227 protein-coding genes, 1 tRNA gene and 1 pseudogene (2 of these 229 cut by a window edge) are annotated in these 221,905 nt (G+C 63.5%); 100 read left to right on the forward strand and 129 right to left on the reverse strand.

Annotation, left to right across the window (positions count from 1 at the left end; genetic code table 11):
• Positions 1-103 carry the 3' end of a flavodoxin family protein gene (locus tag LB545_RS06010; protein ID WP_140671484.1) on the forward strand. 515 nt of this gene lie to the left of the window's left edge, so the window shows 103 of its 618 coding nt (coding positions 516-618); the start codon falls outside the window, past its left edge; the stop codon is at positions 101-103.
• A 46-nt stretch (positions 104-149) separates the two neighbouring features.
• On the opposite strand, the gene LB545_RS06015 is transcribed toward LB545_RS06010, so the two are convergent.
• Positions 150-431 carry a hypothetical protein gene (locus LB545_RS06015; RefSeq protein ID WP_140496145.1) on the reverse strand — a complete coding sequence of 94 codons (282 nt, stop codon included), beginning with the start codon at positions 429-431 and terminating at the stop codon, positions 150-152.
• A gap of 364 nt (positions 432-795) precedes the next feature.
• Between LB545_RS06015 and LB545_RS06020 the strand changes: the two genes are divergently transcribed.
• Positions 796-1,134: a DUF427 domain-containing protein gene (locus LB545_RS06020; RefSeq protein ID WP_318012459.1), complete on the forward strand. Its 339-nt coding sequence runs from the start codon at positions 796-798 to the stop codon at positions 1,132-1,134.
• A gap of 77 nt (positions 1,135-1,211) precedes the next feature.
• On the opposite strand, the gene LB545_RS06025 is transcribed toward LB545_RS06020, so the two are convergent.
• The 3 genes from LB545_RS06025 to LB545_RS06035 are packed head-to-tail and all read right to left on the reverse strand — an operon-like array spanning position 1,212 to position 3,065.
• Positions 1,212-1,628 (reverse strand): HD domain-containing protein, encoded by a 417-nt coding sequence (locus LB545_RS06025; protein WP_140513578.1) that lies wholly within the window; start codon positions 1,626-1,628, stop codon positions 1,212-1,214.
• A 13-nt stretch (positions 1,629-1,641) separates the two neighbouring features.
• On the reverse strand, positions 1,642-2,697 hold the full coding sequence (locus LB545_RS06030) for an ATP-dependent DNA ligase (protein WP_140560377.1): 1,056 nt from the start codon (positions 2,695-2,697) through the stop codon (positions 1,642-1,644).
• Positions 2,649-3,065 (reverse strand): GFA family protein, encoded by a 417-nt coding sequence (locus tag LB545_RS06035; protein ID WP_140556685.1) that lies wholly within the window; start codon positions 3,063-3,065, stop codon positions 2,649-2,651. The genes LB545_RS06030 and LB545_RS06035 overlap by 49 nt, the downstream gene beginning before the upstream one ends.
• A gap of 238 nt (positions 3,066-3,303) precedes the next feature.
• Here LB545_RS06035 and LB545_RS06040 point away from each other — a divergent pair, with 238 nt between their 5' ends.
• Positions 3,304-3,912 carry a cysteine hydrolase family protein gene (locus LB545_RS06040; protein ID WP_140522250.1) on the forward strand — a complete coding sequence of 203 codons (609 nt, stop codon included), beginning with the start codon at positions 3,304-3,306 and terminating at the stop codon, positions 3,910-3,912.
• 19 nt (positions 3,913-3,931) lie between these two features.
• Here the strand turns inward: LB545_RS06040 and LB545_RS06045 are convergent, their stop codons facing one another.
• From LB545_RS06045 to LB545_RS06070, 6 genes are all read right to left on the reverse strand, one after another.
• Positions 3,932-4,375, reverse strand: coding sequence for a PPC domain-containing DNA-binding protein (locus tag LB545_RS06045; protein WP_140522248.1), 444 nt, complete (start codon positions 4,373-4,375; stop codon positions 3,932-3,934).
• Positions 4,376-4,520: 145 nt separating this feature from the next.
• On the reverse strand, positions 4,521-4,685 hold the full coding sequence (locus LB545_RS06050) for a hypothetical protein (RefSeq protein WP_181165226.1): 165 nt from the start codon (positions 4,683-4,685) through the stop codon (positions 4,521-4,523).
• A gap of 101 nt (positions 4,686-4,786) precedes the next feature.
• Positions 4,787-6,385, reverse strand: a complete 1,599-nt coding sequence (locus LB545_RS06055; protein ID WP_140522246.1) for a DHA2 family efflux MFS transporter permease subunit — start codon at positions 6,383-6,385, stop codon at positions 4,787-4,789.
• Entirely contained in the window at positions 6,382-7,548 is a 1,167-nt protein-coding gene (locus LB545_RS06060; protein ID WP_224704649.1) for an HlyD family secretion protein, read from the reverse strand. Before LB545_RS06060 ends, LB545_RS06055 begins: the two co-directional genes overlap by 4 nt.
• Before the next feature lie 117 nt (positions 7,549-7,665).
• Entirely contained in the window at positions 7,666-7,818 is a 153-nt protein-coding gene (locus LB545_RS06065; protein ID WP_140496137.1) for a peptide ABC transporter permease, read from the reverse strand.
• 151 nt (positions 7,819-7,969) lie between these two features.
• Positions 7,970-10,438, reverse strand: coding sequence for a membrane-bound PQQ-dependent dehydrogenase, glucose/quinate/shikimate family (locus LB545_RS06070; RefSeq protein ID WP_224704650.1), 2,469 nt, complete (start codon positions 10,436-10,438; stop codon positions 7,970-7,972).
• A 195-nt stretch (positions 10,439-10,633) separates the two neighbouring features.
• Between LB545_RS06070 and LB545_RS06075 the strand changes: the two genes are divergently transcribed.
• Genes LB545_RS06075 through LB545_RS06130 form a run of 12 tightly spaced genes read left to right on the forward strand, consistent with a single transcriptional unit; the run spans position 10,634 to position 22,535 of the window.
• A complete protein-coding gene (locus LB545_RS06075) occupies positions 10,634-11,290 on the forward strand; it encodes a cytochrome c3 family protein (RefSeq protein ID WP_140496135.1) in 657 nt (218 codons plus the stop codon).
• Positions 11,274-14,249, forward strand: coding sequence for a TAT-variant-translocated molybdopterin oxidoreductase (locus LB545_RS06080; RefSeq protein WP_140561457.1), 2,976 nt, complete (start codon positions 11,274-11,276; stop codon positions 14,247-14,249). Before LB545_RS06075 ends, LB545_RS06080 begins: the two co-directional genes overlap by 17 nt.
• The gene (gene nrfD, locus LB545_RS06085) at positions 14,242-15,615 is read left to right on the forward strand and encodes an NrfD/PsrC family molybdoenzyme membrane anchor subunit (RefSeq protein WP_140675663.1); all 1,374 of its coding nucleotides are present in this window, start codon (positions 14,242-14,244) and stop codon (positions 15,613-15,615) included. Before LB545_RS06080 ends, nrfD begins: the two co-directional genes overlap by 8 nt.
• A complete protein-coding gene (locus tag LB545_RS06090; RefSeq protein ID WP_140518005.1) occupies positions 15,612-16,139 on the forward strand; it encodes a DUF3341 domain-containing protein in 528 nt (175 codons plus the stop codon). Before nrfD ends, LB545_RS06090 begins: the two co-directional genes overlap by 4 nt.
• A complete protein-coding gene (locus LB545_RS06095; RefSeq protein ID WP_140522234.1) occupies positions 16,136-16,672 on the forward strand; it encodes a c-type cytochrome in 537 nt (178 codons plus the stop codon). Before LB545_RS06090 ends, LB545_RS06095 begins: the two co-directional genes overlap by 4 nt.
• A complete protein-coding gene (locus LB545_RS06100) occupies positions 16,669-17,799 on the forward strand; it encodes a hypothetical protein (protein ID WP_224704652.1) in 1,131 nt (376 codons plus the stop codon). Before LB545_RS06095 ends, LB545_RS06100 begins: the two co-directional genes overlap by 4 nt.
• Positions 17,792-18,292 carry a hypothetical protein gene (locus tag LB545_RS06105; RefSeq protein WP_140522231.1) on the forward strand — a complete coding sequence of 167 codons (501 nt, stop codon included), beginning with the start codon at positions 17,792-17,794 and terminating at the stop codon, positions 18,290-18,292. Before LB545_RS06100 ends, LB545_RS06105 begins: the two co-directional genes overlap by 8 nt.
• The gene (locus LB545_RS06110; protein WP_140556184.1) at positions 18,289-19,041 is read left to right on the forward strand and encodes an SCO family protein; all 753 of its coding nucleotides are present in this window, start codon (positions 18,289-18,291) and stop codon (positions 19,039-19,041) included. Before LB545_RS06105 ends, LB545_RS06110 begins: the two co-directional genes overlap by 4 nt.
• The gene (gene coxB, locus LB545_RS06115; protein ID WP_140518009.1) at positions 19,038-19,997 is read left to right on the forward strand and encodes a cytochrome c oxidase subunit II; all 960 of its coding nucleotides are present in this window, start codon (positions 19,038-19,040) and stop codon (positions 19,995-19,997) included. Before LB545_RS06110 ends, coxB begins: the two co-directional genes overlap by 4 nt.
• On the forward strand, positions 19,994-21,637 hold the full coding sequence (gene ctaD, locus LB545_RS06120) for a cytochrome c oxidase subunit I (RefSeq protein ID WP_140518010.1): 1,644 nt from the start codon (positions 19,994-19,996) through the stop codon (positions 21,635-21,637). Before coxB ends, ctaD begins: the two co-directional genes overlap by 4 nt.
• The gene (locus tag LB545_RS06125; protein ID WP_224618024.1) at positions 21,634-22,275 is read left to right on the forward strand and encodes a cytochrome c oxidase subunit 3; all 642 of its coding nucleotides are present in this window, start codon (positions 21,634-21,636) and stop codon (positions 22,273-22,275) included. The genes ctaD and LB545_RS06125 overlap by 4 nt, the downstream gene beginning before the upstream one ends.
• 5 nt (positions 22,276-22,280) lie before the next feature.
• Positions 22,281-22,535 carry a cytochrome C oxidase subunit IV family protein gene (locus tag LB545_RS06130; RefSeq protein ID WP_224704655.1) on the forward strand — a complete coding sequence of 85 codons (255 nt, stop codon included), beginning with the start codon at positions 22,281-22,283 and terminating at the stop codon, positions 22,533-22,535.
• A 28-nt stretch (positions 22,536-22,563) separates the two neighbouring features.
• Here LB545_RS06130 and LB545_RS06135 read toward each other — a convergent pair whose 3' ends face one another.
• Positions 22,564-23,001 carry a GFA family protein gene (locus LB545_RS06135; RefSeq protein WP_224704656.1) on the reverse strand — a complete coding sequence of 146 codons (438 nt, stop codon included), beginning with the start codon at positions 22,999-23,001 and terminating at the stop codon, positions 22,564-22,566.
• Positions 23,002-23,641: 640 nt separating this feature from the next.
• On the opposite strand from LB545_RS06135, the gene LB545_RS06140 reads away from it, so the two are divergent.
• From LB545_RS06140 to LB545_RS06185, 10 genes are all read left to right on the forward strand, one after another.
• Positions 23,642-25,177 (forward strand): sugar ABC transporter ATP-binding protein, encoded by a 1,536-nt coding sequence (locus LB545_RS06140; protein ID WP_140556178.1) that lies wholly within the window; start codon positions 23,642-23,644, stop codon positions 25,175-25,177.
• Positions 25,174-26,166, forward strand: a complete 993-nt coding sequence (locus tag LB545_RS06145) for an ABC transporter permease (RefSeq protein WP_224704657.1) — start codon at positions 25,174-25,176, stop codon at positions 26,164-26,166. The genes LB545_RS06140 and LB545_RS06145 overlap by 4 nt, the downstream gene beginning before the upstream one ends.
• On the forward strand, positions 26,163-27,191 hold the full coding sequence (locus LB545_RS06150; RefSeq protein ID WP_224704658.1) for an ABC transporter permease: 1,029 nt from the start codon (positions 26,163-26,165) through the stop codon (positions 27,189-27,191). The genes LB545_RS06145 and LB545_RS06150 overlap by 4 nt, the downstream gene beginning before the upstream one ends.
• 103 nt (positions 27,192-27,294) lie before the next feature.
• The gene (locus LB545_RS06155; RefSeq protein WP_224704659.1) at positions 27,295-28,515 is read left to right on the forward strand and encodes a sugar ABC transporter substrate-binding protein; all 1,221 of its coding nucleotides are present in this window, start codon (positions 27,295-27,297) and stop codon (positions 28,513-28,515) included.
• 65 nt (positions 28,516-28,580) lie between these two features.
• Positions 28,581-29,870, forward strand: a complete 1,290-nt coding sequence (gene hisD / locus LB545_RS06160; protein ID WP_140518013.1) for a histidinol dehydrogenase — start codon at positions 28,581-28,583, stop codon at positions 29,868-29,870.
• A 23-nt stretch (positions 29,871-29,893) separates the two neighbouring features.
• Positions 29,894-30,937: a LacI family DNA-binding transcriptional regulator gene (locus LB545_RS06165; protein ID WP_140496117.1), complete on the forward strand. Its 1,044-nt coding sequence runs from the start codon at positions 29,894-29,896 to the stop codon at positions 30,935-30,937.
• Positions 30,930-31,547, forward strand: coding sequence for a hypothetical protein (locus LB545_RS06170; RefSeq protein WP_140556173.1), 618 nt, complete (start codon positions 30,930-30,932; stop codon positions 31,545-31,547). The genes LB545_RS06165 and LB545_RS06170 overlap by 8 nt, the downstream gene beginning before the upstream one ends.
• Complete coding sequence (locus tag LB545_RS06175; protein WP_140496115.1) at positions 31,519-32,394, forward strand: N-acyl homoserine lactonase family protein; 876 nt, start codon at positions 31,519-31,521, stop codon at positions 32,392-32,394. The genes LB545_RS06170 and LB545_RS06175 overlap by 29 nt, the downstream gene beginning before the upstream one ends.
• Positions 32,391-33,332 carry a 3-hydroxyacyl-CoA dehydrogenase gene (locus tag LB545_RS06180; protein ID WP_140522211.1) on the forward strand — a complete coding sequence of 314 codons (942 nt, stop codon included), beginning with the start codon at positions 32,391-32,393 and terminating at the stop codon, positions 33,330-33,332. Before LB545_RS06175 ends, LB545_RS06180 begins: the two co-directional genes overlap by 4 nt.
• Before the next feature lie 16 nt (positions 33,333-33,348).
• Positions 33,349-34,098 carry an SDR family NAD(P)-dependent oxidoreductase gene (locus LB545_RS06185; protein ID WP_140556170.1) on the forward strand — a complete coding sequence of 250 codons (750 nt, stop codon included), beginning with the start codon at positions 33,349-33,351 and terminating at the stop codon, positions 34,096-34,098.
• Between the two features lie 96 nt (positions 34,099-34,194).
• On the opposite strand, the gene LB545_RS06190 is transcribed toward LB545_RS06185, so the two are convergent.
• The 7 genes from LB545_RS06190 to LB545_RS06220 all read right to left on the reverse strand — a co-directional run bounded on the left by LB545_RS06190 (position 34,195) and on the right by LB545_RS06220 (position 43,157).
• Positions 34,195-35,331: a succinylglutamate desuccinylase/aspartoacylase family protein gene (locus LB545_RS06190; RefSeq protein ID WP_181168392.1), complete on the reverse strand. Its 1,137-nt coding sequence runs from the start codon at positions 35,329-35,331 to the stop codon at positions 34,195-34,197.
• Positions 35,321-36,337: an ABC transporter ATP-binding protein gene (locus LB545_RS06195; protein WP_140561444.1), complete on the reverse strand. Its 1,017-nt coding sequence runs from the start codon at positions 36,335-36,337 to the stop codon at positions 35,321-35,323. Before LB545_RS06195 ends, LB545_RS06190 begins: the two co-directional genes overlap by 11 nt.
• A complete protein-coding gene (locus LB545_RS06200; RefSeq protein WP_224704660.1) occupies positions 36,334-37,353 on the reverse strand; it encodes an ABC transporter ATP-binding protein in 1,020 nt (339 codons plus the stop codon). The genes LB545_RS06195 and LB545_RS06200 overlap by 4 nt, the downstream gene beginning before the upstream one ends.
• Positions 37,350-38,243 (reverse strand): ABC transporter permease, encoded by an 894-nt coding sequence (locus LB545_RS06205; RefSeq protein WP_224704661.1) that lies wholly within the window; start codon positions 38,241-38,243, stop codon positions 37,350-37,352. Before LB545_RS06205 ends, LB545_RS06200 begins: the two co-directional genes overlap by 4 nt.
• A 1-nt stretch (position 38,244) precedes the next feature.
• Entirely contained in the window at positions 38,245-39,183 is a 939-nt protein-coding gene (locus LB545_RS06210) for an ABC transporter permease (RefSeq protein ID WP_140496109.1), read from the reverse strand.
• A 131-nt stretch (positions 39,184-39,314) separates the two neighbouring features.
• Positions 39,315-40,889: an ABC transporter substrate-binding protein gene (locus LB545_RS06215; RefSeq protein ID WP_224704662.1), complete on the reverse strand. Its 1,575-nt coding sequence runs from the start codon at positions 40,887-40,889 to the stop codon at positions 39,315-39,317.
• A gap of 189 nt (positions 40,890-41,078) precedes the next feature.
• Positions 41,079-43,157, reverse strand: coding sequence for a CocE/NonD family hydrolase (locus tag LB545_RS06220; RefSeq protein WP_224704663.1), 2,079 nt, complete (start codon positions 43,155-43,157; stop codon positions 41,079-41,081).
• Between the two features lie 53 nt (positions 43,158-43,210).
• Here LB545_RS06220 and LB545_RS06225 point away from each other — a divergent pair, with 53 nt between their 5' ends.
• A complete protein-coding gene (locus LB545_RS06225) occupies positions 43,211-44,023 on the forward strand; it encodes a helix-turn-helix domain-containing protein (protein ID WP_140518024.1) in 813 nt (270 codons plus the stop codon).
• A 115-nt stretch (positions 44,024-44,138) separates the two neighbouring features.
• Here the strand turns inward: LB545_RS06225 and LB545_RS06230 are convergent.
• A tRNA-Met gene (locus LB545_RS06230) sits at positions 44,139-44,215 on the reverse strand.
• A gap of 240 nt (positions 44,216-44,455) precedes the next feature.
• On the opposite strand from LB545_RS06230, the gene LB545_RS06235 reads away from it, so the two are divergent.
• Positions 44,456-45,421, forward strand: coding sequence for a Gfo/Idh/MocA family protein (locus LB545_RS06235; protein ID WP_140496105.1), 966 nt, complete (start codon positions 44,456-44,458; stop codon positions 45,419-45,421).
• A 37-nt stretch (positions 45,422-45,458) separates the two neighbouring features.
• Here LB545_RS06235 and mnmA read toward each other — a convergent pair whose 3' ends face one another.
• Complete coding sequence (mnmA, locus tag LB545_RS06240) at positions 45,459-46,649, reverse strand: tRNA 2-thiouridine(34) synthase MnmA (RefSeq protein WP_224704664.1); 1,191 nt, start codon at positions 46,647-46,649, stop codon at positions 45,459-45,461.
• A 288-nt stretch (positions 46,650-46,937) separates the two neighbouring features.
• Here mnmA and LB545_RS06245 point away from each other — a divergent pair, with 288 nt between their 5' ends.
• Entirely contained in the window at positions 46,938-47,213 is a 276-nt protein-coding gene (locus LB545_RS06245; protein WP_006203587.1) for a DUF1153 domain-containing protein, read from the forward strand.
• Positions 47,214-47,280: 67 nt separating this feature from the next.
• Here the strand turns inward: LB545_RS06245 and LB545_RS06250 are convergent, their stop codons facing one another.
• A complete protein-coding gene (locus LB545_RS06250; protein WP_140518054.1) occupies positions 47,281-48,207 on the reverse strand; it encodes an NADP-dependent oxidoreductase in 927 nt (308 codons plus the stop codon).
• A gap of 89 nt (positions 48,208-48,296) precedes the next feature.
• Between LB545_RS06250 and LB545_RS06255 the strand changes: the two genes are divergently transcribed.
• Entirely contained in the window at positions 48,297-48,695 is a 399-nt protein-coding gene (locus tag LB545_RS06255; RefSeq protein WP_224704665.1) for a winged helix-turn-helix transcriptional regulator, read from the forward strand.
• Between the two features lie 61 nt (positions 48,696-48,756).
• On the opposite strand, the gene LB545_RS06260 is transcribed toward LB545_RS06255, so the two are convergent.
• Positions 48,757-49,134, reverse strand: coding sequence for a flagellar export protein FliJ (locus LB545_RS06260; protein WP_140496101.1), 378 nt, complete (start codon positions 49,132-49,134; stop codon positions 48,757-48,759).
• Positions 49,135-49,585: 451 nt separating this feature from the next.
• On the opposite strand from LB545_RS06260, the gene ctrA reads away from it, so the two are divergent.
• Entirely contained in the window at positions 49,586-50,281 is a 696-nt protein-coding gene (ctrA, locus tag LB545_RS06265) for a response regulator transcription factor CtrA (protein WP_006203583.1), read from the forward strand.
• A 91-nt stretch (positions 50,282-50,372) separates the two neighbouring features.
• Here ctrA and LB545_RS06270 read toward each other — a convergent pair whose 3' ends face one another.
• Together LB545_RS06270 and chpT are read right to left on the reverse strand one after the other, a co-directional pair.
• Positions 50,373-50,741 carry a PleD family two-component system response regulator gene (locus tag LB545_RS06270; protein ID WP_140496100.1) on the reverse strand — a complete coding sequence of 123 codons (369 nt, stop codon included), beginning with the start codon at positions 50,739-50,741 and terminating at the stop codon, positions 50,373-50,375.
• Between the two features lie 242 nt (positions 50,742-50,983).
• Complete coding sequence (gene chpT / locus LB545_RS06275; protein ID WP_140564027.1) at positions 50,984-51,613, reverse strand: histidine phosphotransferase ChpT; 630 nt, start codon at positions 51,611-51,613, stop codon at positions 50,984-50,986.
• A gap of 388 nt (positions 51,614-52,001) precedes the next feature.
• Here chpT and LB545_RS06280 point away from each other — a divergent pair, with 388 nt between their 5' ends.
• Positions 52,002-52,538, forward strand: a complete 537-nt coding sequence (locus tag LB545_RS06280) for a DUF1134 domain-containing protein (RefSeq protein ID WP_224704666.1) — start codon at positions 52,002-52,004, stop codon at positions 52,536-52,538.
• Positions 52,539-52,725: 187 nt separating this feature from the next.
• The gene (locus LB545_RS06285; protein WP_224704667.1) at positions 52,726-53,874 is read left to right on the forward strand and encodes a hypothetical protein; all 1,149 of its coding nucleotides are present in this window, start codon (positions 52,726-52,728) and stop codon (positions 53,872-53,874) included.
• Between the two features lie 2 nt (positions 53,875-53,876).
• Here LB545_RS06285 and LB545_RS06290 read toward each other — a convergent pair whose 3' ends face one another.
• From LB545_RS06290 to LB545_RS06310, 5 genes are all read right to left on the reverse strand, one after another.
• Complete coding sequence (locus LB545_RS06290; protein WP_140582209.1) at positions 53,877-54,680, reverse strand: TrmH family RNA methyltransferase; 804 nt, start codon at positions 54,678-54,680, stop codon at positions 53,877-53,879.
• A gap of 138 nt (positions 54,681-54,818) precedes the next feature.
• Positions 54,819-55,163, reverse strand: coding sequence for an ArsR/SmtB family transcription factor (locus tag LB545_RS06295; protein ID WP_140496438.1), 345 nt, complete (start codon positions 55,161-55,163; stop codon positions 54,819-54,821).
• Positions 55,164-55,319: 156 nt separating this feature from the next.
• Complete coding sequence (locus tag LB545_RS06300) at positions 55,320-56,099, reverse strand: HugZ family protein (RefSeq protein WP_140582207.1); 780 nt, start codon at positions 56,097-56,099, stop codon at positions 55,320-55,322.
• Between the two features lie 67 nt (positions 56,100-56,166).
• Complete coding sequence (locus LB545_RS06305) at positions 56,167-56,928, reverse strand: 3-hydroxyacyl-CoA dehydrogenase (protein WP_140556150.1); 762 nt, start codon at positions 56,926-56,928, stop codon at positions 56,167-56,169.
• Positions 56,929-56,987: 59 nt separating this feature from the next.
• Positions 56,988-57,524, reverse strand: coding sequence for a GNAT family N-acetyltransferase (locus LB545_RS06310; protein ID WP_140496094.1), 537 nt, complete (start codon positions 57,522-57,524; stop codon positions 56,988-56,990).
• A gap of 287 nt (positions 57,525-57,811) precedes the next feature.
• On the opposite strand from LB545_RS06310, the gene LB545_RS06315 reads away from it, so the two are divergent.
• The gene (locus LB545_RS06315) at positions 57,812-58,810 is read left to right on the forward strand and encodes a glutathione S-transferase family protein (protein ID WP_140624204.1); all 999 of its coding nucleotides are present in this window, start codon (positions 57,812-57,814) and stop codon (positions 58,808-58,810) included.
• Position 58,811: 1 nt separating this feature from the next.
• Here the strand turns inward: LB545_RS06315 and LB545_RS06320 are convergent, their stop codons facing one another.
• The gene (locus LB545_RS06320; RefSeq protein ID WP_140556147.1) at positions 58,812-59,309 is read right to left on the reverse strand and encodes an NUDIX domain-containing protein; all 498 of its coding nucleotides are present in this window, start codon (positions 59,307-59,309) and stop codon (positions 58,812-58,814) included.
• 53 nt (positions 59,310-59,362) lie between these two features.
• Between LB545_RS06320 and LB545_RS06325 the strand changes: the two genes are divergently transcribed.
• A complete protein-coding gene (locus LB545_RS06325) occupies positions 59,363-60,286 on the forward strand; it encodes a metallophosphoesterase family protein (protein ID WP_140496091.1) in 924 nt (307 codons plus the stop codon).
• Here the strand turns inward: LB545_RS06325 and LB545_RS06330 are convergent.
• The 4 genes from LB545_RS06330 to leuA form a co-directional block, all read right to left on the reverse strand.
• Positions 60,270-60,887, reverse strand: coding sequence for a hypothetical protein (locus tag LB545_RS06330; protein ID WP_140496090.1), 618 nt, complete (start codon positions 60,885-60,887; stop codon positions 60,270-60,272). The two genes, LB545_RS06325 and LB545_RS06330, sit on opposite strands and share 17 nt — an antisense overlap.
• 110 nt (positions 60,888-60,997) lie before the next feature.
• On the reverse strand, positions 60,998-61,801 hold the full coding sequence (locus LB545_RS06335; RefSeq protein ID WP_140518309.1) for an alpha/beta fold hydrolase: 804 nt from the start codon (positions 61,799-61,801) through the stop codon (positions 60,998-61,000).
• Positions 61,802-62,130: 329 nt separating this feature from the next.
• Positions 62,131-63,906, reverse strand: coding sequence for a tetratricopeptide repeat protein (locus LB545_RS06340; protein ID WP_140524941.1), 1,776 nt, complete (start codon positions 63,904-63,906; stop codon positions 62,131-62,133).
• Between the two features lie 182 nt (positions 63,907-64,088).
• On the reverse strand, positions 64,089-65,825 hold the full coding sequence (gene leuA, locus LB545_RS06345; RefSeq protein WP_140666865.1) for a 2-isopropylmalate synthase: 1,737 nt from the start codon (positions 65,823-65,825) through the stop codon (positions 64,089-64,091).
• A gap of 595 nt (positions 65,826-66,420) precedes the next feature.
• Between leuA and LB545_RS06350 the strand changes: the two genes are divergently transcribed.
• Positions 66,421-67,443, forward strand: coding sequence for a siderophore-interacting protein (locus tag LB545_RS06350; RefSeq protein ID WP_224704668.1), 1,023 nt, complete (start codon positions 66,421-66,423; stop codon positions 67,441-67,443).
• 40 nt (positions 67,444-67,483) lie between these two features.
• Here the strand turns inward: LB545_RS06350 and LB545_RS06355 are convergent, their stop codons facing one another.
• The 5 genes from LB545_RS06355 to LB545_RS06375 form a co-directional block, all read right to left on the reverse strand.
• On the reverse strand, positions 67,484-68,587 hold the full coding sequence (locus LB545_RS06355; RefSeq protein WP_140524940.1) for an AbrB family transcriptional regulator: 1,104 nt from the start codon (positions 68,585-68,587) through the stop codon (positions 67,484-67,486).
• 62 nt (positions 68,588-68,649) lie between these two features.
• Positions 68,650-68,907, reverse strand: a complete 258-nt coding sequence (locus LB545_RS06360; protein ID WP_140524939.1) for a type II toxin-antitoxin system Phd/YefM family antitoxin — start codon at positions 68,905-68,907, stop codon at positions 68,650-68,652.
• Positions 68,908-68,912: 5 nt separating this feature from the next.
• Entirely contained in the window at positions 68,913-69,221 is a 309-nt protein-coding gene (locus LB545_RS06365) for a putative quinol monooxygenase (RefSeq protein WP_140567149.1), read from the reverse strand.
• A gap of 63 nt (positions 69,222-69,284) precedes the next feature.
• Entirely contained in the window at positions 69,285-70,076 is a 792-nt protein-coding gene (locus tag LB545_RS06370) for an SDR family NAD(P)-dependent oxidoreductase (protein WP_140516976.1), read from the reverse strand.
• Positions 70,077-70,144: 68 nt separating this feature from the next.
• On the reverse strand, positions 70,145-70,582 hold the full coding sequence (locus LB545_RS06375) for a DsrE family protein (RefSeq protein WP_140516974.1): 438 nt from the start codon (positions 70,580-70,582) through the stop codon (positions 70,145-70,147).
• Between the two features lie 98 nt (positions 70,583-70,680).
• Here LB545_RS06375 and LB545_RS06380 point away from each other — a divergent pair, with 98 nt between their 5' ends.
• The 3 genes and pseudogenes from LB545_RS06380 to LB545_RS06390 all read left to right on the forward strand — a co-directional run bounded on the left by LB545_RS06380 (position 70,681) and on the right by LB545_RS06390 (position 72,464).
• Positions 70,681-71,772, forward strand: coding sequence for a hypothetical protein (locus LB545_RS06380; protein WP_140516972.1), 1,092 nt, complete (start codon positions 70,681-70,683; stop codon positions 71,770-71,772).
• A gap of 66 nt (positions 71,773-71,838) precedes the next feature.
• Positions 71,839-72,084 carry an antitoxin gene (locus LB545_RS06385; RefSeq protein ID WP_140516970.1) on the forward strand — a complete coding sequence of 82 codons (246 nt, stop codon included), beginning with the start codon at positions 71,839-71,841 and terminating at the stop codon, positions 72,082-72,084.
• Positions 72,081-72,464: pseudogene (locus LB545_RS06390) on the forward strand (type II toxin-antitoxin system VapC family toxin). The gene LB545_RS06385 and the pseudogene LB545_RS06390 overlap by 4 nt, the downstream one beginning before the upstream one ends.
• A 6-nt stretch (positions 72,465-72,470) precedes the next feature.
• Here LB545_RS06390 and LB545_RS06395 read toward each other — a convergent pair.
• The 6 genes from LB545_RS06395 to LB545_RS06420 all read right to left on the reverse strand — a co-directional run bounded on the left by LB545_RS06395 (position 72,471) and on the right by LB545_RS06420 (position 80,195).
• Entirely contained in the window at positions 72,471-73,418 is a 948-nt protein-coding gene (locus LB545_RS06395) for a cation diffusion facilitator family transporter (protein ID WP_140516968.1), read from the reverse strand.
• Between the two features lie 5 nt (positions 73,419-73,423).
• Positions 73,424-75,613, reverse strand: a complete 2,190-nt coding sequence (locus tag LB545_RS06400) for an anthranilate synthase (RefSeq protein ID WP_140516966.1) — start codon at positions 75,611-75,613, stop codon at positions 73,424-73,426.
• A 222-nt stretch (positions 75,614-75,835) separates the two neighbouring features.
• On the reverse strand, positions 75,836-76,891 hold the full coding sequence (locus LB545_RS06405; RefSeq protein ID WP_140657054.1) for a succinylglutamate desuccinylase/aspartoacylase family protein: 1,056 nt from the start codon (positions 76,889-76,891) through the stop codon (positions 75,836-75,838).
• A 95-nt stretch (positions 76,892-76,986) separates the two neighbouring features.
• Positions 76,987-78,162 (reverse strand): MFS transporter, encoded by a 1,176-nt coding sequence (locus tag LB545_RS06410; RefSeq protein WP_140675615.1) that lies wholly within the window; start codon positions 78,160-78,162, stop codon positions 76,987-76,989.
• Positions 78,163-78,360: 198 nt separating this feature from the next.
• On the reverse strand, positions 78,361-79,737 hold the full coding sequence (locus LB545_RS06415) for an FAD-containing oxidoreductase (protein ID WP_140675612.1): 1,377 nt from the start codon (positions 79,735-79,737) through the stop codon (positions 78,361-78,363).
• Positions 79,734-80,195, reverse strand: a complete 462-nt coding sequence (locus LB545_RS06420; protein ID WP_140516958.1) for a DUF4126 domain-containing protein — start codon at positions 80,193-80,195, stop codon at positions 79,734-79,736. The genes LB545_RS06415 and LB545_RS06420 overlap by 4 nt, the downstream gene beginning before the upstream one ends.
• Positions 80,196-80,328: 133 nt before the next feature.
• Between LB545_RS06420 and LB545_RS06425 the strand changes: the two genes are divergently transcribed.
• On the forward strand, positions 80,329-80,886 hold the full coding sequence (locus tag LB545_RS06425; RefSeq protein WP_140675609.1) for a sugar O-acetyltransferase: 558 nt from the start codon (positions 80,329-80,331) through the stop codon (positions 80,884-80,886).
• A gap of 15 nt (positions 80,887-80,901) precedes the next feature.
• On the opposite strand, the gene LB545_RS06430 is transcribed toward LB545_RS06425, so the two are convergent.
• Entirely contained in the window at positions 80,902-81,897 is a 996-nt protein-coding gene (locus tag LB545_RS06430; RefSeq protein WP_140675606.1) for a GlxA family transcriptional regulator, read from the reverse strand.
• Positions 81,898-82,029: 132 nt separating this feature from the next.
• Here LB545_RS06430 and LB545_RS06435 point away from each other — a divergent pair, with 132 nt between their 5' ends.
• The gene (locus LB545_RS06435; RefSeq protein ID WP_140516952.1) at positions 82,030-82,674 is read left to right on the forward strand and encodes a cysteine hydrolase family protein; all 645 of its coding nucleotides are present in this window, start codon (positions 82,030-82,032) and stop codon (positions 82,672-82,674) included.
• A 69-nt stretch (positions 82,675-82,743) separates the two neighbouring features.
• On the opposite strand, the gene LB545_RS06440 is transcribed toward LB545_RS06435, so the two are convergent.
• From LB545_RS06440 to LB545_RS06475, 8 genes are all read right to left on the reverse strand, one after another.
• Positions 82,744-84,423: a formate--tetrahydrofolate ligase gene (locus LB545_RS06440; protein WP_140496069.1), complete on the reverse strand. Its 1,680-nt coding sequence runs from the start codon at positions 84,421-84,423 to the stop codon at positions 82,744-82,746.
• A gap of 392 nt (positions 84,424-84,815) precedes the next feature.
• Entirely contained in the window at positions 84,816-85,940 is a 1,125-nt protein-coding gene (locus LB545_RS06445; protein WP_140516950.1) for a DUF2333 family protein, read from the reverse strand.
• Between the two features lie 104 nt (positions 85,941-86,044).
• Positions 86,045-87,343 (reverse strand): DUF6638 family protein, encoded by a 1,299-nt coding sequence (locus tag LB545_RS06450; protein WP_140516948.1) that lies wholly within the window; start codon positions 87,341-87,343, stop codon positions 86,045-86,047.
• 42 nt (positions 87,344-87,385) lie between these two features.
• Positions 87,386-89,296 carry an AAA family ATPase gene (locus LB545_RS06455; RefSeq protein ID WP_224618039.1) on the reverse strand — a complete coding sequence of 637 codons (1,911 nt, stop codon included), beginning with the start codon at positions 89,294-89,296 and terminating at the stop codon, positions 87,386-87,388.
• Positions 89,297-89,320: 24 nt separating this feature from the next.
• Positions 89,321-90,466, reverse strand: a complete 1,146-nt coding sequence (locus LB545_RS06460) for a hypothetical protein (protein ID WP_140496065.1) — start codon at positions 90,464-90,466, stop codon at positions 89,321-89,323.
• A gap of 40 nt (positions 90,467-90,506) precedes the next feature.
• Positions 90,507-91,595 (reverse strand): hypothetical protein, encoded by a 1,089-nt coding sequence (locus tag LB545_RS06465; protein WP_140496064.1) that lies wholly within the window; start codon positions 91,593-91,595, stop codon positions 90,507-90,509.
• A gap of 326 nt (positions 91,596-91,921) precedes the next feature.
• Positions 91,922-92,311 (reverse strand): c-type cytochrome, encoded by a 390-nt coding sequence (locus LB545_RS06470; protein ID WP_140496063.1) that lies wholly within the window; start codon positions 92,309-92,311, stop codon positions 91,922-91,924.
• A 136-nt stretch (positions 92,312-92,447) separates the two neighbouring features.
• Entirely contained in the window at positions 92,448-93,059 is a 612-nt protein-coding gene (locus LB545_RS06475) for a thymidine kinase (protein WP_140516940.1), read from the reverse strand.
• 75 nt (positions 93,060-93,134) lie between these two features.
• On the opposite strand from LB545_RS06475, the gene LB545_RS30755 reads away from it, so the two are divergent.
• From LB545_RS30755 to choV, 4 genes are all read left to right on the forward strand, one after another.
• Positions 93,135-93,260: a hypothetical protein gene (locus LB545_RS30755; protein ID WP_263483040.1), complete on the forward strand. Its 126-nt coding sequence runs from the start codon at positions 93,135-93,137 to the stop codon at positions 93,258-93,260.
• A 37-nt stretch (positions 93,261-93,297) separates the two neighbouring features.
• A complete protein-coding gene (locus tag LB545_RS06480) occupies positions 93,298-94,233 on the forward strand; it encodes a choline ABC transporter substrate-binding protein (protein ID WP_140496061.1) in 936 nt (311 codons plus the stop codon).
• Positions 94,234-94,372: 139 nt separating this feature from the next.
• A complete protein-coding gene (gene choW, locus LB545_RS06485) occupies positions 94,373-95,227 on the forward strand; it encodes a choline ABC transporter permease subunit (RefSeq protein ID WP_224704669.1) in 855 nt (284 codons plus the stop codon).
• Positions 95,224-96,405, forward strand: coding sequence for a choline ABC transporter ATP-binding protein (gene choV, locus LB545_RS06490; protein WP_140496059.1), 1,182 nt, complete (start codon positions 95,224-95,226; stop codon positions 96,403-96,405). Before choW ends, choV begins: the two co-directional genes overlap by 4 nt.
• Positions 96,406-96,420: 15 nt before the next feature.
• Here the strand turns inward: choV and LB545_RS06495 are convergent, their stop codons facing one another.
• Positions 96,421-97,830, reverse strand: coding sequence for an ATP-binding protein (locus tag LB545_RS06495; protein WP_224704671.1), 1,410 nt, complete (start codon positions 97,828-97,830; stop codon positions 96,421-96,423).
• A complete protein-coding gene (locus tag LB545_RS06500) occupies positions 97,827-98,543 on the reverse strand; it encodes a response regulator (protein ID WP_140561408.1) in 717 nt (238 codons plus the stop codon). Before LB545_RS06500 ends, LB545_RS06495 begins: the two co-directional genes overlap by 4 nt.
• Before the next feature lie 280 nt (positions 98,544-98,823).
• Here LB545_RS06500 and LB545_RS06505 point away from each other — a divergent pair, with 280 nt between their 5' ends.
• The 4 genes from LB545_RS06505 to clpS all read left to right on the forward strand — a co-directional run bounded on the left by LB545_RS06505 (position 98,824) and on the right by clpS (position 100,338).
• Positions 98,824-99,126, forward strand: a complete 303-nt coding sequence (locus tag LB545_RS06505) for a hypothetical protein (protein ID WP_140556114.1) — start codon at positions 98,824-98,826, stop codon at positions 99,124-99,126.
• Positions 99,127-99,164: 38 nt separating this feature from the next.
• Positions 99,165-99,398, forward strand: a complete 234-nt coding sequence (locus LB545_RS06510) for a hypothetical protein (RefSeq protein WP_140496055.1) — start codon at positions 99,165-99,167, stop codon at positions 99,396-99,398.
• A 210-nt stretch (positions 99,399-99,608) separates the two neighbouring features.
• The gene (locus LB545_RS06515; protein WP_140496054.1) at positions 99,609-99,932 is read left to right on the forward strand and encodes a hypothetical protein; all 324 of its coding nucleotides are present in this window, start codon (positions 99,609-99,611) and stop codon (positions 99,930-99,932) included.
• Between the two features lie 100 nt (positions 99,933-100,032).
• A complete protein-coding gene (clpS, locus tag LB545_RS06520; RefSeq protein WP_140496053.1) occupies positions 100,033-100,338 on the forward strand; it encodes an ATP-dependent Clp protease adapter ClpS in 306 nt (101 codons plus the stop codon).
• Positions 100,339-100,384: 46 nt separating this feature from the next.
• Here clpS and LB545_RS06525 read toward each other — a convergent pair whose 3' ends face one another.
• The 4 genes from LB545_RS06525 to LB545_RS06540 all read right to left on the reverse strand — a co-directional run bounded on the left by LB545_RS06525 (position 100,385) and on the right by LB545_RS06540 (position 107,363).
• Positions 100,385-102,463 carry a hypothetical protein gene (locus LB545_RS06525; protein ID WP_140496052.1) on the reverse strand — a complete coding sequence of 693 codons (2,079 nt, stop codon included), beginning with the start codon at positions 102,461-102,463 and terminating at the stop codon, positions 100,385-100,387.
• Positions 102,464-102,526: 63 nt separating this feature from the next.
• Positions 102,527-105,349 carry a DUF4159 domain-containing protein gene (locus LB545_RS06530; RefSeq protein WP_224704673.1) on the reverse strand — a complete coding sequence of 941 codons (2,823 nt, stop codon included), beginning with the start codon at positions 105,347-105,349 and terminating at the stop codon, positions 102,527-102,529.
• On the reverse strand, positions 105,346-106,359 hold the full coding sequence (locus LB545_RS06535) for a DUF58 domain-containing protein (protein WP_224704675.1): 1,014 nt from the start codon (positions 106,357-106,359) through the stop codon (positions 105,346-105,348). Before LB545_RS06535 ends, LB545_RS06530 begins: the two co-directional genes overlap by 4 nt.
• Complete coding sequence (locus LB545_RS06540; RefSeq protein WP_140496049.1) at positions 106,359-107,363, reverse strand: AAA family ATPase; 1,005 nt, start codon at positions 107,361-107,363, stop codon at positions 106,359-106,361. Before LB545_RS06540 ends, LB545_RS06535 begins: the two co-directional genes overlap by 1 nt.
• Before the next feature lie 135 nt (positions 107,364-107,498).
• Between LB545_RS06540 and LB545_RS06545 the strand changes: the two genes are divergently transcribed.
• Genes LB545_RS06545 through LB545_RS06555 form a run of 3 tightly spaced genes read left to right on the forward strand, consistent with a single transcriptional unit; the run spans position 107,499 to position 110,036 of the window.
• The gene (locus LB545_RS06545) at positions 107,499-108,128 is read left to right on the forward strand and encodes a DUF1285 domain-containing protein (RefSeq protein WP_140517010.1); all 630 of its coding nucleotides are present in this window, start codon (positions 107,499-107,501) and stop codon (positions 108,126-108,128) included.
• A 13-nt stretch (positions 108,129-108,141) separates the two neighbouring features.
• Complete coding sequence (locus tag LB545_RS06550; protein WP_140524963.1) at positions 108,142-108,774, forward strand: CoA pyrophosphatase; 633 nt, start codon at positions 108,142-108,144, stop codon at positions 108,772-108,774.
• Positions 108,771-110,036, forward strand: a complete 1,266-nt coding sequence (locus LB545_RS06555) for a CCA tRNA nucleotidyltransferase (protein WP_140657069.1) — start codon at positions 108,771-108,773, stop codon at positions 110,034-110,036. The genes LB545_RS06550 and LB545_RS06555 overlap by 4 nt, the downstream gene beginning before the upstream one ends.
• A gap of 58 nt (positions 110,037-110,094) precedes the next feature.
• Here LB545_RS06555 and LB545_RS06560 read toward each other — a convergent pair whose 3' ends face one another.
• The 3 genes from LB545_RS06560 to hemF all read right to left on the reverse strand — a co-directional run bounded on the left by LB545_RS06560 (position 110,095) and on the right by hemF (position 111,981).
• Entirely contained in the window at positions 110,095-110,280 is a 186-nt protein-coding gene (locus tag LB545_RS06560) for a DUF1059 domain-containing protein (RefSeq protein ID WP_140496047.1), read from the reverse strand.
• A gap of 216 nt (positions 110,281-110,496) precedes the next feature.
• Positions 110,497-110,757 (reverse strand): DUF1344 domain-containing protein, encoded by a 261-nt coding sequence (locus LB545_RS06565; protein ID WP_140516926.1) that lies wholly within the window; start codon positions 110,755-110,757, stop codon positions 110,497-110,499.
• A 309-nt stretch (positions 110,758-111,066) separates the two neighbouring features.
• Entirely contained in the window at positions 111,067-111,981 is a 915-nt protein-coding gene (gene hemF, locus LB545_RS06570) for an oxygen-dependent coproporphyrinogen oxidase (RefSeq protein WP_140496045.1), read from the reverse strand.
• A 119-nt stretch (positions 111,982-112,100) separates the two neighbouring features.
• On the opposite strand from hemF, the gene LB545_RS06575 reads away from it, so the two are divergent.
• The gene (locus LB545_RS06575; RefSeq protein WP_140496044.1) at positions 112,101-112,358 is read left to right on the forward strand and encodes a hypothetical protein; all 258 of its coding nucleotides are present in this window, start codon (positions 112,101-112,103) and stop codon (positions 112,356-112,358) included.
• A gap of 68 nt (positions 112,359-112,426) precedes the next feature.
• On the opposite strand, the gene soxR is transcribed toward LB545_RS06575, so the two are convergent.
• Positions 112,427-112,897, reverse strand: a complete 471-nt coding sequence (gene soxR, locus LB545_RS06580) for a redox-sensitive transcriptional activator SoxR (protein WP_140496043.1) — start codon at positions 112,895-112,897, stop codon at positions 112,427-112,429.
• A gap of 150 nt (positions 112,898-113,047) precedes the next feature.
• Positions 113,048-113,521, reverse strand: coding sequence for a tRNA (cytidine(34)-2'-O)-methyltransferase (locus LB545_RS06585; protein WP_224704677.1), 474 nt, complete (start codon positions 113,519-113,521; stop codon positions 113,048-113,050).
• 283 nt (positions 113,522-113,804) lie between these two features.
• On the opposite strand from LB545_RS06585, the gene LB545_RS06590 reads away from it, so the two are divergent.
• From LB545_RS06590 to LB545_RS06610, 5 genes are read left to right on the forward strand one after another with little or no spacing between them, the layout of a single operon-like run.
• On the forward strand, positions 113,805-114,326 hold the full coding sequence (locus tag LB545_RS06590) for a hypothetical protein (protein ID WP_181167235.1): 522 nt from the start codon (positions 113,805-113,807) through the stop codon (positions 114,324-114,326).
• A 28-nt stretch (positions 114,327-114,354) separates the two neighbouring features.
• Complete coding sequence (locus tag LB545_RS06595; protein ID WP_140624170.1) at positions 114,355-116,256, forward strand: ABC transporter ATP-binding protein; 1,902 nt, start codon at positions 114,355-114,357, stop codon at positions 116,254-116,256.
• Positions 116,257-116,269: 13 nt separating this feature from the next.
• Entirely contained in the window at positions 116,270-118,153 is a 1,884-nt protein-coding gene (locus LB545_RS06600) for an ABC transporter ATP-binding protein (protein ID WP_224704679.1), read from the forward strand.
• A gap of 4 nt (positions 118,154-118,157) precedes the next feature.
• Positions 118,158-118,625 (forward strand): GNAT family N-acetyltransferase, encoded by a 468-nt coding sequence (locus LB545_RS06605; protein WP_224704680.1) that lies wholly within the window; start codon positions 118,158-118,160, stop codon positions 118,623-118,625.
• 2 nt (positions 118,626-118,627) lie between these two features.
• Positions 118,628-118,939, forward strand: coding sequence for a DUF6665 family protein (locus LB545_RS06610; protein ID WP_140496039.1), 312 nt, complete (start codon positions 118,628-118,630; stop codon positions 118,937-118,939).
• Here LB545_RS06610 and LB545_RS06615 read toward each other — a convergent pair.
• Positions 118,920-119,804, reverse strand: a complete 885-nt coding sequence (locus LB545_RS06615) for an alpha/beta fold hydrolase (RefSeq protein ID WP_224704681.1) — start codon at positions 119,802-119,804, stop codon at positions 118,920-118,922. The genes LB545_RS06610 and LB545_RS06615 overlap by 20 nt on opposite strands.
• Before the next feature lie 129 nt (positions 119,805-119,933).
• Positions 119,934-120,278, reverse strand: coding sequence for a cupin domain-containing protein (locus tag LB545_RS06620; protein ID WP_224704682.1), 345 nt, complete (start codon positions 120,276-120,278; stop codon positions 119,934-119,936).
• Between the two features lie 312 nt (positions 120,279-120,590).
• Here LB545_RS06620 and petA point away from each other — a divergent pair, with 312 nt between their 5' ends.
• From petA to LB545_RS06645, 5 genes are all read left to right on the forward strand, one after another.
• Positions 120,591-121,151 (forward strand): ubiquinol-cytochrome c reductase iron-sulfur subunit, encoded by a 561-nt coding sequence (petA, locus tag LB545_RS06625; protein WP_140496036.1) that lies wholly within the window; start codon positions 120,591-120,593, stop codon positions 121,149-121,151.
• Positions 121,152-121,167: 16 nt separating this feature from the next.
• The gene (locus LB545_RS06630; RefSeq protein ID WP_140496035.1) at positions 121,168-122,469 is read left to right on the forward strand and encodes a cytochrome b; all 1,302 of its coding nucleotides are present in this window, start codon (positions 121,168-121,170) and stop codon (positions 122,467-122,469) included.
• A 27-nt stretch (positions 122,470-122,496) separates the two neighbouring features.
• Positions 122,497-123,369, forward strand: a complete 873-nt coding sequence (locus tag LB545_RS06635; RefSeq protein ID WP_224704683.1) for a cytochrome c1 — start codon at positions 122,497-122,499, stop codon at positions 123,367-123,369.
• A 185-nt stretch (positions 123,370-123,554) separates the two neighbouring features.
• Complete coding sequence (locus tag LB545_RS06640) at positions 123,555-124,700, forward strand: alpha-hydroxy acid oxidase (RefSeq protein WP_140496428.1); 1,146 nt, start codon at positions 123,555-123,557, stop codon at positions 124,698-124,700.
• Positions 124,701-124,891: 191 nt separating this feature from the next.
• Positions 124,892-125,437, forward strand: a complete 546-nt coding sequence (locus LB545_RS06645; RefSeq protein ID WP_140496033.1) for an adenine phosphoribosyltransferase — start codon at positions 124,892-124,894, stop codon at positions 125,435-125,437.
• 44 nt (positions 125,438-125,481) lie between these two features.
• Here LB545_RS06645 and LB545_RS06650 read toward each other — a convergent pair whose 3' ends face one another.
• From LB545_RS06650 to LB545_RS06665, 4 genes are all read right to left on the reverse strand, one after another.
• Positions 125,482-125,943 (reverse strand): MaoC family dehydratase, encoded by a 462-nt coding sequence (locus tag LB545_RS06650; RefSeq protein WP_140516910.1) that lies wholly within the window; start codon positions 125,941-125,943, stop codon positions 125,482-125,484.
• Positions 125,940-126,410: a MaoC family dehydratase gene (locus LB545_RS06655; RefSeq protein ID WP_224704684.1), complete on the reverse strand. Its 471-nt coding sequence runs from the start codon at positions 126,408-126,410 to the stop codon at positions 125,940-125,942. Before LB545_RS06655 ends, LB545_RS06650 begins: the two co-directional genes overlap by 4 nt.
• Positions 126,411-126,532: 122 nt before the next feature.
• The gene (gene corA, locus LB545_RS06660; RefSeq protein ID WP_140516906.1) at positions 126,533-127,507 is read right to left on the reverse strand and encodes a magnesium/cobalt transporter CorA; all 975 of its coding nucleotides are present in this window, start codon (positions 127,505-127,507) and stop codon (positions 126,533-126,535) included.
• Between the two features lie 269 nt (positions 127,508-127,776).
• A complete protein-coding gene (locus LB545_RS06665) occupies positions 127,777-129,111 on the reverse strand; it encodes a uracil-xanthine permease family protein (protein ID WP_140556094.1) in 1,335 nt (444 codons plus the stop codon).
• Between the two features lie 135 nt (positions 129,112-129,246).
• Between LB545_RS06665 and guaD the strand changes: the two genes are divergently transcribed.
• Positions 129,247-130,611 carry a guanine deaminase gene (gene guaD, locus LB545_RS06670; RefSeq protein WP_140556092.1) on the forward strand — a complete coding sequence of 455 codons (1,365 nt, stop codon included), beginning with the start codon at positions 129,247-129,249 and terminating at the stop codon, positions 130,609-130,611.
• A gap of 25 nt (positions 130,612-130,636) precedes the next feature.
• On the opposite strand, the gene LB545_RS06675 is transcribed toward guaD, so the two are convergent.
• The 5 genes from LB545_RS06675 to LB545_RS06695 form a co-directional block, all read right to left on the reverse strand.
• Positions 130,637-131,542 carry a DMT family transporter gene (locus LB545_RS06675; protein WP_140524960.1) on the reverse strand — a complete coding sequence of 302 codons (906 nt, stop codon included), beginning with the start codon at positions 131,540-131,542 and terminating at the stop codon, positions 130,637-130,639.
• Between the two features lie 143 nt (positions 131,543-131,685).
• Positions 131,686-132,789, reverse strand: coding sequence for a redox-regulated ATPase YchF (ychF, locus tag LB545_RS06680; RefSeq protein ID WP_140496027.1), 1,104 nt, complete (start codon positions 132,787-132,789; stop codon positions 131,686-131,688).
• Positions 132,790-132,884: 95 nt separating this feature from the next.
• Positions 132,885-133,598 carry an aminoacyl-tRNA hydrolase gene (gene pth, locus LB545_RS06685; protein ID WP_140556090.1) on the reverse strand — a complete coding sequence of 238 codons (714 nt, stop codon included), beginning with the start codon at positions 133,596-133,598 and terminating at the stop codon, positions 132,885-132,887.
• A gap of 23 nt (positions 133,599-133,621) precedes the next feature.
• Positions 133,622-134,260 (reverse strand): 50S ribosomal protein L25/general stress protein Ctc, encoded by a 639-nt coding sequence (locus LB545_RS06690; RefSeq protein ID WP_140556088.1) that lies wholly within the window; start codon positions 134,258-134,260, stop codon positions 133,622-133,624.
• A gap of 378 nt (positions 134,261-134,638) precedes the next feature.
• Complete coding sequence (locus LB545_RS06695) at positions 134,639-135,670, reverse strand: class I SAM-dependent methyltransferase (protein ID WP_140556087.1); 1,032 nt, start codon at positions 135,668-135,670, stop codon at positions 134,639-134,641.
• Between the two features lie 321 nt (positions 135,671-135,991).
• Here LB545_RS06695 and LB545_RS06700 point away from each other — a divergent pair, with 321 nt between their 5' ends.
• The gene (locus tag LB545_RS06700) at positions 135,992-137,962 is read left to right on the forward strand and encodes a putative bifunctional diguanylate cyclase/phosphodiesterase (RefSeq protein ID WP_140556205.1); all 1,971 of its coding nucleotides are present in this window, start codon (positions 135,992-135,994) and stop codon (positions 137,960-137,962) included.
• Positions 137,963-138,146: 184 nt separating this feature from the next.
• On the opposite strand, the gene LB545_RS06705 is transcribed toward LB545_RS06700, so the two are convergent.
• Positions 138,147-138,293, reverse strand: coding sequence for a hypothetical protein (locus LB545_RS06705; RefSeq protein WP_181168390.1), 147 nt, complete (start codon positions 138,291-138,293; stop codon positions 138,147-138,149).
• A gap of 97 nt (positions 138,294-138,390) precedes the next feature.
• Between LB545_RS06705 and msuE the strand changes: the two genes are divergently transcribed.
• Genes msuE through LB545_RS06730 form a run of 5 tightly spaced genes read left to right on the forward strand, consistent with a single transcriptional unit; the run spans position 138,391 to position 143,036 of the window.
• Positions 138,391-138,948 (forward strand): FMN reductase, encoded by a 558-nt coding sequence (gene msuE / locus LB545_RS06710; protein WP_140556085.1) that lies wholly within the window; start codon positions 138,391-138,393, stop codon positions 138,946-138,948.
• A 34-nt stretch (positions 138,949-138,982) separates the two neighbouring features.
• Positions 138,983-140,341, forward strand: a complete 1,359-nt coding sequence (locus tag LB545_RS06715) for an LLM class flavin-dependent oxidoreductase (RefSeq protein ID WP_140524905.1) — start codon at positions 138,983-138,985, stop codon at positions 140,339-140,341.
• Positions 140,342-140,365: 24 nt separating this feature from the next.
• Positions 140,366-141,214 (forward strand): ABC transporter permease, encoded by an 849-nt coding sequence (locus LB545_RS06720; RefSeq protein WP_140496422.1) that lies wholly within the window; start codon positions 140,366-140,368, stop codon positions 141,212-141,214.
• A 47-nt stretch (positions 141,215-141,261) separates the two neighbouring features.
• Positions 141,262-142,260, forward strand: a complete 999-nt coding sequence (locus LB545_RS06725) for an ABC transporter substrate-binding protein (RefSeq protein WP_140496021.1) — start codon at positions 141,262-141,264, stop codon at positions 142,258-142,260.
• A gap of 17 nt (positions 142,261-142,277) precedes the next feature.
• Complete coding sequence (locus LB545_RS06730; RefSeq protein ID WP_140556083.1) at positions 142,278-143,036, forward strand: ABC transporter ATP-binding protein; 759 nt, start codon at positions 142,278-142,280, stop codon at positions 143,034-143,036.
• Between the two features lie 40 nt (positions 143,037-143,076).
• Here LB545_RS06730 and LB545_RS06735 read toward each other — a convergent pair whose 3' ends face one another.
• Positions 143,077-144,300, reverse strand: a complete 1,224-nt coding sequence (locus LB545_RS06735) for an MFS transporter (protein ID WP_140666080.1) — start codon at positions 144,298-144,300, stop codon at positions 143,077-143,079.
• Positions 144,301-144,450: 150 nt separating this feature from the next.
• Between LB545_RS06735 and LB545_RS06740 the strand changes: the two genes are divergently transcribed.
• Complete coding sequence (locus LB545_RS06740; RefSeq protein WP_140556082.1) at positions 144,451-145,320, forward strand: AraC family transcriptional regulator; 870 nt, start codon at positions 144,451-144,453, stop codon at positions 145,318-145,320.
• 116 nt (positions 145,321-145,436) lie between these two features.
• Here LB545_RS06740 and LB545_RS06745 read toward each other — a convergent pair whose 3' ends face one another.
• The 7 genes from LB545_RS06745 to LB545_RS06775 form a co-directional block, all read right to left on the reverse strand.
• A complete protein-coding gene (locus tag LB545_RS06745; protein ID WP_019860650.1) occupies positions 145,437-146,372 on the reverse strand; it encodes a ribose-phosphate pyrophosphokinase in 936 nt (311 codons plus the stop codon).
• A 239-nt stretch (positions 146,373-146,611) separates the two neighbouring features.
• Positions 146,612-147,241, reverse strand: a complete 630-nt coding sequence (locus LB545_RS06750; protein ID WP_140631828.1) for a hypothetical protein — start codon at positions 147,239-147,241, stop codon at positions 146,612-146,614.
• A gap of 43 nt (positions 147,242-147,284) precedes the next feature.
• Entirely contained in the window at positions 147,285-148,436 is a 1,152-nt protein-coding gene (locus tag LB545_RS06755) for a M24 family metallopeptidase (protein ID WP_140516886.1), read from the reverse strand.
• A complete protein-coding gene (gene pgeF / locus LB545_RS06760; RefSeq protein ID WP_140496014.1) occupies positions 148,436-149,230 on the reverse strand; it encodes a peptidoglycan editing factor PgeF in 795 nt (264 codons plus the stop codon). Before pgeF ends, LB545_RS06755 begins: the two co-directional genes overlap by 1 nt.
• Positions 149,231-149,587: 357 nt before the next feature.
• Positions 149,588-150,685, reverse strand: a complete 1,098-nt coding sequence (locus tag LB545_RS06765) for a class I SAM-dependent methyltransferase (RefSeq protein WP_140496013.1) — start codon at positions 150,683-150,685, stop codon at positions 149,588-149,590.
• On the reverse strand, positions 150,682-151,542 hold the full coding sequence (lgt, locus tag LB545_RS06770; protein ID WP_140649721.1) for a prolipoprotein diacylglyceryl transferase: 861 nt from the start codon (positions 151,540-151,542) through the stop codon (positions 150,682-150,684). Before lgt ends, LB545_RS06765 begins: the two co-directional genes overlap by 4 nt.
• A gap of 131 nt (positions 151,543-151,673) precedes the next feature.
• Entirely contained in the window at positions 151,674-151,913 is a 240-nt protein-coding gene (locus LB545_RS06775; protein ID WP_140649723.1) for a BrnA antitoxin family protein, read from the reverse strand.
• Between the two features lie 214 nt (positions 151,914-152,127).
• Between LB545_RS06775 and LB545_RS06780 the strand changes: the two genes are divergently transcribed.
• From LB545_RS06780 to LB545_RS06790, 3 genes are all read left to right on the forward strand, one after another.
• Positions 152,128-152,430 carry an accessory factor UbiK family protein gene (locus tag LB545_RS06780; protein WP_140516880.1) on the forward strand — a complete coding sequence of 101 codons (303 nt, stop codon included), beginning with the start codon at positions 152,128-152,130 and terminating at the stop codon, positions 152,428-152,430.
• Positions 152,431-152,746: 316 nt separating this feature from the next.
• The gene (locus LB545_RS06785; protein ID WP_127855850.1) at positions 152,747-153,247 is read left to right on the forward strand and encodes a YbjN domain-containing protein; all 501 of its coding nucleotides are present in this window, start codon (positions 152,747-152,749) and stop codon (positions 153,245-153,247) included.
• Between the two features lie 16 nt (positions 153,248-153,263).
• Positions 153,264-153,623, forward strand: a complete 360-nt coding sequence (locus LB545_RS06790; protein WP_140567062.1) for a tRNA-binding protein — start codon at positions 153,264-153,266, stop codon at positions 153,621-153,623.
• Positions 153,624-153,636: 13 nt separating this feature from the next.
• On the opposite strand, the gene LB545_RS06795 is transcribed toward LB545_RS06790, so the two are convergent.
• The 4 genes from LB545_RS06795 to LB545_RS06810 all read right to left on the reverse strand — a co-directional run bounded on the left by LB545_RS06795 (position 153,637) and on the right by LB545_RS06810 (position 157,611).
• Entirely contained in the window at positions 153,637-154,659 is a 1,023-nt protein-coding gene (locus tag LB545_RS06795; protein ID WP_140649725.1) for a glycosyltransferase family 4 protein, read from the reverse strand.
• Between the two features lie 248 nt (positions 154,660-154,907).
• Positions 154,908-156,323 (reverse strand): ATP-binding protein, encoded by a 1,416-nt coding sequence (locus LB545_RS06800; RefSeq protein WP_140631836.1) that lies wholly within the window; start codon positions 156,321-156,323, stop codon positions 154,908-154,910.
• A 48-nt stretch (positions 156,324-156,371) separates the two neighbouring features.
• On the reverse strand, positions 156,372-157,091 hold the full coding sequence (locus tag LB545_RS06805) for a response regulator (protein ID WP_140631839.1): 720 nt from the start codon (positions 157,089-157,091) through the stop codon (positions 156,372-156,374).
• Positions 157,078-157,611, reverse strand: coding sequence for a MarR family winged helix-turn-helix transcriptional regulator (locus LB545_RS06810; RefSeq protein WP_181165219.1), 534 nt, complete (start codon positions 157,609-157,611; stop codon positions 157,078-157,080). The genes LB545_RS06805 and LB545_RS06810 overlap by 14 nt, the downstream gene beginning before the upstream one ends.
• A 258-nt stretch (positions 157,612-157,869) precedes the next feature.
• On the opposite strand from LB545_RS06810, the gene LB545_RS06815 reads away from it, so the two are divergent.
• The 3 genes from LB545_RS06815 (at position 157,870) to LB545_RS06825 (ending at position 160,033) form a co-directional block, all read left to right on the forward strand.
• Positions 157,870-158,763 (forward strand): branched-chain amino acid aminotransferase, encoded by an 894-nt coding sequence (locus LB545_RS06815; protein WP_140496006.1) that lies wholly within the window; start codon positions 157,870-157,872, stop codon positions 158,761-158,763.
• 146 nt (positions 158,764-158,909) lie between these two features.
• A complete protein-coding gene (locus tag LB545_RS06820) occupies positions 158,910-159,224 on the forward strand; it encodes a hypothetical protein (protein ID WP_140496005.1) in 315 nt (104 codons plus the stop codon).
• Between the two features lie 170 nt (positions 159,225-159,394).
• Entirely contained in the window at positions 159,395-160,033 is a 639-nt protein-coding gene (locus tag LB545_RS06825; RefSeq protein ID WP_140496004.1) for an MBL fold metallo-hydrolase, read from the forward strand.
• An 89-nt stretch (positions 160,034-160,122) separates the two neighbouring features.
• Here the strand turns inward: LB545_RS06825 and LB545_RS06830 are convergent, their stop codons facing one another.
• The 3 genes from LB545_RS06830 to LB545_RS06840 all read right to left on the reverse strand — a co-directional run bounded on the left by LB545_RS06830 (position 160,123) and on the right by LB545_RS06840 (position 161,483).
• On the reverse strand, positions 160,123-160,545 hold the full coding sequence (locus tag LB545_RS06830) for a BA14K family protein (RefSeq protein WP_140649727.1): 423 nt from the start codon (positions 160,543-160,545) through the stop codon (positions 160,123-160,125).
• A 190-nt stretch (positions 160,546-160,735) separates the two neighbouring features.
• Entirely contained in the window at positions 160,736-160,948 is a 213-nt protein-coding gene (locus LB545_RS06835) for a cold-shock protein (RefSeq protein WP_006202521.1), read from the reverse strand.
• Positions 160,949-161,270: 322 nt separating this feature from the next.
• The gene (locus LB545_RS06840) at positions 161,271-161,483 is read right to left on the reverse strand and encodes a cold-shock protein (RefSeq protein ID WP_006202520.1); all 213 of its coding nucleotides are present in this window, start codon (positions 161,481-161,483) and stop codon (positions 161,271-161,273) included.
• A gap of 581 nt (positions 161,484-162,064) precedes the next feature.
• Here LB545_RS06840 and LB545_RS06845 point away from each other — a divergent pair.
• A complete protein-coding gene (locus tag LB545_RS06845) occupies positions 162,065-162,469 on the forward strand; it encodes a Kazal-type serine protease inhibitor family protein (protein ID WP_140516872.1) in 405 nt (134 codons plus the stop codon).
• Between the two features lie 78 nt (positions 162,470-162,547).
• On the opposite strand, the gene LB545_RS06850 is transcribed toward LB545_RS06845, so the two are convergent.
• The 5 genes from LB545_RS06850 to LB545_RS06870 all read right to left on the reverse strand — a co-directional run bounded on the left by LB545_RS06850 (position 162,548) and on the right by LB545_RS06870 (position 163,964).
• Positions 162,548-162,772, reverse strand: a complete 225-nt coding sequence (locus LB545_RS06850; protein WP_140567053.1) for a hypothetical protein — start codon at positions 162,770-162,772, stop codon at positions 162,548-162,550.
• Between the two features lie 89 nt (positions 162,773-162,861).
• On the reverse strand, positions 162,862-162,999 hold the full coding sequence (locus LB545_RS06855; protein WP_181165218.1) for a hypothetical protein: 138 nt from the start codon (positions 162,997-162,999) through the stop codon (positions 162,862-162,864).
• A gap of 42 nt (positions 163,000-163,041) precedes the next feature.
• The gene (locus LB545_RS06860; protein ID WP_140556070.1) at positions 163,042-163,323 is read right to left on the reverse strand and encodes a hypothetical protein; all 282 of its coding nucleotides are present in this window, start codon (positions 163,321-163,323) and stop codon (positions 163,042-163,044) included.
• Positions 163,320-163,589 carry a hypothetical protein gene (locus LB545_RS06865; protein WP_140516870.1) on the reverse strand — a complete coding sequence of 90 codons (270 nt, stop codon included), beginning with the start codon at positions 163,587-163,589 and terminating at the stop codon, positions 163,320-163,322. The genes LB545_RS06860 and LB545_RS06865 overlap by 4 nt, the downstream gene beginning before the upstream one ends.
• Positions 163,590-163,757: 168 nt before the next feature.
• A complete protein-coding gene (locus tag LB545_RS06870) occupies positions 163,758-163,964 on the reverse strand; it encodes a cold-shock protein (RefSeq protein WP_140495998.1) in 207 nt (68 codons plus the stop codon).
• Positions 163,965-164,287: 323 nt separating this feature from the next.
• Between LB545_RS06870 and LB545_RS06875 the strand changes: the two genes are divergently transcribed.
• A complete protein-coding gene (locus LB545_RS06875; RefSeq protein WP_140516868.1) occupies positions 164,288-164,512 on the forward strand; it encodes a hypothetical protein in 225 nt (74 codons plus the stop codon).
• A 187-nt stretch (positions 164,513-164,699) separates the two neighbouring features.
• On the forward strand, positions 164,700-166,334 hold the full coding sequence (locus LB545_RS06880; protein WP_140624140.1) for a tetratricopeptide repeat-containing sulfotransferase family protein: 1,635 nt from the start codon (positions 164,700-164,702) through the stop codon (positions 166,332-166,334).
• Positions 166,335-166,385: 51 nt separating this feature from the next.
• Here LB545_RS06880 and LB545_RS06885 read toward each other — a convergent pair whose 3' ends face one another.
• From LB545_RS06885 to LB545_RS06925, 9 genes are all read right to left on the reverse strand, one after another.
• Complete coding sequence (locus LB545_RS06885) at positions 166,386-166,739, reverse strand: DUF1428 domain-containing protein (protein WP_224704686.1); 354 nt, start codon at positions 166,737-166,739, stop codon at positions 166,386-166,388.
• Positions 166,740-166,852: 113 nt separating this feature from the next.
• Positions 166,853-167,278, reverse strand: a complete 426-nt coding sequence (locus LB545_RS06890; RefSeq protein WP_140495994.1) for a VOC family protein — start codon at positions 167,276-167,278, stop codon at positions 166,853-166,855.
• Positions 167,279-167,432: 154 nt separating this feature from the next.
• Positions 167,433-167,615 carry a hypothetical protein gene (locus LB545_RS06895; protein WP_140556066.1) on the reverse strand — a complete coding sequence of 61 codons (183 nt, stop codon included), beginning with the start codon at positions 167,613-167,615 and terminating at the stop codon, positions 167,433-167,435.
• A gap of 128 nt (positions 167,616-167,743) precedes the next feature.
• On the reverse strand, positions 167,744-168,052 hold the full coding sequence (locus tag LB545_RS06900) for a HigA family addiction module antitoxin (RefSeq protein ID WP_140516860.1): 309 nt from the start codon (positions 168,050-168,052) through the stop codon (positions 167,744-167,746).
• Positions 168,053-168,079: 27 nt separating this feature from the next.
• Positions 168,080-168,355, reverse strand: a complete 276-nt coding sequence (locus LB545_RS06905) for a type II toxin-antitoxin system RelE/ParE family toxin (RefSeq protein WP_140560712.1) — start codon at positions 168,353-168,355, stop codon at positions 168,080-168,082.
• Between the two features lie 64 nt (positions 168,356-168,419).
• The gene (locus LB545_RS06910) at positions 168,420-169,946 is read right to left on the reverse strand and encodes an ABC-F family ATP-binding cassette domain-containing protein (protein ID WP_140560623.1); all 1,527 of its coding nucleotides are present in this window, start codon (positions 169,944-169,946) and stop codon (positions 168,420-168,422) included.
• Between the two features lie 416 nt (positions 169,947-170,362).
• Complete coding sequence (gene uvrB, locus LB545_RS06915; RefSeq protein WP_318012526.1) at positions 170,363-173,524, reverse strand: excinuclease ABC subunit UvrB; 3,162 nt, start codon at positions 173,522-173,524, stop codon at positions 170,363-170,365.
• Positions 173,525-173,651: 127 nt separating this feature from the next.
• Positions 173,652-175,310: a DUF2778 domain-containing protein gene (locus LB545_RS06920; protein WP_140567039.1), complete on the reverse strand. Its 1,659-nt coding sequence runs from the start codon at positions 175,308-175,310 to the stop codon at positions 173,652-173,654.
• Between the two features lie 618 nt (positions 175,311-175,928).
• Positions 175,929-177,185, reverse strand: a complete 1,257-nt coding sequence (locus LB545_RS06925; protein WP_224704688.1) for a hypothetical protein — start codon at positions 177,183-177,185, stop codon at positions 175,929-175,931.
• 143 nt (positions 177,186-177,328) lie between these two features.
• Between LB545_RS06925 and LB545_RS06930 the strand changes: the two genes are divergently transcribed.
• Positions 177,329-178,357, forward strand: coding sequence for a CapA family protein (locus tag LB545_RS06930; protein ID WP_224704690.1), 1,029 nt, complete (start codon positions 177,329-177,331; stop codon positions 178,355-178,357).
• Positions 178,358-178,539: 182 nt separating this feature from the next.
• Positions 178,540-179,490, forward strand: coding sequence for a hypothetical protein (locus LB545_RS06935; RefSeq protein ID WP_224704692.1), 951 nt, complete (start codon positions 178,540-178,542; stop codon positions 179,488-179,490).
• Between the two features lie 16 nt (positions 179,491-179,506).
• Here LB545_RS06935 and LB545_RS06940 read toward each other — a convergent pair whose 3' ends face one another.
• The 3 genes from LB545_RS06940 to LB545_RS06950 form a co-directional block, all read right to left on the reverse strand.
• Entirely contained in the window at positions 179,507-180,001 is a 495-nt protein-coding gene (locus LB545_RS06940) for a YegJ family protein (protein ID WP_140495986.1), read from the reverse strand.
• A gap of 151 nt (positions 180,002-180,152) precedes the next feature.
• Positions 180,153-180,668, reverse strand: coding sequence for a hypothetical protein (locus LB545_RS06945; RefSeq protein WP_140495985.1), 516 nt, complete (start codon positions 180,666-180,668; stop codon positions 180,153-180,155).
• 208 nt (positions 180,669-180,876) lie between these two features.
• On the reverse strand, positions 180,877-181,989 hold the full coding sequence (locus LB545_RS06950; RefSeq protein ID WP_224684614.1) for a hypothetical protein: 1,113 nt from the start codon (positions 181,987-181,989) through the stop codon (positions 180,877-180,879).
• An 814-nt stretch (positions 181,990-182,803) separates the two neighbouring features.
• Between LB545_RS06950 and LB545_RS06955 the strand changes: the two genes are divergently transcribed.
• A complete protein-coding gene (locus tag LB545_RS06955) occupies positions 182,804-183,742 on the forward strand; it encodes a diacylglycerol/lipid kinase family protein (RefSeq protein WP_140556055.1) in 939 nt (312 codons plus the stop codon).
• Positions 183,743-183,832: 90 nt separating this feature from the next.
• Here LB545_RS06955 and LB545_RS06960 read toward each other — a convergent pair whose 3' ends face one another.
• Genes LB545_RS06960 through LB545_RS06970 form a run of 3 tightly spaced genes read right to left on the reverse strand, consistent with a single transcriptional unit; the run spans position 183,833 to position 187,574 of the window.
• Positions 183,833-184,750, reverse strand: a complete 918-nt coding sequence (locus LB545_RS06960) for an NAD(P)-dependent oxidoreductase (protein ID WP_224704694.1) — start codon at positions 184,748-184,750, stop codon at positions 183,833-183,835.
• Positions 184,747-185,961, reverse strand: coding sequence for a mandelate racemase/muconate lactonizing enzyme family protein (locus tag LB545_RS06965; RefSeq protein ID WP_140495981.1), 1,215 nt, complete (start codon positions 185,959-185,961; stop codon positions 184,747-184,749). The genes LB545_RS06960 and LB545_RS06965 overlap by 4 nt, the downstream gene beginning before the upstream one ends.
• Positions 185,958-187,574, reverse strand: a complete 1,617-nt coding sequence (locus LB545_RS06970) for a GMC family oxidoreductase (RefSeq protein WP_140666111.1) — start codon at positions 187,572-187,574, stop codon at positions 185,958-185,960. The genes LB545_RS06965 and LB545_RS06970 overlap by 4 nt, the downstream gene beginning before the upstream one ends.
• A 206-nt stretch (positions 187,575-187,780) precedes the next feature.
• On the opposite strand from LB545_RS06970, the gene LB545_RS06975 reads away from it, so the two are divergent.
• Positions 187,781-188,722, forward strand: coding sequence for a phosphoribosylaminoimidazolesuccinocarboxamide synthase (locus LB545_RS06975; protein WP_140649732.1), 942 nt, complete (start codon positions 187,781-187,783; stop codon positions 188,720-188,722).
• A gap of 128 nt (positions 188,723-188,850) precedes the next feature.
• Positions 188,851-189,246, forward strand: a complete 396-nt coding sequence (locus LB545_RS06980; protein ID WP_140560632.1) for an acyl-CoA thioesterase — start codon at positions 188,851-188,853, stop codon at positions 189,244-189,246.
• A gap of 94 nt (positions 189,247-189,340) precedes the next feature.
• Here LB545_RS06980 and LB545_RS06985 read toward each other — a convergent pair whose 3' ends face one another.
• Positions 189,341-189,709, reverse strand: a complete 369-nt coding sequence (locus tag LB545_RS06985) for a winged helix-turn-helix transcriptional regulator (RefSeq protein WP_181165214.1) — start codon at positions 189,707-189,709, stop codon at positions 189,341-189,343.
• Positions 189,710-189,813: 104 nt separating this feature from the next.
• Between LB545_RS06985 and LB545_RS06990 the strand changes: the two genes are divergently transcribed.
• Positions 189,814-190,419, forward strand: a complete 606-nt coding sequence (locus LB545_RS06990) for an NADPH-dependent FMN reductase (RefSeq protein WP_140495977.1) — start codon at positions 189,814-189,816, stop codon at positions 190,417-190,419.
• 53 nt (positions 190,420-190,472) lie between these two features.
• On the opposite strand, the gene LB545_RS06995 is transcribed toward LB545_RS06990, so the two are convergent.
• Positions 190,473-190,874 (reverse strand): winged helix-turn-helix transcriptional regulator, encoded by a 402-nt coding sequence (locus LB545_RS06995; protein ID WP_140495976.1) that lies wholly within the window; start codon positions 190,872-190,874, stop codon positions 190,473-190,475.
• 97 nt (positions 190,875-190,971) lie between these two features.
• On the opposite strand from LB545_RS06995, the gene LB545_RS07000 reads away from it, so the two are divergent.
• A complete protein-coding gene (locus LB545_RS07000; protein ID WP_140524888.1) occupies positions 190,972-191,949 on the forward strand; it encodes a zinc-binding alcohol dehydrogenase family protein in 978 nt (325 codons plus the stop codon).
• Between the two features lie 61 nt (positions 191,950-192,010).
• Here LB545_RS07000 and LB545_RS07005 read toward each other — a convergent pair whose 3' ends face one another.
• Positions 192,011-192,532: a hypothetical protein gene (locus LB545_RS07005; protein ID WP_224704696.1), complete on the reverse strand. Its 522-nt coding sequence runs from the start codon at positions 192,530-192,532 to the stop codon at positions 192,011-192,013.
• A 155-nt stretch (positions 192,533-192,687) separates the two neighbouring features.
• Positions 192,688-193,080: a gamma-glutamylcyclotransferase family protein gene (locus LB545_RS07010; protein WP_246671754.1), complete on the reverse strand. Its 393-nt coding sequence runs from the start codon at positions 193,078-193,080 to the stop codon at positions 192,688-192,690.
• A gap of 295 nt (positions 193,081-193,375) precedes the next feature.
• Here LB545_RS07010 and LB545_RS07015 point away from each other — a divergent pair, with 295 nt between their 5' ends.
• The 4 genes from LB545_RS07015 to LB545_RS07030 all read left to right on the forward strand — a co-directional run bounded on the left by LB545_RS07015 (position 193,376) and on the right by LB545_RS07030 (position 199,194).
• A complete protein-coding gene (locus tag LB545_RS07015; protein WP_140516990.1) occupies positions 193,376-194,254 on the forward strand; it encodes a DMT family transporter in 879 nt (292 codons plus the stop codon).
• Positions 194,255-194,661: 407 nt separating this feature from the next.
• Positions 194,662-196,086, forward strand: coding sequence for a family 16 glycosylhydrolase (locus LB545_RS07020; protein ID WP_140666113.1), 1,425 nt, complete (start codon positions 194,662-194,664; stop codon positions 196,084-196,086).
• Between the two features lie 45 nt (positions 196,087-196,131).
• Complete coding sequence (locus tag LB545_RS07025; RefSeq protein ID WP_224704700.1) at positions 196,132-197,874, forward strand: type I secretion system permease/ATPase; 1,743 nt, start codon at positions 196,132-196,134, stop codon at positions 197,872-197,874.
• A gap of 3 nt (positions 197,875-197,877) precedes the next feature.
• Positions 197,878-199,194, forward strand: a complete 1,317-nt coding sequence (locus LB545_RS07030; RefSeq protein ID WP_224704702.1) for an HlyD family type I secretion periplasmic adaptor subunit — start codon at positions 197,878-197,880, stop codon at positions 199,192-199,194.
• Positions 199,195-199,244: 50 nt separating this feature from the next.
• Here the strand turns inward: LB545_RS07030 and LB545_RS07035 are convergent, their stop codons facing one another.
• Together LB545_RS07035 and LB545_RS07040 are read right to left on the reverse strand one after the other, a co-directional pair.
• Entirely contained in the window at positions 199,245-200,555 is a 1,311-nt protein-coding gene (locus LB545_RS07035; protein WP_140516828.1) for a hemolysin family protein, read from the reverse strand.
• 81 nt (positions 200,556-200,636) lie between these two features.
• Entirely contained in the window at positions 200,637-201,551 is a 915-nt protein-coding gene (locus tag LB545_RS07040; protein ID WP_224704704.1) for a LysR family transcriptional regulator, read from the reverse strand.
• A gap of 124 nt (positions 201,552-201,675) precedes the next feature.
• On the opposite strand from LB545_RS07040, the gene LB545_RS07045 reads away from it, so the two are divergent.
• The gene (locus LB545_RS07045; RefSeq protein ID WP_140728566.1) at positions 201,676-202,698 is read left to right on the forward strand and encodes a zinc-dependent alcohol dehydrogenase family protein; all 1,023 of its coding nucleotides are present in this window, start codon (positions 201,676-201,678) and stop codon (positions 202,696-202,698) included.
• A 9-nt stretch (positions 202,699-202,707) separates the two neighbouring features.
• On the opposite strand, the gene LB545_RS07050 is transcribed toward LB545_RS07045, so the two are convergent.
• From LB545_RS07050 to LB545_RS07065, 4 genes are all read right to left on the reverse strand, one after another.
• Positions 202,708-203,415, reverse strand: a complete 708-nt coding sequence (locus LB545_RS07050; RefSeq protein ID WP_140631898.1) for an LssY C-terminal domain-containing protein — start codon at positions 203,413-203,415, stop codon at positions 202,708-202,710.
• A gap of 61 nt (positions 203,416-203,476) precedes the next feature.
• Entirely contained in the window at positions 203,477-204,292 is an 816-nt protein-coding gene (locus tag LB545_RS07055; RefSeq protein WP_140524881.1) for an extensin family protein, read from the reverse strand.
• A gap of 109 nt (positions 204,293-204,401) precedes the next feature.
• Positions 204,402-205,457 carry an extensin family protein gene (locus tag LB545_RS31100; RefSeq protein ID WP_404927981.1) on the reverse strand — a complete coding sequence of 352 codons (1,056 nt, stop codon included), beginning with the start codon at positions 205,455-205,457 and terminating at the stop codon, positions 204,402-204,404.
• A 115-nt stretch (positions 205,458-205,572) separates the two neighbouring features.
• Complete coding sequence (locus tag LB545_RS07065; protein WP_140524880.1) at positions 205,573-205,998, reverse strand: DUF3775 domain-containing protein; 426 nt, start codon at positions 205,996-205,998, stop codon at positions 205,573-205,575.
• 150 nt (positions 205,999-206,148) lie between these two features.
• Between LB545_RS07065 and LB545_RS07070 the strand changes: the two genes are divergently transcribed.
• A complete protein-coding gene (locus tag LB545_RS07070) occupies positions 206,149-206,682 on the forward strand; it encodes a tetratricopeptide repeat protein (RefSeq protein WP_140495965.1) in 534 nt (177 codons plus the stop codon).
• 267 nt (positions 206,683-206,949) lie between these two features.
• A complete protein-coding gene (gene greA / locus LB545_RS07075; RefSeq protein WP_224704706.1) occupies positions 206,950-207,423 on the forward strand; it encodes a transcription elongation factor GreA in 474 nt (157 codons plus the stop codon).
• 221 nt (positions 207,424-207,644) lie between these two features.
• Here greA and waaC read toward each other — a convergent pair whose 3' ends face one another.
• The 3 genes from waaC to rfaD are packed head-to-tail and all read right to left on the reverse strand — an operon-like array spanning position 207,645 to position 210,561.
• Positions 207,645-208,634, reverse strand: a complete 990-nt coding sequence (gene waaC / locus LB545_RS07080) for a lipopolysaccharide heptosyltransferase I (protein ID WP_140666123.1) — start codon at positions 208,632-208,634, stop codon at positions 207,645-207,647.
• Positions 208,631-209,638, reverse strand: coding sequence for a lipopolysaccharide heptosyltransferase II (gene waaF / locus LB545_RS07085; protein WP_140666125.1), 1,008 nt, complete (start codon positions 209,636-209,638; stop codon positions 208,631-208,633). The genes waaC and waaF overlap by 4 nt, the downstream gene beginning before the upstream one ends.
• Positions 209,611-210,561: an ADP-glyceromanno-heptose 6-epimerase gene (gene rfaD, locus LB545_RS07090; protein ID WP_140524877.1), complete on the reverse strand. Its 951-nt coding sequence runs from the start codon at positions 210,559-210,561 to the stop codon at positions 209,611-209,613. The genes waaF and rfaD overlap by 28 nt, the downstream gene beginning before the upstream one ends.
• 216 nt (positions 210,562-210,777) lie before the next feature.
• Between rfaD and LB545_RS07095 the strand changes: the two genes are divergently transcribed.
• From LB545_RS07095 to gmhB, 4 genes are all read left to right on the forward strand, one after another.
• A complete protein-coding gene (locus tag LB545_RS07095) occupies positions 210,778-211,410 on the forward strand; it encodes a LysE family translocator (protein ID WP_140524876.1) in 633 nt (210 codons plus the stop codon).
• A gap of 122 nt (positions 211,411-211,532) precedes the next feature.
• The gene (gene rfaE1 / locus LB545_RS07100; RefSeq protein WP_140556030.1) at positions 211,533-213,026 is read left to right on the forward strand and encodes a D-glycero-beta-D-manno-heptose-7-phosphate kinase; all 1,494 of its coding nucleotides are present in this window, start codon (positions 211,533-211,535) and stop codon (positions 213,024-213,026) included.
• Positions 213,027-213,033: 7 nt separating this feature from the next.
• Positions 213,034-213,606, forward strand: a complete 573-nt coding sequence (locus tag LB545_RS07105) for an SIS domain-containing protein (protein ID WP_140556028.1) — start codon at positions 213,034-213,036, stop codon at positions 213,604-213,606.
• Complete coding sequence (gmhB, locus tag LB545_RS07110) at positions 213,599-214,249, forward strand: D-glycero-beta-D-manno-heptose 1,7-bisphosphate 7-phosphatase (RefSeq protein ID WP_140556027.1); 651 nt, start codon at positions 213,599-213,601, stop codon at positions 214,247-214,249. The genes LB545_RS07105 and gmhB overlap by 8 nt, the downstream gene beginning before the upstream one ends.
• Before the next feature lie 15 nt (positions 214,250-214,264).
• On the opposite strand, the gene LB545_RS07115 is transcribed toward gmhB, so the two are convergent.
• Together LB545_RS07115 and LB545_RS07120 are read right to left on the reverse strand one after the other, a co-directional pair.
• Positions 214,265-215,059 carry a glycosyltransferase family 2 protein gene (locus LB545_RS07115; RefSeq protein ID WP_140556025.1) on the reverse strand — a complete coding sequence of 265 codons (795 nt, stop codon included), beginning with the start codon at positions 215,057-215,059 and terminating at the stop codon, positions 214,265-214,267.
• Positions 215,060-215,232: 173 nt separating this feature from the next.
• A complete protein-coding gene (locus tag LB545_RS07120) occupies positions 215,233-215,712 on the reverse strand; it encodes an Lrp/AsnC family transcriptional regulator (RefSeq protein ID WP_140495956.1) in 480 nt (159 codons plus the stop codon).
• 250 nt (positions 215,713-215,962) lie between these two features.
• On the opposite strand from LB545_RS07120, the gene trxB reads away from it, so the two are divergent.
• Together trxB and LB545_RS07130 are read left to right on the forward strand one after the other, a co-directional pair.
• Positions 215,963-216,937: a thioredoxin-disulfide reductase gene (gene trxB, locus LB545_RS07125; protein ID WP_140495955.1), complete on the forward strand. Its 975-nt coding sequence runs from the start codon at positions 215,963-215,965 to the stop codon at positions 216,935-216,937.
• Positions 216,938-217,026: 89 nt separating this feature from the next.
• The gene (locus LB545_RS07130; RefSeq protein WP_140495954.1) at positions 217,027-217,923 is read left to right on the forward strand and encodes a LysR family transcriptional regulator; all 897 of its coding nucleotides are present in this window, start codon (positions 217,027-217,029) and stop codon (positions 217,921-217,923) included.
• 21 nt (positions 217,924-217,944) lie between these two features.
• Here the strand turns inward: LB545_RS07130 and LB545_RS07135 are convergent, their stop codons facing one another.
• Both LB545_RS07135 and LB545_RS07140 read right to left on the reverse strand, forming a co-directional pair.
• Positions 217,945-218,442, reverse strand: a complete 498-nt coding sequence (locus LB545_RS07135) for a methyltransferase family protein (RefSeq protein WP_140556023.1) — start codon at positions 218,440-218,442, stop codon at positions 217,945-217,947.
• Positions 218,443-219,315: 873 nt separating this feature from the next.
• Complete coding sequence (locus LB545_RS07140; RefSeq protein WP_140495952.1) at positions 219,316-221,367, reverse strand: elongation factor G; 2,052 nt, start codon at positions 221,365-221,367, stop codon at positions 219,316-219,318.
• Positions 221,368-221,692: 325 nt separating this feature from the next.
• Here LB545_RS07140 and LB545_RS07145 point away from each other — a divergent pair, with 325 nt between their 5' ends.
• Positions 221,693-221,905, forward strand: the 5' portion of a protein-coding gene (locus LB545_RS07145; protein ID WP_140495951.1) for a cupin domain-containing protein. It continues 183 nt past the right edge of the window; only the first 213 of its 396 coding nucleotides appear in the window; it begins with the start codon at positions 221,693-221,695; its stop codon lies beyond the right edge, outside the window.

A 221,905-nucleotide genomic window follows, 5' to 3' on the forward strand; every position in this document is an offset into this window, starting at 1 on the left:
AACGCCGAAAGCCGTGGTCGAGATGATCGAAATGACGGCTTCGAATGCGGCCCATCTGGCCAGCGTGCTGAAGGAAAGGCAGTATCCCGGCGTCGGAAAGTGAAGAGATTTTCGTGACGCACGGAGTGCCCGTGTCGGCGCCCTTGGGGTCAGGGCTCGTCAAAAGGCCCGGCTCGCCTGGCCAGATCGCGCGATATGGCACCTTCCTCTTCGTCATCGGGCAATGCCTCGTCGCTGTTCTGGTAGGCGTTGTCATCGTCCTCCTCCGGCAGGTCGCCTTCCTTCTCGACGTCGACGACGGCGTCGACATTGTCGGACACCTTGTCTGGAAGAACCCTGCCGCCCTTGATTGCATCCCAGTCCGCCTGCTGGATTGCCGGGGCTTCAGTTTCGTCCCGTTGTTCGGATCGTTGCTTCTTGCGCGGTTCCATCTCATGTCTCCGATATGAACGGGTGCCTCATGTGGCCCCTTTGTCGCCAGTTGCGTCGCTTTCCGCCGCCAGAACTCGGCTATCCTGATGGATCGTGGAATCGGAAAGGCTAACGGATAACCGCCGACCCGGCCCGTTGTTCCTCTCAGTGGGATCGGTTGGTGTTCCGCCTTGGGCCTGGGATGCAGCATCGCGGGGTAGCCGCCGCATTCGCGCAACCAATCCCGCATTACCTCGTTTTGCCTTTGAGACCGGCCCTTGAACTTTACCAATTGGAAATCTCAGAGACACTCAAATGAACCCTTCAGCCGAGCCCCGATCACCGTCGGGAAACAATCTCCATATTCAGCCTTTCCATGGAACGGTGACTGTCAGATTCTCCGACGCCATCATCGCCTCCACCGAACATGCGCTGCAGGTCCAGGAAACGGGGAGGGATCCTGTGTTCTACATCCCGTTCCAGGACATCTATTTCGACCTGCTCGAGAAAACCGATACCACCTCGATATCGCCAAAAGGCACTGCGAGCTATTGGCGCGTGCATGCCGTTGGCGGATCGGCGGATGATTTCATGTGGGCGTATGAAGAGCCCGAGGCGCCTGTCCGGGTGCTTGCTCGCCACGCCGCCTTCGATCCCGGCAAGGCTCGCATAGACGCCGATCCCGCTGAAGACGAGCGCCACACGCCTCACATAGTGGAATAGCAGGACAGCGGCAGGATTTATCCAAGGGAACCGATTCCATTGGGTTGTCGTGCGATGACACCGGGCCCAGGTCGCCTTCACGCTGCGCGGTCTTCGTCGAGAATGCGCAGGCCCTCTTCAAATTTCGCGAGGGGAATCCCGGCCCGCCGCGCTTGCCACAGGTTGTCGGCCAGATCCGCACGCTTGACCGGCCGCGCCAGGGGATTTGACGCAGCCCGGCGCACGAAAGCGATTTCATTCTCGCCAGGCCTCTTCGTCAGCGCATCGACCGCAGCGACAATCGAGGGACCAAACCCCGCCGATTTCAGCCTTGTCCTTGTCCAGCCTTCCCCTTTTTCGAGGACGTCATGCAGATAAGCCACGATCTTCTGGTCAAGGGTTTCGACCGTGTCGACCACGCGCCTGCAGTGTTCGATATAGGGTTGCCCGGTCTTGTCGGTCTGCGATCGATGCGCGTCCTCGGCAATCTTGGCCGCGCGGTAGAGCATGCTCATTGCCAGCCTCCCTTCATTCAATCTGTTCGAACCCGCATTGCCGGGGCGCCTTGTCCGGCCGCCATCGCAGCAGTTTCGTTCCATGGCGAAACCGATTGCCGGTGACGTGATCGAAACGGACTTCGACCACCAACTCCGGCCGCACGGGCTCCCACTCCCCGCTGCGTTCGGTGCTCCAGCGGCTCGGCCCGCCGGGAGCCTTGCCGGTAAAGCCGGGTCCGCCTCTCAGGTTCTCGAGCTTCGCGGTAATTTCTGCCCTGTCGTCCTTGCCGATCGTCGACGTAAACCCGACATGGTCGAGTTTGCCGTGGTCGTCATAGAGACCGAGCAGCAGGGATCCGACCTGGCTGCTGCCCGTCAGGTAGCGGAACCCGCCGACGACACAGTCCGCGGTGCGCAGCCGCTTCACCTTGATCATGGTGCGCTCGCCCGGCCGATAAGGGTCCATCAGCAGTTTGGCGACAACTCCATCGGTGGAGCCGTGGCCGGCCTCGCCCAGCCAGCGCCTGGCGGTGGTCACGTCGGTGGTGCGCGGCGACAACCGCAACGAGGAAACGCCCGACCTCATGACGAAGCGCTCAATCGCGGCCCGTCGTTCCGTCAAGCTCTTGTCGAGCATGATCCCCCCGTCCGGATCGGCGAGAATATCGAACAGGACGAGACGGGCCGGGGTTTGCGCGCTCAGCATGCGAATCCTGCTTTCGGCAGGGTGAAGCCGCATCTGCAAGGCCTCGAAGGAAGGATCGCCATTCACTTCGATGACTATCTCGCCGTCAAGAACGAAAGACTGGGTATCGAGATCGCGCAACAGTGTCGTTATTTCCGGAAAATACCGGCCGAGCGGCTTGCCGGACTTGGCCCTGAGATCGACGCTTGCGGTGCCTTTGAAGGCCAGGCAGCGGAATCCGTCCCACTTCGGCTCATACTGCCAGAGACCGTCGTCGCCCGGCAGTGCGTCGGCCGCCTTGGCCTCCATGGGGCGGGTATCCAAAGGCAGCGGAAAAGCAGCGGCCACGGCTTCTACCACCGCTCTTCGGCGTCGTGGTGCGGCAGGTCCACACCGCAGCATGTCCATCCGAGCCGTTGCGCGGATCCGTAATTGTAGCGTGGCTCGAGATCGGCGGGATCGTCGAAGGTTCCGACATGCAGGGCGATCTCATCCGGCGATGCATCGTAGGCCAACGCGACGGGCGATCCGCAGTCGCGGCAGAAGCTTCTTTGTGCGATGGGTGATGACCTGCGGCAGAAAGGCTTGTTGGAAAGCCATTCCAAGCTGGCTGATGGTACCCACGCCAGGACTGCGAACGCACTGCCGGTCGAGCGTCGGCACATGTCGCAGTGGCAATAGTGAGTGCGCGGCCTGGAGATGGTGCGATAGCGGACGTTGCCGCACAGGCATCCCCCGGTTCGTTCTCTCATTTCTTGCTGCGCGACCATTGGCCGATCTCTCGAACCTCGATGCTGGTCAACGTTCCACCGATGATGTGGTTTCCGAGAGCCCGAGGGGAACGAGTTTCGCTGCCTCGCGTTTGGTCGGCACTCGAGAAACTGGGGACTAGCGCAAGGATGTCGACTTGAACGGAACCCCTATGCGGCTGGCATGTGCGTTCAGGTATCCGTCCCTGGCCGCCTTGTGCCGGCTCGACGCCGAAGACGACAAAGCGGGTCGCTGCTGATGTCGGCTCCGGGTCTGGCATATGGACCTCTGGGCGATCATTGTGCCCATCTGTGTGTCGACATGCAGCGGCTGTTCGCCGAGCCGTCGGAGTGGGCGACACCCTGGATCACCCGTGTCCTTCCCCGGATCGTCAGCCTTGCCGAAAGATATCCTTCACAAACGATCTTCACTCGCTTCCTTCCGGCGCGACGCCCGGGGCAGGGCACCGGCACCTGGAAGCGGTACTATGAACGCTGGGCATCGATGACCATCGACAGGATCGGCGAGGAGATGATCGAACTCCTGCCGCCGCTGGCGGCATGCTGCCCGCCGGCGATCGTTGTCGACAAGCACATCTACTCACCGTGGCCCGAAGGGCATCTGCACACGCTGCTTTCATCCCGCCGGATCGACACTCTCGTCATCACCGGCGGCGAGACCGACGTCTGCGTTCTGGCGACAGTGCTTGGCGCGATCGATATCGGCTACCGCGTGGTTCTGGTGACGGATGCCCTGTGCAGCTCTTCGGATGCAACACACGACGCGCTGATGACCGTCTATCATCAGCGGTTCGCGCAGCAGGTCGAAACGGTCGAGATGGAGACGGTTCTTTCCAACTGGACCTGATCTCGAAGCAATGTCCAGGTCAGGCGCTCAGGTCGATCAAGGCGATGCCGAGATCGGCGTGTTTCGTGCGGCGCAGATGAGCGGGGGACTCGACCAGTGTGACCTCCAGGGTCGGTCGCACCACGCCGCCCAGCAGATGTCCGCCCCGCGTCGCTCCGTCGCTCAGTCCGAGCACGGCATGCAGGTGGAGGCTGGGCTTGCCGTCATCGCCCAAGGCAATGTCGCCGATCGCGCTGAGAACCTCGCACTGCTCGTTGACCGGTATCTTGCGATAGTCCTTTGCCTCGAAATCGAACCAACCGACCGCTGCTCGCTCGAACGCGCCGAGCGCGGTCAGCGATGCGCCGTCGATCTGTTCTTCGCTGGCAAAGGCAGTGAGCACGCCAATCGCCTCTTCGCCAGGCTCGAGCACCACCACGAAGGTCCTCTGTCCCGCGACTTTCGAAACCAGTTTCGATTTCATTGCCGTTGTCCTGTGGCCAAGGTGCAGAAACCTTGGCGGTGAATTTTCAGGCCGGCCCACTTATTCGAACGAACCGTTCGCGTCCCGGTTCCATATTGCGGCAGGCGCGCGGCGTCGAAGCGGCCGGCAGTATCCGCCCGAACGCCTACCCCTCAGCCTTGAAGTTCTTGGCTTCCTTTTTCACCTCTTTCCTGTCGTTGTCGTGCTTGCGGATAAGATCTTTCGCCTGCTTGGGCGAGACGTCGGTCGTTTCGGCCAGATGCACGGCTTCGCGATCTTCGTCTTGTGGCCGGATCTTTTCCTTGGCCATCGGTCTGTCTCCTTTTTTCCGTGTCATGGGACGTAACCAGACAAGCGCCGCCCGGTTCCATGAAACTGCCTTGCTCGAAGGAGCGCCTGCCTCGGTAGAAGCTATTTCGCGGAGGAACTCGACTTGGGAGAGCGCAGCAAAAGTGCGAGCGGCACGAGCAGGGCGGTCGCGATCGCGGAGTAGCGAAACAAGTCCACGTAAGCCAGAAGCGTCGCCTGCCGGCCTATCGTCTGGCCAATCCAGCCGACCGCCTGGACTTTCGCCTCGACCGCGGGCGAGCCCTGAGCGACGAAATAGTCAGTCATGCGCCGAAGCATCTGCTGATAGACAGGCGAGGACTGCGCCGTGTTGCCGATCAGATGGGTCTGATGCAGTTGTGCGTTCTGCGCCACGACGGTGTTGGAGAGCGATACGCCGACGCTGCCGCCGATATTGCGGGCGACATTGATCAGCGCCGAGGCCTGGTTGGTCTTTTGCGGCGGCAGGCCGACATAGGCGGCCGTCGAAATGGGGATGAACAGGAAGGGAAGCCCTACCGTGATGAAAATGCGGGCATAGGTGAAATAGCTGAAACCGGCATTCGGCGACAGTGAAGTCAGGTGCCACAATCCCACGGCAACCGCCGACATGCCGATCATGATCAGGTATTTCGGCTGCACGAATCCGGAGGCGAAGCCGGAAATCGGCATCAGCATCAGCATGGCGATGCCGCCAGGCATCATCGAAAGTCCCGAAAGCGTCGCGGTGTAGTCGAAGGTGGTCTGCTGGAGCTGCGGCAATATCTGCGTTGTGCTGAACAGCACCGCGCCGACCGCCATCATCACCAGGAAGGATGTGCCGAACTGGCGGGTGAAAACCAGCCGCATGTCGACGATCGGATCGCGATGGCGAAACTCCCAGGGGATCAGGAAAAAGAACGAGACGGCCGAGATCACGGCGAATGTCGTGATGAAGCCCGACGCAAACCAGTCGTTGCGCTGGCCCTCGTCAAGGAAGATCTCAAGGGATCCGAGCGCCAGCACGACGAAGATGAAGCCGATCCAGTCGATCTTGAGGCCATCCTTCAGCCTCTCCTGGCGCTCGCGCTCCAGCACGTCTGGCTCGACCAGCAGCCATTGCACAAGGGCCAACGACATGATGCCGAAGGGCACGTTGATGAAGAAGATCCAATGCCAGGAGAAATGGTCGGTCAGCCAGCCGCCGATGGTCGGCCCGACCGTCGGTGCAACGATGACGGCGATGCCGTAGAGCGCGAAGGCCTGCGAGCGTTTTTCGGGCGGGAAAGTATCGGCGAGGATCGATTGCTCGCTGGGCGCCATCCCACCGCCGCCCAGCCCCTGAAGGATGCGAAACAGGATCAGCATTTCCAGGTTCGGCGCGAGGCCGCAGAGCAGCGACGCGAGGGTGAAGGTAGCGACGCAGATCATGTAGTAGCGTTTGCGGCCGATCACGCCGGCGAGCCAGCCGCTGATCGGGATGATGACGGAATTGGCGACCAGATAGGTGGTGATGATCCAGGTGCTTTCGTCCATTCCGGCCGCGAGGCTGCCGGCTATGTTGCGCAGCGCCACATTGGCAATGGACGTATCGAGCACCAGCATGAAGGTGGCGATGGAGACGACGATGGCGATAAGCCAGGGATTGCGCCCGCCCGCGGCGGACCGGCTTTCGCCGGCTTGCGCGGTCGCCTGGCCGGTCATCGCACCTTGACCGTCGGCACGACGGACATGCCGGGCCCGAGCAGCAGGCCGGTCTTCTTGTCGAAGACGATCTTCACGGGCACGCGCTGCACCACCTTGACGAAATTGCCGGTCGCGTTCTCTGCGGGCAGCAGGCTGAAAGCGGTTCCGCTGCCGGCCTGGATGCTGTCGACGTGGCCCCTGAAGGTCTGCTCCGGGTAGGCGTCGATATCGATCTCGACGGGCTGGCCAGGCCGCATAAGGTCGAGTTGTGTTTCCTTGAAGTTGGCCTTCACCCACACGTCCTCGGGCACGAACATCATCAGCACTTGCCCCGGTTGGGCATATGCGCCCACGGCGGCGGATATGTTCGTCGCCCGTCCGGCCACCGGAGCGGTGATCGAGGTGCGGGAAACCGCGGTGCGGGCCTGCTCTTCGCTGGCATGGGCCTGGTCGAGTTTTGCCGCCACGCTTTTGCGCTGGGCCTCGAGGACGGCGACTTGTCTCTGGGCCGCCACGACGTTCGCCTGCGAGCTGTCGAGCATCGCCTGGGCCTGGCGAAGCGTCGAGGCAGCCTGTTGCGCCTGCTGCAGCGTTCCGGTTCCCTTGGCAAGCAATTCGCTGTTGCGCTGATTTTCGGCTTTCGCGAAATCAAGCGCTGCCCGGCCTTGCGACACCTGCTTCTGGGCTTGGTCCACCTTGGCCTGCTGCGCTTCGATCTGGGCTGCGATGTCAGCGGTTTCGGCGTCGGCCTGCGCCACCTGCGCCTGAACCTGCTTGAGGGATGCCTGATAATCCCTGTCATCGATGCGCAGCAGGACATCGCCGGCCTTTACGCTCTGATTGTCGGTCACCGCCACATCGGTGATGCGGCCGGCGATTTCGGCACCTATGGTTACGGCACGGGCGTCGATGAAGGCATCGTCGGTCCATTCATACTGTCGCGCCTGGAGCCACCAGATTATCGCTGCGGCCGATGCCAGCAGCAGAACAAGGATGACCGCCGCGGTGACGTAGGGGTGCCGCCCGAGCGAGCCGAACAGGCCCTCTTTGTTCCCGGCGGAAGCATCGAGGTCCTGTTTCGGTTGTGGGCGCGACGAGGCGCGCTTCGGTCGTGCATCGGGGCGACGTTTTGTTTGAGGTCTTTCGTCGACCGGTGCGACGTCTGGAGAGTTCGTGTCCACGTTAGCGGTCCGCGGTAGGGTTGGTGCGGCAAAGGCCGCGTACTGGAAGGACGTAAATCAACGGACCCGCGTCCGAAAAAGTTCCTGTTTCAGATTGAGGGTTTGTGGCCGGCCGCGCTAGGCGAAGTGCAGCAGCATCATCACCAGCACGATGCCGACAAGTCCCGCAATGAAGATGATACGGCGCGTTCGCGTTCGCAGGATAATCTCGCCTTGCCGCGCATCCTCTGCGGAAAAAACAGGCCCCTCCTTGTCGGGATCGTTGCTCATGAGCTGCTCCTTCCGACGAATTTGGAGTGTCTCAGGCAGCTAAACCTGCTCATCCCGGCAAGGTTCCCCAGAAATCACGGGGGCTGACGGCCGGGGTCACGCTTTGCCAGCCGACAAGCGCAAGCCAGTCCGGGCCACGCCGGGAGCGCCATCAGTCGGCCGGCAACGCATAGGCGATCACGTCGTCGCCGACCTTCGTCTCCATGAAATGATGACCGCCGGGCGCGATGACGACATATTGCCGGCCGCCGACCTCATAGGTCATCGGGGTGGTCTGGCCGCCAGCGGGCAGATCCGTCTGCCAGACCACCTTGCCGGTCTTGATGTCGATGGCGCGCAGCTTGTCGTCCGTCGCCGCCGCGATGAAGATCAGGCCGCCGGCGGTCACGAGCGGCCCGCCATTGTTTGGCGTGCCGATATCCAGCGGCAGCATGGACGGGATGCGCCAAGGGCCATTCTCGACCGCCTCGCCGAGCGGCTTGTCCCAGAGCGTCTTGCCTGTCTTCAGCTCGATGGCACGGATATGGCCGTAAGGCGGCTCGGAACAAAGCAGCCCCGTCGAGAGGCGCCAGCCCGCGTTGACGGCAATGGCGTACGGCGAACCCATCTGCGGGTCACCCATGTCCTTGGCCCTTTTCGAAGCGCCGCCCTGTTCGATCGACCTGAAGCCTATCTGGTCCGCCTTTTGGCGCGGTATCAACTGATCATAGTTGGGCATGTCGTTGTAATTGGCGACCAGGATGCCGGCGTCGGTGTCGACGGCAACGCTTCCCCAGTCGGAGCCGCCATTGTAGCCGGGATATTCGATGAAAGGCTTGTCCACCGTCGGAGGCGTGTATTCGCCCTGGTAGGAAGCCTGCCGGAACTGGATGCGGCAGTAGAGCTGGTCGAGCGGACTCATGCCCCACATATCCTTCTCGGTCAGCACAGGCTGGTCGAGATGGGCATAGCCGGAATAAGGCTGCGTCCTGGACAATTTCTCTGGTTCGACGCCGCCCGACGGCACCGGCCGTTCTTCGACCGGGAACAGCGATTTTCCGGTCTTGCGGTCGAGCACATAGATCTGGCCCTGCTTGCTGGGCACGATGATTGCGGGAACCTTTCCATTGACTGACGGAAAATCGACGAGTGTCGGCTGCGAACCGAGGTCATAGTCCCAAAGGTCGTGATGGACGGTCTGAAAATGCCAGACCGGCTTGCCCGTCGTGACATCGATGGCGACGATTGAGGAATTGTATTGGTTTTCGAAGTCCTTGCGATCGACACCATAATAGTCGACGGCGGCGTTGCCGAGCGGCAGGAAAACATAGCCGAGCTGCGGATCGGCGGCGGCCACGGTCCACATGTTCGGCGTGCCGCGCGTGTAGGTATCGCCCTGGGGCGGTGCGCCCGTGCGGTCCGGATGGCCCATGTCCCAAGCCCAGACCAGTCTCCCCGAGACCACGTCATAGCCGCGCACGACGCCTGACGGCGCATCCTCGGCCTGGCCGTCCTGCACCTGGGCGCCAAGCACGGCAATGCCGCGCACGATGGTCGGAGGCGCCGTCACCGAATACCAGCCGGGCACGGTCTTGCCGAGCCCCTGGGTGAGATCGACGACGCCCTGCTGGCCGAAATCGCCACATGCCTTCCCGGTCCTGGCGTCGATGGCAATCAGCCTTGCATCGAGCGTGCCCCACAGGATGCGTGTTGCGCATGGTCGATCGGCGCTTGTACCCGGAACGGCGTAGTAGGCGACGCCCCGGCAACTGGCACCGTATGGGATGGCGGCGTCGGATACCTTCGGATCATAGCGCCACTCCTCCTTGCCGGTTGCCGCGTTGGCCGAGATGACGATGCCCTTGGCCGAACATGCAAACAGGTGCCCGTCCACTTCGAGGGGGGTGTTTTCCGGGGAGTATTTGTCGGTCGCCGCCTTGCTTGGCATATCGCCCGTGTGGAAATCCCAAACTTTGGTCAGCTTCGCGACGTTGTCGGCGGTGATCTGTTTGAGAGGCGAATAGCGGGTGGCAAGTTCCGAGCCGCCATAGACGGGCCAATTCGGTCCAGCCTCGTGTATGGCGACATTGGGCTGAGGGCTGACCGGAGACTGACCAGATGCGCTTCCTGCGGCGGGTGGCGTGACCGGGGCAACCGGGGATGCCTCCTGGGATTGTGCCGAGGGCGTGAAATGCTGAAGCCCGATCGCGCAGCCGACAATGAAAAGGGCAGCGGATGCGGTCGCCCAGCCGCGGTCGCGAACCCGTTTCGCGTGCCCGGCGCGAAAGGCAGGCAAGGTCAAAAGAACGAAGATCAGGATGACCGTCGGCGCGAGCACCCGGGGCATCAACCCCCAGCCGTCCATGCCAACTTCCCAATAAGCCCAGGCGAGCGTCGCGATCCAGGTCAGGACGTAGAGCCAGACTCCGGCGGCATTGCCGCTCAAAAGCAAAACACCCGCCGCCAGGAGAGTCACTCCGGTGGGCAAATAGTACCAGGAGCCGCCCAGCGCGACGAGCCAGGCGCCGCCTGCGCCGATCAGCAAACCAAGTATTGCCAGCAGCACACCCACGAAGATAGTCCACCAGAAGGCGACGCCGGAGCGACGCCTGTCGGCGAGATTCGGATTGGCAGAAGTCATGACAGCATTTCCATTACGACAGGCTCATGATTGTTTCGAACGCTGGCCGTCCCGCATGGTTGCGATCGGCCGCGGTTTTCGAGGGTGCTCCCAACTCACCATTTTGTGAGCATTCCGCGCCGACGGAACCTTTGTCGCTTTGCCGCCGTTAGGCGCTCGATCCAAAAGCTTGTTCCAAGCGAAAAATCGGCGAGGATGCCGCAGGTCTTTTCCAGCAACGCCAATGGGATTGCCCGCTTCTTTCTGTGGGGTGTTTGCTGTTTCGCGCTTCTGGCGGCCGTCGGCGGCACGGCGTTTTTGCGTTCAGGGTTCGTTACCGGCGTGGGGCAACCGGTGGCCCAGGCCGTTCCGTTCAGCCACAAGCATCATGTCGGCGATATCGGACTGGACTGTCGTTATTGCCACAACGGGGTCGAGACATCAGCCTCGGCGGGGCTGCCGGCGACAGAAGTGTGCATGACCTGTCATTCGCAGCTCTTCACCAATGCCGAGATGTTGGCGCCGGTGCGCGCAAGTCTCGCTTCGGGACAGCCGCTGCAATGGCAGCGGGTCAATTCGGTGCCGGATTTCGTTTACTTCAACCACTCCATCCATATCGCGAAGGGCGTCGCCTGCGAGACCTGCCATGGCGCGGTCGACGACATGCCGCTGACGCGACGGGCGCATTCATTGTCGATGGAATGGTGCCTTGGCTGCCACCGCGACCCAGGTCCCAACCTTCGCCCGCCGCGGGACGTTTTCCTGATGCACTGGAAGCCGCCTGACGACATCGAGCAGATCCGGCGTTCCCTGATCGGCGTGCTCGACATTCATCCCGAGACCATGACGGATTGCTATGTCTGCCACCGTTGACCGAAATCCGGCTTTCGATCTTGCGGCATTGCGGCTCGCCGCGGCGGGGCGCGAGCCATGGCGAAGCATGGGCGAACTGGCTGACACGGCGGAGTTCCAGCGCTTTGTGGAGGCGGAATTCCCCGCGATGGCCGATCGCCTTCAGCCTGGCTTCGACCGGCGCACCGTCCTGAAACTGATGGGTGCATCGCTGTCGCTGGCCGGACTGGCCGCCTGCAGCGAGGCCGAGAGCATCGTGCCTTATGTCCGCCAGCCGGAGAACATCATTCCCGGCCGGCCGCTCTACTACGCGACAGCCCTCTCCAGCGACGGCTACGGCATCGGAGCCGTGATCGAGAGCCATGAGGGCCGGCCGACAAAGGTCGAGGGCAACCCGGATCATCCGGCATCGCGCGGCGCCACCGATGCCGTCATGCAGGCGGCGGTGTTGTCGCTGTTCGATCCCGAGCGATCTCGCACGCCGCTCAAGCTGGGCGAGCCTGCAAGTTACGATGAGTTCCTGAAAGATATCGCCGGACTGGCTGGTGAATTCTTCGCTTCAGGCGGGCAAGGGCTGGCACTGCTGCTCGAGGCGACGACATCGCCGACGACGAAGGCGCAGATCGCGGCGCTGAGGGCGCGCTATCCCAGACTTCGCGTCTTCCGCCACGATCCGCTTGCGGCCAGTTCCGGTGAACAGGCAACGGGTACATTGTTCGGCAGGCCGTTGACGGCGATCTACCGTTTCGACCGCGCCGATGTGATCGTCAGCCTGGATGCCGATTTCCTGGGCGATGGGCCGGGGCGCCTGGCCTATGCTCGTGATTTCGCGCAGCGGCGGCGGGTGCGCAAATCGACGGACACGATGAGCCGCCTCTATGTCGTCGAGACGACTCCTACCATCACGGGTGCTGCCGCCGACCATCGCCATGCCGTCAGGCCAAGCGCCGTCGCAAGCGTTGCGGCGGCGATCAAGGCCGCCCTTGATGGCGACAATGCCGCGGTCGGCTTGTCGCCGCTCGATCCGGAATGGATAAACGCGCTTGTCGACGATCTGCGCAGCGCCGGCCGCAATGCGCTTGTGGTGCCCGGAGCGCACCAGGCACCGTTCGTGCATGCCTTGGCCTTCGCGCTGAACGCCAGGCTTGGTGCCCTTGGCAACACGCTGCAATTGATCGAGCCGCCTGATGCCATGCCGGCGGATGGCGATCTTGCCGCGCTCTGCCGGGCCATAACGGGTGGTTCGGTCGACAAGGTCGTCGTGCTCGGCGCCAATCCCCTGCACACGGCACCATCGGAGATCGATGCGCGGAAGGCCTTTTCGAGCCTGAAGCTTCTTGTCCACTGGGGGCTCTACCGCGATGAGACGGCGTTTCTGGCTCGCTGGCATATCCCAGCCGCGCACGAGTTGGAGAGCTGGAGCGATATCCGGGCCTATGACGGTACGGTCTCGATCGTGCAGCCGCTCATAGAGCCTCTGTTCGGTGGCAAGAGCCTGCATCAGTTGCTTGCCGCGCTGGGCGGTGAATTCGGCGCCAATGCGCAGGCACCGGTGCGCCGGACGTGGGCCGCCATGGACGAGGTGGCCTGGCGCAAGGCGCTGCGCGACGGCATCGTGCCGAACACTGCTGCTGGTCCCGCTGCCGTTTCGGCACCGCCGGATAGCGATGGCTCGGAACCCAATGCCGCCACCAAAGGGTTGGAGGTTCGCTTCGTCGCCGATCCCTGGCTTCGCGACGGCCGCCACGCCAATTCATCCTGGCTTCAGGAATTGCCCCGGCCGTTAAGCAAGCTCGTCTGGGGCAATGCGGCGCTGGTCTCGCCAGCCACCGCGCAGCGCCTGAGGCTCGAAAACGGGCAGGTGGTCAACTTGGCGCGGGACGGCAGGACGCTGGACGCACCCGTCTGGATCACGCCGGGACAGCCTGACGACACAGTGACGCTGTCGCTCGGTTTTGGACGCAAGGCCGGCTCGGTGGCGGCACTCGCAGGCGGCTACGACGCCTTCGCGATCCGGACCAGCGATGCGCCATGGTTTGCCGACGATGTCGTCCTGAGCCCGCGCGGCGGTTCGGCGCGTGTAGTCACGACCCAGCATCATCAAGCGATGGAGGGCAGGGCGATCATCCGCCATGCTTCGCTCGATGCGTTCAGGGCAAATCCCCATTTCGTGCGCGCCCACGCGCCCCCAGCGCCCGTGGAATCGCTCTACCCCGACTGGAGCTATGACCAGGAAGCCTGGGGCATGTCGATAGACCTGTCGGCCTGCATCGGCTGCATGGCCTGCGTGTCGGCCTGTCAGGCCGAGAACAACATCGCAACGGTGGGGCCGGACGAGGCGGCACTCGGCCACGAAATGCACTGGCTGCGCGTCGACCGCTACTATGCGGGCGGGATCGACGATCCGGACATGTTCTTCCAGCCGGTGCCGTGCATGCATTGCGAGAAGGCCCCGTGCGAGGTCGTCTGTCCGGTCAATGCGACCATCCATACGCATGACGGTCTGAACGCGCAGGTCTACAACCGCTGCATCGGCACGCGCTACTGTTCGCAGAACTGTCCCTACAAGGTGCGGCGGTTCAATTTCCTGGAGTACCAGGAGTTCGACAAGGACAGCGCGGGACCGGAGCAGGCCGTCCACAATCCCGATGTCACCGTGCGTTCGCGCGGCGTCATGGAAAAATGCAGCTACTGCGTACAGCGCATTTCGCAAAAACGGATCCGCGCCCAGATCGAGAACCGGGAGATCGAGGACGGTGAGATCGTCACCGCCTGCCAGCAGGCGTGCCCGACACAGGCCATCACCTTCGGCGATCTCAATAGGAAGGATTCGCAGGTCGTCCAGGAAAAGGCCTCGCCACACAATTACGCGCTGCTCGAAGAACTGAACACAAGACCGCGCACCACCTATCTGGGCAAGGTCAGCAACCCTAACGACAGGCTCGCCGCGACATCCGGCTCGGAGGGCGGCGATGGCTGACGTGGCCGCCCGCAGGACGAGCAAAGGCATGACACCTGTGCTGCGCGGGCGTCACGATTTTCCAGAGATCAGCGGCCGTATCAGCGCGGTGGTCCTGCAAGGGAAGTTGCCGCGGTTCTTCTGGTCGGCGTTCTTCGTCTGCTTCGCCTTCGTATTGCTGTTCCTCTATTCCATCACCTACCTGGTCTCGGTCGGCGTTGGCGCCTATGGGGTCAACATTCCCGTGGTCTGGGGCACGATGATCTCAAGTTTCGTGTGGTGGATCGGCATTGGCCATGCCGGTACGCTGATCTCGGCGGTGCTGCTGCTGCTGCGCCAGCCCTGGCGCGCCTCGATCAACCGCTTCGCCGAGGCGATGACGCTGTTTGCCGTGGCGATGGCCGGCCTCTACCCTATCCTGCATCTTGGCCGGCCGTGGTTCTTCTATTGGCTCCTGCCCCTGCCCAACACCCACATGCATTGGCCACAATGGCGCAGCCCGCTGGTCTGGGACTTCGCCGCGATTTCCACCTACGCCACCGTCTCGCTGCTGTTCTGGTACACGGGATTGCTGCCTGATCTCGGCGTGCTGCGCGACCGGGCGAAGTCGCGTGGCGGGCAACTTTTCTACGGCGTCCTCGCGCTTGGCTGGCGCGGCTCGGCCTATCATTGGGCGCGATACCGAACGGTCTATTTCCTGATGGCGGCACTCGCAACACCGCTGGTCGTTTCGGTTCATTCGATCGTCGCTCTCGATTTCACCTTCGCCATCACGCCGGGCTTCCATTCGACGATCTTTCCGCCCTATTTCGTCGCCGGCGCGCTCCTTTCCGGCTTCGCCATGGTGCTGACCATAGCCATTCCCTTGCGCTGGGCATTCGCTGTGGAAGACCTGATCACGCCGCGCCACATGGACAACGCCGCCAAACTGATGATCGCGGCCGGCATGGTCGTCATTTACGGCTATGCATCGGAAGCGTTCTTCTCCTGGTATTCGGGGGAGCCTTACGAGCGCGCGATGATGGTCCAGCGCGCCGTCGGCCCTTATGCGCCGCTGTTCTGGACCATGCTCTTCTGCAATTGCGCGGTGCTGCAACTGCTTTGGTTTCGCCGTGTGCGATCCAATATGCCGCTGCTGTTTTCGATCGCTCTGGTCATCAACATCGGCATGTGGCTGGAGCGCTACATCATCGTGGTGACCGGCCCGAGCCGCGACTACCTGCCGTCGTCCTGGGGCGAGCAGTCGCTGACCTGGCTCGATTTCGGCATCCTGCTCGGATCGATCGGCACCTTTTTCGCGCTGGTCTTCCTGTTTATCCGCATCCTGCCGGCGATAACCATCTTCGAGGTCGAGGAACTGGCCGAGCAGAAAGGCGGCGCGGCATGAGCGTCCATGGCGTCATCGCGGCTTTCGCCGATCCGGATGCGCTGACCAGGGCGGCGCAAGCGATGCGCGACAAGGGGTACCGGCATATGGATGCGTTCTCGCCTTTCGAGGTGCACGGCCTGACAGACATATTGGGCATGCGAAAGACACGGCTGCCATGGGTCATGCTGGCGGGTGGCGTCGCCGGCGGCGTGCTGGTCTATGCATTGATCCTTTATTCCGTCGAGATCGACTATCCGGTCAATGTCGGCGGCCGGCCGCTGCATTCCTGGCCGCCGTTCACGGTCATCGCCTTCGAAGCCGCGATCCTGGCCAGCGTGTTTGCCGGCTTCTTCGGCATGCTGGCCGAGAACCGGCTGCCGCAATATTATCACCCCGTCTTCAACGCCGAGAGCTTCACCTACGCGAGCGGCGGCAAGTTCTACCTGCTGATCGAGGCCACCGACCCGAAATACCGCAAGGGCGTCACCAAGGGGCAGCTGACACGGCTTGGCGCCGAGACGGTCGAAGAGGTGGCGATATGAACCCGCGGCTGCTTTTGCCGGTTTGCCTGCTCCTCGGCGCCTGCAAGCAGGACATGGCCGACCAGCCTCGCTACGATCCGCTCGAAACCAGCAGAGAGTTCGCCGACGGCATGTCGGCAAGGACACCGGTCGAAGGCACGGTGACGCGCGACGCCGACCTGGCGGCGACGCCGGACAAATTCCCGTACCCGATCACCATGGCGCTGCTTCAGCGTGGGCAGCAACGCTTCGATATATTCTGCTCTCCCTGCCATGGCCGGACCGGCGACGGGCACGGGATGGTGGTCAGGCGTGGTTTCCCGCCGCCTCCGACCTACCATCAAGATGCGCTGCGCAAGGCGCCGGACCGGCATTTCTACGACGTCATCACCGACGGTTACGGTGCGATGTATCCCTATGCCGCGCGTGTCGAGCCGCGGGACCGCTGGGCGATCGTGGCCTATATCCGGGCGCTGCAATATTCGCGACATGCTGCGGCCGGCACGCTGCCCGAATCCCTTCGCGCGAAACTCGATGCCGAGGCGGCACGATGAAGCGCGCCGCCCGGCCCGACGACCACCTCGTCCTGCTGCTCGCAGCCGCCGCCGCAGGGCTCTCTCTGTGCGCGGCCGGGCTGTTCGTCGCCCCGCGCGCGACACTGGCCGGCTGGCTGATGACGGCGGTGTTCCTGCTCGGATTGCCGCTTGGCGCAATGACCCTGCTCATGGTGCACGGCCTGACCGGGGGGCGCTGGGGCGACGCGTTGCGGCCGCCGCTGCGGGCCGCCGTCGCGAGCTTGCCTGTCGCGCTGCTGTTGATGCTGCCGGTGCTTGCGCGGCTCGATCTGGTCTTTCCCTGGGCAGGAGCCGACCCGGCGCTGACGGAAGCGGTGCGCCAGAAAATGACCTATCTCAACGTGCCATTCTTCGTCGTTCGTTTCATCGTCTATGCTGTCGTCTGGCTGGCGCTGGCCTGGCTTGTACTTGGCTGGACGGCGCCCGGTTCGGCCGCAAGCAGGACCGGCGGCGGCTACGCCATCGGGCTCGTCGCGCACGGCTTTGCCGTGACGGTGTTTGCCATCGATTGGATGATGTCGATAGAGCCGGATTTTTCCTCCGCCATCTATGCGATGCTCGAAGCGGCGGCCGAGGTCGTCGGCGTGTGCGGGCTGGCGCTGGCGGTGCTCTCGGCCGGCCGTGCGATCGAGTCGGCGCCGGGTGGCGAGGAGGACGTGGCGCTCGGCGAAGACCTCGCCAACATGATGTTCGGCTTCATGCTCATCTGGGCCTATCTGGCATTCATGCAGTGGCTGGTCGTCTGGGGCGGCGACCTGCCCGACGAAATCCATTGGTATGTCATCCGTGGTCGAAATGGCTGGCAGTATCTGCTTTGGCTGCTGATCGCGCTGCAATTTGCCTTGCCCTTCGCCGGTTTCCTGAACCGCTCCGTCAAGCGCAGCCGCGTTGGCCTGATAGGGCTCGGCGCGTTCCTGCTGGCCGGACATTTCGCCGATGTCGCCTGGCGCGTCCGGCCGGCTTTGTCCGCCCTCGGTGCAGAAGTGTCGTGGCCGGACCTCGCGGCAATGGTCGGCGCGGGCGGCATCTGGTTCGGGTGCTTCGTCTATATCTGGACCAGGCCTGATCGCATCGTCGTCTGGCGCGGGAGGCTGGCCCGTGGCTAAGGTCGTGCGTCATCCCGAAACACGCGATGTCTGGCCGAGGGCGCTCGTGCTCATTGGCCTCGGCCTGCTTGTCTTCCTGGCGCTCGCCGCGCTTGGGCTGAGACTGATTTTCGATACGGCCCCGTTCTGGCCACTTGCGGGCACGCAGATGAACGGCAGCGCCGCAGGTCCCGCCTTGCAGGATTTCCCCGGGGCCGATCTTGCCGCGTTCCGTCAGCAGGAAGATCGTGAACTCGGCATGCTTGCATGGGTCGACCGCAATGGTGGCATCGCGCGCATTCCGATCGACGACGCCATGAAGCTGATCGCCGCCCAGGGACTGCCGGAGGCGGTAACGCCCGCTGCGGCCGGTGAGGACTGCGCCTTGCTCGAAGGCCAGGTTCCGCGCGCGCCGCAGGCCGGCATTTGCCGCGCCCGAGCGGACGCGGCGCAGCCAAACGCCGGGGCGCCGCAGCAGGGCCAGGCCGCACCGGCCATGGGGGCGAGGCCATGAGGCGTTTGGTCCTGCCGCTCGTGCTCCTGGCTGCAATGACCGCCAGCGTGCGCGCGCGGCCGGTTTTCGAACCGCAGATCGGCGCGCAGGTCAGCCTCGACACAGTCTTCCGCGAGGCTTCGGGCGGACGGCAGACGCTTTCCGGCATTCTCGGCGGGCGGCCGGCGCTGCTCATCTTCGGTTACGACAAATGCCCCAACCTCTGCGGCGTGACCCAGCAGGCGGTTGCCTCGGATCTGAACAAGACCGGCCTCGATCCCGCGACCTACCACGCTCTCTTCGTCTCGATAGATGCTTCCGAGACCGTCGCGGATGCGGCGTCCATCCAAGCCGAAGTCGGGCGGTCCGCCGGTCAGGCAGGGTTGTCCGCGTGGCGCTTCTTGACCAGCGAGGATGGCGCTGGCGCCGCCCTTGCCGTGGAGGCCGGCATCACATTCGACCGGCGCGACCGGATCTCGCAATATGTCCACCCGATCGCGGTCATCGCGCTGACGCCGCAAGGCCGCATCGCGCAAGTACTTCCGGCGCTGAGTTTCGAGCCGCGCGATCTCAGGCTTGCCCTGGTCGAGGCGTCGGCCGGGCGGCTTGGCTCCATCGCCGATCACGTCTTTCTGCTGTGTGCCGGCTTCGATGCATCAAAGGGCCAGTACACGCCAGCGGTCTGGGCAGTCGTGAAGGTGACTGGCATGGCGACGCTGCTTGGCCTTGGCGCCACCATCCTCGTTCTGTCGCGAAGGAGGCCGATTTGACGTTCGGCATCCCTTTTACGCCGCCGCAGGCCTCCTCGATTGCCGGCAGTGTCGACGCCCTGTTCTACGTGCTGCTTGCCTTCACCGTCGCGCTGGGCGTCTTCCTGACCAGCCTGGTCGTTTTCTACGCCATCAAATATCGCGCCGGCTCCAAGGTGGAGCGAACGGGGGAGCGTGCGCGCAGCACGCCGCTCGAGGTGACCTGGACAGTCGCCAGCCTGCTGATCGCTTTCACCATCTTCGGATGGGGAGCCGTGCTGTTCCTGCGCCGCGAACACCCGCCCCTTGACGCACTCGAGATCGCCGGCCTTGGCAAGCAATGGATGTGGGAGTTCCGTCATCCTGGCGGCCAGCGTGAAATCAACGAACTGCATGTGCCGGTCGGCAAGGCGGTGATCGTGTCGCTGGCATCGCAGGACGTGATCCACTCATTCTTCGTACCTGCCTTCCGGGTCAAGCAGGACGCGGTGCCGGGGCGCACCACGCATGTCTGGTTCATCGCCAGCGAGCCCGGGCGGTATCATTTGTTCTGCGCGCAATATTGCGGCACCCAGCATTCGGAGATGGGCGGCTGGGTGACCGTGATGCCGCCGCAAGAATATGCGGCGTGGCTGGGCAACCAGGGCCAGGGTGAAACGCTTGCGGCCGACGGCGAAAAACTCTTCCGCGCGCTCGGCTGCTCCGGCTGCCATGGCAATTCCAGCAAGGTGAGGGCGCCGGATCTGGCTGGGGTCTTCGGACGGCCGGTGGCCTTGGACAATCAACAGACCGTCATTGCCGACGACCGCTATTTGCGCGATTCCATCCTCAATCCGAAGAAGGAGATCGCCGCCGGGTATGAACCCGTGATGCCGAGCTTTGACGGCCTTGTCGACGAGCAGGAGCTACAGATGCTGCTGGCATATCTCAAATCCCTGTCGCCGCGAGCAACCAGGGAAAGCGGGGCGACCCAATGAGCAGGCAAGCCTTGGCGCCTTCGAGCTATCTGCATGGGGAGGCCGGACCTGCCGCCTGGCTCTTGACCACCGACCACAAGCGCGTCGCCTGGCTCTACCTGATGTCGCTGACGGCGTTCTTTTTTCTTGGCGGTGCCTTTGCCGTGATGATCCGGATCGAACTCGCGTCGCCTGCGGGCGATCTGGTGTCGGACGATGTCTATAACAGGCTGTTTTCCCTGCATGGCATCATCATGGTGTGGTTCTTCCTGGTGCCGTCGATCCCCGCGACGCTCGGCAATTTCCTGCTGCCGCTGATGATCGGCGCGCGCGATCTCGCTTTTCCGCGGCTCAATCTCGCCAGCTGGTACGTGTTCATCTTCGGCAGCGCCTTTGCCCTGGCCGCGGTGCTCGCCGGCGGTGTCGACACGGGTTGGACCTTCTACACGCCGCTCTCGACGCTCTATGCCAACGGCTTCGTTTCGATGGCCGCGCTGGGTGTCTTCATCGTCGGCTTCTCGACGATCATGACCGGCATCAACTTCATCGTCACCGTCCACACGTTACGCGCGCCGGGGCTGACCTGGTTCAGACTGCCGATCTTCGTCTGGACGATGTATGCGACCGCGCTGGTCATGGTGCTGGCGACACCGGTGCTGGCCGCCTCGCTGATCCTGATCGTGCTGGAGCGTGCCTTCGGTATCGGCATCTTCAATCCCGCTCTGGGCGGCGACCCGCTGCTGTTCCAGCATCTGTTCTGGTTCTACTCACATCCCGCGGTCTACATCATGATCCTGCCCGGCATGGGCGTGGTTTCCGAAGTGCTGCCCTGCTTCAGCAAGCGCCCGCTGTTCGGCTACAAGGCGGTGGCGATGTCTTCGATGGCGATTGCCGTGTTCGGCTTCCTGGTCTGGGGTCACCATATGTTCGTATCAGGCCAGTCGGCCTATGCCGGCATCGTGTTCTCGTTCCTGTCGTTCTGCGTCGCGATCCCCTCGGCGATAAAGGTGTTCAACTGGACGCTGACGCTGCGCAAGGGCGAAATCACTTTCGAGACGCCCATGCTTTATGCGCTGTTTTTCCTGGCGCTGTTCACTTTCGGGGGGCTGGCCGGCCTGTTCCTGGCCGCTCTCGCCGTCGACGTCCACGTTCATGACACCTATTTCGTCGTGGCGCATTTCCATTACATCATGGTCGGCGGCATGGTGACGGCCTACATGGCGGGGTTGCATTTCTGGTGGCCGAAGATCACCGGCCGCGTCTATTCCGAAACCTGGGGCCGTATCGCCGCGACCGTGACCTTCCTCGGCTTCAACCTGACTTTCTTCCCGCAATTCGTGCTCGGTTTTCTCGGCATGCCGCGGCGCTATCACACCTATCCGCCGGAGTTTCAGTTCTGGCACGTATTGTCCTCGGCCGGCGCGGTCGTTCTGGCCGTCGGCTATCTTATGCCGCTGCTCTATCTCGGCTGGTCGCTGTTTCGCGGGACGCGGGCGCCGGCCAACCCGTGGGGCGCGACCGGCCTTGAATGGCAGACGGCTTCGCCGCCGCCCCCGCATAATTTCGACACCATGCCCGTGGTCAGGCGGCCGGCCTATGACTATGCCATGAAAGGCCTGAGGCACGAGACGTTCAGCCCGCACAGGGACGAAGCCTCATGAGCGGGCCGACCGAAAGCATTGCCTTCGATACACGGGCCCGCGAGAAGGCGGCCGATGCGTTCGGCATGTGGATTTTCATCGGCTCCGAGGCGATGCTGTTCGGCGCGATCGTGCTGGTGTTCCTCTACGCCCGATTGAGCTATGGCGCGGCATTCGCCGCGGCGTCGCAACATCTGTCATTGCCGCTCGGCACGCTGAATACGGCGGTTCTGATCACCAGCAGCTTCGCGATGGCGCTTGCCCATATGTTCACGGCTGCCCGGCGTTGGCGGCCCGCCTTCTGGGCCTTGATGTCCACGAGCCTGCTTGGCTGCATCTTTCTGGTGATCAAGGCCGTCGAATACAGCAAGGAATTCAGCGAGGGCCTGGCGCCGGTGCTCGGCGCGCCGTTCCGCTTCGCAGGCCCAGATCCGGCCCATGCCGAATTCTTCTTCGCGCTCTATTTCGCCATGACATCGCTGCACGCGCTGCATCTGATAGGCGGCATCGCGGTGATTGCCGGCATGCTGTTGCTCAGGCCGAGGACCGCGCAGGCGAGCCGGGCGCGCCGCGTGCAGGCGATCGGACTCTACTGGCATTTCGTCGACATCGTCTGGGTGTTCCTGTTCCCGGTCCTCTATCTGATCAACCGGGCCTGACGACGATGAGCGACCTCGCCAAGCTCACATTCGCCTATCTCGCGCTGCTCGCCTTGCTGGCGCTTACCGTCGGCTCTTCGTTTGTCGACCTCGGTGGGTTCAATTCCGCGATCAACCTTGCCGCGGCGGCTGCCAAGACAGTGGTGATCGCGCTGCTGTTCATGCATCTGGCGGGCGGGGGCATCCTCCCCAGGCTCGCGGTCGCGGCGGTGGGCCTGTGGCTGGCCATTCTCTTTGGCCTGACCCTGATCGGGCAATAGCCTGCGGGGCCTAGTGTGGCGCGCGTCATCAACGTTCGCGCGGATTGCCCAGGGCTGGATCACGGCGCCTCGTGTAGCCGTCGACGCGGGGCAAGCCGTCGGCCATGTTGATGAATGGCAGGTGCATATCCCAATAGGCCTGTGCCTGTGGCGGAAACCGCTCCGGCGCGTCCATGAAGCCGATCGAGACATAGAGTTCGTCACGCAGGCCTTCGTCGGCATAGAAGATCGAGGTACCGCAATCGGCGCAAAAGGAGCGGATGACCCCCTTCGTCTTCGAAAAGGTCTTCGGCTTCCCGGCGGTCAGCTCGACCTGGTGCGGGCGATAGCCGATCCAGATGGTCATCGGTCCGCCGGTCGCCCGCCGGCAATCGTCGTCATGATCGAAGCAGATCCAGAAAGGCTCTCCTTCCATCACCGCCATGACGGCACCGCAAAAACAATGTCCGCGCTCGATGCGAGCCATGTTGCTGCCCGTTGTCAGAGACTGTCGGTCGTCAGGACGGCGCTTCCGCTGCGGTCGAGCATGAATTTTCTCCGAAGCTGTTGGGGGATCTGATCCTGCGGGGTCAACGCAGCGCCGCCAAATTGGTTTCGGCCATAGGAGCGGCGGCGGATTCAAATCTGCGCTTCCGGCCTAGCCGCTGGAACCTGCCGGTCGAAACCAGGTTATGACTGTGCCAAAGGAGGACCGGCCATGACTGGAAGCGAAAATCGCCGCGAGACTGGTGCCACCAAATATCCGGCCAGGAGCGACGGCGATCCCGCCGATTCATTCTCCCAGGACGCCGCAGGCAACAAGCCGCCGGCGTCCGGGCAAGGCCTGACGCGCCCTTCAGGCGAGGTGAATGAGAAAACGCATCAGTCCGAGGGGCAGAATCCATCCCGGCGGGCGCCCCCCGACCAGCCGCCCAGAAAAGGCGCCGGCTCAGCCACTTCTGAGCACTCAAAAGACGGCCAAGTGCCGCCCGGAGGCCGGTAGCCTGGTGCGTTCGACAAGGAATGAACGATTCACAATTGACAAGCCGGCGGTGCTTGTGGATTAGTGAGAACGTTCTCAGAGAACGTTCTCACCGCTGCGGCGGACTTACCTTTTGGGAGGAGGTATGGGTACCGACGAGATCCGGCTGGCTGTTCGCATCGCGAATATTGCAAAATCCTACGGACCCACAGTCGCACTCGATTCCGTCTCCATTGATCTGCGGCCAGGGGAAGTCCATGCGCTGTTGGGCGAGAACGGCGCCGGCAAATCGACGCTCGTGAAAATCCTCAGCGGCGTCGTGACGCCTGACGGCGGATCCATGTCGATCTTCGGCAAGCCTTATGCGCCGCATGGCATCATCGATGCGCGGGCGCAGGGCGTGGCGACGGCCTTTCAGGAACTCAGCCTGCTGCCGAATCTCAGCATCGCCGAGAATCTCGTGCTGCCGAAAATGCCGAAGGGTAAGCTAGGTCTCGTCTCGCGCCGCACCGCCACGGCATCAGCTGGCAAGGTTCTTAACGACTACGCTCTCTCCCACTTTGATCCTGACACGCCCGTCGGCGTGCTTTCGCTTTCGGATCGTCAGCGGCTTGAGATCGTGCGCGCCTTCACCCATGCCTCGAAGCTCTTGATCCTCGATGAGCCGACAGCCGCGCTGGCGGACGTCGAATGGCTGTTTGAGCTCGTGCGCCGGCAGAAGAACCTGCAGACCGCCATCCTCTACATTTCCCACCGCCTCGGCGAGGTGCGCACCCTGTGTTCGCGCGCCACCATCCTGCGCAATGGCCGCAGCATCGGCACCGTCGAGTTGTCCGGCGCTTCGGACGAGAACATTTTCGAGATGATGGTCGGCCGAAGCGCGCGTGAGACGACCGCCTCGCAGCCTTTGGTCGCCGACACCGCGCCCGTCGCGCTCAGCGTTCGGGGCCTCTCCGGCGGCATTTTGCGCGACGTGTCGTTTGATGTCAGGCGAGGTGAGATCGTCGGCATCGCCGCGCTCGAGGGGCAGGGCCAACGCGACCTGTTCAGGACGATGATCGGCCTCTCCAAGGCGAAAAGCGGCGGCATCGAGATCGACGGCGTGCCCGCCCAGATCGCTAGCCCGGGCGCCGCGCTCCATTTCGGCAACGGCCTTGCCTACCTGCCGGAGGACCGCAAGTCGGAAGGGATTTTCGCCGGCCTCAGCACCGCCAGCAACATGGTGTTGCCTATCATTTCGCGTATCGCGCAGGGTGGCGTCGTCTGGCCGGCCAGCGAGCGTCGCATTGCGAAAAAAACCGCTGAGGCGGTCGAACTGCAGGAGCGCTATCTGCAGTTCAAGATCGACGAGCTTTCCGGTGGCAACCAGCAGAAGGCGCTTCTGGCGCGCGTCATGATGACGGGTGCGCGCACTCTACTGCTTTTCGATCCGACGCGTGGAGTCGATGTCGGAACCAAGCAGTCGATCTACGAGGCGATCCGGAAGTTCGCTGCCGATGGCGGCTCGGTGCTCTTTTACTCGTCCGAACTGCCGGAACTCGTCCATCTCGCGCATCGCTGCATGGTGCTCTATGGCGGCCGCGTCTTCGCCGAATATCAGGGCGATGCCATCGATGAGCCGACTATAGTCGGCGCGCTGATCGGCCACGCTGCGGGCGCGGTGAATGGAGTGGCCGCATGACCGCGGTCCAGGCAAATCCCGCGCCCCGCCGCTCCGCGTTATGGAGGGCTGTCATCAGCGGCACCGGCATCGTGGCGATAATCTATGTCCTGCTTTATGCGCTCTACGCGTTCTGGCAACCGGATGCGCTTTCGGTCTACACCTTCACCGACCTCGTCAACAACTCGACGCCATTGGCGCTCGCGGCAGCGGGCGAGACGCTGGTCGTCATCAGCCGCGGCTTCGACTTGTCCGTCGCAGGCGTCGTCTCGCTGACCAATGTGCTGATGGCGGTCTATCCGTTCGATGGTCCTGGCGGTGCGCTGGCCAGCCTCCTGATGTGCTGTGCGATCGGCGGTGCCGTCGGCGCAATCAACGGCATTCTCGTGGCCAGGCTTGGGCTGCAGACCATCGCGGCGACGCTCGGCACGATGATCGTCTGCCAGGGGCTTGCGCTGGTTATCCTGGACGCGCCTGGCGGTATGGTTGCCGACTTCGTCACCTACACGCTGACCGACACCCTGTTCGGTATCATCCCGATCGCCGGGCTGTTTCTGGTTGCCACCATCGCGCTTTGGCTTGCCTTCCGGCGGACCAATACCGGGATCGGCCTCTATGCGATCGGCGCCGACGAGCAGTCGGCTCGCTTCTCCGGCGTGCCCGTCGCAGGGGTACGCATCACGGCCTTTGTCGGCGCCGGCATCCTCTACGGCGTCGCCGGCTTCATGCTGAGCGCCCAGACGGCGACAGGAAATCCGACAGCCGGCACGCCATTCCTGATGCTCACCTTTGCCGCGGTGGCGCTCGGCGGCACGCCGTTGAGCGGCGGCCGAGGCAGCCTCGTTGGCTCGATCCTCGGCGCCGGTACGCTGATGCTTTTGCAGAAGGTGCTTTTCTCGGGTGGGGTCTCGTCCTTCTACACCGGCATATTCCAAGGTTTCGTGCTGGTGCTTGCGATCGTGTTCGGCAGCGCCGTGGCGCGCCTGCTCAAGAAGGAAGAGATCCGGTGAACGCGCATAAGGACGTCGCAACGCGTTTCGAGGCCAATTCCGACCGGCGCGGCAGGCAAAGGCTCGACCGGGAGGTGGTGAATACGTTTGTGGTGTTTGGGCTGAGTGTCGTGCTTGTGGTGTGCTCGCGCTTCATCAGTCCGGCGCTGGGTTCCTGGGATCAGGTGCTGACGGTTCTTATCCTCGCGTCCTTCCTGATCGTTTTGTCGTTCGGGCAAGGGCTCGTCATCCTGATCGGCGGGCTCGACCTATCGGTCCCCGCCCTCATCACGCTCGGCGGCGTGTTGACGACGACTTGGATTGGTAGCGGCAACGCCGGCATCTGGTACATGCTGCCGGCCATTCTGGTCATTTGCGCGCTGGTCGGCACGATCAGCGGACTGGGAATTGTCTGGCTGAAGGTTCCTCCCTTCATCATGACCATGGCGACCTCGATCGTCGTGGCTTCGGTGGCGCTGGGCTATACCAGCGGGACGCCGCGCGGCGGTTCCCCGTCCGCCTTGCTGTGGCTGATGAAGGAATGGTTCCTCGGCGTGCCGCTGGTCATCTACTTCACCGTCGTTTTCATCCTGTTCGGCTGGTTCTTGCAGAACTTCACTGCGCTCGGCCGCCGGCTCTACGCCCTTGGCACCAACAGGAACGCCGCCCTTATCGCCGGCGTCGCTGTCAATCGGCTCGAGCTCGTCCCCTATGCGATCAGTGCCGCTTGCGCAGGCTTCGTCGGCATGATGCTGGTGGGCTATTCGAACGGGGCGACGCTGAGGATGGGCGACAGCTACATGCTGCCTTCCATCGCTGCCGTCGTGGTCGGCGGCTCCTCGATCCTCGGCGGCAGCGGAACTTTCATCGGGACGGTCGGCGGCGCAATTCTTCTGACGACGCTTGGCACCGTTATCTCCGCCATCGGCCTCAACGAAGGATGGCGCACCGTCATAGAGGGCGCAATCATTGTCGCCGCCCTGCTGGTGCTGCGCGGTGAATTCCTGGCCGATCTCGGAAATCGAATGCTGACGCGGAGGAAGTGACCATGCCTGTGCGTGAAATGGGTTTTGTCCAATTGTGAGAACGTTCTCACAGGCTCTGGTCCGGCACCTGCAAGGGCCAAATTCCAACGGGAGGTTGATCGAAATGAGGCTGTTAAAAAGACTGGGACTGGCCGCGTCGCTGACGCTTGCCACCGCCATAGGCGTTGGGGCGGTTGTCGACCATGCCCAAGCGCAGGACAAGAAGTTCAAGATATATCTGTCGCTGAGCTACAGCGGCAATTCGTGGCAGTCGGAGGCCGCGAACATCGTCAAGGCGTTGGCGCAGACGCCGCCCTACGACAAGACGGTGGAGCTGAAGGAAGTCATCTCGGGAACCGACCCCCAGGCTCAGATCTCGGCCTATGAAAGCATGATACAGGCTGGCGCCGACGGCATCATCAGCTTCCCGATTTCGTCGACGGCGCTGAACCGCACGGTCCATCGCGGCTGCCAGAAGGGCGTGCTCTTCTTCATGTACGACGCCACGGTGACCGAGCCTTGCGCCTACAATGTCAGCTATATCACCGCAGGCTTCGGCGAGAACACCGCCCAGGCCTTGGTCAACATCCTGGGAGGCAAGGGCAAGATCTTCCTGAGCCGTGGCGTCCCGGGCAACTCGGTGGATAAGCGCCACACCGACGGCGCGATGCACATTTTCAACCAGTATCCCGGCATCAAGGTCGTCGCGGAATACTACTCCTACTGGGATGACCGCACCACGCAGCAGGAGACAGCCAAGGCTCTCGCGGCGCATCCCGACGTCGACGGCATCTGGGCTCAGGCAGGCGAATATGGCGCCGTACAAGCGCTGCTCGACAAGGGCAACAAACTGGTTCCGATGACCGGCGAGAACTCGGACGGTTTTCGTCTCGGACTGGCAGACCCGAAGATGCAAGGCATGGGTCTCAAGGGTGTATCCGCCGGTTCGCCGCCCGCTACGTCAGGCTATGCCTTCAAGCTGATGATGGAGATCCTGACCAAGAAGCGCGACCTGAAACCGATGAACATCGAGTACCCGCTGCCTTGGGTGCCAGCGGATCAAGTCAAGCCTTGCAAGGGCGATACCTTCGCCGACGGGTGCAACGTTTTCCCGTCCGACAAGGTTCCGAGTTCCTTCGTCACCGAGGTCTTCAATCCCGATTTGCTGCCGGAACTGTCGCTGCAGTCGGCGCTCGAGGGCAAGCCAACACCAGGAGCGACCATTCAGGCATTGCCCGCGGACGTGAAGCAGGCGCCCGATGCCCCTGGCATCAACTGCTCATCGTGCAAGGCTCCGGCCGACGAATACAAGCTCACCAAGATCGAGCCGACGGTAAAACCCTGACGATCAGCAATGCAACAGGTGGACGGCATCCTGCCGCCCACCTGACTCAACATAAGGATGAGAATATGCCGACTTTTCTGAAACGGGGCAGGGATCCCGAAGCTGTCGCCCAGAGCGATGCGGCCGTCCGGACGACCGTCGAGACGATCCTTGCCGACATAGAAAAGCGAGGCGATACCGCTGTCCGGGAGTTGTCGGAGCGTTTCGACAAATGGTCGCCGCCAAGCTTCCGGCTCAGCGACAGCGAGATCGAGCAGGCGATGTCCAAGGTGTCGGCAAGCGACATCGAGGATATTCGCTTCGCCCAGGCCCAGGTTCGCAATTTCGCCGAGAAGCAGCGCGCCTGCCTCCAGGACCTCGAAGTGGAAACGCTTCCCGGCGTTGTCCTCGGCCACAAGAACATTCCCGTGGAAACAGTCGGCTGCTACGTGCCGGGCGGGAAATACCCGATGGTCGCCTCCGCGCATATGAGCGTGGTGACGGCCAAGGTCGCCGGGGTGAAGAAGATCATCGCCTGCGCGCCGCCGTTCCAGGGCGGTCCGCATCCGGCTATCGTGGCCGCGATGCACATGGCCGGCGCGGACGAGATCTACGTTCTGGGCGGTGTGCAGGCCGTCGGCGCCATGGCGCTCGGAACCGAAACCATCGGGCGCGTCGACATGCTCGTCGGTCCTGGCAATGCCTTCGTCGCTGAAGCCAAGCGGCAATTGTACGGCCGTATCGGCATCGACCTGTTCGCCGGCCCGACCGAGACGCTGGTCATTGCCGACGACAGTGTCGACGGCGAGATCTGCGCGACCGATCTGCTCGGCCAGGCCGAGCATGGTCCGACCAGTCCCGCCGTGCTTTTGACAAATTCGGAGAGGCTCGCGCGCGACACCCTGGCCGAGATCGAGCGGCAGCTGAAGATCCTGCCGACCGCCGAGATCGCCGCCAAGGCATGGGCGGACTATGGCGAAGTGATCGTCTGCGCTTCCTACGAGGAAATGGTCGCGGAGGCCGACCGGATCGCATCCGAGCACGTCCAGGTCATGACGCGCGATCCGGACTACTTCCTCGACAACATGCGCAATTACGGCGCTCTGTTTCTGGGAGCGCGTACGAATGTTGCCTATGGCGACAAGGTCATCGGCACCAACCATACGCTGCCGACCAAGAAGGCGGCCCGTTACACAGGCGGTTTGTGGGTTGGCAAGTTCATCAAGACCTGCACCTATCAGCGCGTTCTGACCGACGAAGCGAGCGCCATGATAGGCGAGTACTGTTCGCGCCTGTGTGTCCTCGAGGGATTCTATGGGCATGCCGAGCAGGCCAACATCCGGGTCCGCCGCTATGGAGGTCGCAACCAGGCCTAAGCCAGCGCGCCAACGGAGTTTTCATGTCGATCATCGCCCGCAACAAGAACAGCAAGCCCCGCCTGACCGTGAAGGATCTGGCGCGCGATCTCGGCATGTCTGTTTCGACCGTATCCAGGGCCTTTCACGCCGATGCCGTGATCGCCAAGAATACGCGGGACCTGGTGCTGAACCGTGCGAGGGAGATCGGCTATTCGCCGAACCCTTTCGCGCGCAGCCTCATCACCAAGAAGACGCGTATCGTGGGTATTGTCGTCGCGGACATCAAGAACCCGTTCTATCCGGAAGTGCTGACGCGGCTGACCACCGCCCTTCGTGCCATCGACATGAACGTGATGCTCGTCGCCGCCGACCAGTCGGGAGACGTCGACCAGGCGCTACGCCTGCTGCTCAACTACCAGCCAGATCTTGCCATCATCCTGGCGGCCACCCTGTCTTCGGCGGCCGCGCAGGAATGCCGTAGGGCCGGCACTCCGGTGATCTTTTTCAACCGACTCTCGGCCGACGACCACGCGTTCGGCATTTCCTGCGACAATATACTCGGCGGCCGCAGCATCGCCGACTATCTCGTCGATACCGGCCACCGGCGCCTGGCCTACATCGCCGCCTTGCCCGATGCCTCCACCAATGTCGCACGCCACAGGGGCTTCAGCGAACGCGCCGTCGAGCGTGGCCTCGCCGCGCCGATAGTTATCGAGGCAGGCCAGTTCAGCTATCACGCCGGCTACGAAGCGGCGCGCAAGCTGCGTGACCTGAAAGAGGTTCCCGACGGTGTCTTCTGCGCCAACGACATTCTCGCCATTGGCTTTCTCGACGGCGTGCGGCGAGAGCTGGCGCTCGGCGTGCCGGACGACATTTCGATCGTCGGCTTCGACGATATCGAGATGGCCCACTGGCCTTCGCACGGGCTGACGACCGTCCGGCAGCCCATTGACCAGATGCTCGAGGCCACGGTCAGCCTGGCGAAGGAATTGAGCACGAATTCCGGCCGGGAGCCGATCGTTCAACTAATCCCGCCCGGCGCGGTGATCGAGCGCGCGACGACGCGAAAAAGGCACCATGGCTGATATCCCGGGAAAGCGCTTCTTCGAGCGGGCGGTAAGCGTCCACCGCTATGACTGCGAGGTCGTCGCGGCGCCCCATGTCTCCGTCACCGGAAGCGAGGAACCCGTCGCCACCGTCAACGATGCCGCGTTGGCCGACGAAGCCATCGTCCGCTACGTCGTGGCAACCCGCCCCGTCTACGAAGGCCTGCGCCGGCTGATCGGCCAACTCGCTGGCCTGCTGGTCCTGGCTCAGGCCGGCGGACGCCGCGACGTGCTCGATCTGCCTGACATTCCGGTGGCCCGCGAACGGTGGACGGAGGTGGAGCAGCGGCTGGGCGCCTTGCACGCGCCGCATGGGCTCGAAAGCCATTGCGCGCGTCTGGGGGCCGCCCATGCAATGCTGGGCGAGGTCCTGGACGATTTCGGTTCGGCCCGACTGCGGCGCGACTGGCAGCAGGAGCTCGACCGGGCCGGGGAGAGGATCAAACGCGCCTACGCCGGGCTGCAGGCGGCGTCGGAACCGCGGGCCGGTATGACGCCGGTCGATTTCAATCACGCCTGCTGCAGCTGTGCGCAGCGTTGGCGACAACAGGGAGGAAGCAATGAGCCAATATTCGATCTGGGTGCTTGAGTACAGCTACGTCAGCAACTACCACAAGAGCGGCGTGCTCTACGGCGCCCACAACCAGGGTTACGTCAAGCTTCCCTACTGCTACGCGCTGATCAAGGGCAACGGTCGCGTTGCGATGGTCGATGTCGGCTACAACAACAAGGACTACGGCAAGCATCTCGCCGACAAATTTGGCGTCGAGAACTGGCACTCGCCCGAGGCCGTTCTTGGCGAAATCGGCCTCTCGCCAAAGAGCGTCGACACGGTTTTCGTCACGCACGCGCATTTCGACCATTTCGGCAATGTCGAGGACTTCCCGAATGCGACCTTCTACATCCAGGAGAGGGAGATCGCGAAGTGGGTCTGGGCGATGTCGCTGCCGGATCGCATGCGCTGGATGAACGTAGCCGTCGACCCGGGCGACATCGTGCGCGGCGTCGACCTGGCCCGTCAGAAGCGGTTGGTGACGATCGACGGAGCGAAACAGGACGTCCTGCCCGACATCGATCTCCATGCCGCCTTTGACAGCCATACCTACGGATCGATGTGGGTCACCGTGCGCAACGGCAAGGACGACACCTGGGTGCTGGCTGGCGATCTGGTCTACGTCTTCGATAACATCGAGGGCTCGGGAGCTGCCGTCGATATCGAGACGCTCTACGTTCCGGTGGGGCTTGCGGTCGGCAGCCAGACCAATCTCGTTCTCGCCACCGAGGAGATGATGAAGCAGGTGGGCCACGAGGCACGGCGGGTCATTCCCATCCACGAAGAGCGGTTGAAGGACCGGTTCCCATCCCGCATCACTCAGGATGGCCTGCGGATCACCGAAATTTGCCTCGCGGACGGCGAGACGTCACGGGTGCAATGATGGATGCAATCCGCAAAGTCGCCATTGTCGGTGCCGGACTGGTCGGCCGTGGCTGGGCGATCGTCTTCGCCCGGGCCGGCCATGATGTGACCATCTATGACGGCAGCGCCGACATCCGCGCCGCGGTGCTCGACAAGATCCGGGCCAGCCTTGCCGATATGCAAGAGGCCGGGCTGGTAGATGCCGTCGATGCAGTCATGCGGCGGCTGAACGTTGTCGATACGCTGGAGGGTGCGGTAGCGGATGCCGACTACATCCAGGAGTCGGTGCTGGAAGTGCGCGACATCAAGGAGGCGGTCTGTCTGGAGATTGACCGGGCGATGCGGCCCGACGCGGTCGTAGGCAGCTCCAGCTCCGGCATTCCGGCCTCGGCCTTCACCGGGTCCTGTGCCAACCGCCGGCGTTTTCTCGTCGCTCATCCCGTCAATCCACCGCATTTGATCCCGTTGGTGGAACTGGTCCCGGCGCCCTGGACCGACGCGGAGGCCGTTGCGTGGCTGCGGGTGCAGATGGAGGCCGTAGGGCAGGCTGCCGTGATCGTGCGCAAGGAAGTCGAAGGGTTCGTCCTCAACCGGCTTCAGGGGGCATTGCTGAACGAAGCCTGGGCCCTGCTCGAGGAGGGCGTGGCAAGTGCCGCCGATATCGACCTTACGGTGTCGCATGGGCTCGGCTACCGGTGGTCCTTCATGGGGCCTTTCGAGACGATCGATCTGAATGCGCCCGGCGGGATCGCGGACTACGCGAGACGTCTGGGACCGCTCTACCATTCGATCGCCCTCGCCAGGCGCGATCCGGCCCCCTGGTCGGAAGGGCTGGTTGCCAAGGCCGAGGAAGCGCGCCGCGAAAAGTTGTCAGCATCCCAACTCGCCGAACGCAGCGCCTGGCGCGACCGCAATCTAATGGCGCTGGCCGCCCATAAGCGAAGCACCGGGGTTTGACACTCAGGAGACGGCCATGACAGCCACACTCACGGGCAAGGTTGCCCTGGTCACTGGAGCAACCGGCGGCATCGGCGCGAGGATCGTATCCAGGCTTGCTGCGGAAGGGGCTTCGGTTGTCATCGGCTACAACCGTTCGCGGCAGACGGCCGACGATCTGGTTTCGTCATTGGCGTACGGCGATCACTTCGTCGCCGAGGCGACCGTGACGGACAGCGATTGCCTCGCGCGCCTCGCTGGTCAGATCGAGAAAAGCTTTGGCCGGCTGGATGTCCTGGTCAATTGCGCCGGGACAACCCGCTTCGTGCCACATCCGGATCTCGACAGCCTGGACGATGAATTGATCGACCGCATCTTCAGCGTCAACGTGCGCGGTGTGATTGCTGCGACGCGGGCCATGCGGCCGCTGCTCGATCGCACCGGCAGCGGAGTTGTTGTCAACATCTCGTCGATCGCAGGGGTCACCGCCATGGGAAGCAACGTCGCCTATTGTGCGTCGAAAGCCGCTGTCGATAATCTGACCAAGTCGCTGGCGCGTGCCCTGGCCCCGAGAATCAGGGTCGTGTCGGTCTCGCCCGGCGTCGTCGACACCGACTTCATCAAGGGCCGTGACGAATCCTGGCGGGACGAACAGGCAAGCCGGACGCCGCTGGGGCGGCTGGGCACGCCCGACGATGTCGCCGAGGCGGTTTTGGCGGCTGCGACCCATCTCCGTTTCGTGACCGGCGTTATCATTCCGGTCGACGGCGGTCGGCCCCTGGCCTAGAGCCCGGGACAGGATCAGGTCGAACGGACCTCGTTTCTACGCGTGGCCGCCAATCATCGATCTGCGGTCAAGAAGTGCCCGCGCCCGCTGATCGATCTAATCCTCCAGCAGATAGCCTGTCCGGTGGGCGAGGGGCTTTTGACCCACCACCTTGGCAATGACCTGATTGGCGGCGACAAGTTTCTTCAGCCTTCGCGTCACCACGAGCCCGTCGGTGCGCGCCCGTACCGTCACGCGCGCCTCGCGGCCCAGCGAAGAAGGCACGATGATGTCCGCGATCGGCTGTCCACAAGTGACGCGTTCACCCAGTTCGGCGCGGTAGACGATGACACCGAAAGCGGGCGTGCGAACCACATCGCACGCATCGAAGCCGGTGATCTCGCAAAGCGCGGCGGGCGGCAGGCCCGCTTGCCCCGCGACGTAGCCGCGGCGGCGAAGCACGTTGAGCAAGGCGGAAGCGTCAGCCGACGCCATCTCATCACTGATGTCGATGAAGCCGCGCAGTTCCACCGTCGCGGCGAGGCAGCCGATCGGGATCACCTTATCGGGAAGGGCAGCCGCAAGCCTGATCCAGGGCTCGACGCTTGCTTCGGCGAAGGTTGAGCCGCCCGACGAACCCTGTGAGAACACCGCCCGGCAACCGAGTTCCCGCGCAAGGTCGGACAATTCGGCCGAGATCTCGGGCCGCACGAACAGATGCATCAGTCCTTCGTCGTCGCAGTGCAGATCCAGCACAAGATCGGAATCGAAAGCCTCGCGTGCCAAGGCGGTGTAAAGGGAATCGACAGGCTGCCCTGCGCCGCGTTCGTCGAGAATTTCGCGGATCGTGTTGCGGATGAGCACCGTGTTGTCGTCGGCGCTGCTTCCGAGCCGATCGGCAAGCCGGATGGTCAATTCGCCGGCGACATCAGGCCATTTGCGGTTGAAATTCCGGCCGCTGGCCAGATCGTAACGCCCCAGATGATCGCCATTGACGAACTGCGCCAGGCCGAGCGGGTTGGCGTAGGGAACGACGACGATTTGGCCCCGGATTTCGCCGCGCGCGTCGGCGGCGTCAAGCTGCTCGACCAGATGGTGTAACACCAGCAGGCCGGGCGCTTCGTCGGCATGCAGCGCGGCATGTATATAGGCTTTCGGGCGCGCGTCGGCGGCACCATACCGGATGATGCGCACGCTGTGTTGGCTGCCCGGCGTGCCGTTGGCAAGAGGAACATCGAGGATTTCACGAGACATTGGTGGCTCCGGCGAGCGCACGTTCCGATAGCGGGAAGTGGCAATTGAAGACATGGCGGGGATCTTCCCGGTCGGCTGCCCGGGACGGGAAGGCGCTTTTGCAGATGCCCTGCGCATAGCGGCAGCGGGTGTGAAACTCGCAGCCCGTTGGGCGCGTCATCAGGCTCGGCACCTCGCCGCTGAGCTCGACCCTGTCGAGCACGGCGTCCGGGTCGGGTTCCGGATTGGCCGACAGCAGCGCCTCCGTATAGGGGTGGCGCGGCTGCGCGAATATCCGCTCGGTCGAGCCGACCTCGATGAAGCGGCCGAGATACATGATCGCCATGCGATCGGTCATGTGGCGCACGACATTGAGATTATGCGTGATGATGAGAATGGCGATGCCGAGTTCGCCCTGCAAACGTCCAAGCAGATTGAGGACTTCACCCTGAACGGACACGTCCAGTCCCGCGGTCGGCTCGTCGGCGATGATAAGATCGGGTTGCAATGCAAGGGCCCGCGCCACGCCGACGCGGCGCGCTTGGCCTCCGGAAAGCTGGTGTGGATATCGCCGCCCGAAATCGGCGGGCAGGCCGACCATGTTGAGCAGGCGTTCCGCTTCGGCGGCGGGGTCGCGGCCGGTAACGCCGTGAATGCGGAAAGGCTCCATCAGCAGTGAGCGTACAGTGAGTCGCGGCGACAGCGATCCGACCGGATCCTGGAACATCATCGCCATGCGCCGAAGATGCGGCTTGCGCTCCGTCGGGGCGAGGCCGTTCAGCACCTGACCATCGAAGCGTATCGTGCCGCCCGTTGGCGGCCGCAGGCCCATGATGGCGCGGGCGATGGTGGATTTTCCCGAACCGCTTTCACCGACGAGGCCGAGCGTTTCGCCCTTGCGGATCTCGAAGGAAACGCCGCAGACGGCGTCCACGAACGGGTTCTTAACGCCGCTGGCGAGCGCCTTCAGCGCGCCCATGGTGCGGAAGCGTACGCGAAGATCCTCGACAGAAAGCAGGGGGCTCATACCGGCGCCACCAGCGTGTCGTCGAGACGATGGCAACGTGCGGTGTGCGTTGCGCCGATAGCGCACGGGACAGGACTGTCATCCACGCACCGGGTAAAGGCTTGCGGGCAGCGCCGACGGAAGATGCAACCCGCCTGGGTACCGAGGAGGCTCGGCACCTCGCCTGGGATCGTCGGCAACTGGCGGGTGCGTTGCCTGATGCGTCCGGGATCACATTCGAGCAGCGCGCGCGTATAGGGATGCCCCGGTCGGCGGAAGATGTCGCGCACGGTGCCGTATTCGACCACCTCGCCCGCATACATGACCGCCACCCGGTCGCAGAGCTCGGCGACAGCGCCGAGGTGGTGAGAGACGAACAGGATCGAGCAGCCGATCTCCTTTTGCAGCTCTTTCAACAGATGGATGATCTGCACCTCCAGCGTCGCGTCGAGCGCTGTGGTCGGTTCGTCCGCGATGAGCAGCGCCGGCTTCACCAGCAGCGCCATCGCGATGCAGATACGCTGGCGCATTCCGCCGGAAAACTCGTGCGGATAGCCGCCGATGCGGCTCTCCGGGTCCGGAATGCCGACCCGATGAAGCATACCCAGGGCGCGCTGGCGCTTGGTCCGGTGCGAGCCGCCCTCGTGATGCTGGATATCGATCATCTGGCTTTCGATGCTGCGCACCGGGTTCAACGCCGTCATCGGATCCTGGAAGATCATCGACATGCGGTTGCCGAGCAAGCCGCGCCGCTCCGCCGGAGCCATGCCGAGCAGGTCGCGCCCCTCGAACAGGATGGCGCCGTTCACCATCTCCGCATTTTCCGCCAGCAGCCCCATCACGGCATAGGCGAGCGTCGATTTGCCCGAACCGCTTTCGCCGACGATGCCGACCACTTCGCCCGCCGACACGTCGATATGGATATCGCGCAGTGCATGGGCGCGACCGCGCGGCGTGCCGAAATCGAGAGACAGACCGCGGATCGCCAGAAGCGGGTCGCGGTTTGGAGAATGTCTTGCCTGAGCGCCGGTGTTCATAGGTCTTTCCGAAGCTTGGGGTCGAAAATGTCGCGCAGCGCCTCGCCGAGGAAAGTGAAGCCCAGCGTGGTTATGACGATCGGGATGCCGCCGGCGATCACCAGCCACACCGTCTTGTGGATATAGCCATAGCCGTCACTGAGGATGGTTCCCCAGTCCGGCGTCGGCGGACGGACACCCATGCCTAGGAAGCTCATGCCGGCCTCCAGCGTGATGACCAGCGGAACATCCATGCTGACCAGGATCAGCAGCGGCCCGATCACATTGGGTAGCACGTGCACGGCAAGGATGCGCACGATGCCGGCGCCCATGGCGCGCTCCGCAGTGATGAACTCGCTCTCGCGCAGTGCGTGGGCCTGCGTGCGCACCACGCGCGCATAGATCGGCACGGACGTGATCGCGACGACGAAGATGACGCTGGCAAGGCTCGGCCCGAGCAGCGTCACCACTGCCAAGGCGAAGATGATGACCGGAAAGGAGCGGATCGTGTCGAAGACCAGCAGCAGCAGATTGTCCAGCCAGCGCGGACCGAAGGCGGCGATGAGGCCGAGCACAAGCCCTGCGCTGAGCGAGGCGCCCAACGAGACGAAGGCGACGAGCAGCGCGATCCTTCCGCCCATGACGACCCGCGAGAAGACATCGCGTCCCAACTGATCGGTGCCGAGAAGAAAATGCAAAGAGGGCGGCGCCAGCCGGGGCCCGACCATGATCTTGATCGGATCGTAAGGCACGATCCAGGTGGCGAAGACCGCAGTCACCACCATAAGCACGACCAGCACGGCGCCCATCATGCCGAGCGGAGACTTGCGCAATTGCCGCAGGAACATGGCGGCCGCGCCCGGCCCGCGGCGTTCATCGACCGCCTCGCGAATGAGTTGAACTTCGGACACGCTACAAATTCTCGCGGATTCTTGGATCGAGCGCCGCGTTGACGAGGTCGGCGAGCGTCGTGGAGATGACGAACAGAACGGTGGTGACGAGGACCGTGCCCATGACGATCGGATAGTTGCGCGAGTCCACCGCCTTGACGATCAGCGCGCCGATGCCGGGCCGGGCGAAGACCACCTCGACGAAAACCGCCGCCGAGAGCAGGTGCGCCATGCCGACGCCGATGATCGTCACTGTCGGCAGGATCGCGAGCGGCAGCGCGTAGCGCGCCACGATGCGCCGCTCCGAAAGGCCGAAGGAGCGCGCCATGCGAATGTGGTTCTCGCCAAGAATCTCCAGCATGGAGGCGCGCACGATGCGCGAGATGTAGCCCACCCAGCCGATACCGACGACGAAGGCTGGAAGGATGAGATGGACGAACCCGTCGCGGAAGCCTGAGCCGGCGCCGATGGCCGGCAGCCAGCGCAGGCCGACCGAGAAGATCAACAGCGCATAGATCGCCATGACGAAGGACGGGATGGCGATGGTTCCGACCGCGAATACACCCACGACCTTGTCGATCACGGAGTTGCGGCGCAGCGCCGAATAGCAGCCGAGCGGCACGCCGACGATAACGGCCCAGGCGATCGAAACCAGGATGAGTTCGATCGTGTAAGGCAATTGCTCGAAAACGATGGCCGCGACAGGGCGCTGGGTAAAGACATCGGTGCCGAGATTACCGTGCAGCAGCCCCCCGAAGAATGAGACGATCTGCACGGGCAGCGGCTTGTCGAGGCCCATTTCCTCGTGCAATTGCGCCTTCAGTTCCGGCGTCGCACGCGGTCCGAGCAGGACCGCGGCGGGATCGCCGGGAACGGCCTGGATCATCAGGAACAGCAGCGTGACGGCAACGACGACAATTGCCGCCGCCAGCACAATACGCTTGCCAAGATATAACCACATGTTTTGACTCAGCCTGTCCCAGCGACCGCGTCAGAGCGGTTCAGCGTTTGATAGAATCGCCGACCCGCTCTAACCCTTTGTTTTTTCGCAATTCCGGACGGAAAACCGCTACGCACTTTTCCTAGAATGCCCTAGGCCGATTTCGGCTCAAAGCCGAGATAGAGCGGCCGCCCGTCTGGGCGCGTCTCGGCCTCGAGTTGCGTCGTTCGGTACATGATCGGCGAGCCTTCATGGGTGAGGAACCGGTAGGAGCCGGAATCTTCCATGATGTCCTGCATCTCATAATACATCTCGGCCCGTTCCTGCGGGTCTTCGACGGTTACCGCCTTGGCGTTGAGCTCGTCGAAGCGCTCGCTGCGGAAGCGCTCCCAGTTCCACACACCGACCTGGTCGCGCACGAAAAAGGTGGTGGCGTAGTAGGGGTCCGGCACCATCGAGAAACGCTGCACGATCAGCTGCATGTCCTTCCAGCGTTCGCCTTCCGATTCCATGCCGATGGTCCAGAACGAACCGGAATCCTGAACATTGACCTCGACCGTGATGCCGATCTGCGACAGCTGCGCCTGGACCATTTCCGCGATCGTGGAGAAGGTGGTCACGTTAAGCGCGTCGATGGTGAGACTGAGTTCGGTGATGCCGGCCTTCTCAAGATACTGCTTCGCCTTTTCGAGATCGCCCTCCGGCGGTATCAGCGCTTTTTCCCGGTGTCCCACCAAGCCTGGAGCGATAAGGCCGGTCGCGACCTGGGCCTGGCCTGAATAGGCCGCGTCCATGATCTGCGGCACATTGATGGCCCATTGAATCGCCTTGCGGACATTAACGTCCTTCAGCTTCGGATGGTCCGAGTTCATGCCGATATAGACATAGTAGAGCGAAGGCTTTTCTTCGATCTTGGTGTTTTCGGGCGGGCTGTCCTTCAAAGTGGCCAGCGAATCGAGGCTGAAATCGGTGAAATCGATGTCGCCGGCCTGATAGGCGCGCTCGGCGGTCTTGATATCGCTCATCGGCAGGATATGAATTTCGTCGAAGCCCGGCCTGGGGCCTTTCCATTCGGGATTTCGGGTCAACAGGACGAGCTGGTTCGGCTTCCAGTCCGACAACACGTAGGGACCTGAATAGCAGGGCGGCTTCATGCCGAAATCGCCGCCGTCGGCAACTGCCTTCGTCACCGCTTTTTTCGAGACGATGTGGCCGCAACCATAGGGAAGAGTGATGTTCCAGAGCGGCACGAAAGGCGTCTTGAGCACGATCACGCCCGTATGGTCGTCCTCGATCTCGATGCGGTCGAGCGGACCCCAGTCGCCCTTGACCGGAGAATTGTGCTGGATGACGCGCTCGAACGAGAACTTCACGTCCTCGGCGGTCATTTCGCCAAATCCGCCAGTGAAATTGATGCCCTTCTTCAGGCGGAAGCGGATGTGCGTCGGATCGATCTGCTCGACGGATTCGGCGGCCTCGAGTTCCCAGCCCCACTCCGAACCCGGTTTATAGCGCGTAAGCTTGGTGTAGATGCAGTTCATGACGTCGACATTGTACGCGTTCTGGTAGAAGCCAGGATCGAGCTTGTCGATATCGGAATAGGCGCGGGCCTTGAGCACCTTGCCTTCGGCCGCCCATACGGCCTGCGACAAGGGCAGGCCGGAGGCGATGATCCCCGCGCCGAGGCCGGCGCCTGCCTGCAGGAAATGCCTGCGATTCAATTTCATTCCATTCACGGTTTCGTTCCCCTTTGAACTGAGCGGGTTTCCCGACGATTGCCGGGATCCCTCCTTTTTGGTGCCGCGCCGCCTGATGGGGCCGCGAGTTCGGACGGCGCATTCTTCAATTCACCCGGCAAGCCGGTCAATTTCGCTGCCGACGCAGATGTGAGCGAGATTAGCGTCAGTTCGCGAATGTCACAGCAGGCGGCGCTCTATCGCCTCGGTCCATTTCTGTTCGTGGACAAGCTCGTCGCCTTCCCATGCCTCGAGATGCGCCTCGACGTGGAAGTGCGATGGCGTCGCGGTCATGGTCGTTTCAGTCACCGAACGCATGCGCCAATCAGCGCGCGAAAACTCGAACTCCCATTTCGCCTCGGCCCTGGCCGACCCGAAATCGTCGCCGCGGAAGGAATAGCGTCCGCGGCCGAGCGAGGTGATGGTTAGGTCGTTGTCGACGATGCGATAGGTGCCGGCGCCTTCACCGATCTCAACGACAGTCGAAGCGTCTGCCAGATTCTCCGTGATCGCCCAATCCTTTTGCGGCTTCGAGATCGTCTCCACCCGTAAGGGCGACGCCCCTTCGGGTTCGGCAAAAGGTGCCGGTGCCGGATCTCCGGCGCCTCCGACGCGGACCGGAAGTTCAAGGCGGCAATCCGTCGGATGGACGGTGAGGGTGACCGGCTCGGGCGAAGGCCAAGCGATCGGGAAGTAATTTGTCGAGATGGCAAGGCGTATGCGGTGCCCCGCGCTGAAGCGCTGTGCTACGTGCTTGAAGGGGACAGAGGCGCGGTAGCGCCTTGCCGGTTCGAGCGGTTCGGGCCTCTCATGGCTATCGCGATGCGTCAGGTTCAAAAGGCCGTAGCTGACGCGCGTCGTCGCGCCATCGGGGGCGACATCCGAAAGACGGACGGCCACCATGGCGACGGGCCTGTCGCTTTCGAAGACAAGATCGAGCATTGCATCGCCGGCGATCTCAACATCGTGCGCCAGCTCTTGCGTCTCATAGACCAGACTGCCGGCATCGTCGCCGCGCTGGTCAGCCGGCTGGTCGCCGGGCACGGCATAGGAGCACCATTTGCCGCCGCGCAGGCCAACCGACAAGGGCGAGCGGACCGTCTGCGTTCCGGCCGCATCGTCTGCCCGGCGCAGGGACAGGCGCCCATTGCCGGAAAGGAAGAAGGACTGCCGCTCGATATTCGGCGATGGCCATGCCGGCTCCGTGACCCAGCGTCCGGCGCGCGTCTCGTAGGAAGTTTGCGGCGGGGCGCTATCCTGCATGAACAGGCGCAGCATCGGCTCGTCCATGATGCCGGTGTCACGGCCCTTCAGCCATTGATCCCACCAGCGGACGCATTCCTGCAGAAAGCCGATGGCAGGACCAGGCTTGCCGATATGGGGATAAGTGTGCGCCCATGGCCCGACCAGCCCCTTGCGCGGGCCCTGCAGCTTTTCCATCAGGCGGAAGACCGAGCGGCAATAACCATCGGCCCAGCCGCTGACGGCGTAGACCGGGCAGGTGATTGCGCCGAAATCCTCGCAGACCGAACCGTGTTTCCAGAACTTGTCGCGGTGCTGGTGCTCCAGCCAGTTCTTCAGCCATAGCCCGCTTTCCTTCAATCGACTGTGCCACAAAGCGCGCCAATTGTGCGGCTTGTTGCGTGGGTCGGGGGGCAGCGTGTTGCGCCCGAACATGATCGCCGCCCAGGAGAGATTGTCGATGAGCAGCGTGCCACCCATGTGGTGGACATCGTCGGCGTAGCGGTCGTCGGTCGAGGCGCAACTGATCACCGCCTTCAGCGCAGGCGGCCGCATGGCCGCGATCTGCAATCCGTTGAAGCCGCCCCAGGAGATGCCGATCATGCCGACGTTGCCGTCGCACCAGGGCTGGGAGGCCAGCCATTCGATGACCGAGCAGCCGTCGTCCAGCTCCTGCTGAAGGTACTCGTCGAGCATCAGCCCTTCGGAATCGCCGGTTCCGCGCAGGTCGACGCGCACCACTGCGTAGCCGTGGCCGGCCACGTAGGGGTGCATGACGACATCACGCGCGGCGGTCAGATCGTTCTTGCGATAGGGGATGTATTCCAGGATAGCCGGCACCGGCTTTTGTTCGGCACCCTCGGGGAGCCACATGCGCGCCGCAAGCCGGCAACCGTCCGGCATCGGAATCTCGAAATGGTCGACCGAGCGGATCGGATGGGGGAAGTTGGACACTGTGCGCATGACGAGGCCTCTGTTGGAGAGCGCCACCTTGGGCAAATCGGCGGTGCCGCACAATTTCGCGACCCTTCGCGACTTGACACTGTTCTGGCGTCAGTATGCATTAGGTCATGCAGACCGAACCGCTTCCCCAGAACCTCGCCTTCCTGTGCAGCTATTATCCGTCTATCGCCGCCGTGTGCCGGCGCCTGCAGATCAACCGCCAGCAGTTCAACAAATATCTGAGCGGCCAGACCTGGCCGTCCCGCCGCAACATGCGCAAGATCTGCGATTTCTTCGGCGTGAGCGAAGGCGAGCTTTTGATGGACCAGCAGCGCTTTGCCGAGATCGTCGGCCTGCGCCGCCGCCCGCTCGGCGTCCACGCGCCGTCGGACATGCTGGTGCATATGGAGCAGCTCTATCAGCGTTCCGGCGATCTCGGGCGCTATGTCGGCTACTATTTCCGCTATTTCTACTCGTTCGGCTATGCCGGCAAGATCATCAAATGCCTGGTCGTGATCTATGAAAAGGAAGGCCGCTATTTCTGGAAATGCATGGAAAGGCTCGTCCATTTCGGCAAATATGGCGTGAAGACCTCGAAATATTCGGCCGCCCTGCTGCTGCTCGGCGATCGCATATTCGCGCTCGAATCCGAAACCCTGCTCAAGACCAGCATCACCCAGGTGATCCTCTATCCGAGCTACCAGACGAGCGTCGCCTATCTGGTCGGCATCCAGACGGGCATGCCCCTTTTACGAGGGCGGAGACCAGCGGCCTCGGTCGTGCTTCTGGAATATCTCGGCCGCTCCGTCGACCAGCGCAAGGCGCTGCAGGCCTGCGGCCTATTCGACGAAACTGACCCCGCCATCGATGCCGGCATCCGCGCCATGATCACCAACCGCATCCCCACTGGGACATTCGTGCTCGAGACGGAAGAGGTGTAGACGTTCCTCCCCACGCGACCCGCATCAGCGTGGGCCTGTCCAACCCGTTCAGGTTGTCACCCATGTCTTAGGTACACTCTGTTACCTATGTCTCCGGGCCGTACAAGGTGAGAGGTGGTAGCGGGAGAGGGACTTGAACCCCCGACCCCAGGATTATGATTCCCGTGCTCTAACCAACTGAGCTACCCCGCCAGGGCGGCGAAAGGCCCGAAATCTGCCTTAAATCACAAGGCATTTCGAGGCGTTCGCCAAGGTCGCGCGGATATAAGGTTGGGAGGGTGAGCCTGTCAAGCTTCGAACCGCTCGGCAGGGGCGCTTATTCTCGCTGCCGAAAAGCTTTGCCGCGCCGATAATTGGTTGCAGCCGCCGGGGTTGAGTTCGAAGAGGCACGTCGCTATGTCTCGGCCACGAGTTTTTAGAGTTTGAGAACAGATGAAGCCGCGCATTGCAGTCCTCGGTTGCGGATACTGGGGCTCCAACCACATCCGCACCCTCAAGGCGCTCGGCGCGCTGCACGCGGTCTCCGACGCCAACCGTGCCCGCGCCGAAGGCTTTGCAAGCGAACAGGACTGCCTCGCGATCGAACCGGACCAGTTGTTCGTCCGCAATGACATCGACGCCATCGTCATGGCGCTGCCGCCGCAATTTCATGCCGAGATGGCGGTGCGCGCCACCGAAAGCGGCAAGGACGTGCTGGTGGAGAAGCCGATCGCGTTGACGGTTGCCGATGCCGAGCGCTCGGTGCAGGCGGCGAAAGACAAGGGCCGCGTCTTCATGGTCGGCCACGTCTTGCGCTTCCATCCCGCGTTCGAGACGCTGAAGGCGCTCATCGACAAGGGCGAGCTCGGCGAGGTCCGCTACATCCATTCGCACCGGCTCGGCCTCGGCAAATTCCACACCGAGAACGATGCGCTATGGGACCTGGCGCCGCATGACCTGTCGATGATCCTGGCCATCACCGGCACCGAACCGATCGAGGTGCGCGGCGAAGGGGCGGCGCTGCTCGACAATCTCAGCGACTTCGCGCATCTGCACATGCGCTTTCCCAACGGTTTGCGCAGCCATCTCTTCGCCTCGCGGCTGAACCCTTACCGCGAACGGCGGCTGACCGTGGTCGGCACCAAGGCGATGGCTGTCTTCGACGATGTCGAACCATGGGAGCGCAAGCTCGCCGTCTATCGCCACGCGGTCTGGCAGGACAGCGGCCAATGGGCGTTCACCACCAATGAGCCCTCCTATGTCGCGGTTGGCCAAGGCATGCCGCTGACGCGCGAACTCGAGCACTTCATCCATTGCATCGAAACGCGGGCCGAACCGCGCACCAGCGGCGAGGAGGCAATCCGGGTGCTGCGCATCCTGACCGCGGGTACGGTCACGCACACCAAATCCAATCCCTGAAGAAGATCGGGCCGCGTCGCGGCGGAGAGATCGTTGCCTACTCGGCGGGAACCTGCGCCGGTGACGCGGCAAGTCGGCTCAACATCGCCTCGGCCTCGGCGCCGCGCTCGGAGCGTTCGATGAAGCCGCCGCCGAACACGCGGGCCTCGTTGCCGTCGTCGGAATAGAGCACGCAAGCCTGTCCAGGCGCGATACCGGACTCGCCATCGGCCAATTCGACCGATGTGACGCCCGTCTCGTGACGCAGCATCGCCGGGCGTGGCGGCCTGGTCGAGCGAACCTTGGCGAACAGTTCCAGCCCGCCCGCGGGCATGTCGGCCAGGGCGCCGTCACCAAGCCAGTTCATGTTGCGCAGGTAGATCTTGTGCGTCTCCAGCGCCTCGCGCGGCCCGACCACGACACGGGCGCGCTCGGCGTCGAGATGGACGACATAGAGCGGCTCGCCGGAGGCCACGCCGATGCCGCGGCGCTGGCCGATGGTGTAGCGCAGAATGCCTTCATGGCGGCCGAGCACCCGGCCGTCGATATGGACGATGTCACCCGGATTGGCGGCCGTCGGCTTCAGCTTGGCAATGATGTCGGAATATTTGCCCTGGGGCACGAAGCAGATGTCCTGGCTGTCCTGCTTGGCGGCTACCGTCAGGCCCATCTCCTCGGCAATGGCGCGAACCTGCGGCTTCGGCAGGCCGCCGAGCGGAAAGCGCAGATAATCTATCTGCGCCTGCGTGGTGGCGAAGAGGAAATAGCTCTGGTCGCGATCGGCGTCGACCGGCCTATAGAGCGCGCGATGGGCGCCATTGGCGCCGGAGCGAATGTAGTGGCCCGTGGCCAGCGCGTCGGCGCCGAGATCCTTGGCGGTGGCCAGCAGATCAGCGAACTTCACCGTCTGGTTGCAGGAAACGCAAGGGATCGGCGTCTCGCCGGCGACATAGCTCTCAGCGAAGGGATCGATGACCGCCTTGCGGAAGCGCTCTTCGTAGTCGAGCACATAATGCGGAATGCCGAGCGTCTCGGAAACGCGGCGGGCGTCATCGATATCCTGCCCGGCACAGCAGGACCCGGCCCGGTGCGTCGCGGCGCCATGGTCGTAAAGCTGCAAGGTGACGCCGACGACATCATAGCCCTCGCGCTTCAAGAGACCCGCGACGACGGATGAATCAACGCCGCCCGACATGGCGACGACGATACGGGTGTTTTCGGGACGTCCGGGGAGATCGAGGCTGTTCATGGTTCTTTCGTTCTGCGCGGCGCTTGCATGCCAATGACGCGAATATAGGTCAAGCTTGGCGGCTGCGCCAGCTTGCGGGACCCATCGGCGGGCAACTGCCGGTCCGGTGACCGCGCAGATTTTTCGAGCGAATCCGGAACTTCCCGGCAGATATTTCAAATGTTTGCGAAAAGACTAACGCGGCGTTCATGATCATTACCTAGCTGTTAGGGTCTGCTTAGGCAATTTTTAAAGCTGTGGCGGTAACGTGGTGGGGATTGGGTCTTTGAGTTTTTTGTAGAGAGTACGATGACCGATCTGGTTAGACCGCGAGTCAAATATGTTATCGGGCCTGACGGCAGCCCTCTCACAATTGCCGATCTGCCGCCGACGAATACACGTCGCTGGGTTATCCGGCGCAAGGCGGAAGTGGTTGCAGCGGTGCGCGGCGGGCTTTTGAGCCTCGAGGAGGCATGCCAGCGCTACAAGCTGACCACCGAGGAGTTCCTGTCCTGGCAGGCCTCTATCGACGAATACGGCCTGGCCGGGCTGCGCACGACGCGCATCCAGCAATACCGGCACTGACGCTCAAGAATCTGCAAAAGGGCGCGAAGTTCGCGCCCCTTTGGTTTCTTGACAGCATTTGCGCGTTTCAGACCGTCAGCACCACCTTGCCGACCGGCTTGCTGGCGAGGAAAGCGTGCGCGGCGCCGGCCTGTTCTAGCGGGAAGGTCTTTGCCACATGCACGGTAAGCTTTCCCGCATCGACGAGCCTGCCAAGTTCCAGCAGGCCTTCGCGGTCGGGAACAACGGACATGCGTTCGACGCGGATGCTTCGCGCCTTGGCATCCGCCCTGGTCTTGTCGCTGATGTCGAGCAGTGACACCAGCACGCCGCCGTCCCTGAGCACCTTCAACGATTGATGGGCGTGCTCGCCGCCCACCGTCTCGAGCACCAGGTCGATGTCCTTCGCCTTGTCGGTAAAATCATCCTTGGTGTAGTCGATGACCTCGTCGGCGCCGAGCTTGTGGACGAAATCCAATTTTTCCGTGCTGGCGGTGGCGGCAACCCAGGCGCCGCCCGCCTTGGCGACCTGCACCGCCAGATGGCCGACGCCGCCGGCCCCGGCGTGGACCAGCACGCGCTGGCCGGCTTTTATCGCGCCATGACGCACGAGGCCTTGCCAGGCGGTGAGGCCGGCCAGCGGCAATGCGCCTGCCTGGACGTAATCGGCGTGCGCGGGCTTGCGCGCGATTTCATCGGCGGGCACCGCGGCCAGTTCGGCATAGGCTGCCGCCTGCTTTGGGAAGCGCGGCATGCCGAACACCGCGTCACCTGGATTCAGGCCGCTGACACCAGGCCCCAGCGCCTCGACGGTTCCCGAAAGGTCCCAGCCGAGGATGAAGGGTGGTTCGCCGAGCAGCGGGTAATAGCCGGCGCGCACGGCGCCATCGACCGGATTGATCCCGGCCGCCTTGATGCGGACCAGCACTTCGCCGGCGTTGGGCGAGGGCGCCGGGCGCTCGGCGATGACAAGGACATCGGGTCCGCCGACGGAATTCTGGATAATGGCACGCATAAGATTTCTCCTGATTGACCGGTCCCACTATCATTTGGAGAGTAATAGTCTCTTGTCCAGTATATACCTTTTTGATATATAGGCACCGTATGGATAGTGATCTCGACTCCCCCTACGGCTATGATGCGTTCCGGCGGACCTGTCCCTCGCACACGGTGCTGGAGACGCTGGCCAGCAAGTGGGTTTACCTGGTTGTTTGTGCGCTGCGCCAAGGCCGGCAGCGCAATGGCGAGCTTGCCCGCAAGCTCGAAGGCATTACGCCGAAGATGTTGACGCAGACGTTGCGCGTGCTCGAGCGCGACGGCCTGGTGCGGCGCGAGGTGTTCGCGGTCGTCCCGCCTCGGGTCGAATATGAATTGACCGAACTTGGCCAGAATCTGGCGGGATTGCTCAACCAGATCAGATCCTGGTCGGAACAACACGTTCCCGACATCAAGGAGGCCCGGGCGCGGGCTGCGGCCGTGAATGAAGGGGAGTGGGCCGCTTAGCGCTCGCCCAATGCGTTGCGCGCCCGCTTGGACGTGCTCAAAGACGCGGATATCGGGCGGTTCAGCCGATCATCGCGCTACGACCGCCAGTTTCGGCCTCGCGAATCTTGGTGTCGCGCGATTCGAGCATTTCCGCCTTGGAAAGCTCCGCTTCAGCTTCGCCGAGTAATGATTCGGCGGCGCTTCGCTGCTGGGCGAGGTCGCCTTGCGAATTTCTGAGGTTGTCGCGGCGCAAACGGGCCGCCTTGGCGAAGGTCGGATAGGCGAAATGATTGATGTCGGTGATACCGGCCTTCTTTTCCTCGGCGCTGATCTGAAGCTCCAGCTCGGCGGCCATGCGTTCGAATTCGGCGATCATCATGTCGAGCTGCAGCAGCTGCCGCCGCTTCTCATTCACCTGAAACTGTTTCAGCCGAACGAGGTTTTCACGTGACTTCATGATTCGGTACTCCCGGAAACGCACACCTGCACATATCGTCCAAACCACTTGGAAAGGCCCAAGCGCTGCCCGTGTCCACCGGCTTTCCCCGCACTATGGGAAACAAAACCCTAAAGTTTTTTGCCGACGGTAACCATTCGTTTACGGGCATTGTTAATCATACGGGTCAGGACTTAAGGCCGGGTAAAAATCCGGCTGGCGACATGGAAGCGATGTCGATGAGTCCCTGGAGTCACTTAGTCCAGGTTTTTAATGTATTGCATTAGCGGTTTGGTCCTGTGATTCGGTATTAAATTCAAGAGGGTGTAGAAAGTGGTTAAAAAATCTGGTACCGTCATCGACGCGGAATTAGGTTTTGTTAACCATTCCATGGCAGCCTCTGCACCAGGCAATCACTGCTCCGGTCCCGGTTGGGTCGCAAGATGGTCCGGCAGCAGAAAAGGGGAATGAAATGCGTGTTCTGCTGATAGAAGATGACAGTGCAACCGCACAAAGCATCGAGCTGATGCTGAAATCGGAAAGCTTCAACGTCTATACGACCGACCTCGGCGAAGAGGGTGTCGATCTGGGCAAGCTCTACGACTACGACATCATCCTTCTCGACCTCAACCTACCCGATATGTCCGGCTATGAGGTCTTGAGAACGCTTCGTCTCTCCAAGGTGAAGACGCCGATCCTCATCCTTTCCGGCATGGCCGGCATCGAGGACAAGGTGCGCGGCCTCGGCTTCGGCGCAGACGATTACATGACCAAGCCTTTCCACAAGGACGAGCTGGTGGCGCGCATCCATGCCATCGTGCGCCGTTCGAAGGGACATGCCCAATCGGTCATCACCACCGGCGACCTGGTGGTCAATCTCGATGCCAAGACCGTCGAAGTCGGCGGCCAGCGCGTGCACCTTACCGGCAAGGAATACCAGATGCTGGAGCTGCTCTCGCTGCGCAAGGGCACCACGCTCACCAAGGAAATGTTCCTCAACCACCTCTATGGCGGCATGGACGAGCCGGAACTGAAGATCATCGACGTCTTCATCTGCAAGCTGCGCAAGAAGCTCGATGCGGCGTCCGGCGGCCAGAATTACATCGAGACGGTCTGGGGCCGCGGCTATGTGCTGCGCGAACCGGAAGACATCCGCGTCAGCGCCTGAGCGACGGCCGCCCGATCGAAATTCCAAACAAAAACCCGGCCTCAGCCGGGTTTTTTGCGTCATAGACCGGTGGTAACCGCGATCCGACGGATCAGGCAGCGATCTTCAGTGTGCGAAAGCGCTCGAGTAGCTGCGGGCGGTTGAACGGCTTCAACAGATAGCCTTGGGCGCCGGCGCGTTTGGCTCGCATGATCGAGGCGATGTCCAGTTCGACCAGCGAGATCAGGATCTGTGGCTTGGTCGGGCTTTCCATGGCGCGCACGCGCCGGATCAGGTCGACCGCCTGTACATCCGGCAGTGCACCGTCGACGACGATGATATCAGGCATATCGGCGGCGCACATCTCCAGCGCGTCAAGCCCGCTGGCGGCTTCGATGACCATCATGTCGGAACCGCCCAGGATGCGCTTCGCAACTTTCCTGATGACGCTAGAATCGTCGACGAACATGCAGCGTTTCATTTCCGGGTCCTCTTTGCCTTGTGGCAATCCGGTCGCGTCGGGGTATCTGCCGCACAGCATAGGCCGATCTGGTAAAGAAGCCGAAAAGCCATTAGGTAAAATTTTTGCAAAGATGCCAATTTGCAAGCTTTTCCTTGCAGATGCTTTGGCCCGCGCTGTCAGGCGAAGTTCATCTTTCGCCCACAGGTCCGTTCAACCAATATTACAGCGCTGAAATACTTTGCTGCTGGTTTGCGCGGATCTCAGGCCGCCGAAAGCACGATCTCTTCCGCGGTCGCATGGATCGATATCGTCATGTTGGCCTCCCGCGCCAGAAGCAGCGTATAGTAAGGCTGCACCGAATGCGCGTCGATCGGTTCTTCCGGCTTGTGGCCGGAATGCAGTTCGAGGAATTTCGGCGGCACCCGCAACATGGGGCCGCTCGCCGAAAGCGCGAAGCGAGGCTCGGTCTCGAGATTCTCCAGCGTCACCGAAAGCTTGCCGCCGCGTGGAATGGCGGCGTTGGCGACCAGGATCAGGTTGAGCAGCAGCTTGACCTTGTTCTTGGGCAACAGTGCACGGGTTCCATTCCAGATGAGTTCCGGCTTCTCGTTCTTGAGGAAGGCGATAGCGACGGCTTCGGCATCGCCGGTGTCGATCAGCATGCCGGCGGAACCCGCCGCGCCGAAGGCGATGCGGGCGAACTGCAGGCGCGCCGAGGCGTTGCGGGCGCTCTGGCGGATCAGCTTCATGGCGTCCTCGTCGGCGCCGCCTTCATCGAGCAGTTCAAGCCCGTTGTTGATCGCGCCAACAGGCGAGATGATGTCGTGGCAGACCCGGCTGCACAAAAGTGCCGCCAGATCGGGTGCGGAAAGGGTGAAAAGATCGGACATCGGCGAAAATCCCTGCAAAAATCCCATAAATCATGGCCGCGCGATCGATCGACGCCTGCCCACGCGAATCACGCTCTCTTCCCGAGCTTTCTGAATACACAGCGCCCGTGCGTGCAGCAACAAACCCAAAATCGCCGTTGGGGCCTATGGCGCGTTCACGCAGGCTGCTTGCCTGTATGTACGACCCCAACAGCCTTCGAACCGCCATCTTCATGTGCGAGTTTAATGGTTGAAAAAGGATTACGGCATAGTTTGCCCCTAACAGCCATCCTTAACGGCCGCCTAAAGAGCCGTACGGGGTGCGAGGCGTCGGCGAAAGTGCTCCCTGACGGAGATTGGAAGCATGTTTTCCCGATTCTACGGCCGGAGTTTTCTCCGTGTCCTCTCAATGGCGATCACGCTCCTGGGCGTTCTCGTCTTCTCGACATCGGCCCTGCGGGCCCAGGAGTACACCGCTCAGGAGATTGTCGATTCCGGTCACAAGTTCTTCGGCGCGACATCGGGCGGCCTTGCCACAGTCGTGGAGAAGATTTTTGCTTCCTATGGCTTGCCCAATGGCTATCTGCTTGGCGAGGAGGGATCCGGCGCGCTGATCGGCGGCCTGACCTATGGCGAAGGTACGCTCTACACCAAGAATGCCGGCGACCACAAAGTGTTCTGGCAAGGCCCGTCGCTGGGCTGGGATTTCGGCGGCGAGGGATCGCGGGTGATGATGCTCGTCTATAATCTCGATGACGTCGGCAATCTCTACAACCGCTATGGCGGCGTCGCCGGCTCGGCCTATGTGGTGGCGGGCGTCGGATTCAACGTGCTGAAGAACAACAATGTGCTGCTGGTGCCGATCCGCACTGGCGTCGGCGCCCGGCTCGGCGTCAATCTCGGCTACCTGAAGCTTACCGAACGGGCGACGTGGAATCCGTTCTGACCCGAGGTCACGACCGGAATGTGTATACGCTTTCGATGAGAATCCAGATCCGATGACCCATATGCGCCGCGGCGAGCCCTTGCCGCAGCGCCGGATTTCCGTCATGCCAACAGAGTAACGGTCAAAAGTCGCGACGGCTTTTGATCCTCGTATTGTTGCATGTCGGCGCGCGATAACGGATAGTCACTTGGTTCAGTCGGTCCTGTTCTTTGCTCTCGGCTTTCTCTGCGCCGGCTTTCTGGCGCTGATGGTGGCTCCGGCCATCTGGCGGCGGGCGGTCGCCCTGACGCGCAAACGCATCGAAGCCTCGATCCCGCTGACGCAAGCCGAAATCGGGGCCGACAAGGACGGGATCCGGGCGGAGTTCGCCATGGCGACGCGCCGCCTCGAGATGAACGTCAAGGCGCTGCGCGAGAAATCGACCGAGCAGCTCATCGAGATCAATCGCGGCCGCGAGGCCCTGAAGGGGCTGGCGCTGGAGCGCATGGACAAGAACCAGGTGCTCGATGAACTGGCCGCCAAGAACGCGGCGCTGCACCAGCGCGAGGATGAACTGCACCGGCTATCCGAGCGGCTCAAGGAGACCGAACGCAAACTGGAGAAGCGCGCGCTTGAGCTTGAGAAGCTGGAACGCATGTATGACGACGCCAGCTTCTCCTCCAGCAGCCGCCAGATCGAACTTGTGGCGCGCGAATCCGAGTTGCAGAAGCTCGCCAGCGATATCGCGCTGCTGCGCGGCCAGCGCAAGGAGGCGGACAGGCGCAACCAGGAGATCGCGGCCGAAAGCAAGGCCGCGCGTGAGGCGCTGAAGGCCGAGAGGAAAAAAACCGCCGAACTGGACAAGAAAGTCGAACGGTTGCTCGCCGCGCTTGCCGACCGAGAGGAGAAGCTCGAACGCCGCGAGAAAGATCTGGCGCGGCAGCGCGAAAAAGCGAAGGCTGGGGACGGCGCCTCGGCCTTGCGGTTGATCGGCGGGCAGGTACAGGCGGACAGGCGCGACGACGTCGAAACGGCGATCGCCAGGCTCGACGCCGACCGTGAGCGGCTGGAGGCCAGACTGACGGCACTGGCACGCGAGAACAAGCGGCTGAAGGCGGATCTGTCCGCCGCCGAGGCCGCCAGCCCGCAGGGCGATACACGCCACGCAAGTTCCATGTTGCGCGAACAGATGAATGACCTGGCGGCGGAAGTCGTCAACTTGACAGCCAAGCTCGAAGGGCCGGGGTCGCCGATCGCCAAGGCGCTGGAGGCGCAGCAGGATGCGCGTCCGAACAGCGGCGGCCGCAGCCTTGCCGACCGCGTGCGGGCGTTACAGAAGGCGGTTGCGGCAGATTGAATTCAGGCACCGCCGGCGCAGAAATGATGCAGGGCGATGGCGGATGCGGCCGCGACGTTCAGGCTGTCGAAGCCTTCCGACATGTTGATCCGAACAGTATTGAGACGGGCGAGCAGGCTTTCGGGCAGGCCTTGGCCCTCAGTCCCGAGGTAGAGTGCCAGGCGTTCGGCCGGTTTTGCATCGCGTATGTCTGATGTCCCGCGCGGCGACAGCGCAAATTGGGTAAAGCCACGCCGGTCGAGCGTCGCGGCGAACCGCGCGGTGTCGCTGAACGAGGCGAACGGGACCTTCAAGGCCGCGCCGACCGAAACGCGGATCGCCTTGCGATAGAGCGGATCGCAGCAGGTCGCATCCAAAAGGATCGCGTTGGCGCCGAACGCGGCGGCGTTGCGGAAAATCGAGCCCATGTTGTCATGGTTGGCGATGCCGACGAGCACCACGATCAATGCTCGGGCAGGCAAGCCGTCCAGCAGGGCCTCGGCCAGCTGGGGCGTCTCCTTGCGACCAATGGCAAGGATGCCGCGATGCATGTGAAACCCGGCAATGGCATCCATCACAGCTCCGGCGGCGACATAGACCGGCAGGTCAGGAGACGCCTTGTGCAGGATTTCTTCGAGGCCGGCCAAGCGGTTCTCCAGAACCAGCACCGATTCGGCGCGGAAGCGCGCGGCCGACAGTAGCATGTCGAGCACGACCTTGCCCTCGGCAATGAAGCGGCCCTGTCGACCGGCGAGGTCACGCTCGCGGATGTCGAGATAGGCGGCGACGCGCGGATCCCGCGGATCGTCGATGTGGACAAGGGTCATCTGAGCCTCGGCTGACAATCGGAATCGGTTGCCAAGAACATGATGCGCGGATGCAGTGTCAAAGTGTATTTGCGCGCCCAGGATGGACGCACATTGCCGAAGGCCGCTGGTGGCGTAAACGTTTACGCGACCAGCCGTTCAAGTTCCGGCGCGGCGCAGCCTTTGTGCCATCTGGGACAGATCATCCTTGCCGCTGCCGAAAATGCCGTCGAGCGTGGCAAGCAGTTCGCGCACGGCGTCGGATTTGCAGGAATAGTAGATCATCTGGCGGTCGCGGCGGGTGTCCACAAGGTCCAGCGCCCGCAACTTTGCCAAATGCTGCGACAGGGCGGACTGGCTGAGCATCACCTTCTCGGCGATGGCTCCGACCGACATTTCACCGTCGATCAGATAACTCATGATCAAAAGCCGTTTTTCATTGCCCATCAGCATCAGAAATTCGGCCGCCGATCCGGCGTTGGCGATTAGCTTTGTCGAGATCATCGATCCCCCATGCTCTTTGCTCATCGAGGCACCATGGGGGCAATGGTGCCTGAATCCATAAACTCAGTTGTGAATGGTCGCCAACGAGTCAGCGCCACAGCCAAAGGGTAGAACATTTCATTCAAATCTCAAGCGTTGCTTTTGATCAAACGTAATTTAAGTGCGGTTATTTGGCGACGTTGCCGCCCGGCCGCTCTTGGCCATGTCGACCAAGACGTGCCTCAACTCATGCGCTGTGACCAAGGGCTGCGGAAAGAAGACCCTGCCGGCATCGTCGCCAGAGGCCAGATCCATGCCGTCGGCATCGAACCCGGCGATGACCCAGCCGTCGCCGGATGCCCGGGCAAAATGATGCGCGTAGAGGGCGACGGCGTCGAGATGGTCCGCATTCATGTGGTCGATCGCGGATTGCTCGCTGGCCGCCAGTTCCTCGACGATCGGCCCGTCGGTGATGAGATCGGTGCGATCAAGCAGGTAGGCCTTGCCGAAGCCGCCGTTCAGGCTGGCGCGCTGCGGTTCGAGACGAAAGATCGAAAAGTCGCCGAGGCCGGCATAGAGGCTGGCCTTCGGATTGTGGTTGAGATAGCGGCGTTCGGCGCGTGCATGCGCGTCCGATCCGCGCTCGATCCGCGCTGCCCGGCAGATCAGCGTCAACCGGGGATGCGCGAGCGGGTCGCCCTTGCCCGGCTCGCCGAGCAGCAGCGAACAGCGCGGGTCCGCAAGTATGGCGGGCGTATGGGCCGAAAGCTGCGACACCAGGATCAGCGGCGTGCCGTCGATGTCGGTGGCGACGCCGACCCGACTCGCCAGCGGCGAACCCGTTTGCGGCTCCAACACCGCCAAGGCGCCGAAGCGGGCGCGGCGCATGAGTGTCTTGGCCTGCCGGATCGCCTCGGCGTCGGTCTCGCGGATCACGTCCTTCGTTCGATCGGCCAAAATGCTCGCCCTGCTAAGTTGATTTGGCTATTCCACTTATCAGACGATGGCGCCAGGCTGGCAAGTGCTACTTCGGAGCCATGCGAATGGCGCCATCGAGACGAATGGTCTCGCCGTTGAGCATCTGGTTCTCGATGATGTGCAAGGCAAGGGCCGCATATTCCGACGGCTCGCCGAGGCGCGAGGGGAAGGGCACCGCGGCGCCCAGCGAATCCTGCACCTCCTGCGGCATGCCGGCCATCATCGGCGTCCTGAATATGCCGGGTGCGATGGTGCAGACCCGGATGCCGGAACGGGCAAGATCGCGCGCCACCGGCAGCGTCATGCCGACGACCCCGCCCTTTGATGCCGAATACGCGGCCTGGCCGATCTGGCCGTCATAGGCGGCGACGGATGCGGTGTTGACGACGACGCCGCGCTCGCCGCCCTGCAGCGGGTCGAGCTTTGCGGCGCCGTCGGCGACGAGGCGGATCATGTTGAAAGTGCCGATCAGATTGACTTCGATCACCTTGCGGTACTGATCGAGCGGATGGGGACCATCCTTGCCGATCGTCTTCACGCCGATGGCAATGCCGGCGCAATTGACCAGGATGCGCGGTTCGCCCAGCTTGGCCGCGACCTCGGCAAGCGCGGCAACACCGCTGTCGGCGCTGCCGACATCGCATTGGACGGCGATGCCGCCGATCTCGGCCGCCACCTTGGCCGCCCGATCGACGCCGACATCCAAGATGGCGACGCGGGCGCCCCTGGCGGCCAGCGCGCGCGCCGTCGCCTCGCCAAGGCCGGAGCCGCCGCCGGTAACAACCGCGACCTCGCCGTTTGGATTCATGGCGTCATCCTTTCACATGAGAGTCAGGCGTGGATCAGGCGCGCAATCGGCGCGAATGGTCAAGCCATCGCGGCAAAGTGCTCGGCGACCCTGGCCTGGTCGGCATGGCAGACCTCGCCCGTGAGCCTTGCAACCGCGCCCGGCATGATCTCGTGCGACAGCAGCCTGTCGAGATCGACGGGGCGTGGCATCGATATCTGGCCGCGCGGGATACGCTTGAAGCCGAGCGGTCCATAATAGGGCTCGTCGCCGACCAGCATGACGGCGGGCGCTCGGGCCTTGGCGGCCGCTTCCAGCGCGATCGCCACCAGCCGGCGGCCGATGCCGAGATTCTTGAAGGCTGGCCGCACCGCGAGCGGCCCGAGCATCAGCGCGCGTCCGGCGCCTGCGGCGATGCGGGTCATGCGAACTGATGCGACCACGAGATCGCCGTCCATGGCGACGAAGGACAGCGCGCGTTCATGCCCGCCGGCCTCGCGGATCTTGTAGGCGGCCAGCACAAAACGGCCGGGCCCGAAGGCTTCGTCATTGATGGCTTCGATCTGAGGGTCGTGCGCCGGAGTTTCCGGCAGGTATTCTACGTCGGCAAGGCTCATGGTCTTTGCGTTCCGGTACAGGAGGAAAGGTTTGCTGCAAACGGCAGCATTCGCCAATCAGCGCTTTATCAAGCGTGGGCGCCCTTTCGTCGTCGGTCGAACCGGATCAAAGCAAAATCGAACATGCGGAGTGTCCGCTAGCATCAATTTCCCGCCGCTGCAATCGGCGGTTTTGCAGGTAGAGAGCAACGGGCGCCGCGACGTGCTTGACGATCTGTTCAGCGCCCGGCGATTCCATGCAACGACTTGGAGCCCTACATGAAATCCTAGACAGGAAAGGACAAGCGATGGGATTGCTGGTCGAAGGCAAATGGCAGGACCGCTGGTACGACACCAAAGGCAGCGGCGGCAAATTCGTGCGGGCGCAGTCGCAATGGCGCGACTGGATCACTCGTGACGGGGCGCCTGCCGAAGGCCGCGGCCGCGGCCGCGGCTTCAAGGCGGAGCCCGGTCGCTATCACCTCTATGTCTCGCTTGCCTGTCCCTGGGCGCACCGAACGCTGATCTTCCGGGCGCTGAAGAAGCTTGAAGGCATCATCTCCGTGTCGGTCGTCCATCATTTCATGGGCGCCGATGGCTGGGCGTTCCTGGCGCAGGACGGAGCCACAGGTGACACGCTCTATGGCCTGGACTTCCTGCACCAGATCTACACCAGGGCCGACCCTAACTATTCCGGCCGGGTCACGGTGCCGGTGCTGTGGGATAAAAGGGATGAGACCATCGTCTCCAACGAATCCTCCGAAATCATCCGGATGCTGAATTCAGTTTTCGACGCTTGGGGTGACGCCAACCTCGACTTCTATCCGCAGGCGCTACGCGGCGAGATCGACGCGGTCAATGCACTGGTCTATCCTGCCATCAACAACGGCGTCTATCGCGCTGGCTTCGCCACCACGCAGGCCGCCTACGAGCAAGCGTTCGGGGAGTTGTTCGCCGCGCTCGACACGCTGGAGCATCGGCTGTCGAATCAGCGCTATCTCGTCGGCGAGCGGATCACCGAAGCCGACTGGCGGCTGTTCACCACGCTGGTGCGCTTCGACCCGGTCTATGTCGGCCATTTCAAATGCAATCGGCGCCGCATCGCCGACTATCCCAACCTGTCGAACTATCTGCGCGATCTTTACCAGGTGCCTGGCATAGCCGGCACGGTGAACCTCAATCATATCAAGTCGCACTATTACGGCAGCCACGAAACGATCAACCCGACGCGTATAGTGCCTGTGGGGCCGGAAATTGACTACGGCGCGGGGCATGACAGGGCACGGTTCGCCAAGGCGGCTGCCTGAACTACCAATAGGGTGATGGCGGCTTCCCGCCAAAAACCTCGGCGATGCGCCGCAGCGTTGCCGGGGTCGTACCCTGGGGCAAACGGTCGAGCGGAAAGAAACCGGCCTCGGCGATCTCGCGGTCCGGCAGTTTCGGGGCCGCCTGGCTGAATTTTTCGATCAGGTACAGGCCGACATGGTCGCGGCGGCTGGCGCGGCGGTTGAAATGCATCGAGCGCAGCACCGGCGGAGCGGTCAGCGTGATATTGCCCTCTTCCGCCAGTTCGCGCGCCAGCGCTTCGGCCATCGTCTCGCCGATCTCGACTCCGCCACCGGGAAGCTGCCAGCCCGGCACATAGGTGTGGCGGATGAGGAAGAGGGAGTTGGAGGCCGTTTCGTGGATGAGCCCGCGCACGCCAAGCGTCATTGGCCGCCGCAGCACGAAGTAGAGATGGAACAGCCTGGCTCGCAGCCCCGGCCAGCCGGTCTGGCGCAAAGTGCTCTCGGGATCGGTCGTCATCAGTCGCGAAACCGTGGGTGGAAAGCCGCGTGCGCGTCGCCTATGAAGGAGAAATGTTCAGGCTCGCACATATTTCCGATATCCATTTGGGGCCACTCCCTGAAGTAACCTATCGCGATCTCGCCTCCAAGCGGGTGCTGGGCTACGTCAACTGGCAGCGCAACCGTCGCCGGCACATGCACGATGCGGTGATCGACACCATCGTGGCCGATATCAAGGCCAGCGCGCCCGATCACCTCGCGGTCACCGGGGACCTCGTCAACCTGGCACTCGACGGCGAGATCGAGATGGCCAAGCACTGGCTGGAGACGCTCGGCTCGCCGCATGACGTGTCGGTGGTGCCGGGAAATCACGATGCCTATGTGCCTGGCGCCTTCGACAAGGTGTGCCGGTCCTGGGCGGCATGGATGACGGGCGACGGCGTCAACAGTCCGGTCGATCGCAATTCGTTTCCCTATCTGCGCGTGCGCGGCAATGTCGCGTTGATCGGCATCACCACGGCGCGTGCCACGGCACCCTTCATGGCCAACGGCTTCTTCATGGAAGGCCAGGCCGAGCGGCTGCGCAAAATACTCGATGCGACGGCGAAGCAAGGATTGTTCCGTGCGATCATGATCCATCATCCGCCGGTGCGGGGCGCCGTCCCGCAGCACAAGCGGCTGTTCGGCATCGCCCGCTTCCACAAAATCATTCGCCGGCACGGTGCCGAGCTCGTCCTGCATGGCCATTCACATCTGCCGTCGCTGTTTCAGATCGGCCCGCGCGACGCCAAGGTCCCGGTGGTTGGCGTCGCCGCGGCCGGCCAGGCTCCCGGCGGCAAGCCTCCGGCGGCGCAGTACAATCTGTTCGACATAGACGGTGAAAAAGGCGATTGGCGCATCCGCCTGACGCGGCGCGGCTTGACGGGGCCGGCGATACCACCTTCGGATCTGCAGACGCTCGAGCTCGGGGCGCAACCGGCTATGGCCGCAAGCTGAGCCCCAGCGCCACGATACGGTCCCAGAACAGCACGATCGAAACCGCCAGTCCCACCAGCGCGCCTGCGGCGATCAGGCCAAGGCCGGACAGGACGGCCGACCAGCCCTTGCTGCGCGGTGGCGATCGCAAAGGCGGCTCGGCTTCCGGCACCACGTGCCGCTTCATCCCGGGAACGGCAGCCTCGACGCCACCCTCCATCATTCTCTGACGTTCGACGATCCGCTCGGCGACATAGCGCGTCACGGAATCGGCAACCGGCTTCATCTCGCTCGATTCGGCCAGCACCACACGGCCGATGCGGGTGTCCTTCAGGAAACGGTAGGTGCGGCGGTCGCGCCCCATGGCGACATGGCTGACGGCGTCGATCCACAGGCGCGGCTGCAGACCGGACGAGACGACGAAGTCGAAACTGTCCATGTCGGCGGGAACGTCGGCAAAAACGGGCGCGAGTTCGGTGGCAAGAAGGTCGAGCCGCATGCGATGCGCCTCGCGCATGTCGACGACGACGTCGTCGCGATCGGCAAAGGCATTCTTTACATCGCGAATGGCATCGGACAATTTTCTCGACGGGTCGATGATCTTTTCGCCTGCATCCTTCATGGGCGTGGCCTCGCGGGTTTGGTTAACATGGAGTTAACACAGCCGCCGGCAAAATGCACTGGCGAGATCAATGCATCAAGGGTCGCCGTTGGCGGCGCAGACGGAAGAAGTCAGCTGGCCGCGGCGGACAGTTTCACCCGTTGCGGCCCGACGCGGCGATTGCTGTTGCGGCGAATGATCTCGGCGATCAGGTCGGGCGCTTCCTCGGCCAGCATATGGCCGGCCTCCAGCACATGGTGCACATGGAAGCGCTCCGGCGGGTCATCCACTTGGGTAAAGGGTAGAACGGCGTCATCCGATCCCCACGCCACCATCACCGGCATGTTCAGCGCATCGAGCCGCTCGCGCGGGATGACGCCCTGTCGATCGCTCCTGGTCATGGCGGCCGCGATCTCGACGAGCTTTTCGGTTTGTCCGGGGCGGCCGCGCATTTCGCACAGCAATTCGGCCATGCGACGCGAGGGCGCGGCTCGAGGGCCGGACATTTCGGCGAGGCAGGCCTGGACTTCGGCCAGGTCCTGCGCGCGGGCAAAGCGGCGCAACAACGGTCCATTGATTTCGGGGCCAAAACCGCCCGGCGCCAGGAGCGTCAGCGAGGCGACTTTTGCCGGCTCCGCCAACGCCATCAGCGCTGCAACCGCGCCGCCCATCGAATGGCCGACGAGGTGGACGCGCTTGATCGCGCGTGCGGAGAGGTCGGCAAGGATGGCGTTTGCCGCGACCTTGGCCGGTCCGGCCGACGGAAAGTCGAGCGACAGGCCGTGTCCCGGCAGATCATAGGCCAATGTGCGTACGGAAGGCGGCAGCAAGGAGATCACCTCGCGCCAGACATCGTGGCTGCCGCCAAAACCATGCAGCAGGACGATGGTCTTCGAACCCACACCCCGTTCGTCGGCATAAAGTGATGAAGTCATGAAAGATTGAGGCTTTATTCGAGAAGGCGCGATGGAAATGTGGCTGAATTGCTCCTAGTCCAGAGCATTCGCCAGTAAAATTTTCGCGATTAGGCGATTGGCCGAACAGCGAGCCGGCTGCTGGTGGATGCCGCTCCCAAAAGCGACCTCGATTTGGGCGAACGACACGCACGAGCAAAAAGACCTAAGGCGTGTCGCATGAATCCGTTTCGACGCGAAACGCTTTTGGGCCTTTCATTATTCGATGGACTCGCTGTCCGCTTGAAGTCCTCATTTTCACGCAACTCCGGAAGGGAACCCGGCACTAGCTGCCCTGGAATGGCTCACATCTAGCTCGCGTTGAAGAGCCCGGCGGCACGCAAGGCGTCGACCAGCCGCTCGGTCAGATCGGCGGGATATTTTCTGTCGATGAAGGTTGCGCGCGGATTGGCGGCGAATTTCGGAAATTCGGTTATCAGCTCATCAAGCAGCCTGCGTGCCTGGTTGTCCCGACCGGCGATCTTGGCGCCGATCAGACGGGCGGCGAGATAGTGCGATTTCGCCGCAGTGGTTCTCAGAGCGCTGCTGGCTATCGCTGCCTTGCTGGTATCGCCCAGCATTAATTCTCCGGCGAAAAGCCCAAAGTCCCACCAGGTCGGGTGGCCGCTCGAGGCATCCACGGCATGCGCCAGAAGAGGTGTTCCTTCGGCGTACCGGCCGGCGAAAACCAGCCCGTAGCCATAGGCGGCGGCCATGGCGAGATCGTAGGGGTTAAGATCATGGGCCTTGCGCATCCATCGCAGGGCCTCGTCGGCATTGCCGAGGCGCGAATTGATGTAGCCGTAGGAGCGATGTGCGTACGGGCTGGTCGGCCCCATCTGCACGGCGCGATGGGCAAACGTCATCGCCTTCTCGATCGTTGCGTCCGGCGGGTAGGCGTAGTGGTCGGTCACGGCCTCCAAATGCAATGAGGCGAGTTCCGAATAAACCAGTGACGATTTCGCGCCACTGTTGGCAAGGGCTTCGAGGCAACGATAGGCGGTCTCGTGAGTCCTGGCGTTCTGGTCGAGATAGTATTTGTCGTTGAGCAGCAGGCACTGCGTCAGGCCGGTCTCCGCGCCGGACTGCTCGATGTAATTGTAGATGGTGCCAGAAGCGGGAAGTGCCGCACTGAGAATGCCGGATATGCGATCCTCGACTACGGTTGGTGCGCTGTCGGCGGCGGTCAGGTTGCGCGACAACAGCACCCGTCCGGACGCCAAGCTTTGCAGTTCGATGGTAACGTCGCCCGCGTCTGGTCCAGGCAGGATATCGAAAATGAAACTCGTCGCATCGGCGACCGGATCGGCTTTGTTGACGGTGTTGCGACCGATGAAGTCGATCGTGTCAAAGCCGCTCAGGCCGGCACGCAGCGATGCGGCGACGCGACTGGCATTGGGAGTGTTGGCCCTGAGGGCGATGTAGACGAGCGGCAGCGCTTCGACCATGGGCGACGGCGTGATGCTGCCGGTTTCGCCGGCGGTCTCGAACGTTGCCGGGATGTCGCCTCCCGCCAGCAAGGCACCGCCGCCCTGGCGCAGGATCAGAACGCCCAACATGGCGATAACCACGGCGATCGCGATCCAGAAGAACCTGAGATGGCGCGTCACCGAGAGGCCCGCCGCAGGAACCTGGCCGAGCAAGGCCGCCATGGGTGCGGCATCATCGGCGGCACCGGACTGTTCGGGCAGGCTGGCTGTCGGCTCTGCGTGACTGGCGGCTTCCGCTGCTTGCGGCAGGCGGATGGCATTGAGTTCGTAGGCCGGGACGTAACCGCCGCGCGGAATGGCTATGCGGACCGGCTCGGCAATGCCTTCATTGGCGAAATAATGTTGCAGCAGTTCGCGCAGGCGGCCCGCCTGCACCCGCACGACGGCATCGGTGGACGGATCGAAATCGCCGTCCTTGCCGAAAACATCCATGGCGATGGAAAAGCCCTTGAGCCTGTCGGCTTCCCCGGCCTGCTCGCGCTCGACGAGATAGCGAAGCAATTTGCGCGCGCGCTCGGATCTCCCGAACGTTTCGCTGGCAAGCAGTCGCTCCAGTGTCTCGCGCACTGCGGGGGCGGCAGGCGTGGCATGCTGCAAGTGTCGATCCTCTCGAAGTCGGCACAGGTTGAGGCGCGATCATATCGTTACCGCACCACCGTACAAGCATACACGTATTATGCGATCGCGTACCACACCGGATAATTTCCCGGTGGTTAATGACACAAAAGTCGGGACCAATCGCTAAACGACGATGGTCCCGAATTCGTTCCAGGCCTGTATCAACCGGCTCTTTTGCCGATAATCCGGTTGGCGGCGGACACCACGGCCTCCAGCGAGGCAGCGACGATGTTGGTGTTGATGCCTGCGCCGAACAGCTTGCCGTCAGGATGTTCCATCTCGACATAGGAAATGGCCGAGGCGTTCGAACCGCGCTGCATCGAGTGCTCGGAATAGTCGAGCACCGACATATCGACGCCGACATGGCGCGACAGCGCATCGACGAAGCCGTCGATCGGGCCTGTGCCTGTGCCTAATATCGTCATCTCCTTGCCGTCGTCGATAATGACCGCCTCGACAACGCGCCGGCCCTTTACCTCGGTGTCCGGATAGGTGTGGTGATCGAGGAATTTCAGCCTGGCGCCCGGCTGGTCGACATAGGTATCGAGGAAGCGCTCATAGATGCGCCTGGCCGGCACTTCCTTGCCTTCGGCATCGGTGATCGCCTGGATTGCCTGGCTAAACTCGATCTGCAGGTTGCGCGGCAGGTTGAGCCCGTAATCCGCCTGCAGCACATAGGCGATGCCGCCCTTGCCGGACTGCGAGTTGATGCGGATGATGGCTTCGTAGCTGCGGCCGACGTCGGCCGGGTCAATCGGCAGATAGGGAACCTCCCACACTGGCGTGTTGGCCTTCTTCAGCGCCTTCATACCCTTGTTGATGGCATCCTGGTGCGAGCCGGAAAAGGCGGTGTAGACGAGTTCGCCCACATAGGGATGGCGCTCGGGAATCTTCAGCTGGTTCGAATATTCGTAGACATCCTTCATCCGGTTGATGTCGGAGCAGTCCAGCTTCGGATCGACGCCTTGCGTGTACATGTTGAGCGCCAGCGTGACGATGTCGACATTGCCGGTGCGCTCGCCATTGCCGAACAGCGTGCCTTCGACGCGATCGGCGCCGGCCATCAGGCCGAGCTCGGTGGTGGCGACGCCGGTGCCACGGTCATTATGCGGGTGCAGCGAAATGATCAGGTTCTCGCGCCTGTCGAGATTGCGGCACATCCACTCGATGCGGTCGGCATAGATATTGGGCGTCGACATCTCGACGGTCGACGGCAGGTTGATGATGAGTTTGTTGTCAGGCGTCGGCTTCACGATCTCGGTGACCGCGTTGCAGATCTCCAGCGCGACTTCGAGCTCGGTGCCGGTGAAGCTTTCGGGCGAGTATTCGAAACGGTAGCCGCCGCCGGAACTCGCTGCCATGTCGGTGATCATCTTGGCGGCATCGGTGGCGATGCGCTTGATGCCGGCAACGTCCTTCTCGAAGACGACGCGGCGCTGCAACTCGCTGGTCGAATTGTAGAAATGCACGATCGGGTTGGTGGCGCCTCTGAGCGCTTCGAAGGTGCGGGTGATCAGTTCGGGCCGGCACTGCACCAGCACCTGCAGCGAAACGTCGGCCGGTACGCTGCCCTCTTCGATGCACCAGCGGGCGAAGTCGAAATCGGTCTGCGAGGCCGAAGGGAAACCGATCTCGATCTCCTTGAAACCCATGTCGAGCAGCAGCGCGAACATGCGCGCCTTGCGTTCGTGGCCCATCGGGTCGATCAGCGCCTGGTTGCCGTCGCGCAGGTCGACCGAGCACCAGATTGGCGTCTTGTCGATCACTTTCGAGGGCCAGGTCCGGTCGGTGAGGCCGACGATTGGGTAGGGTTGGTACTTGCGGGCGGCGTCCGGCATGCCGCCGTTCTGCTGGCCCGCCGGGGCCTCGCTTACGCGGATTTCTTCTCGTGCGTTCATCGTCGTTTCTCCCGGCGACCCTCGAATCCGCCTTCAGGCGGATGGGTGGCGAGTGGCGCCTTTACCAGTTTTTCGTTCGCTTGATGTGACTGCCAAGGAGCATGCGCTTGCGCGGCGGCTCGACCGCCGGGCGCTCCTTCAGCGAACCCGGCGATCGCCGATAAGGCCGAGAAGAAGCAGCGTCGAGGCAAGCGCGCGCACGGTCTCGCCGGCAAAGCCGGTCTGACGGGAAGCGGTGGTGGCGCGCGTGTTCATGGCGGTTTTCATACAGGAGCGGCCAGCCGGAGGCAAGCCGTACCGAAAGCCATGCCGACAGTCGGGCGCGTGCCGGGCCACGTTCCGTCTGACGTCGTCGCCGACGTGCGTGCCCTTCCAACAGGCCGAGGCCGGACCTGGCCGCCAACGGGACGTAGCGGTTCAATATATAAGATGACCTATGTATTCAAGTTTCTGTGGAAACTTCGGAACGTCTATGGCATGCCGCTGCCGGCGCGGCCCTCCTGCGGCCGATTGCTTCAAACCGTTTCGAAAGACGCGAACGATGGACCAACTGCGAGCGCAAACCCGGATCAGCGATGCGGCGATCAGGTCGGTGATGGACCGGCTGCGCACCGAGCACAGCGAATTCGAGGTCGAGACCGGTGTTGCCGATCGATGGGAACTTCGCCTGTACTACGGTTCGCTGAGCGCGGCACTCGAGGGCGACTCCATGCTGATCCGCGTCTCGGCCGTAGACGAAACCTGCCTGTCCTACATGAAGATGACGGTCGCCGGCCACGTCGCGCAGCACCTTGGAACGACGAGCGGACTGCGCTGGCAAGGCGACGGCAGCGACACCGGCACCCCACTCTTCTTCCGCGAAATCACGGTTGTGTCGTCAACGCGGATTTCTCCGCATATGCAGCGCCTGCGCTTTGCAGGCGATGATCTTGGCCGGTTTACTCATGGCGGCCTGCACATCCGGCTGCTGCTGCCGCCGCGGGGCAGGCCGCCCGTTTGGCCCTCGATGGGCGCCGACGGCCTGCTTGTGTGGCCTGCCGGTGAGGATGCGCTCACCGTGCGCATCTACACGATCCGGGCGGTGGATCCGACAAGCGGTTGGCTCGATGTCGATTTCGTGCTGCACCCCGGCTATGACACGCCCGCCGCCACATTCGCGCAGAACGCGGTGGCGGGAGACGTCATCGGCATGATCGGGCCAAGCGGCGGCGAGACGCCGACGGCGCCGACCCTGCTGCTGGTCGGCGACGACACAGCGCTGCCGGCAATTGGCCGGATTCTGGGGGAACTGCGGCCGTCAACCCGCGTCGAGGCGCTCATCGAGGTCGATGGCCCGGACGACCGCATCGCGCTGGCGCAAGGCGACAACATCGAAATCACCTGGCTTTACCGGCACGACCGCGCGGCCGGCACCGCCGGCCTGCTGGCGGCCGCCCTGCGCGAGCGCAGCCACATGGCGCTTGCCGATAACCTCTACGTCTGGGCCGGATGCGAGTTCACGGACTTCCGCGAGATCCGCAAGATCGTGCGCAAGGAGTGGGGCCTGGGCCGCGACCGGCACCTGGTAACGGCCTATTGGCGTCGCGACGCGCAGGCCGAGGGCGACGACGAGGATTAGGATCGATCCATAAGTATGCCGGCAGCCGGGGCGGAGCAGCCTATTCCTTCACCGCGCGCGCTACCAGCCGCGCGATGCTCGGGCCGACAAGCAGCACGATCAGGAAACGCGCCGACTGGAGCGCCATGATGAAGGAGATGTCGACGTTCTGGGCGGCGGCGGCGATGATGGCGACGCTGTCCATGCCGCCGGGGCTGGTCGCGAGATAGGCGGTCAGCGGATCGATGTCGAGCAGATGGCTGATCATGAAGGCGAGGCCGCCGCAAAAGGCGATCAGAGCCACGATCGAAGCGACGATCTGCGGCAGGGCACGTGTCGCATGGCGCAGGATCGGCCTTGTGAAGTTCAGCCCGATCGACCATCCGACCATGGCGTAACTGACAGCCAGCAGCCAAGGCGGCAATTGCATCGGCACGCCGAGGCCAAGGTGGATCACCGCGCCGAAGATGAAGGTGCCCAGAAAGGAGGGCGAAGGCAACCGGCAAAGCCTTCCCGCCAGCCCGCCGACCAGCGCGATGCCAATGGTTGCTGCTAAGGCTTGGGCATCGATCGGCGGAAACCAGATAATCGGCGGGATTTCGACGCCTGACGTGTCGACCCACATCTTGGCGACAATGGCCGCCGTCATCGAGACGAAGATGACACGCAGATACTGCATGAAGGCGACGAGGCGCTGGTCGGCGCCGAAGGCGCCGGCCATCAGCACCATTGCGGTGGCCGCGCCTGGGGAGGATCCCCAGACGGCGGTCGTGCCGGGCAGGATGCGCCACCGGCTGATCAGCCAGCCGAGCAGGCTGGACGCCGCGACGGTGGCTGTCACTGCGCCGAGGAACAGCGGCCATTCGGCATAGAAGACGCGAAAAATGTCGGCCGAGATCGAAGCGGCGATGAGGCAGCCGACGATCGCCTGGGCGGAGCCGAACAGAAGCCGCGGCACGCGCACGGTAGCGCCGTTGGTGCCGGCGACGATGGCCGCCAGCATCGGCCCGATGAGCAGCGCCGCCGGCAGCGCGGCCAGTTCGAGCGCACCGGCAAACAGCACGGAAATGACGAGGAGGGCCAGCCATTGCCAAGGCTTGCGCATGCGCGCCATGCGCTCGACGGCCGGCTGGCCAGGAGACGGCTGCTTGGGCGAGGAATCCATGTTCTGGTCTTAGACTGAGCGGTAAGGGATGCGAACCCCCGCTGCATCGAAAAGCGATCGCCTCAGATGTCTGTGCCGAACAGTTGCTCGATTTCTCCACCGCTCATGCGATCGAAACGGTCGGACACCGAAAACTGACCAGCCATAAAGCCAACCCGTCGCGATTGTACCGGCACCGATTGATCCATAGGAATGACCTTGACCAATGACTTGCCAGCCTTGGCGATCATGAAAGGTTCGCCGTTGGCGGCTCGCTGAACGAGACGTGAAAGATTGGCCTTCGCATCGCTAATGTTCACGATTTGGGTCGAGTCATCCACCCGGATCAGCCCGCCTTGTCGTCAGCCAATCCAAAGCCGCCGACGGGGTTGGTTTCCACCTGGAACTCGAAGCCGGCGATGAAGGGCCTTGCCTTGGCGATGGCCGCCTGGACTTCGGGAAGCTGCAGCGAGGCTTTGTGGCTTGCCTGGTCAGTCCACACTTCTGTGACCCAGATGGCATCGGCATCGGCCGGGTCGGTGGCAACGATATAGCTCAGGCAGCCGGGCAGGGCGCCGGTGCTGGCGCGCAGGACGTCCATGACAGCGTCGCGCTGGCCGCGAGCCGCTCGCATCTTGCCGATCAGACCGTACATCCCTTCGTCTCCCTTCAGCGTTTTCGACAAGAGTATACCGTTCGCCAATATGCAGGTCGCGGCTCAAGGCATCAACTGGCCACCATTCACCTCGATCACCTGGCCGGTGATGTAGCCGCTCAACAGATCGGAGGAGAGGAACAGATAAGCACCGACGCAATCTTCAGCCGTGCCGGCGCGCCCCTGCGGAATGGTGGCAACCATGCCCCTGATCTGCTCTTCGGTCGAGTAGCGTTCGTGGAACGGCGTGAGAATGGTGCCGGGTGCCACCGCGTTGACGCGAATGCCGAAGCCGATCAGTTCCTTGGCCATGCCGCGCGTGACGTTGGAGACGAAAGCCTTGGCCGAGCCGTAAAGCCCGGCGCCACCGCCGGCGCCGTTGCGGGCGGCGATCGAGGAGGTGTTGACGATGAAGCCGCCTTGTCTCTTCAGCCACGGCATCGCCTTGCGCGAGGCGGTCAGCACCGAACGCGCGTTGAGATCCATCACCGCGTCGTAATGCGCCTCTGTCTGCTCGGCGTAGGGCACGCGGCCGAGCATGCCGCCGGCATTGTTGACCAGCCCGTCGAGACGGCCGAAATGTTGCGCACTATCCTCGACGACACGCTCGACATCGGCGGCCAGGGAAAAATCGCCCTGGACGAGAAACACCTCGCCGCCATTGTCGCGGATGGCCTTGCCAAGCTTCTCGGCGGCGTCACGGCTGGAATTGTAGTGCAGCGCGACCAGACATTTCTGCGCCGCATAGGCCAAGGCGAGTGCCGCGCCGATGCCGGTCGAGGCGCCGGTGACCAGCACCGCCTTGCCGGCGAGATCGGGAATGACAAGCCCGAGGGGGGTGGTTGTCGCTGGCACTGTCGTTTCTCCGGGATTTTCGCGGTTCTTAGCGGGTCTTGCTACCCTTGCATTCAGTCCATGCAGCTTCAAGGCCTGAGATAGGCATAACCCTGGCTTTGCAGTTCAGCGAGCTTGACGACGCCGCCGCTGTCGGCCGCATGAAAACCGTCGAGCAGGTCGGCGAGCGAAAAATCCATGCCGTGCATGGTGTTGGCGCAGGCATGCGGATCGAGCCCTTGCTGGACGAGACCGGTGAAACGACCGGAGATCGCCGCCGATACCCCCTTTGACTTGAAACCGGCAAGAGCCGGACCATGGACGACCAGCGCGATATCGACATTGCCGCCGGTGCCTTCGTAATGGTTCTTGATGTTGCCGAGAACAAAATTGACCTTGTCGAGGTCGCTGAGATGGTAGGCGACCTTCAATCTCGTAGGCCCAGTGGCCGCGGCTTGCGCCACCCGCAGCCCAATCAGCGTGCCGGCCCCGGCGAGAATCGCGCGGAACATGTCGCGTCGACGCATTACAGTCGTCCCCGTTGAAAGATGGCCGCGAATTGCGTGGCCGCAGTGCCGAGTGTAGCATAAATTGATGTCGCGTCCTGCCGATGCGGAGGGGTCACATGGCGTTCGAACAGAGACTGGCAAGCGTCCTGTCCGGAGCGGCCTTGTTGAGCCTGCTGGGCGCGACAGCTTTCGCCGACGGGGCGACCAAGCTCACCGAACTCAGTCCCAACGGTCAGGACGCCTGTTTCGGCCGCATCTACGATGCCAACCACCTCAACACGCATCCGGAGCAGAAGGTGGCCCGGATCTTCTTCTACTACGGCCATGATCCGGTCAGCAGGCCGAACGAGGAACCGGCCGCGAATGCCGACACGTCCTACAATGGCTTCGTCACCACCACGGTGCGTGGCGCCAAGGCTCCGGAATGGGCCGGCGGCTGGTGTAATCATCCATCCGAGGATGGCGCATCAAACCCGATCCATTGCGGCATGGAATGCGACCGTACGCTGGCGTCGCTGAAAGTCGACGACAAGGGCCGGCTGATTCTTTCGGACCTGCAGCCCGATATCTATCTCGATGCCGGTTCCGAGGAGGAACTCGGCACGACTGAATACAATAGGCAGGCGCTGGGCTCGCAGGACGACAATTTCCGCCTCGACCCGATGCCGGCAGCGACCTGCAAGGCGGAGTTCGCCCGCATCGACCCGATTGACCCGGCGATGGGTCCGCCGCTGCGCGACCGGCTGAAGCCCGACCAGGCCTTCTGCTACGGACGCGACTACGATGCCGCGCATTTCGGTTCGCATCCCGACCAACTGACGCAGTCGATCCGCGTGTTCCGTGGGCCGGTCGAACTGGCTTCATTCGCGGCGGGCGGCGACCTTGCCAATTGGCCTGACGGCGCCGACATCGCCGTTTCGGTCACGACGCGACAAAAGTCGGGCAAGGCCACGCAGGTCTATTCCTGCCAGGGCGAGGCCGACCAGTGGCGCTGCGCGGCGAGCTCGAAGATGAGCGATTTCTTCTGCGATATCACGCAGAAGGAGATTTTCCTCAAGCGCGGCGCCAATGGCATGATGATGCTGGCCAATCCCAACAACAGCCTGGCGATCGTCGATTTCTGTTCACAGGCAGCCGACGGCAAGACGAAGTCGGACGATAAGATCTACCGGCTGGAACCGATGCCGCAATCGGCTTGCGCGCCTTGAGCGGAGCCCTGTTTAGGTCAGCGCGAAGGGATATATCTTTGCTATATCTCATTTGAGGATAGCACGATGGACAAAGCAAAAGTGTTCTGGTCAGGCAGGTCCCAAGCCGTGCGCCTGCCGAAGGAGTTCCGTTTCGACACAGAGGAGGTCTCGATACGCCGTCACGGGCAAACCGTCATCTTGGAACCGCTTGCGCAGGACTGGGCGTGGCTCGACCAAGTGATTGGACCGCTTGATAATGATTTCGCAGAGGCAGCGCTGGAACGTCAGGACGGGCAGGATCGAGCTGCCTTGGAAGACGTCTTCAAGTGATCTACCTGCTCGACACCAATGCCGTCATCGCGGTCATGAAGGGCGATGAGGGTCTGCTTGCCTGCTGAAACGGCATAGGCCGCAGGACTTTGCCGTCTCGGCGATCGTCGTGCACGAACTGTACTATGGTGCTGAAAAGAGCCAGCGACGGGTCGAAAATTTGGCGCGTATCGAGGCTCTGCAGTTTCCTGTGCTCGAATTCGATCGGGAAGACGCGAGACATGCCGGAGAAATTCGGGCAACGCTTGCCACATTGGGAACTCCAATTGGTCCCTACGATGCGTTGATTGGTGGGCAGGCGCGCGCGCGATCTTACGCTGATGACCCGCAATATCCAGGACTTCGAGCGGATCAAAGCTCTGTCAGTCGAGACGTGGTGAACTGCCTCACGCGAACGGCACCGCCGTCGTGCCCTTCGGCAGCTTGGCCTCATCATCGGGCTCGACATGGATGGTGACGCGCACGGAAGGGATTTCCGCCTGCAGCGCATCCTCGATGCGGTCGCAGATGACATGGCTGGCGCCGACCGACATGTCGGCATCGACGACGAGATGGAATTCGATGAAGGTGGCGCGGCCGGCGATGCGTGTCTTGAGGTCGTGCACTTCGAGCGCGCCTTTGCAATTGGCCGAAATGATGTCGCGGATGCGCATATGCTCCTGGGTGTCGACGGCGCGGTCCATCAGCCCGTTCATCGACGAGCCGATAACATGCCAGCCCTGCCAAAGAATGTTGAGCGCGACGATCACGGCCAGCGCCGGATCGAGGATCTGCCATCCGGTCAGCACCGCGCCGACAAGGCCGGCGAAGACGCCGACCGAGGTCACGACGTCGGTCATGATGTGTTGGCCGTCGGCGACCAGTGCCGGCGATCTTGCGTTGCGCCCTGTACGGATCAGCGCCCAGGCCCAGAAGGCGTTGATGACTGTCGCCACACCGTTGACGGCAAGCCCTTCCCAAGGCTGCTGGAGCGGGACGGGGTGGAGCCAGGATTGCCAGACCTCGTTCAGGATCAGGAGTGCCGCGACCACGATCAGCACGCCTTCCAGGACGGCCGAGAAATACTCGGCCTTGTGGTGGCCGAACGGATGGTCCTGGTCGGCAGGCTTGTAGCTGACCTGGATCGCCCAGAACGCGGCGGCCGAGGCGATGACGTTGACGATCGATTCCAGCGCGTCCGAATAGAGTGCGACGGAACCGGTGATGTACCAGGCGGCAAGCTTGAGTGCGAGCACCACACAAGCGACGACGATCGACCAGAAGGCAAGCCTTGCGACCTTGCGCCTGGTCGCGGCCTTCGCCGCGACCGCCGTCGTGTCCCGCGTTTCGACCATCGTCTCTAGGCGGCCTTGTCCTTGGCCTTGCGCGGCAGGTGGGCGACGATGTTCTCGATGATGCGCATGCCGGCATTGTGGCCGAGCGTCATGATCGATTCCGGATGGAATTGTACCGCGGCGATCGGCTCCTTGCGGTGCTCGAAGGCCATGATGACGCCGTCTTCGGTCTCGGCGGTGACCACGAAATCGTCGGGTAGCCGCACCGGATCGGCGAAGATCGAATGGTAACGGCCGACGGTGACTTCCTTGGGCAGACCGGAAAAGATGATGCCGGGCTTGGAGACGCGAATGCGCGACGGCTTGCCGTGCATCGGCACATGCAGCTGCCGCAATTCGCCGCCATAGGCCTCGGCCAGCGCCTGCAGGCCGAGGCAGACGCCGAAGATCGGCAGCTCGCGGGCGCGCGCTCGTCCGATGGTGGCGGCGCAGTCGAAATCCTTGGGCGTGCCGGGACCAGGCGACAGCACGACGAGATCCGGCTTCAGCCGGTCGAAAACTTCTTCCGGCACGGGGGTGCGCACGGTCGAGACATTGGCGCCGGTCTGACGGAAGTAATTGGCCAGCGTGTGGACGAAGCTGTCTTCATGGTCGACGAGCAGGATGTTGACGCCGTCGCCGACGCGCGCGGTGGTGCGCTCGGTGCTGGCGGCATTGCCCGTCTTGGCGTCGCGGATGGCGGAGAGCATGGCGGAGGCCTTCAGTTCGGTTTCGGCTTCTTCTTCCTCGGGAATGCTGTCGAACAGTAATGTGGCGCCAGCACGCACCTCGGCAATGCCGTCCTTGATGCGGATGGTGCGCAGTGTCAGGCCGGTGTTCATATCACCGTTGAAATTGACCATGCCGATGGCGCCGCCATACCAGGCGCGCGGGCTCTTCTCGTTCTGCTCGATGAAGCGCATGGCCCATAGTTTCGGCGCGCCGGTGACGGTCACCGCCCAGGCGTGCGAGAGAAACGCGTCGAAGGCGTCCATGCCTTCGCGCAGCCTGCCCTCGATATGGTCAACCGTATGGATAAGCCGCGAATACATCTCGATCTGGCGGCGGCCGATGACGCGCACCGAACCCGGCTCGCAGACGCGCGACTTGTCGTTGCGGTCGACATCCGAGCACATTGTGAGCTCGGATTCATCCTTCTTGGAATTGAGCAGCTTCAGGATTTGCTCTGAGTCGGAAATGGCGTCGTCGCCACGCTTGATCGTGCCCGAGATCGGGCAGGTCTCGACACGGCGGCCGTTGACGCGCACGAACATTTCGGGCGAAGCGCCGATCAGGTATTCGCCTTCACCCAGATTAATGAAGAAGGAATAGGGCGAGGGGTTGATTGACTTCAGCTTGCGCGAAATCTCGGAGGGTTGGGTCTCGCAGCGTTCGTAGAACATCTGCCCGGGTACGACCTCGAACAGGTCACCGCGCTTGAAGCTGTCCATCGCGCGGCGCACAAGATTGGCGTATTCGCCGGGTTCATGGTCGCCGCGCGGCGGGATACGGTCGGCGGTCTTGAACGGCTCGGCGATCTCGTCGCGCGGCAGGCCTTCGGTCGAAAAACCCTTGCCGGCGTAGTCATATCGATCGGTCCAGGCCTTGGCCGAATAATGATCGACGACCAGGATCTCGTCGGGCAGGAACAGCACGAGATCGCGCTGGCTTGGCTTGCGTTCGAGCTTGTAGTCGACCGGATCGAACTGGAAGGCGAGGTCGTAGCCGAAGGCGCCGTAAAGGCCGAGATTGGCGTCTTCGGCGGTCTTGAACAAGGCGGTGATGGCGCGCAGAACCGTGAAGACGGAAGGAACGCGGCTGCGTTCTTCTTCGGTGAAGACGCGGCCCGGCTTGGCGACGTCGAGGCGGATCAGCTTTTTCGACGCCTCGGCGATCGTGATCTCGGCGATATCGCCGAGCGTCTTGACGATGACCGGCAGAAGCACCTCGCCCCGCCGGTTCAGCGCCTCGATGCGGATGGACCGGCCACGCGCCGAGATCACCAAAGGCGGGTCGATGATGGCGGTGTCCCAACGCGTATAGCGGCCGGGATATTCATAGTTCGAAGAGAACACCGCGCCCCGGCGCGCATTCAGCCCGTCGACATAGGCGTCGATGGCGCCTTCATAGGGCCGGTCGTGGCGCTCGCGGGTGATGGTGATGCCACCCCCGGTCACAAAACTCTCTGCGCCGTTGTCCAGAACCTTCATCGTCATTGCCGTCTCCATCAGCTTCTTGGGCAACGGACCCGGGAATGGCTTGGAAAAAACAAATGGCCGCCCGGACATTCCGCTGCGGCCACCCTCTCTTTTCACGCGCACGCGTTCGAACAGGCCGCTGTCAGCAGGCCCACCACCAAACGGTCTTGATCGAACGCATGTTCATGGCGATTCCCATAGCGGCGATTGAGCGACCGCGCAACTGGATTCGGTGGAGGCTCAATCTTCCAGTGTGCCGGACCTTGCGTCGGCGCTCTTCCTGTCGCCCACCAGTTTCAACAGATCCTCGCCGGCGCGGATGATACGGCGCGAGCGCCGGGTCAGGACGATGCCGGCCTGCGGCGCGAACACCTCGGTGCGGCCATCGGCTTCGCCCGGTGCGTGGACGATGACGGCAAGCCGCGTATCCTTGGCCACGCGGTCGCCGGGCTCCACGTCGTAAAGCACGGCACCTGCCCGGGGCGCCGGCATCATGTCGATGTTTTCGAGCGGTGCGACAACCCCGGTGAAGGCACCGGGTGAGGGCAGGGCCGGGTCGGCGACCACGCCGCGCGCCACCAGCAGCCGGTAGAGCCCCGCGGCGTCCGACGCCGCGAACGCGCCATCGACATCGAGGATGCCGCGATATTCGACCGTCGTGACGACGCGCCGGCCGAGCTTCGCCACATCGGCGGGAACGTTCTGATAGGGCATGATCGAGGCGCCCTCGAAAGTGCCGTCCGTGTCTTCACTCCACAGCACCACCGCCTCGACGCCCATGGCGGCGGCGCAGTCGGCCATTGCCGGCCACAGGCTGGTGTGGACATACAGGTAGGAAAGACCCTCGTCGTCGCAATGCAGGTCGAGCACGATGTCGTGGCCGAGTGAAAGCTGCACCAGTCTCGTCTTCAGCCGCTGGTCGGGCGTGCCGTGCGCGGTGTCGGGCAGGAGTGCCGTGTCGGGCGCGGCGAGCAGCGGAAAACCGCGGTTGAAGTTGGTGCGCGTGCCCAGATGAAAACGGCCCTGATGTTCGCCGAAATGATACTGGGCGCGGCCGATCGGATTGGCCCAGGGCACGATGGTGATGTCGCCCTTGATGCGCCCCTCCGCCTCGGCCCTGGCCAGCATCGGCATCAGTGCATCAATGGCGACGACTCCGGGCAGTTCGCCGGCATGGAGTGCTGCCTGCAGATAGGCCGAAGGCGCGGATTTGTCGGTTCCAGCGAAGCGAAACAGCGGGAATTCATAGGAAACGCCCTCGCTGTCGCCGGCTATGCGTTCGATCGATTTCTGCATGGTCTTTTCTCCGTCGAGAGGCGAGAAGGACATGCCTCTTCGATCGTGCGCTTGTCGATTGGTCCAGGCTGTCGCGCTATGGGCGCAAGCAGCTACTACGCGGCAGGCTGAAGAGCGACGGCCGGAGCGCGCCGGTCCAGTGCCTGCGAGGCAACGGCCACGGCGACCGCCAGCAGAGCGAGTGCCGCGCCCACCAGCGGCAGGTTGGCATAGGAAACGCCCCAGGAGAGCGCCACGCCGCCGATCCAGGCGCCGCTGGCGTTGCCGACATTGAAGGCGCCCTGGTTCAGCGTGGCGGCAAGGTTCGGTCCCTCGGAAGCGGCTTCCACGACACGGATCTGCAACGGCGGCACGACGACGAAGACGAGCATGCCCCACAGGAAGACGATGCCTATGGCGACACTGGCGATAGCGCCGAACTGCATGAAGCCGACAAACAGGACCGCCAGCAGCAGCAGCGTGCCGATGACCGTCGGCATCAGCTTCCAGTCGGCCAGCCGGCCGCCGATGATGTTGCCGATGGTCATGCCGGCGCCGAACAGCAAGAGCACCCAGGTGACCGCTGAAGTCGAGAGGCCGGACACGTCGGTGAGATAGGGTTTGATGTAGGTGAAGACGGCAAACAGGCTGGCTGAGGCGAGCGCCGCGATCAGCATGGCCAGCCACACCTGCAGCTTGCCGAGCACGCGCAATTCGCCGCGCAAGCCGTCGCCGCTTGGTTCAGTGACATCCGGCGGCACTAGCCAAGCGATCGCCGCGACCGAGATCAGCCCGATGCCGACCACCGCCAGGAAGGTGGCGCGCCAGCCGAAGGCTTCGCCAAGCGCCGTTCCGGCGGGAACGCCGAGGATGTTAGCCAGCGTCAGGCCGGCGAACATCAGCGCGATGGCGCTGGCACGCTTGTTGCGGGGCACCAGGCTGGCGGCGACGACCGAACCGATGCCGAAGAAGGCGCCGTGGCCGAAGGCGGTGAAGACGCGCGCGCCCATCAGCATCCAGTAATTGGGCGCGATGGCGCAGAGCAGGTTGCCGACGACGAACAGTGCGGCCAGTCCGACCAGCACCGGCTTGCGCGGCAGATGCGCGGTGGCCATCGCCACGATTGGCGCGCCGAAGACCACGCCCAGCGCATAGCCCGTGACCAGCAGCCCGGCCGCGGGAATGGTCACGCCAAGGTCGGCGGCGACCTCCGGCAGCAGACCCATGATGACGAATTCGGTGGTGCCGATGCAGAAGGACGCAATGGCAAGCGCAAGGATCGGCAAAGGCATGGGAGGTCCAGACTGAATCGGTTCAAATGGAAACTGCGCGAGCGCCCCATGGCGCACAAGCGCCATTGCAGCAATGCAGCAATGCAGAAAGCGGAGAGCAAAGAGGCACTGGCAGCGGTGCTTGTGCCGTGCCCTGCCGGGCTAGACGACCCTGACCGAACCCGGCCGAGCGGCCGAACCGACCGGCTGAGCCGGAGTTCAGACCAGCGGCTTCAACTCCTGGGCGATGGTAGGCAGCAGTTCCGAGACATTGGGGTGGATGTGCATGGCGCGCGCCAGCGTGTCCACAGGTGCCTTGGCATACATCAGATCAAGCACGCAATGCACGGCTTCATCGCCGCCGGGGCCAAGCACGCAGCAGCCGAGGATTTCCCTTGTGTCGGCGTCGACGAGGATCTTCATGAAGCCTTGCGTCTCGCCTTTCTCGATGGCACGGCCGACACGGGTCATCGGCCGCTGGCCGACCAGCGCGCGGCGTCCCGACTTCTTCACCGACGCCTCGGTCATGCCGCAGCGGCCGAGCGGCGGATCGATGTACAGAGCGTAGGCCTCGATGCGGTCGGTGACCTTGCGCGGATCATTGTCGAGCAAATTGGCCGCAACGATCTCGTAATCGTTGTAGGACGTGTGGGTGAAGGCGCCCTTGCCATTGCAGTCGCCCATCGCCCAGATGCCGGGCACGCTGGTGCGCAACTGGTCGTCGACGGTGATGAAGCCGCGTTTGTCGACCTCGATGCCGGCCTGGTCGAGGCCGAGATCGTCGGTATTGGGCGTTCGCCCCAGAGCCAGGAGCACATGCGAGCCGACGGCCGGCGGCTTGCCGGCGGAGAAGGCAACAGCAATATCCTCGCCCTGCCTGGCGAAGCTTATGGCGTCGGCGCCGAGATGGACCGCGATGCCTTCGTTTTCGAGGATCAACAGGATGGCGTCGGACACATCCTCGTCTTCGCGGCCGATCAGCCGCGAGCCCTTTTCGATAATCGTGACCTCCGCGCCGAAGCGGCGGAACATCTGCGCGAATTCGAGCGAGATGTAGCTGCCGCCGACCACCACGAGGTGGCGCGGCAACACGTCGAGGTCCATCATCGAAGAGTTGGTGAGAAAGTCGATGTCGTGAATGCCGGGCAGATCCGGTAACGATGCGCGGCCGCCGGTGTTGAGAAAGATCTTGCCGGCGGTTAGGAGATCATCGCCGACGCGCACCGTGTTGGCGGATTCGAAACGCGCATGGCCGCGATAGAGCGTGCATTTATCCATGTCGGCGATCCAGGTTTCCAGATTGCCGCGGGCGTCGTTCGACACCTTGTCCTTGCGCGCCTTGACCCTGGGATAGTCGACGCCGACCGGGCCGGAGAGGGTCACGCCATAGTCCGCGGCGCGCCGCGCGAGATGCGCGGCATAGGCGCTGGCGACCATGGCCTTGGTCGGCATGCAGCCGGTGTTGACGCAGGTGCCGCCGACCAGCTTGCGCTCGATCAGCGCCACGCTCATGCCGGCCGCCGTCAGCCGGCCGGCCAGCGGAGGGCCGGCCTGGCCGGCACCGATGACGATGGCATCGAAGGTTTTCGCCGTCATGCCACCGCCGCCACGATCAAGAGGCCGCCAACGATCGCGACCGCGTCCTCGATGAAGGCCGCGGGCTGGTCCTTGCCGAAGGCGGCCGCCAGCCGGCCGCGCGCCTCCGCGCCGCCGAGCGTGCCGATAACGGCCCCTATGGCGCCGGCGATCAGGCAGACGATGGTGGCGCCGCCAGTGGCGCCGATCACAGCGCCGCTGAAGGCACCCAGCAGGATACGGGCGCCGAATTGCTGCGGCACCTTGCGGCTCGGCGTCGACGGCAACTGGTCGGTGACCAGCTCGACGATAGCCAGGATAGTGAAAATGCCGACAGCGGCCCAGTGGCTCATGAAGCTTGCCCAGGTGCCGGCAACCGGCAGCCAGCCGAGCCAGGCGCCCCAGGCGACGGCGGCCGGCGCGGTCATGGCGCGCAGGCCGGCAATGACCCCGATCAGAAGTGCAAGAATGTAAAGCATGTTCATCCCCCTCGATCCCGGGCCGGGACAGCCCTGAAAAGGCAGGCTACCATAGGTCCGGTATTTGGCCAGTACTTGCATAGGCGCTCTCTTACGCCGCAACGGTGCGTGGCAATGATGACGGAGGCACCGCATGGCTGAGAGCGAACGCGCAAAAATGGCGGCGGGCGAGTGGTATACGTGCATGGATGACGAACTGGAGGCGCTGCGCGGCGTGGCTGCGGGCGCCGTATTCGAGCACAATTCGCTTGCGCCCCGTCAGCGCGGCAACATCGGGCCTGCCTTGCGGGATCTGCTCGGCGGCGCGGGCGAGGGCGCCCGCATCGAGGCGCCGTTCCACTGTGCCTATGGCTTCAACATCTTTCTCGGGGACGGCGTCTTTCTCAATGCCGGCTGCATCATTCTCGACACGGCAAGCGTGCGCATCGGCAAGGGAACGCTGCTCGGCCCCAATGTGCAGATCTATTGCGCCGAGCATCACAGGGAGGCCGCGGGGCGACAAGCCGGGCTGGAAATCGCCAGGCCGGTCGAGATCGGTGCCGATGCCTGGATCGGCGGCAGCGCGGTCATCCTGGCTGGGATCAGCATCGGCGGGGGCGCCATCGTCGGCGCCGGCGCCGTGGTGACGCGCGACGTGCCCGCGAACATGACGGTGGTCGGCAATCCGGCGCTGGCGGTCAAACGCGGTTGAGTGCTCGGCGGGCGCTCAGTGCGAAAGCGCGTGCGGCGACCGGTCGCCTTGGTCGGCCCGCCTGGAAAATTCACGCCGGTATTGCGCCGGTGAGGTCCTGAGACGCGCCGAAAAATGCTGGCGCAGCGAGGTGGCGCTGCCGAAGCCGGCCTCGAAGGCCACGACGTCCATCGATTTTTCCGTCGCCTCGAGCAGACGCTGCGCCAGTTCAAGCCGTTGCTCGATCAGCCAATCGCCGAAACTGGTGCCGATCGATTTCTGGAAGCGGCGGGTGAAGGTGCGCCGTGTCATGCCGGCGGCTTCGGCGACGCGGTCCAAGCTGTGCGCATCGCCGAGCGTCGCACGCACCGCGTCGAGTGCTTGTGTGAACCTGTCGGTATCGGCGCTCCTCGCCAGCGGGCGCTCGATGAACTGCGCCTGTCCGCCTTGCCGGTGCGGGGAGAGCACGATCTGCCGCGCGAGCCGCAGTGCTGCCTCGGCGCCGTAGCGGGCGCGAACGATATGGAGGCAGCAGTCGAGCCCGGCCGCGACGCCGGCCGACGTCACCACGTCGCCATTGTCGACATAGAGCACCTCGGCATCCACCGCGATGTCGGGATGAAGCTTCTGAAGCCGCTCGGCATAGGCCCAATGCGTGGCCGCACGCCGACCGCCAAGCAGTCCGGCAGCAGCGACTGCGAATGTTCCCAGGCAAAGGCCGACGATCAGGGCACCATTGCGGTGGGCCCGCCGCAATGCTTGGCTCAGCGGTTCCGGCAGCGGATCTTCGAGATCCCGCCAGCTCGGCACGATGATGATGTCGGCGCCATCGAGGCCCTCTAGCCCATGGGGCGCGGCGACGCTCAGCCCGGCCTCGGTGTGGACGGGACCGGCCTCGATCGCGCAGATGCGGAAGTCGAAGCGCGGCAGGCCGAACGATGTGCGATCTTCGCCGAACACCAGGCAAGGCACGGAGAGATGGAACGGGCTGATGCCGTCGAAGGCGAGGACGGCGACGATCTGGTGGGTCATGTCTTCCGGGGATTTCTGCGCGGGGTTATGCGGATTGTCCCAATTCTTTCGAATGATGTCAATCGGGCCACTTTCGCCCGATGGTGGCGGACCTATGCTCGGGCATCACATCAAGCCTGAAAGGAATGCATCATGTCCGAACCAGCCAGCAAGACGCCGCGCCGCGCGCTCGTCGTCGTGGACGTCCAGAATGACTATGACGGCGGCAATCTCGCCATCCAGCATCCGCCGTTCCGCGACAGCGTCGTCAACGTGGCGCGCGCAATGGACGCGGCAGCAGCGGCCGGCATCAAGGTGGTGGTCGTCAAGCAGATGGCGCCGGAGACGTCGCCAATCTTCGCCAAGGGCAGCCATGGCGCGGAATTGCATCCCGAGATATCGAGGCGGCCACGCGACCACTATGTCGAGAAGACGCTGCCTTCCGCCTTCACCGGCACCGATCTCGAAGAGTGGCTGCGCGCCAACGCCATCGATACGATCGTGGTGGTCGGCTACATGACGCATAATTGCGACCTGTCGACCATCATCCATGCCGTGCATATGGGCTTTGCCGTCGAGTTCCTGTCCGACGCGACCGGCTCGGTGCCTTACGCCAACAGCGCGGGCTATGCCTCGGCCGAGGAGATCCACCGCGTGGTGACAATCATCCTGCAGTCGCGCTTCGCCGCCGTGCTCAAGACCGCCGAATGGATCGAGTGCCTGAAGACCGGCACCTTGCCGGAACGCGATACGATCTTCGGCTCCAACCAGCGGGCGCTGGCTCGCAACGCTGCGTAGTCGTCTGCGGAAATACAAAGGGCGCCGCATCGCTGCGGCGCCCTTTGCACTTTTTGGAATTGAGGATTTCTAGAACAGGCCTTCGATCTGGCCGGCTTCGTTGAGGAAAATCTTTTCCGACGACGGCGCCCTGGGCAGGCCGGGCATGGTCATGACCTCGCCGCAGATAATGACGACGAAGCCGGCACCCGCCGAAAGCCTGACCTCGCGCACCGGTACGGTGTGGCCGGTTGGCGCGCCGCGCAGGTTCGGGTCGGTCGAGAAGGAATACTGCGTCTTGGCCATGCAGACCGGCAAGTGGCCGTAGCCGGCCTGCTCCCAGGCGTGCAACTGGTCGCGCACCGACTTGTCGGCGATCGCTTCCGAGCCGCGATAGATGCGCTGGACGATGGTGTTGATCTTCTCGAACAGCGGCATGGCGTCGGGATAGAGCGGCGCGAACTGCGAGGCACCGGATTCGGCCAGCGCCACCACTTTCTTGGCGAGATCCTCGATGCCGGCCGAGCCGTTGGCCCAGTGCTTGCACAGGATCGCCTCTTCGCCCATCGAGGCGACATAATCCTTCATCGCCTGGATTTCGCCATCCGTGTCGGAGTAGAAGTGGTTGATGGCAACTACCGCCGGCACGCCGAACTGCCTGATGTTCTCGATGTGGCGGCCGAGATTGGCGCAGCCCTTCTTCACCGCCTCGATGTTTTCCTTGCCGAGGTCTTCCTTCTTGACGCCGCCATTCATTTTCATGGCGCGTACGGTGGCGACGATGACCGCCGCCGCCGGCTTCAGCCCGGCCTTGCGGCACTTGATGTCGAAGAATTTTTCCGCGCCGAGATCGGCGCCGAAGCCGGCTTCCGTGACGACGTAGTCGGCAAGCTTGAGCGCCGTCGTGGTGGCGACCACCGAGTTGCAGCCATGCGCGATGTTGGCGAACGGGCCGCCATGCACGAAGGCCGGATTGTTCTCCAGCGTCTGCACCAGATTCGGCTGCATGGCGTCCTTGAGCAGCACGGCCATGGCGCCGTCGGCCTTGAGGTCACGGGCATAGACAGGCGACTTGTCGCGGCGATAGGCGACGATGATGTCGCCCAGGCGCTTCTCCAGGTCCTTCAGGTCGGTGGCGAGGCACAGGATGGCCATGACCTCGGAAGCGACGGTGATGTCGAACCCGGCCTCGCGCGGATAGCCGTTGGCGACGCCGCCGAGCGAGCAGATGATCTCGCGCAGCGCCCGGTCGTTCATGTCCATGACGCGGCGCCAGGCAACGCGGCGGGTGTCGATGCCGAGCTCATTGCCCCAATAGATGTGGTTGTCGATCAACGCCGACAGGAGGTTGTGCGCCGTGGTGATGGCATGAAAGTCGCCGGTGAAATGGAGGTTCATATCCTCCATCGGCACGACCTGCGCGTAGCCGCCGCCGGCCGCACCGCCCTTGACGCCGAAATTCGGACCGAGCGAGGCTTCGCGGATGCAGATGATCGCTTTCTTGCCGATGCGGTTCAAGCCGTCGCCGAGGCCGACGGTGGTGGTCGTCTTGCCTTCGCCGGCCGGGGTCGGGTTGATGGCGGTGACCAGGATCAGCTTGCCGTCCTTGTTGCCCTTCACCGATTTGATGAATTCGGCGGAGACCTTCGCCTTGTCATGGCCATAGGGCAAAAGGTGTTCGGTCGGGATGCCGATCTTGGCGCCGATCTCCTGGATCTGTTTTTTCTTCGCACCGCGGGCGATCTCGATGTCGGACTTCACTTCTGCCATGACGGCTTTCCTCTGGATTGGACGGTGGAGGGGACGGGTTGATCACTGGTGCATGTTCGATACGCCGCGCGGGCAAGGGCATGTTCTAGCCCTCTCGCTGCCGTGGCGTCAACTTTCATGCAACTATGTTTCCTATGAAGAAAATTCCTCTGCGGCGGGCCGACCTGCCTCCGGTTCTTTCTGGCTCCGCTTGCCGCGCCGTATAGAAGCCAGAGCGGGGACGCGTCCGCCGTCTCAAAACAGCCGCGCAATGCACGGAATGCGACAGACACGGCGGCGCAAATCCGCCATCGCCGGCCTAAAGCGCATCGCGCTTCAGGCATTTGTTTCCATGCATATCGTTCTTCCCAGGCCGGACCACTTTTGGGTGACATGCATTGGGCCGACCGGCCCTACTGCGTCAGCACGTTGCTGATTTCGACCATGTTGGAACGCACCCTGAGCACATAGAAACCCATGGTCGTCAGATGCGTGGGCAGCAGCCAGCCGTCCTCGCGGCCATTGGCGATGATGAAGGGCTGGATGCGCAGCGCCGAGACGAACTGCGCGTCCATCGTATCCCACAGGCTCTGCAGGTGCTTTTCCTTGATGACGTCCTCGAAGTCGGCCTGCGCGCCCTTCATCAGTCCGTAATAGGCGTAGAGCTGGCCATAGGCGAACCAGTAGCGGTCGTCGGCGCGGAAATCGAACCAGCCATTGTTATGGTTTTCGGCACGTTCCTTGAGGATGGCCGAGGTCGAGCCGATATCGCTGGCGATACGGTCGATATATTGCTTCAGATTGTCGGCACGGGCATCAAAGGTGGCCTGGCAGGTGGCGAGGCGGGCGTTGAAGGAGCGCAGCTTGCGCACGGCGTCGCGATAATAGCTCGGGGTCGGCGTCTTCGGGCCGAACGGGCTTACACCGAAATACCAGGTGTACTCGTCGAACTGCAGATTGCCGCGCGCATCCTGCAGGTCGGCGTCGATCTGCGATGTCGTGCGCACACGGCCGAGATTGTCGGCGAGCTCGGTCGCGGTGCGGCGCACCGCCTGGTTGATGCCGCGCTGGAACGAGGCCTTGTTGTCCATCCACGGCGTGTTGTCCCAGCTGATGCCGAACAGGCCGAGCTTGTAGAGGATCATCGACGAGATCCAGGCATTCTGGTTAACGTTGAAGTCGGTCAAATCGGCGGCAATCTGGGCGATGCCGGAGTTGCCACAGGTCCTGGCAGTGTCGGCACCGGCACCGGCTGCTACCTGTTCGCCCGCCGAGATGTTGCGCTTCTCGAACGTGTAGGTGTCGGGATAGCTCGGATTGAAATTATTCCACCACTGGGTGGCGTAGAAGAAATTGGCGTAGAGGCCGAGCAGCACCAACAGGGCGAGGCCGAGCACGGCCTTGAGGATCCAACCGCGCTGCGCATACCAGCGGCCGGCCCACATGAACGGCCACAAGATGACGCCGATCAGGAGGCCGATGCCGCGGCCGATCCATTGGAAAATCCTGACGAAGAAGTTCACGATCGGATCGAGCATGGCTGTGTCACCCCCTCAAGGCATAATGTCAAAAAGTTGCGGACTTTTGGATAACATCATGCGCCAAAACAACAAGTTAGAACGAAATGACGGCCGGTTTCGTTCTAGTCAGTCAGGCCGTAGAGGCGCGTGCGGAACGCCACCTTGTCCTTCAGATATGTGGTTTTCAGAACGTCCACAACATGCGATCGCCAGGCGTCGCTGAAGCCCTCATAGTCCTTGTAGAAGCCCTGCTTGTTGAAGACGTAGCGCGAGACGAAGTCCGACGGCACGAAATCCGAGATCAGCCGGTTGGTCAGCCAGGCGTCGGGATGGTCGGGCTTGGCGCGGACCACCAGGAAGCGCTGCTGCGGGAACACATCCTCGATCTTGAGATGGCCGAGCTGGGCAATCTCGCGCTTGGCGGCGTTGAGGAAGGGGAAATTGCCGTCCCTGGTGATCAGGTCGGCATGGCCCTGGATCCAGGTCTGCAGCCAGACCTTGTCGACGTCGGTCAGATTGCGATCCGGCTCGGCGTCGCGGATCAGCGCGCGCACCACCATCTCGGCGCGGTGCTCGAGATAGCCCGAGGCTTCGATCCAGGAGGCGCGCGGCAGTTCGATGCGGCCGGTGGCGGCGAGGAACTTGAACACCTTGTCGGCGTCCTTGATCGAGAGATAGCTTACCTGCCACGGCCGCGAGCGGCGGAAACCGGGGGCCGCCGGATCGCTGATGACGGTCGTCATGTCGGGGTCGACGAACACGTAAAGCCCGCCAAAATGACTGGTCCAGTAGGCGTTGTGGCGGAAGATTACCTGGTCGGGCACCAGCGCGTTCTCGCGGATATCGCCGCAGATCTTGGCCAGTTCCACCATGCGGGTGAGCATGGCGTTGTCGCGCCAGGCGTCAGGCTCCTGTTTCAGGCGGTCGACGAGCTTGCCGAGCTCGGCGGCCTTGCCCAGCACATCTTCGGCCGACAGCACCTTGAACTCGACTTGGTTGATCGACAGCAGATCCTCGATATCGTTGACCTTGGGAATGGAATCCTCGATCTCGCCGTAGATGACATCCTTGATGGTCAGCGCGTCGATGGCGCGCTGATTCCTGGACATGAACTCGAACATCAGCTGCGAGGTGTTGGAGAAGGCGGTGTGCACCACCGGCAGGTCGATCTGCGACGGCGTCAGGATGATGAAGCGGCGGTTGACCTCATTGGGATCGAGGTAGCCGTAGTCGCCGCATTCCTCCGCCACTTCCGGCGAAAAACCGGTGCGGTCGATCTGGAAGCTCTTCAGCTTGGTGGGCTCGAGGCCAAAGGCGGCAAGCGCCTTGTTGTAGCGCTCGATGAGATGCGGCTCGTCGACGACGAGCAGCCGGCCGTAAATGAGCTCGTTGTCGCGCAGGAGATCGGGTTTGCGGGCCATTATTCCTTCTCCCACAAGGGGAGAAGGAAAGGCCGGAGCGCATCACGCATTCCACAGCCCCTTTTTCTTCATCTCCTCCATCTCACGCGCTGCCCGTTCGCGCAGCCGCGCGTCACGCAGTAGCTTTTCCACGGCGGAGTCGTCGGACTTGTCGGAGTAGCGGAACTCGCTGTCGGCGTAGCGGTTGATCTCCTGCATGACCATGTCCATCGAGAACGGGCCGCGCAGTTGCTCGATCATCACTTTCTTCTCGTCATAGCTCTTGTGCATGAAAACCTCTGGTTTTTCGAACCAGTCGTCGGGAAGCTCGATGTCCATGGCGCGCATCTTGATGGCGTCGGTGACGTTCTTGATGGCGCGGCCGGTGAAGCGCGGCTCGGCCTGCTTGATCAGGTGCAGATAGGTGCCGATGTCGGCCATGGTCTTGGGCGCGCCATTCTCCTTCATGTAGCGCTCATGGACCCGGATCAGCCCGTCCTCCTGCGGCTTCTCGTGCTCCTCATAGGCTTCGGCCACGGCGCGCTGGATCTCCTGCGCGGCGTAGAGTTCGTGGTCGCCGAGCGGGATCTTGTGGTTCTTGCCGGCGAGCAGCACGAAAATGTCGATGTAATCGTCACGCGTCTGCGGCCCGTCGACCAGCCAGCGGGCGCCGGCGCGCTGGCGCAGCGCATCGTCGACATTTTCGGGATAGTTGGAGAACATGCCGAACGAGCAGTTGCCGCGCACCACTGTGGCGGCACCGGCGAAGGCGTCCATCAGCACGCCGGTGATCTCCTGCTGGCCGGCCGAGGCGCGGTCGTCGGAACGGCGCGCCGCCACCTGGTCGACGTCGTCGATGGTGCCGAAACCGATGACGCGCGGGTTCAACACATTGTTGATGAACTGGCGGCAGTTCTGGCCGGACTTGCCCTGATAGGACGAGATCTGGTCGACGCCGAAATTCTCGTAGGCGAAGGGATAACCGGCGACCTGGCAGTAACCATTGACGAGACCGGCAATCATCTGGATCAGGGTCGTCTTGCCGGTGCCCGGCGCGCCGTCGCCGATGAAGGTGAACAGGAAGCCGCCGAGCTCGACGAACGGGTTCAGCTCGCGCTCGAAATCATAGGCCATCAGCATCTTTGCGAGCTTGACCGACTGATATTTGGCGATGTGGTTGCCGACGACCTCTTCCGGCTTCTTGAAGGTCATCACCAGCGGCTTGGAACGCTTGCCCGGCGCGACGTCGAAGCCGTCGAGCGTGAAATCGTCGGCATCGATGCGGATATGCGCGTTCTCGAATGGGCCGATGCCGTCGAAGCGGCCTTTTCGCGCCAGGAGGCCGTCGATGGCGACACGGGCGAAGGCGCGCGCCCTGGTCATCAGGTCGGCATCGTCGGATGCACCCAAAATCGCCTTGTCTAGGCCGGCCAGGATCGACTTCACCGCGTCCTGCGGCGTGTCGAAGAGGAAATCCGGCTCGGGAATGTCGTTGGGCGCCTCGCCATCGCTGTCGATGAGTTGGAACAGGTAGGAGGACAGGCTGAAGGCGGAAATGTAAGCCGAGGCCGACAGAAGCTTCTTGAAGGTGGTGGCCTCGTCGCCTTCGAGGGGAGCGCGGGTGTTCCTGGCCTGCAGGCTTTCGAGATCGGAGCCTTCGGCGAAAACATCCGATATGGCGAGCGCGAGCGCCGTGCCGCGCCGGGCACGAAACAAAAGTGTGTGCTGCGGGATGGTCAGCAACTGGTCGTCGGGGTGAACGGCGCCGACGGTCTTCGCCAGCTCGACCTCGCGCGTGCGGCGCACCGAACCGACAGAGACGGTGGAGACGAAGCGGCGATTGGTGCCGGCAAGCGCGGTGCCGGAGGAGCTGGACGGGTCTTCCAGCACGACGATGCGGGTGATGAAGCTCTGCGCGGTGGCGCGGTGCTTCTCGATCGCCGCTTCCGGGATGGTGGTCAGGCCGGTATCCATGAAGGTTGCTCCGTGGTGTGACGGTCAGACGTCCGAGATGACCTGCCCATTCGACAGGATGTGAACCTTGTAGCCGGAAAAGATCTTCTGCGCCTCGCCGGCGGCATAGAGCGCCTGGTAGGCCTCGTGCGGGATCAATGCGTGGTTCTCATAGCTCGACACGCCCTGGCGCGCGGCCTCGAGGTCGTCGGTGTTGATGAAGAACTCCTGCGTCGTCTTCTCGCTCGAAAACAGCCCCCTGCGGCCGGGTTTTTCGCCCTTGGAGTAGACCTCCTGGATGGTCCAGGTCAGCAGCCAGGCGTTCTCCGGCTTGCGCACCTTGGCCAGAACCTCGGTCACCGTAGAATTGTTGTCGGTGATCCCGGCCGAATAGAAGGGGCCAAGCACCACGCGGCGCAACTGCTTGGGGTGGAGCGGTTCGAAATCCTTGTCGAGGTTGACCGCGATCGTTGCCGGCGACAGCGTATAGGCCGAGTTCTTTTCGGTGAAATCGTCGAAGCGATGGGCAAGCTCGGGATTGAGCAGGCCATCGACTGGCAATGGAATGTCGATCTGGTCGTTGAGCTTGCCATTGCGGTCGACGAGCTGGCGGATCATGTCTTCGGAGGAATCTTCCACCGTCACCATGTAGACCAGCGGCAGGTTGGCGCTGCCGTCGAAGGTCGCCCAATGGACCAGGTAGTAGGGCCGCGCCGTCTTCGGATTGACGGAAACCTTGGCCGTCTGCGCCAGGGTGAAGGGGCCGAAGGTCTGCTCGCTCTTGACGTCCTCGAGATAAAGCCTCTCGGCCATCGACTTCTGCAGCGCTTGGGGGAATTCCTTGTGGCGCAGGATGAAGTCGGCCATCTCCTCGCGCAATTCGTCGGCCAGCGGGATGTTGGCGAGCCGCGTGTCAGCCTGGCGGCGGTCATTTTCGAGCTCAAGCAGGTTCTGGAACACCGGGAATCCGCTTTCGGCGCGCGAAATGCGGAACGTGTCCATGAAGCCCAGCCGGTTGCGCCAGCAGGAGAACGACTTGTCGAGCCGGGCGATGTATTCGGCGACGATCTTGGCGACGATGCCGTGCCGGTAGAGCGGCGAGCGATCGTCGCGCATGAACACTTCCAGCCCGCTGAGCGCTGCCGTGATTGCCGAGAAATACCGCGCCGCCGCGTCGTTTTCGGAGGTCATGCTATTGGCCATGGCATTGTCGCACCGGTGCGGGCGGCAATTACGACTGCACGTAATTGGCCGAATTGTGCTTCTTCAGCACTTCGTCGAAACGGCGGGCGAAGGCGTCGTCGGCCAGCTTCTTGCGGCGCTGGATGTCGGCGGTGGCCACCATGTTCTTCTCGTGCATCTCGAGCAGGTCGCCAATGTGCTTCTGCGAGGCGGCACCAATGCCGGCCATGGTCTCCTCGGCGGTGTTGTCGACCTGGCTGCCCAGCGTGTTGATCTTGTGGGCGACGTCCTGCTGAGCCGCGGTCTTCAGCGAATCCTCCAGCGCCTTGTAGAGAACGATGCGCTGCTCGGTGTCGATGGTCAGCTTGTTGATCAGGGTCGACTGTGCGGCGATCTGGTTGTTGAGCGAATCGACGAAGGTCTGGAACATCGAGGTGTAGCGCTCCAGCGTCTGGCTCTCGGCCAGCAACTCCTGTTCCTTGGCCTGCTTCTCATTGTATTCCGTGGCGAGCTTGGAACGTTCGCCTTCGAGCTGCGTGCGTTCCTTCTGGCTGGTGGAGGCCGCGATCTTGTTTTCGATGTCGAGCAGCATCGGATTGAGCTCCTCGATGCGCTTCTGCACGGTTTCCAGGTTGGACATGGTGGCCTTGCGGCGCTCGATAACCTGCGACAGGCTGGTCTCGGAGGTCTTGTAGCGCTGGTCGAGGACTTCTTTCTGCGCCTTCAATATGCCGACGATGGTGTCGGACTTGGCCAGCAATTCCTGCAGGTTGCCCGCCAGTGACATGTTGCGGACGCGGTCGGTGCGCAGACGCTGCTTGCGCTGGCTGGAGAAGATGCCGATGAAGTTTTCCCAGCCGGTGTAGTTCTTCATGCTCTCGAACTCGGCGCCGAAAACGTTGGTGGCGTCCTCCAGCCCGATGATCAGGTCGGCAATATTGCCTTCCATCACCTTCTGTTGCTTCAGCACGTCTTCGATGCGGGCGTTCTCGATATCGAAATTGGCGTCGCCGATCTTCTTGTCGGCGGTGGCAAGTTTGTCGAGCACGGCGCCGGACTGGTCTATCTTGGTGCGCATGTCCTGGACGACCTGCTTGGTCCTGGCAATTTCGGCATCGAAATTCTGCAATGTCGCCATAAGGGCCTCCCGCTCCGGCATCAGGTCGCTGATTGCGAACAGCGGCGAATATATGTGGGGCTTCAGGGGATTGAAAGACGTGAAGACAGGGGCGCTTCGAAAACAAAAACCTTGCCCACGCCCTTGAAACGCAATCGATCCGCGATCATGGCGAAAGGATCGTTTGGAATACGCGTGGTTCAACTGTCATTGAACTTCAACGTCGGCGGATGTCGGCCAGGCATTCAGTCCCCCGCTGCCACGAATGCCTGAAATCCGACGGAGCATTGAGCGCGGTGAGGACGGTGGCAGCTCGGCGTCCATCGCGGGGACGGAATAATCCTGGCTCAGGGCTTGGGATCGGCCTTCAGATAAGCGATGACATTGGCGATGTCCTCGTCGTTGTTCAGGCCGGCAAAGGCCATCTTGTTACCGGGCACTTTTTGCCGCGGCGCCTTCAGATACTCGGCGAGGTTGGCCTCGTCCCAGACGAGACCGGCGGCGCCTGCACTCTTCATCGCTTCGGAGTAATGGCCGAGGAAGCTCTCGGCACTGCCGGCGGCGCGGCCGACGACACCCATCAGATGCGGGCCGACCTTGTCGCGGTCGCTCGCTGCTTCATGGCAGGCCATGCATCGGTTGAAGACCCTCTTGCCCAGTGCCGGATCGCCGCCGGCATGGGCGGCAAGGACGCCGGCAAGCAGAAAGGCTGCGGCAGACGAAGCGGCTCGAAACATGGCTATCCCCGACGAGTTCTGGCTGGAACGAGAGGACGCAGAATAGGACCGGGGCCTTAACAAACGCTGCATCGTGGCGGGATCGCGAAAGCCGATCGATGGCGGCAAGTGTGGCGGCCGTGATGCCACAGCCCGGTCAAGGCGCGACAAAGCCGATGAAATCGTCGGGGGCGGCGCGACCCATTTCTTCTTCCCAATGGCGACGGCAGAGCGAGACATAGACGTCCTTGCCGATCGCCACCTGTTCGCCCTGCCGAGCGACCTTGCCGTCGGGGCCGAGGCGCACCACCATCGTCGCCTTGCGGCCGCAGCGGCAGATGGTGCGCACTTCGCGCAGCTCATCGGCTATGGCCAGCAACGCGCGCGAGCCGGAAAACAGCTTGCCCTGGAAATCCGTGCGCAGGCCATAGCACATGACCGGAATGTCGAGCCGGTCGGCGATCCGGGCGAGCTGCCAGACCTGCTCCTCCTCGAGGAACTGCGCCTCGTCGACGAAGACGCAATGCACGGCACCGTGCTGATGATGTTCGGCGACGCGGGCGAACAGGTCGTCGCCGTCACGAAACATCTCGGCTTCCGTTTCCAGTCCGATGCGTGACGAAATCAGGCCGGTGTCGCCCTTGCGGTAGTGGCCGGCGACGAACAGCATCGTCGTCATGCCGCGCTCGCGGTAATTGTACGACGCCTGCAGGAGCATCGTCGTCTTGCCCGCATTCATCGTCGCGTAGTGGAAATACAGTTTGGCCATGGCGCCCTTTTAAGCCCACTTGGCCGGGCCCGGGGAAGGCCCCTGGCAGGCCTTCCACCAAAAAAGCCGGCTCGCATGGAAAAAGCGGCTGACGTGTCGCTGATCGGCCAGCCAGCGCCGTTGATCGTGATTGCCTTAATGCTTGAAACCGCACGAGAATGGTGTTTGGCTGACGAAACAAGGCGGGCACAAAAACCGTGACTTCGCCTCGCCAAAGAATCGAAATGGGAGAAAGTTCATGTCGCGTATGAATTCCTTCGTCGCAGGCCTCGGCCTTGCGGCTTTCTTGTCGACGAGCGCTGCCTTCGCCGGGGATCCGGCTAGCTGCAAGGCGGTACGCCTTTCCGATGTCGGATGGACCGATATCCAGGCGACGACCGGCATCGCCTCGGTGCTGCTCACGGCGCTCGGCTACGAGCCGCAGGTAATCCAACTGTCGGTGCCGGTGACGATGGCGTCGCTGAAGAACAAGGACCTCGATGTCTTCCTGGGCAACTGGATGCCGTCGATGACCAACGACATCAAGGACTACACGGCCGACGGTTCGGTGGAGACCATCAGCACGAACCTGACCGGCGCCGGCTACGGCATCGTCGTGCCGACCTATGTGGCGGATGCCGGCGTCAAGACACTCACCGACCTCGGCAAGTTCAAGGACAAGTTCGACGGCAAGATCTACGGCATCGAGGCCGGCAATGACGGCAACCGCATCATCCTCGACATGATCAAGAACCCGAAGGACAATCTCGAAGGCTTCGAACTGGTCGAATCCTCGGAGGCCGGCATGCTGACGCAGGCCGAGCAGTCGATGAAGAACAATGAGTGGATCGCCTTCCTCGGCTGGACGCCGCACCCGGTGATGGGCGCCATGAAGATCACCTATCTCGACGGCATGGGCGACAGCGGCTTCGGTGCCGCCACCGTCCACACCAATGTGCGCAAGGGCTACACCACCGAGTGCCCGAACGCCGGCAAGCTCATTGCCAACCTCAAGTTCAACCTGGACATGGAAGGCCAGTTGATGGACGCCATCCTCAAGGGCGGCGACGCCCAGACTGTCGCCACCGACTGGCTGAAGAAAAATCCGGATGCCGTGACACCCTGGATCGCCGGCGTGACCACCTTCGACGGCGGCGATGCGGCAGCGGCCATCAAGACCGCACTGGGGAGCTGAGCCGACTGACTTCGGCATGCACGCGTGAGAACAAAAGGGCAGCCACTGGAAAAGGCTGCCCTTTTTCATATGCTGTGAGAAGATGACGTGACGACAGCGGACACCGCGGCAAAGCGATGCCGGTAGGAGAGGGGGCAAGATGGATCCGATTTCCAAATTCCTGGTCAGCTACAAGATTCCCATCGGCCCATGGGGCAAGGCGTTCTTCGGGTTCCTCACCGACAATTTCGACAACGTCTTCAGGGCCTTTTCCAACGGCCTGAACTTCATCCTCGACGGCCTGGTCGACCTCCTGCTGGTGGTGCCGCCGGTGCTGCTGGCGCTCATCATCGCCATCATCGCCTGGCTGCTGCAGCGTTCGCGCCCGCTCGCGATCGGCGTCTTCCTCGGGCTGATCTTCATCATCAACCAGAACCTGTGGAAACAGACGGTGCAGACGCTGGTGCTGGTCGTGGCCGCCGCCGCCATGGCAATGGCCATCGGCGTGCCGCTCGGCATCTGGGCGGCGCACAAGCCGAAGGTCTACCGCTTCATGCTGCCGGTGCTCGACCTGATGCAGACGCTGCCGACCTTCGTCTACCTGATCCCGGTGCTGACCCTGTTCGGCCTTGGCAACGCGCCCGGCCTCATCGTCACCATCATCTTCGTCATCCCGACCGCGGTCCGGCTCACGCATCTCGGCGTCGTCTCCGTGCCCAAGTCGATCATCGAGGCCGGCGAGGCCTTCGGCGCCACCAAGAGCCAGCTGCTGTGGAAGGTCGAACTGCCCTCGGCGCTGCCCACCATCATGGCGGGCCTGACCCAGTCGATCATGCTGTCGCTGTCGATGGTGGTGTTCGCAGCGCTGATCGGCGCCGGCGGGCTCGGCACCGAGATCAACCGCGCGCTCGGTTCGCGCCGCATCGATCTCGGCCTCGAGGCCGGGCTCGCCATTGTCGTGCTCGCCATCGTGCTCGACCGCATGACCCGCATTGGCGTTGGAGGCAAGAAATGACCGTCGCCGTCGATTTCAGGAACGTCGATATCGTCTTCGGCGCCGACCAGGCGGGTTCGCTGGCGCTCATCGACAAGGGCGCGACGCGCGCCGAGATCCTCGAGCAGACCGGCAATGTGCTCGGTTGTGCCGGCGCCAGCCTTACCGTGCATGAGGGCGAGATTTCCGTCCTCATGGGTCTGTCCGGCTCGGGCAAGTCGACACTGCTGAGAGCGGTCAATCGCCTGAACGTCGTCTCGCGCGGCCAGGTTCTGGTCAAGGATGGCGACCGCACCGTCGATGTCGTCACCTGCGACGAGGCTACCTTGCGGCGCCTGCGGCAGAAGCAGGTTGCGATGGTGTTCCAGCAGTTCGGCCTGCTGCCGTGGCGGACGGTGGAAGAGAATGTCGGGCTTGGCCTCGAACTTGCCGGCGTGCCGGATGCCGAGCGCAAGGAGCGCGTCCACAGGCAGCTCAAGCTGGTCAATCTCGAGCAGTGGTCGAAGAAATACGCGCATGAGCTTTCGGGTGGCATGCAGCAGCGCGTCGGGTTGGCGCGCGCCTTCGCCACCGAGGCGCCGATCCTTCTGATGGACGAGCCGTTCTCGGCGCTCGACCCGCTGATCCGCACCAAGCTGCAAGACGAGTTGCTGCAGCTGCAGGCCGAACTGAAGAAGACTATCATCTTCGTCAGCCACGACCTCGAGGAAGCGCTGAAGATCGGCAGCCACATCACAATCATGGAGGGCGGACGCATCGTGCAGACCGGCGCGGCGGAGGACATCGTGCTCAAGCCCGCTAACGATTATGTCCGCGACTTCATCGCCAATGTGAATCCGCTGTCGGTGCTCACCGCCTGGAACGTGATGCGCGACCGCCGCGATCTCGAACAGGGCAAGGACGGCTGGGTGTGGCTCGACCGGCGCAAGACGACGCGCTTCAAGATCGACGACCATGGCCTCGTGGCGGCGGCTGAGCGTGACGGCAAGCCGGCGGTATGGGTGTCCTGCGCCGAGGTCGAAGGCCAGCCCGAGGAAGCGGCCCAGGTGTTCTGGGCCAATCCCGGAACGTCGCTGAAGACCGTGATGCTGGCCATGCACCGGTCGCAGACTGCGCCCGTGGCGCTGTTCGATGACCAGTCGCGCTTCGTCGGCGCGATCGGCATCAGGGACGTGCTGAGCGCGGTGCTGCGGCGGTAATCCCTCAGTCGCGTCTCAAGTCGCCAGCGGCAGACGCAGCTCCGTCAGCAGGCCGCCCTCCGGATGGTTGGACAGGCGGATCTCGCCGCCGGCGGCACGCGCGATGTTGCGGGCGATGGTGAGGCCGAGGCCGAGGCCGCCGGTCTGGCGGTTGCGGGACTGTTCCAGGCGCACGAAAGATCCGAACACGGCGTCGATCTGGGCTTGCGGAATACCCGGCCCTTCGTCGCGTATGGCCAGCGTGATCATGTCGCCCGACCGGTACAGGCTGAGATGCGCCTTCTTGCCGTAGGTGACTGCATTTTGCACAAGATTGGTGACGCAGCGCTTGAGCGCGACCGGCCGCGCCATGCAGATCAGACCGCGCGAGCGCGTATCATCATTGTCGAAGGAGACCTCGGCGTAGCCGTCGGCGATCGATTCCACCAGCGACCAGAAGTCGATGCGCTCGCTCTTTTCCTCGTTCACCTCGAAGGTGGCAAAGTCGATCACCGAGCTGGCGATGCTCTCGACATCGGCGAGATCGTGCGCCAGCGCCTCGCGAACCGCCGACTTGCGCAACAGTTCCAGGCGCAGCCGCATCCTGGTCATCGGCGTGCGCAGGTCGTGCGCCAGCGCGGCGGCCAGGTGCTCACGGTCCTCGACATATTCACGCAGTCTCGCCTGCATGGCGTTGATCGCGTTGGCGGCGGCGCGCACCTCGCGGCTGCCGCTTTCGGCGATCGGCGGGCTCTTGAGGTCATTGCCGATCCGGTTCACGGCGGTTTCCATCATTCGGTAGGGCGCGGTCAGCCGGCGCAGCGACCAGATCGACATGATCACCACCAGCCCCGCTATCAGCGAATAGAGCGGCAGGCTGTCGAAGCTCAGGATCGGGCCGACCGGCGTGATCGGCTCGGTGAAGTTCAGCCATTGGCCGTCGGCGAAGCGCAGCGAGGCGGTCAGCTTGTCACTCTGGGCGAAATTCGCCGCCAGCACCAGGAGATCGCGTTCCACCTGGCCGACGTCCCTGTTCATGACCTCGCCACCGGGGCTGTCGGATTCCTGCGTCGCCGGATCGCGCCGGACGCGCGCGTCGGTGACGCCGAACTTCGACAGCCGTCCAACGAGAATGTCTTCCAGCTCGGCGAGTTCATCGTCGCCGGCGATCGACGAGGTGACCGCGGGGCTGTCTGAAACCGTGAGAGCGTAGGTGGCGTTGAACAGGCCGGATGCGGTCGCCTTGCGCTCCTCGGGCGTGGCGGCATGCATCAGCTGCACCAGCGAATAGGCGCGGTCGTTGAGGCGGTAGAGATCGACCACGTCATTGGCGGCCGCGCGGTCGCGCGACACGATGTAGAGCGTCGCGACCTGACTGATCAACAGGCCGGCAATGACGATCAGCAGCACCCACACAGGCAGGGTCTGCGGCAGGAAACGTCTCATTCGGAAGTCGTTTCGGGGAGGAACTGATAACCGCCGCTGCGCACCGTCAGGATCAGCTTGGGCGTCTTGGGGTCATCTTCCATCTTGCGCCGCAGCCGGCTGACCAGGATGTCGATGCTGCGGTCGAAGGAATAATCGCTATCGCCGCCGGAGAGTTCGATGAGCTGGTCGCGGGTCAGCACGCGCTGTGCGCTCTTGACGAAGGTCTGCAACAGATTGAACTCCGCCATGGTCAGTTCGACCCTGACATCGTCGGGCGCGGTCAGCCGGCGCCGCGAACAATCCATCGTCCAGCCGGCGAAGCGGTAGATCTGCTTCGATGTGACGCGTTTGGGCTCGGGGGCACCGTTGCGCCGCAGCACGGCGCGTATGCGGGCCAGCAATTCGCGGGGGTCGAAAGGTTTGGGCACATAGTCGTCGGCGCCCATCTCGAGGCCAACCACGCGGTCTGTCGTCTCGGTGACGGCGGTCAACATGATGATCGGCGTCGAATACTGGGCCCGGATGTCACGGCACAGTTCCAGCCCGCTCCTGCCGGGCAGCATGACGTCGAGCACGATGAGATCGACCTGTGCACGGCGCAGGATCGTTTCCATCTCGGTGCCGTCGGCGGCAACCGATGTGTGCAGGCCGCGCTTCTGGAAGAACTCCTGCAGCAGGTCGCGAATGCCCTTGTCGTCGTCGACGATCAGTATGTGTGCGTCGGATTTCACGGGGATCCTGTCTTCGTTGACCTGCCAAGCCGGCAGGCGGCCACCCACACGATAGAATTCGGGCCATATGTTGGCCAGTGCCTTGGATTTCAAGGCAAGGTAAATCTGGCAATCTCCACACCGAATGCGCTGGAGGCCTCCCGCCGGGGCGCACAGACACAATCCAGAAACAAAATTCTATAATCGGGAAAAACTCCTGAAAAACTAGGCCGGCATAACGGTGCCGTGGCGGTCAGGTCATTTGGCCGCGACGCAAGTCTCCGGGTTCACGGATTAACCGATGCCAAGGTTGTCGATCAGTTTGTTGGGTGCGTTGATGGGCATTTCGCTCGTCACAGCCGCTGCTGGACAATCGGATGCAAAAGTGACGCCCACCACCCGGACCGAGCGGTGTGCCAATCTCAGCCACCAATTCGATGAAGCCCTCGAAACCCATGCCACGGCAACGCAGGTCACCGCGGCAAAGGCACTTCAGAGAAAGGGCAACCGGTACTGCGCCGCCAAGAAACAGGCACAGGGTATCCGGATGCTCGCCAACGCTTTGAAGTTGCTGGGGGTGACACCGAACGACCCGGTTCAGTGACACTCGAAACCCGACCCGCATGAAAAGGAAATGAAGCCATGAAAAAGTCCATCCTCTCCGCCACCGGTCTCGCCGTTGCTCTCGCCTTCGCCATGCCGGCTCTCGGCAACGCCGCTGCCACCACGACCGCCGCTCCGGCTGCTTCCTCGACGACCACCGCTCCGGCGACCACGACCGCCAAGCCTCCGGTGAAGAAGGTCGTTGCCAAGAAGCACAAGAAGGCGAAGAAGACTGTCAAGAAGACCGACAAGAAGGTCGCTCCGAAGGCTTAATCCAGGTCGGGCACACTGCCTGCCTTATGACAAGGCCGCTCCAGTCGCGTTTTGCTGGAGCGGCCTTCTTCCTGTCCGAAAAAGCCGAAGGCCGTGTATCGGCAGTGAAGCGAACGGACAGGTCCGAACGATGTGGCCGAAGCCGGCGCCGGCGGCTTTGTCTCGATCGGCCTTAACCCGATTCAAGGCCGGCGCCGTAGGACAATCCGCATGAAGAGGCGGCTTTCGTCCATTCTGCGCTCGATCGTGTTCGGCAGCCTGGTCGCCACCGGCGCCGCCCGGCTTATGATCCTGTTCACCGCCAGTCCCGTGCCGGATCCGGCCAGCGGCCGCACCGAGCCGTCACTGTTCGCGCCTGTGATTTCCACCGACTGGGATTACATCACGCCCGCGCAGACCTGGCTGCTCATCGCACTTGCCAGCGTGACGCTGATCTGCGTCGTCGCCTGGCCGGTCGCATCCTGGATGGAACGCCGGTCGGATGCTGCCGGAAACTTGCCCTCCCGGAGCGGCTTCGGCCGCCAGGGCCGTTGAACCGCGGGCCGCACTTCCCACATAGCTCTGTGATTGGACGCTCGCTTTCGCCCGTGCGAAAATAGGGGCGTAGCCGAGGCTCGCGCAATTGCCGGTTCCCATGCCTGAAATCACGACAAAACCCCGTACGCAGACCCTACCCAAGACCGAGCGGCCGAAGCTCTACAAGGTCATCCTGCTCAATGACGATTTCACGCCGCGTGAATTCGTGGTGACGGTGCTGAAGGGCGAGTTCAAGCTCAGCGAAGACCAGGCGCATCGGGTGATGATCACGGCGCATCGGCGCGGCGTCTGCGTCGTCGCCGTCTTCACCAAGGACGTCGCCGAGACAAAGGCGACACGGGCCACCGACGCCGGCAAGGCCAAGGGCTATCCGCTGATGTTCACGACGGAGCCGGAAGAGTAGAGCAGGTTTCTTCCCTTCTCCCACAAGGGGAGGAGGGAAAATGCTCCTATCGTCCTTCGCGGTACCACATCGAACCCATCGCCAGCAGCAGCAGGCCGAGGCCGAGAAAGCCGCCGAACAGCGGAACGCGCGAGACCGCCTTGAGCACGCTGTCGTCGGTGGTGCGCAGGCCGATCCAGTCGGCGCCGGACGCTTCTCCCGAGGACCGTACGGGGACGATCGAGGGCAAGGTCACGTCGCCGCCTCCAAGGGTCGATCCCGCAAGCCTGCGAACGCTGCCGCCGGTGGCTTCGGCGGGAGCCTTCAGCCGGTCCTGCGTGGAAACGACGTCGGCGAATTCGGGTGCGTTGACCGGCCCGACATGGGCGAGCGCGGTAAGGTCGCCATTGCCGACCTGGTAAAGGCCGATCTCGGAGGTCTGGGCGCTGCCCAGGAAGACACCGGGTTCGGATTTCTCGAGCTTGACGGTAATGGTCTTGCCGGAGGGCGTAATGATCTGGGCCGGGCCGGGGTCGTCGGCCATGGTCTGGCGGCGGATTTCCAGCACCATGCCGCGCCCGTCGGCGGTCAGCCGTTCCTCCTCGAGCTCTGGCTCCTTCATCAGCCAGTGGGCGATGCGGCGGTAGAGCTGGACATGCGGCCCGCCGCCTTCGAAGCCGCGCGCCCACAGCCAGCCCTGGTCGGACAGAAGCATGCCGACGCGGCCTTCTCCCTTGCGGTCGAGCAGGAGCAGCGGCCGGTTGTCGGCCCCCTTCATCACCACCTCGCCTTCGGGATTCTGCACGCCTATGGTGCGGAACCAGCGGCTCCAGTGCGGCGGCTCGCTGGCAGAACCGTCGAGACCGCGCGTCACCGGATGGCGCTGGCCGATGTCGGTGAGGCGTGGGTAGAACGCCTTGTCGACGACCTCGCCGGTCGGCATCGCCGGCAGCGCCGACATCAGCGGCGTGCGCGCGATCGAGCTTTCACCGGCATATTCGGGTCCGGCCGCAATCAGCAGCGCGCCGCCTTTTTCGACATATTCGGAGATGTAGTCGTAATAGAGGATCGGCAGCACGTCGCGGTGCTGGTAGCGGTCGAAGATGATCAGGTCGAAATCCTTGATCTTCTCGACGAACAGTTCCCGCGTCGGGAAGGCGATCAGCGACAATTCGTTGATCGGCGTGCCGTCCTGCTTCTCCGGTGGCCGCAGGATGGTGAAATGGACGAGATCGACCGAGGCGTCGGATTTCAACAGATTGCGCCAGGTGCGCTCGCCCGCATGCGGCTCGCCAGAGACGAGCAGCACGCGCAGGTTCTCGCGAATGCCGTCGACCAGCGCGATGGCGCGGTTGTTGGTGTCGGTGAGCTCGCCCGGCTCGCGATCGATGGCGAGTTCGATGATGTTGCGCCCAGCGCCGGGAATGGTCACGTGCAGCGGCATGGCCTGGCCGACGGTGGCATGCTCGACAGCGACCTGCTCGCCATTGACCGAAACGCGCACATCGACCGGCCCGGTTTCGTTGCTGGTTGAAATGACGCGATAGGTCATATCGAGCGGCTTGCCGACGAGGGCGAAGCGGGGCGCGTTCTCGAAACGTATGCGGCGATCCTTCTCGTGGTCGTTGCCGGTGATCAAGGCGTGCAGCGGGGCATTGAAATCAGGCGCGCCGGCGGGTGCGTCATGCACTTCGCCATCGGTTATCATGACGGCGCCGCCGATGCGCGAGGGCGGCACGTCGCGGAAGGCGTTTTCGAGCGCGCCGAACAGCCGCGTTTCCGTGCGTTCCTCGGCGGCTTCCGACTTGCCGGCCTCGACGACGCGGACGTCGAACTGCTTGAAGCGGCCGAGGCGCTGCTCAAGCCCGGCCAGCGCCTCGTCGGTCTGTTTGGTCCGTTCACCGATGTCCTGGCTCTGGCTCCGGTCGACGATCAGGGCAACCACGCTTTGCTGCGGCTCGCGCTCCTCGTTGAGGAACACCGGATTGAAGAGAGCGGCGGCGAGCGCCAGCAATGCGACGAGGCGCAGGACCGCGCCGCGCTGGCGAAACCACAGGCCGACGGCCGCGAGCAGGGCCAGCGGCACCAGCACCAGGGCCAGCAGCGGCCAGGAGATCAGCGGTTCGAAGGAGATCGACCAGTTCACGTCTTACCCTCCCCCTTGCAGGGAGGGCCGATCCGCGGGGCGGGCGCAAGAAGGAGCGTCATCTTACTGGCCCAACCGTTCAAGCAATATGGGCACGTGCACCTGGTCGGATTTGTAGTTGCCGGTCAGCATGTACATCATGATGTTGACCCCGGCGCGCAGCGCATAGATGCGCTGCATCGGATCGTTGGGCACGGTCGGCAGCAGCGGGTCGCCATTCTCGTCGACGGCCCAGGCGCCAGCAAAATCATTGGCGGTGATCATGATCGGCGAGACGCCGTCACCGGTACGCACCGGCCGGTTTTCGGCATTGCTGGCGTCGAGCGATGCCTCGACCCAGAGCGGGCTGCCGGCGAAGCGGCCAGGGAATTCGGGCAGGATGAAGAAGGATTTGGTCAGAACATGATCCGACGGCACCGGCTCCAGCGGCGGCACGTTGAGGTTGCCGAGGATGTCGCGCAGCCGCTCGGTGGCGGGGCTGGTCGAGTCGGCGCCGATGCCGTTGGCGAACTGGTCGCGCGTGTCGAACAGCACGGTGCCGCCCTGCTGCATATAGGCATCGATACGGGCAATCGCGGCCTGGCTGGGCATGGCTGCGGCCGGATCGATCGGCCAATAGATGAGGGGAAAGAACGAAAGCTCGTCCTTGGAGATGTCGACGCCGGCCGGCGCGCCCGGCTCGAGCGCGGTCTTCTCGATGAGGAAGCGGGTCAGGCCCTCGAGCCCGGCGCGACTGATCGAATCGTCGCCGGGCACGCCGGTCAGCACATAGGCGATCCGGGTCTTGGAGATGTCCTCTATCGCGGCGGTGTCGCCAGGCTTGGCATCGTCGGCGCGCGCGGGGCCGACATGGCCGAACAGCGCGCCGAGCCCGATCAGAATGGCCGCCATGGTGGTTACGGCCGCAGCGCGGCGCGGCCTGCGCGTCAACAGGCCGCCCATCCAGAACACCGCCAGCGTATCGAGCACCATCAGCGCCAGCGCAGCGGCCACCAGCGCGCCCTTCAAATTACGCGATTCGTCAAAGGCATACTGAATTGTGGTGACCGGGACAGTGATTTGCGGGCGCGCCAGCGGCGCAAGCGTGCTTGTCGCATCGAGCAGATTGTGGGCGAAAACGCCGGCCTCCGAGCCATAGAGGCCGGGCGGGTTCTCGAAGGTCACCGGCAGAGCGCCGGCGCCCGGCACCAGCGGGCGCGCATCCGGCGTCGGCGGCACCAGCATTCCGTCGGCCGCTATCATGCGGTAGGGCGCCAGCGAGGTGGCGGCGGCTTCGGCATTGGCGATGGCGGCCCCCTGGTTGCGCGACAGCTGCACGATGCGGCGCAGCATCTCGACGAAGCTGCCGGAGATCGGCAGGTTCGACCAGGTCGCTTCGGGCGTGACGTGGAACAGCACGAGCGTGCCCTTGCCCTTCTTCAGCCCGGTGACCAGCGGCGTACCGTCGGCAAGCGCTGCCCAGGTGCGCTCGACGATATCGGGCGTCGGTTCGGCCAGCACCTGCCTGGAAACGGTCACCTCGGTCGGCGGCGCCAGATCGGCGAAGGGGCCAGCCTTGGGGAATTCGGTGACCGGCTGCGGCGTGGTCCATGACAATGCGCCGCCGAGCGAGCGTTCGCCGGTGCGCAGACGCACCGGCAGCAGGTCGTCGTCATTGCCGGCGGCGGCCAGCCGCGACCCGGCGAAACGCACCAGGGTGCCGCCCTTTTCAACCCAGTCGACGAGCCTTGGCCTGATCTGTGCGGGAATGGTGCCGATATCGGCCATGACGATCATCGCCGGCTTCTGGTCGAGGATCTGCGGAATGGCGTCGGCCAGGTCGGCGCTGGAAGGTTCGACCAGGTCGGCGAAGGGCTGGAGCGCGCGCCTGATATAGTAGAGCGGCGACAGAAGCGGCTGCGCCTGGTCGGCCTCGGCCTGCGACAGGAGTCCGACGCGGCGGCGCTTGGAGCTTTCGTCCAGCACGCGCACCGCGCCCGCCTGACGCTCGCCATCGAGCGTGATCGAGGCGAAATCGTTGCGCAGCTCGAACGGCACCGCCATGGTGTCGGTGGCGGTGGATTGGCCGGGTGCGAAAGTCAGCGTCGCATCGGCGATGCGGCGGCCCTTGTCGTCGAAGGCGCCAGCGGTGACTTGCGCCGGGGCCGCATCGCCGGGCGCGCGGATGGCGGTGAGGGCAAAACCGTCGACGTCGTTCTCGGCGCCTGTCAGGCCGGTCAGCGACATCCGGTCGGCAACGGCCCACACGACGCGGGCGGCGTTTTTGGACAGGAGCGTGTTGAAGGCGGCCTCGTCGCCCTTCGCCGCCAGTCCGTCGGCCAGCACGGCGACGCTGGCGCCCGGCAGGCGCTCCAGGGCGGCGGCGACGCGGGCGTAGACCGCCGGCCGGTCGGTCGGGATCGGCCGCGGCTTTGCCGCGCGCAGGCGGTCGAGCGCCGCGGCCGCATCGAAGGGGCCGATCTCGGCATTGGGTTTTTCGGCGGTGAAGGCGATGATGACCGGCACGCCGTTCGAACCGGCGTCGGCGATCAGCCGCTCGGCGGTTGCGATGCGCTTGTTCCAGTCGGCGGCGCTTGCCCAGCCATTGTCGACGACCAGCGCCAGGGCCGCGCCCTCGGCCGGCAGTTTCTCGCGCGGATTGAAGACCGGTTCGGCAAGGGCGGCGACGATGAGCGCCGCCATCAGCAGCCTGAGCAGCGTCAGCCACCAGGGGCTCTGCTGCGGGGTTTCCTCGCGCTTCAGCACGCGCGCCAGGATCTTCAGCGGCGGAAACACCTCGGTCTGCGGCCTGGGCGGGGTCAGCCTGAGCAGCCACCAGATCACCGGCAGCGCCAAAAGACCCCACAGCAGCATGGGCGCGCCAAAGGAAAGCGGCAGCCAGCTCATGCGACGGCCTTTCCTGGCTGATCGCCACTAGCGATCATGCCGCCGCGATCGCCAGCGATCGGCCTGGGCTGATCGCCACCGGCGATCATGCCGACGTGGCCAATAGCGGTCAGCCCGGGCTGACCGCCATCCGTCATCGCCATGTGCAGGCGTACCAGGGCGTCGGAAGCCAGTCGATCGGTGTGGTTGACGGTGAAGCTCCAGCCAAGCCGCTTGCACCAACTGGCCAGTTCCTGGCGTCGGGCGCCATAGAGCAGGCGATACTCATCGGCCAGCATCTCGGCGCGGCCGGCGGTCAGCTTCTCCCCGCTTTCCGGGTCGGTGAATTCGGTGCGGCCGGCATAGGGGAATGTCTCCTCGGCCGGGTCGGCGACCTCGATCAGATGCGCGCGCACGCCATGGCGGGCGAGCACGTCGAGCCAAGCCATGGTTTCCTCGACCGGGTCGAGGAAATCACTGGCGATGACGATGTCGCAGAAGCGGCGGATGCCGGAGAGATCGGGTTTGGCCGGCAAGTCGCCGGCATGCATGAGCTGGGCGGCGATGCGCTCGGCGCCGTTGCGGGCGGTGAACGGATCGGTAAGGCCGGGCCAGGCGATGCGCTCACCGCTGCGCGACAGCAGCTCGGCCATGGCCAGCGCCAGCACCAGGCCGCGCGATTGCTTGGAAACGGCGGCACCGGCCGATTTGTAGAGCATGGACGGTGAGGGGTCGGCCCACAGCCACACCGTATGGGCCGCTTCCCATTCGCGGTCGCGCACATAGGTGTGGTCGTCGCGAGCCGAGCGGCGCCAGTCGATGCGCGAGGAATCGCCTTCGACATAGGGCCGGAACTGCCAGAAATTCTCGCCGATGCCGCGCTTGCGGCGGCCATGCCAGCCGGCGATCACGGTGTTGACGATGCGGCGCGCCTCGACCAGCAAGTCGGGCACGAGCGAAGCCCGCAACCGGCCGCGGGCGAGCGCGTCGCGCGTTGCTGCCGGAGCCTGGAGCTCGCCGATGCGCGCCATCAAATCCCTTTCACGAGCTTGGCCACCACATCGCGCACGCTGGTGCCTTCGGCGCGGGCGGCGAAGGTCAGCGCCATGCGGTGCTGGAGCACCGGCTCGGCCAGAGCACGCACATCGTCGACCGACGGCGCCAGCCGCCCATCATAGAGCGCGCGCGCCCTCGTGCACAGCATCAGTGCCTGGCTGGCGCGGGGACCCGGGCCCCAGGCGACATGCCTGTCGGTTTCGGCATTGCCCTGGCCGGGGCGCGCCGAGCGCACCAGGGCCAGGATTGCCTCGACCACGCTTTCAGGCACCGGCATGCGGCGGATCAGCGTCTGAATATCCCTCAGCCGCGCCGGCTGCAGCACATTCTGTGCCTTCGCGTCCTCGACCCCAGTGGTTTCCAAAAGGATGCGGCGCTCGGCCTCGAGTTCGGGATAGAGGATGTCGACCTGCATCAAAAAACGGTCGAGCTGTGCCTCGGGCAGCGGATAGGTGCCTTCCTGTTCCAGCGGGTTTTGCGTCGCGAGCACATGGAAAGGCGAGGGCAGGTCGTGGCGGGCACCGGCAATGGTGACGTGATACTCCTGCATGGCCTGCAGCAGCGCCGACTGGGTGCGCGGCGAGGCGCGGTTGATCTCGTCGGCCATCAGCAATTGCGCGAAGATCGGCCCGGAAATGAAGCGGAAGGAGCGCTTGCCGAATTCGTCCTGCTCCATCACCTCGGAGCCGAGAATGTCCGAGGGCATCAGGTCGGGGGTGAATTGGATGCGGCGCGAATCGAGGCCGAGCACGATGCCCAGCGTCTCGACCAGCTTGGTCTTGGCGAGGCCCGGCACGCCGACCAGCAGCGCGTGGCCGCCGGCCAGAAGCGCCACCAGAGCGCGTTCGACGACACTTTCCTGGCCGAAGATGATGCGACCGACCCCGTCGCGGACCCTGGAAATGTCGGCCAGCGCCTTCTCGGCCTCGGCGATCATGTCTTTTTCGCTGATCGGGCTTTCCTTGACCATCACGCTCATGCAGCATCGATCCTTGTGGTTGGAAATACCAGCTTGACGCAGAATGCCGCGATTCGGCTCCGTCTGGCGCCTGCCTTCAAATTTAAATCACAGAGTTAGGCTGACAAGCGCAACAACAGTGACTATTTCGTGACGATGGCAGAGGGCTCCGAACAAAGACAGCAAAGCCTGGCGGCCGCGACCGAGGCGCGCGGCCTCGAGGCGCTGATCTCGCGTGCGGCCCGCGCCGGCAAGGGGCCGGCCCCGGTGGAGCGCTGGAATCCTGACTTCTGCGGCGATTTGGATATGGAAATCAAGGCTGACGGCACCTGGTTCTATCTCGGCACGCCGATCGGCCGCATGCCGCTGGTACAGCTTTTTTCCTCGGTGCTGCGCAAGGACGCGGACGGCAGGACCTATCTGGTGACGCCGGTGGAAAAGGTCGGCATCCGCGTCGCCGACGCACCCTTCATCGCCGTCGAGATGGATGTCTCGGGCAGCGGCGAGGGCCAGATCATCACGTTCCGCACCAATGTCGGCGACGTCGTCGAGGCCGGACCGGAGCGGCCGCTGCGCTTCGTCGACGAGCACGAGACCGGCGGGCTGAAGCCTTATGTGCTGGTGCGCGGGCGGCTGGAGGCGCTGGTGGCGCGGCCGGTGATGTACGAACTGGTCGAGCATGGCGAGGAGATCGAGATCGGCGGCAGGTTGATGTTTGCCGTTCGTTCGAAAGGCCAGGCCTATCCGATCATGCCGGCCGACAGGCTGAGGCAGCTGAGCGCGTGACGGACAGTTCATGATGGACCAGGTGACGCCGACGCCCTTTTCCATTGCCGATTTGCGCGCGCGCTTTGCCGCGCAGCCGCAGGCGCATGCCGGCGACGACTATGGCGATCATCGCTTCAATCCAGGCCATCCGCGCCTCCACCGGGCGAAACCGCTGCGCGAAGCGGCGGTGCTGATCCCGATCGTCGATCACCAGGACGATGCCACGGTTCTTTTGACCAAGCGGGCCGAGACGCTGCGCAACCATTCCGGGCAGGTGGCCTTTCCCGGCGGGACGATCGATCCGACCGACGCCAGTCCGGAAGCGGCGGCGCTGCGCGAGGCTTTCGAGGAAATCGGCCTTGGCCGGGACCATATCGAGGTCATCGGCCGCATGCCCGATTACGTCGCGGGCAGCGGTTACAGGATCGCGCCGGTGCTGGGCATCGTGCGGCCGCCTTTCCAGTTGACACTCAATGCCGAGGAGGTCGACTTGGCCTTCGAAGTGCCGCTGCGCTTCCTCATGGATCCGGCCAACCACATCAGGGACAGCCGCATTTGGAACGATCTCGAATGGTTCTTCTACGATATGCCCTATGGCGACCGGCGCATCTGGGGCGTCACCGCCGGCATCATCCGCACGCTCTATGAAAGGCTCTATGGGTGAAGGTCTCGATCGCTGACAGGGCCGACTGGCTCGGCGACAAGCATCTGCAGCGCCTGCTTGCCATTCTGGCGAGCGGCGGCGAGGCAGCGCGGGTCGCCGGCGGCGCGGTGCGTAACACGCTGATCGGTCAGCCCGTCGCCGACATCGACATCGCCACCACCTGCCTACCGCAGGAGACAATCCGCCGCGCCGAGGCGGCGAGGTTCAAGACGGTTCCAACCGGCATCGAGCACGGCACGATCACCGTGATTGCCGGCGGCAAGCCTTATGAAATCACCACGCTGCGCGCGGATATCGAGACCGACGGCCGCCGCGCCAAGGTGTCGTTCGGGCGAGACTGGAAGCTTGATGCCGAACGGCGCGACTTCACCATCAATGCGCTCTACGCGGAAGCCGACGGTACGGTCGTCGATCTGGTCGGCGGCGTCGCCGACATAGAGGGGCGCCGGCTGCGCTTCATCGGCGATCCGGAAGCGCGTATCCGCGAGGACTATCTGCGTATCCTGCGCTTTTTCCGCTTCTTCGCCTGGTATGGCGAAGGCCGGCCGGACGCTGAGGGGCTGAAGGCTTGCGCCCGGCTGAAGGGAGGGCTCGTGCAGCTCTCGGCCGAGCGCGTCTGGTCCGAACTCAAGAAGCTGTTGTCGGCGGCCGATCCGTCCCGCGCGCTGTTGTGGATGCGGCAGGCAAGCGTTTTGACCAGCGTGCTGCCGGAAAGCGAGAAATGGGGCATCGACGCGATCCACGGCCTGGCCAGAGCCGAGAAGGATCTGGGCTGGACCGCGGACCCGCTGCTCAGGCTGGAGGCGATCGTGCCGCCGGATGCGGCGCGCATGAAGACGCTGGCCGAGCGGCTGAGACTGTCGACGGCGGAAGCAAACCGTTTGCGCGACTGGGCGCTTACGCCGGGAATCGAGCCGAAAACGACCGAAGGCGAACTGGCCAAGACGCTCTACCGCGGCGACCGGCAGGGGGTCGTCGACCGGCTTCGCCTGTCACTCGCAGCAGCACGGGTGCGCGCGGTGGACCAGACCGATGCGCTCATCGAGGCAGGCGGCTTTTCCCGACTTCTCGCCTTCGCATTGAGATGGGAAAGGCCCGTGTTTCCGCTCAAGGGCGCCGATCTGACGGCGATCGGGGGGATGCCCGGGCCAAAACTCGGCGCGATCCTCAGGAATCTCGAAGTGGAATGGGTCGATGCCGGGTTTGGGCCCGATCGCGACGCGCTGCTCAAGCGCGCCGCGCAGGCCCTGAAGGCCGGATAGAGCATTCGTCAACGCAATCCGGGCGGAAATCGCCGCGATTTCCGGAACTTGCTCCAAATCAGGCCGCGTCGCGGACCTTCTCGATGCGCGAGCGGATCGCTTCGATCATCGTTTCGCGGATGATCGTCTCGCCATGCGTCTCGCGCATATGTTCGACGGCACGGCGCATGACCTCGGCTTCCTCCTCGGCGCGCGTGTGCCATTCACAACCTGGAACGAGCGAGCCGCAGTGGAATTCCTTCATGGGATTTCTCCTTTTCCTCCATGGAGTCCGGTCGACCGTCCTGCAAAAGGCGGCAGGGACTCCGCATCTTCTTGGCACGTTGTCCGACCTTGAGACCGGTTGGACCGCAAGCGGGTGAAACCATAACACAGATGGGGTGGCATTGATTGCCGTCAACGGCAAAAAAGGCGGAGCAGCGCTGCTCCGCCCTCTTACGCCAGCCCTATGGGCAGGTCATCACTTCATGATCTTGACTGCCTCGGCAACCTTATCCTTGCCGCTCATGTCCCATGAAACTCTGACCTTCTCGCCGACCTTCAGGCCAGGATCCTTGAAGGTCCGGGGAAGCGTAAAAGACGATCCATTGTCGAGAACCAGGCTTTTGGCCGCCGTATCAAAGGTCTTGATCGTGCCGGTGGTGTGCTTGACGGCGGCGAATGCCACCGAACCGGAAGCAAGAAGGGCAGCCGCTGCGGCCGAAACAATGATCTTGCGCATTGCGAAGTACTCCTGGAAAGCGCGGGCACCCTTTTGGCAGAGGTGTCCCGCATCGTCCTGGGCCGTCCGGTTGCGTCGAGTCGCGATCCGCTTCGTTCTGACGCAATTCCGAACGGAGCACCGCTCTGCACTCCTGGAATTGCGCAGGCGAACCGCCGGCGCTTCCCGACCCGTCCCGACAAATAGCCCAGTCTTTTCCGAAGCCTATTAGACGAAAAAGAAACTTTGCGACGGCTCCCGCGCCACATTCGATGCCCATTTCGAAGCGAATGGGACATCAATGCGGCTCACGGCGCGCTCACCATCTTTTTACGGCCAGCGGGCCTCCGGCGGCAGGCTGGAGAGGATCGAGGCGACATTGCCGCCGGTTTTCAGGCCGAAAATGGTGCCGCGATCATGAAGCAGGTTGAACTCGACATAACGGCCGCGGCGGATGAGCTGTTCGTCGCGGTCGCCATCGGTCCAGTTCTCGTTGAAATTGCCTCGCACGAGATGGCCATAGACGACGAGAAAAGCGCGCCCGACATCCTGGACGAAGTTGAAGTCGGCATTCCAGCCGCCTTTGTCCTCGCCCGAATGCAGCCAGTCGAAAAAGATGCCGCCGGTGCCGCGCGGCTCGTTGCGATGCGGAAGGAAGAAATACTCGTCGCACCAGGCCTTGAATTTCGCATGGTCGGCGACGCCGGCATTCTTCTCGCAGGCGAACTGCATGGCGCGGTGGAAGGCTGTCGTGTCGGGGTCGTCCTGTGTGCGGCGCCGGTCGAGCACCGGGGTGAGGTCGGCGCCGCCGCCGAACCAATGGCGCGAGGTGACGACCATGCGCGTATTCATGTGCACGGCCGGAACGTTTGGGTTCCAAGGGTGCGCGATCAGCGAAATGCCGGATGCCCAGAAGCGCGGGTCCTCCTCGGCGCCGGGCATCTGCTTCCTGAATTCGGGCGAGAACTCGCCGTAAACCGTCGAGGTGTGGACGCCAACCTTCTCGAAGACTCGGCCGTGCATCATCGACATGGTTCCGCCACCACCCTTGCCGGAATCACGCTCCCACGGCGTCCTTTCGAACCGGCCCGGCGACCACGAAGCGAGCGGGCCCTGGAGATCCTGCTCGATCTGCTCGAAGGCGCCGCAGATGCGTTCTCGCAGCGCCTCGAACCACAGCCGTGCCTTCATCTTCTTTTCTTCGATGTCGGCGGGCAGGCCAACCGGTATTTCAGGTCGTTCCAAGTGCTGTCTCCGGTTTCGGGGCGGCCGGCCCCTACAAATGACTCGTCTTTTGCCGGCGCGATCCCTAATCTCTTAGGGGAAAGGGTCAAGTCTGATCTGATCGGAGCAAGGAGACCTTCGTGCGCACCCCGGCAAGACCGCCGCTGGATGGCCTGAAGAAAAAGCTCGATCAAAGCCGGGCTGAACGTGCGCGCATGCCGCGCGACGGATTTTTGCGCGAAACCTTCGTCCTGCCGCGTTCGGACGCCCGCCTGAAGGCAAAGGAATGGTTCGAGCGCTTCCCCAAGCAGGCCTACTGGACCGAGATCGAAAGCTGGTTCGAACGGCCGGGCGATTTGATCGAATTCACCATAAGGCGCCTGCCGGCGGCGGATTAGAATTCCTCGCCCTGTTTACGGGGACAACCCAATACAGGCGTCGCCCCTTGTATCCGCCTTCACTACGCTCAGGCACCTTCTCTCCGTGAACCGAGAGAAGGAAGAACCAGCCTTCTCGCCCCTGTTCCTTCCCTGGCCAGCCGGTCATCCTTGTTGCGGAGCGGACATTTGTCGATCGACATGCAGCCGCAGCCGATGCAGTCGGTCAGCCCGTCGCGCAATTTCTTCAATTGACCGATCTTGCGGTCGAGCCCGTCGCGCCAGGCGGTCGACAGCAGGCTCCAGTCGTCGCGCGTCGGGGTGCGGCCCTCGGGCAGGGATTGAAGCGCCGTCGCTATCTCGGCCAGCGAAATGCCGACCTCCTGCGCGATTTTGATGATGGCCACGCGCCTCAGCACGTCGCGGCCGTAGCGGCGCTGGTTGCCTGACGTGCGGTGGCTGCGGATCAGGCCGCGAGCTTCGTAGAAATGCAGCGCCGACACCGCGACACCGCTGCGCGCGGCCACTTGGCCAACCGTTAATTCCGCTGCTGGCGCCATCTCGCACTTTTCCGCTTGACCTCAAGTTAAGTTGAGCTTGTAGCGAAGAAGCCATCGACATGCAAACGACAGGAGATGGCGATGTGCGCCTGGGTGAGAATGACGGGCGAGGGCAGTGTCGCGGGCGCCGGCGGGACCGTGGCCGCCGCTTCAGCGGATGGCATTCTGGCCCAGTTGTCGCGTGGCTTCGCCGGCCACCATGGCGGCGGAGAGCGCCACATTGATGCTGCGCGCGCCGGCCTGCATCGGGATCGTCAGCCGCGCGTCCGCCGCCTGATGGACCGGATCCGGCACGCCTGCGGATTCACGGCCGCACAAAAGGATATCGCCAGTGGCGAAGTTGAAGCTGGTGTATGGGGTCGCGGCCTTGGTCGACAGCAGCACCAGCCGGCGCGCGCGGGCCTTGCGCCACTCCTCGAAGGCGTGCCAGTCGACATGCCGGGTCAGGGCAGCCATTTCGAGGTAATCCATGCCGGCGCGCCTGAGCGCTTTATCGGAGAGCGGAAAGCCGGTCGGTTCGATGATGTCGACGCCGATCCCGAGGCAGGCGGCGAAGCGCAGGATTGTGCCGGTGTTGCCGGCGATGTCAGGCTGGTAGAGGGCGATGCGGAGACGGTCGTTCATTTCCGCATCCTTCTATTAAGTGGCAAATCGGCCACAGCGGCTTCGCGGTTTTGGAAATTGCTGGACCTGCGGGTGGCCATTTTCTGCGAAGTCGGGTATACAGCGTACATTGTCAACCCGAACCGAAGGAGGGGTAATTCATGATGACCATGCACATCCAGCACCCTCTCCGTGGGCTTACATGCCCGGTGGCGGTTTCGGTACGACGGTTCTCCTGATCTCTTAGACGCTTCCGCACCGATTTCCGCCGAAACCATTCCCTGGTCTTCGAAGGAATCCTGCGATGTTTTTCAAGCTGCCGAAGGGGCCGATGGCCCCGCCCCAACGCGTCTCGACTGATCAGCCGCCGATCCCGCGGCAGGACGTCGAGCACCCTTTTTATCTCTATTTTCACACGGAGGACGGACCGATGTTCGATCCCTACAGAATACCGGGCTCGAGGAGCCTGCATATCCACCGGCTGCCGACCTGGGCGCTGCTGATCGGCGAAACCTATTCGTCGGCGGTCCACGCCGAGGTTCGCCGGCGTCCGCATCGCGGCATGCTGCCCGATGTCGATTTCTCGCGCGCGGTTCCCGACCCGAGCCGGCCCTCGTTGGTGCGCCGTATCATCCGGGCGATCCGGCCGGGCGCGAAGATTCGCCTTGTCGACACCGCACCGTCAGGATCAACAAAAGAGCCTGTCGGCGAAAAGCCCGCGAACCCCTATATAGCGCGAAGCAGGGCCGACGGTCCGGATGATTCCGGACCGTCGGCCCTCGGCGCCATGCGGTCCGAGGACTTCGTACGTTCACGCGCCGCGTGAGCGGAAACAGATTTCATGAGCATGACCTATGTTGTTGTTTAGCTGGTTTGAAAAAAGGCTCGATCCGTTCCCGGGCGCGGAGCCGGTCGAGCCGCCCAAGACGCTGGTTGCCTTCTGCCTGCATTACACGCGCGGCGCATGGCCCTATATCCTGGTCGATGCGGTGCTGGTGGCGGCAATCGCCATCGCGGAAGTGTGGATGTTCGGCTTCCTCGGCCGCATCGTCGACTGGCTTTCGGCGCAGAACCGCGAAACCTTCCTGCAGACGGAGGGCTGGAAGCTCGCCAGCATGGCCTTTATCGTGCTGTTCGCGCTGCCTGGCACGGTATGGCTGCATTCGCTGCTCAACCAGCAGACGCTGATGGGCAACTATCCCATGCGTATCCGCTGGCAGGTGCATCGCTATCTGCTCAAGCAGTCGATGAGCTTCTACCAGGACGAATTCGCAGGCCGCATCGCCACCAAGCTGATGCAGACGGCACTCGCCGTGCGCGAATGCGTGATCAAGGTGATCGACGTCCTGAACTACGTCATCGTCTATTTCCTCGGCATGCTGCTCATCGTCGGCTCGGCCGACTGGCGGCTGGCCGCACCGCTCGGCGTCTGGATGGTCGGCTACATCCTTCTGCTGCGCTATTTCATTCCTCGGCTGGGCAAGGTCGGCGAGGAACAGGCCAATGCGCGCTCGGTCATGACCGGCCGCGTTGTCGACAGCTACTCCAACATCCAGACGGTCAAGCTGTTCAGCCATGCCCGCCGCGAGGCCTCCTTCGCCAAGGAGGGCATGATGGGCTTCCTCGACACGGTCTACCGGTCGATGCGGCTGGTGACGGTGCTGTTCGGCTCGCTCTACATCCTGAATGCGCTTCTCCTGTTCTCGGTTACCGCCATCTCGTTGTGGCTGTGGCTGGGCCAGGCGGTGACGATCGGCGCGGTCGCCGTGGTCATCGGCCTGGTTCTGCGGATGTGGGGCATGTCGCAGTGGATCATGTGGGAAATGTCGGGCCTGTTCGAGAATATCGGCACGGTGCAGGACGGCATCGCCTCGATTTCGCTGCCGCGCCTTGTCGAGGACAGGCCCGGTGCGAAGGAGATCACGGTCTCCAAAGGCGAGATACGCTTCGAGGACATCCGCTTCCACTATGGCAAGCAGAAGGGCGTCATCGAGAACCTGTCGCTGGTGGTGAAACCGGGCGAGAAGGTCGGCATTGTCGGCCGCTCCGGCGCCGGCAAGTCGACGCTGGTCAACCTTTTGCTGCGATTCTACGACCTCGAAGCCGGCCGTATCCTGATCGACGGCCAGGAGATCGCAGCGGTGAAACAGGATTCACTGCGCGCCCAGATCGGCATGGTCACGCAAGACACCTCGTTGCTGCATCGTTCGGTGCGCGAAAACATCCTCTATGGCCGGCCCGACGCCAGCGACGACATGCTTGTCGAGGCTGCGCGGCGCGCCGAGGCGCTGGACTTCATCGCCGGGCTTTCGGACCATAGCGGCCGCAAGGGATTCGACGCCTATGTCGGCGACCGCGGCGTCAAACTGTCCGGCGGCCAGCGGCAACGCATCGCCATCGCTCGCGTTATGTTGAAGGACGCGCCCATACTTATCCTTGACGAGGCGACGTCGGCGCTGGATTCCGAGGCGGAAGCGGCCATCCAGGAGAACCTCTACAAGCTCATGCAAGGCAAGACTGTCATCGCCATCGCCCACCGGCTGTCGACCATCGCGGCGATGGACAGGCTTGTGGTGATGGACCAGGGACGCGTCATCGAGGAAGGTTCGCACGAGGAATTGGTGGCCAAGGGCGGGCTCTACGCGCAGCTCTGGCAGCGCCAGTCGGGCGGTTTCCTGCTGGATGACGGCCCGATCGGTGCCGCAAGCGACGTTGTTGCCAATGACGTTGGCGCAAAGGGACAAGCCGCTGAATGATGGCCGCCGCCGCATGATGACAGCCGTCTATCGCTGGTTCGAGAACTGGGTCTATCCGTTCAGGGAGCCCACGAATCTTCGGCCGCCGTCCGGCGTCGCCGGTTTTCTCTGGCACTATGTCGGCCAGGCCAAGTTCGCCTTCTTCGCCATGCTGGTCATCGGCGGCATCGCGCCGCTGGTCGAGGCCGGGCTGTTCTACTTTGTCGGGCGGCTGGTCGACATTCTTGACCAGCTTCCCGGCGAACGCAGCTGGCATGCGCTGTGGACGGCCGCCGGGCCGGAACTTGTGTTCATGATCGTCGTGGTGCTGGTCGTCCGCACCATCGTCGTCGGCCTGTCGGCCCTGGTCGACGAGCAGACGATCACGCCTGGCTTCTACAACCTGGTGCGTTGGCAGGCGCACCGGCACGTGTCGCGCCAGTCCTACTCCTTCTTCCAGAACGATTTCGCCGGCCGCATCGCGACAAAAGTCTGGCAGGCTGGGCAAGCGACCGGCGACCTGATGGAAAGCTTCATCGAGGTCGTCTGGTTCATGATCGTCTATACGGTGACGACGCTGGCGCTGGTCGCGGGGCTCGATATCAGGCTCGCAGTGCTGGTGCTGATCTGGATCGCCGCCTTCGCCTGGCTGGCCAGGCTCTATCTGCCGGCAATCCGCAAACATGCCGAGGCGACCGCCGAGGCGGGGTCGATGATCACCGGCCGCATCGTCGATTCCTACTCCAACGTGCAGACGCTGAAACTGTTCTCCGCCGATGGCGACGACCGCTACATCAGGAGCGGCTTCGACATCTATCTCGACGCGTTGCGCCCGTTCACGCGCCGGCTGACCGGCGTGCGCATGGCGCTGACGACGCTGTCGGGCATCATGATCACGGCGATCGGCTGCTTTGCCGTCTATCTCTGGGTCGAGGGCTCGATCACCGTCGGGGCGGTCGCCTTCACGCTGTCGCTGGTGCTGCGGCTCAACATGCTGCTTGGCCGGCTGATGATGCAGCTCAACAGCATCCTGCGCAATCTCGGCGTGCTGGAGAATTCCAAGGCGCTGATCTCGCAGCCGCTCGGTCTGGTCGACGCACCCGACGCCCGGGAACTGGTCGTGGCCGGCGGGCGCATCGAGGTGAAGAATGTCGAGTTCCACTACGGCAAGGGGTTCGGCGTGCTCAACGGCATCGATCTCGTGGTGCGGCCGGGCGAGAAGGTCGGGCTGGTCGGGCCGTCCGGCGCCGGCAAGACCACGCTCGCCAACCTTATCCTGCGGCTGTACGAACTCGAAGGCGGAAAGATCGCCATCGACGGCCAGGATGTCTCGCAGGTGACGCAAAATTCGCTGCGCGCCAATATCGGCGTCGTCAGTCAGGACACAGCGCTTTTCCACCGTTCGCTGCGCGACAATATCAAACTCGGCATGCCCGACGCCACCGACGCGCAAGTGATCGCGGCGGCCAGGAAAGCTGAGGCGCATGATTTCATCCTGACCTTGCGCGACAATCGCGACCGACAGGGCTACGAGGCCTATGTGGGCGAGCGCGGCATCAAACTGTCGGGCGGCCAGCGCCAGCGCGTGGCGATCGCGCGTGTCTTCCTCAAGGATGCACCGATCCTGATATTGGACGAGGCGACCTCGGCACTTGATTCCGACATCGAGGCGGCAATCCAGGAAAACCTGGCGCGGCTGATGGAAGGCAAGACGGTCATAGCCATCGCCCACCGGCTGTCGACGATCGCCGCGCTTGACCGCCTCGTCGTGCTCGACGGCGGCCGCATTGTCGAACAAGGCACGCATGATGAACTGGTGGCGCTCGACGGGCTCTACGCGCGGCTGTGGAAGCGTCAGTCCGGCGGCTTCCTCTATCATGAGGAAGCCGTGCTGGAAGAGACGCGGCCGGCGGAGTAGCGGCATGGGCGCGACGCATGAGACCGACTATCTGCTGAAACGGCTGCGGCCGACGACACCGGCCTTCGATGCGCTGATGGAAGAGAGCCGGCGGGAAGGCTACTGGATGCTGGTGCGGCTTCGCGACGGCTGGACAAGCGGCCGCAACAAGTTCCTGAAACACGGCGAGGCACTGTTCGGAGCATGGCACGGCGGCGAACTCGCCGGCGTGTGCGGGCTGAACATCGATCCCTATTTCGAGGGCAGGAACCATGGCCGGGTCCGGCATCTGTTCGTCGGCGCGCGCCATCGGCGCACCGGCCTTGGCCGCATGCTGGTTGAGACCGTTGTCGACAGGGCACGCCACTATTTCACCGTGCTCAACACCCGTGCGCCGCAGGAAGCCTTCGGCTTCTATGAGCGGCTTGGCTTCGCGCCGGTGGCGGGCGAAGAATTCGTCACGCACCGGATGATCTTCGAGAAGGGAGGTTGAAAATGTCCCTGCGCCCGCCGTCCCGTCTGACCAGCGCCTCGGCCGCCGAAGCCGCCTTCGACGCGCTCGGCCATGAAGTCCTTGCCGAGAAGGCGGCGGCACTCGGCCGCGCCGGACAACGCGTCGAAGAAACGCTGGCCCGACTGCGCAACAATGGCGACGAGCAGTTGCGTCCCCGGCTGCTCAAGGAGGCGGCGGTTGCGGTGCATGGCTACTTCATCCAGCGCGAACTGTGCGGTCTTCGAAAGCACGATGCCGTCATCCGCGAATACAACATCCCGAAGGCCGTGCTGGTCAGGCTTGGCGCGATGTAAGGCTGGCGCTTGCCGCGCCGATCTCCCTGTGGAATCTCGCCAGGCGGGCGGCGAGCGCCTCCGGGTTCTCATCGGCGATGAAGTGCCCGCTGTCGGCAATGATGTCGCCCTCGATATTCGAAAGCCCGGCGGCCCTGAGGCCCTCGACATAGTCGCCGATGTCGCCGGACTCGGCCGAGCCCCTGAGATACAGCACCGGAATCGCTGTAGGCGTCGCGGGCCGTGCAGCATTGGCTTTGGCATCTTCGGGGAAGGCGCGATACCAATCGAAACCGGCCTGGAGGCTTTCAGGCCGGGAATAGGCTCTCGCATAGATTTCCCTGGCCTGCGCCGGGATCGATGTCCGATCCTTCGAAAGCACATTGAAGAAGAAGTCGAAATAGGTGCTTTGGTGGCCGCTCACCAGCGTTTCCGGCAGCGCCGGGACGGCATGGAAGGCAAAGTGCCAGATCCGCGGATTGCGAATGACCTCTTCCCATGGCGCGACACCCGGAACAGCGACATCCATGATCGCCGCGCCGGAAAGGATCTCGGGATGGTCGCGCAGCAGGGCGAACACGATCTGGCCGCCGACATCATGACCGGCCGCCAAGAGGTGCCGCAGCCCGCAGGCCTCGGCAACGCCTCTCATCAGCCTCGCCAGAGTTCTCTTGTCGCCGGCCTCAGGCATGCCTTGCGAGCCGCCGATGCAGGGCAGGTCAGGTGCGACGACACGGTACTCGGCAGCCAGCCGGCCGATCACCCCTTCGAACGCATAGGAGCTTTGCGGCCACCCATGCAGCAGCAGGAATGCAGGCGCTTCAGCCGGGCCTGCCTCGCGGATCGCTATGCTCAGCCCTTCGATTTCGATGTTCGAGGTTTGCATGTCCTGGCCCTGCCGGCTGCCTATGCCATAGATCTAGGCGGCGATCGGAAGACCGACAGGGCTGGATTGTTTGACCCGTTTGCGGACGCAAACCGATTCATACTTTTCCAGGAATCACCTGGGCCTGGATCATTCCAGCCACTGGGTAATGAAAGTGCCGTTCTCGTGGATGTCGGTCGTTTCCAGCGGGCCGGGGCCGAGATTGGTGAATTTGTGCGGCGTGCCGGGCGGCACGATGACGATCTGGCCGGCGGAGGCCTCGATCTCCTCATCGCCGACCGTGAACAGGCCGATGCCCTGGCGGATGATGAAGATCTCGGCGTAGGGATGGGAATGCAGGCGCGGTCCGCCGCCGGTCTCCGGCAGGTAGTTGAAGATCAGGCAGGAGTTGGAACCGTAGGGGGCACATTGCAACTCGCCCTTCCAGCGGTCGGGGCGAACAGCCCATTCCTCGCGGTCTATGACCTGCGCCATGGGGGCAGGATAGACCCCCCGGAGCCAGGTGTCGAGGCGAAGCTGGCCCCCGGATTCGCTACTGTTTCCCAGCTGTTTGGCGGTGTTTCACGGTCATCCGCCGCCTTGTCGCGCGGTGCCGGATTTCGTCCCCGCGACAATCTGCCCTTGTGCCTTCACCCGTCTGGACAAAAACGGGCTTCACGCATAAACCGAAGTCCAAATGCCGGAGGAATTCGCTAGCCTGTTCGCCATGCGCTGTCGGGTTGGCGTGAATGAGCGGGGAACAAGGCTCGCCCACCGGCACGGAAGAGGCGAAAGGATCAGGCACCCGTGAGCGCAACCGACACCCAGGATCCCAACCGTCGAGATTTTCTCTACGTCGCCACCGGCATGGCCGCCGTGGTCGGCGCGGGCGCCGTCGCGTGGCCGTTCATCGACCAGATGCGCCCCGATGCCTCGACGCTGGCGCTCGCCTCGGTCGAGGTCGACGTCTCCTCGCTGACGCCGGGCATGTCGCTGATCGTCAAGTGGCGCGGCAAGCCGGTCGTGGTGCGCAACCGCACCGAAAAGGAGATGAAGGACGGCGAGGCCGTCAATCTCGCCGATCTCAAGGATCCGATCGCCCGCAACGCCAACCTGCCGGCCGACGCGCCGGCGACCGACGCCAACCGCACCACGCCCGGCAAGGAAGCCTGGATGGTGATGGTTCAGGTCTGCACGCATCTGGGCTGCATTCCGCTCGGCCAGGAAGGCGATTTCGGCGGCTGGTTCTGCCCGTGCCACGGTTCGCAATACGATACCGCCGGCCGCATCCGCAAAGGCCCGGCGCCCGAGAACATGGCTGTGCCGGTATTCAAGTTCATTTCCGATACCAAGATCCTTATCGGTTGAGGCAGGGGATATTTCGATGAGCGAGGGACACTCGACCTATACGCCCAAGACCGGTATCGAGCGCTGGTTCGATGCGCGCATGCCTCTGCCGCGGCTGATCTATGACAGCTTCGTGGCCTATCCGGTGCCGCGCAACCTCAACTATGCCTGGACCTTCGGCGGCATCCTGTCGATCATGCTGGTGGCGCAGATCCTGACCGGCATCGTGCTGGCCATGCACTACACGTCCGACACCAATCTGGCTTTCGATTCGGTCGAAAAGATCATGCGCGACGTGAATTCCGGCTGGCTGCTGCGCTACATGCATGCCAACGGCGCGTCGTTCTTCTTCGTCGCGGTCTACATCCATATCTTCCGCGGCCTCTATTACGGCTCCTACAAGGCGCCGCGCGAGCTGCTGTGGATCCTCGGCTGCATCATCTACCTCCTGATGATGGCGACCGGCTTCATGGGCTACGTGCTGCCGTGGGGCCAGATGAGTTTCTGGGGCGCCACCGTCATCACCGGCTTCTTCAGCGCCATTCCACTGGTCGGCGACTGGATCCAGCAGCTTTTGCTCGGCGGTTTCGCGGTCGACAATCCGACCCTCAATCGCTTCTTCGCGCTGCATTACCTGCTGCCGTTCATGATCGCCGGCGTGGTCGTGCTGCACATCTGGGCGCTGCATGTCGTGGGCCAGTCGAACCCGACCGGCATCGAGGTGAAGTCGAAGACCGACACCGTCGCCTTCACCCCTTACGCGACCATCAAGGACGCGTTCGGCATGATCGTGTTCCTGTTCTTCTTCGCCTATTTCGTCTTCTACCTGCCGAACTATCTCGGCCACCCCGACAACTACACGGTCGCCAACCCGCTGAAGACGCCGGCCCACATCGTTCCGGAATGGTACTTCCTGCCGTTCTACGCGATCCTGCGCGCCATTACCTTCAACATCGGGCCGATCAACTCCAAGCTCGGCGGCGTGCTGTGCATGTTCGGCGCCATCGCCATGCTGTTCCTGGTGCCGTGGCTCGACACCTCCAAGGTGCGCTCGGCGGTCTACCGGCCCTGGTACAAGCTGTTCTTCTGGCTGTTCGTGGCCGATGCCATCCTGCTTGGCTGGCTGGGCTCGCAGCCGGCGGAAGGCAGCTACGTGTTCATGGCGCAGATGGCGACGCTGTTCTACTTCGCCTTCTTCCTGATCATCATGCCGGTGCTCGGCCTGATCGAGACGCCACGCAGGCTGCCGAACTCGATCACCGAGGCGGTGCTCGAGAAGAACAAGGGCGGCAGCGGGCATCCGGCGGGCGCCACGGCCGCACCTGAGACCAAGGGCTGAGCGGTAGAGAATCTAAGGGGATTTGGCATGAAAAAGATTCTCACCTCGCTTGCGCTGATCGGCCTTGTGGCCGCCGGCCTTGGGGCTACGGGCACCTGGGCGACCGCGGCCGAAGAGGCGCATAACGCGGCGGCGCCGACGCATTTCCCGATCAACGAACCGAAGGAAATGGAATGGAGCTTCACCGGCCCGTTCGGCACCTATGACAAGGCGCAGCTGCAGCGCGGCCTCAAGGTCTACAAGGAAGTCTGCTCGGCCTGCCATTCGATGAACCTGGTGGCATTCCGCACGCTTTCGGACCTCGGCTATTCCGACGCACAGATCAAGACGCTGGCGGCCGAGTACACCATCCATGACGGCCCCAACGACGCCGGCGACATGTTCGACCGTCCCGGCAAGCCGTCGGACCATTTCCCGGCGCCGTTCGCCAATGAGGAAGCCGCGGCAGCCTCGAATGGCGGCGCAGCCCCGCCCGACATGTCGCTGCTGGCCAAGGCGCGGGGCGTGGAGCGCGGCTTTCCGCAGTTCGTCTTCGACATCTTCACCCAGTATGATGCCGGCGGCCCTGACTACATCCACTCGCTGCTGACCGGCTACGACCAGACGCCTCCGGCTGGAATGGTCATCCCGGAAGGCACGCACTACAATCCGTACTTCATGTCCGGCGTGTCGCTGAAGATGCCCAAGCCGCTTTCCGACGGCCAGGTGACTTATGACGACGGCGCGCCGCAGACCGTCGACCAGTACTCCCGCGACGTCGCCGCTTTCCTGGCGTGGGCGGCTGAGCCGCATATGGAAGCCCGCAAGAAAACCGGCTTCCGGGTGCTGGTGTTCCTGCTCCTGTTCGGCGCACTGGTCTACATGACCAAGCGCAAGGTTTGGGAAGCAGTCGCGCACTAAGCCGCGCGGCCGGAGATTGAAGAAAGGGCGCCCGCGAAGCGCCCTTTTTGCTTGCCGAAGAGGCTGGCGCGTGAGGTGATCGCTTTGTTGTCGAACAAGCCGGTTGGCAGCGCGGCAGGCGATTGCTATTCGACGCCCCGACGGCGGCGAGGCTTTGCCGCCTATAGGGCGTTTGGGGTTCCATGATGCGGCTCAGCGACTGCCACAACTTCTCCGATTTCCGCCGCATGGCGCAGCGGCGGCTGCCGGGGCCGATCTTCAACTACATCGACGGCGCGGCGGACGACGAGGTCACCTATCGCCGCAACACCGAGAGCTTCGAAACCTGCGATCTCGTTCCCAACGTGCTGCGCGGGGTGAGCGAGGTCGACATGTCGGTGACCGTCATGGGCCAGAAGCTGGCGATGCCGTTCTACTGTTCGCCGACCGCTCTCCAGCGGCTGTTCCACCATCACGGCGAACGGGCGGTCGCCAGGGCCGCTGCAAAATACGGCACCATGTTCGGAGTTTCCTCGCTCGGCACGGTCAGCCTCGAGGAAGTCCGAAAAATCAGCAGCGGCCCGCAGGTCTATCAGTTCTACTTCCATCGCGATCGCGGCCTCAACCGGGCGATGATGCAGCGGGCGCGGGAGATCGGCGTCGAAGTGATGATGCTGACCGTCGACAGCATCACCGGGGGAAACCGCGAGCGCGACAAGCGCACCGGTTTTGCGATTCCCTTCAAGCTCAACCTGGCGGGAATGGCGCAGTTCGCGATGAAGCCTGCCTGGGCGATCAACTATTTCACGCATGAGGCGTTCAAGCTGCCGCAGCTGGACGAGCATATCGACATGGGCGGCGGCACGATGTCGATCAGCCGCTACTTCACCGAAATGCTCGATCCGTCGATGACGTGGGACGACGTCGCCGAGATGGTGAGGCTTTGGCCGGGACCGTTCTGCCTCAAGGGCGTCATGTCGGTGGAGGATGCCAGACGCGCCGTCGAGATCGGCTGCAAGGGCATCGTGCTGTCGAACCATGGCGGCCGGCAACTGGACGGTTCGCGCGCGGCTTTCGACCAGCTCGCCGAGATCGTCGATGCGGTCGGCGACCAGATCGACGTCATCATGGATGGCGGCGTGCAGCGCGGCACGCATGTGCTAAAGGCGCTGTCGCTCGGCGCCAAGGCCGTCGGCGTCGGACGCTACTATCTGTTTCCGCTGGCGGCGGCGGGCCAGCCTGGCGTCGAACGCGCACTCGAACAGATGCGCATCGAGATCGAACGCGGCATGAAGCTGATGGGGTGCAGCTCGATCGAACAGTTGACCCGCCAGAATTTGCGTTTTCGGTGATGGCCATTGCTTCGATGCGAAAGATCGCAGCGCCGGCAGAGGCAAGCCCTTGGACGTATGTGCTCCTTTCGCCGGATGCGCTTGTCTCGGCCGCCACATCGCGCTAGCCGTTGTCGGTCGCGCCGGGATAGGATTTGGCGCTGCGCCATTTCACGCCTTTCCGCCGAAACTGGACCACCCGGAGCCGCCTCATGAAACCTTCGCTCGAAGACACGCTGCTGGCGGCGATCCGCACCATTCCGGACTATCCCAAGCCCGGCATATTGTTCCGCGACATCACCACGCTGCTGGGCAATGCGCGCGCTTTCCGCCGCGCCATCGATGAGCTGGTGCATCCCTATGCCGGCGAGAAGATCGACAAGATCGCCGGCATCGAAGCGCGCGGCTTCATCCTCGGCGGCGCCGTCGCCCATCAGCTCTCGGCCGGCTTCGTGCCGATCCGCAAGAAGGGCAAGCTGCCTTACGAGACGGTGCGCGTCGCCTACAGCCTGGAATACGGGCTGGACGAGATGGAGATGCACAAGGACGGCGTGTCGCCGGGCGAGAAAGTAATTCTGGTCGACGACCTGATCGCCACCGGCGGCACGGCGGAGGCGGCGGTGAATCTCCTGCGCCAGATCGGCGCCGACATCCTCGCCGCCTGCTTCGTCATCGACCTGCCGGATCTCGGCGGCCGCGCCAAGCTGGAAGCGCTCGGCGTGCCGGTGCGGACGCTGATCGGGTTCGAGGGGCATTGAGAGAACAGCTCTTCCTTCTCCCCCTGGGGAGAAGGAAGAGGCGCCTACTCCACCTTGACCAGCACGGCGCTCTCGAACTCCAGTACCTTGTCGCCGGTCGAATCGAAGGCTTCCGAGCGCAAGGTCAGCACCCGCCAGCCCGGACGTGAGGCGATCGGGCGGTGGGAAAGGGCGGTGCGGGTGAAGGTCACGGTCTGCCCGGCATAGACCGGCTTCAGCCATTTCAGGTTCTTGAAGCCAGGCGAGGGCCCGAATTCGGGCGTCGGGCCAGGGCCGGTCCACTCGGCGTCCATGCGGGTTTCGAGGTTGAGCTTCATCCAGGTGGCGGCGGTATGCCAGCCGGACGCACACAGCCCGCCCAGCACGCTCTTCTTCGCGGCATCCTCATCGACGTGGAAGACCTGGGGGTCGTATTTGCGGGCGAAGGCCTTGATCGCCTCGGCTTCGAACGTATGCGAGCCCAGCGTGACGGTGGTGCCGACGCGGAAGAATTCGTCCAGCATCATGCAAGGGTCCCTGCGGCATTGCGCGTGAGGAACATGACGGAATTCTCGAGCTCGAAGACGCTTTCGCCGCGTTGGTTGAGCAGCTCGCTGCGCATGGTCACGAAGCCGAGCTGCGGCTTCGATTTCGAAGGACGCTTGGCCAGGACGACGAGGCTGCCCTTGAGCGTGTCGCCGGCCAGCACCGGCTTCTTCCATTTGACCTGATCGACGCCGGGTGCGCCCTGGCAGGTCGAGTCCAGCAGGAAGGCATCGCATAGCATGCGCATGAACATGGCGCAGGTATGCCAGCCCGAGGCCGAGAGGCCGCCCAGGATGCTTGCCTTGCCGGCCTCCTCGTCGAGATGCATCGGCTGGGCATCGAATTCGCTGGCGAACTCGATGATCTCGGCCGCGCTCACCTGTTTGGTGCCGAGGTCGAACGAGGCTCCTTCGACGAAGTCCTCATAGGCCCATGTCTTTCCAGTCATGGCGTGGAATCCGGTTGCCGAACGCGCGATCCACATGGATCGGCAACCCGGATGCAGGCCGGACGGCGTTTGGTCAAGCCCTTTCTGGTGAGCCAGCCGCGGGCGCCCGGCCGGCCGTTGCGTCATAACCAGCCGCGGCGGCGGAAATACCAGAAGGGCAGGATCGCCGACAGAACCATCATGGCGATCGCGAACGGATAGCCGAGCTCCCATTTGAGCTCGGGGATGACGTCGAAATTCATGCCGTAGATCGAGGCGACCAGCGTTGGCGGCAGGAAGATGACGGCGGCGACCGAGAAGATCTTGATGATGGCGTTCTGCTCGATCGAGATCATGCCGAGCGTGGCGTCGAGCAGGAAGGAGATCTTCTGCGACAGGAAGGTGGCGTGGTCGGCAAGAGAAAGCACGTCGCGCGACAAGGTCTTGATGCGGGCGCGGACGTCCTTGCTCATCTTGGCCTGGGTCGCGACATGGGCGAGGAAGCCGGCCAGCCGCTGCAAGGAGATCAGGCTGTCGCGCACGGAGGAAGCGATGTCCTCCTTGCGGCCGATGCCCTTCAAGAGTTCCTGGAAATCACGGTTGCGCTTCGACACCTTGGTCGATCGCGCCTCGAAAATGTCGCGCGAGATCGCTTCGACGTCGCGGCCGGCGCGCTCGAGGATGTCGGCGAGCCGGTCGACGATCGCTTCCAGCAGGCCGATCAGGATGGTGTCGCCGCTGGTGCAGCCAGTCGCCACCTTCTCGGCGCGCAAAGGGAAGGTCTTGAACGCTTTCGGTTCGTGATAGCGCACGGTGACCAGCCTATTGCCGGCGAGCGCGAAGGTGACCGGCGAGATCAGGGGATCGTCGACGTCGGTCTGGGCGGGCAAGGTGGCGGTCATGAAGTAGGCGCCGTCCTCGATATAGAGGCGGCTGGAAATCTCGATCTCCTCCATCTCCTCGCGGGTCGGAATGGCGATGCCGAGCCAATTCTCGATTGTAGCCTCTTCGTCCTTGGTCGGATTGAAGAGATCGGCCCAGACGACCTTGTCGCCATTGGCCAGGAGATCGTCCGTGAGACGCAGGCGATCATTGTCCACGACGAAAGCCTTGATCATCGCCAGATCTCCTTGCCGGAAAGCGCGTTCGGATTGCTGCGTCGTATCGGATCGCACTAGCCTTCGTGCGCCGAGCCTGTGCCCGCCGCTTAGACTTGCGGCATGACAAAATCAAGACAAGCCGGACTTGGGGCCGACACCAGGGGCGCTCAGAAAAATTCGTCGAGCAGCCGGCAGCATGAAAGCTTCGACGGGTCGGGTCATCGACCGCGCTTCGGGCTTATCGTGGAGAGCAGGCCGGACCCGCGGGGGCCGGCCTGCGAATGCCCCTATCGGGCGCTCGGCAGGATCTGGTGCAGCACGATGGCCCAGACGGCGCCAAAGGCGATGGACGAGCCCAGAATGTACTGCACGATATCGGGAAGCGTCTTGACGAAATCCGGCGGCGCAAGCGTAGCAAACAGGGCCATCAGGATCGGCAGGCCGACGACCAGCATGTTCCTTTCCGTCAGCGGCGTGCCGCGCACGACGCGGAACCCGTTCATGGCGATGACGACGCAGAGCACGCCGAACACGCCGCCGATGACCGGGCCCGGGATCGAGGCGATCACCGCCGACAGTTTGCCGATCAGTCCGAACAGGACCAGGAAGATGCCTGCCGCGGCGAAAGCGGCGCGGCTGGCGATGCCGGTGATGGCGATGATGCCGGCATTCGACGAATAGCCGGTGACCGGCGTGCTGCAAAGCAGTGCGCTGACCAGGCAGCCGAGGCCTTCGCCGGTGGCGCCCCTGTCGAGCTGTTCATTCGACAGCGGCTTGTCGATAACGGCGCCGACCGCGAACCAGGTGCCGGTGGTTTCGGCGAGGACCACGATATAGACGATGAGCATCGTGAGCGTCGCCGAGAGCGAGAACGTCACGTCGAGGTTGAGGAAGGCGACGCGCGGCATCGAAAACCAGGTCGCCTCGGAGACCGCTCCCATGTTGAGTTGGCTCATGGAGGCGGCGGCCACGCAGCCGGCCACAAGTGCGATGATTACGGAGAGCAGGCGCAGCCAGGCGCCCTTCGCGCCGAGTGCCATGCCGGTCAGCATGCAGCCGACGAGCACCGCCGCCGCAACAAAGGCAAGGATGATATTGCCGCCGACGGTGGCAGTGCCGTGGACCGCGAACACGCTTTCGCGGAGTGCGACCGGCATCAGCGCGATGCCGACGACGATGATGATGGCGCCGCCGACGATGGGCGGAACAAAGCGGTCCACCAAGCGATGGAAGATTCCCGTGGGCGAACCGAGCAGCATGACCAGTATGGCGCCGGGAATGAGCGCTCCGATCACCGCGGAAAGACCGGCAATGCCGCCGCCGGCGCCGAAGGCGATAGCCAGCACCGCGCCGATCGGCACAAAGGACGGCCCCTGCACCACCGGCAGGCGCATCAGAAGCTGCGACTGGATCAGGGTGGCGATGCCCGCCGCGACGAAAGCCGACTGGATGAAGGCGCCGGCATCGCCCGCGCTGAAGGCCAGGACCGATGCGATGATGAACGGCACGATGTAAACATCCATCGCCAGCACGTGCTGGAGGCCGAGCAGGGCGGCCTTGCCCAGTGGCAGCGGATCGTCCGGCTGAGCAATCAAAGTGATTTCCGGTGCAGTGCGTTCCATGATGTCCCCTCTGGAATTTCCCGGCCGATCATGGGATCAGTCGGCGCCAAAGGACAGCGGCGCAAAGGTTTGCGAACTGTTTTCTTGCGCGCCATGCAATAACGGCCACACGCGCCAGCGCAACCGGAGCGATCCATGACAAGAGAGGCCTTCACGCTGCTTGGCACCGCCTTCCACACGCCGGAGCGCGGCCGGCTGGAGGTGCTGAAGGACCATCTGTTCAGCATCGATGCACAGGGACGGATCGCGGAGATTCTCGCACCCGGCCATCCCGAATACGCGGCGAGGAAGAGCGATGCCCGCCAGGCGGGCAGCCTAGTGGAGCTCGGCGAAGGCCAGTTCCTGCTGCCCGGCCTGATCGACCTGCACATCCACGCGCCGCAATGGCCCCAAATGGGCAAGGCACTGGACGTCCCGCTCGAGGTCTGGCTGCAAAAATATACGTTTCCGCTCGAGGCGCGCTATGCCGACACCGGCTACGCCCGCGAGGTCTATGCCGACCTGGTCGACAATCTTCTCGCCAACGGCACCACCACGGCGCTCTATTTTGCCACCGTCCATGTCGAGGCCAGCTTGGCGCTTGCCGAGATATGCCTCGAAAAGGGCCAGCGCGCTTTGGTCGGCAAGGTGGCGATGGACGATCCCGAGCAGTGCCCGTCTTTCTATCGCGATGCCGACGCGGCAAGCGCCATTTCCGACACCAGACGCTTCATCGAGGCGGTCAGATCGTTGGATACCGGCGAAAGACCGCTGGTCCGGCCGGTGATCACGCCGCGCTTCATCCCCAGCTGCACGGATGCGGCGCTGCAAGGCCTGGGCGAACTCGCAACGGAATTTAGCTGCCACGTGCAGACACATTGCTCGGAGAGCGATTGGGCAAGGCAATTCGTCGAGACGCGCTTTGGCTGCACCGACGCGGCGAGCCTCGACGGTTTCGGCCTGCTGACGCGCCACACCATCCTGGCGCATTCGAACTTCATCGACGGGCGGGATATGGACCTCATCAAGGGGAAGGGGGCTGGGGTTGCGCATTGCCCGCTGTCCAACTTCTATTTCGCCAATGCGGTGTTTCCGCTGCGCGACGCGCTTGACCGGCACATGCATGTCGGGCTCGGGACGGACATTTCCGGCGGCTACAGCCCGTCGCTCTTCGACGGCTGCCGGCATGCGCTGTCAGCCTCGAGGACGCTGCAGAGCGGCGTCCATGCCGGCATGGACGCAGCGCAGCGCGGCGCGCCCGGCGCGCCGATCACGCATCAGGAGGCGTTCTGGCTGGCCACCGCCGGCGGTGCCGAAGCGCTCGACCTGCCGACGGGCAGCTTTCGCGTCGGCCATGAATTCGACGCGCTGCTGATCGACACGACGGCGAAGGCCTCGAACATCCACATCATCCCGGCGGACGACACGCTCGACGATGTCTTCCAGAAGATCGTGCTCAACGCGGCACGCGCCAACATCGCCACGGTGTGGGTGAGCGGAAGGACGGTGGCCGGGCAGTAGCCACGTCGCAGTCGCAGATCTGGCCCTATGCGCGCGATGGTTCCTCGGTAAGAGATTGTTTTTGCACCTTCAGCAACATGTCCTTGGCAGCGATCACCGCGCCGACCGTGATCAGGACGCAAGCGAGCGCAACAGACCAGTGAAAGATACCGAATCCGGCCAGCAGCAGCACGATCACCGAGAACAGCGGCGCGGCATAGGAAAGCGCGCCCAGGATCATGATGTCTCCATGCTTGCAGCCATAGTCCCATGCGTAGAAGCCGGCGCCGAGCGGTATCACGCCTAGAATGACGATAGCGCTCCATTGCGTCATTGTCTGCGGCCAGACAGTGATCTCGAGCGCGAGATGGAGAGTGAAGGCCACGGCCGCGGTGATCAGGCAGTACACCGCCACCACATCGGTCGGCACCTGGCCGAAACGGCGCGACAGGACGGAATAACCGGACCAGACGAAGGCGCAGAACAGGGCAATGACGTGGCCCGGCTTCACGCCGTCAGCAAGGCCCACGCTGCCGCCTTTGGTGATGACGACGATGGCACCCGCCAGGCCGAGCATCACACCGGCTATGTGGTGAGACCTCAGCCGCTCTCCCGGCAGGAAAGCGGCGAAGACGACGATCAGCAATGGCCAGAGATAAGCAATCAGGCTCACCTCGACCGGCGGGGCGGACTGGATGGCGAAAAAGTACGCGCAGTGATAGATGCACAGCCCTGCCGTGCCGATTGCCCAGACCTGCCATGGCTGCCGTAGCGACTTGAGCGCCGACGGGCGGACAATCCAGCTGGCCGCCCCGACTGAGCCTCCCAGCAGAAACGTCATTGCCGCCAATTGAAAGGGCGGGATCGGCCCTGCGGCGGTCGACAGCAGCGCGAGGAACGACCAGGTCAGAATGGCCGAGAAACCGATCAGGGTCGGGATGGTCCTTTTCATATGGTCCCCTTCCGCGTTCACTGAGCCAATAGCGGAAAGGCCTAGCGAGGGCAGCCCGTGCACGGCCTTACCCTGTCGGGAATGCGACCCGGCCTGGTCTGTTCACACTCTGGCCTGTGGTCCCTGCGGAGATGACCGAAGGATCACGTATTAAACTTGAACAGCATGATGTCGCCGTCCTGGACGACATACTCCTTGCCTTCGTCGCGCGCCTTGCCGGCTTCCTTGGCCGCTACTTCGCCGCCCAGCGTGACGAAATCATTGTAGGCGATGGTCTGGGCGCGGATGAAGCCGCGCTCGAAATCGGTGTGGATGACGCCGGCGGCCTGCGGCGCCTTGGCGCCCTTGTGCACAGTCCAGGCGCGCGTCTCCTTCGGCCCGACGGTGAAATAGGTGATGAGCTGCAACAATTCGTAGCCGGCGCGGATCACCTTGTTCAGGCCGGGCTCGTCGAGGCCGAGCGAGGACAGGAATTCCATCTCTTCCTCGTCGGAGAGCTGCGCAACCTCGGCTTCGATCGCGGCCGAAATAACGACGGTGCGTGCGCCCTGCGCGGCGGCCATCTGCTCCACGGCCCTGGTGTGCTCGTTGCCGGTGGCCGCGTCAGCCTCGGCGACGTTGCAGACGTAGAGCACGGGATGTGAGGTCAGAAGGTTCAAGCCTTGCAGAATGCGCAGGTCTTCCGCCGAGATGCCGTTGAGCAGGATGCGGGTCGGCTTGCCTGCCTGCAGAAGCTCAAGCGCTGCCTCCATCATCGGCAGCACGGTCAAGGCTTCCTTGTCCTTGCCGGACGCGCGCTTGCGGAATTGCGCGATGCGGCGTTCGAGGCTCTCGAGGTCGGCGAGCATCAGTTCGGTCTCGACCGTCTCGGCGTCGGCGACCGGGTCGATGCGGCCCTCGACATGGGTGATGTCGTCATCCTCGAAGCAGCGCAGCACATGCACGATGGCATCGACCTCGCGGATGTTGGCGAGGAACTGGTTGCCCAGGCCTTCGCCCTTCGAGGCGCCGCGCACCAGGCCGGCGATGTCGACAAAGGAGATGCGGGTTGGGATGATCTCCTTCGACTTGCCGATCGCGGCGATCTTCTGCAGACGCGGATCGGGCACCGCCACCTCGCCGGTGTTCGGTTCGATGGTGCAGAACGGGTAGTTGGCGGCCTGCGCGGCGGCCGTCCTCGTCAGCGCGTTGAAAAGCGTCGACTTGCCGACATTGGGCAAGCCAACGATGCCGCATTTGAAACCCATTTTGTCCGGTCCTATCGGGAATTTGAGATTTGGTGAGGGCTATGGGCGATAGGGGTGATGAACGTCAAGCCCTGTAACGCCGTATGGACCCGAGCTCAGTCCTTGTTGCCGAACAGCTTCTTCAGCATGGCGGCCATCGGGCCGCTCTCCGGCAGCTTGGCGGGCGCCTGTTGCGGCCGTGCCTGTCGGATGTGGCTTTGCTGCTTGGGCGCCGGCTTTTCCGGTTCCACGCCGGCGTTGCCCTGAACGGCGAGGGCGGCCTTGTTCATGAAGCCGGATTCGTCGCCCTTGACGATCATCGCCGCGTTGTCGGCGACCGCGTCGAGCAGCGGGTCCAGCCAGTCGCGGTCGGTCTTGCCGAAATCGCCGAGTACATGATGCTGCACCATCTCCTTGACGCCGGGATGGCCGATACCGATGCGCACACGCCGATACGCGTTGCCGACATGGCCGTCGATCGAGCGGATGCCGTTGTGGCCGCCGGCGCCGCCGCCGGTCTTGATGCGCAGCTTACCTTCGGCAAGGTCGATCTCGTCGTAGAAGACGGTCAGCGCCCCGGGGCCGAGCTTGTAGAAGCGCAGCGCTTCACCGACCGACTGGCCGGACAGGTTCATGAAGGTCTGCGGCTTGATCAGGATGATCTTTTCACCGCCGAGCGTGCCCTCGGCGATCGATCCCTGGAATTTCTTAGACCAGGGCGAAAAGGAGTGGCGGCGGGCGATCGCGTCCACCGCCATGAAGCCGACATTGTGCCGGTTGGCGGCATATTTCGCGCCCGGATTGCCGAGGCCTGCAAAGACAAGCGGCATCGTCAGCTCCGGGCGTGAAAAAGTTACTTCTCTTCGGCGGCGGGAGCCGCCTCAGGTACAGCCTCGACCGTCTCTTCCGTCTCCGGCTTCATCGCCGACGAACCGGCGACGGTCGCGATGGTGAAGTCGCGGTCGGAGATGACGGGCTTGACGCCGGCCGGCAGCTTGACCGACGAGATATGGATCGAATCGCCGATGTCGGCGCCGGTGAGATCGACGGTAATGAATTCCGGGATCGCATTGGCCGGGCAGTGGAACTCGACCTCGTGACGCACGATGTTGAGCACGCCGCCGCGCTTGATGCCGGGCGACTTGTCCTCGTTGATGAAGTGGACAGGCACGTCGACATTGACCTCGGTGTCCTTGCCGATGCGCAGGAAGTCGACGTGGACAGGGAAATCCTTGACCGGGTCGAGCTGGAAGTCCTTCGGCAGGACCTGGATCTTCTTGCCGTCGACATCGATCGTGGCGATCGTGGTCAGGAACCCGCCGCCGTGGATCTTGTAGTAGATGTCCTTGTAGGTGAGAGCGATCGCCAGGGGAGGCTGCTTGTCACCGTAAATTACTGCAGGCACTTTACCGTTGCGGCGAACTGCACGGGCGGACCCCTTACCGACCTGTTCGCGCGCTTCGGCCTTGAGCTCGTAAGTATCGTGGCTCATGGCACTTCCTTTCGCGTTGTTCTGGAGCGTTTGCGGTTGGCAATCGGCCTGGACCGTAAACGTCGAAAGCCGCCGGGTGAGGCGGCCTTCCGCCGCGTTGCCTCCAAGGGTGTCTACGCGGGTGGCGGCTCTATAGCGGAAGGCGGCCGGAGGTGCAAGCCAAAGGCAGTCATCCAAAGGCAATGGTCCGGGACGGGACGCCTCGCCCGGCCGAAAGCGCTCGAGGCTTCACGCTGGCGCCGGTCCAAGGTTGTCACTGGAGCGTTCAGCGTCGATAGGATCGCCGACTCGCTCCAGTTCTTTATCTTAGGCAATTGCCCGGGAAGGCGCTACGCACTTTCTCCGGGAAAACCGCTGCACATTTTTCCTGGAATTGCCCTATCCGCGCTTTTCGATGACGCCATACAGCACGTTGCGGTTTTCGCCAAAGAACACCTGCGCCTCGACGGTGTTGCGGTCGACGCTGGCATTGATGATGTTCCACATGTCGGCCTCGGAGCGCAGCAGCAACACCCAGTCCATGAACGTTTCCCTATAGCCGGCGTCGGGATTGCCCTCGGCGTAGTTGGCAAAAAGGAACCTGCCGTTCGGCTTCAGCATCTGCAGGCAAGTCTTCGTGAGTTTCACGGCGACGTTGTGCTGGAGGTAGTCGTAAAGGCCGGAGGCGTAGATGAGGTCGAACTTGCCCAGCTTGTGGCCCCTGGTGAGCACGGTCCGCACCGAGCCGTCGACGGCCTCGACCGCGGTGCCCTGGAAGTCTCGCGCGATCAATCCAACGCTCTGGGGATCCTGATCGAGCGCAACCCAACGCTTGAGGCGGCCCTCAGCCAAGGCGGTCGAACGATTGGCCTCGCGCAAATGACCGGCGGCGATCGCCAGGACCTCGGCTTGCGGTCCGCTCTTGTCCGCCGTCTCGTCGACATACCGGGTCAAGAGATCGCGCCGTTCCCGCGCCGCCACGCAGGACGGTACGTCCTTGGTATGGCTGTAGAGTGCCTTCCCTGTGTCCGAGGCGCTCGCCACGCTTTCGGCCACGTGCGGATCACAATAGATGTAGTCAAGCAACTGCGCGTCGCCGGAATAGCCCCTGGGCTTGGTGAATGACCACCGGGTGAGCGGGTCCTGGAGAAAGTAGTCAAGGATCGGATGGTTCTGCGCCACCGGGATCAACGACTGCCAAACGTCGGGGTGAACCTTGGCCCGCAGGGCGTTGAGATAGGACAGCAGGCGACGAACGATCTCGGCAGGGTCTTTCTCTTCCTCGACCTGCTGGTGTGTCGCGTGGAGAATGAGCGCGAGTTCCGCGCGGGCGGTTTCGAACGCCTCGCCGTGATGCTCGGGCTTTCTTGGAAAACTGCCGGCAATCATCTCGGCAGTAATCAGGCTTTTGCCATCAAAGACACTTTGCACTCGAGCACTCCATAGTTAACAGTCAGTTAACTTATTGCGTACAATGCTCGATTTGCCAATGTCGTCCCGAACGCATTTTAACGGTATGCTTAATTTCCCGCCAACCATGTTCGCGCGTTAAAACCCACCGCATTGGATTCACGGCCTGAATTAACCGAAATTTGTTTCGCGCCGTTGCATTGTCGTGCGAGGTGCGCAGTCGCCGTCGCGTCCAAGGAGTTGGCCCGCGTGGGGGCAGAAGCCAAAAAAGAACTTGGAACGCAAAATCCCCTTCAACCAGGATTTGTCGAGAGCGAACGCGTGTCATCCAGACTGGCCGACATGGCGCATGTAGAGCCGTACGAAGCCCGCTACGAGCCGGGGCCCGACGAGCTCCGCGTCCTTTACCGAAGGGAAGCCCAGGCGAAGCGAAGACTGGAAGCCCGGCCTGGGCTTTGGATCGCCGTGGCCATCTATCTCCTGTTTTCGGCAACGGATCTGCTGCTGATCCCGGACGTGGCGGCCTATACGATCATGGCGCGCTTCGCCGTCGGCGTGACCGCGCTGTTGATCCTGGAGGCGCAACTTCGCCGGGGAGTGGCCACGGAATGGCTCGACGTGACTTGCGCCGGGGCCATCATTTTCGGCTATATCGGCTGGTTGTTCCCGGCCTTTATGAGCGCGGACAAGGAAAGCGTCGCCTACTATATGGTATTCGGCACCATCTTCATGATGAGTGCAAATCTATTCTTCACATTCAGTTTCAATCTATCGATCGTGACATCAACCATCATCATGTGTGTCTTGTATGCCGTGAATTACTTTGTGCCCGCCACGGTAACATACAAGATGGTATTTGGCGCCTTCTACGTTTCATGTTTCACATTCACGTCCTATGTGAACTGGAAGCTGAACGAGGAGCGTTACAACGTCTTCCTGAACGCGCTGGAAGCCAAAATCCAGCACAAGGAAGCCACCGAACGCGGCAAGGCCCTGCTGCGGCTGTCGCGGACCGATCCGCTTACGGGTCTGGAGAATCGACGGGCGATCGATGAAAAGCTCAGGGACTACTGGGGGGAGTGGCAAAGGGTCGGTACCAGTTTCGTGGCGATGCTCATCGACGTGGACTTCTTCAAGAAGTTCAATGACTGCTACGGCCACCAGGAAGGCGACCGTTGCCTTATCCATGTCGCCAATGCCCTCCGGGATATGATCAGGGAATACAATGGCTCGATCGGCCGCTACGGCGGTGAAGAATTCATCGTCCTGGCCCGCATGGAGAACAAGGATCAGATCATAGATATCGCGGAAGCCATTTGCCGCACCGTCGAGAACCTGGCGCTTACCCACGAATTGCGGCGCGACGGTATCTCGGTTGTGACGGTAAGCGTTGGCGCTGCATTCACCAGGACGCAGACCGGTGCCAAGCTGGAGAAGATCATCCACGAGGCCGATCGCGCACTCTATCTCGCAAAGGCAGGCGGTCGAAACTGTGCCCGGCTGTTCGACCCAACCGATCCCCAGAGCAGCGACGAGAGCGAGAACATTGCGGCTTTGCTGAAGATCGCGATCGGCCAGGATCTCGTTTCACTCGTTTATCAACCTATCCAGGATGTCGCGACGGACCGGGTGGAAGCGGTGGAGGCCCTGATGCGCCTCAAAATGCTGGACGGCACATCGGTTCCGCCGAGCCTGTTCATTCCCGTAGCGGAGCGAACCGGCGCCATCCTGGAACTCGGGCGCTGGGCCATCAGGACTGTTTGCGCCGAGCTCCTGGCGCACGATCATGTGCGCGTGGTCAGCGTCAACGTCTCTCCGATCCAGCTCAAGACGCCCGGCTTCGCGGCGTCGGTCGCGACCATCCTGGGCGAGACCGGCGTCACCGGCAACAGGCTGGCCTTCGAGATCACCGAGGGGCTGGAGATGGAGATGCATTCGGACATTCTTCGCTGCATCAGCGACCTGAAGCTGCTGGGGATCAAGATCTGGCTTGATGATTTCGGCACCGGCTTCGCTGGCCTCTCGTGGCTTCGCCTGATCGATTTCGATACGGTGAAGATCGACCGCTCCTTCCTTCACGACTGCGCCACCCCGAACGGCAAGGCAATGCTCCAGGACATTGTCGCCCTGGTCCGAAACCGCGGCCACAAAATCCTGGTCGAAGGGGTGGAAACGGACGAGCAGATGGCTCTCATGCGCGAATTCGGCATCGACAAGGTCCAGGGTTTTCATGTCGGCCGTCCCGCTCCGGCCGGGAGTTTCCAGGTTAAACGGACCGTCAAGCGCCCATTCACCGTGCTGAAATCCGCCTGATCAGTCTTGGCTCAGGTCCCGCCGACCCGCACGGCGGGTCGTCGATTTGATCCTCGCCCCGCACAATTCACCGTCGGAACGGCTGCCAGGCGCGGGTGTGGCCAACGATCGCTCGTCAACGCCGCGCACAGCGGCTGGATCTCTCGGTTCAGGCATCGAGTTCGGCCAGCGTCCGGTCGGGGTCTCATTCGAGCGTTGCAGTGGACGGGCAGCTTGCGGCGGCGGTCGGGTCGACCTGGATCTGTCGCTCGTCGGCCTGGCGTCCGAGAATGGCGACGCCCTTGGCCGGAACCGCGCATCTGCCGAACCACTGAAGGGCGCTGCGGCGCAAACTCAATCTCCCTATTCCGCCAGTTTTGAAATCTTCTCGCTCATTTAATTCTACAAAATCGGTAGTCTTAATGAATAAGGACCGCGAGGAGAGCCCGATGACGAACAAGCTGGTGGTGGGAATATCCGGCAACCTGACCCGCCCATCGAAGACCAAGGCCTTTATCAGCCACATCGCCGGCGAGACGGCGAACCGCATCGGGGCGACCTCGGCTATATACGACATTGAAAATCTCGGTCCGTCGTTGCCGGCGGCTCGGCGCCTCGGCGATCTCGATCCTGCGGCCCGCGCCATCATCGAACAACTGGTCGGCGCCGACGTGCTGGTCGCGGGGTCGCCGACCTTCAAAGGCAGCTATACCGGGCTCTTCAAGCATCTGTTCGATCTGCTCGATCCGTCGTCGTTGCGCGGGAAACCGGTCATCCTTGCCGCGACGGGCGGCGGCGAACGCCACTCGCTGATCGTCGAACATCAGCTGCGGCCGCTGTTCGGTTTTTTCGAGGCGCTGACCGTGCCGACCGCAATCTACGCATCGGACAAGGATTTCGCCGACGGCGTCCTGGTGTCGGAGGCCATCCATGCCCGCGCCCGGCAGGCGGTTGCCGAGGTTTCCCGCGTCGTCGGGACGGCACGCAGCGTCGGCCTCGCCGCCTGAACTCCAAATGGTTTTCGAACAAAGGGACCCAGCCATGACCATCAAATCAAGACAGATCAAGCTCGGCGCCTTTCTACCCGGTGGCGGCCAGCATGTCGCCGCCTGGCGCCATCCCGACGCTCCGGCCGACGGCGCGACCAATTTCGAGTTTCACAAGCAGCTCGCGCTGACCGCCGAACGGGGCCTGTTCGATGCCTATTTCCTCGCCGACAACCTGACGGTCGGGCTTGGCGCCCGCGAAGGCGGCAACGCCAAGATCGCGGGTTTCGAACCGGTGACGTTGTTTGCGGCGCTGGCGCCGCTGACGACGCATCTCGGATTCATCGCCACGGCCTCGACCACCTATGAGGAGCCCTACACGCTTGCCCGTAAATTCGCCTCGCTCGACCTCTTGTCGAATGGCCGGGCAGGCTGGAACGTCGTCACCTCGGCGGGCGACGACACGGCGCGCAACTTCAACCGCGACATCCAGCCCAACCATGCCGAGCGCTACGCACGAGCGCATGAGCATGTCGAGACGGTCAAGGCGCTGTGGGACAGCTGGGAGGACGACGCCTTTATCCGCGACAAGAAAACGGGCCGCTTCTACGACAAGGACAAGCTTCACGACATCGACCACAAGGGTGAGCATTTCAGTGTCAAAGGGCCGCTCAACGTGCCCCGCCCGGTGCAGGGCCACCCCGTGGTCGTGCAGGCGGGCCAGTCCGAGGATGGGCGCAAGCTCGCGGCCGCCTCGGCCGAGGTCATCTTCACCGCGCATCAGAACCTTGCCTCCGCGCAGGAATTCTATCGCGACATCAAGGCCCGCGTGGCGGCGGCCGGCCGCGATCCCGAACAGGTGCTGATCATGCCGGGCGTGGCGCCCTTTGTCGGCCGCACCGAAGAAGAGGCGCGAGCCAAGTATCAGCAATTGAACGACCTGATCCTGCCCGAGGACGGCGTCGCGCTGCTCAACGGACTTGCCGGGCAGACGCTCGATCTCAGGGGCTATCCGCTCGACGGACCGCTGCCGCCGAGCCGCGAAACCGAAGGCATGAAGAGCCGCCAGGCGCTGATCCGCCAGATCGCCGACGAGCACAACTTCTCCATCCGCCAGCTCTATCAATGGGTCGCGACCGCACGAGGCCACTACACCGTGATCGGCAGCGCCATTCAGGTCGCCGACCAGCTGGAGGAATGGTTCAGCAACGAAGCCGCCGACGGGTTCAACATCCTGCCGCCATGGCTGCCCGGCGCGCTAGACGATTTCGTCGACCTGGTGGTCCCCGAATTACAGCGGCGCGGCCTGTTTCGTACCGCTTACGAGGGCAGGACGCTGCGCGAGCATCTTGGCCTCAAGCGGCCGCAGAACCCCTGGACGGTTGCCCGTTCGACCGTGCTCGCCGCCGAATGATGCGTTGAAGCGAAAGGCATGACGATGACTTTGCAGCACATTGAACGGCCGACGGGCATCGGCGCGCATGAAAACGGCAACGGGCTCGGCGCCGATATTCTGAGCCTGGCTGGCCGAACCCTCACGCGTCTGCTGTCGCGCTATGGCGTGCTTTTGGGGTTCCTGGCGCTTTGGCAGGCGGCGGCGAGCGGCGGCTGGGTCAATGCCGCGGTGTTGCCGCCGATCGACATGATCGTCGTAGCGCTCTGGAAGGGCCTCGCCGGGGGCAGCCTGCTCGGCGACATCGCCATCAGCCTGCAGCGCGCCGGCCTCGCCTTCGCCGCGGCGGCTACGGTCGCCATCCCGCTCGGCCTCGTCATGGGTCAGACCCGCAGCGTCGAGACGGCGCTCGATCCGATCCTGCAACTGTTCCGGCAGACCTCGGCCCTGGCGCTCTATCCCGTCTTCATCCTGCTTCTGGGGCTAGGCGAAGCCTCCAAAGTGTTCGTCATCTTCTGGGCAACGCTGTTTCCACTGCTGCTCAACACGATCAGCGGCGTCAAGGAGGTCGATCCGAAGCTGCTCGAAATGGCGCGCGTCTACGGCGCCCGGCGGCTGACCATATTCCGGCGCGTCGTGCTGCCGGGCGCCGTGCCTTCGATCTTCGTCGGGTTGAGGCTCGGCGCGACCACCGCGCTGCTGCTGCTGATTGCCTCGGAAATGATCGGCGCCAACAAAGGCATCGGCTTCCAGGTGATGAACGCGCAGTACAATTTCCAGATCCCGCTGATGTTCGCGTCGATCGTCATCCTGGCCGCGCTCGGCCTGATCGCGAACCAGGTGCTGGTCAGCCTGCAGCGGCGGCTTTGCCGCTGGAGCAGTTCCGCCGGCTGAACAGCCGCCCCCATCATCGTCATTTTTGAAAAGTGAAAGGCCGGATCATGACCATCACACGCCGCTCGCTGCTTCTGCGCGCCCCTCTTGCCGCCGGCATCATCGCCGTCGGGCTACCATCGATCGCGCGCTCGCAGGCCGCTTCCGTCAAGATACGCTATCTCGCCAGCCGCGGCAGCATCTCGCCGCATGAGCTTGCCGACCAACTCGGCTACTTCAAGGGCCTCGGCATCGAGCTCGAGAATGTCGGCTATGCCGGCGGCGGCCCGGAATCGCTGTTTGCGCTCGCCTCCGGCAGCGTCGACCTGGGTTCGGCCGCCACGCCGGCCGTGATCAACTCGATCGCCGGCGGCAACGACTTCGTCGCCGCCTATCCGAGCAACGGCATCAACAGCCAGGTCAAAAGTGTTTTCTATGTGCTGGAGGACAGCCCGATCAGGTCGATCGCGGACGTCGCCGGCAAGACGATCTCGGTCAACACGCTCGGCGCCCATCTCGACTACGCGGTGCGTGAAGCGCTGCACAGCGTCGGCCTGCCGCCGGACGCCGCCAAGCTCGTCGTGGTGCCCGGGCCGCAACTCGAGCAGACGTTGCGCTCGCATCAGGTCGATGTCGCCGGGCTCGGCTACTGGCAGGCGACTTTCGCCGGTGCCCTGGTGGCCAATGGCGGTGTGCGCGGCGTGTTCAACGACGCCGACGTGCTGGGCGAGATCGCGGGCGGCTTCATCGTGCTGCGGCGGGATTTCATCGCCGCCAATCGCGACGCCGCCAAGAACTTCGTCGAACAGTCCGCGCGTGCGGCCGACTGGTCGCGGCAGAATCCCGACGAGGCCCGCAAGGTGCTGGCCGAAATCCTCGACAAACGCGGCGAGAACGGCGAACTGGCGCGCTACTGGACGGGCTTCGGCCTGCGCGAAAAGGCGGTGGCGACCGACCGCGACATCGACTTCTGGGTGGCCGTGCTCGAGCGCGACGGTCGCCTGCCGAGAGGCAAACTCAAGGCTGCCGACATCCTCTACCGGCCAGGCGAAAGCAAGACCAATTGAGCAAGGAGGCACCCAGCATGGCCACAGCACGCGGCGAGGTCACGATCCGCGACCTGTCGAAGTCCTTTGCGCTCGGCGGGCGCTCGCTCGCCGTGCTGCGTTCGCTCAATCTCGACATCCGCTCCGGCGAGTGCCTGGTCATTGTCGGCGCCAGCGGATCGGGCAAGACGACATTGCTGCGCATCCTTGCCGGCTTAGAGATCGCCGATGAAGGCGCCGTTGCGATCGACGGCAAGCAAATAAAAGGCGTCAGCGCGGAGCGGGCGGTGATCTTCCAGGAACCGCGCCTGCTGCCGTGGCTGAGCGTACTTAGCAATGTCGCCTTCGGCCTCGAAGTTCGCGGCGTGCCCAAGGCGCAGGCCGAGCAGAGGGCGCGCTTCTACATAGCATTGGTCGGTCTTGCCGAGTTCAGCGATGCTTACCCGCGGCAGCTTTCGGGCGGCATGGCGCAACGCGTCGGCATCGCCCGGGCGCTGACGGTGCAGCCCGAAATCCTGCTGCTCGACGAGCCGCTCGGCGCCCTCGACGCCATGACCAAGATCTCCATGCAGGAGGAACTGGCGCGCATCTGGAGCGAGGAAAACGTCACCATGGTTATGGTCACCCACGACCTGGAGGAGGCGATCTATCTCGCCGACAGAGTGCTGATCCTGCCCAAGGAGAAAGGCGGCGCGGCGCGGCTGATCACCGTCGACCTGCCGCGTCCCCGTGACCGCAGCGAAAGCCGCTTCGTGCGGCACCGTGAAGAGTTGCTGCGCGAATTCGGCCTGCACTGAGGCCTCGACGCGCTCGCACGTGTCGAGGCGCTTTCCCAGGCTAGGCCTTTCGTGCTTCCTTCATATTGGGCAGGAACACCGTCAACAGGCCCAGGAACGGCAAATACGAGCAGATCTGGAAGACGAAGTCGATGCCCTTCATGTCGGCCACGATGCCGAGCACGGCTGCCGCTATGCCGCCGACGCCGAAGGCGAAGCCGAAGAAGATGCCGGCGATCATGCCGACGCGGCCCGGCACCAGTTCCTGCGCGAAGACGACGATGTTGGAGAAGGCCGACGACAGGATCAGGCCGATCAGCACCGTCAGCACCATCGTCCATTCCATGTTGGCGTAGGGCAGCGCCAGCGTGAAGGGCAGCACGCCGACGATGGAAAACCAGATCATCGCCTTCTGTCCGTAGCGGTCGCCGAAGGGACCGCCGAGCAGGATGCCCAGCGCCGAGGCGCCGAGGAACAGGAACAGCATGACCTGCGACATCTGCACCGAGACGCCGAACTTATGGATGGCGTAGAAGGTGTAGTAGCTGGAGAGGCTGGCGATGTAGGCGTTCTTGGTCAGCACCAGCAGCGTCAGCACGGCCAGCGCGCCCATCACCTTGCGGCGCGGGAAGGGCGAGACGAAACTGGACGTCTTGCGGTTCGCCTGTGTGGCGCGCAAGCGGCTGTACCACCCGCCGACCTGCCACAACACGACGATGCCGATAAGCGAGCCGACGGCGAACCATGAAATGCTGGTCTGGCCGAAAGGCACGACGATGAATGCCGCCAGCAGCGGTCCCATGGACTGGCCGAAATTGCCGCCGACCTGGAACAGCGACTGCGCCAGGCCGAAGCGGCCGCCTGAGGCGAAGCGGGCGATGCGCGAGGATTCCGGATGGAAGATCGCCGAGCCGATGCCGATCAGCGAAGCGCCGATCAGGAGCAGCGTGTAGTGGCCGGCATAGGCAAGCACGATCAGGCCGATCAGCGAAGAGGCCATGCCGTAGGGCAGGGAATAGGGCATTGGCCGCTTGTCTGTGATCATGCCGATCACCGGCTGCAGCAGCGACGCGGTCACCTGGAAGGTGAAGGTGAGAAGGCCGATCTGCCAGAAATCGAGGCCGTAATTCTCCTTCAACAGGGGATAGATGGCCGATAGCAGCGACTGCATGATGTCGTTGATGCAATGGCAAAAACTCACCGCCAGGATGACGGTGAAGGCCGTCGCCTGGGCTGAAGCATGGCTGGCGGTCGCGGGAGGGGCGACGGCTGTCGTATCGGTCAAGGCAGCTCCGTAGTCTTTTTGGCGGGCATACCCGCGGGCAAGCTGGCGGACGCTCCTGCGGCCGCCTTGGGAACGGATGGCTTATAGGCCGCTTGCGGGACGACTTCTTTCGTGGTTTGGTCCAATAGTTTCGCAAGTGGGCCATAGCTTATGCCGCACGGCAGGGAAATTTTTCACGCTGGTAGTGCCGACCTCGAGCAGTTGCACGAGCGTCGCTGGCTATGGCTGGAGCAAGTGGCCGGGCCGGCGGTGGCGTTACCGACCGAATATCCCGACGGCTACCATGTGCCGCGGCACCGCCACAGCCGCAGCCAGTTGCTGCATGCACTGGTCGGTGTCGTGCTGGTGACGACGCGGCACGGGCGCTGGATGGTGCCGCCCGATCACGCCATGTGGATTCCCGCGGGCACCGAGCATTCCGTCGAGATGCTGGGCGATGTCTCGATGCGCTCGGTCTATGTCATGCCGGGAGCGATCCCCGGACTGCCGGAAGGCTTGCGCGTCGTCGGCGTCACCGACCTGATGCACAGCCTGATCGTGGAATCGGAAAAACTGCCGCAAGGCGGCGTGCTGGAAGGGCGTGGCGGGCTGATCATGAATCTCCTGCTGCACGAAATTCCGACTTTGCCGGAGCGGCCGCTTGGCCTGCCGTTCCCCTCCGATCCCAGGCTGGCGGCGCTGTGCCGGCGTTTCGTGGCGGCACCGTCGCCGCGCGCGACGATCGACGAGTGGGCGGACGCCGCCGGCATGAGCCGACGCTCCTTCACGCGCGCCTTTCATCGCCAGACCGGACTGTCGCTATCGACATGGCGCCAGCAAGCATGCCTGTTCGCGGCGCTGCCAAGGCTCGCCGATGGCGAGCCGATCACCCGGGTGGCGCTCGATCTCGGCTATGACAGCGTGCCGGCCTTCATCACCATGTTCAAGCGCATGCTGGGTGCCTCGCCGCGCGGCTATATGCGCGGCGCGCGAGATGCCGGCGAAAACCCGCGGCGCATAGGCGGTCCGATCGCCGCTTGAGGCATGCCGATGGCATCAAGCTGATGCGGCAACCCTCGGTCTAAGGTCCATTGCAGGAGCACTGATTGCACGTTGTAATCTGTTTTGCTGCGCTACGCGCCCGCCGGGATCGACAATTAGTCGAACAGGCTCGACACCGATTCCTCGGTTGCCGTGCGCGAGATGGCTTCGCCCATCAGGTCGGCGATCGAGATGACGCGGATATTGGGGGCGTCGAGCACGCCCTGGGTCGGCTGGATGGAGTCGGTGATCACCAGTTCCTGCAGCTTGGAGCCGCTGATGCGGGCGACCGCGCCGCCCGACAGCACACCATGAGTGATATAGGCGGTGACGCTGGTGGCGCCGTTGGCCAGCAGCGCATCGGCGGCGTTGCACAGCGTGCCGCCGGAATCGACGATGTCGTCGATCAGCAGGCAGTCCTTGCCGGCGACCGCGCCGATGATGTTCATGACCTCCGATTCGCCGGGACGCTCGCGGCGTTTGTCGACGATGGCGAGCTGTGCGTCGAAGCGCTTGGCCAGCGCGCGTGCACGCACCACGCCGCCAATGTCGGGCGACACCACGACGACGTTGCCGAGCTGCTTGTATTTCGCTTTCACATCGCGGGCCATGACCGGCACCGAGAACAGATTGTCGGTCGGAATATCGAAGAAGCCCTGGATCTGGCCGGCGTGGAGGTCGAGCGTGAGCACGCGGTCGACCCCGGCGCGGGTGATCATGTTGGCGACCAGCTTGGCCGAGATCGGCGTGCGGCCGGAGGCGCGGCGGTCCTGCCTGGCATAGCCGAAATAGGGGATCACCGCCGTGATGCGCTTGGCCGACGAGCGCATGAAGGCGTCGATCATGATGAGCAGTTCCATCAGGTGATCGTTGGTCGGAAAGGAAGTCGACTGCAGGATGAAGACATCCTCGCCGCGCACGTTTTCCTGGATCTCGACGAAGATTTCCTGGTCGGCGAAGCGCCTGACACTGGCTTTGCCCAGCGGGATGTTGAGATAGCGGGCGACCGCCTCGGCCAGCACCCTGTTGGAATTGCCCGCGAAGAGTTTCATGCACCGTTCCTGGTGGAGGATGGAGAGCCCCAACAGACTCGCCTACGCCCTTTAACCGGGCTTTTAGCGGCCCGCGCGGCTATTGCAAGCACCGTGATTGGAAATCCGCCGGCTAATCCTGGGAAATGTTCGCGCCATCGCGTATGGGCAACACCGGGCAGCGGACCCGGCGCCGCTGCTCCTTCCCCTTGTTCGAGCATCGGATTTCCCCGCGACCGTTTCCATTCGGGTCCGATGGTCTAGCCCGCCTTGCCGCCGAGCCATGCCGCGAACTGGTCGATGGTCTGGTCGGCGATCGCCTGCATGGTGGCTGGCGCCACCGCTTTCCAACTGTCGCCGCCCCCGCTGGCGCCGGAATTGGCCGAAGCCGCCTTCTGCTGGCCGTTGATGCGATGCAGGCGGTTGCCCGAGGGATCGTAGACGTCCCACACATAGATGACGGTGGTGTCCTTGCCTTCGGAGATCACCGAGAAATAGCCTTTGAGCACATGGGTCGCGGTCTGGTCGGCGCTGCCGGCCAGCGTGATGCCGCGCTGCCTAGCGCGCGTCTGCAACTCCGCCGTCAGCGGCGTCGCCGCTTCCACCGAAGCGCCGACGATCGGCGCGATCTGCAGGCGCGTCCTGGCAAGGATTGCGGCGGTCTGTGCGGGCGTGGCTGACGTCGTGGTCGTTGCTGGAGCGCCCGCCGTGGTCGTGGCAGGGCCAGCGGGCGCCGGGGTGGCGGCGCTGCCCTGGGTTGCCGGCGTGGCCGGCGCCGCGGCCGTGGGCGGGGTGATGGCGGAGGGTTCGAGGACGTCTTTTGCGTTGGTGCAGGCGGCGAGCGCCAGGACCACGAGCAATGACACGGTCGTCAGCTGCGATCGTCTCATTTGCCTTCTAACTCCTTGGCGAAGAACGCCTCCCATCGTGGATTCACTGTACGATCAAGTCGAGATCATGGCGGGAAAGCGGCTTCGGCTGTGATTCGGTCGTGAGATAGGTGCGGCCAAGCGTCATCGCCGTCTCGGTTTCGGAATCCATGATGATCATGTGGGCGAACAACGTCATGTTCGGCGCGATCGGCTCGGGATTGCCCTGGTAGAACATCGGCATGTCCATCCAGGACGGGGTGAAGCGGGCGCCGACCGAGTAGCCGCAGGCATTCAGCCGATGCTTGGTCAGTCCACGTGCCTCCATGACACGGGCATGCGCGTCGAACACGTCGCCGAAACTGTTGCCCGGCGTCATCGCCTTCTCGACCGCCAGCAGCGCGGCACGGGCCGCGTCGAACAAGTCCTGGTGACGCTTCGAGGCCTTGCCGGTCAGCACCGTGCGCATCATCGGCGCATGATAGTGATGAAAGACTCCCGCCCATTCGAGCGTCAACTGGTCGTTCTTGGTGAGCTTGCGGCGGCCGGCCTTGTAGCGGCACAGCAGCGCGTCGACGCCGGAGCCGATGATGAATTCGTTGGCCGGATAGTCGCCGCCGCCGGCAAAGATCGCGCCTTGCATGGCGGCAAGGATCAGCGCCTCGTCACCGCCCTGCTTGATCAGCGGCAAGGCCGCATCCAGCGCGTCGTCGGCCAGGTTCGCCGCCTTCTCGGCCTTGGCGATCTCGGCCGGGCTCTTGAACAGGCGCAGCCGGCCGACGATGCCGGATGCATCGGCGATCTGGCCGAAGGTCTGCAGCTGCTCGTCGAGGCGGCGGCCATTATAGGCGGTCAGCCCATGAGTGTCGTATTCGACCCCGATGCGGGCGCCGAGCAGGTCGAGCTCGTTCAGCAGATTGCGCAGGTCGACGGCCGGATTGGCGCCATCGCGATCGGTCCACAGCACGATGTTGTCGATGATTGAGGTGTGGCGCGCCTGACGCAGGTCGGCCGAGCGGGTCAGCAACACCATGGACCCGTCGGCTTTCACCACCAGGCACTGGAAGAAGCAGAAACCGAACGTGTCGTAGCCGGTCAGCCAATACATGCTTTCCTGCGCGAAGAGCAGGATGGCGTCGAGCTTCTTCTCGGCCATCTCGATCACCAGCCGGTCGCGGCGCGCGTCGAATTCGGATCGTTCAAAATGCAGCGCCATTATTCACTCTCCAAAACGATTGCCGATATCTGCCGGCCGTAATCGGGTTCCTTGCGGTGCGTCGTGCGCCGGTAGGAGTAAAACAGATCTTCCTCGGCATAGGTGCAGCGGCCGAGACCTTGCGCGGTCACACCCGCCCTGTCGAGCCGGTCCACCGTGTAGCGGTTGAGGTCGAACATCGAATGACCGGGATTCGCCGAAGGCGCGAAATATCTGTCATTTTCGCCATCGGCCTCGACGAAGCGGGCGACGAATTCAGGCCCGACCTCGTAGTTTTCCGGGCCGATCGAGGGGCCGAGCACGGCGACGATGTTTTCACGCCTGGCGCCGAGACTTTCCATCGCGGCAATGGTGTTCTCGAGCACCCCCGTGAAGGCGCCTTTCCAGCCGGCATGCGCCGCGCCGATGATACGCGCCGCGGCATCCGCGAACAGCACAGGGCCGCAATCGGCGGTCGAGGCGCCGATGGCGATGCCCGGCCGGTCGGTGACGATGGCGTCGGCCTTGGGACGCTCGCCTGCAAAGGGTCCCCTGGCGACGACGACATCAGGCGAATGGATTTGCCAGGCGGTCAGGAGATGGTCCGCCGGCACGCCCATCCAGGCGGCGACACGGCGGCGGTTCTCGGCGACCAGCGCCTGGTCGTCATCCGAGCCGGTGCCGATGTTGAGGCCCTGATAGATGCCGGTCGAGACGCCGCCGACGCGGGTGAAATAACCGTGGCGGATGCCTTGTGCCTGCGCCAGGTCCAGCAGCGGCGACCGCACGGGATCCAGTTTGGTCTGATTCAGCATGTGGGCGTTGTTGTCCGTGTGGGCGGTTTCGTCAAGAAAAAGTCCGAAGCGAGACGGCCGGCGTTAAGCCGCTCTTTTACCGGACGGGAGATTGGGAGGGGTGACGGTGAAAAGTCAATCCGGCGTGGCGAAGGGGCAACGCAACGAATCCGGGGTAACGGTTCCTTCGCCGCTGCGCGGTGAGGGAGCATTGAACGGAAAAACCCGCCTGTGCGGCGGGTCCCTGGCGCAACTCAGCACCATAACCAAGTATCTACCATAGTTGCCTTCACCCTGTCAAGAAAAAATTCCTATCATGAGAAGTTGCCGGCCATGAAAAGCTACCGACACAACCGGACTGGCCGTCGTCACGCCTTGTCAATCCGAGCTCGGAGCCTGGGCAAAGGGGCGAACGGCAACGCCGCGCGGCACTATGGCAAGCACCTTGAACAGGTCGCCCATGGCCTGCGGCCCGGCGAGGCGTTCGACATCGCCAGCGATCTTGTCGCGTGCCGCCTGGCTGGCATCGGCGCCAAGCCGGCCGGCGCGCTCCAGAATGCCCAGGCCGAGCAGGAAATCGCCCTGCGTCGATAGATGGGCGTCCAGACCATGCGCGCGCACCACCCCGGCAAGGGCGGCGAAATCGACATGGGAGGTGAGGTCGGCTTCGCCGGGATTGGCCAGCACATCTTCGTGATCATGACGGCGCAGGGCCTGCAACGTGTCGCCGACACCCGGCCGCAGATGGCCATAGTCGACAAACAAGCCGGAGCCGCCATGAGCGGCTATGCGCTCGGCGATGGTCGCCATCAGGGCGCTGCGCGCCGGCGCCACTTCGACGATCGCGCCTTGCGGCGCCTCGCCGGCATCGGCGGGCAGCAGCGTCGGGTCGAGCGAGCCGGCGCCGGCGAAGAAGCAAAGATTGTCAGCGCCGTCGAGGCCGATCACGCGCTCGCGCCAGCCGGTGCCGGTGCGGACGAACTGGCGGATGGGGATGGCGTCGAACAATTCGTTGCCGACGATGAAAAGCGGCTGTGGCGGCAGCGTGTCGATGGTCTCGTGCCAGCGAATCGAGAACGGTGTGGCGCCGAGCGTCTGTTTCTGCACCTCGGTCAGGCGAGGGCTGGTCTCAATCATGGCGAAGGCAGCGTCGTTGGCCAGTGCCGGTTCGAGCCGTGACAGGGTGCGAAGCATGTCCTTCATCAGCGTGCCGCGGCCGGGGCCGATCTCGGCGATGGTGACCGGCGTCGGCCGGCCGACCGCCAGCCAGGCCTGGTAGAGCCAGACGGCGACGAGCTCGCCGAACATCTGGCTGATCTCCGGCGCGGTGATAAAATCGCCGGCGGCGCCGAACGGTTCGCGCGTGGTGTAGTAGCCCGCCTCGGGATCGAACAGGCACAATGCCATGTATTCGTTGACGGGGATCGGCCCCGTCGCCTCGATCAGATCGACGATGCGTGCCTTCAGCCGCGTCATGTCGCCTGCGGCCGTGACTGTGGCACCGGCTTGGCTGTCGTCATCGCCCAAATGCCGGCCAGCACCATCGGCGAGGACAGGATCATGCCCATGGTGAGCCAGTTGGTGCCAAGGAGATAGCCGAGCTGCTGGTCGGGCTCGCGGAAGAATTCGACTGCTATGCGCGACAGGCCATAGCCGCAGATGAAGGCGCCGCCGACGAAGCGCGGCGTCTTCAGCTTGAGGCGCGAATGGGTGAGGAAGCGCAGCACGAGAAAGAGCACCAGGCCTTCAAGCAGGGCCTCGTAAAGCTGGCTCGGATGGCGGGTAAACGGCCCGCCATTGGGAAACTCGATCGCCCATGGCACGTCGGTTGGCCGGCCCCAGAGCTCGGAGTTGATGAAGTTGGCGACGCGCACGAGGCCAAGACCGACCGGCACGCCAGCGGCCACGACGTCGAACAGCGACCAGGTGCGGATGCCGCGCTTGATCGAAAACAGCGTCATGGCGAGGATGACGCCGAGCAGGCCGCCATGGAACGACATGCCGCCCTGCCAGACGGCGAAGATGTCGAGCGGGTGCGCGATATAGCGCGGCAGGTCATAGAACAGCACGTAGCCGGTGCGCCCGCCCAGCACGACGCCGATGGCCGCCCAGATGATGAAATCATCGAGGTCCTCCGGCTTCATCGGCAGGATGCCGTCGGGCCAGAGTTTCGGATTGGCGGCGAGCCGCTTGGCGTACCACCAGGCGAACAGGATGCCGACGATGTAGCCGACGCCGTACCAGTGCACCCCCAGCGGCCCGATCTGAATCAGCACCGGGTCGATGTTGGGAAAGGGCAACGAGGCCAGCGGCAGCAGGAAATATTCGTTCAACGGGGAGCTCTCGGTTGCGTTTGGCGCGGACCATGCGGCAGGGTTTTGGCGGGGTCAAGGCAAGGTGGTCGGCCTCAAAGATCGGATCGGATCACCGCTTGCAGGCCCATCGCGCCGTGCGGGCGGTGAGCTCAATCCCTTGGCTTGGCGGCCACCAACTGCCGCAACGCGTCGTTGATCCTGTCATGCCAGCCGGGGCCATCTTCCTGGAAATGATCGAGCACGGCCCGGTCGATCCGGATCGAAACAAGCTCGCGGACGTTCGGCGCGGCCGAAGCTTCGCGAATTGGCGGTGCCGGCTTCTTCACCGGTTTGAAGGCAGCTTCGGCGGCTGCCATCGGATTGGTCGGTCGGCGCGGAGGGGTTGCCATTGGTGACCTGACTGAAGTGTGCTTGAGGCAATACGAGACGAGAACACAATAGGCGAGCTTGCGCCCTCAAGTACAGCTCTGGCGCCGTTCGGGAGCTTCTTACAGGAATGGCACCGCCATGCGCCACAGCAACGCAGATGGAACGGCAACCCTCAACGTTCTTGCATTCGGCGCGCGGCACTACTAACTCAATTTCAGCAACCGAGGATTTGCCATGTCGACCGGACCGAACCGCATTCTCGACGAATTCGCCAAGCTGATGACCGATGCCGCGGGCGCCGCGCAGGGCGTGCGGCGCGAGGTGGAGACCGCCTTCAAGGGACAGGCCGAACGCATCCTGAATTCGATGGACGTGGTGCAGCGCGAGGAGTTCGAGGCCGCGCGCGAGATGGCCGCCAAGGCCAGGGAAGAGAATGCTCGCCTTGTCGACCGCATCGAGGCGCTTGAGGCCAGGCTTGCCGAACTGACCGGGCAGGCCACACCTGCGGCTTCCGCAAAGCCCAGGCCGAAAAAATAATTCGTTAAACTTTTCCACAAAGCACCAGCCTGAAAAGCGCTTTGCCGTGAATCGCTTACCGGCATTGCGTGACTCTGTGTGACAGCGCCTTTCCACATGCGAATGACGCAGCGCGAAAAATTGGGCTGTTCACGCGACTCCCGATCAATAGACTGAATTTGTTGCATGATTCGGAGCAGGGTCATGCGCCGGGCGGTGGGGTCCGGTCTGGGGTCTTTGCGTCGAGAAGTCCTGGCCGTCCGAGTTCTAGATCAGATTGTTCGTCGTGTGTGCCCCGCGGAGCGTGTGGCGCTCCCCTGAACACAGGAAGCATTCCATGGAACTTCTCGAACTCGAATTCTCCCGCGAAATCCATCCGGTGGATGTCATTGAGCAGGTGGCCCACAACAATGATTGGTCCTTCGAACGGGCCGGCGACGACGAAATCTCGATCTCGGTCGCCGGAAGCTGGACCGATTATCACGTCTCCTTCTCCTGGATGGAGGATTTCGAGGCGCTGCATCTGGCCTGCGCCTTCGACATCAAGGTGCCGGAGGCCCGCGCGCTGGAAGTGATGCGGCTGTTGTCGCTGATCAACGAACAGATGCTGTTCGGCCATTTCGACCTGTGGGAGCAGGAAGGCGCTATCATGTTCCGCCAGTCGCTGCTTCTGGCGGGCGGGGTCGAGCCATCGAGCCAGCAGGTCGAGGTGCTGCTGTCGTCGGCGCTGGAGGCCTGCGAATGCTACTTCCAGGCGTTCCAGTTCGTCGTCTGGTCCGGCACATCGGCCAAGGACGCGCTGGCGGGGGTGCTGTTCGAGACTTTCGGCAACGCCTGACCAAGATGTTTTCGACATGAGTTCAAGCAGCGAGCGCAAGCCCGAGATCAGTTTCGCCGATTTCGATCGTGTCGACATCCGCGCCGGCACGATCCTCGAGGCCGAACCGTTTCCGCAGGCACGCAAGCCGGCGTTCAAGCTCAAGATCGATTTCGGGCCCGAGATCGGGGTGAAGAAATCGTCGGCGCAGATCACCAAATATTATACGCCCGAGACGCTGATCGGCCGGCAGGTGTTCGCGGTGGTCAATTTTCCGCCGCGCCAGATCGGGCCGTTCATGTCGGAAGTGCTGACGCTCGGCTTTCCCGACGAAGAGGGCGCCGTGGTGCTCGGCGCCATCGAGCGCAAGGTGCCGGACGGCGGGCGGCTGTTTTAGCCGAGAGGTAGCGTCAGGCCGCCAGTTTCCGCGTCGTGCCCAGCGCCTCCTGGACCGTATCGAGAAACATTTCCGCGCAGGCTTTCCAGCTGTAGCGCATAGCGCGTTCTCGCGCCTGGGCGCGGTCGACATCGAGGGCGGCGAGCGATGCCGCGCGCAGGTCGTTGGAGACCGCGCCGCCGAAGCCGTCGCCGACGATGTCGATCGGTCCCGTGACCGGAAAGGCGGCGACCGGCGTGCCGCTGGCCAGCGCTTCGATGATGACGTTGCCGAAGGTGTCGGTGCGGCTCGGAAAGACGAAAACGTCGGCCGAGGCGTAGATTTCGGCCAGTTCATCGTTGGGGCGGTGGCCAAGGAAATGCGCGGCGGGGTAGCGCGCCTTGAGCTTCGCCAGTTCCGGGCCCTCGCCGACAATCACCTTGCTGCCGGGCAGGTCGAGATCGAGGAAGGCGGAGAGGTTCTTCTCGATGGCGACGCGGCCGACACAGAGGAACAACGGGCCGGGGAAGCCGAGATCCTTCCTCTTGTCGGGCCGGAAATGATCGGTGTCGACGCCGCGCGTCCATGGCCTCAGCTTGTTGAAACCGCGCGCTGCAAGATCATCCGCCAGCGACTGCGTCGCGACCAGCGTGCCTTGGCCGGAATTGTGGAAATCGCGCAGCCAGCGATAGGCCCAGCTTTCCGGCACCGGCAGCCGGGCGCTGAGATATTCAGGAAAGCGTGTGTGGTAGCTGGTCGTAAACGGCCGGCCGGCATTGCGGCAGTAGCGCCGCGCCATGATGCCGAGCGGACCTTCGGTGACGATGTGGATGTGGTCTGCCTTGTAGGCCTCGATCAGGCGCGCGACATGACCTGGCGTGGTCAGCGCCAGGCGGATATCGGGATAGGTCGGCAAGGGCAAAGTGTGAAAGATGTTGGGTGTCAGGAAATCCACCGCGACGTCGAACGATTTCAGCGTCTCGGTGAGCCGCTCCAGCGTGTGGACGACGCCATTGACCTGCGGGCGCCAGGCGTCGGTGACCATCAATATGCGCATGGCGGGCCTTTGCTCGAAAGGTCGGCGGTTGCCTCGGTATGATGCCGGGACGGCGACCAGCCTGCGGCCCTCGCTTCGCTCCAGCGCACCCGGGCGGGCACGGGATCGAAGTCAGACGGCGGGCTCGAATCAAGTGAGGTCGCGCGCTTCATGCGCGCTCTTCAGCATGGTTTCATGACGCGCCAATGAAATCGGCCGAACATGACCTCGTCCGGAAACGGTTTCCGCTTCCCGCGATTAAGTCCCTGTCAGGCCGGAACCTTGATCACGGCGCGCAAGCCGCCGAGCGGGCTGACATCGAGCGTGATGTCGCCGCCATGGCTGCGGGCGATGTCGCGGGCGATCGACAGGCCGAGGCCAGTGCCGCTGGCATCGAGATTGCGGGCCTCGTCGAGCCGCATGAAGGGTTTGAACACCTCTTCGCGCTTTTCGGCCGGAATGCCCGGACCGTCATCGTCGATGGTGACCACAAGCGAGCCGCGGCCATGATTGGCGGCCACGTCCACCGTCTTGGCGTAGCGGAAGGCGTTGCCGATGACATTCGACATCAGCCTGGCGAAGGCGTTCGGCCGCACATGCACGGTCGGATCGCCGGAAAGCGTCGTCGACAATTTGCATTTGCGCAACCGAGCTTCCTCGCTCAGCTTCTGGAAATAGGCTTCGAGATCGAAGCGCCCGGTGTCTTCCGAGGCCTCGCCGCGGGCGAAGGCAAGATAGCCTTCGAGCATCGACTGCATGTCGTCGATGTCCTGGTTGAGCGCGGCCTTGGTCTCGGCCTTGCCGCCCGCCAGCGCCAGCTGCAGCTTGAAGCGGGTGAGGATGGTTCTGAGGTCATGGCTGACGCCGGTGAGCATGGCGGTGCGCTGTTCGATCTGGCGCTCGATGCGCTCGCGCATCTGGATGAAGGCAAAACCGGCGCGGCGGACCTCCTCCGCGCCGCGCGGGCGGAAATCACGCGGCATCGGCCGGCCCTTGCCGAAGCTTTCGGCGGCTTCGGCCAGCGTCAGGATCGGCCGGATCTGGTTGCGCAGGAAGGGAATGGCGATCATCAGCAGCACCAGCGAGGTACCGACCATCCAGATCAGGAAGATGTGCGTGTTCGAAGCATAGGCCTGGCTGCGGCGCACGAAGACGCGCAACACTTTGCCTTCGAGCTGGACGCGCACCTCGATGATGTTGGAATTGCCGACCGTGTCGATCCAGAACGGCCGGTTGATCTGGCGGGTGATCTCGGCGGAGAGAACGTCGTCGAGGATGGAGAAGAACGGCTTTGGCCCAGGCGGCGGCAGCGGGTCGGGCGGCAGGAGGTCGACCTTCAACTGCATACGGTCCTGGGCAATGCGGATGATGTTGGCGTAGTCGGCGTCGTGCGGATAGGTCTCGATCAGGTCGATGATGGCGGCGATGTCGCGCACGGTCGCCTGCGACAGGCGCTGCGTCACGGTCGCCCAATGCCGCTCCATGAAGACGAAAGCGACCACCGATTGCAGCAGGATCATCGGCGCGATGACGATGATCAGCGAGCGCGCGTAGAGGCGCTTGGGCATGTAGAGCGAAACGAGGCGCCAGAACCGGTTCCAGACGCGCGGACCCCTCTTGAGCAGCCGTGTGGAGCGGGTGCTCAAGCCGTCAGATTCCGGCTGTTCCAGTTCCGTGGTCGCCATTCACCTTTCGCTCGCTCCGTGGCCGTCAGGCAGGCCGAAGGCGGTAGTCTATTCGACGCTGAGCCGATACCCAATACCGCGGACCGTCTGCAGCCAGACCGGATTGGAGGGATCGCGCTCGATCTTGCGGCGCAACCGATTGATCTGGACGTCGATGGTGCGCTCGCCGACATCCGATTCGTCGCCGACCAGTTCGTGGCGCGGGATGGTTTCGCCGGCGCGCGCGGCGAATATCGCCAGGATCTCCTGCTCGCGATCGGTCAGCTTCAGCGCCTCGCCGCCACGCTTCAATTCGCGCCTGGCGATCTGGAATGTGTAGGGACCGAAGACGAGCTGCTCCACCTTGGGCGTGGTCGCGGGGCCGCCGCGGCGCAGGATGTTGTTGATGCGCAGGATCAATTCGCGCGGATCGAAGGGCTTTGGCAGGTAATCGTCGGCGCCGGCCTCCAGGCCGGTGATGCGGCTGTCGGTTTCCGATAGCGCCGTCAGCATCAGGATCGGTACGTTCTTCTCGGCCCGCAGCGCCTTGGTCAGGTCGACGCCGCTTTCGCCGGGCATCATCACATCCAGCACAAGAAGATCGAAGTCGAGGCCGGCGAGCTTGCGCCGGGCTTCGCCCGAATTGCCGGCGACGGTGACGCGAAAACCGTTTTCGGTCAGATATTGCTTGAGCAGGTTGCGGATGCGGGTGTCGTCATCGACCACAAGCAAATGCGGCGCATCGTCGTCCGGTGCGGCCGCGTGATCAGCGCGTTCAGTGCTCTCCATGGCTTTTCCCTGACATTTTTGCGGACCCAACGTCGATCTGGGCTCTCAGTTCCGGATTGACCATTGCTTCGAGGAAGCGTTCCACCTGGGTCCGTTCGGCGGCTCCGGAATCTTCCAATGCAGCATGGATGCGGCGCGACTGTGGCCGTGCCAGCGCCAGCGCCAGCGCGCGGCCCTTGGCGGTCGGATACAGTTCGCGCTGGCGACGGTCGCGCGGCCCTTGCAGCTGCACGACATGGTCGGTGTCGATCAGTTGCTTCAGCACGCGCGCCAGGCTCTGCTTGGTGATCTTCAAGACATCGAGCAGTTCGGCGACCGTCAGGCCCGGCCTGCGGTTGACGAAATGCAGCACCCTATGGTGGGCGCGGCCGAAGCCATAGTCGGCCAGGATCTGATCGGGATCCGAGGTGAAATCGCGATAGGCGAAGAAAAACAGCTCGATGAGGGCGAAATCAATGCCATCCTCGATTGACATCGCGGTCCTGATCGGTGTCCCGGCTGCTCGGCTTCGATCCGTCATCTTTTCTCCATGGGCAGGGAAGATTATGTCAGTACTATTGACGTAATTTCCCTGCAATGGTAATTTTTGACAAGGTTTTGGGCGGATTGCGAACGAAAAGGCAAGACAGGCCGGGTTTTCCGGAACTTCCTGAGTTTGCCAGAGCACGATTATCCGCCTACCTTTCCAGACAGCGGCAGGCGCCCCAACCAGATGGCGCGGCCGACAAGAGCACGCAACGAACAACGATATGCGGGCTGCCGCCCGCGGGAGGTTACCATGGCATCCGTTCCCTTTGATCAACTGGACGGCTTCATCTGGATGAATGGCGAGTTCGTGCAATGGGGCGAGGCCAAGATCCATGTGCTGACCCACGGCCTGCACTATGCCAGCGCGGTGTTCGAGGGCGAGCGCGCCTATGGTGGCGAGATCTTCAAGCTCAACGAGCATACCGAGCGCCTGCATGAATCGGCGCGGCTGCTCGGCTTCAAGATCCCCTATTCGGTGGCCGAGCTCAACGACGCCTCCAGTACCCTGCTGAAGAAGCAGGGCTTCAAGGATGCCTATGTCAGGCCGATCGCCTGGCGCGGCAGCGAGCAGATGGGCGTTTCGGCGCAGAACAACCGCATCAATTGCGCCATCGCCATCTGGCAGTGGCCTAGCTACTTCGATCCGGCGCAGAAGCTGAAAGGCATACGTCTCGATATGGCTGAGTGGCGCCGGCCCGACCCGCGCACGGCGCCGTCCAAATCGAAGGCTGCCGGCCTCTATATGATCTGCACCATGTCCAAGCATGCCGCCGAGGCCAAGGGCTATGCCGACGCCATGATGCTCGACTGGCGCGGCCAGGTCGCGGAAGCCACCGGCGCCAACATCTTCTTCGTCAAGGACGGCAGGATCCACACGCCAAAGCCGGACTGCTTCCTCGACGGCATCACCCGCCGCACGGTCATCGGCCTCGCCAAGGACCGCGGCCTGGAGGTGGTGGAGCGCGCCATCATGCCGGAAGAACTCGAGGGCTTCGAGCAGTGCTTCCTGACTGGAACGGCAGCGGAAGTGACCCCGGTTTCGGAGATCGGGCCGTACCGATTCGAGGTCGGCGAGATCGCCAAGACTCTGATGAATGACTATTCTGCGGCCGTTCAGCCGAAGCACGCGATCGCCGCAGAATAACGAAAGTCACAGCTTTTCACGCAAGCAGGGGCGGTTTTCGGGCCGCCCCTTTTATTTCAGCGTTTCTGCATTTGACTTTCGCCGAATTCAGCGTCTCCATGATGGTGTCGGCCCGGGAGGCTGGCAGCTATGGAGGGACTGGTAAGATGGACATGAATACGCTTCTTCCGATCATCGTTCAGATCATTACAGGCATCATCGGTGGTCAGGCGGTCGGCGCGGCGATCAAGACGGCGGCGCTGGGGCAGCTTCCCAAGATCCTGGGCGGCGCCATTGGCGGCGTCGGCGGCGCGGCGATCCTCGGCAGCCTGCTCGGCGGCACAGTCGATCCGGCAGCGGCTGCGGCAGCGACGAGTGGTCTGGGCAGCGCGCTCAACCTGCAGAACATCGTCGGCGGCGCCGGCGGCGGCGCGATCCTGACCGGCATTATCGGCGCGGTCATGGGCGCCATGAAGAAGTAAGCCTGCGATCTCGGGCTGGCCAAATGGGCGGCTTCGGCCGCCCATTTCTGTTTCCAGAGCGCGCCGCATGAATGCGTTTCGACGCGACGCGCTTTGGAACGACCGATCCCAAGGGTGGACGCCCTTCGCTCGCGCCTCTACATCACGGCGTGAACATCGAAAGGACGATCATGGGTCAGCTCAATGCCGGCATCGTGCCGGTCACGCCTTTCCAGCAGAATTGCACGATCCTGTTCGACATGGACGACAAACACGGTGTCGTCGTCGATCCGGGCGGCGATATCGACAAGGTGCTGGCGGCGCTGAAGGACAATGCGATATCGGCCGGCGCGATCTGGATCACGCATGGTCATATCGACCATGCCGGCGGCGCGATGGAGTTGAAGGAAGCGCTCGGCGTCGAGATCATCGGCCCGCACGAGGCCGACAGGATGTTGCTCGACAATCTTGAGAACCAGGGCGAGCGCTATGGCATTGCCGGCGTGCGCAACTGCGTGCCCGACCGGTTTCTCACCGAAGGCGAGACGGTCTCGTTCGGCTCGCATCTCTTCGAGGTGCTGCATTGCCCCGGCCACGCGCCCGGCCATGTGGTCTATTACAACCGCGCGGCCAAATTCGCCCATGTCGGGGACGTGCTGTTTCGCGGCTCGATCGGGCGCACCGACCTGCCGGGCGGCGATCATGCGGCACTCATCGCCTCGATCAAGGACAAGCTTTTGCCGCTCGGCGACGACATCGGCTTCATCTGCGGCCACGGTCCGGGCGGGCGTTTCGGCGAGGAGCGGCGGAGCAATCCGTTTTTGACGTGAAGCGCGTCGCGCCGAAGCCGGTGCCGGCTTGACAAAAAAAGCGCCGGCCTTGCGGTCAGCGCTTTTTGTTGAGGCAGGGAAGCCCTTGATCAGTTAGCGGTGCAGAAATGCTGCTCGCCGTCATTGCCGGTGAAGGTGCCGGTGCGGGCGTTGAAGGTGCGGTACCGGTCGGAGCAATAGTCGTACCAGCCGCGCGTCCACGGTTCGGCATAGCGGTCGGCGTAGACCACTTGCGGTTCGGCATAGTAGCGGCGGACCGGCGCCGGGCGAATCCGCACATCGCGATCGTAGTAACCGTCATCGTAGTAGTCGCGGGGCGGCGGCTGCTGGTTGGCCAACGCACCGCCGATCAGCGCGCCGGCCGCGAGGCCGAGGACGCCGGCGGCAATGGCATCGCCATGGTCATGATGGCGGCGGTGACGCCAATCGCCCGCATTGGCCGCGGGCAAGGCCGCGAACGTGGTGGCAACCACTGCGGCGGACAGCACGGCTGTCTTGAAAATTCGGTTCATGTCGATCTCCTTCGTGCCGGCCCGTAAGAATTCCGGGGATGCGGTCCGGCTTTACGAAAGATTAATATGAGACCGTGGCTGAACGGGGGCTGAACGAATTTTTGCCTGACCGGAGGGCACGGGCATCAACTATCGAACGCTCCAGGGAGCGAAGCTGTCCTGCCAGAACAGCCGCCGTTCCGGAGCAGGCTCAGCCGATCGACAGGTTGACGGCCTTGGGACCCTTGCCGCGCTTGTCAGGCTCGGTGTCGAATGTCACTTTCTGCCCATCCTCAAGACCGGGAAGACCCGACGCCTGCACGGCCGAAATATGAACGAAGACATCCTTCGCGCCATCATCCGGTGTGATGAAGCCGAACCCTTTGGCATGGTTGAAGAATTTGACGGTGCCGGTCTGCGGCATGGGAAGCTCCTTTGATCCCATAAACTCCAGTCTCGGGCCGGCAAATGCCCGAATGGAAATTTGTCCTTTATTTTAGCGTCATCGGCAAGAGAAAGTTTTGCGGGCACTTAAAGCGCGTCGCGCTTTAAGTTTTCATTATGATGCATGTCGTTGACCCGACACCGGATCCACTTTGGGGCGACAGCATTTTTGCTGCGCTGCGACATGAAAAAGGCGCGACGAAAATCGCCGCGCCTTCAAAATTCGTTTGCCTCTTCCGAAGTCATTCAAGCTTCGGAGCCTCAGTCGCACGGCCAGGAAGGGCGTGCTGCTGGCCGATGGCTCAGGCGGCGCGGAGGTTGACGGCCTTGGGGCCTTTGCCCATGCGATCCGGCTCGACGTCGAAGGTGACCTTCTGGCCGTCGACGAGCGTGCGCAGGCCCGAGGCCTCGATCGCGGAAATGTGGACGAATACGTCCTTGGCGCCACCGTCGGGCGTGATGAAACCGAAGCCTTTGGTCGCGTTGAAGAATTTAACGGTGCCGGTCTGGGCCATTGGGGAAACTCCTTCACCCGTTCAGTCTTGATGGTCCTGCCCGCCACCTCGCGTCGAGGGCAGTTCCCGGTGGTAGCTTTCGGCAGTCATGCATTGGCGCATGGTCAAACCCCCCGCCGAAAAACGGGGCCGTCAGAGATTCACAGTATCGGGGAAAGGTCGTCCAAAACGTTCCGCTCTCCGGGTCGCAAATGCCCGAACACGGAATTTATCGCACGGAAAAGTGAAGGTTGCAAGATAGCGCCGCGGGCCGCCCCCGATGGGCGCGTCCCGACGCATGAATCGACCAATCCGAGCATCGACGCGCCGCAAATAGGCCTCGTTGCCTGAGGGGTCATCGGCCACAGCCCCGTCACGCATGGGCCAGCGGCGGCGACGGCTGGCGGTGCGAGGCGCCGGGATAATCCAGGCGACGTTCTTTTTAGCAGCCGGCTGCAAACGAGGGTTGCAATCGGCGATGGAATGCGGAGGATCGCAACAGCGCGACTGGTTTGAGCCTTTGCTTCGTGAATATCATTGTCCCGAACAGCTGCGTATTTGGAGCGGCACGCAGCGAGGCGAGGATCGAGGGAGAGACGATCATGAGGTTTCTTGCGGCAATCTTCTCGCGACAGGGTTTTGTCGTCCTGTTCCTGTCGGCTGTTCTTGCCGCCTGTACAGTGGTCGTCGACGACGGCCCGGGACCGCGGCCACGGCCGCCGCGGCCGGGACCGCAATTCTGCACCAAACAGTACGAGCCCGTCTGCGCCCGGCGCGGTGGCGACCGCCAGACCTTCGCCAATGCCTGTCTTGCCGACCGGGCGGGTTATCGCATCGTGCGCGACGGTCCCTGCCGTGACGGCGGCGAGGGTGGCGGCGAGCAGACTTTCTGCACCCGCGAATACGCGCCGGTCTGCGCCCGGCGCGGCGGAGAGTTGCGAACCTTCCCCAACGCCTGCGAGGCACGCGCCGCCGACTACCGCATCGTTGGCGGGGGCCGCTGCTGAAAGGCCGGGTGTTCGTCTTTTCCGCACCTTGGGAAAACGCGGATGCCGTCTAAAACAAATTTCGGGGACGTGTGACGGTCACAACGCGGATGGATAGGCGCCGTCGGCCGGCCCGGCGTAAAGCTCGCTGCCGTGCTCATCGCAGATGCGCACGCGGTCGGGGATTTGCGGCATTGCGAGCGTATGGAAGAGCGCGGTGGCGCCCTGCCAGGCTGCGCGCAGGGTAGGGGCTTCCAGCGACACCTTGTCGAGCGTCGCTTCCTCGGCTTCGCGCGATCGGTAAAACTCGATGACGAAATTCAAGGACGCCTCCATGATGCGTTGTTCCGCCAGGGAGATTCTCCGGCAGGAGATTCTGCGGCAGGGATGGGCGCGGAAGAAGTCGTCCGCGATCAGCTCTTCGATTTAGGCTTCAGGCCGCTCTCGGCCTGCTTGACCGACGAGCCGAACGGGGAGGCGGGCTTGGCCACCACCTTGTCCTTCTTGGGCTTTCGTGTTTCGCGGTTGCTGCGCTGTTGACCCTTGGCCATCTTGTCTGCTCCTCGTGCTGGTGGTCTGGCGGCGCCGGGGTCTCAGACCGCCGGATTGTTGCCAACAGTCGGATTGTCACCAATCGGATTGTCGGCTGGTTCGAGATTGTCTTCCGTGGTGACCCGCTCGTGGGTCTCCTGCTCGCTGCGGATGCGGTACTGCGGGGAGCCGTCCTTGACCGGCAGCCTGCTCTTGATCTCGAACAGCTCCGCAGTCTTGTTGAGGAGCCCTGTGCGGCTCTTCATGCGCACGGTCTGGCCGACGGCGAAGAGATGCGAGGGCGTGTCGGTGCGCGGACGCGCATTCTGCTGGAAACGGATCATGCTGCATTCTCCCTGTCGCGCTTCAGCGCTGTTTCGAGGTCCAGGTAATCGATGGCGACGAGTTGACTGGTGGTCGGGTTTTTCACCGCCCTTGCCGGCAAATGGATGAAGGTGGCGACGCGGCGCCAGGCAAGCCGCGACATGCCCTCGATCAGCTCTTCGTCGTGATCGATGTCGTAGTCGCCCGCCGGCAGTTGCCCTTCCAGCCCGCCGAGTACGAAAGGAGCCATGAAATGTGCGACGGAATGGGTCGTGCGGTCCGGCATTGTCCTGCCTTGATGTTTTAAGCCCTGTGGCGACATGCGAGGCGGAGAGCCTCAAAGCAAAAAAGCGGGGACGAGCCCCGCTTTCCTATTTCCGGCAATCGCTGGAAATAAGCCATTTTCGAGAGCTGCCAGTACATCCGTGGTCAGCGGTCATCGAATTCGGCCGGATCAGATCAGTTGCAAATTGGCGGCCGACTCGCGGCCCTTGGCATCACGCTCCAACTCGAATTGCAGCTTCTGGCCTTCGGCGAGGCCAGGAAAGCCCGCGCGTTCCAATGCGCTGACGTGGACGAAAACGTCCTTGCCGCCGTCGGTTGGTTGAATGAAGCCAAAACCCTTCTGGCCATTGTAGAATTTCACGGTTCCGGTGTTCATGGGTGTCTTTCGAAGAATGAGAACGGTCGCGGAGCAAATGCGCCGCGCTGCCGATATCGATGATTTGGAGTGAGATTGGCGGGTCGAGAACCTCTGACGCCGCGAAATGCCAATTCTGGCCCAAACGCTCATATATATGTAGCTCGACTTTGCATGGTTTTCAAGAAGATTTGGAAAAATAAGTAAGCCAACGGAAAAAGATTGCTGCGTTCATTTGAAAAACTCTGCTATGGTTTGATGATATTTTCCAAAAATTCTCAAAAAATCATTTTGGGGTTCACTCCCGAAATTTGCGTTTTATTTCTCCAAAAAGGACAAAAACCATGGTTTCTGCGAGAAGCTCAAGAGGTAATACCACAGCGATCAACCCGCCCATCAGGCCGGCCACCGCATATGCCGTCGCCATCGGGCGTACCGGCAAACCTATGATCGTCAAGTCGGCGCGGCTGACCGTCAGGAGCGACGAGGCTGAAAGGCGGACGATCGCCGATACTGACGGAACGGTTCGGCGCGCCAGGCAGACGGCCGAGACCAACCGGCTGATTTGATCTTGTCCGCGCCGATGGCAAGCGCAAGAAACCAAGCAAAGCCTTGAACCCGCCGCGCCAATGGCCTAGATCGCGGCAGGCGGACAAACACGGCAGGTTTCCCATTAACAGAGATCAGAGACGAGCGGCGGGTGCTGGCGCCAACTCCGGCTCGGGCGGACAGCCGCCGTCGAGTCTCGACCAGCATGTGCAGAGGGCGCTGCAACTGCATCAGGCGGGGCGGCGGCAAGAGGCCGAGGCGCTCTATCGGCAAGTGCTGACGCACAAGGTCAACCATGCGGCGGCTGCGCATTTTCTCGGTCTTTTGCTGCACCAGACCGGGCGCAGCGCCGAGGGGCTCGGTCTCCTCGAGCAATCGGTGCGCTTGCAGCCGAAGAATCCGGATTTCCTCAACAACCTCGGCACGGTGATGCGCGATCTCGGCCGTGTCGCGGCGGCCGCCGACTTCTTCCGTGGCGCGGTGGCGCTGCGGCCGGACCAACTCGCGGCGCGCGACAATCTCGGCTCGTCACTGAAACAGCTTGGGCAGTTCGAGGGCGCCGAGGAGATCTATCGCGGCACGGTCGCGCGCAATCCCTTCCATTTCCGCGCCCGCATCGGGCTTGCCGAAACCTTGCAGGAAGCGGGGCGCCTGGACGAGGCGCTGGCCGTCTTCCGCGAGGCGCTGTCGATCCGTCCGAAGGACGCCGAACTGCTGCACGGGCTGGGCGTCGGGTTGATGGAAAAAGGCGAGCTCGACGAGGCGGCCGACCTGTTCCGGCAGGCGCTGGCGGCCGATCCCGGCATGGCGCGCGCCTGGCTGATGCTGACGCAGGTCAAGCGTCAGAAGGAGCGCGATGCCGAATTGACCGGGATGGAGGCCCAGCACGCCAAGGCGCTGCCGGACAGCCTGGCGCGCATGCAGCTTGCCTTCGGCCTCGGCAAGGTCAACGACGATCTGAAGGATTATAACAGAGCCTTCGACTATTTCGCCGAAGGCAATGCCATCCGCCGCAAGGGCATCGACTACGACGCGGAAAGGACACGCGCCGAATTCGAGGCTATGAAAACGGTGTTCGACAGGGATTTCTTCCAGAAGCACAGGCCCAGCGCGATCTCCGACGATACGCCGATCTTCGTCGTCGGCATGCCTCGTTCGGGCACGACCCTGGTCGAGCAGATCATCGCCAGCCATCCGCAGGTCTACGGCGCCGGCGAGCTCGGCATCCTGAAGACGGCGGTCGGCAGGCAGTTCCCGGCGACCATGCCCGGCGGCTTCCCCTGGGGCGTTTCGGATGCGCCCGATACGGATTTTGCCGAGGCGGGACGCGCCTATCTCGACATGCTGCATGCCCGCTATCCGCACATGCGCCACGTCACCGACAAGATGCCGGGCAACTTCCTGCTTGTCGGCTTCATCCACATGATGATGCCAAAGGCCAGGATCATCCATTGCGCCCGCGATGCGGCGGCAACCTGCCTTTCGATCTACAAGGTGCATTTCCGCGGCGACAGCCACCGCTACGGCTATGATCTGGGCGAACTCGCCGATTTCCACAATCTCTACACGGACATCATGGCGCATTGGCACAAGGTGCTGCCTGGCGTCGTGCACGATGTGCGCTACGAGGATTTCGTCGCCGACCAGGAAGGCCAGAGCCGGGCGCTGATCAACTATCTCGGGCTGCCATGGGACGATGCCGTGCTGTCGTTCCACCAGACCGACCGGCCGGTGCGCACGGCTTCCGCCGCGCAGGTGCGCCAGCCGATGTATCAAGGCTCGGTCGACCTGTGGAAGCGCTACGGCGACAGGCTGAAGCCCCTGCTGGACAGACTGGCTTAATGCGGCTCGGCATTTCCGGCGGAGCACTCCCGCTCCGCCCAAGTGCGTTGCCTACAACTCCATGAACGTCTGGAATCCGCCGAAGATCATGCGCTTGCCGTCGAACGGCATTTTCGACATATCCGGCTGCAATCGTGGATCGGCCATCACCTTGGCCATGACCGCGTCGCGGTCCTGCCTGGATTTGTAGACGATCCAGGAAAAGATGACGACTTCGTCGTCCTTGGCCTGCACGGCGCGTGGAAACGACGTGACCTCGCCATAAGGCACATCGTCGCCGACGCACTCGACATAGGCGAGCGCGCCGTGTTCCTTCCAGACGGCGCCGGCGGTGTTGGCCAGCTTCTTGTAATCGTCGAGTTTTGCCTTTGGCACGGCAAGCACGAAACCGTCGACATAGGACATGGCAATCTCCTTGTTTGCTGCATCCGGCGCCGGGCCGGCAGGGATGCGACCCGGGGCAGGTGGGCGCGCACTTCTCGCCGAGAGTGCTGACGCCCGCTATCGAATTGCGACGGTTATTGCTCCACTGGAGCGTTCATCGCCCATGCGACTCCGAAAGGGTCCTTCACCTGGCCCCAGCGGTCGCCCCAGAACATCACCTGCAGCGGCGTCACGATCTCGCAGCCGGCGTCGACCGCGCGCTGCCACCAGCCGTCGATCTCGTCGCTGCCGAGATGAAGCTGGAGCGTATAGCCCTGCGGCGCCTGGTGCGGGTGGCCGTGCTCGGGATAGGCGTCGCCCAACATCAGCGTCGAGCCGTTGATGTGGAGGTGGACATGCATCGTGCGGCCTTTTTCGTCCGCGGGGTAGGCAAAGACCTGTTCGGCGCCGAACGCCTTCTGGTAGAATTCGGCAGCCTTGAAGGCGCCGTCCACCTGCAGATAGGGGGTCAATCCGCCGAGCACTTTCGCCTTGGGCTGCACAGGGGTCTGGTCGGTCATTGCGTGTTCCTCTTCACGTTTGATTTGGCCTTGCGGACCATAGGACGCGCGAGGTGACGGCGGTCCTACATGGGCTTGAAATTTTTCTCGAGGGCCGGGCCCGGACTGGCCGGGCGACCGGAGAACTCAAGCGATAGACGCATGGCTCGGCCGCTCATATGACCTTGGCCGAGACGGCGGCTGAGCGGCGGCTGTTCTGCGCGTCGAAGAGCTCCGGAAAGCCAACGTCCTTGCGCAGTTCGGCGGGGAGCGAAAGCAGGATGCGCTCGCTACGATGGCGGGCACGCGCCGCCGCATATCGGGTTGCGATGCGGCCGATGGAGGAAAGGACGGACATGATGCATTCTCCCTGGGTTGGCGCCGGCATCATCGTGTCGGCATCCCAAGGACGAGGCAGGTTCAGGCGATCCGACAGGTCGTCGTTTTTTTCTCGCAGCGTTTAATTTCTCATTCGAGCGCCACGGCCTACGCGACCTTGAGCGTCGGAATAGCCGAAACATCCACCTCACGTTCGGCATGCCAGGCATCGAAAGCTGCCTGCATGCGAAGCCAGATCGCGGCTCCATCGCCGAACAGCTTCCCAAGGCGGGCGGCCACAGCCGGTGAAACCGGCTTCTTTTCGCGGATGATGTCATAGAGCTGCTGCCGGGAGATGCCGAGCAGCTTTGCAATTTCCACCTTGGTCTTTCCAGTTGCCGGGATAATGTCCTCAAGCAGCGCTCCCGGGTGGGAGGGACAGCGCTCGATAGGACGCGTCGGCTCGTGCACGCTCATAGATCGAACTTCTCCAATCTGGCCGCCTCAGCGGTATTGCTCGAAGTCGACGCGGGCGTCCTTGCCGTCGAATTCAAACGTGATGCACCACGGGCCGTTGACGTGGACCGTGTAACGGATGGGATCGAAGCCTCTCAGCGCATGGAAGGCAAAGCCAGGAAGGTTCATCTCCTCGGGCTTTTCTGAAGCTTCCAGGCGGTCAAGCCGGACAAGAACGCGCTTGTGCATCTTGGCGTCGATCTTGCCGGTTTTCCCGGTTTGAAAGAGCTCTGACAGGGCCTTGTTCCTGAAAGACTTGATCATGAGGTATGTAAACAGATCGCTTACAAGATTCAAGGACCTGTAAGCGGATAATTTACAATCCGATCTATCCCGCCCCTTCAGCCACTGAGCGGAAGAACTCCTCGGGATCGTCGACTTCGGTCAGCCGCCGCCTCTCGATCAGCCAGAAGCGGTTGCCGATGGCACGGATGAAGGAGCGATCGTGCGAGGCGAGCACGCAGCTTGCCTGGTGCTTGAGCAATTCCTCCTCCAGCGCTTCCTGGCCGTCGATGTCGAGATGGTTGGTCGGCTCGTCGAGCAGATAAAAATTCGGATTGGCGAGCCTCAGCGCCAGCATCATCAGCCGCGCCTTCTGGCCGCCGGACAGCACACTGATCCTGCGCTCCTGCATCTCGATGCCGACGCCGGCGCCGGCAAGCAGAGAGCGGGCGCGCTGTTCGCCGACATCGTAACGGCGCGACACCATCGCCAGTGGCGTATCGTCGCCGCCGATGCCGGACAGGGCCTGGTCGCTGTAGCCGAGCACCGTCGACGGCGTCACCTTCACGTTCTGAACCGTGTCGGGTTCGATAATGGCGTTGCGGATCAGCGTGACGAAGCGCGACTTGCCAACGCCGTTGCGGCCAAGCAGCACGATGCGGTCGCCCTGGCAGATGTGGCGCTTGCCGGTCCTGAACAAGAGCGTGCCGTCGGGCGTTTCCACCGCCGCGTCGTCGAGCGTGATCAGCACCTTGGCGTGCGTGCCGCGATTGGCCAGCCGGATCGCCCCCGCCGATTTCTCGTGATGCGCCGGGGCCGCCGCGTCCTCAAGTCGCTCCGCGCGCTGCTTGAGCTGCTTGGTCTTGACCGTGAGAAGGTCGCTGCCCGAATTGATGCCGATATTGTTGAGCTTGGCGGCCTGGCGTCGCAATTGCTGCGCCACCTTCATGTCGCGCTGGAATTTTCGCTCCGTCGAGGCATCGACCTCATCGAGGGCCTGCCGGGCGCGGGAGTAGGGAAGGGAAAACACCGGCGACTGGTCCGGGCGCAGGAACAACGTGCGGTTGGTGGCGGCGTCGAGAAAGGCGCGGTCGTGGCTGGCGATCACCACCGGCACCTCTCGCGGTAGCGCGTTCAGCCAAGTTTCGAGCTGGCTGATGCGGGCAAGGTCGAGATGGTTGGTCGGTTCGTCGAGCAGCAGCATGTCGGGATCGGTGACCCAGACACGCGCGATCAGTGCCAGCCTCTGCCAGCCGCCGCTCAGCGCCTGCATCTCTCGCTCGCGCATCGCCTCAGGAACGTCGAGCGAATCCAGCACCACATTGACACGCCATAGTTCGCTTTCGGCTTGCTCGGGCGGCAAAGCGTCAGCCACCACCTGATGAAAGCTGCGGCCAAGCAGGGCAGCAGGAACGGACTGCTCGACATGGCCGACGCGCAAGCCGCGCGTGCGGGTAATGTCGCCGGAGGTCGGCTCCATCTCGCCGGCCAGGCATTTGAGCAAGGTCGACTTGCCGCGACCGTTGGCGGCAACGATGCCGAGCCGGTCGCCGCTGCCGATGGTGAGGTCGAGATTGGAAAAGAGCGGCGCACTCATCGTGACGCCGAGGGATTTGAGGCTGATCAGGGCCATGTCGATTTCTCTGGTCTATCCGGAAAGTCCGGCTCAATGCACTTTGTCAGTGCGCAAGCGGCCATCAGGCTCGGCAATGCGCACCACGAAGGGCAGACCAAAAAATCGAAGCGGGAAAAACCCGGACCGTCCCTGGTCAGCCCTGCAAGCAAGCTCGCAGGGCGGAAATCGGGCCACGCTGACGATGGTGATCGATAAACACGCAGCCCTCCTTTCAAGACGTTTGAGTGTGGGGACTGAGTACACCAAAGGTCATGCGCTGGGCAAGAGGAGGGTAGTGTCGAGCGGGGCGCTGAAGCTGCCAATCTCCCCACTCGTGGGGGAGATGTCCGGTCCACCCTCCGCAGCTGCAGCGCAGCTGCTGAGGAGGACGGGCAGGACAGAGAGGGCGCCGTCCCGCCGGCATTTCGAACGAACTACTTTCCGGGCCGTCCTGTCTTCGCGGGCCGGCGCTTTTCGCGGCGGGCGTCGCCGGGGTCTTCATAAGAACCAATGCCGGCGCGTTGGCGCACGACGGGTTTGTCCTCGCGTTCCTTCGCGCCCCCGTCTGTCCTGCCGGCCCCAACAACGGGGGAGATCGGCTGAGGCTTCGCCGGCACTTTTCCCTCGACCGGTTTCTCGGTGCGGCGCACGGTCATCTCGTCGAGAGAGTTTTTCTTGAACAGCGGTTTGGTCGGCTCGCCGGGAATGCCGAAATCCGAGCCGTGTGCTTCGGACGCCGATTGTTTCTTGAACAGCGAGCGCGACACCGCACCGGCCGGCGTCGGCATGTCGGTGCCGGGACCCATATCGTCGATCGACGGTTTGGCGAACAGCGGCTTCTTCACCGGCACCGCGCCATCGGCACCCATCTCGTCGAGATCGGGCTTGCGGAAGAGGTTGGGCCGGGCAGCCTTGGCTGCCTCTTCGGCGGCGCGTGCTTCGTCGAGCTTGCGGAAACGCTCCTGTTCCTCCGATGTACGATGCCTGGCCACGCCCTTGTTGTGCTTGCCTTTTTCGCGGCCCGAGACCGGACTTTCCATATCGGCGTATTTGGCCAGCGGATCGTCGGAGATCGACATCTCCATCTCACGCAGCCGCTTGATCTCGTCGCGAATGCGGGCCGCCTTCTCGAAATCGAGGTTGGCGGCGGCGTCGCGCATCTGCTTCTCAAGCGCGTCCAGATGGGCCTTGAGGTTGTTGCCCATCATGGCGCCGGCGCTGTCGGTGAACTGCGAGATGTCGGCGCGGACATGGTCCTTCTCGTAGACCGAATCCAGAATGTCCGAGATGCGCGACTTGACCGATTCCGGCGTGATGCCGTTGGCGGCGTTCCACTCCATCTGCTTTTCGCGACGGCGATTGGTCTCGGCCATGGCGCGTTCCATCGATCCGGTGACCTGGTCGGCATAGAGAATGACCTTGCCGTCGACATTGCGAGCGGCGCGGCCGATGGTCTGGATCAGCGACGTCTCCGAGCGCAAAAAGCCTTCCTTGTCAGCGTCGAGAATGGCGACGAAGCCGCATTCGGGAATGTCGAGGCCTTCGCGCAAAAGGTTGATGCCAACCAGCACGTCGAAGGCGCCGAGGCGCAAATCGCGCAGGATTTCGATACGCTCCAGCGTGTCGATATCGGAGTGCATATAACGCACCCGCACGCCTTGCTCGTGCAGATATTCGGTCAGGTCCTCGGCCATGCGCTTGGTCAGCACGGTGACCAGCGTGCGGTAGCCGGCCTTGGTCGTCTCGCGGATCTCGCCGACGACGTCGTCGACCTGGGTCTTGGCCGGGCGCACCTCGACCGGCGGGTCGATGAGGCCGGTCGGTCGGATGACCTGCTCGGCGAACACGCCGCCGGACTGCTCCATCTCCCAGCCGCCGGGGGTTGCCGAGACAGCGACCGAGAGCGGGCGCATGGCGTCCCATTCCTCGAAGCGCAGGGGCCGGTTGTCCATGCAGGAAGGCAGGCGGAAGCCGTATTCGGCAAGCGTCGCCTTGCGCCTGAAGTCGCCGCGATACATGCCGCCGATCTGCGGCACGGTGACGTGGCTTTCGTCGATGAAGACCAGTGCGTTGTCGGGGATATATTCGAACAGTGTCGGCGGCGGATCGCCCGGCTGACGTCCGGTGAGATAGCGCGAATAGTTCTCGATGCCGGCGCAGGAGCCGGTGGCTTCCAGCATTTCCAGGTCGAAGCGGGTGCGCTGCTCCAGCCGCTGCGCCTCCAGCAGGCGGCCGGCGCGCTCGAGCTCGACCAGACGGTGCTTGAGCTCTTCCTTGATCGACTTGATGGCCTGGTTCAGCGTCGGGCGCGGCGTCACATAGTGCGAATTGGCGTAGATCTTGACGCTTTTCAGCTCGCCCGTCTTCTGGCCGGTCAGCGGGTCGAATTCGGTGATCGCCTCGATTTCGTCGCCGAACATGGAGATGCGCCAGGCGCGATCCTCAAGGTGGGCCGGGAAGATCTCGATCGTGTCGCCGCGCACGCGGAACGAGCCGCGCACGAAATTGATGTCCTGGCGCTTGTATTGCTGGGCGACGAGGTCGGCGAGCAGAGCGCGCTGGTCGAGCCGGTCGCCGATCTGCATCTGGAAGGTCATAGCCGTATAGGTCTCGACCGAGCCGATACCGTAGATGCAGGAGACCGAAGCGACGATGATGACGTCGTCGCGTTCGAGCAGCGAGCGCGTCGCCGAGTGGCGCATGCGGTCGATCTGCTCGTTGATGGAGGATTCCTTCTCGATGAAGGTGTCGGTGCGCGGAACGTAGGCTTCCGGCTGGTAATAGTCGTAGTAGGAGACGAAATACTCCACCGCATTGTCCGGGAAGAATTTCTTGAACTCGGAATAAAGCTGCGCCGCCAGCGTCTTGTTCGGCGCCAGGATCAAGGCGGGACGCTGCGTCTCCTCGATCACCTTGGCCATGGTGAAGGTCTTGCCCGAGCCGGTGACGCCGAGCAGCACCTGCGTGCGGTCGTTGTTTTGGACGCCCTCGACCAAGTCCTTGATGGCGGTTGGCTGGTCGCCGGCCGGCTCGAAATCCGACACCATCTTGATGGTGATCCCGCCCTCGGACTTTTCCGGCCGGGCAGGCCGGTGCGGCGTCCACAGCACGCCGTCCTTGTGCAGCGGATTGCCGGATTCAATCAAAGCCGAGAGAGCCGCCACCGTCGCGGTGACGCCGCTCGACGTCATCGTCTCGGCTTCCTCGAGCGAGACGTCGAGGCCGGCGACGGGATTGAGGCCGGCCGCAGCGCGCTCGCGGGCTGTCGCCGCGCCGCCCATCGAGGTGCCACGCGCCGTGCGCCCGGGCGCCGCGGAGCGCTCGGGGATCTTCTTCGATGGCTTCGGCGACTTGCCGCCGTCCTTGCCGGCCTGGCGCCCTTCGCGTTCGGCTTCCTGCTCGATCTGCTCGGCCCAGTCCGCGACCGAACCGGTGAGCGGCGTGCCGGACAGTTCGGGCTGGGGCATCTCGGCGAAGCCGCCTTCGTGCAGCGGCTCCGAGGCGTCGAGGAAATCGGTCAGCGGGCTGCGCCGCTTGGGCGCGGCGCGGTCGTCATTCGCCGTCGACGGCGTTCTCTTTTCGGTGGATTTGACCATGGCCGGAATATGGGAGGTCTTGGCGAAAATGGAAAGAGCGCGATCAGCCGAGGCGCATCTCCAGATGCAGCTCCTGACAGAAGGCTGTCAGGAGGAGGCAAGTGCCGGTGATGCCTGCCTATTGCGGTCAGGCGCCGCGTGCGTTGTCCGCCACGCGTGTCGGCGATCCGTTCAGGCGCGGCACCACGACGAGGCGCTTGATTTTGCCCTTCTTGAAGGCGGCGAGGAAGCGCGCATAGTCCTTGAAGGCGACGCATCCACTGGACTGTGCGTAGCGGCCCCGAAGCAGGTAGGTGTGGGCCAGCAGCCCGTCGCGGTTGTATTTATTGCGGCCATCGACGGGTGTCAGACGCAAAGCCTCGACACCATGAAAGCGCGACTCGCGCAAGGACAGATTGTAGGTGTTGGGCGGTGTCGGTCCGCGGTTCTTCTGATCGGCATAGCGCGGCTGGTCCGCCATGGCGCCGATGCCCGAATGCGCTTCGAGCCTCGAACCGTCGGGCATGTAGACGGTCTTGGCGCTGATGTCATAGATGGCGACACCGCTGCCGGCTCCGCTCCTGGAGCCGCCCGGCGCGTTGAACAGGTTCCTGAACGCCTGGCCGAGGCCGCCCGAAGGCGTGTCTGGCTTTGCATAGGCCAACGCGTCGCCGCCATCCGCCGGCCGGCCCTGCCGGGCCGGCTTTGCCGGCTGGGCTTGCTGGATCGGCTTTGCCGGCTGGGCTTGCTGGACCGGCTTTGTCTGAGGTGCCGGCTTCTGCTGCACGACCTTGGGCTGTTGAGTCGGCTTTTCCTGCTCCACGGACTTCAACGGCTCCGGCGCGTCGAATTGCGGCCGACGGGTCGGCAGCGGCACGTCATCGGTGAGCGCGTCGGGCAAGGCCGCGGCATCGCCCGGCTGTTCCTGCTGGGTTTCGACAGGCGAAACCGCGACATCGGCCGAAGAGTCCGTCATCGGCAATGGCGAGGCGAATGCCTCGTCCTCGACAGGCAGCGAGCGGGCAAGCGCGAGGGCCAGTTGCGAATTGTCCGGCGTGCCGGCATCCGGCTGGGCAAAATGCATCGGCTGCGGCGCTGTCTGGACAACCACCGAGCCGGTGTCGATCCGGGCGAAGCGCTCCGCCGCGGGTGCCGGCAAGTCTTCAGACAGGCTGGCGACGAGCTTGGCGCCCGGCACCAGCGATGCCTCGGCGACCTGTGGAGCGGAGGTCGAGATGATAGGACGGGCGGGTGCGCCGGCCGTGGCCACGGGCTTGGCCGCGTTGGCGAAGGCGGCGGCGAGCTTGCTTGGCGAGAGAGATGCTTCCATGCGCTCGAAGCGCTCCTGCGAGGTCGTCTTGGCGACCGGGACAGGGTGTGCCGTGGACGCGGCCACGAGGCGCGCCGACTTTTCCGCCCGAGGAGCGAGCGCGGCCAGCCTGAAGCATCCGGAGCCGCATTGCACGGCGTGGTTCTGCAGCGCCTGCGTGCCGCCATCGGCGTTGGCCAGTGCGAATGGCGCAGCGGGCATCAGGAAATGCTGTTTCAGCGGATCGGCAAGAGCGAGCGAGCCCGGCATGGCCAGCCTCTGCGGCAGGACACTCGACGTCGACCACAGCGAAGCGCCGACTGAGCTCAGACCAGCCATTGTCCCGACCAGCCACAGGCCAACGGCAGCGCTGACGCCGGGCACGGCGACCCAGCGGACGATCCGCTTAGAGTTGAAGGATGAGGCACGTGACGCGTTGTCGGCAGCTTCGCCGTCCCAACGCCTGTCCCCGACAATTTTCTTACTCAAGAACGCCATTCAACCAATCTTGCTCCAATCGGCTCCCACGTCCGCGGCTGTGATAGCCGCGACGACCATTCTGTGAGTGATCCCAGGTGGTCCCCGACGCGTTTGCCGCGCCTGTCTTTGGTTGCCGATTGCTTCAAAATATGGACAAAGTTGGTTAACCAATCCCTCTCAAAACCAACCGAGAGACGTGGACTTTGTGCCAAAAAAGGCTCGTCCACGACCATGAACGCGGTATTGCAGCCCTTCCAAGAGTATTTTGCTGCCTGCTTTTAACGGCCGAGTCAAGCAAAACAGCTCTCGCTAATTGAAGCGAATGGCCGTTTCAGCGGGGCCGCGACGGTGGCGCGTGTCATTCCGTACTCCCGAGAAGGCCCAGCGCGTCGCCCCAAAACTGCTACCCGCCCGCCGCAGATAACCGGCCCGTACCGCGGTTTCGCGGCGACCATTGATCGGCCACCGTGTTGGCGCGGCGGTTCGCGCCGGAGGAGGCGGAAGCGGTGCTGTACCAAGGCGCGATTTTCTAGGGTTTGCAATGGAGCTTCTACCTCCCCCTTGTGGGGAGGTTGGACCGCAGGTCCGGGTGGGGGGCTGGCGCTGACCGCCCAGGAACGCAGCCCTCTTGGGCCCTCAGTTGAACCACAGCGCAAACGTCAGGAAGCCACCGCCGCCGAACTCGCTCTGGATCTGGTCGAAATCGTCGCTGGTCAGGATCCTGCCGCTTTCGAGATAGGGCGCGATGGCCGGGCCGGTGATCGACAGCACCAGGTCGAAGGGTTTCGGCTCGTCGAAGAAGCGCTTCATGTTGATGCCCTTGCCGGTGATGCGGAAATGCGGCAGCAGCACGCGGCCTTCGAGCAGGTCCTCGGCCATGGTCAAGGTGGCGAGCCAGGCCGCGACCTGCTGCTCTCCGACTTCGAGGCCGGTGAGCGGGTTTTCGCCCTTCTGTTGCGGTCCCGGCAGCCATTCGCGGTCATTGTCGGTCTCGGCGCGGATCGCCTTCCAGTCCTCGCGCGACAGCCGGATCATCTCCAGCAGGTGACGGCGCGCCGCCTGCCGCCGCTCGGGCTCGACCACCGGCCAGTTGACAAGATGCACCAGCGAGATGAAATCGGCGATGCGCCATTCCGAGGAGAAGATGCTGCTGCCCATGTCGCCAGCCGGCGGAACGAGGATGTCCTGCAACGGCAGTTTTGCGCGCGGGAAGAGCATATGGAAAGAACCGTCGAACGTGCTCCTGAAATCATGTGCCAGCCAGAAATCGGCCTGCGCCATCAGGAACTCGGCATAGCCCTGCAGCCAGTAGCCGTCGGCGCGGTCGAAGCGGAAGGTGAGCGCAGGCGCGGCATCGTCGGGCGCCACGCCGCCACGCGACAGCGAGGCCATGATGGCGGCCATGCTCTCATCCGGCGCGATCGTGCCGTCCTCGTCGAGGTCGATGCCGACCTGGGTGAGGTCGATGACAATGCCGATACCGGCATCGGCCGGCACCGACCCCAGCGTCGCGGCGGATTTTTCCAACCGGTTGCGGAAGGCGACCAATATGGCGCGGAACTGTTCGTAGGTCAGCGGTTCGGGGTTCGGATTTTCCGGCACAGGCAGCCGCATCAGCGGCAGCATGAAGGATCGCGGGCTCTCGAAGCCATGGCGGTGCAGGCCGCTGGCCAGCAATTCCAGCGCGGTAAAGAATTCGCCGGCGCCGGCGGCATAGGCGGATGCCGGGTCGGTGGATGCCGCTGCCTCCAGCGTCGAGAGCGCCGTGTCGCGCGCGACCACGGTTTGGGCCTCGAACAGAGCGGCCGCGGTTTCGGGCATGGCGGCCTGCGCCGAAGACATCGGCAGAACCAGAGCAAGTGCCAATGCCAGCAGACTTGCCAGTGGTGTCATTTTCCCCCTCCCATGCGCGTCGTGCCGGCAATCATACACGCATTTGCAATGCCGCGTCTGCCGGGCGCTGATGCATGATTGCCATTGGCTGGCTTCAACGCGCCCGGCAGACGGTCTACACAGGGCAAACGATTGGACATCGCGTGTCGAACTATCCGCTCTCCTACAAACTGTCGTGGCTGCCGCGATTCCTGAAACCGTCGCTGTCCGGTGGTGTGCAAGGCTTCGCGCCCGTGGCCGGAACGATGGTGGATCGGGCGCCGAAACGGACGGTGCGGCTCGCCTTCGTCGGCGACATTTCGGCGGTGGCCAACCGCAGCGCGCCCGACTGTGATCCGGTGATCAAAACGCTGCTTGGCGCGGCCGACCTGGTGATCGGCAATTGCGAAAGCCCGATCGTGGACAAGCCAAGCGCCGTGCTCGGCACCAGGCTCGGCACCCATCACGCGATGAGCGAGCGCTTTCTCGGCGACGCGTTGGCGGCAGTCGGCATCTCGCGTGAAAGACTGGTGCTGTCGCTGGCCAACAACCATGTGCTCGACCAGGGCGTCGCCGGTTTCGATGAGACCGTGGCGGCGCTGAAGCGGCTCGGTATCGGCACTATTGGCCTCGCCGGCAACGGCCCGGTACAGCCTGTCGAAGTCGGACCGCTGACTGTCGGGTTCGCCGCCTTCACGTTGTGGCGCAATGCGGGCGAGGACCTGTTCGCCGGCCGCGTTTCGATGGAAAGCGATATTGCCCGCCGACGAGGTGACGGGTTCGATCTCCTCTGCGCCGTGCCGCATTGGGATTGGGAGTTCCGCCACTTTCCGCGCGCCGAAACGCGGAGACTGGCGAGGCGCCTGGCAGGGCAGGGCGTCGGGCTGATCGTCGGCCACCACGCCCATGTCGTGCAGCCGGTGGAGCGGATCGGCAATACGATCGTCGCCTATGGACTTGGCGATATCCTCGGCACCGCCCTTGTCCGCCAGCCTTGGCCGGGACGCATTGGCGGGATCCTTGTCGCCGATATCAGCGCCGATGCGGAAACGCGGGGGTCTGTCGTTTCCTACCGAATGCATCCGTTTGTGCGGCTGCGCGCCGGGGATCATGAGCGGCTGGCGCCGGTGGAGGGATTGGAGGGCCGCATGCGTGACAAGGTGGAGAGGCGGTTGAGCGCGGTCTTTCCGTAACCACAGGTGGTGGACATCGGCCAAGATCGCCATGTCGGCGCTTTTCCAAGCGCTGATGATTGGCGAAATGAGGGGCGGCGCAAGCATCTGTTGAAGAGGCGTGACAGTCGATACTTCAGACAAAACCGGCTATCATGAACCGGTCCAGGCAAGCGGGGGTGGCGGTGGAAACAGCGGATTTCATGCCTGGCGACGCCGTGGTTGCCGGCATCCGGAAAAACATCGAGGCTTATGAAGCGGCGCGGGCCTCCGTGGTGCGGCAGGTACGCTGGCGGGTGCCGCTGTTCGTCGGTTTGGTGCTGGCGACAGTGGTGCTGATCGCCTGGCTGTTCAACAAGGTCGCCGATCCCAACGAGCAATGGTTCTCGACGCCGCATGTGTTCCTCTATGTCGTCGGTTTCGCAGCTTCGATCCTGCTTTATTTCCAGGCGATGAAGCCGGCGACGCGGCTGCAGCAATCATTTCGCCAAACACTGCTGCCCATCATCTTCGGCTTCATCCGCGACGTGCGCTACGCGCATGGCGGGCGGCCAAATTCCTTCGACCGGCTGCCGCGCGAGGCGGTCGGGCCGTTCAACCGGGAGTCGTTCGACGATGTCGTTTCCGGCCGCTACGAAGAGTTTTCGTTCGAGCTCTACGAAGCGGAACTGCGGGAAGGGACAGGCAAGGGCTCATCGACGGCTTTCAAAGGCGTGATCGTCGCCTTCGAAGCCATCGAACCGTTGCCGGGAATCCTGGTGGCGACGCGGCGGACCAATGCCGTCGTCGGCTTCTTCCGTGGCATGTTCGCCAGCAAGATGCAGGAACTGTCATCCGGCGTGCCGGAACTCGATGCCGCCTATGAGTTCCGCACCGACAATGCCGAGGCGGCGCAGCCATTGGTGAGCGGCCGGTTGGCGCAAGCGCTGAAATGGCTGGGCGAAACCTGGCCGGAGGAATCGGCGCGCGTGGCCCTCAACGGCAGCGACGGTTTTCTGCTCCTGCCGCAGGCGAAGAATTTCTTCGAATTGCCCGCCATTTCGGTGCCACTGGACTACCAGACCCATGTCGCGCCGATGATATCGGATATGGGCGCGATGCTGGCGACGGCAGCGCTGGTGCGCAAGATCGGCGCCAGGGACGAAGCGGCTTGATCAGCCGGCGTTCCCGTCAGCAATCGAAGCCGTACTTTTCGCGCATGTTGTCCGCCTCTTCTTTCGACATTCGCTTGAACATCACGCAGATCGTGAAGCTGCCGACCTGATGGCCGTCCCGCGTATATCCCCAGTCGGAAATGTCGTCCCTGGTGAATTCTATGTTCTGGCCGAGCACGACGTTGTGCACTGCCTCCGGCTCATTGGCCAATATGCCGACAAACCCTGTCCCGGCACGGCGGAACGGTATGACCCAGAAGTGCTCGGTGACATGCCCATCCCGCACCTTGACCTTCAACTTGAACCTACCTGTGCCGGAGGGAGGCATTTCGGACAGTGCCAGGAATTCATCGAGGCCGGCGAGCGCCTGCGCGGTCGCCGCCGCCATGTCGGGATCGCCCGGAGCGAAGATGATCCCCTTGTCGTCACCCGGATCCACGCCTTGCGCGCCGACCGATCCCGGAGCAAGCGCCAGCATCAAGGCTGCCGCAGTTCGAACCGCTGGTTTCATGGAAGGGCCCCCTTCATCGTTGCGGTCGACACAATGCTGCATCCCCATCCGGTTTGCAACCTTTGCGCGAGTCTTGTCTCTTCAGGTCCAAGGTGGCGGCGACCGTTGATGACAGACCGGGATGGTGACGCCGGTGAAGAAAGTTTCGTCCCTACAGCTTGCTCGGCACCAGGCCAGCCAGCCAGTTGGCTGACCGCTTGGCCATGTCGGCGGTCGCCGATACAGCGCGGCCAAGATCGGTCTTGACGACGGCATAGCCGTTTTTCGTACGATAGAGCACGCCGGTGCCGCCATCGACCACCTGTTCATAGGCGACCGGCCGCGCGGCGGCCGCTTCCATCGCCGTCGTCGGCGAGCCGACCGGGACCGTCGGCCTGTGGCTCAGCTCGGGCGGCAGCGTCGGTTCAACGGCGCGGCTGGCGGGCCTCAGCTCCGGGCGCGAAGCGGTCGCGGCCAGTTGCGAGGAGGACGCGGAACCTTTCGCGCGGCAGATGCCAGAGACGAGCGGATAGTTGAAATTGCGCTCGTGCAGCATCTGGCTCTTCATCGCCGCTTCGCACTCGGCGATGGTCGACCACTTGGCGGGCGTCTCGCCGATATATTCGCAAAGCTTGGCGTCGCAGTCGCAGCCGACGATGGTCATGGCGACAAGGGCGGTCTTGATCACGGTCTCGTCCCCTCGATGTGCCCCTCGGCAGCCCATTCAGGTGCATGTCGCTGTCCAAACCGGTCCCTGAGCGGAGCCCGCGGGCACGCTTTGGGCGACATGCGACAGTCCATCGCGCGCGAACAAGGCGGGATTTGGCCGCGATTGTGAAATGAGCGTGGCGTGGCGCTCGACACGGCCGTTCTCCGCGCAGCGTGGCCGAAAGGCCTCAGTAGTCGTAGACGTGCTCCAGCCTGGCGCCTGACTTGATCAGCGCCGGCAATACCAGATGCAGCCTGGGTACGGCTACGACCATGCCGGTGCGGCGTGTCGATGGATCGGCCGGCAGCGGATAGCTGAACAGGATGCGCATGCCTTCGGGGACGGCGATCGAATCCGTGGAGAGCACGGTGATCATGATCTCGTCGTTGCCGCCGATCTCGACGAATGAGACGCCCTTGTCGATCAGGCGCGGAATCATGTCGGTGAACATCTGGTAGCGCTTGGTGACGAAAACGGTGCCGTCGGGGCCGTAGTCGCGTTCGAGCAAGGTGTCGGCTTCGTTGCGCGTCGCTTCGCCGACCGGTCCCTTGGCCCAGACGTGGATGTCGAGCAAGGCCGGATCGGACGTTGCCGCGAGTGCCTGCCTGATCAGGCTGGCATAGAACTGCTTGATCGTGTCGGCGAGGCCGAAGGCAAGCTTTCGTTCGCTGGAGCGCACGGCGCTGTCGCCCGGCGCCGGCTGGACCGCGAAAAGCCCGGCGCGCTTCTCGGCATAGGGAAACTGGTACCACGGCCCCTGGTCGAGGAAGGCGGCGTATTCGGCCGCCACCTTGCCCTGGTAGATGTCAGTCGCCGTGCGCCTGCCCGCAATCGCCTCGGTGATGCGGCCGACCGTGTTTTCATAAGCCCATTGCACGGCATGCTCGATCGTGTGGCTGGTGCCGATGACGACCGGCATCTGGTGGTTGGCGTAGTTGAACTTGTAGGCGGAGCTGGCGCGGATCACCATGGCGTAGTCCTGCCAGAAGCGGCCGACATAGGCGAAATAGGGAAAGCCGCTCGGCTGGTCCTTGGCGACGAAGCCGGCATATTCGCGCGCGGCATAGACGATGGCCCATTCCGGGTAGGTGAGGAAGGTCGATTCCTCAGGTCGCTGGTAGCCGGGGATTTCGGCGCGCACCCTGGCGGCGAGCGCCGGCTGCGGTGCACCTTCGGCGATACCCGGCAACGGTGTCTTGTCCAGCGACGGCGTCGTCAGGAAACCGTAGGCCAGCCCGGCGATCGGGATCAGGACAATGATGACGATCAGCCAGAGGATCGTCCTGATGATACGCTTCATGAAGCGAAACAGGACCATGGCCGGTCAGGCCGTGGCGGCGGCAAGCTTCTGGATCGATGTCATGAAGTATCCCCCTTCAGCGAATCCGCCAGCAAACGCAAACGGACTCTAACAGGGCAATACTAACCGATTTTGGCGCGCGGTGAAGCGGCGCCCGCAACTTCGCCGGGAAGGCGCTTGAGCGGCAGGGAAAAAGACAGTCGGCGCCGGGATTTCTCCCAGCGCCTCCCTGTTAGACCAGGACACGGTCACGGCAGCAACTCCCCTAAAGTCGTCGCACCAAGCCGGCCTTGATTTTGACGGTCCTGCCAGTCGCCGCCCGAAGGCCGCGCCCGTTCCAGACCACGCCGGTCTCCACCCTTGCGGGCTTTGCCCTGCGGCCATCGAAGGTTTTTGCCGTCCTTCATGGCAGCATCGGTCCGCCGTCGGCGTTGGCACGCTTTCCGCGGCCCCGTAGGTCTCGGCTTCCGTCCCTCGAAGCAGGCGAGCCTGCTCTCGCTTCGGGCCGTACGGGCCTCAGGAAATCCGCCTTTCACTTTCGCCTTTCGGATGGGCGATTGGTAGCCGCCTGAGATGGGTTGAACTTACGCCGGCCAAGGGTGTTGGGGAATGCCCGCGGGCCTGTGGATAGCGGGATTATCGGGGACCATTGCCAGAAGCCTCGGAATTTCAGGCACCAAGGCCTTAGACAGCCTGCCCTGCTTTTTCGGCACGCGAACCGAGAGCGCCTATTGCTCCGCCCACGGGCGCGGGCTTCAATGCCGGCAAAGGATCGGGCAGTGCGTGCCCGGCGCCTTGCGGGGAGGGATGCGCATTGAAGGTCGGGGTGGTGCTCAATCCGATTGCCGGCGGCGGCTGGCTGAAACGGCACTGGTCCGAGGTCGCCGCCTCGTTGAAAAATCACTTCGGCGATTTCGAACTGCGCGAAACGCAGGCCGAAGGCGATGCCGAAAGGCTGGCGCTCGACCTCGCGGCAAACGGGTTCGACCTGGTGATCGCGGCCGGTGGCGACGGCACGGCCAGCGAGGTGGCCGACGGCCTGTTGCAGGCGTCCAAGGAAAACGGCCGCGCGTCCGAACTCGGTCTGCTGCCGTGCGGCACGGGTATCGATTTCGCGCGCGGGCTCGGCCTGCCGAAGGAGGTGGACGCGACGCTGAAGCGGATCGCCGAGGCGAAGGGCAGGGCGGTCGATGCAGGGCGCATCTGCTATATCGACGACCATGGCGCGCTGGCCAGCCGGCACTTCGTCAACATTGCGAGCCTGGGGCTCTCGGGCGCTACCGATCGCGCCGTCAACGCCGACAAGCGCAAGGGCAACGTTGCGGCCAAGACGCTGTTCCTGTGCCGCACCGTGGTCGAATTCGCCCGCTACCGGTTCCAGGATGTAACGATTTCAGTCGATGACGGCGCGCCGGTCGAGGCGCGCATGGCGCTGGTCGCGGTAGCCAATGGCAAATTCTTCGGCGGCGGCATGATGATCGCGCCGGACGCCGAACTGACCGACGGCCAATTCGACATCGTCATCCTGCGGGCTGCCAGCAAGCTGAAGCTGATCTGGGATATCCGCCTGCTCTATGGCGGCAGGCATCGCAACCATCCGGCCATCACCATCCTGCGCGGCAAGAAAGTGGTTGTCGAACCGCTCGGCGACGTGGAAAAGAACGGCGCGCTGGTCGACATCGACGGCGAGTCGCCCGGGCGCATACCAGCGACCTTCGAGATCCTGCCCGGCGCTCTGACGCTCAGATATTGAATCAAGACGTTGCGGCTTTGATTCAGGTCGCTCCGGTCCTGATTCCAGATGAGCGCTCAACCTTTTGAAACCGCTTCAAGTTTCCCGGATTCAGATTTCCAGTTTGGACGGAAAACCGGGCGCGCGCAGGTCGGCGCCGACAGCGTCCTCGAGCAATTTGACGATCTGGGTCGACCAGGCGCCGCCGCCGTAAGCCGCCTTGCCCTGCTCGAAAATCGCATTGACGCGCGATGCCAGTTCCACCGGCACACCGAAATCCCGACCCATGCCCAGCGCGAAGCCGAGGTCCTTCAGCGCCAGGTCCATGGTGAAGCCGATGTCGTAGGAGCCGTTCAGGATGAGTTGGCTTTCGGTTTCGTGGACGAAGCTGTTGCCGGAGGAGGCAACGATGGCGTGATAGGCTTGGGCGAGGTCGAGCCCGCCTTGCCTGGCCAGCATCAGCGCCTCACCGGCGGCGACGAGATGGATGAAGGCCAGCATGTTGGTGATGACCTTGATCACCGCCGCCGAGCCGATCGGGCCCATCAGGAACGACTTCGCGCACATCGCATCGATGGCAGGGCGATGACGCCCGTAAAGATCGGCATCGCCACCGACCAGCGCGGTGATTTTCCCGGCCGCCGCCAGATGCACGCCACCGGTGACCGGGCATTCCAAGGTCTCGATTCCCCTGGCCGAGGCAAGGCCCGCGAGGCGCACGATCTCGTCGCGGCCATTGGTCGACATCTCAATCCAGGTGCCGCCGGCGGGGAGGCCGTTGAGCAGTCCATCAGGACCGGCGAGTACCGCCTCACTGACCCTCGGCGATGGCAGGCAGGTGATGGCATTGCCCGCCCGCTCAGCCGCCTCGGCGGGGCTGCCGGCAGCGATAGCGCCGAGCGCCACGAGGCGCTCGATAGCGGCCGGGTCGCGGTCGAACACGGTGACAGCAAAACCATTTCGGACCAGGCTGGCGGCTAGCTTGCCGCCGAGATGACCAAGGCCGATGAAGGCGTAGCGTTCGCTCACGGCATCAACGGCGTTTGCATCATCTGCAAATGCAGGTCCTTGCCGGTGTACGGATGGGCGTCGCAGACGTCTTCGTTGAGTTCGACGCCGAGGCCAGGTTCCTTCGACGGGATGACGTTGCCGTCCTGCCACTCGATCTTCTTCTTGAGCAACGTGGCGTGGAAACCGTCCCACTGCTTCAGCGATTCCAGGATCAGGAAGTTGGGCAGCGTCACCGCCAGCTGGATGTTGGCGGCGCCGACGATCGGTCCGCAATAGCAATGCGGCGCGATCTGGATGTGGTAGGCCTCGGCCATGGCGGCAATCTTCTTGGTTTCCAGAATCCCGCCGGAGCGGCCAAGATCCGGCTGCAATATGGTCGCGGCACGGTTCTCGATGACGCGGGCGAATTCGAACTTGGTCGTCAGGCGCTCGCCGGTGGCGATCGGGATCGAGGTCGCGCGGGCAACTTGTGCCATCACTTCGGGCATGTCGGGTGGCACCGGCTCCTCGAACCACAAGGGGTCATAGGGCTCGATGGCGCGCGCCAGGCGCAGGGCGCCGGAGGCGGTGAACTGACCGTGCGTGCCGAACAATATGTCGGCACGCGTGCCGACCGCCTCGCGGATCGCCTTGATCATGCGGGTCGAGACGTCGATGTCGAGCAGGCGCGGCTGGTGGCCGTCAAAGGCGGTGTAGGGACCGGCCGGGTCGAGCTTGACGGCATTGAAACCCTGCTCGACATATTCGAGCGCGCAGGCCGCCGCCATTTCGGGGTCGTTGTAGACATTCCTGCCGTCCGGGGCGTCCTCGGAATGGACGCTGCCGGTATGCGGATAGAGGTAAGTGTAGGAGCGCAGCGTCTCGTGCACCTGGCCGCCGAGCAGCTTGTAGACGGGTTTGTCCGCTTCCTTGCCAATAATGTCCCAGCAGGCCATTTCCAGCGCCGAGAAGCAGCCCATGCCGGACACGTCTGGCCGCTGCGTGAAGCCGGAGGAATAGGCGCGGCGAAAGAAATTCTCGATGTCGTGCGGATCGCGGCCGACGAGATAGCGCTCGGCCATGTCCTCGACCATCCTGGCCGTGACATGGGCGGAGAAGGTGGCGTTGTAGGCCTCGCCGTAACCCACCACACCGCCATCGGTGGTAAGCTTGACGAAGATGAAATACTTGCCGCCGATGCCGGGCGGCGGATTGCCGACAACCCAGGTCTTGACGTCGGTGATCTTCATTCTTGGTCCTCCAGAACCAGTTCGGCGCCTTTCCATCCGGTCAGGATCGAGGCGGCGTTGGTGTTGCCGGTTATGTTGTCGGGAAAGATCGAGGCGTCGATCACGCGCAAGCCTTCTAGCCCATGTACCTTGAGCCGCGGATCGACCACGGCGCGCGCGGGATCGGGTCCCATGCGGCAGGTCGAAACCGGATGATAGACGGTGCCGGAGCGTTTCCTGAAATCCGTGATCAGGTCGGCGTCCGAAGTGATTGATGGGCCTGGCAAAACCTCCTCCGCGATGATCTCGGCCATAGCCGGCATCGAGGCGATCTTGCGCACGAATTTCACCGCCGCCAGCATCTCCTCGACATCGGCATTGGTCGAATAGGCGTTGGCGACGATCTTGGGATGGTCCAACGGATTGCTGGAGCGGATCATGATCTCGCCGCGGCTCGACGGGCGGCAGTTGGACAAGCCGATGGAGAAGCCAGGCCAAGGGTCCGGCGTCAGGATCGGGCGCTCGCCACTCTTCGGGATGACGGTCGAAAACGCCTGGAAATAGAGCTGCATGTTGGGGCGCGAAAAGGCCGGGTCGGTGCGGAAGAAGCCACCGCCGTGGTTCATCGACAGCGACAGCGGGCCGGAACGCGTCAGGATGTACTGCATGCCGACCATGAGCTTGCCCCACCAAGGACGCAGGATCTGGTTCAGCGTTGGCAACCTGCCCTTGAAGGTGTAGTTGATGCCGACATGGTCCTGCAGATTGGCGCCGACATTCTCGTTGGCGTGAATGACCGGGATGCCGAATCCCTTGAGCAGCGCCGCCGGACCAATGCCGGAGAGATGCAGAAGCTGCGGCGAGTTGATCGAGCCGGCCGACAGGATAATTTCGCGGCCGGCGCGGGCCGTCTTCGTCTGGCCGTTCTGTAAATATTCGATGCCGACCGCACGCTTGCCTTCGAAAAGGATGCGGCTTGCCAGCGCGTTGGTCTCGACACGGACGTTTGCGCGCTTCATCGCCGGGCGCAGGAAGGCGCGCGCGGCCGACATGCGGCGGCCGTTGCGGGTCGAGATCTGGTAGACGCCGACGCCTTCCTGGGCAGCGCCATTGAAATCGGAGTTGAACGGCAGTCCGGCCTGCTGGCCGGCGGCGAGGTAGCGCTTCGTCAGCGGGTGGACGGCATCAGACGTATCGCTGATGTGCAGCGGGCCACCTCTGCCACGCCATCTATCGGCCCCGGCTTCATTGTCCTCCAGCGCCTTGAAGGCCGGCAGCAGGTCGTCATAGCCCCAGCCGGGATTGCCCGCGTCGCGCCAGTCGTCGAAATCCTCGCGCGCGCCGCGGATCCACACCATGGCGTTGATCGAGCTGGACCCGCCAAGCAACTTGCCGCGCGGCCAGTGGTCGACATTGCCGCCAAGACCGGGATCCGGCTCGGTCTTGTAGTTCCAGTTGACCGTGGGATCGAAGAAGGTCTTGCCGTAGCCGAGCGGCATCTGCACGTAGAAGCGGCGGTCGCTGCCGCCGGCTTCGAGCACAAGCACCGAAAAGCGGCCCGAGGCCGACAATTTATCGGCGAGCACCGAACCGGCCGAGCCGGAGCCGACGATGATGAAGTCGTAGGTCTGCATGATGGGTATGGCCGGCTCCGGAAATCTGGCCGCAGCCTAGACGGGGCGGGCTTGCCGCGTCGCTGGGCCTTCCGGCATGCGTTGTGAAAAAAGCGACCGCGATGCCGGATCCAGTTGCGGGGAACCCTTAACAATCCCGCTTGATACGCATGGGGTCGACAGCTTATGCGAGGACATCGGCCAATCTGCGCAAGGCAGGAGATCCCATGCGTGTCCTGTCGGATGCTTTCATTCCCGAACTGCCGGGTCACTACAAGGGCAAGGTCCGCGAGAATTACGACCTCCCGGACGGGAGGCGCATCATCATCGCCACAGACCGCCTCAGCGCCTTCGACACCATCCTGACCTCGATCCCGTTCAAGGGCGAGGTCCTGACGCAGACGGCGCGGCACTGGTTTGAGGAAACCGCCGATATCTGCCCGAACCATGTTCTCGAATATCCCGACCCGAATGTCGTCGTCGGCACCAGGCTCGACATCCTGCCGGTCGAGATCGTCGTGCGCGGCTATCTGGCGGGCACCACCAGCACCTCGATCCTGACCCGCTATCGTCGCGGCGAACGGGACATATATGGCATGCGGCTGCCGGACGGCCTGCGCGACAATGAGAAGCTGGCCGAACCGATCATCACGCCGACCAGCAAGGCCGCGCATGGCGGCCATGACGAGCCGCTGTCCAGGACCGAGATCATCGAACAGGGCCTGCTCACCCAGGCGCAGTGGGACACCGTCTCGGATTACGCCTTGAACCTGTTCGCCCGCGGCCAGGCGCGTGCCGCCGAACGCGGCCTGATCCTCGCCGACACGAAATACGAATTCGGCATCGACCAAAACAGGACGATCATCCTGGCCGACGAAATCCACACGCCCGACAGCAGCCGGTACTGGATCGCCGGGAGTTACGAACAGGCCCTGGCGAACGGCACTCGGCCGGAAAGTTTCGACAAGGATTTCATCCGGTCGTGGGTGACGGCGCGCTGCGATCCCTACAGGGAGCCTATTCCGGAAATCCCGGATGAGATCGTCGAACAGGCCTCCAAAGTCTATGCGCAGGCTTACGAGGCCATCACCGGCAGGACGTTCGTCCCCGACGTTTCCGGGCATACTGTTCTCGATCGCATTCGAGCGAACCTCGAGCGCTATTTCTAGAAGGCCGCGAGCCCTTGCGGGGGGACTCGAAATGAAGGTCCGAGCCGTGGATCGCGATCGTCTCGCGTTGACGCGTTGGCGCCTTGACGATACGGGATCAGGGCAGTCAATCTCTGGGGATAACTCGCATGGTGCATTACGCGGACGGGCGGCCGATCGGCGATCTGACGCTGCGCACGCTGGCCATGCCTTCGGACGCCAATGCCGCCGGCGACATTTTCGGCGGCTGGGTGATGGCGCAGATGGACCTGGCCTGCGGCATCCGCGCCGCCGAGCGCGCCAAGGGCCGCGTGGTGACGGCGGCGGTCAAGGAGATGTCCTTCGCCAAGCCGATGAAGATCGGCGACACGCTGTGCATCTACACCCATGTCGAGCGCGTCGGACGCACCTCGATCACGCTCAAGGTCGAGGCCTGGGCGCAGCGCTATCTCTCCGACCTGATGGAAAAGGTCACGCACGCCGATTTCGTCATGGTGGCGCTGGACGGCGAGGGCAAGCCGAAGGCCGTTCCAGCCGAAAACTAAAGCCTGGGACCGCTGTGAAACTGTCTTTCAGCCCTGCGGCGGCGGTGCAGGCACGAAGACAATCAGTCAATGATTGCTGAACGACTGTAGAATTTCAGCCATGCAGGCCATCGAATTTCGCACGCGCGGCCCGCACGCGCGTGGTGTTCCTGCGCGCCCATTCGCCGAGCGCGCTGACGGGGACCAGCAGTTCATGGCCGAGTTCGGTCAGCTCGTAGTCGACGCGCGGCGGAATGGTCGGGAACACGGTGCGGGTGACGAAACCGTCGCGTTCCAGCCCTCGCAAGGTGGTGGTCAGCATCTTCTGCGAGATGCCGCCGACAGCCGCGCGCAGCTCATTGAAGCGCAGCGGTCCGTCGCCGAGCTTGCCGACGACGAGCACGGTCCACTTGTCGCCGACGCGCTGCAGGATTTCCGAAACGGCACGGCAGTCTTCGGTGTTGTGCGGGTTCCTCAGTAACAAAAAGGTGCCTCCTTGCGCATGAAGTTGACAGGAACTCATATAGCCCCGGTATCCAAACGATACCAGTCTTACCTGCCCAGGAATTGCTTACCAGGAGAGCCCCTATGTCCAAACCCAAGATCGCCATCATCGTCGGTTCGACACGCGCCGCGCGCTTCGCCGACGTGCCCACCCAATGGATCGCCAAGATCGCCAAATCGCATGCCGATATCGAGGTCGATGTCGTTGACCTGCGCGATTTCCCGATGCCCTTCTTCGACGAGGTCGCATCCTCCGCCTGGGTGCCATCGACCAACGAGGTGGCGCAGCGCTGGCAGAAGAAGGTCGCCGAATATGACGGCTTCATCTTCACCGCCGCCGAGTACAATCACGGCCCGACGGCCGTGCTGAAGAACGCCATCGACTACGCCGCCAATGAATGGAACAAGAAGCCGGCCGGCTTCGTCGGCTATGGCAGCGTCGGCGGTGCCCGCGCTGTCGAGCAGCTGCGCCTCCACGCGGTCGAATTGCAGATGGCGCCGGTCAAGTCGGCCGTCCATATCGCCTGGGGCGATTTCCTCGCGGTGCGCCAGGGCGAGAAGAAGCTCGAGGAGATCGAGCACCTGAACCAGGCCGCGACCGCGCTCGTCAACGACGTCGCCTGGTGGGCCAAGGCGCTCAAGACCGCGCGCCAGGCCGACGCCATAGACGAGGAAATCAAGGCGGCCTGACCGCCTCGAAATCATCCTCCCAAGGATGTGGGGCGGCGCTTGCGCCGCCCTTTTCAATTGCGAAAGGCTGCTTGCTCGTCCCGCCCTGGTCGTGGCCGGATGACGCAGTCGGCAAGGCGATGCTTTTCGTTCAGTTCGTCGGCGTGGTGCTGGCCCCATTGGCACAGCGCCAGCAGGATGGGCTCGAGGCTGAGGCCGAGCGGCGTGGCGGAATATTCGACGCGCGACGGAACTTCGGCGAAGATTTCGCGGCTGACGAGACCGTGCTCCTCCATTTCGCGGAGCTGCTGGATCAGCACTTTCTGGGTGATGCCCGGCATCAGCGCCTTGAGTGCGGTCAGCCGCCTTGGGCCGTCGAAGAGATGGTAGAGGATGACCGCCTTCCAGCGCCCTGCGATCACTTTCAGGGCGCGCTCCGCCGGCAGCATCGGCAGTCTCTTGGTTATTCCCGCCATGGTCACCACCTGGTCAGCAGGGGACAAATGAGTGTGTAGTCGAGGTCTCGCAGATAGTGGCAAACCGCGGCCGATGCCATAGCGATCGGAGTTTGCCATGAAAGCCGCACAATTCAGCCGTTTCGGCGGCCCCGAGGTGCTGGAGACTGTCGACCTGCCGACGCCGGAGCCGCAGGCCGGCGAGGTGCTGATCCGCGTTCATGCCGCCGGCATCAACTTTTTCGAGGTGCTGATGCGCGCGGATGGTTATGCGGTGACGCCGCAATTGCCGATGGTTCCCGGCGTCGAGGCGGCGGGCGTCGTCGAGGCCGTCGGGCAAGGGGTGGACGGTGCGCTGATCGGGACCCGGATCGCGGCGCCCTTGTTTGCCTCGACACGCCCCTTTGGCGGCTATGCCGAGTATGTGACGATCGACGCAGGCTTGGGCCTTCCCCTACCGGCTCCGCTTTCGTCCGAGGAGGCGACGGCGTTGATGGTGCAGGGGCTGACCGCCTTTCATCTGTTGCGGCAAAGTCCGCCGGCGAACAGGACGGTTTTGGTTCCCGCCGCCGCGGGCGGGGTCGGTTCGCTGCTCGTCCAGTTGGCGAAGCGCCAAGGCGCGCGCCGGGTCATTGGGCTCGCCGGCGGCAAGGCCAAGCTCGACGTCGCCATGTCGCACGGTGCCGACATCGCCATCGATCGTCATTCCGGAGACTGGGAGGCCGAAACCAGAGACGCCGCGCAGGGTGGTCTCGATACGATCTATGACACCGTCGGCGGAGCGATGACCGGGGACTTCCTCGATATCCTGGCGCCCGGTGGCGAGCTCGTGTTTGCAGCACTTGGCCGCTATGCGCTTGGCGTTGCCCGGCTTGAGGCGATGATCGGCAGGAATCAGTCGTTGAAGGGCTTCGCGCTGCTCCCGCTGTTGTCCCCTGGGGTGCTGAGAGCGAGCCTTTCGGAGCTTTTCGATCTGGCTGCCAGCGGCGACATTGTCGTCACGACTGGCGGGCGCTTTCCGCTCGACCAAGCCGGCGAGGCGCATCGCCTGCTCGAAGAGCACCGCTCGATCGGCAAGGTCGTGCTGATACCCTAGCGTCGGGCTGCCGCGCAATCCGCTGGGGATGGAAATAGCCTTCGGCCCAAAATCGTGCGTGTCAAACGCCGGCGACGGCGAAAAGCCAGGCCAGGATATCGAACAACAAAAGAACCAGCGCGATCTGCAATGTCACCCGAAGCCGCTGGATGATGCGCCAGTTGCTGGCCATGTCGGCCTTGATGCGAAGGGCAAGCGCGCGCTGCATGGCCGATATCTTCAGCGGCCTGTCGCCATCGACATATTGATGGAGCAGCTCTTCCGGATCGAAGCGGAACGTGTATTTGTGATAGGGCCAAAGCAGGAAGACGATCAGTCCGCCGATGCCGAACAGCAGGGCCACTGCGATCCAATCCCAGAGCCCGAGCCCGTCGGAAAGCGCCCTTGCGCCAAGCAACGAGTTTACAAACGCGGTGGCGAAGATGAGGCTGCCCGCGCGCGTGTTCATGTTCTCGACGAGATTCTGCTGATGATTGAGGCCTCGCACCGCCTCCTGATAGATAAATGCCAGGCGAGGATCGTCGTCGGCAGGATCGCTTGCGACTGCCGTGTTGCTGTCTCCGGCGCCGGTACGTTCAGTCATGAGAATGCTCTATGCCGCATCGGTGATGCGTCACCTTAGCTCAAAATCCCTTGGCGCTAAAACGTGCCGGAGCATCAGTGGCGAGGTGAAACCACTTGGCGTCGCAGAAAAGCCGAACCAGGCGGCAAACGCCATGCACGTTTCCTGGAGTTGTTCTAGCCACCCCATGAAAGCGCGAAGCGCCGATCATTGTAGTCCTTGAGATATCGGGAGTGGATCGGCGCGGCGAGATGCCGGGATTTCATGTAGACATATGCCGAGACAGGCGGCCCGCCATCGACAGGCTCTGCTTCGATCAGCACGCGCAAATTTCCGGGCGTGCCAACGGATTCGATCCTGTCGAGGTTTGCCAAGGCGCGATCGTCCACGGCGTAGAGTTCGCCGCCGACCTGGAAGCCGACGCCTGGTTCATTGAACATCATCGGAGCGAAGCGAGGTCCAGCGATCAGCATCGGGAAGCGCTCTCGCGTCCTGTAGGCGCCCAGAAATGCGGCTTCGGACAAACCCTCGCCGTGAAGGGGAAAGCCTTTCTTCAAGGTACCAAACACGAAGAGTTTCCGCATCATGCGCGGGGAACGCCGGTCAAGCTTGGGAGTTCATCTGTTTTCATCGGCGTTCGGGGCAGCGGAAGTGAGCAAGACAGCGGATTCAGCATCGTATCCGGGCTGAGGCGTGGAGCTGTGAAGGTTGCTTTCGCGCGATGCCGGACCGATACGGGTTGGCCCTCCATATGGGCGGAGCTGCCATCTGGCTCGGCCGTTCTGCCCTGATATATCCGGCCGCGATCCATCACATGAGCAAAGCCCCGTGAAGTCATCCAGCCTGGCAGGCGTCGTTTCCCCCATGATCCCGGTGCTGGTGTGCGCGCTCGGCATCTTCCTTCTGTCGGGGATGGATGCGGCGATGAAGGTTCTGGTCATTGCCGTGGGCGTCTACAACACGGTGCTATGGCGCAGCATGCTGGCGACCGTGGTCGCGGGCGCCGGCTGGTCGGCAGGGTCGCGTTCATTTCCCGCCCTTTCCGTGTTGAGGCTGCATGCGCTGCGTGCCGTTGTTGTCGGCATTGTCTTGCTGTCGTTCTTCTGGGGGCTTGCCAGGCTGCCGCTGGCGGAGGCGATCGGCCTCAGTTTCGTGGCGCCGCTGTTTGCGCTCCTGCTGGCCGCGCTGTTGTTGGGCGAACGGATACAACGGCAGGCGATCTGGGCATCGCTGGCCGGCATTGCCGGTGTCGCAATCATAATAGCCGGGCAGTTCGGGCATGCGACCTATGCCGAGGATGCCCTGCTCGGCACGGCCGCCGTGCTGGTATCGACGGTGTTCTACGCCTACAATCTGATCCTTGCGCGGCAACAGGCGCTGCTGGCCAAGCCGATCGAAATCATGCTGTTCCAAAACCTTTGCGTTGCCGTCATCCTCGGTCTCGCGGCACCCTGGCTTGCCATTGCGCTGCCAAGCGAGCTCTGGCTTCCTCTCGCCGGGGTGACGGCGCTTTCGCTCGCCGGCCAATTCCTGATGAGCTGGGCCTACGCGCGCGCCGAAGCGCAATATCTGATCCCGACCGAATACTCCGCCTTTATCTGGGCGATCGCGCTTGGGTGGTTCTTCTTCGACGAGGCGGTGACCTGGACCACGCTGGCGGGAGCGGGCCTCATCGTGGCCAGCTGCCTGATCGCCTCGCGCTCGAACCCGAAGCTTTCCGAACCGATCGAAGCCGCGGTTTGACGGTGTTCCCCTGCGACAAATAGCAGGCACTGCGCCGCCGGCCCGAGGCCTGTTCCCTCGCTCGATGCGCCAGCCCTCGAATTCGCCCATCGCTCCAGAGCGGCAATGTTACGGCCCGCCAGAAGGCCGGAATCGCTTTTTTGTGACCTACGCCAGGCGTGGCAGCAAGTATATCGCCGTTTTCTCGGTATAAGCGAAAATTTTATTAAAAGTTTTACTGACCTCATTACGATTTATAGACCATTTCTTGGCCTCTAGTGCTTTCGTTTCGAAAAATGTCACCCAACAGTCGATGTAATGCTGAACTGTGTGGCAAGCTCCTGGAACGACATCGTGCATGGCAACGTTGCTCCGTAAGCGGTTGCCGTTTCGAATGACCTGAACAGGCGCGAGGAAAGGATTTCCTGATGAGCACCGTCGTGAACGCCAAAGGCATCCCTCTCCCCTACACGGGCACGTCCACCCATTGGTTCTCGGCGACCGGATCCGGGCCGGAATTGCACGGCACCTCCGGCAACGACTCCTTCTGGGGGGACGCCAGCGTCAACGTCACCATCTATGGCGGCGCGGGCGACGACTACTATCACCTCTATTCCACCAACAACAAGGTGGTGGAGGATCCCGGGGCTGGCATCGACACGATCGACACATGGATGAGCTACAAGCTCCCCGACAATTTCGAGAATCTCGTCGTCACCGGCAACAATCGCTATGCGTTCGGAAATGCGTTGGACAACATCATCAAGGGTGGCTCGGGCCATCAGACGCTGGATGGCGGTCAGGGCAACGACGTGCTGATCGGCGGCAGCGGCGCCGACACTTTCATCATCACCAAGGGCAATGGAAGCGACCTGATCACCGATTTCGGCGCGGACGACACGGTCCGCCTCAATGGCTACGACTTCATGTCTTTCGACGACGTCAAGGCACATATGACCCAGGCAGGATCGAACCTTCTGCTGAACCTCGGATCCGACGAGGTGCTGGTCTTCAACAACACGACGGTGGACAAGCTGGCGCCCAGCCAGTTCGAACTGCCGATCGACAAGTCCGGAATGACGCTGTCCTTTTCCGACGACTTCAACACGCTCAGCCTTTGGAACGGCCATGATGGCACCTGGAATTCCAACTTCTGGTGGGGAGCGCCGAACGGAAGCACGTTGAGCAGCAATGGGGAGCTGCAATGGTACATCGACGCCAATTACGGCCCGACCAGCTCAGTCCACCCGTTCAGCGTGGAAAACGGGGTGCTCACCATCACTGCGGCGCAAGCGCCCGAAGACATCAAGCCACTGATCAACAATTACGAATACACCTCGGGCATCCTGACGACCCACGAAAGCTTCTCGCAGACCTACGGCTATTTCGAAATGCGGGCGGACCTGCCCGAAACGGCCGGAGCCTGGCCGGCCTTCTGGCTGCTGCCGGAAGACGGCTCGTGGCCGCCGGAACTGGACGTCCTGGAAGCGCGCGGGCAGGATCCGAACACGCTCATCATGACGGCGCACACGAACGAGACGGGACAGCACACCAAGGTCTCTTCCTCGGTGAATGTTTCGGACACCGACGGCTTCCATACCTATGGCCTGCTGTGGACACCGGATACGCTCGTCTGGACCTATGACGGCGTAAAGGTCGCCGAAGCCGCGACGCCGTCCGACATGCACACGCCCATGTACATGCTGGCCGATCTAGCCGTCGGCGGTTTTGCCGGCGCGCCTCCCGACCATCTCGCCACGCCGGCGGAGATGAAGATCGACTATATCCGCGCCTATACGCTGGATGACCTGCAGCACCACCCCCTGGACGTTGCGGGCGACCACTCGGTCTGAGCGCCGATGTCTCGGGACATGAGCCGCCAAGGGAGCGCGGGAACGATGGGACAGTCAGGTCTGCGGGCGGTCTTGTGGCGCGCCATCGCCGATGTCGGCGTTTTCTCGTTGCTGATCAACGTCCTGCTGCTGGTGATCCCGCTCTATCTGTTGCAGGTGTATGATCGGGTCCTGCCTTCCTCCAATGTCGAGACGCTTGTCTACCTGTCGGTCATCGCGGTTCTCGCGCTGGTCTTTCTGGGCTTTCTGGACGCGGTGCGCTCCATTTACACGCAGCGCGTCGCGGCCAGCATCGACAGCAAGCTCGGGGCGGAGACGTTCGCCGCTTCGCTTGGCGCCGACCACGCCTCCGCAGGTCTGTCGCCATTGCGTGATCTCGCCTCGGTATGCGCCTTCATCAGGTCGCGCGGCGTGGCGGTCCTGTTCGACCTGCCGTTTGCTCCGTTCTTCCTCGGACTGCTCTACCTGATCCATCCCGTCCTGTTCTGGCTCACCCTGGCTGGCGTGGCGATGCTGCTTGCACTGGTCCTGGCAACCCAGCTTGCCATCGGCAGGAACGACGCTTTGTTTTCACGACGTTCGGCGGTCGCCAGCCAGTCGGAGCAGGCCTTTGCCCGCGACGCCGAGACGCTGCGCGCCATGGGCATGGTCCAGAACGCCGCGCGGGCTTGGGGAAAGCACGTCGCCGAAGCGCTGATCGTTCACGACCGCGCGTCGACGGCTAATGCGATCTTCAGCGGAACGTCGCGGGCGGTGCGGATGATGCTGCAGCTGGCGATACTGGGCGTGGGTGCGTGGCTGGTCCTGCAAGGCAAGATGACGGCCGGGATGATATTCGCGTCTTCCCTGGTATCGTCGCGCGCGCTGCAGCCGCTCGACCAACTGATCGGCTCGTGGCGGCAGATCGTCGACGCCAGACGATCGTGGAAACGGCTGGAGGCAACCCTTTCGGCAGGTCCGTCCGCGGTGCAAAAACTGGCCTTGCCTGATCCGTCAGGCGCGATTTCGGCGCAGGATCTGATCTACGTCGCGCCGAATACGCCCGGCGGTCCGCCCATCGTCAAGAGGCTGAATTTCCACATCGGGGCCGGCGAGGCGGTGGCGATCGTCGGCCCGAGCGGAGCCGGCAAATCGACGCTCGCCAGATTGCTTGTCGGTGCGCTCCAACCGGTCAGCGGCTCGGTCAGGATCGACGGTGCCGATCTCAGGACCTGGGACGAAAAGCAGCTTGGAAGGCATATCGGCTATCTCGCGCAGGAGATGGAACTGTTCCCGGGATCGATCGCGGAGAACGTCGGCCGCTTCGACCCCGACGCGGATGACGCCTCGATCGTCGAGGCGGCAAAGCGTGCCCAGGCCCATGAACTGATTTTGACGCAGCGCGACGGCTACCAGACGATGATCGGTCTCTCTGACAGGGCGCTGTCGGGCGGCGAGCGCCAAAGGATCGGGCTGGCGCGCGCCCTGTACGGCAACCCCAGAATTCTCGTCCTGGACGAGCCCAACGCTCGTCTCGACGGCGCCGGCGAAGCGGCGCTCGAAGCGGTGCTCTCGGATGCGCGGTCGGCGGGGATTACCTTGATCGTGATCACGCACCGCCCTTCGATCGCAGCGGCCTGCGACCGCGTGATGCTGCTGCGCGACGGCGCGATCGAAGCCTTCGGCCCGAGCAGCGATTTGCTGCGGCAGCCGCTCGCCGGCAATTCTTCCCGGCAGAATACAGTGGTGACGGGGTCGTTCGCCACGACCCTCCGCAGCGCCCCGCAAAAAACCCGCTTTGGATCGTAGATGATGGCAGTGCACAGCCTCGCCGGGGAACGCAATCCACGCACCGACACAGGGCGCGTGGCATTCGGCGGCTATGCGGCGATAGCGATATTTGCAGGTTGCTTCGGCTATTGGGCGGCCTATGCCCCCTTGTCCGGCGCGGTGATCACGCAAGGCACGATCTCGGCGATGGGCGGGAACATCCTCATCCAGCACCCCGAGGGCGGCATCGTCCAAGAGTTGCTGGTCCACGAAGGCGATCGCGTGCGGCAGGCGCAGGATCTGATCGTGCTGGATCCAACCGCCGCGCAGGCCGAGCTCAACCGGCTGACGAGGCAGTCGATCGCGCTCAGGGCAAGTGCGGCGCGGCTAGAGGCGGAGCGGGACGGGCTGGACAGGCTGGCGCCGATCACAACAGCGGCGCCGGCGCCGCTTCAGCACGATTTCGAAATGCTGGTTCGCGAACAGCAGAAGGAATTCGACGCCAGGCTCGCCCGGTTCCGGTCGGAACGATCCATCCTCGCGCAGCGGGTCGCCATGCATCGCCAGTCCGTGGTGGGATTGAACGCCCAGAAACAAGCCATCCAGCAGCAGGTAGACGTGGTGAAAAAGGAGCTCGGCATCAAGACCAGCCTTTTGGACAAAGGCCTGACCAACCGCACCGAATACTCCCAGCTTCTGCGCAGCGAAGCCGACCTCGTCGGCCAGGCGGGAGCGCTGGAGGCCAGTCTTGCATCGGCCAGCACCCAGATCGTCGAGGCGCAGGAGCAGACCGAGCGCTTGACCACGCAACGGGTGGAGGAGGCGCTGACGAAGTTGGACGAGGTTCGCTCCAACCTGGCCGACGTCGAGGAACAGATCAGGGCGGCCGCGGCGCTGCTGCGGCGCACGACAATCAAGGCGCCGGCAGCGGGCATCGTGGTGTCGTCGACCTACAATTCCAAGGGCAGCGTAATTGCCCCGGGCGAAAAGATCATGGAAATCCTGCCGACGGCATCGGGGTTGGTCGTGGACACGAAGCTGCGGCCGAAGGACATCGATCAGGTACGCGTCGGCCAGCCGGCGAAACTGCGATTGTCCGCCTTGAACGCGCGGCTCACGCCCGAGGTTCCAGCCACCGTGACACAGGTTTCCGCGGATCGGCTGATCGACGAGGCTACGCGTGAACCCTATTTCCGGGCGAAGCTGAAGATCGACGCCCTGCCATCCCGCGTGAAGCCCGAGCAGCTCTATCCCGGGACGCCGGTCGAGGCGTTCATCAGCACCGGCGACCGGACTTTCCTGGAATATCTCGCGCGGCCGATGCTCGATTCGTTCGCCCGCGCCTTCACGGAGCAGTAGGCGCGGACGGACGGCCAATGACCGCTTGACTCGAGGCAACGTTCGAACAGTCAGCGCACCACTTCGCGGTGGCCGCTGGGCAGGCGCGTGGCGATCAGCTTGTCGATGCGGCGGCCGTCGAGATCGACCACCTCGAAACGCCAGCCTTGCGCGTCGACGCATTCGCCGGTCGCCGGCAGATGGTGCATGTGCGACAGCACATAGCCGGCGACGGTCTCGTAGTCGCGGTTTTCCGGCAAGTCGATGCCCAGCACCTCGGCCATCTCGTCGGCCTGCATATAGCCGGCAAGCAGCCATGAGCCGTCGTCGCGCTTGACGGCATTCTCTTCCTCGCCGGCTTCGAGGTCCGAACGGAAGACGCCGGTGATGGCCTCCAGGATGTCGGCGGGTGTGACGATGCCTTCGAAATGGCCGTATTCGTCATGCACCAGCGCCATCGGCACGTCGGATTCCTTCAGCGTCTGCAGCACGTCGAGCGCGTCGGCCTGATCGTGCACGATGGGCGCGGTGCGCACGTGCCGACGCGGGTCGAGCGCGCGGCCGCCCAGCAATGCCGCGAGCACGTCGCGCGTCTGGACGACGCCGATCATGGCGTCGACGCCGCCGTCGCCGGCGGGCAGGCGCGAATGCTGCGTGTCCATCAGGAGCTTGCGGATGGTCGCATCGTCGGACTGGAGGTTGATCCAGTCGACCTCGGTGCGCGGCGTCATGACGGCGCGCACGGCGCGGTCGCCAAGCCGCATGACGCCGGCGATCATGCGGCGCTCGTCGGATTCGATGGTGCCGTGATGCTCGGCCTCGGCGACCAGCATCTTGATCTCCTCGTCGGTAACCTTCTCCTCGCTCTCGCCGCGCTGGCCGAGCAGCCAAAGCACGGCGCGGCCCGAAATATCGAGCAGGAAGACCAGCGGCGCCGAGACGGTGGCGAGGACGGTCATGGCCGGGGCGGCGCGCACGGCGACCCGCTCGGGGTCGCGCAGCGCGATCTGCTTGGGCACGAGCTCACCGATGATCAGCGAAGCATAGGTGATGATGGCCACGACGATGCCGACGCCGAGCGGATCGGCGATGTTTTCGCGGATGCCGTTCGAGGCCAGGAACTGCGCCAGCCTTTCACCGAGCGTGGCGCCGGAAAAGGCGCCGGACAGCACGCCGACCAGGGTGATGCCGATCTGTACCGAGGACAGGAACTTGCCGGGGTTGGAGCCAAGCGCAAGCGCCCGGCCGGCGCCTTTGACCTCGCGATCGATCATTGCCTTGAGGCGGGCCGGCCGCGACGAGACGATGGCAAGCTCGGACATTGCCAGAAGGCCGTTCACGCAGATGAGGACGACCACGGTGGCGATTTCAACATATAGCATCAGGGGTCAATAGCATTGCCGTGCTGGATTGGAAAATAGTCAGCAGCCGTTTTCAGGAAGATGACAGCGCATGCGGCCCCGTCAGGCGGCATCCCAGGGCGGCGCCGAAAAATGCTCGACCAGCGCATCGACTACGACGCGGATCTTCGGCGTCACTGCTCGCGTCACCGGCCAAACGGCGTGGACGGCAATGTTTTCGACGAGGCGGTCCGACAGCACCATTTCGAGCGCACCGCTCCTGAGGCTGTCCGCCGCCAACCAGGTCGGCAGGAAGGTGATGCCGCAGCCGGCAAGGGCGGCGTCGAGCATCGGCTCGCCATTGTCGAGGACCAGCCTTGCCCGCGGTGTGAACTTTCCGATTTGGCCGTCGGCGTGCCTTATGGTCCAGGGATGGGCGACGCCGTTACGGGTGTAGCCGATCAGCTTATGAGCGGCGAGCTCCTCGATCGTTCGCGGCCTGCCGTGCTCCTCGAGGTAGGCGGGGGCGGCCAATACGCACGAGCGTTGGACATAGAGCCGCCGCGCCGCGAGCGACAGGCTGTCGTCGAGCTCGCCCATGCGAACTGCCAGGTCGATGCCTTCTTCGATGAGATCGACGCGACGGTCGTTGAAGGAGATCTCCATCGCCAGATCGGGGAAGCGCTTGGAAATGTCGAACAAAACTGGGGCAACGCAGCGCTGGCCGAAGGCCGACGGCAAATCGACCCGAAGCCGGCCCGAGGGCACTTGCCGGTGCGCGGCAAGCAGCGACTGGGCGGCTTCGATTTCGGACAGCGCCCTGACGCAGGCTTCGTAATAGCTGAGGCCTTCGCTTGTCGGGCTCAGGCTGCGGGTGGTGCGATTGAGCAGACGCACGCCAAGCCGATGCTCCAGCTGTGCGATCGATTTGCCGACCGCCGATTTCGTCACGCGCAGCCGTTCTCCCGCACTGGTGAAGCTGCCGGCTTCGATCGTTTGAACGAAGGCGACAATGCCCTGCAGATCGGCGGATTCCATGGCTGTGCCCCTATTGTAGAATAATGATCTTCAATTCGTTTCCAATTATGCCACATAGAAGCACTTTTTTCCATAGTGGAATGACGTAAAGATCTCGCCAGCAACTCAATCCGGAGCAGACGAGATGAACAGGGACATCAACAGATCCTGGCAAATGACCGGTTTTGGCCTGTCCAAGCTGCAACCGGCGCAGGGAAAGGTACCCGCACCCGGGCCTCGTGAGCTGCTGGTGCGGATCAAGGCCATATCGCTGAATTACAAGGATCGAATGATCCTAGACGGGGTGCTGATCCCGGACCTCGTCTTTCCCTTCGTGCCGACATCGGATGCGGTGGGCGAGGTCGTGGCGGTCGGCGGCGGCGTCAGCCGCTTCCAGGCCGGGCAACGCGTGCTGGGCCAAGTGATCGCCGACTGGCCTGACGGCGATGCGCCGCCGGTGCTTCACCAGCACACGCTGGGATTGTCACTGCCCGGCACCTTGTCCGACTACGTGCTGCTTCACGAGGATGCCGTCGTGCTGGCGCCGCCTTCGCTCAGCGACGCCGAGGCATCGACGCTGCCGATCGCGGCGCTGACGGCGTGGTTTGCCTTGGCGGAGGCGACGAAGCCGGTGCCCGGCCAGACCATTCTTATCCAGGGTACCGGCGGCGTGTCGCTGTTTGCACTGCAATTCGCGGCCGCTTTCGGCCTGCGCGCCATCGTCACCTCGAGCAGCGACGACAAGCTCGAGCGGGCCAGGAAACTCGGCGCCTGGCAAGTGATCAACTACCGCACCCAGCCGGCATGGGACGAAGCCGCGCGTGACCTGACGGGTGGAACCGGCGTCAACCATATCCTGGAGATGGTCGGCGGCGACAATGCGCGGCGATCGCTCGATGCCCTGGCCGCCGACGGCCGCCTGTCGGTCATCGGCCTGCTGGGCTCGATGGAACTCAGCTTTCCGATCGTGCCGTTCCTGCGCAATCGCATCGTCGTGCAAGGGATATCGATCGGCCATCGCCGCGCCTTCGAGCGGATGAACCAGGCGATCGAGGTGCTCGGCATCCGGCCGGTGGTCGACAAGGTCTTCGGCTTCGAGGAGGTGGAGCAGGCCTTCCAGCATCTGGAGAAGGGACCGTTCGGCAAGGTCGTGGTCGCCACGAGCTGACTTCAGGCATCACGGCAGTTGCTTCAGCACGCCGAGCACGGCCTTGCCGTCGGTGAAATAGGGGTCGCCGCCGCCATTGCGGCCGTGCGTGGTGGCGCCGATGCCTTCCAGGTCGCTGGTTGAGATCAGCATTCCGGCGGCGGTCAAATCCTGGATAAGAAAGTCGCGTTCGGCGTCGATGTCGGGGCCGATATGATGGGTGATGGCGCCGGTGTCGTGGCTCAGGCCCACGCCACGGTCGAAACTGGCCGAGCCCAGCCATAGCGGACGGCCGTCGTCGCCGGTGGCATCAGTCTGCCAGAAGCGCACATGGTGACGGCGGTCGGCGCTGCCACCTACCGGCTTCTCGAAGGCAAGATCCTGAGCGCGGCCTTCGAACAGCAGCCGGCTCACCGGCGCGTCCGGATAGGGGCGCGAAAACAAGACGCTTTCGCCAATATCGATCGCGGTTCTCAGCGTCACGGCGTCGGCCGTGTCCCAGCCAGCGACGGCGAAGGCATGGACAACCTCCTTTTGCGTGCCGATCAGGCCGACATTGATCGGGTCGCCCGGAATGCCTTGCGGGGTGTGCGTCACCATCTCGAAGCTTTGGCTGCGAAAGCCGCGATCGCGAAACGTCCAGAATTCCGGCGCGGCGACATAGGCCAGCACCAGATAGGTCGCCAGAAGCAACACCAGCCAGGTCGCAGCGCGTCGTCGGAAGCTTCGTTGGCTCATCGATGCCGCTCGAGTTCTACGACGTCACTGTACGCGGCGAAGCCGCCGCCAGGCAAAGGGATCAGCGGCAGGCGCGATAGCCGCTCTTGCGGTTCTTGATGTCGAAGTGGAAATGGTTGCGGTGGTCGTAATTGTAGCCGGGGCCGAGCACGGTGGTGAAATACTGGCAGCCGTCGGCGCGCACATTGTTGAGGAAGCCGCGGGTGCGGAAGGCGAACAGGCCGGGCTTGCGCACGTCGATGTCGTCGCCATTGTTGAGTTCGATGCTCATCACGTCGAGCGCGTTGCCCTTGCCGTGTTCCGACAGCACGCCTTCGCCGGCGATGTTGCGGCAGGAATAGCTGGAACCCTGGTGGATGGTCCTGACGCCGGAGAAGTAGCGCCAGCGGGCGGAAGGAACGAGCTCGTTCTTCGTCCACGCGGCGAAGCTGGCGGCCATGTCGCAGGTCAGCGTCGCGGCGGGCTTCATCTCGACGCTGCCGATGGCCGAAACCTTCACCGGATAGTCGATGCCGCACTGGCCTTCATGGATCGGCGCCAGGTCGGTGAAGGTGACGCCGAGGCGCCTCAGCTGCTGACGGCAGTCGGTCTCGCTGGCCGGCATCTGCTCGACCGGCGACATCGGCTCGTCCATGCGTGGATAGGCGGCCTGCGTCATGTAGGGATTGGAAGGAACCAGCCGCTGCATGCCTGAATATTGCGGCACGGCCGCGGTCTGCGCGCCGACATCGACGGCCGGCTCCAGTGCCAGCACGTTGCCGGTGTTGCAGGCCGACACCGCGGCCAGCGCAAGCAGGGCGGCCACCCCGCCGGCAGCGGCGCGCGCGCGTTTCGATTGCCGCGCAAGCGCCAGCGCGGCACGAAATATCCCGTCCATCGGCAGTCCCTTTCCCGATAGGCGGGATTTTAACGATCAACGGTAAAGGAAAAATCAGCGCCGGCGTTCATGCCTGCGGCCGAATTGCGGCATCGCTTCTGAGCCGGCCCTACTGGCAGAAGGTACCGCCGTGGCGGCGCGGCTCGAGGTCGAGGTGCAAATGCAGCGAATGATCGGCATCGCTGCCCGGGCCCAGCACGGTCTTGAACGGCCCGCAGGCGGCCTTGCGCACCGCGTCGAGGAATTTGGCGTCCTTGTCCGGTGGCGCCGGGCCGACCTCGATCGTCCTGCCGTCCGCAAGTGTGAAGCTGGCGATATCGAGCGCATTGCCGAAGGCATGTTCGGACAGTTTGCGCGTGCCGTTGCGTGGCCGGCACACAAAGGCCGATGCCTGGCCGATCGATTTCAGGTCGGTGCCGAATTCGGCTTTCGCCGCCGGCTGGATGACGTTGCCGGCAAAGCGTGCCGCCGCCTCGGCCATTGCGCAATTGAGCTCGGCGCCCGGGGCAATGGCGATCGACTTGCCAAGGCTCTTCAGCACCAGGGGATAGGGGATCGAACAGCCGATATCGCGATCGCTTTCAGCCTTGTGCTCCTCGAATTCGACACCGAGACCCCTCAGCCGCTCGCGGCAGGCGACTTCCTCGGCAGGCATTTTCGCGTCTGGCAGGTCAGCCGAACGCGGATCGGGAAGCATCTCCTTTTTGTCCGCGTCCGCCGGCTTTGGCGGCGGTGGCGGGGCGAGGGCCGGCGGCTCAACCTCCGGTTCCGCAGTCTCAGGCCTTTGTGTCGGCGTCGGCGCCACGGCTGGCGGCTCCGGTTCGCCTTTCGCATCGGCTGGCGGCTCGGGCCGGGCTTGTTGCTTCCGAGGGGATCCTTCCTCCTGAAACCGGTCGGATGTTGCGGCTGGATTTTGCGTGTTCGGTTCTGGCGCGTCAGCGGGGCGCGGTTCAGGCACGGGGACATCCGCACGTACCGGCTTCGGATTTTGCGTCCTCTGCCGTGCCGGCTTCGGCTTGCGATGCCTTTCGCCGCGCGGTTTCAGCGGCCGGTCAACCCGCGGCGTCAGCGGCTGTTCCACCCGTGGTGAAAGCGGCTCGTGATGCCTGTGACGATGCCTGGCATCGGCCGGCGTCACCAGCAGTGCTGTCACGACCATGACCAATGCAATCCTGTATTTTCGGGAAAAGCTCAGTGTTGCCATCGCCTCGAAACGGTGCCGGGATGCTCGAAGTTGCCTGGAAGGCGCTTAGGCCCGATCACAATCGATTACCGGCGCGTTACGCACCGATCGCTTCCAGCCCTTCCTCCAGCCAATCGGCGAGCAACGGCAAGCCGAGCAGGTATTTGGCCGTGTGCTTGTTGGCGCGCTCGCGCGCGGCGGCGACGGCGTCGGCCCATTCCGAGGCATCGTAGTCGCCACGGCCGACCCAAGCGAGCGCGACGAGCTCGGCCGCCTCGTCGACATTGAGGTCGTTGATCAGCTCGCGCAGTTCCTCTTCGGTCAGGTTTTCCGAGCTTTCCTCGGCGAGTCCGTCATGATGATGATTGTCACGGGTGTTTCCATCGAACTCGATTTCGTGTTCGGCGCCGTCGGCATAATCTTCATTGATCGCGGCGCTCAACGCCTTGCATTTGAGGATGAACAGCCGCACGGTGTCGGGCCCGATCGTCAAATCCCAGTTCTTTTCAAGCCGTCGCTGCACTGGCGGTCTCCGCTGGCTCAGCTTTCATCGCCGCCGATGATAGCGGATTTCGAGCATCCGTCACCTCATGTTAGCCCCTTGCTTTTTTCCGGGATGAAACCGCCGACACGCTGCGTTAGTGTTGCATTCTCACCCCTCCAGGAGGCTCCGATGCATAAAAGAGTGCTGATCCAGGCGGCGAGCGCGCTTCTCGCTCTGCAGTTCCTTGCCGTTCCGGTGTTTGCCGCAGGCAGCGGTGACGACACCAGCACGACCACCAAATGCAAGAAAGGCATGGTCTGGGACAAGAAGAAGAACAAGTGCGTCGCACCCCAGGAAGGCATGCTGGACGACGACAGCATCTATGATGCCGGGCATGACCTGGCGATGGCCGGCCGCTATGACGAGGCGATCGCCGTGCTCAGCCTCGCCGCCAACAAGCAGGACCCGCGCATCCTCAACTATCTCGGCTATTCGCACCGCCATTCCGGCCGCGTCGCCGTTGGCCTCGGCTATTACGAGGAAGCGCTGCGCATCGATCCCAACTACACGCTGGTGCGCGAATATCTCGGCGAAGCCCATCTCCAGATCGGCGACCTGGCCGGCGCCCAGCAACAGCTGATGGAGATCGAAAAGCGAACCGGCAAGGGTTCACGCGAATACGGCATGCTGGCCGAACAGATCGACCATTTCATGAGGAGCTGACCCCCTCAATGCCTTTTCGAACCGGCCGCGAGCAATCACGGCCGGTTTTTTGTTGCCATGCCGGCTCCTGCGACGGCGCGCGCGAAAACGGTGATGATTTCTTCAGAAACCGATTTTTGGGCGTGAAAAGCCCGCAAAGATTGCTATATTCAGGGAAATTGCGGTGAACGGTTCCGTTAGCCCGAGGCTGCCGGACCGTTTTCTTTTTGCACCATCGATAAGGCTTTCCCCGAAATGCGCGGGTGGCGGCAGGAAAGGTCAGGTATCATGAACAAGGTCCCGATGACAGGCGAGGGGTTCGCGTCATTGAAGGAAGAACTGCGCTGGCGCCAGCAGGAGGAGCGGCCGCGCATCATCGAGGCGATCTCCGAAGCGCGCTCGCACGGCGACCTATCCGAAAATGCCGAATACCATGCCGCCAAAGAGGCGCAGAGCCTCAATGAGGGCCGTGTCAACGAGCTCGAGGATCTCATCGCCCGGGCCGAAGTCATCGATGTCACCAAGCTCAGCGGCGACAAGGTCAAGTTCGGCGCCACCGTGGTGCTGGTCGACGAGGACACCGAGGAGAAGAAGACCTACCAGATCGTCGGCGATCAGGAGGCGGACGTGAAGTCCGGCCGCATCTCGATCTCCTCGCCGATCGCGCGGGCGCTCATCGGCAGGGAAGTCGGCGACGCCATCGAGGTCAACGCGCCGGGTGGTGCAAGGGGATACGAGATCGTCCAGGTGCAGTTTATCTAAGGGGTTCGAGGGGCGCTGATCTGCGCGTTTTTAGCCAAGGTTGGCGCCGCCCCTCATCCGCCTGCCGGCACCTTCTCCCCGTATAGTGACGGGGAGAAGACGGCTGAACGCGAAGTCGGCGTCTATTCTGCAAACGCTTAAAATTGGCGCAGTCATCTGTGAAGGTGTCCTTCTCCCCGGCAGGGCGATGAGGGGCAGCGCCAGCTTTCCGATTGAATAGATCAGTTCTTGCCAGCGCCGGCCTGACCATGCGTCTGGTGCTCCAGCAGCCTCTCAGCCTCAGCCACCACCCTCGCGGGCGACACTCGCTCACCGGGCGCGGCCTGCAGCGTCGATGCATAGGGGCCGCGCGGACCGGTCAAACCCGGCTCCGTGGCCAAAAACACCGCGACCGTCGGCAGGCCGAAGGCGCTGGCGAGATGCGTGAGCCCCGTATCGGCGCCGATTACCAGCCTCGAGCTGCCCAGGATCGCCGCGATGTCGGCCAATGGTGATTTTGGCACGATGCTCGTCGATGGAACTGCCCGGGCGATCGCTTCAGCCACCGCCTGTTCGCGCTCGTCCGACCAGGTCGTGACCGGCGTCATGCCGCGCTCAACCAGCAGGCGGCCGGTTTCGATCCAGTCTTCAACAGGCCACTTCTTGTCCTCGCGGCTGGTGCCGTGCAGCAGGAAGGCCGTGTTGCCGGCTATGCCGGTCAGATTGCCGGGCGGCGGCACAATGCCCGAATCCAGTATCGAAAGATCGGGCCGGTAACCCAACGCCTGCCCGAAAAGCCGTCGCGTCCGCTCGATGGCGTGCAGGTTGCGGGGGACGGCGTGGCCGACGTCGTAAAGCAGCGTTGCCGAAGGCTCGCGCGCGCTTGAGCGGTCGAAGCCGGCGATCGGCGCCTTCGCCTGCCTGGCCACCAGCGCCGATTTCAACAGGCCTTGCGCATCGATGACCAGATCATAGCGGCACGCACGCAAGGCGTGTCGCAAGGCGGTCGCCTCGCGCCAGGTGGCCTTGTCGAAGAGATGTTTTCGCCAACGCCGGATGGCGACCGTGTGGATGGTTCCGACTGCGGGGTGCAGCGCGACGATGCCGGCGAAAGCCTCCTCGACGCACCAGTCGAAAGCAATATCGGGCCGTGCGCGGCGCGCATCCTGGAGCGCCGGAAATGTGTGGATGACGTCGCCCATCGACGATGTCTTGACGATCAGCACCTTCATGCGGCGGCCGGGATGTCCAGCAGGCGGTCCGCCGCCGCCATGACCCGTGCGACCTCGAGCGTCTTCAGGCAATTGAGGTGGCCGAGCGGACAGATCTTGCGGTGGCAAGGCGAGCAGGACAGGCCGAGCCAGACCAGTTCGCGCCGTTCGGCCAGCGGCGGCGTATTCTGTGGCGAAGTCGAACCATAGACGGCGACAACCGGCGTGCCGACCGCCGCCGCAACATGCATCAGCCCGCTGTCGTTGGAGACCGCCAGCCCGGCGGCCGCGATCAGGTCGATGGCGTCCTCCAGCCGCGTCTGGCCGGCCAGGTCGACCACGCCAGGAGCGAGGGCTGCGATCTCCGCGGTCACGTCGCGGTCGTTCTTCGACCCGAACAGCGCGACCTTGAACCTTCTGGCCATGAACTCCCGGGCAAGCCCGGCATAGTGTTCGCTCGGCCAGCGCTTGGCCGGGCCGAACTCGGCACCTGGCATCAGCGCCACGAATTTCTGCGGCCCCAGGCCGAAACGGTCGAGCAGGGTGGCCTGGTTATTGGCGTCCACCGTCAGATGAGGTGCCCGAAAATCGCCACCCTGTGCAAGGCCGAAATAGGCCTGCGCCGTGCGCCGTTTCACGGCCTCCGGCAGCGGAACGATGTCGGTCAACAGGCCGTAGCGCATTTCCCTGAGATGGCCGAAACGCCGCGGAATGCGGGCAAAGAACGGGATCAGCGCCGACTTCCAACTGCCCGGCAAGATATAGGCGCTGTCGTAACGGCCGCGCAGCAGACGGCCGAAGCGGCGCCGATGTGCGAATTCGAGCGCGCCGGGTTTCAGCGGGAAATCGATCTGCTGGCGGACCTCAGGCATACGCTTGACCAAAGGGGCCGCCCAGGCCGGCGCCAGCACGTCGATGGCTGCATTTGGATGAAGCTCCTTCAGCGCCGAGAACAGGCACTGCGCCATCACCATATCGCCCACCCAGCGTGGGCCGATCACGAGGATCGCTGGGCTTTCAGCCATTCGACATAGTCTCTGACGCCGGTTTCGACGCTGCGGAATTGCCCATTGTAACCGGCGGCGCGCAGACGCGACATATCAGCTTGCGTGAAGCTCTGGTAGCTGCCCTTGAGGTGGTCGGGAAAGGGGATGTACTCGATCTCGCCCTTGCCCAGCGCGTCGATGACGGTTTCGGCAATGGCGCGGAAGGGTTGCGCCCGGCCGGTGCCGCAGTTGAAGATGCCGCTCGCGCCGCGCTTCCACAGCCACAGATTGACATCGGCGACGTCGCCGACATGGATGAAGTCGCGGCTCTGCTCGCCGGGGCCAAAGCCGTCATGGGCGCCGAACAGCTTTGGATTCTCGCCACGCCCGACCTGGTTGAACAGATGAAAGGCGACCGAGGCCATGGCGTCCTTGTGCGCCTCGCGCGGCCCATAGACGTTGAAGTAGCGCAGGCCCGCGACCTGCGAATGATCGGTATCGAAGACATTGCGCCTGACATAGTCATCGAACAGCTTTTTTGAATAGGCGTAGACGTTGAGCGGCCGCTCAAGCTCCGCGTCCTCGCGGAACTCGGAGCCGCCGCCATAGACCGATGCCGAGGAGGCGTAGAGGAAGGGCACGCGCAGCGCCAGGCAGGCATGCAGCAGCCGCTTCGAATAGGCGTAGTTCACCTCCATCATGAACTTGCCGTTCCATTCGGTGGTGGTCGAGCAGGCGCCCTGATGGAAGACGGCCTCGATGCGGCCGAGCCCGCCGTCCTCGAGGCGGGCCAGGAAATCGTCCTTGTCGAGATAGTCGGCGATCCGCAAGTCAGCAAGGTTGGCGATCTTGTGGCCATCGCTCAGGTCGTCGACGACCAAAATGTCGTCGTGGCCCTCCGAATTGAGCGCGGCGACGATGTTGGAGCCGATCATGCCGGCGCCGCCCGTGACGATGATCATGAACGCCTCTGGTTGCTCGCGATTCCGGTCCTTATAAGGGAGGCTTGCGAAGCTGTCGACAAAGCAGCGTTGCCGGGCGGCACTGGGATCCGCAAGAACAATCGAGGGGTGGACCCGTCCGCGATTGCCCTGCGCGAGGCAGCGCGCCACAGTGGCGCCGCAAAGCTGCCGCTTCAGTCGGCTCGCGCCGCCGGGCGCGATCATGAGGGACCAGGAATGCCGTCGACAGAGCTGCTCGTCGCGTTTTTCGCCACCACGGCGATCTTCGCCTATATTCCAGGCCCGGCCATGCTCTATGCCGCCGCGCAGACGATGGCGCGCGGCCGCTGGTCCGGCCTGACTGCGGCGCTCGGCATTCATCTGGGCGGCTATGTTCACGTCTTTGCCGCTGCCGCCGGCCTGTCCGTGCTTTTCCACGCCGTGCCGCCGCTCTACATGGCGGTCAAGCTCGTCGGCGCGCTCTACCTAATCTGGCTCGGTGTGGCGCTGTTCCGCAAACGCGCGGAAGGCGACATGGCACTGCCGGCGATCGAGCGGAAATCGGCTTGCCGCGCCTTTTTCGAGAGCATCGCCGTCGAGGTGCTCAATCCGAAGACCGCGATCTTCTTCATGGCCTTCCTGCCCCAGTTCATCGATGCCTCTGCCGCATTCCCGGTCTGGCTGCAATTCGTCGTGCTGGGCACGACAGTCAACCTGATGTTCTCCTCGGCCGATATCGTCTGCGTGTTCCTGGCTGGTGCCGTGATCGGCAGGCTGCGCCGCTCCAGCAGCGCCCAGCGCATGATGCAGCGAGCCGGCGGCGCGGTGCTTGTCGGGCTTGGCGTCCATGTCGCCTTGCAGAAGAGTTGACGAGGCCAGCCGGCGTTGCGCTGGCTCGAATTGCGGTATATCGGCATCGCCATGAACGACCGATCCCGGCCAATTTGTCCTCCATGCATCTTCAAAACCGGTTTTTGCGCGTTGCCAGTGACATGACCAAGCACGACCCACTTTCCCCCGAGCCCTTGCACCGCGCCATCGCGCACTTCGGCCAGGCCACCGTGCTGGTGGTCGGCGATCTCATCCTTGACCGGTTCGTCAACGGCATCATCGAGCGGATTTCGCCTGAAGCGCCGATCCCGGTGCTCCATGGGCGCGGCGAGAGCCTGGCGATGGGCGGCGCCGGCAATGTCGTGGCCAACATCATCTCGCTCGGCGCCGCCGCCATTCCGGTCTCGGTGATCGGCTCTGATACGGCAGGCGACAGCCTGGTGCGCATGCTCGGCGAGCTTGGCGCCGACACGACAGGCCTGGCGCGGGAGCGCGGCCGCATGACGTCGTCCAAGAGCCGCTTCAGCGCGCTCAACCAGCAGGTGCTGCGCTTCGACGAGGAAGAGATCAAGCCGCTCGGCGCGGCGGAGCGCGCGGCGCTGGTCCGGCATTTCCGCGCCGCGCTGGCGCACGCCGACATCGTCATCCTGTCGGATTACGGCAAGGGCATCCTGCTCGACGGCGTCGCCGGCGAATTGATCGCGATCTGCCGCGAGGCGGGAAAGCCGGTGCTGGTCGATCCGAAGGGCCGGGATTATGCACGCTATGCCGGCGCGACCGCCATCACGCCCAACCGCAAGGAACTCGGCGAAGCGGTCGAACGGCCGGTGTTCAGCGATGACGAGATCGTGGCCGCGGCGCGCGAGCTGCTTGCGGCGCATGGCTTCGACTTCGTCGTCGCCACGCGCAGCGAAAAGGGCATGAGCGTCGTCGGTCCGACGGAGGCGCGCCACATCGCCACGCAGGCGCGCGAAGTGTTCGATGTGTCGGGCGCCGGCGATACGGTGATCGCGACCTTCGCGCTGGCGCTTGCCGCCGGCGCCGATCCGGCCGCGGCCGCCTCGATCGCCAATGCAGCCGGCGGCGTTGTGGTGGGCAAGCGAGGCACGGCGCGGCTGACGGTCGAGGAACTCAACGGCGCGCTGTTTCGATCGCACGGTCCGAGCGTCCACAGGGATGCCATCCTCGACGCCAAATCGGCCGCACGGCTGGTGTCGGCGTGGAAGGAGGAGGGCCTCAGCGTCGGCTTCACCAATGGCTGTTTCGACATCCTGCATGCCGGCCATGTCAGCCTGCTGCACGCGGCGCGCAGCCAGTGCGACCGGCTGGTGCTCGGCCTCAACAGCGACGCTTCGGTGCGCCGGCTGAAGGGGCCGGAACGGCCTGTCAACGACCAGCATGACCGCGCCTGCGTGTTGGCGGCACTCGCGTCTGTCGACGCGGTGGTGGTCTTCGACGAGGACACGCCGCTGGCGCTGATCGAGGCGCTTCTGCCCGACATACTGGTCAAGGGCGCCGACTACACTGTCGACACCGTGGTCGGCGCGGACGTGGTGCAGAAAGCCGGCGGGCGCGTGGTCCTGGTCGATCTCGTCGCCGGCAAGAGCACGACCGGCACCATCGGCAGGCTGCGCTCGGCCGGTAATAAGAATTGAGGGTTTCATGTCCGAACTGAACGATTACCTGGTCCGCTCGGCGGCCGCGATCACGGCGCTGGTCGAGCGCGATCTCACAGGCGCGATGGAACGTGCGGCGAGCGCGATCGTCGCCGCCCTTTCGTCGGGCAAGGCGCTGCTGATCTGCGGCAATGGGGGTTCGGCCAGCGACGCCATTCACATCGCCGGCGAACTGGTCGGCCGCTTTCTCAAGGAGCGCAAGGGCTACAATGTCATCGCGCTGCCGGCCAATGCCGCGGTGCTGACCGCCTGGGGTAATGATTACGGCTTCGACACCGTTTTTTCGCGCCAGGTCGAGGCGCATGGCGCGGCCGGCGGCGTGCTTCTGGCGATCTCGACCAGCGGCAATTCGCCGAGCATCCTGGCGGCCGCCGAACAGGCACGGACCATGGGCATGACGGTGATCAGCCTGACAGGCGACACAGGCGGCAAGCTCGCGCCGCTCACCGACATCCTGCTCAACGTGCCCTCGACCTCGACGCCGATCATCCAGCAAGGGCATCTGTGCCTCTACCATCACCTGTGCGAGGTGGTGGAAGCGCGCCTCAGCAATGGCTGACAAGGCGCCGCACCCGTTGGCCGAGCCGGGCCTGTGGGTGGAGCGGATAGGCGGCAGGGTTTTTCCCGCCGGCCAGCCGGCGCTGTTCCTCGATCGCGACGGCACCATCAATGTCGATACCGACTATCCCAGCGATCCGGCCGAGATCGAGCTCCGGCCGCAGATGCTGCCGGCGATCGCCGCCGCCAACAATGCCGGCATCCCGGTCGTGGTGGTGACCAACCAGTCCGGCATCGCGCGCGGCTATTTCGGCTGGAGTGCCTTCGCCGATGTGAACCGCCGCGTGCTCGAGCTGTTGCGCGATCAGGGCGTTGTCGTGGACATGGTGCTGGCCTGCGCCTACCACGAGGCTGGCGTGGGGCCGCTGGGCATATCGGATCACCCGATGCGCAAACCCAATCCCGGCATGCTCTTCGAGGCGGCGAAACGCCTCGATCTCGATCTCCGGCGGTCGGTGATCGTCGGCGACAAGCTGGCCGACATGGAGGCAGGCCTGGGCGCCGGCCTGCCGCAGGGCTGGCTCGTCGACGGCGAGGCGCAGCTTCGCTCCGGCTTCGTCATCAGGCCCTTGCGGGACAGCAGCGACCTCGACGGCCTGCTCGCCGCCATAGGGCGGCTCGATGGCCGGGATAAGCGGTCTTGATCCGGACCTGACCGCTCACGCCGGTTCGCTGCCTTGCGAGGCCTCATACAGTTTGGCCTCGGTGGCGAAGGAATAGATCATCACCGACATCGAATAGACGAAGCCGTGCCGGCCGCACAGGAAGTAGCGCTTGGCCAGATAGAATTTCAGGAAGTTGCCGAGCGGCGAAAGCACCAGCCGCACCAGGCCCGGCTTCTTGCCTTTCTCGACCAGGGTGGCCGCCTTGAGGCTGGAATAGGCATTTGCCCGGGCCAGATCCTCCTCGACCGATATTTCGCGGCGATGCAGCAGCACGCCGCTTTCGATCGTGCTGGTCTCGCCGGAAACGCCGAAGGATTCATGGACCCGCGCGGTCACGTCCATGGTCGCACCTTCCCGGCGGAAAAGCCGCAACAGCCTGTTGTGCAGCACCCAGCGATGGGCATAGCCGTAGCCCTTCAGCCAGTCGCGGCGGCGGATGTACCATCCGCTGATGCCGGCATTCGCCGTCTCGACCGCCGCCACGATCGACTGCCGCAGCCGGTCGTCGACGCGTTCGTCCGGGTCGATCGAAAGACACCAGGGCTGCGTGGCGTGGTCGAGCGCGAATTGCCGCTGATGCGGAAAACCCGGCCAGCCATTGTGCAGCAGCTTTATCGGATAGCCCTCAGCGACAAACTGCCGAACGATGTCCAACGTGGCGTCGGTGGAGCCTGAATCGACGATGACGATCTCGGCGCAAAAATCGATGCTTTCGAGGCACGGGCCGATCATATCGGCCTCGTTCATGCAGATGATGAGCGCCGAAATCGGGCTTGCAAACCTGGTCATGGTCCCTTCCACGGCGGATTGTCCTTGGAACTTACGCTGCTTGGGCAAGGAAACCAATCAGGCGCCAAATCGCACAGGACGATCCGGCTGCCTGCGCCTGTCCGTTATCAACGCGGCGGCGATGTGGCGAAATTCCGGAATTCGCTTTGGCCGGGCGCCGCAATCGATCGGCGTCACGGCCGCTCGAACGAGACCAACCCTTCATCCTTGACCCGGCGGATGGTGAGGGCTGTGCGCACCGTGTCGACGTTCGGCGTGGAGGTCAGTTCCTCGATGACAAAGGTCTGGAAGGCGCCGAGGTCGCTTGCCACGCAGTGCAGGAGGAAATCGGATTCGCCCGACACCATCCAGGCATCGCGTACGACCGGCCAGCCGCGCGTGCGCTCAGCGAAGATGCGAAGCTCGGCATCGGCCTGATGGTGCAGGCCGACTAGGCAGAAGGCGACCACGTCGAGACCGAGCGCCGGCGCGTTGAGCAGCGCCCGATAGCCGCGAATGATGCCGGCTTCCTCCAGTCGCTTGACGCGGCGCAGGCAAGGCGGTGCCGAAATGCCGACGCGGTTCGACAGTTCGACATTGGTCATGCGCCCATCTGCCTGCAATTCGCGAAGGATCTTCCAGTCGATTGCGTCGAGGTCGGCCTTGAGCGGCATTTCGGGGCTTTCGATGGTTACGGGTGGCGAAAGAATCTTGCGGGATTTTGTAATTAAACGACTTTGCTGTCCACGCCATCCCACACGCGGAAATCCACGCAGCACCAGAGCGGTTCGCCCGGTGCGACAAAGCTTTCCGGGGACGAGCGCCAACTTGCCTTGCTGGCGTCGTGGGCAACACTTACATTACGCGCGACATCGACGAGTTTTCCATGCCGCAAACGCCGGCAGCCCTCCGCAGAGGCTTTTCATGACCACCAAGCACGCGCCTGTCCTCATCATCGGTTCCGGCCCGGCCGGTTATACCGCGGCGATCTATGCCGCCCGCGCCATGCTGAAGCCGATGCTGGTCGCCGGCCTGCAGCAGGGGGGCCAGCTGATGATCACCACCGACGTCGAGAACTATCCCGGTTTCGGCGAACCCATCCAGGGTCCGTGGCTGATGAGCGAGATGCTCAGGCAGGCAGAACATGTCGGCACCGACATCATCGCCGACATCATCACCGAGGTCGATCTCAACGTGCGGCCGTTCCGCGCAACGGGCGATTCCGGCACCGTCTACACGGCCGATGCCCTGATCATCGCCACCGGCGCGCAGGCCAAATGGCTTGGCATTCCGACCGAACAGACGTTCATGGGCTTCGGCGTATCGGCTTGCGCCACATGCGACGGCTTCTTCTACCGCGGCAAGGATGTCGCGGTGGTCGGCGGCGGCAATTCGGCGGTGGAAGAAGCACTCTATCTGTCGAACCTCGCCAAGAGCGTGACGGTCATCCACAGGCGCTCGGACTTCCGCGCCGAACGCATCCTGCGCGAGCGGCTCTTGAAGAAGGACAATGTCCGCGTCATCTGGGACACGGTTGTCGACGAGATCACCGGCCGTCCGGGCAAGACGCCACTGCCGCCTTCGGTCGAAGGGTTGAAGCTGCGCAACGTGGTGACGGGTGTCGAGACGCAGCTCGAGGTCGACGGCGTGTTCGTCGCGATCGGCCATGCGCCGGCGGTCGAGCTGTTCGTCGGCAAGCTGAAGCAGAAGCCGAACGGCTATCTGTGGACGGCGCCGGATTCGACCCGCACCGACGTGCCCGGCGTGTTCGCCGCCGGCGACGTGACCGACGATATCTATCGCCAGGCGGTGACTGCGGCGGGGCTGGGCTGCATGGCGGCGCTCGAGGCGGAGAAGTACCTGGCCGGCATCGAGGTGCATCGCGAGGCGGCCGAATAGCGGTTCGCAAACTGTTGAAAGAACGGCTTAGAAACGCCGTGTAAAAGCCTGATTTTTCATTCAGACGCCAAACAGGAACGAGGGGAATCATGGCGTTGGACTGGGACAAGCTACGCGTGTTTCACGCTGCGGCGGAAGCAGGGTCGTTTACACATGCGGCCGAGACGCTGCACCTGTCGCAATCGGCGATTTCGCGCCAGGTCAGCGCGCTCGAGCATGATGTCGGCGTGCCGCTGTTCAACCGCCACGCCCGCGGCCTGGTGCTGACCGAACAGGGCGAGATGCTGTTCCGCACGGCGCATGACGTGCTGATGAAGCTCGAGACCATCAAATCGCGGCTGACCGAGACCAAGGACCGCCCCTCCGGCGTGCTCAGGGTCACGACCACGGTCGGGCTCGGCGCCGGCTGGCTGACCGAACGCGTGCAGGAGTTCATCGAGCTCTATCCTGAAATCAGCCTGCAGCTGATCCTCGCCAACGAGGAGCTCGACCTGACCATGCGCCAGGCCGATTGCGCCATCCGGCTGCGCCAGCCGCAGCAGCCGGACCTTATCCAGCGCCGCCTGTTCACGGTGCATTTCCACCTCTATGCTTCGCCAGGCTATATCGCCAAGCATGGCAGGCCGGCTTCGGTGGCCGAGCTCAAGGCGCATCGCATCGTCACTTTCGGCGTGCCGGTGCCGGCGCATCTGTCGGAGCTGAACTGGCTGGAGACGGTCGGCGATTTCGAGGGCGGCCAGCGCGTGCCGACGCTGCAGATCAACGATATATTGTCGATCAAGCGCGCGGTCCAGGGCGGCGCCGGCATCGCCATGCTGCCCGACTATGTCATCTCCAAGGATTCCGGCCTGGTGCAGCTCCTGCCGGAAACGGAGGTGCCTTCCTTCGACACCTATTTCGCCTACCCCGACGCGATGAAGAACCAGGCGAAGCTGCACGTGTTTCGCGACTTCATCATCGCCAAGGCGCGGAGCTGGTCGTATTGACCCCGGAGATCGCGCAGACTCTCACCTCCGCCAGCGCGTCAGGCGGGGCAGCCAGGCGGGCACGTTGCGGCGGTAGGTTTCGTATTCATCGCCATAGCGGCGTGCGAGCGTCGGCTCCTCGTACAGCTTGACGAAGGTGGCCATGGCCGCGGCTGCCATGGCGGCGTAGGCGACAAGCGTCCAGCTTGAAAACAGCAGTGCCTGGCCGATGATGATCGACAGCACCGCCACATACATCGGATTGCGGACATGGCGGTAGAGCCCGCCGACCACCAGTCTCTCGGTCGGAGCGACCGGAGCAGGCGTGCCGAGGCCTTCAAGCGCAAAGCAGGCGAATGCATGCAGCAGCGCCGCCACGGCGACCGCGATGAGGATCCAGCCAAGAGGGGCAAGACCCGGCAGGCTCGACCATGGCCGGTCCCAGCGATCCGTCAGCAGCCACGGCACGAGGCCGGCGACGATACAGGGTGCCGCGATGAAGAACGCAGCACTGCCGGCGATCGCCGAAAAGGTCCGCATTGCTTGTCTCCCGCCTGAAGCATGTCACGCCCAAACCGATTCCCGCGACGCGCTCAAGTCTTTGTTGTTCACGTCGCTGCCGAACCGAGGACACTTTGCGCGACATGCATTAGTTGCCTCGGAAATAAACGCCTGCTGCCTCATTCCACGCCATTGCGCATTTTTGACATTTCGGGATGAAAACCGAGCGTGATTCGCGATTCCGCCGTGACAATTGTCTCATTGCGGGTTCCGCTTCGGTGATTCTGCTGGTCCTATTGGGTCCAGAAATGGCTTAGACCACAGCCTGCGTCTTTTTGCATGCGTGTGTTGCAAAATAGATGCTTGTTTCTTGGGCATGATGAGCACATATATAGTTCATCTCCTGGGCGCGTTCTCCTCCCATTAGCGCCCTCGAGTGTTCCCCTCTGGAGGTTAGCCTTAACAGGCACTTCCAATCAAACTCAGCCGGATCTTCATTGATCCGGCTTTTTTGTTGCCCGGAGGCTGCCGGAAGGGCGGGAAAATCCACCGAAATAGCCACGTAACAGTGACATGTAACCTCTGGTAACATGTCAAAGGCGTTCGGCTCCTGCTAAGCAGACCATAGGACGCGGTGTGGTCGGACGGGAGATGGGGGCATCACTCGGACGATCCGGGCTCAGGCGGCTACCGCGTCCGAACCTTCTTCCGCCGAAGCGGCGACTTCAAGATGCGGCGGACCTGCCGTTTCTCCTCCCAAGAAAACGGTCCGCAAACAAAACGGCGTCCGGCCCCCCGGGCGTCGTTTTTTGTTTGCGCCCCCTCGAACAAGGTTCGAGAGGGCACTCACCCAAATCTTTGTGGATGTCGATGTCCCAAAGCCGAGATCACTTTAGACGACATGCATCAGAATCAGGCTGCCTTGCCGTTGGCATTCATCGCTTCGTCGGCGAGCCGGCCGGTGAGTTCGGCCATGTGGTCGAAGACGGCGCGGTAGCTGGCGACGCCTGAGGTGGCCGAGCGCAGCTCGATGATCAGATCGCCGATCTCGGATTGCGGCATGGTCGCCTCGACGACATCCCATCCTGGCCAGCCGGGTCGCGCGTCGTAGCCGAGGATCTGGCCGCGCCGCTGCGGGATCAGCGCGATGATCTTCGAGGTCGCATCGGAGGGCGTCACGATCTCGACCTTCATCACTGGCTCCAGGAGCACGGGCGAACAGCCCGCCATGCCTTCCTTCATGGCAAGCTTGGCCGCCATCTGGAAGGCCATGTCGGAGGAATCGACCGCGTGGTAGGAGCCGTCCGACAGGTTGACGGCGACGTCGACGACGGGAAAGCCGAGCGGGCCCGACTTCAGGTAATCGCGTATACCGCTTTCGACCGACTGGATGTAGGTCTTGGGCACCACGCCGCCGGTGATGGTATCGGTGAACTGGAAACCTGCGCCGCGCGGCAGCGGCTTTATCTCGATCACCACATCGCCGAACTGGCCGTGGCCGCCGGACTGCTTCTTGTGGCGGCCGCGTTGCTGCGCCGATTTGCGGATAGTCTCGCGGTAGGGCACCGCCGGCGGATGGCCTTCGACCGGAATCTGGTTCTTGCCCTCGAGCCGTTCGCGTACGACGCGCAGGTGCATTTCTCCATGGCCCGACAGCACGGTCTCGGCCGAGTCCTGGTTATGATGCAGGCTGAGCGAGGGATCTTCTTCGGCCAGCCGTTGGATGGCGGCTGACATCTTCACCTCGTCCTTGCGCTCCTTCGGCCGCAAGGCGAAAGCGAAGACAGGCTGCGGCGGCTCGAACTGGAGCAGCGGCTTCATGCCGCCCTTGGCCGAGGTCAGCGTCTGGCCGGTCTTGACCGCGTCCAGCTTGCCGAGCGCGACCGTGTCGCCGGTCTTCGCCGCGGTGAGCTTCGACTGGTCCTTGCCAAGCATCCTGTAGATGCCGGACACCTTTGCCATGTCGCCGCCGGGCAGCCAGAGCTCGGAGCCATCGGCGACCTGTCCCGAAAGGATGCGCGACACCGACAATTTGCCTCCATGCGGCGTATGGATGGTCTTCATCACCTGAACCACGGTTGCGTTGCCTTCGGGGGCGCCGAGCCGTTTGCGGGTCGCGTCGATGTCGGGCGCATCATGGCGGATCGCCTTCAGGAGACGCAGCACGCCATTGCCTTTCTCTGCGGTGCCGATCAGCACCGGCGTGACGGCGCCGTCGCGCAGATCCGCGGCAAGATCGTCGAAGACCGCGTCCTTGGGCGGCTCGATCTCCTCGAGCAGCTGTTCCATCAACTGGTCGTCATGGTCGGCCAGCCGTTCCAGCATCGAAAAACGGGCTTCCAGCTCACGCGCCTTTTCGTCGCCGGGGATCTGGGCCACCTCGCTCTCGGCATATTCGCGGTAGATGTAGGCGCGTTCCAGCGCCAGGTCGATCGAGCCGATGACGACGCCGTCCTTGCGCAGCGGTATCTGGCGCAGAAGCAACGGCACCGCACTTGCCGGCTGCAGCATCTTCAGCGTGTCGCGCACGCCCGCGATCGCCTTGTCGACCTTGTTGAGAAACAGGATGCGCGGCACGCCGAGATCGTCGAGCTTGCGCATGATGAGCTGGAGGGCGGGGATCTTCTTCTCGTCGGCCTCGGCGACGACCACCGCGAGGTCGCAGGCGGCCAGTACCGGTTCGGCCTCGAAGGAGAATTCGATCGATCCGGGACAGTCGACGAAGGTGAACTGCTCGCCCATGAATTCCGTGGTGGCGAAGGTCGCCTCGACGCTCATGGCGTGGGCGCGCGCCTCGGGCGAATGATCTGAAACGGTGTTTCCCGAGGAAACCGGGTTCTGGCGGGGAATGGCGCCCGTGCGGGCCAATATGGCTTCGAGAAGTGTCGTCTTACCGCTTGCGAAGGGACCGACTATGGCAATGCATTTCGGTCCCGTGCGTCTTCCTCCGGCGCGATTACCCATGACTGACCTCCACTCAGGCGTTTCCCTGGAGACCGACTGGCATTCATGGTTCAGGCCAAGGTCAGTCGGTCCTGAGCGGCGGCCGGCCTGTTCGACCGTCGCGGGCGGGCTTGTCTTCAACCGGCCCAAAGGTATCGTCCCACTTGTTTGCCGGCAGGGCAAGGAAAATAGGTAGCCTCAAGGGCCGAGCGCGCGGTGCGGTTGCCGCTGATTTGCAAGCCGAACAGACCGGTTGCGTCGACGGCCATATCGGCCGAAACTAGGGTCTCGAAAGAAGAGCGGCGTCGCCGCCGCCCGCATCGCCACCAGTTCCAGGGATCGAACGATGAAGATCATTGCTTGCGGCAGCACGCCGACCGTCATCGCGCCGGAAAAGTACTTCACCGGCCGGGTGCTGCAGACGCCGATCATCGAGAAGGAGGCTCCGGCACGGCTGCGGGCGACATTGGTCAGCTTCGAGCCGGGCGCGCGGACCCACTGGCACACGCATCCGCTTGGCCAGACGCTGTACGTCACGTCGGGCGCCGGCCTCGCCCAG

Origin of the sequence: Mesorhizobium sp. BR1-1-6 (genome assembly GCF_020165355.1) — a bacterium.
Classification (GTDB): Bacteria; Pseudomonadota; Alphaproteobacteria; order Rhizobiales; family Rhizobiaceae; genus Mesorhizobium.

Bases quoted from the DNA above. Each gene is read 5' to 3' on its own strand.
- LB545_RS06015 (WP_140496145.1), bottom strand. From the start codon at position 431: ATGGAACCGCGCAAGAAGCAACGATCCGAACAACGGGACGAAACTGAA.
- LB545_RS06025 (WP_140513578.1), bottom strand. From the start codon at position 1,628: ATGAGCATGCTCTACCGCGCGGCCAAGATTGCCGAGGACGCGCATCGA.
- LB545_RS06030 (WP_140560377.1), bottom strand. From the start codon at position 2,697: ATGCTGCGGTGTGGACCTGCCGCACCACGACGCCGAAGAGCGGTGGTA.
- LB545_RS06035 (WP_140556685.1), bottom strand. From the start codon at position 3,065: ATGGTCGCGCAGCAAGAAATGAGAGAACGAACCGGGGGATGCCTGTGC.
- LB545_RS06040 (WP_140522250.1), top strand. From the start codon at position 3,304: ATGTCGGCTCCGGGTCTGGCATATGGACCTCTGGGCGATCATTGTGCC.
- LB545_RS06045 (WP_140522248.1), bottom strand. From the start codon at position 4,375: ATGAAATCGAAACTGGTTTCGAAAGTCGCGGGACAGAGGACCTTCGTG.
- LB545_RS06050 (WP_181165226.1), bottom strand. From the start codon at position 4,685: ATGGCCAAGGAAAAGATCCGGCCACAAGACGAAGATCGCGAAGCCGTG.
- LB545_RS06055 (WP_140522246.1), bottom strand. From the start codon at position 6,385: ATGACCGGCCAGGCGACCGCGCAAGCCGGCGAAAGCCGGTCCGCCGCG.
- LB545_RS06065 (WP_140496137.1), bottom strand. From the start codon at position 7,818: ATGAGCAACGATCCCGACAAGGAGGGGCCTGTTTTTTCCGCAGAGGAT.
- LB545_RS06070 (WP_224704650.1), bottom strand. From the start codon at position 10,438: ATGACTTCTGCCAATCCGAATCTCGCCGACAGGCGTCGCTCCGGCGTC.
- LB545_RS06075 (WP_140496135.1), top strand. From the start codon at position 10,634: ATGCCGCAGGTCTTTTCCAGCAACGCCAATGGGATTGCCCGCTTCTTT.
- LB545_RS06080 (WP_140561457.1), top strand. From the start codon at position 11,274: ATGTCTGCCACCGTTGACCGAAATCCGGCTTTCGATCTTGCGGCATTG.
- nrfD (WP_140675663.1), top strand. From the start codon at position 14,242: ATGGCTGACGTGGCCGCCCGCAGGACGAGCAAAGGCATGACACCTGTG.
- LB545_RS06090 (WP_140518005.1), top strand. From the start codon at position 15,612: ATGAGCGTCCATGGCGTCATCGCGGCTTTCGCCGATCCGGATGCGCTG.
- LB545_RS06095 (WP_140522234.1), top strand. From the start codon at position 16,136: ATGAACCCGCGGCTGCTTTTGCCGGTTTGCCTGCTCCTCGGCGCCTGC.
- LB545_RS06100 (WP_224704652.1), top strand. From the start codon at position 16,669: ATGAAGCGCGCCGCCCGGCCCGACGACCACCTCGTCCTGCTGCTCGCA.
- LB545_RS06110 (WP_140556184.1), top strand. From the start codon at position 18,289: ATGAGGCGTTTGGTCCTGCCGCTCGTGCTCCTGGCTGCAATGACCGCC.
- ctaD (WP_140518010.1), top strand. From the start codon at position 19,994: ATGAGCAGGCAAGCCTTGGCGCCTTCGAGCTATCTGCATGGGGAGGCC.
- LB545_RS06125 (WP_224618024.1), top strand. From the start codon at position 21,634: ATGAGCGGGCCGACCGAAAGCATTGCCTTCGATACACGGGCCCGCGAG.
- LB545_RS06130 (WP_224704655.1), top strand. From the start codon at position 22,281: ATGAGCGACCTCGCCAAGCTCACATTCGCCTATCTCGCGCTGCTCGCC.
- LB545_RS06135 (WP_224704656.1), bottom strand. From the start codon at position 23,001: ATGGCTCGCATCGAGCGCGGACATTGTTTTTGCGGTGCCGTCATGGCG.
- LB545_RS06140 (WP_140556178.1), top strand. From the start codon at position 23,642: ATGGGTACCGACGAGATCCGGCTGGCTGTTCGCATCGCGAATATTGCA.
- LB545_RS06145 (WP_224704657.1), top strand. From the start codon at position 25,174: ATGACCGCGGTCCAGGCAAATCCCGCGCCCCGCCGCTCCGCGTTATGG.
- LB545_RS06155 (WP_224704659.1), top strand. From the start codon at position 27,295: ATGAGGCTGTTAAAAAGACTGGGACTGGCCGCGTCGCTGACGCTTGCC.
- hisD (WP_140518013.1), top strand. From the start codon at position 28,581: ATGCCGACTTTTCTGAAACGGGGCAGGGATCCCGAAGCTGTCGCCCAG.
- LB545_RS06165 (WP_140496117.1), top strand. From the start codon at position 29,894: ATGTCGATCATCGCCCGCAACAAGAACAGCAAGCCCCGCCTGACCGTG.
- LB545_RS06170 (WP_140556173.1), top strand. From the start codon at position 30,930: ATGGCTGATATCCCGGGAAAGCGCTTCTTCGAGCGGGCGGTAAGCGTC.
- LB545_RS06175 (WP_140496115.1), top strand. From the start codon at position 31,519: ATGAGCCAATATTCGATCTGGGTGCTTGAGTACAGCTACGTCAGCAAC.
- LB545_RS06180 (WP_140522211.1), top strand. From the start codon at position 32,391: ATGATGGATGCAATCCGCAAAGTCGCCATTGTCGGTGCCGGACTGGTC.
- LB545_RS06185 (WP_140556170.1), top strand. From the start codon at position 33,349: ATGACAGCCACACTCACGGGCAAGGTTGCCCTGGTCACTGGAGCAACC.
- LB545_RS06190 (WP_181168392.1), bottom strand. From the start codon at position 35,331: ATGTCTCGTGAAATCCTCGATGTTCCTCTTGCCAACGGCACGCCGGGC.
- LB545_RS06195 (WP_140561444.1), bottom strand. From the start codon at position 36,337: ATGAGCCCCCTGCTTTCTGTCGAGGATCTTCGCGTACGCTTCCGCACC.
- LB545_RS06200 (WP_224704660.1), bottom strand. From the start codon at position 37,353: ATGAACACCGGCGCTCAGGCAAGACATTCTCCAAACCGCGACCCGCTT.
- LB545_RS06210 (WP_140496109.1), bottom strand. From the start codon at position 39,183: ATGTGGTTATATCTTGGCAAGCGTATTGTGCTGGCGGCGGCAATTGTC.
- LB545_RS06215 (WP_224704662.1), bottom strand. From the start codon at position 40,889: ATGAAATTGAATCGCAGGCATTTCCTGCAGGCAGGCGCCGGCCTCGGC.
- LB545_RS06225 (WP_140518024.1), top strand. From the start codon at position 43,211: ATGCAGACCGAACCGCTTCCCCAGAACCTCGCCTTCCTGTGCAGCTAT.
- LB545_RS06235 (WP_140496105.1), top strand. From the start codon at position 44,456: ATGAAGCCGCGCATTGCAGTCCTCGGTTGCGGATACTGGGGCTCCAAC.
- mnmA (WP_224704664.1), bottom strand. From the start codon at position 46,649: ATGAACAGCCTCGATCTCCCCGGACGTCCCGAAAACACCCGTATCGTC.
- LB545_RS06245 (WP_006203587.1), top strand. From the start codon at position 46,938: ATGACCGATCTGGTTAGACCGCGAGTCAAATATGTTATCGGGCCTGAC.
- LB545_RS06250 (WP_140518054.1), bottom strand. From the start codon at position 48,207: ATGCGTGCCATTATCCAGAATTCCGTCGGCGGACCCGATGTCCTTGTC.
- LB545_RS06255 (WP_224704665.1), top strand. From the start codon at position 48,297: ATGGATAGTGATCTCGACTCCCCCTACGGCTATGATGCGTTCCGGCGG.
- LB545_RS06260 (WP_140496101.1), bottom strand. From the start codon at position 49,134: ATGAAGTCACGTGAAAACCTCGTTCGGCTGAAACAGTTTCAGGTGAAT.
- ctrA (WP_006203583.1), top strand. From the start codon at position 49,586: ATGCGTGTTCTGCTGATAGAAGATGACAGTGCAACCGCACAAAGCATC.
- LB545_RS06270 (WP_140496100.1), bottom strand. From the start codon at position 50,741: ATGAAACGCTGCATGTTCGTCGACGATTCTAGCGTCATCAGGAAAGTT.
- chpT (WP_140564027.1), bottom strand. From the start codon at position 51,613: ATGTCCGATCTTTTCACCCTTTCCGCACCCGATCTGGCGGCACTTTTG.
- LB545_RS06280 (WP_224704666.1), top strand. From the start codon at position 52,002: ATGGCGATCACGCTCCTGGGCGTTCTCGTCTTCTCGACATCGGCCCTG.
- LB545_RS06290 (WP_140582209.1), bottom strand. From the start codon at position 54,680: ATGACCCTTGTCCACATCGACGATCCGCGGGATCCGCGCGTCGCCGCC.
- LB545_RS06295 (WP_140496438.1), bottom strand. From the start codon at position 55,163: ATGATCTCGACAAAGCTAATCGCCAACGCCGGATCGGCGGCCGAATTT.
- LB545_RS06305 (WP_140556150.1), bottom strand. From the start codon at position 56,928: ATGAATCCAAACGGCGAGGTCGCGGTTGTTACCGGCGGCGGCTCCGGC.
- LB545_RS06310 (WP_140496094.1), bottom strand. From the start codon at position 57,524: ATGAGCCTTGCCGACGTAGAATACCTGCCGGAAACTCCGGCGCACGAC.
- LB545_RS06315 (WP_140624204.1), top strand. From the start codon at position 57,812: ATGGGATTGCTGGTCGAAGGCAAATGGCAGGACCGCTGGTACGACACC.
- LB545_RS06320 (WP_140556147.1), bottom strand. From the start codon at position 59,309: ATGACGACCGATCCCGAGAGCACTTTGCGCCAGACCGGCTGGCCGGGG.
- LB545_RS06325 (WP_140496091.1), top strand. From the start codon at position 59,363: ATGTTCAGGCTCGCACATATTTCCGATATCCATTTGGGGCCACTCCCT.
- LB545_RS06330 (WP_140496090.1), bottom strand. From the start codon at position 60,887: ATGAAGGATGCAGGCGAAAAGATCATCGACCCGTCGAGAAAATTGTCC.
- LB545_RS06335 (WP_140518309.1), bottom strand. From the start codon at position 61,801: ATGACTTCATCACTTTATGCCGACGAACGGGGTGTGGGTTCGAAGACC.
- leuA (WP_140666865.1), bottom strand. From the start codon at position 65,825: ATGAACGCACGAGAAGAAATCCGCGTAAGCGAGGCCCCGGCGGGCCAG.
- LB545_RS06350 (WP_224704668.1), top strand. From the start codon at position 66,421: ATGGACCGGCTGCGCACCGAGCACAGCGAATTCGAGGTCGAGACCGGT.
- LB545_RS06355 (WP_140524940.1), bottom strand. From the start codon at position 68,587: ATGGATTCCTCGCCCAAGCAGCCGTCTCCTGGCCAGCCGGCCGTCGAG.
- LB545_RS06365 (WP_140567149.1), bottom strand. From the start codon at position 69,221: ATGTACGGTCTGATCGGCAAGATGCGAGCGGCTCGCGGCCAGCGCGAC.
- LB545_RS06375 (WP_140516974.1), bottom strand. From the start codon at position 70,582: ATGCGTCGACGCGACATGTTCCGCGCGATTCTCGCCGGGGCCGGCACG.
- LB545_RS06380 (WP_140516972.1), top strand. From the start codon at position 70,681: ATGGCGTTCGAACAGAGACTGGCAAGCGTCCTGTCCGGAGCGGCCTTG.
- LB545_RS06385 (WP_140516970.1), top strand. From the start codon at position 71,839: ATGGACAAAGCAAAAGTGTTCTGGTCAGGCAGGTCCCAAGCCGTGCGC.
- LB545_RS06395 (WP_140516968.1), bottom strand. From the start codon at position 73,418: ATGGTCGAAACGCGGGACACGACGGCGGTCGCGGCGAAGGCCGCGACC.
- LB545_RS06400 (WP_140516966.1), bottom strand. From the start codon at position 75,613: ATGACGATGAAGGTTCTGGACAACGGCGCAGAGAGTTTTGTGACCGGG.
- LB545_RS06405 (WP_140657054.1), bottom strand. From the start codon at position 76,891: ATGCAGAAATCGATCGAACGCATAGCCGGCGACAGCGAGGGCGTTTCC.
- LB545_RS06410 (WP_140675615.1), bottom strand. From the start codon at position 78,162: ATGCCTTTGCCGATCCTTGCGCTTGCCATTGCGTCCTTCTGCATCGGC.
- LB545_RS06415 (WP_140675612.1), bottom strand. From the start codon at position 79,737: ATGACGGCGAAAACCTTCGATGCCATCGTCATCGGTGCCGGCCAGGCC.
- LB545_RS06420 (WP_140516958.1), bottom strand. From the start codon at position 80,195: ATGCTTTACATTCTTGCACTTCTGATCGGGGTCATTGCCGGCCTGCGC.
- LB545_RS06425 (WP_140675609.1), top strand. From the start codon at position 80,329: ATGGCTGAGAGCGAACGCGCAAAAATGGCGGCGGGCGAGTGGTATACG.
- LB545_RS06430 (WP_140675606.1), bottom strand. From the start codon at position 81,897: ATGACCCACCAGATCGTCGCCGTCCTCGCCTTCGACGGCATCAGCCCG.
- LB545_RS06435 (WP_140516952.1), top strand. From the start codon at position 82,030: ATGTCCGAACCAGCCAGCAAGACGCCGCGCCGCGCGCTCGTCGTCGTG.
- LB545_RS06440 (WP_140496069.1), bottom strand. From the start codon at position 84,423: ATGGCAGAAGTGAAGTCCGACATCGAGATCGCCCGCGGTGCGAAGAAA.
- LB545_RS06445 (WP_140516950.1), bottom strand. From the start codon at position 85,940: ATGCTCGATCCGATCGTGAACTTCTTCGTCAGGATTTTCCAATGGATC.
- LB545_RS06450 (WP_140516948.1), bottom strand. From the start codon at position 87,343: ATGGCCCGCAAACCCGATCTCCTGCGCGACAACGAGCTCATTTACGGC.
- LB545_RS06455 (WP_224618039.1), bottom strand. From the start codon at position 89,296: ATGGATACCGGCCTGACCACCATCCCGGAAGCGGCGATCGAGAAGCAC.
- LB545_RS06460 (WP_140496065.1), bottom strand. From the start codon at position 90,466: ATGACCTCCGAAAACGACGCGGCGGCGCGGTATTTCTCGGCAATCACG.
- LB545_RS06465 (WP_140496064.1), bottom strand. From the start codon at position 91,595: ATGGCGACATTGCAGAATTTCGATGCCGAAATTGCCAGGACCAAGCAG.
- LB545_RS06470 (WP_140496063.1), bottom strand. From the start codon at position 92,311: ATGTTTCGAGCCGCTTCGTCTGCCGCAGCCTTTCTGCTTGCCGGCGTC.
- LB545_RS06475 (WP_140516940.1), bottom strand. From the start codon at position 93,059: ATGGCCAAACTGTATTTCCACTACGCGACGATGAATGCGGGCAAGACG.
- LB545_RS30755 (WP_263483040.1), top strand. From the start codon at position 93,135: ATGGAAAAAGCGGCTGACGTGTCGCTGATCGGCCAGCCAGCGCCGTTG.
- LB545_RS06480 (WP_140496061.1), top strand. From the start codon at position 93,298: ATGTCGCGTATGAATTCCTTCGTCGCAGGCCTCGGCCTTGCGGCTTTC.
- choW (WP_224704669.1), top strand. From the start codon at position 94,373: ATGGATCCGATTTCCAAATTCCTGGTCAGCTACAAGATTCCCATCGGC.
- choV (WP_140496059.1), top strand. From the start codon at position 95,224: ATGACCGTCGCCGTCGATTTCAGGAACGTCGATATCGTCTTCGGCGCC.
- LB545_RS06495 (WP_224704671.1), bottom strand. From the start codon at position 97,830: ATGAGACGTTTCCTGCCGCAGACCCTGCCTGTGTGGGTGCTGCTGATC.
- LB545_RS06505 (WP_140556114.1), top strand. From the start codon at position 98,824: ATGCCAAGGTTGTCGATCAGTTTGTTGGGTGCGTTGATGGGCATTTCG.
- LB545_RS06510 (WP_140496055.1), top strand. From the start codon at position 99,165: ATGAAAAAGTCCATCCTCTCCGCCACCGGTCTCGCCGTTGCTCTCGCC.
- LB545_RS06515 (WP_140496054.1), top strand. From the start codon at position 99,609: ATGAAGAGGCGGCTTTCGTCCATTCTGCGCTCGATCGTGTTCGGCAGC.
- clpS (WP_140496053.1), top strand. From the start codon at position 100,033: ATGCCTGAAATCACGACAAAACCCCGTACGCAGACCCTACCCAAGACC.
- LB545_RS06530 (WP_224704673.1), bottom strand. From the start codon at position 105,349: ATGAGCTGGCTGCCGCTTTCCTTTGGCGCGCCCATGCTGCTGTGGGGT.
- LB545_RS06535 (WP_224704675.1), bottom strand. From the start codon at position 106,359: ATGGCGCGCATCGGCGAGCTCCAGGCTCCGGCAGCAACGCGCGACGCG.
- LB545_RS06540 (WP_140496049.1), bottom strand. From the start codon at position 107,363: ATGAGCGTGATGGTCAAGGAAAGCCCGATCAGCGAAAAAGACATGATC.
- LB545_RS06545 (WP_140517010.1), top strand. From the start codon at position 107,499: ATGGCAGAGGGCTCCGAACAAAGACAGCAAAGCCTGGCGGCCGCGACC.
- LB545_RS06550 (WP_140524963.1), top strand. From the start codon at position 108,142: ATGGACCAGGTGACGCCGACGCCCTTTTCCATTGCCGATTTGCGCGCG.
- LB545_RS06560 (WP_140496047.1), bottom strand. From the start codon at position 110,280: ATGAAGGAATTCCACTGCGGCTCGCTCGTTCCAGGTTGTGAATGGCAC.
- LB545_RS06565 (WP_140516926.1), bottom strand. From the start codon at position 110,757: ATGCGCAAGATCATTGTTTCGGCCGCAGCGGCTGCCCTTCTTGCTTCC.
- soxR (WP_140496043.1), bottom strand. From the start codon at position 112,897: ATGGCGCCAGCAGCGGAATTAACGGTTGGCCAAGTGGCCGCGCGCAGC.
- LB545_RS06585 (WP_224704677.1), bottom strand. From the start codon at position 113,521: ATGAACGACCGTCTCCGCATCGCCCTCTACCAGCCTGACATCGCCGGC.
- LB545_RS06590 (WP_181167235.1), top strand. From the start codon at position 113,805: ATGTTTTTCAAGCTGCCGAAGGGGCCGATGGCCCCGCCCCAACGCGTC.
- LB545_RS06595 (WP_140624170.1), top strand. From the start codon at position 114,355: ATGTTGTTGTTTAGCTGGTTTGAAAAAAGGCTCGATCCGTTCCCGGGC.
- LB545_RS06600 (WP_224704679.1), top strand. From the start codon at position 116,270: ATGATGACAGCCGTCTATCGCTGGTTCGAGAACTGGGTCTATCCGTTC.
- LB545_RS06605 (WP_224704680.1), top strand. From the start codon at position 118,158: ATGGGCGCGACGCATGAGACCGACTATCTGCTGAAACGGCTGCGGCCG.
- LB545_RS06610 (WP_140496039.1), top strand. From the start codon at position 118,628: ATGTCCCTGCGCCCGCCGTCCCGTCTGACCAGCGCCTCGGCCGCCGAA.
- LB545_RS06615 (WP_224704681.1), bottom strand. From the start codon at position 119,804: ATGCAAACCTCGAACATCGAAATCGAAGGGCTGAGCATAGCGATCCGC.
- LB545_RS06620 (WP_224704682.1), bottom strand. From the start codon at position 120,278: ATGGCGCAGGTCATAGACCGCGAGGAATGGGCTGTTCGCCCCGACCGC.
- LB545_RS06630 (WP_140496035.1), top strand. From the start codon at position 121,168: ATGAGCGAGGGACACTCGACCTATACGCCCAAGACCGGTATCGAGCGC.
- LB545_RS06635 (WP_224704683.1), top strand. From the start codon at position 122,497: ATGAAAAAGATTCTCACCTCGCTTGCGCTGATCGGCCTTGTGGCCGCC.
- LB545_RS06640 (WP_140496428.1), top strand. From the start codon at position 123,555: ATGCGGCTCAGCGACTGCCACAACTTCTCCGATTTCCGCCGCATGGCG.
- LB545_RS06645 (WP_140496033.1), top strand. From the start codon at position 124,892: ATGAAACCTTCGCTCGAAGACACGCTGCTGGCGGCGATCCGCACCATT.
- LB545_RS06650 (WP_140516910.1), bottom strand. From the start codon at position 125,943: ATGATGCTGGACGAATTCTTCCGCGTCGGCACCACCGTCACGCTGGGC.
- LB545_RS06655 (WP_224704684.1), bottom strand. From the start codon at position 126,410: ATGACTGGAAAGACATGGGCCTATGAGGACTTCGTCGAAGGAGCCTCG.
- corA (WP_140516906.1), bottom strand. From the start codon at position 127,507: ATGATCAAGGCTTTCGTCGTGGACAATGATCGCCTGCGTCTCACGGAC.
- LB545_RS06665 (WP_140556094.1), bottom strand. From the start codon at position 129,111: ATGGAACGCACTGCACCGGAAATCACTTTGATTGCTCAGCCGGACGAT.
- guaD (WP_140556092.1), top strand. From the start codon at position 129,247: ATGACAAGAGAGGCCTTCACGCTGCTTGGCACCGCCTTCCACACGCCG.
- LB545_RS06675 (WP_140524960.1), bottom strand. From the start codon at position 131,542: ATGAAAAGGACCATCCCGACCCTGATCGGTTTCTCGGCCATTCTGACC.
- ychF (WP_140496027.1), bottom strand. From the start codon at position 132,789: ATGGGTTTCAAATGCGGCATCGTTGGCTTGCCCAATGTCGGCAAGTCG.
- pth (WP_140556090.1), bottom strand. From the start codon at position 133,598: ATGCCGCTTGTCTTTGCAGGCCTCGGCAATCCGGGCGCGAAATATGCC.
- LB545_RS06690 (WP_140556088.1), bottom strand. From the start codon at position 134,260: ATGAGCCACGATACTTACGAGCTCAAGGCCGAAGCGCGCGAACAGGTC.
- LB545_RS06700 (WP_140556205.1), top strand. From the start codon at position 135,992: ATGGCGCATGTAGAGCCGTACGAAGCCCGCTACGAGCCGGGGCCCGAC.
- msuE (WP_140556085.1), top strand. From the start codon at position 138,391: ATGACGAACAAGCTGGTGGTGGGAATATCCGGCAACCTGACCCGCCCA.
- LB545_RS06715 (WP_140524905.1), top strand. From the start codon at position 138,983: ATGACCATCAAATCAAGACAGATCAAGCTCGGCGCCTTTCTACCCGGT.
- LB545_RS06720 (WP_140496422.1), top strand. From the start codon at position 140,366: ATGACTTTGCAGCACATTGAACGGCCGACGGGCATCGGCGCGCATGAA.
- LB545_RS06725 (WP_140496021.1), top strand. From the start codon at position 141,262: ATGACCATCACACGCCGCTCGCTGCTTCTGCGCGCCCCTCTTGCCGCC.
- LB545_RS06730 (WP_140556083.1), top strand. From the start codon at position 142,278: ATGGCCACAGCACGCGGCGAGGTCACGATCCGCGACCTGTCGAAGTCC.
- LB545_RS06740 (WP_140556082.1), top strand. From the start codon at position 144,451: ATGCCGCACGGCAGGGAAATTTTTCACGCTGGTAGTGCCGACCTCGAG.
- LB545_RS06745 (WP_019860650.1), bottom strand. From the start codon at position 146,372: ATGAAACTCTTCGCGGGCAATTCCAACAGGGTGCTGGCCGAGGCGGTC.
- LB545_RS06750 (WP_140631828.1), bottom strand. From the start codon at position 147,241: ATGAGACGATCGCAGCTGACGACCGTGTCATTGCTCGTGGTCCTGGCG.
- LB545_RS06755 (WP_140516886.1), bottom strand. From the start codon at position 148,436: ATGGCGCTGCATTTTGAACGATCCGAATTCGACGCGCGCCGCGACCGG.
- pgeF (WP_140496014.1), bottom strand. From the start codon at position 149,230: ATGCTGAATCAGACCAAACTGGATCCCGTGCGGTCGCCGCTGCTGGAC.
- LB545_RS06765 (WP_140496013.1), bottom strand. From the start codon at position 150,685: ATGACGCGGCTGAAGGCACGCATCGTCGATCTGATCGAGGCGACGGGG.
- LB545_RS06775 (WP_140649723.1), bottom strand. From the start codon at position 151,913: ATGGCAACCCCTCCGCGCCGACCGACCAATCCGATGGCAGCCGCCGAA.
- LB545_RS06780 (WP_140516880.1), top strand. From the start codon at position 152,128: ATGTCGACCGGACCGAACCGCATTCTCGACGAATTCGCCAAGCTGATG.
- LB545_RS06785 (WP_127855850.1), top strand. From the start codon at position 152,747: ATGGAACTTCTCGAACTCGAATTCTCCCGCGAAATCCATCCGGTGGAT.
- LB545_RS06790 (WP_140567062.1), top strand. From the start codon at position 153,264: ATGAGTTCAAGCAGCGAGCGCAAGCCCGAGATCAGTTTCGCCGATTTC.
- LB545_RS06795 (WP_140649725.1), bottom strand. From the start codon at position 154,659: ATGCGCATATTGATGGTCACCGACGCCTGGCGCCCGCAGGTCAATGGC.
- LB545_RS06800 (WP_140631836.1), bottom strand. From the start codon at position 156,323: ATGGCGACCACGGAACTGGAACAGCCGGAATCTGACGGCTTGAGCACC.
- LB545_RS06805 (WP_140631839.1), bottom strand. From the start codon at position 157,091: ATGGAGAGCACTGAACGCGCTGATCACGCGGCCGCACCGGACGACGAT.
- LB545_RS06810 (WP_181165219.1), bottom strand. From the start codon at position 157,611: ATGACGGATCGAAGCCGAGCAGCCGGGACACCGATCAGGACCGCGATG.
- LB545_RS06815 (WP_140496006.1), top strand. From the start codon at position 157,870: ATGGCATCCGTTCCCTTTGATCAACTGGACGGCTTCATCTGGATGAAT.
- LB545_RS06820 (WP_140496005.1), top strand. From the start codon at position 158,910: ATGGACATGAATACGCTTCTTCCGATCATCGTTCAGATCATTACAGGC.
- LB545_RS06825 (WP_140496004.1), top strand. From the start codon at position 159,395: ATGGGTCAGCTCAATGCCGGCATCGTGCCGGTCACGCCTTTCCAGCAG.
- LB545_RS06830 (WP_140649727.1), bottom strand. From the start codon at position 160,545: ATGAACCGAATTTTCAAGACAGCCGTGCTGTCCGCCGCAGTGGTTGCC.
- LB545_RS06835 (WP_006202521.1), bottom strand. From the start codon at position 160,948: ATGCCGCAGACCGGCACCGTCAAATTCTTCAACCATGCCAAAGGGTTC.
- LB545_RS06840 (WP_006202520.1), bottom strand. From the start codon at position 161,483: ATGGCCCAGACCGGCACCGTTAAATTCTTCAACGCGACCAAAGGCTTC.
- LB545_RS06845 (WP_140516872.1), top strand. From the start codon at position 162,065: ATGAGGTTTCTTGCGGCAATCTTCTCGCGACAGGGTTTTGTCGTCCTG.
- LB545_RS06855 (WP_181165218.1), bottom strand. From the start codon at position 162,999: ATGGCCAAGGGTCAACAGCGCAGCAACCGCGAAACACGAAAGCCCAAG.
- LB545_RS06860 (WP_140556070.1), bottom strand. From the start codon at position 163,323: ATGATCCGTTTCCAGCAGAATGCGCGTCCGCGCACCGACACGCCCTCG.
- LB545_RS06865 (WP_140516870.1), bottom strand. From the start codon at position 163,589: ATGCCGGACCGCACGACCCATTCCGTCGCACATTTCATGGCTCCTTTC.
- LB545_RS06870 (WP_140495998.1), bottom strand. From the start codon at position 163,964: ATGAACACCGGAACCGTGAAATTCTACAATGGCCAGAAGGGTTTTGGC.
- LB545_RS06875 (WP_140516868.1), top strand. From the start codon at position 164,288: ATGGTTTCTGCGAGAAGCTCAAGAGGTAATACCACAGCGATCAACCCG.
- LB545_RS06885 (WP_224704686.1), bottom strand. From the start codon at position 166,739: ATGTCCTATGTCGACGGTTTCGTGCTTGCCGTGCCAAAGGCAAAACTC.
- LB545_RS06890 (WP_140495994.1), bottom strand. From the start codon at position 167,278: ATGACCGACCAGACCCCTGTGCAGCCCAAGGCGAAAGTGCTCGGCGGA.
- LB545_RS06895 (WP_140556066.1), bottom strand. From the start codon at position 167,615: ATGTCCGTCCTTTCCTCCATCGGCCGCATCGCAACCCGATATGCGGCG.
- LB545_RS06900 (WP_140516860.1), bottom strand. From the start codon at position 168,052: ATGAGCGTGCACGAGCCGACGCGTCCTATCGAGCGCTGTCCCTCCCAC.
- LB545_RS06905 (WP_140560712.1), bottom strand. From the start codon at position 168,355: ATGATCAAGTCTTTCAGGAACAAGGCCCTGTCAGAGCTCTTTCAAACC.
- LB545_RS06910 (WP_140560623.1), bottom strand. From the start codon at position 169,946: ATGGCCCTGATCAGCCTCAAATCCCTCGGCGTCACGATGAGTGCGCCG.
- uvrB (WP_318012526.1), bottom strand. From the start codon at position 173,524: ATGGTCAAATCCACCGAAAAGAGAACGCCGTCGACGGCGAATGACGAC.
- LB545_RS06920 (WP_140567039.1), bottom strand. From the start codon at position 175,310: ATGGCGTTCTTGAGTAAGAAAATTGTCGGGGACAGGCGTTGGGACGGC.
- LB545_RS06925 (WP_224704688.1), bottom strand. From the start codon at position 177,185: ATGACACCACTGGCAAGTCTGCTGGCATTGGCACTTGCTCTGGTTCTG.
- LB545_RS06935 (WP_224704692.1), top strand. From the start codon at position 178,540: ATGCCTGGCGACGCCGTGGTTGCCGGCATCCGGAAAAACATCGAGGCT.
- LB545_RS06940 (WP_140495986.1), bottom strand. From the start codon at position 180,001: ATGAAACCAGCGGTTCGAACTGCGGCAGCCTTGATGCTGGCGCTTGCT.
- LB545_RS06950 (WP_224684614.1), bottom strand. From the start codon at position 181,989: ATGAAGCGTATCATCAGGACGATCCTCTGGCTGATCGTCATCATTGTC.
- LB545_RS06965 (WP_140495981.1), bottom strand. From the start codon at position 185,961: ATGAAGATCACCGACGTCAAGACCTGGGTTGTCGGCAATCCGCCGCCC.
- LB545_RS06970 (WP_140666111.1), bottom strand. From the start codon at position 187,574: ATGCAGACCTACGACTTCATCATCGTCGGCTCCGGCTCGGCCGGTTCG.
- LB545_RS06975 (WP_140649732.1), top strand. From the start codon at position 187,781: ATGCGTGTCCTGTCGGATGCTTTCATTCCCGAACTGCCGGGTCACTAC.
- LB545_RS06980 (WP_140560632.1), top strand. From the start codon at position 188,851: ATGGTGCATTACGCGGACGGGCGGCCGATCGGCGATCTGACGCTGCGC.
- LB545_RS06990 (WP_140495977.1), top strand. From the start codon at position 189,814: ATGTCCAAACCCAAGATCGCCATCATCGTCGGTTCGACACGCGCCGCG.
- LB545_RS06995 (WP_140495976.1), bottom strand. From the start codon at position 190,874: ATGGCGGGAATAACCAAGAGACTGCCGATGCTGCCGGCGGAGCGCGCC.
- LB545_RS07000 (WP_140524888.1), top strand. From the start codon at position 190,972: ATGAAAGCCGCACAATTCAGCCGTTTCGGCGGCCCCGAGGTGCTGGAG.
- LB545_RS07005 (WP_224704696.1), bottom strand. From the start codon at position 192,532: ATGACTGAACGTACCGGCGCCGGAGACAGCAACACGGCAGTCGCAAGC.
- LB545_RS07015 (WP_140516990.1), top strand. From the start codon at position 193,376: ATGATCCCGGTGCTGGTGTGCGCGCTCGGCATCTTCCTTCTGTCGGGG.
- LB545_RS07020 (WP_140666113.1), top strand. From the start codon at position 194,662: ATGAGCACCGTCGTGAACGCCAAAGGCATCCCTCTCCCCTACACGGGC.
- LB545_RS07025 (WP_224704700.1), top strand. From the start codon at position 196,132: ATGGGACAGTCAGGTCTGCGGGCGGTCTTGTGGCGCGCCATCGCCGAT.
- LB545_RS07030 (WP_224704702.1), top strand. From the start codon at position 197,878: ATGGCAGTGCACAGCCTCGCCGGGGAACGCAATCCACGCACCGACACA.
- LB545_RS07035 (WP_140516828.1), bottom strand. From the start codon at position 200,555: ATGCTATATGTTGAAATCGCCACCGTGGTCGTCCTCATCTGCGTGAAC.
- LB545_RS07040 (WP_224704704.1), bottom strand. From the start codon at position 201,551: ATGGAATCCGCCGATCTGCAGGGCATTGTCGCCTTCGTTCAAACGATC.
- LB545_RS07045 (WP_140728566.1), top strand. From the start codon at position 201,676: ATGAACAGGGACATCAACAGATCCTGGCAAATGACCGGTTTTGGCCTG.
- LB545_RS07050 (WP_140631898.1), bottom strand. From the start codon at position 203,415: ATGAGCCAACGAAGCTTCCGACGACGCGCTGCGACCTGGCTGGTGTTG.
- LB545_RS07055 (WP_140524881.1), bottom strand. From the start codon at position 204,292: ATGGACGGGATATTTCGTGCCGCGCTGGCGCTTGCGCGGCAATCGAAA.
- LB545_RS07070 (WP_140495965.1), top strand. From the start codon at position 206,149: ATGCATAAAAGAGTGCTGATCCAGGCGGCGAGCGCGCTTCTCGCTCTG.
- greA (WP_224704706.1), top strand. From the start codon at position 206,950: ATGAACAAGGTCCCGATGACAGGCGAGGGGTTCGCGTCATTGAAGGAA.
- waaC (WP_140666123.1), bottom strand. From the start codon at position 208,634: ATGAAGGTGCTGATCGTCAAGACATCGTCGATGGGCGACGTCATCCAC.
- waaF (WP_140666125.1), bottom strand. From the start codon at position 209,638: ATGGCTGAAAGCCCAGCGATCCTCGTGATCGGCCCACGCTGGGTGGGC.
- rfaD (WP_140524877.1), bottom strand. From the start codon at position 210,561: ATGATCATCGTCACGGGCGGCGCCGGCATGATCGGCTCCAACATCGTC.
- LB545_RS07095 (WP_140524876.1), top strand. From the start codon at position 210,778: ATGCCGTCGACAGAGCTGCTCGTCGCGTTTTTCGCCACCACGGCGATC.
- rfaE1 (WP_140556030.1), top strand. From the start codon at position 211,533: ATGACCAAGCACGACCCACTTTCCCCCGAGCCCTTGCACCGCGCCATC.
- LB545_RS07105 (WP_140556028.1), top strand. From the start codon at position 213,034: ATGTCCGAACTGAACGATTACCTGGTCCGCTCGGCGGCCGCGATCACG.
- gmhB (WP_140556027.1), top strand. From the start codon at position 213,599: ATGGCTGACAAGGCGCCGCACCCGTTGGCCGAGCCGGGCCTGTGGGTG.
- LB545_RS07115 (WP_140556025.1), bottom strand. From the start codon at position 215,059: ATGACCAGGTTTGCAAGCCCGATTTCGGCGCTCATCATCTGCATGAAC.
- LB545_RS07120 (WP_140495956.1), bottom strand. From the start codon at position 215,712: ATGCCGCTCAAGGCCGACCTCGACGCAATCGACTGGAAGATCCTTCGC.
- trxB (WP_140495955.1), top strand. From the start codon at position 215,963: ATGACCACCAAGCACGCGCCTGTCCTCATCATCGGTTCCGGCCCGGCC.
- LB545_RS07130 (WP_140495954.1), top strand. From the start codon at position 217,027: ATGGCGTTGGACTGGGACAAGCTACGCGTGTTTCACGCTGCGGCGGAA.
- LB545_RS07135 (WP_140556023.1), bottom strand. From the start codon at position 218,442: ATGCGGACCTTTTCGGCGATCGCCGGCAGTGCTGCGTTCTTCATCGCG.
- LB545_RS07140 (WP_140495952.1), bottom strand. From the start codon at position 221,367: ATGGGTAATCGCGCCGGAGGAAGACGCACGGGACCGAAATGCATTGCC.